General features: G+C 38.7%; 188 protein-coding genes and 1 pseudogene (1 of these 189 running past the window's edge). 77 read left to right on the top strand and 112 right to left on the bottom strand.

Features of this window, described 5'->3' with window-relative positions:
• Window positions 1-18: 18 nt before the first annotated feature.
• Window positions 19-357, bottom strand: a complete 339-nt coding sequence (gene glnB, locus CXF64_RS19235; protein ID WP_002962211.1) for a nitrogen regulatory protein P-II — start codon at window positions 355-357, stop codon at window positions 19-21.
• A 160-nt stretch (window positions 358-517) separates the two neighbouring features.
• Between glnB and CXF64_RS19230 the strand changes: the two genes are divergently transcribed.
• Together CXF64_RS19230 and CXF64_RS19225 are read left to right on the top strand one after the other, a co-directional pair.
• Complete coding sequence (locus CXF64_RS19230) at window positions 518-1069, top strand: GspH/FimT family pseudopilin (RefSeq protein ID WP_076925468.1); 552 nt, start codon at window positions 518-520, stop codon at window positions 1067-1069.
• Between the two features lie 79 nt (window positions 1070-1148).
• Window positions 1149-1679: a GspH/FimT family pseudopilin gene (locus CXF64_RS19225; RefSeq protein WP_024589415.1), complete on the top strand. Its 531-nt coding sequence runs from the start codon at window positions 1149-1151 to the stop codon at window positions 1677-1679.
• A gap of 6 nt (window positions 1680-1685) precedes the next feature.
• Here CXF64_RS19225 and CXF64_RS19220 read toward each other — a convergent pair whose 3' ends face one another.
• The 13 genes from CXF64_RS19220 to murJ all read right to left on the bottom strand — a co-directional run bounded on the left by CXF64_RS19220 (window position 1686) and on the right by murJ (window position 16586).
• Window positions 1686-2102 carry a type IV pilin protein gene (locus CXF64_RS19220; protein WP_076925467.1) on the bottom strand — a complete coding sequence of 139 codons (417 nt, stop codon included), beginning with the start codon at window positions 2100-2102 and terminating at the stop codon, window positions 1686-1688.
• Window positions 2103-2111: 9 nt separating this feature from the next.
• Window positions 2112-5294, bottom strand: a complete 3183-nt coding sequence (locus tag CXF64_RS19215) for a pilus assembly protein (RefSeq protein WP_101217805.1) — start codon at window positions 5292-5294, stop codon at window positions 2112-2114.
• 1 nt (window position 5295) lies between these two features.
• Window positions 5296-5799 (bottom strand): hypothetical protein, encoded by a 504-nt coding sequence (locus tag CXF64_RS19210; protein ID WP_024589418.1) that lies wholly within the window; start codon window positions 5797-5799, stop codon window positions 5296-5298.
• A complete protein-coding gene (locus tag CXF64_RS19205; protein ID WP_007581375.1) occupies window positions 5787-6782 on the bottom strand; it encodes a PilW family protein in 996 nt (331 codons plus the stop codon). The genes CXF64_RS19210 and CXF64_RS19205 overlap by 13 nt, the downstream gene beginning before the upstream one ends.
• A gap of 1 nt (window position 6783) precedes the next feature.
• Window positions 6784-7344: a type IV pilus modification protein PilV gene (gene pilV, locus CXF64_RS19200; RefSeq protein WP_101217804.1), complete on the bottom strand. Its 561-nt coding sequence runs from the start codon at window positions 7342-7344 to the stop codon at window positions 6784-6786.
• Window positions 7345-7527: 183 nt separating this feature from the next.
• A complete protein-coding gene (locus CXF64_RS19195; RefSeq protein WP_101217803.1) occupies window positions 7528-8229 on the bottom strand; it encodes a LytR/AlgR family response regulator transcription factor in 702 nt (233 codons plus the stop codon).
• Complete coding sequence (locus CXF64_RS19190) at window positions 8226-9260, bottom strand: sensor histidine kinase (protein WP_101217802.1); 1035 nt, start codon at window positions 9258-9260, stop codon at window positions 8226-8228. The genes CXF64_RS19195 and CXF64_RS19190 overlap by 4 nt, the downstream gene beginning before the upstream one ends.
• A 39-nt stretch (window positions 9261-9299) precedes the next feature.
• Window positions 9300-10229 carry a 4-hydroxy-3-methylbut-2-enyl diphosphate reductase gene (ispH, locus tag CXF64_RS19185; protein ID WP_007581370.1) on the bottom strand — a complete coding sequence of 310 codons (930 nt, stop codon included), beginning with the start codon at window positions 10227-10229 and terminating at the stop codon, window positions 9300-9302.
• Window positions 10229-10669 (bottom strand): FKBP-type peptidyl-prolyl cis-trans isomerase, encoded by a 441-nt coding sequence (fkpB, locus tag CXF64_RS19180; protein WP_002958231.1) that lies wholly within the window; start codon window positions 10667-10669, stop codon window positions 10229-10231. Before fkpB ends, ispH begins: the two co-directional genes overlap by 1 nt.
• Window positions 10666-11166, bottom strand: coding sequence for a signal peptidase II (gene lspA / locus CXF64_RS19175; RefSeq protein ID WP_007376920.1), 501 nt, complete (start codon window positions 11164-11166; stop codon window positions 10666-10668). Before lspA ends, fkpB begins: the two co-directional genes overlap by 4 nt.
• A gap of 12 nt (window positions 11167-11178) precedes the next feature.
• Window positions 11179-14007: an isoleucine--tRNA ligase gene (gene ileS / locus CXF64_RS19170; RefSeq protein WP_024589422.1), complete on the bottom strand. Its 2829-nt coding sequence runs from the start codon at window positions 14005-14007 to the stop codon at window positions 11179-11181.
• 5 nt (window positions 14008-14012) lie between these two features.
• Window positions 14013-14963 (bottom strand): bifunctional riboflavin kinase/FAD synthetase, encoded by a 951-nt coding sequence (gene ribF / locus CXF64_RS19165; protein WP_101217801.1) that lies wholly within the window; start codon window positions 14961-14963, stop codon window positions 14013-14015.
• Window positions 14964-15047: 84 nt separating this feature from the next.
• Window positions 15048-16586 (bottom strand): murein biosynthesis integral membrane protein MurJ, encoded by a 1539-nt coding sequence (gene murJ / locus CXF64_RS19160; RefSeq protein ID WP_033012718.1) that lies wholly within the window; start codon window positions 16584-16586, stop codon window positions 15048-15050.
• Between the two features lie 295 nt (window positions 16587-16881).
• On the opposite strand from murJ, the gene rpsT reads away from it, so the two are divergent.
• On the top strand, window positions 16882-17142 hold the full coding sequence (gene rpsT / locus CXF64_RS19155; RefSeq protein ID WP_002958225.1) for a 30S ribosomal protein S20: 261 nt from the start codon (window positions 16882-16884) through the stop codon (window positions 17140-17142).
• Between the two features lie 75 nt (window positions 17143-17217).
• On the opposite strand, the gene CXF64_RS19150 is transcribed toward rpsT, so the two are convergent.
• On the bottom strand, window positions 17218-17601 hold the full coding sequence (locus tag CXF64_RS19150; RefSeq protein ID WP_008168737.1) for a response regulator: 384 nt from the start codon (window positions 17599-17601) through the stop codon (window positions 17218-17220).
• A gap of 113 nt (window positions 17602-17714) precedes the next feature.
• Between CXF64_RS19150 and CXF64_RS19145 the strand changes: the two genes are divergently transcribed.
• Both CXF64_RS19145 and CXF64_RS19140 read left to right on the top strand, forming a co-directional pair.
• The gene (locus CXF64_RS19145) at window positions 17715-18158 is read left to right on the top strand and encodes a hypothetical protein (RefSeq protein ID WP_101217800.1); all 444 of its coding nucleotides are present in this window, start codon (window positions 17715-17717) and stop codon (window positions 18156-18158) included.
• A 106-nt stretch (window positions 18159-18264) separates the two neighbouring features.
• Entirely contained in the window at window positions 18265-18510 is a 246-nt protein-coding gene (locus CXF64_RS19140) for a hypothetical protein (RefSeq protein WP_002958222.1), read from the top strand.
• A 195-nt stretch (window positions 18511-18705) separates the two neighbouring features.
• Here the strand turns inward: CXF64_RS19140 and CXF64_RS20870 are convergent, their stop codons facing one another.
• Window positions 18706-18852 carry a hypothetical protein gene (locus tag CXF64_RS20870; RefSeq protein WP_007581365.1) on the bottom strand — a complete coding sequence of 49 codons (147 nt, stop codon included), beginning with the start codon at window positions 18850-18852 and terminating at the stop codon, window positions 18706-18708.
• A gap of 97 nt (window positions 18853-18949) precedes the next feature.
• Complete coding sequence (locus CXF64_RS19130; protein WP_101217798.1) at window positions 18950-19870, bottom strand: 2-hydroxyacid dehydrogenase; 921 nt, start codon at window positions 19868-19870, stop codon at window positions 18950-18952.
• A gap of 129 nt (window positions 19871-19999) precedes the next feature.
• Here CXF64_RS19130 and CXF64_RS19125 point away from each other — a divergent pair, with 129 nt between their 5' ends.
• Window positions 20000-21706, top strand: coding sequence for a GNAT family N-acyltransferase (locus tag CXF64_RS19125; protein ID WP_024589427.1), 1707 nt, complete (start codon window positions 20000-20002; stop codon window positions 21704-21706).
• Window positions 21707-21775: 69 nt separating this feature from the next.
• On the opposite strand, the gene dapE is transcribed toward CXF64_RS19125, so the two are convergent.
• Complete coding sequence (gene dapE, locus CXF64_RS19120; RefSeq protein ID WP_024589428.1) at window positions 21776-22960, bottom strand: succinyl-diaminopimelate desuccinylase; 1185 nt, start codon at window positions 22958-22960, stop codon at window positions 21776-21778.
• 263 nt (window positions 22961-23223) lie between these two features.
• On the opposite strand from dapE, the gene CXF64_RS19115 reads away from it, so the two are divergent.
• Entirely contained in the window at window positions 23224-23877 is a 654-nt protein-coding gene (locus tag CXF64_RS19115; RefSeq protein WP_002958218.1) for an OmpW/AlkL family protein, read from the top strand.
• A gap of 81 nt (window positions 23878-23958) precedes the next feature.
• Here the strand turns inward: CXF64_RS19115 and CXF64_RS19110 are convergent, their stop codons facing one another.
• Entirely contained in the window at window positions 23959-24492 is a 534-nt protein-coding gene (locus tag CXF64_RS19110; RefSeq protein ID WP_002958217.1) for a thioesterase family protein, read from the bottom strand.
• A gap of 105 nt (window positions 24493-24597) precedes the next feature.
• Between CXF64_RS19110 and CXF64_RS19105 the strand changes: the two genes are divergently transcribed.
• Window positions 24598-25092, top strand: a complete 495-nt coding sequence (locus CXF64_RS19105) for a hypothetical protein (protein ID WP_024589429.1) — start codon at window positions 24598-24600, stop codon at window positions 25090-25092.
• Window positions 25093-25120: 28 nt separating this feature from the next.
• On the opposite strand, the gene tyrR is transcribed toward CXF64_RS19105, so the two are convergent.
• The 3 genes from tyrR to bcsE form a co-directional block, all read right to left on the bottom strand.
• A complete protein-coding gene (tyrR, locus tag CXF64_RS19100) occupies window positions 25121-26677 on the bottom strand; it encodes a transcriptional regulator TyrR (protein WP_010555118.1) in 1557 nt (518 codons plus the stop codon).
• A gap of 193 nt (window positions 26678-26870) precedes the next feature.
• Window positions 26871-28451: a cellulose biosynthesis protein BcsG gene (gene bcsG / locus CXF64_RS19095; protein ID WP_007581353.1), complete on the bottom strand. Its 1581-nt coding sequence runs from the start codon at window positions 28449-28451 to the stop codon at window positions 26871-26873.
• A gap of 169 nt (window positions 28452-28620) precedes the next feature.
• The gene (gene bcsE / locus CXF64_RS19090; protein ID WP_024589431.1) at window positions 28621-30243 is read right to left on the bottom strand and encodes a cellulose biosynthesis protein BcsE; all 1623 of its coding nucleotides are present in this window, start codon (window positions 30241-30243) and stop codon (window positions 28621-28623) included.
• 114 nt (window positions 30244-30357) lie between these two features.
• Here bcsE and bcsR point away from each other — a divergent pair, with 114 nt between their 5' ends.
• The 12 genes from bcsR to CXF64_RS19030 all read left to right on the top strand — a co-directional run bounded on the left by bcsR (window position 30358) and on the right by CXF64_RS19030 (window position 50332).
• Window positions 30358-30546: a BcsR/BcsP family cellulose biosynthesis protein gene (gene bcsR / locus CXF64_RS19085; RefSeq protein WP_007581346.1), complete on the top strand. Its 189-nt coding sequence runs from the start codon at window positions 30358-30360 to the stop codon at window positions 30544-30546.
• A gap of 20 nt (window positions 30547-30566) precedes the next feature.
• Window positions 30567-31283 (top strand): cellulose biosynthesis protein BcsQ, encoded by a 717-nt coding sequence (bcsQ, locus tag CXF64_RS19080; protein ID WP_101217797.1) that lies wholly within the window; start codon window positions 30567-30569, stop codon window positions 31281-31283.
• Window position 31284: 1 nt separating this feature from the next.
• Window positions 31285-33954, top strand: a complete 2670-nt coding sequence (bcsA, locus tag CXF64_RS19075) for a UDP-forming cellulose synthase catalytic subunit (protein WP_101217796.1) — start codon at window positions 31285-31287, stop codon at window positions 33952-33954.
• Window positions 33947-36193 (top strand): cellulose biosynthesis cyclic di-GMP-binding regulatory protein BcsB, encoded by a 2247-nt coding sequence (bcsB, locus tag CXF64_RS19070; RefSeq protein WP_101217795.1) that lies wholly within the window; start codon window positions 33947-33949, stop codon window positions 36191-36193. The genes bcsA and bcsB overlap by 8 nt, the downstream gene beginning before the upstream one ends.
• Window positions 36193-37323: a cellulose synthase complex periplasmic endoglucanase BcsZ gene (gene bcsZ, locus CXF64_RS19065; protein ID WP_010555125.1), complete on the top strand. Its 1131-nt coding sequence runs from the start codon at window positions 36193-36195 to the stop codon at window positions 37321-37323. The genes bcsB and bcsZ overlap by 1 nt, the downstream gene beginning before the upstream one ends.
• Window positions 37314-41132, top strand: coding sequence for a cellulose synthase subunit BcsC-related outer membrane protein (locus CXF64_RS19060; RefSeq protein WP_101217794.1), 3819 nt, complete (start codon window positions 37314-37316; stop codon window positions 41130-41132). Before bcsZ ends, CXF64_RS19060 begins: the two co-directional genes overlap by 10 nt.
• 247 nt (window positions 41133-41379) lie before the next feature.
• The gene (locus tag CXF64_RS19055; protein WP_024589437.1) at window positions 41380-42873 is read left to right on the top strand and encodes a peptide MFS transporter; all 1494 of its coding nucleotides are present in this window, start codon (window positions 41380-41382) and stop codon (window positions 42871-42873) included.
• Window positions 42874-43020: 147 nt separating this feature from the next.
• Window positions 43021-45765 (top strand): metallophosphoesterase, encoded by a 2745-nt coding sequence (locus CXF64_RS19050; RefSeq protein ID WP_101217793.1) that lies wholly within the window; start codon window positions 43021-43023, stop codon window positions 45763-45765.
• Between the two features lie 303 nt (window positions 45766-46068).
• A complete protein-coding gene (gene hppD / locus CXF64_RS19045; RefSeq protein ID WP_010555129.1) occupies window positions 46069-47115 on the top strand; it encodes a 4-hydroxyphenylpyruvate dioxygenase in 1047 nt (348 codons plus the stop codon).
• A gap of 136 nt (window positions 47116-47251) precedes the next feature.
• Window positions 47252-48565: a fumarylacetoacetase gene (fahA, locus tag CXF64_RS19040; RefSeq protein ID WP_101217792.1), complete on the top strand. Its 1314-nt coding sequence runs from the start codon at window positions 47252-47254 to the stop codon at window positions 48563-48565.
• Between the two features lie 131 nt (window positions 48566-48696).
• Window positions 48697-49860: a M23 family metallopeptidase gene (locus tag CXF64_RS19035; RefSeq protein ID WP_101217791.1), complete on the top strand. Its 1164-nt coding sequence runs from the start codon at window positions 48697-48699 to the stop codon at window positions 49858-49860.
• On the top strand, window positions 49850-50332 hold the full coding sequence (locus tag CXF64_RS19030; RefSeq protein ID WP_007581324.1) for a bactofilin family protein: 483 nt from the start codon (window positions 49850-49852) through the stop codon (window positions 50330-50332). Before CXF64_RS19035 ends, CXF64_RS19030 begins: the two co-directional genes overlap by 11 nt.
• Before the next feature lie 21 nt (window positions 50333-50353).
• Here CXF64_RS19030 and CXF64_RS19025 read toward each other — a convergent pair whose 3' ends face one another.
• Window positions 50354-50827, bottom strand: a complete 474-nt coding sequence (locus CXF64_RS19025) for a hotdog fold domain-containing protein (RefSeq protein ID WP_002958195.1) — start codon at window positions 50825-50827, stop codon at window positions 50354-50356.
• Between the two features lie 183 nt (window positions 50828-51010).
• Between CXF64_RS19025 and CXF64_RS19020 the strand changes: the two genes are divergently transcribed.
• From CXF64_RS19020 to CXF64_RS19010, 3 genes are all read left to right on the top strand, one after another.
• Entirely contained in the window at window positions 51011-52210 is a 1200-nt protein-coding gene (locus CXF64_RS19020) for a multidrug effflux MFS transporter (protein WP_101217790.1), read from the top strand.
• Window positions 52207-52851, top strand: coding sequence for a LysE family translocator (locus CXF64_RS19015; protein ID WP_101217789.1), 645 nt, complete (start codon window positions 52207-52209; stop codon window positions 52849-52851). The genes CXF64_RS19020 and CXF64_RS19015 overlap by 4 nt, the downstream gene beginning before the upstream one ends.
• Before the next feature lie 67 nt (window positions 52852-52918).
• Complete coding sequence (locus tag CXF64_RS19010; protein WP_002958191.1) at window positions 52919-53383, top strand: methylglyoxal synthase; 465 nt, start codon at window positions 52919-52921, stop codon at window positions 53381-53383.
• Between the two features lie 19 nt (window positions 53384-53402).
• Here the strand turns inward: CXF64_RS19010 and yegD are convergent, their stop codons facing one another.
• From yegD to CXF64_RS18980, 6 genes are all read right to left on the bottom strand, one after another.
• Complete coding sequence (yegD, locus tag CXF64_RS19005; RefSeq protein WP_101217788.1) at window positions 53403-54767, bottom strand: molecular chaperone; 1365 nt, start codon at window positions 54765-54767, stop codon at window positions 53403-53405.
• Between the two features lie 62 nt (window positions 54768-54829).
• Complete coding sequence (locus CXF64_RS19000; RefSeq protein ID WP_101217787.1) at window positions 54830-55672, bottom strand: DNA ligase; 843 nt, start codon at window positions 55670-55672, stop codon at window positions 54830-54832.
• A 33-nt stretch (window positions 55673-55705) separates the two neighbouring features.
• A complete protein-coding gene (locus CXF64_RS18995) occupies window positions 55706-56362 on the bottom strand; it encodes an HAD family hydrolase (RefSeq protein ID WP_101217786.1) in 657 nt (218 codons plus the stop codon).
• A 75-nt stretch (window positions 56363-56437) separates the two neighbouring features.
• Window positions 56438-56737, bottom strand: coding sequence for a hypothetical protein (locus tag CXF64_RS18990; RefSeq protein WP_101217785.1), 300 nt, complete (start codon window positions 56735-56737; stop codon window positions 56438-56440).
• 116 nt (window positions 56738-56853) lie between these two features.
• Window positions 56854-59118 (bottom strand): TonB-dependent receptor, encoded by a 2265-nt coding sequence (locus tag CXF64_RS18985; RefSeq protein WP_101217809.1) that lies wholly within the window; start codon window positions 59116-59118, stop codon window positions 56854-56856.
• Between the two features lie 433 nt (window positions 59119-59551).
• Window positions 59552-60412: a mechanosensitive ion channel family protein gene (locus CXF64_RS18980; RefSeq protein WP_076925435.1), complete on the bottom strand. Its 861-nt coding sequence runs from the start codon at window positions 60410-60412 to the stop codon at window positions 59552-59554.
• Window positions 60413-60612: 200 nt separating this feature from the next.
• Here CXF64_RS18980 and CXF64_RS18975 point away from each other — a divergent pair, with 200 nt between their 5' ends.
• The 5 genes from CXF64_RS18975 (at window position 60613) to CXF64_RS18955 (ending at window position 66511) form a co-directional block, all read left to right on the top strand.
• On the top strand, window positions 60613-60822 hold the full coding sequence (locus CXF64_RS18975) for a hypothetical protein (RefSeq protein ID WP_076925434.1): 210 nt from the start codon (window positions 60613-60615) through the stop codon (window positions 60820-60822).
• Between the two features lie 210 nt (window positions 60823-61032).
• Window positions 61033-63168 (top strand): M3 family metallopeptidase, encoded by a 2136-nt coding sequence (locus tag CXF64_RS18970; protein WP_101217784.1) that lies wholly within the window; start codon window positions 61033-61035, stop codon window positions 63166-63168.
• A 114-nt stretch (window positions 63169-63282) separates the two neighbouring features.
• On the top strand, window positions 63283-64134 hold the full coding sequence (locus CXF64_RS18965) for a carboxylate/amino acid/amine transporter (RefSeq protein WP_101217783.1): 852 nt from the start codon (window positions 63283-63285) through the stop codon (window positions 64132-64134).
• Window positions 64135-64203: 69 nt separating this feature from the next.
• Window positions 64204-65535, top strand: coding sequence for a glycerophosphodiester phosphodiesterase family protein (locus tag CXF64_RS18960; RefSeq protein ID WP_101217782.1), 1332 nt, complete (start codon window positions 64204-64206; stop codon window positions 65533-65535).
• Between the two features lie 241 nt (window positions 65536-65776).
• Window positions 65777-66511 carry a dienelactone hydrolase family protein gene (locus tag CXF64_RS18955; RefSeq protein ID WP_101217781.1) on the top strand — a complete coding sequence of 245 codons (735 nt, stop codon included), beginning with the start codon at window positions 65777-65779 and terminating at the stop codon, window positions 66509-66511.
• Between the two features lie 32 nt (window positions 66512-66543).
• Here the strand turns inward: CXF64_RS18955 and CXF64_RS18950 are convergent, their stop codons facing one another.
• The gene (locus CXF64_RS18950) at window positions 66544-67467 is read right to left on the bottom strand and encodes a LysR family transcriptional regulator (RefSeq protein ID WP_010555363.1); all 924 of its coding nucleotides are present in this window, start codon (window positions 67465-67467) and stop codon (window positions 66544-66546) included.
• A gap of 157 nt (window positions 67468-67624) precedes the next feature.
• On the opposite strand from CXF64_RS18950, the gene CXF64_RS18945 reads away from it, so the two are divergent.
• From CXF64_RS18945 to CXF64_RS18925, 5 genes are all read left to right on the top strand, one after another.
• A complete protein-coding gene (locus CXF64_RS18945) occupies window positions 67625-68308 on the top strand; it encodes a type 1 glutamine amidotransferase domain-containing protein (protein ID WP_101217780.1) in 684 nt (227 codons plus the stop codon).
• A gap of 116 nt (window positions 68309-68424) precedes the next feature.
• Window positions 68425-69006 (top strand): rhomboid family intramembrane serine protease, encoded by a 582-nt coding sequence (locus CXF64_RS18940; RefSeq protein ID WP_010555361.1) that lies wholly within the window; start codon window positions 68425-68427, stop codon window positions 69004-69006.
• 77 nt (window positions 69007-69083) lie between these two features.
• Window positions 69084-69929: a glutathione-dependent disulfide-bond oxidoreductase gene (gene yghU / locus CXF64_RS18935; RefSeq protein WP_007581288.1), complete on the top strand. Its 846-nt coding sequence runs from the start codon at window positions 69084-69086 to the stop codon at window positions 69927-69929.
• Window positions 69930-70190: 261 nt separating this feature from the next.
• Entirely contained in the window at window positions 70191-72131 is a 1941-nt protein-coding gene (locus CXF64_RS18930; protein WP_101217779.1) for a putative bifunctional diguanylate cyclase/phosphodiesterase, read from the top strand.
• Between the two features lie 498 nt (window positions 72132-72629).
• Window positions 72630-74009: an FG-GAP repeat domain-containing protein gene (locus CXF64_RS18925; RefSeq protein ID WP_101217778.1), complete on the top strand. Its 1380-nt coding sequence runs from the start codon at window positions 72630-72632 to the stop codon at window positions 74007-74009.
• 88 nt (window positions 74010-74097) lie between these two features.
• Here CXF64_RS18925 and CXF64_RS18920 read toward each other — a convergent pair whose 3' ends face one another.
• Both CXF64_RS18920 and CXF64_RS18915 read right to left on the bottom strand, forming a co-directional pair.
• A complete protein-coding gene (locus CXF64_RS18920) occupies window positions 74098-74553 on the bottom strand; it encodes a hypothetical protein (RefSeq protein ID WP_101217777.1) in 456 nt (151 codons plus the stop codon).
• Between the two features lie 12 nt (window positions 74554-74565).
• Window positions 74566-74841: an EF-hand domain-containing protein gene (locus CXF64_RS18915; RefSeq protein ID WP_007581281.1), complete on the bottom strand. Its 276-nt coding sequence runs from the start codon at window positions 74839-74841 to the stop codon at window positions 74566-74568.
• Between the two features lie 311 nt (window positions 74842-75152).
• On the opposite strand from CXF64_RS18915, the gene CXF64_RS18910 reads away from it, so the two are divergent.
• Window positions 75153-76010, top strand: a complete 858-nt coding sequence (locus CXF64_RS18910) for a PA4780 family RIO1-like protein kinase (protein ID WP_007376869.1) — start codon at window positions 75153-75155, stop codon at window positions 76008-76010.
• Window positions 76011-76037: 27 nt separating this feature from the next.
• Here CXF64_RS18910 and CXF64_RS18905 read toward each other — a convergent pair whose 3' ends face one another.
• The 6 genes from CXF64_RS18905 to CXF64_RS18880 all read right to left on the bottom strand — a co-directional run bounded on the left by CXF64_RS18905 (window position 76038) and on the right by CXF64_RS18880 (window position 83117).
• Window positions 76038-76712, bottom strand: a complete 675-nt coding sequence (locus tag CXF64_RS18905; RefSeq protein WP_101217776.1) for a response regulator — start codon at window positions 76710-76712, stop codon at window positions 76038-76040.
• A gap of 93 nt (window positions 76713-76805) precedes the next feature.
• On the bottom strand, window positions 76806-78251 hold the full coding sequence (locus CXF64_RS18900; RefSeq protein WP_024607582.1) for an ATP-binding protein: 1446 nt from the start codon (window positions 78249-78251) through the stop codon (window positions 76806-76808).
• Window positions 78251-78781 (bottom strand): hypothetical protein, encoded by a 531-nt coding sequence (locus CXF64_RS18895; RefSeq protein WP_101217775.1) that lies wholly within the window; start codon window positions 78779-78781, stop codon window positions 78251-78253. The genes CXF64_RS18900 and CXF64_RS18895 overlap by 1 nt, the downstream gene beginning before the upstream one ends.
• A 9-nt stretch (window positions 78782-78790) precedes the next feature.
• On the bottom strand, window positions 78791-80458 hold the full coding sequence (locus tag CXF64_RS18890; protein ID WP_101217774.1) for a YHYH protein: 1668 nt from the start codon (window positions 80456-80458) through the stop codon (window positions 78791-78793).
• Between the two features lie 75 nt (window positions 80459-80533).
• The gene (locus CXF64_RS18885; protein ID WP_101217773.1) at window positions 80534-82465 is read right to left on the bottom strand and encodes an alpha/beta hydrolase family protein; all 1932 of its coding nucleotides are present in this window, start codon (window positions 82463-82465) and stop codon (window positions 80534-80536) included.
• A 43-nt stretch (window positions 82466-82508) separates the two neighbouring features.
• Entirely contained in the window at window positions 82509-83117 is a 609-nt protein-coding gene (locus tag CXF64_RS18880) for a flavin reductase family protein (protein WP_101217772.1), read from the bottom strand.
• A gap of 120 nt (window positions 83118-83237) precedes the next feature.
• Here CXF64_RS18880 and CXF64_RS18875 point away from each other — a divergent pair, with 120 nt between their 5' ends.
• From CXF64_RS18875 to CXF64_RS18865, 3 genes are all read left to right on the top strand, one after another.
• Window positions 83238-84761 carry a cryptochrome/deoxyribodipyrimidine photo-lyase family protein gene (locus CXF64_RS18875; protein ID WP_101217771.1) on the top strand — a complete coding sequence of 508 codons (1524 nt, stop codon included), beginning with the start codon at window positions 83238-83240 and terminating at the stop codon, window positions 84759-84761.
• Between the two features lie 2 nt (window positions 84762-84763).
• Window positions 84764-84898: a DUF2256 domain-containing protein gene (locus CXF64_RS18870; protein WP_076916399.1), complete on the top strand. Its 135-nt coding sequence runs from the start codon at window positions 84764-84766 to the stop codon at window positions 84896-84898.
• Window positions 84899-85028: 130 nt separating this feature from the next.
• Window positions 85029-85466, top strand: coding sequence for an OsmC family protein (locus tag CXF64_RS18865; RefSeq protein WP_024593544.1), 438 nt, complete (start codon window positions 85029-85031; stop codon window positions 85464-85466).
• Window positions 85467-85550: 84 nt separating this feature from the next.
• Here CXF64_RS18865 and CXF64_RS18860 read toward each other — a convergent pair whose 3' ends face one another.
• Complete coding sequence (locus CXF64_RS18860) at window positions 85551-85736, bottom strand: 2TM domain-containing protein (protein WP_010555348.1); 186 nt, start codon at window positions 85734-85736, stop codon at window positions 85551-85553.
• A gap of 218 nt (window positions 85737-85954) precedes the next feature.
• Here CXF64_RS18860 and CXF64_RS18855 point away from each other — a divergent pair, with 218 nt between their 5' ends.
• Window positions 85955-86731, top strand: a complete 777-nt coding sequence (locus CXF64_RS18855) for an EAL domain-containing protein (RefSeq protein ID WP_101217770.1) — start codon at window positions 85955-85957, stop codon at window positions 86729-86731.
• Window positions 86732-86773: 42 nt separating this feature from the next.
• On the opposite strand, the gene CXF64_RS18850 is transcribed toward CXF64_RS18855, so the two are convergent.
• Window positions 86774-88261, bottom strand: a complete 1488-nt coding sequence (locus tag CXF64_RS18850; protein WP_101217808.1) for a dipeptidase — start codon at window positions 88259-88261, stop codon at window positions 86774-86776.
• 137 nt (window positions 88262-88398) lie between these two features.
• On the opposite strand from CXF64_RS18850, the gene CXF64_RS18845 reads away from it, so the two are divergent.
• Window positions 88399-88590 (top strand): DUF2986 domain-containing protein, encoded by a 192-nt coding sequence (locus CXF64_RS18845; protein ID WP_007581250.1) that lies wholly within the window; start codon window positions 88399-88401, stop codon window positions 88588-88590.
• A 2-nt stretch (window positions 88591-88592) separates the two neighbouring features.
• Here the strand turns inward: CXF64_RS18845 and CXF64_RS18840 are convergent, their stop codons facing one another.
• The 3 genes from CXF64_RS18840 to CXF64_RS18830 form a co-directional block, all read right to left on the bottom strand.
• A complete protein-coding gene (locus tag CXF64_RS18840) occupies window positions 88593-89555 on the bottom strand; it encodes a TDT family transporter (RefSeq protein ID WP_101217769.1) in 963 nt (320 codons plus the stop codon).
• Between the two features lie 211 nt (window positions 89556-89766).
• On the bottom strand, window positions 89767-91932 hold the full coding sequence (locus tag CXF64_RS18835; RefSeq protein WP_101217768.1) for a TonB-dependent receptor: 2166 nt from the start codon (window positions 91930-91932) through the stop codon (window positions 89767-89769).
• A 154-nt stretch (window positions 91933-92086) separates the two neighbouring features.
• Window positions 92087-93385, bottom strand: coding sequence for a methyl-accepting chemotaxis protein (locus CXF64_RS18830; RefSeq protein ID WP_101217767.1), 1299 nt, complete (start codon window positions 93383-93385; stop codon window positions 92087-92089).
• Between the two features lie 360 nt (window positions 93386-93745).
• Between CXF64_RS18830 and CXF64_RS18825 the strand changes: the two genes are divergently transcribed.
• On the top strand, window positions 93746-94951 hold the full coding sequence (locus CXF64_RS18825; RefSeq protein WP_101217766.1) for an MFS transporter: 1206 nt from the start codon (window positions 93746-93748) through the stop codon (window positions 94949-94951).
• Window positions 94952-95028: 77 nt separating this feature from the next.
• Here CXF64_RS18825 and CXF64_RS18820 read toward each other — a convergent pair whose 3' ends face one another.
• From CXF64_RS18820 to CXF64_RS18805, 4 genes are all read right to left on the bottom strand, one after another.
• On the bottom strand, window positions 95029-96075 hold the full coding sequence (locus tag CXF64_RS18820) for an NAD(P)-dependent alcohol dehydrogenase (protein WP_101217765.1): 1047 nt from the start codon (window positions 96073-96075) through the stop codon (window positions 95029-95031).
• Between the two features lie 143 nt (window positions 96076-96218).
• Complete coding sequence (locus tag CXF64_RS18815) at window positions 96219-96932, bottom strand: DUF1499 domain-containing protein (RefSeq protein ID WP_010555166.1); 714 nt, start codon at window positions 96930-96932, stop codon at window positions 96219-96221.
• A gap of 108 nt (window positions 96933-97040) precedes the next feature.
• The gene (locus CXF64_RS18810; RefSeq protein ID WP_101217764.1) at window positions 97041-98381 is read right to left on the bottom strand and encodes a DUF1501 domain-containing protein; all 1341 of its coding nucleotides are present in this window, start codon (window positions 98379-98381) and stop codon (window positions 97041-97043) included.
• A 9-nt stretch (window positions 98382-98390) separates the two neighbouring features.
• Window positions 98391-100298, bottom strand: a complete 1908-nt coding sequence (locus CXF64_RS18805) for a DUF1800 domain-containing protein (RefSeq protein WP_101217763.1) — start codon at window positions 100296-100298, stop codon at window positions 98391-98393.
• 170 nt (window positions 100299-100468) lie between these two features.
• Here CXF64_RS18805 and CXF64_RS18800 point away from each other — a divergent pair, with 170 nt between their 5' ends.
• Window positions 100469-100684 carry a hypothetical protein gene (locus CXF64_RS18800; protein ID WP_002958138.1) on the top strand — a complete coding sequence of 72 codons (216 nt, stop codon included), beginning with the start codon at window positions 100469-100471 and terminating at the stop codon, window positions 100682-100684.
• Between the two features lie 49 nt (window positions 100685-100733).
• Here the strand turns inward: CXF64_RS18800 and CXF64_RS18795 are convergent, their stop codons facing one another.
• From CXF64_RS18795 to CXF64_RS18770, 6 genes are all read right to left on the bottom strand, one after another.
• Entirely contained in the window at window positions 100734-102299 is a 1566-nt protein-coding gene (locus CXF64_RS18795; RefSeq protein WP_232783812.1) for a diguanylate cyclase domain-containing protein, read from the bottom strand.
• A 397-nt stretch (window positions 102300-102696) separates the two neighbouring features.
• Window positions 102697-103041: a DUF6694 family lipoprotein gene (locus CXF64_RS18790; RefSeq protein ID WP_007581228.1), complete on the bottom strand. Its 345-nt coding sequence runs from the start codon at window positions 103039-103041 to the stop codon at window positions 102697-102699.
• Window positions 103042-103056: 15 nt separating this feature from the next.
• The gene (locus CXF64_RS18785; protein ID WP_101217762.1) at window positions 103057-103521 is read right to left on the bottom strand and encodes a nuclear transport factor 2 family protein; all 465 of its coding nucleotides are present in this window, start codon (window positions 103519-103521) and stop codon (window positions 103057-103059) included.
• 54 nt (window positions 103522-103575) lie between these two features.
• On the bottom strand, window positions 103576-104004 hold the full coding sequence (locus CXF64_RS18780) for a hypothetical protein (RefSeq protein WP_101217761.1): 429 nt from the start codon (window positions 104002-104004) through the stop codon (window positions 103576-103578).
• A gap of 73 nt (window positions 104005-104077) precedes the next feature.
• A complete protein-coding gene (hrpB, locus tag CXF64_RS18775) occupies window positions 104078-106504 on the bottom strand; it encodes an ATP-dependent helicase HrpB (protein ID WP_101217760.1) in 2427 nt (808 codons plus the stop codon).
• 83 nt (window positions 106505-106587) lie between these two features.
• Window positions 106588-107001, bottom strand: coding sequence for a group II truncated hemoglobin (locus CXF64_RS18770; RefSeq protein WP_101217759.1), 414 nt, complete (start codon window positions 106999-107001; stop codon window positions 106588-106590).
• Window positions 107002-107280: 279 nt separating this feature from the next.
• Here CXF64_RS18770 and CXF64_RS18765 point away from each other — a divergent pair, with 279 nt between their 5' ends.
• Window positions 107281-107478: a CsbD family protein gene (locus CXF64_RS18765; RefSeq protein WP_007581220.1), complete on the top strand. Its 198-nt coding sequence runs from the start codon at window positions 107281-107283 to the stop codon at window positions 107476-107478.
• Between the two features lie 68 nt (window positions 107479-107546).
• Here the strand turns inward: CXF64_RS18765 and CXF64_RS18760 are convergent, their stop codons facing one another.
• The 11 genes from CXF64_RS18760 to CXF64_RS18710 form a co-directional block, all read right to left on the bottom strand.
• Complete coding sequence (locus CXF64_RS18760; protein ID WP_101217758.1) at window positions 107547-109808, bottom strand: xanthine dehydrogenase family protein molybdopterin-binding subunit; 2262 nt, start codon at window positions 109806-109808, stop codon at window positions 107547-107549.
• Window positions 109805-110302 carry a (2Fe-2S)-binding protein gene (locus CXF64_RS18755; RefSeq protein ID WP_010555173.1) on the bottom strand — a complete coding sequence of 166 codons (498 nt, stop codon included), beginning with the start codon at window positions 110300-110302 and terminating at the stop codon, window positions 109805-109807. The genes CXF64_RS18760 and CXF64_RS18755 overlap by 4 nt, the downstream gene beginning before the upstream one ends.
• A gap of 541 nt (window positions 110303-110843) precedes the next feature.
• Window positions 110844-113942: an Ig-like domain-containing protein gene (locus CXF64_RS18750; RefSeq protein ID WP_133120256.1), complete on the bottom strand. Its 3099-nt coding sequence runs from the start codon at window positions 113940-113942 to the stop codon at window positions 110844-110846.
• Between the two features lie 209 nt (window positions 113943-114151).
• A complete protein-coding gene (locus CXF64_RS18745; RefSeq protein WP_101217756.1) occupies window positions 114152-114907 on the bottom strand; it encodes a hypothetical protein in 756 nt (251 codons plus the stop codon).
• Between the two features lie 271 nt (window positions 114908-115178).
• Window positions 115179-115553: a hypothetical protein gene (locus CXF64_RS18740; protein WP_101217755.1), complete on the bottom strand. Its 375-nt coding sequence runs from the start codon at window positions 115551-115553 to the stop codon at window positions 115179-115181.
• 214 nt (window positions 115554-115767) lie between these two features.
• Window positions 115768-116133 carry a hypothetical protein gene (locus tag CXF64_RS18735; protein ID WP_101217754.1) on the bottom strand — a complete coding sequence of 122 codons (366 nt, stop codon included), beginning with the start codon at window positions 116131-116133 and terminating at the stop codon, window positions 115768-115770.
• A 1-nt stretch (window position 116134) separates the two neighbouring features.
• The gene (locus tag CXF64_RS18730) at window positions 116135-116602 is read right to left on the bottom strand and encodes a hypothetical protein (protein WP_133120257.1); all 468 of its coding nucleotides are present in this window, start codon (window positions 116600-116602) and stop codon (window positions 116135-116137) included.
• Between the two features lie 224 nt (window positions 116603-116826).
• On the bottom strand, window positions 116827-119457 hold the full coding sequence (gene metH, locus CXF64_RS18725) for a methionine synthase (protein ID WP_101217752.1): 2631 nt from the start codon (window positions 119455-119457) through the stop codon (window positions 116827-116829).
• Between the two features lie 9 nt (window positions 119458-119466).
• Entirely contained in the window at window positions 119467-120540 is a 1074-nt protein-coding gene (locus CXF64_RS18720; protein WP_076925138.1) for a homocysteine S-methyltransferase family protein, read from the bottom strand.
• Window positions 120530-121477, bottom strand: a complete 948-nt coding sequence (gene metA, locus CXF64_RS18715; protein ID WP_024598269.1) for a homoserine O-acetyltransferase MetA — start codon at window positions 121475-121477, stop codon at window positions 120530-120532. The genes CXF64_RS18720 and metA overlap by 11 nt, the downstream gene beginning before the upstream one ends.
• Before the next feature lie 214 nt (window positions 121478-121691).
• Window positions 121692-122339, bottom strand: a complete 648-nt coding sequence (locus tag CXF64_RS18710; RefSeq protein WP_076925140.1) for an outer membrane beta-barrel protein — start codon at window positions 122337-122339, stop codon at window positions 121692-121694.
• Window positions 122340-122670: 331 nt separating this feature from the next.
• On the opposite strand from CXF64_RS18710, the gene ettA reads away from it, so the two are divergent.
• The 5 genes from ettA (at window position 122671) to CXF64_RS18685 (ending at window position 127139) form a co-directional block, all read left to right on the top strand.
• Window positions 122671-124344, top strand: coding sequence for an energy-dependent translational throttle protein EttA (gene ettA, locus CXF64_RS18705; RefSeq protein ID WP_007581203.1), 1674 nt, complete (start codon window positions 122671-122673; stop codon window positions 124342-124344).
• 156 nt (window positions 124345-124500) lie between these two features.
• A complete protein-coding gene (locus CXF64_RS18700; RefSeq protein WP_007581201.1) occupies window positions 124501-124869 on the top strand; it encodes a PilZ domain-containing protein in 369 nt (122 codons plus the stop codon).
• 53 nt (window positions 124870-124922) lie between these two features.
• Complete coding sequence (locus CXF64_RS18695; protein ID WP_024589271.1) at window positions 124923-125831, top strand: histone deacetylase family protein; 909 nt, start codon at window positions 124923-124925, stop codon at window positions 125829-125831.
• Between the two features lie 62 nt (window positions 125832-125893).
• Window positions 125894-126388 carry a TlpA family protein disulfide reductase gene (locus CXF64_RS18690; protein WP_101164213.1) on the top strand — a complete coding sequence of 165 codons (495 nt, stop codon included), beginning with the start codon at window positions 125894-125896 and terminating at the stop codon, window positions 126386-126388.
• An 85-nt stretch (window positions 126389-126473) separates the two neighbouring features.
• Window positions 126474-127139, top strand: a complete 666-nt coding sequence (locus CXF64_RS18685; protein ID WP_101217751.1) for a hypothetical protein — start codon at window positions 126474-126476, stop codon at window positions 127137-127139.
• 14 nt (window positions 127140-127153) lie between these two features.
• Here the strand turns inward: CXF64_RS18685 and pdxR are convergent, their stop codons facing one another.
• Window positions 127154-128611, bottom strand: coding sequence for a MocR-like pyridoxine biosynthesis transcription factor PdxR (pdxR, locus tag CXF64_RS18680; RefSeq protein ID WP_101217750.1), 1458 nt, complete (start codon window positions 128609-128611; stop codon window positions 127154-127156).
• Window positions 128612-128717: 106 nt separating this feature from the next.
• Between pdxR and CXF64_RS18675 the strand changes: the two genes are divergently transcribed.
• Together CXF64_RS18675 and CXF64_RS18670 are read left to right on the top strand one after the other, a co-directional pair.
• Window positions 128718-129293 (top strand): GNAT family N-acetyltransferase, encoded by a 576-nt coding sequence (locus CXF64_RS18675; protein WP_101217749.1) that lies wholly within the window; start codon window positions 128718-128720, stop codon window positions 129291-129293.
• The gene (locus CXF64_RS18670) at window positions 129293-129880 is read left to right on the top strand and encodes an FMN-binding negative transcriptional regulator (protein ID WP_101217748.1); all 588 of its coding nucleotides are present in this window, start codon (window positions 129293-129295) and stop codon (window positions 129878-129880) included. Before CXF64_RS18675 ends, CXF64_RS18670 begins: the two co-directional genes overlap by 1 nt.
• Window positions 129881-129941: 61 nt before the next feature.
• Here the strand turns inward: CXF64_RS18670 and cyoE are convergent, their stop codons facing one another.
• The 17 genes from cyoE to CXF64_RS18585 all read right to left on the bottom strand — a co-directional run bounded on the left by cyoE (window position 129942) and on the right by CXF64_RS18585 (window position 146582).
• Window positions 129942-130826 (bottom strand): heme o synthase, encoded by an 885-nt coding sequence (gene cyoE, locus CXF64_RS18665; protein WP_010555184.1) that lies wholly within the window; start codon window positions 130824-130826, stop codon window positions 129942-129944.
• Window positions 130827-130835: 9 nt separating this feature from the next.
• A complete protein-coding gene (gene cyoD / locus CXF64_RS18660) occupies window positions 130836-131192 on the bottom strand; it encodes a cytochrome o ubiquinol oxidase subunit IV (RefSeq protein WP_010555185.1) in 357 nt (118 codons plus the stop codon).
• A complete protein-coding gene (cyoC, locus tag CXF64_RS18655) occupies window positions 131192-131818 on the bottom strand; it encodes a cytochrome o ubiquinol oxidase subunit III (protein WP_007581168.1) in 627 nt (208 codons plus the stop codon). Before cyoC ends, cyoD begins: the two co-directional genes overlap by 1 nt.
• Entirely contained in the window at window positions 131815-133803 is a 1989-nt protein-coding gene (cyoB, locus tag CXF64_RS18650; RefSeq protein ID WP_007581166.1) for a cytochrome o ubiquinol oxidase subunit I, read from the bottom strand. The genes cyoC and cyoB overlap by 4 nt, the downstream gene beginning before the upstream one ends.
• Window positions 133804-133805: 2 nt before the next feature.
• Window positions 133806-134765 (bottom strand): ubiquinol oxidase subunit II, encoded by a 960-nt coding sequence (gene cyoA, locus CXF64_RS18645; protein WP_024608764.1) that lies wholly within the window; start codon window positions 134763-134765, stop codon window positions 133806-133808.
• Between the two features lie 319 nt (window positions 134766-135084).
• Window positions 135085-135504 carry a hypothetical protein gene (locus CXF64_RS18640; protein ID WP_007581161.1) on the bottom strand — a complete coding sequence of 140 codons (420 nt, stop codon included), beginning with the start codon at window positions 135502-135504 and terminating at the stop codon, window positions 135085-135087.
• Window positions 135505-136681: 1177 nt separating this feature from the next.
• Entirely contained in the window at window positions 136682-136894 is a 213-nt protein-coding gene (gene nqrM, locus CXF64_RS18635) for a (Na+)-NQR maturation NqrM (RefSeq protein WP_007376137.1), read from the bottom strand.
• A gap of 101 nt (window positions 136895-136995) precedes the next feature.
• On the bottom strand, window positions 136996-138027 hold the full coding sequence (locus CXF64_RS18630) for an FAD:protein FMN transferase (RefSeq protein WP_101217747.1): 1032 nt from the start codon (window positions 138025-138027) through the stop codon (window positions 136996-136998).
• A 109-nt stretch (window positions 138028-138136) separates the two neighbouring features.
• A complete protein-coding gene (gene nqrF / locus CXF64_RS18625) occupies window positions 138137-139366 on the bottom strand; it encodes an NADH:ubiquinone reductase (Na(+)-transporting) subunit F (protein WP_007584893.1) in 1230 nt (409 codons plus the stop codon).
• 19 nt (window positions 139367-139385) lie between these two features.
• The gene (gene nqrE / locus CXF64_RS18620; protein ID WP_007584892.1) at window positions 139386-139994 is read right to left on the bottom strand and encodes an NADH:ubiquinone reductase (Na(+)-transporting) subunit E; all 609 of its coding nucleotides are present in this window, start codon (window positions 139992-139994) and stop codon (window positions 139386-139388) included.
• A gap of 10 nt (window positions 139995-140004) precedes the next feature.
• Window positions 140005-140637 (bottom strand): NADH:ubiquinone reductase (Na(+)-transporting) subunit D, encoded by a 633-nt coding sequence (locus CXF64_RS18615; RefSeq protein ID WP_007584891.1) that lies wholly within the window; start codon window positions 140635-140637, stop codon window positions 140005-140007.
• On the bottom strand, window positions 140637-141389 hold the full coding sequence (locus CXF64_RS18610) for a Na(+)-translocating NADH-quinone reductase subunit C (RefSeq protein WP_007584890.1): 753 nt from the start codon (window positions 141387-141389) through the stop codon (window positions 140637-140639). Before CXF64_RS18610 ends, CXF64_RS18615 begins: the two co-directional genes overlap by 1 nt.
• The gene (locus CXF64_RS18605) at window positions 141382-142584 is read right to left on the bottom strand and encodes an NADH:ubiquinone reductase (Na(+)-transporting) subunit B (protein ID WP_007584889.1); all 1203 of its coding nucleotides are present in this window, start codon (window positions 142582-142584) and stop codon (window positions 141382-141384) included. The genes CXF64_RS18610 and CXF64_RS18605 overlap by 8 nt, the downstream gene beginning before the upstream one ends.
• A 4-nt stretch (window positions 142585-142588) precedes the next feature.
• Window positions 142589-143932, bottom strand: a complete 1344-nt coding sequence (locus tag CXF64_RS18600) for a Na(+)-translocating NADH-quinone reductase subunit A (RefSeq protein WP_024589280.1) — start codon at window positions 143930-143932, stop codon at window positions 142589-142591.
• A gap of 363 nt (window positions 143933-144295) precedes the next feature.
• Window positions 144296-145489: an enoyl-ACP reductase FabV gene (gene fabV, locus CXF64_RS18595; RefSeq protein ID WP_024589281.1), complete on the bottom strand. Its 1194-nt coding sequence runs from the start codon at window positions 145487-145489 to the stop codon at window positions 144296-144298.
• A gap of 107 nt (window positions 145490-145596) precedes the next feature.
• The gene (locus CXF64_RS18590) at window positions 145597-145908 is read right to left on the bottom strand and encodes a BolA family protein (protein WP_007584885.1); all 312 of its coding nucleotides are present in this window, start codon (window positions 145906-145908) and stop codon (window positions 145597-145599) included.
• Between the two features lie 62 nt (window positions 145909-145970).
• Window positions 145971-146582 (bottom strand): alpha-ketoglutarate-dependent dioxygenase AlkB family protein, encoded by a 612-nt coding sequence (locus CXF64_RS18585; protein WP_101217746.1) that lies wholly within the window; start codon window positions 146580-146582, stop codon window positions 145971-145973.
• A 42-nt stretch (window positions 146583-146624) separates the two neighbouring features.
• Between CXF64_RS18585 and CXF64_RS18580 the strand changes: the two genes are divergently transcribed.
• The 4 genes from CXF64_RS18580 to CXF64_RS18565 are packed head-to-tail and all read left to right on the top strand — an operon-like array spanning window position 146625 to window position 150381.
• Window positions 146625-147767, top strand: a complete 1143-nt coding sequence (locus tag CXF64_RS18580) for a methyltransferase (protein WP_101217745.1) — start codon at window positions 146625-146627, stop codon at window positions 147765-147767.
• Entirely contained in the window at window positions 147768-148328 is a 561-nt protein-coding gene (locus CXF64_RS18575) for a YajG family lipoprotein (protein ID WP_024608761.1), read from the top strand. It begins immediately after the preceding gene.
• A 2-nt stretch (window positions 148329-148330) separates the two neighbouring features.
• Complete coding sequence (locus tag CXF64_RS18570) at window positions 148331-148951, top strand: peptidylprolyl isomerase (protein ID WP_010555196.1); 621 nt, start codon at window positions 148331-148333, stop codon at window positions 148949-148951.
• Between the two features lie 50 nt (window positions 148952-149001).
• Window positions 149002-150381, top strand: a complete 1380-nt coding sequence (locus CXF64_RS18565) for an AmpG family muropeptide MFS transporter (protein ID WP_007584875.1) — start codon at window positions 149002-149004, stop codon at window positions 150379-150381.
• 70 nt (window positions 150382-150451) lie between these two features.
• On the opposite strand, the gene CXF64_RS18560 is transcribed toward CXF64_RS18565, so the two are convergent.
• The gene (locus CXF64_RS18560) at window positions 150452-150691 is read right to left on the bottom strand and encodes a helix-turn-helix domain-containing protein (RefSeq protein ID WP_007584874.1); all 240 of its coding nucleotides are present in this window, start codon (window positions 150689-150691) and stop codon (window positions 150452-150454) included.
• Between the two features lie 452 nt (window positions 150692-151143).
• On the opposite strand from CXF64_RS18560, the gene CXF64_RS18555 reads away from it, so the two are divergent.
• Entirely contained in the window at window positions 151144-151332 is a 189-nt protein-coding gene (locus CXF64_RS18555; protein ID WP_010555198.1) for a hypothetical protein, read from the top strand.
• A 49-nt stretch (window positions 151333-151381) separates the two neighbouring features.
• On the opposite strand, the gene erpA is transcribed toward CXF64_RS18555, so the two are convergent.
• Window positions 151382-151720: an iron-sulfur cluster insertion protein ErpA gene (erpA, locus tag CXF64_RS18550; RefSeq protein WP_002958911.1), complete on the bottom strand. Its 339-nt coding sequence runs from the start codon at window positions 151718-151720 to the stop codon at window positions 151382-151384.
• 321 nt (window positions 151721-152041) lie between these two features.
• Between erpA and CXF64_RS18545 the strand changes: the two genes are divergently transcribed.
• From CXF64_RS18545 to CXF64_RS18525, 5 genes are all read left to right on the top strand, one after another.
• On the top strand, window positions 152042-153724 hold the full coding sequence (locus CXF64_RS18545; RefSeq protein WP_007584866.1) for a chloride channel protein: 1683 nt from the start codon (window positions 152042-152044) through the stop codon (window positions 153722-153724).
• Window positions 153725-153739: 15 nt separating this feature from the next.
• Window positions 153740-154174 (top strand): CopD family protein, encoded by a 435-nt coding sequence (locus CXF64_RS18540; RefSeq protein WP_007584864.1) that lies wholly within the window; start codon window positions 153740-153742, stop codon window positions 154172-154174.
• A 276-nt stretch (window positions 154175-154450) separates the two neighbouring features.
• Window positions 154451-155467 (top strand): aspartate carbamoyltransferase, encoded by a 1017-nt coding sequence (locus CXF64_RS18535; protein ID WP_007584862.1) that lies wholly within the window; start codon window positions 154451-154453, stop codon window positions 155465-155467.
• A 33-nt stretch (window positions 155468-155500) separates the two neighbouring features.
• Window positions 155501-156781, top strand: a complete 1281-nt coding sequence (gene hemL / locus CXF64_RS18530) for a glutamate-1-semialdehyde 2,1-aminomutase (RefSeq protein ID WP_101217744.1) — start codon at window positions 155501-155503, stop codon at window positions 156779-156781.
• Window positions 156782-156959: 178 nt separating this feature from the next.
• Window positions 156960-158801 carry a methyl-accepting chemotaxis protein gene (locus tag CXF64_RS18525; protein ID WP_007584858.1) on the top strand — a complete coding sequence of 614 codons (1842 nt, stop codon included), beginning with the start codon at window positions 156960-156962 and terminating at the stop codon, window positions 158799-158801.
• A 65-nt stretch (window positions 158802-158866) separates the two neighbouring features.
• Here CXF64_RS18525 and mrcB read toward each other — a convergent pair whose 3' ends face one another.
• The 4 genes from mrcB to CXF64_RS18505 all read right to left on the bottom strand — a co-directional run bounded on the left by mrcB (window position 158867) and on the right by CXF64_RS18505 (window position 164381).
• Complete coding sequence (mrcB, locus tag CXF64_RS18520) at window positions 158867-161209, bottom strand: penicillin-binding protein 1B (RefSeq protein WP_010555510.1); 2343 nt, start codon at window positions 161207-161209, stop codon at window positions 158867-158869.
• A 150-nt stretch (window positions 161210-161359) separates the two neighbouring features.
• The gene (locus CXF64_RS18515) at window positions 161360-162589 is read right to left on the bottom strand and encodes an ammonium transporter (protein ID WP_010555509.1); all 1230 of its coding nucleotides are present in this window, start codon (window positions 162587-162589) and stop codon (window positions 161360-161362) included.
• A 9-nt stretch (window positions 162590-162598) separates the two neighbouring features.
• Entirely contained in the window at window positions 162599-162937 is a 339-nt protein-coding gene (locus CXF64_RS18510) for a P-II family nitrogen regulator (protein ID WP_004587162.1), read from the bottom strand.
• A gap of 220 nt (window positions 162938-163157) precedes the next feature.
• Window positions 163158-164381 carry a diguanylate cyclase domain-containing protein gene (locus CXF64_RS18505; RefSeq protein WP_007584842.1) on the bottom strand — a complete coding sequence of 408 codons (1224 nt, stop codon included), beginning with the start codon at window positions 164379-164381 and terminating at the stop codon, window positions 163158-163160.
• 364 nt (window positions 164382-164745) lie between these two features.
• On the opposite strand from CXF64_RS18505, the gene CXF64_RS18500 reads away from it, so the two are divergent.
• Window positions 164746-166263: a S10 family peptidase gene (locus CXF64_RS18500; protein ID WP_101217743.1), complete on the top strand. Its 1518-nt coding sequence runs from the start codon at window positions 164746-164748 to the stop codon at window positions 166261-166263.
• A gap of 39 nt (window positions 166264-166302) precedes the next feature.
• On the opposite strand, the gene CXF64_RS18495 is transcribed toward CXF64_RS18500, so the two are convergent.
• From CXF64_RS18495 to CXF64_RS18480, 3 genes are all read right to left on the bottom strand, one after another.
• Entirely contained in the window at window positions 166303-168534 is a 2232-nt protein-coding gene (locus CXF64_RS18495; protein WP_101217742.1) for an ATP-binding protein, read from the bottom strand.
• Window positions 168521-169330 carry a phosphate/phosphite/phosphonate ABC transporter substrate-binding protein gene (locus CXF64_RS18490; protein WP_101217741.1) on the bottom strand — a complete coding sequence of 270 codons (810 nt, stop codon included), beginning with the start codon at window positions 169328-169330 and terminating at the stop codon, window positions 168521-168523. The genes CXF64_RS18495 and CXF64_RS18490 overlap by 14 nt, the downstream gene beginning before the upstream one ends.
• 423 nt (window positions 169331-169753) lie before the next feature.
• A complete protein-coding gene (locus CXF64_RS18480; protein ID WP_101217740.1) occupies window positions 169754-171277 on the bottom strand; it encodes a CYTH and CHAD domain-containing protein in 1524 nt (507 codons plus the stop codon).
• A 307-nt stretch (window positions 171278-171584) separates the two neighbouring features.
• Here CXF64_RS18480 and CXF64_RS18475 point away from each other — a divergent pair, with 307 nt between their 5' ends.
• Together CXF64_RS18475 and CXF64_RS18470 are read left to right on the top strand one after the other, a co-directional pair.
• Window positions 171585-172190, top strand: coding sequence for a TIGR04211 family SH3 domain-containing protein (locus tag CXF64_RS18475; protein ID WP_007584830.1), 606 nt, complete (start codon window positions 171585-171587; stop codon window positions 172188-172190).
• A gap of 133 nt (window positions 172191-172323) precedes the next feature.
• The gene (locus CXF64_RS18470) at window positions 172324-173649 is read left to right on the top strand and encodes an IS4 family transposase (protein ID WP_101217739.1); all 1326 of its coding nucleotides are present in this window, start codon (window positions 172324-172326) and stop codon (window positions 173647-173649) included.
• Between the two features lie 16 nt (window positions 173650-173665).
• Here the strand turns inward: CXF64_RS18470 and CXF64_RS18465 are convergent.
• The 5 genes and pseudogenes from CXF64_RS18465 to CXF64_RS18445 form a co-directional block, all read right to left on the bottom strand.
• Window positions 173666-174717: pseudogene (locus CXF64_RS18465) on the bottom strand (DUF21 domain-containing protein).
• Between the two features lie 55 nt (window positions 174718-174772).
• Window positions 174773-176125 (bottom strand): magnesium transporter, encoded by a 1353-nt coding sequence (locus CXF64_RS18460; protein ID WP_007584828.1) that lies wholly within the window; start codon window positions 176123-176125, stop codon window positions 174773-174775.
• A gap of 314 nt (window positions 176126-176439) precedes the next feature.
• Window positions 176440-177189 (bottom strand): serine/threonine protein kinase, encoded by a 750-nt coding sequence (locus CXF64_RS18455; protein WP_101217738.1) that lies wholly within the window; start codon window positions 177187-177189, stop codon window positions 176440-176442.
• 117 nt (window positions 177190-177306) lie between these two features.
• Window positions 177307-177840, bottom strand: a complete 534-nt coding sequence (locus tag CXF64_RS18450) for a MarR family winged helix-turn-helix transcriptional regulator (RefSeq protein WP_007584825.1) — start codon at window positions 177838-177840, stop codon at window positions 177307-177309.
• Window positions 177841-177960: 120 nt separating this feature from the next.
• Window positions 177961-179628, bottom strand: a complete 1668-nt coding sequence (locus tag CXF64_RS18445) for a methyl-accepting chemotaxis protein (protein ID WP_101217737.1) — start codon at window positions 179626-179628, stop codon at window positions 177961-177963.
• A 524-nt stretch (window positions 179629-180152) separates the two neighbouring features.
• On the opposite strand from CXF64_RS18445, the gene CXF64_RS18440 reads away from it, so the two are divergent.
• From CXF64_RS18440 to pelG, 8 genes are all read left to right on the top strand, one after another.
• On the top strand, window positions 180153-182858 hold the full coding sequence (locus CXF64_RS18440) for an endo alpha-1,4 polygalactosaminidase (protein WP_101217736.1): 2706 nt from the start codon (window positions 180153-180155) through the stop codon (window positions 182856-182858).
• Between the two features lie 308 nt (window positions 182859-183166).
• The gene (locus CXF64_RS18435) at window positions 183167-185875 is read left to right on the top strand and encodes an endo alpha-1,4 polygalactosaminidase (protein ID WP_101217735.1); all 2709 of its coding nucleotides are present in this window, start codon (window positions 183167-183169) and stop codon (window positions 185873-185875) included.
• Window positions 185875-189156, top strand: coding sequence for a tetratricopeptide repeat protein (locus CXF64_RS18430; protein WP_101217734.1), 3282 nt, complete (start codon window positions 185875-185877; stop codon window positions 189154-189156). Before CXF64_RS18435 ends, CXF64_RS18430 begins: the two co-directional genes overlap by 1 nt.
• Window positions 189157-189170: 14 nt before the next feature.
• Window positions 189171-189686, top strand: coding sequence for a hypothetical protein (locus CXF64_RS18425; RefSeq protein ID WP_007584808.1), 516 nt, complete (start codon window positions 189171-189173; stop codon window positions 189684-189686).
• On the top strand, window positions 189683-190981 hold the full coding sequence (locus CXF64_RS18420) for a PelD GGDEF domain-containing protein (protein WP_007584806.1): 1299 nt from the start codon (window positions 189683-189685) through the stop codon (window positions 190979-190981). The genes CXF64_RS18425 and CXF64_RS18420 overlap by 4 nt, the downstream gene beginning before the upstream one ends.
• Window positions 190978-191961, top strand: a complete 984-nt coding sequence (locus CXF64_RS18415) for a HEAT repeat domain-containing protein (RefSeq protein ID WP_101217733.1) — start codon at window positions 190978-190980, stop codon at window positions 191959-191961. The genes CXF64_RS18420 and CXF64_RS18415 overlap by 4 nt, the downstream gene beginning before the upstream one ends.
• Window positions 191954-193471: a GT4 family glycosyltransferase PelF gene (gene pelF / locus CXF64_RS18410; protein WP_101217732.1), complete on the top strand. Its 1518-nt coding sequence runs from the start codon at window positions 191954-191956 to the stop codon at window positions 193469-193471. The genes CXF64_RS18415 and pelF overlap by 8 nt, the downstream gene beginning before the upstream one ends.
• Window positions 193459-194823 carry an exopolysaccharide Pel transporter PelG gene (gene pelG, locus CXF64_RS18405; protein ID WP_101217731.1) on the top strand — a complete coding sequence of 455 codons (1365 nt, stop codon included), beginning with the start codon at window positions 193459-193461 and terminating at the stop codon, window positions 194821-194823. Before pelF ends, pelG begins: the two co-directional genes overlap by 13 nt.
• A 48-nt stretch (window positions 194824-194871) precedes the next feature.
• Here pelG and CXF64_RS18400 read toward each other — a convergent pair whose 3' ends face one another.
• Window positions 194872-195846: a DNA topoisomerase IB gene (locus CXF64_RS18400; RefSeq protein ID WP_101217730.1), complete on the bottom strand. Its 975-nt coding sequence runs from the start codon at window positions 195844-195846 to the stop codon at window positions 194872-194874.
• A 217-nt stretch (window positions 195847-196063) separates the two neighbouring features.
• Here CXF64_RS18400 and CXF64_RS18395 point away from each other — a divergent pair, with 217 nt between their 5' ends.
• Window positions 196064-197950, top strand: coding sequence for a hypothetical protein (locus CXF64_RS18395; protein WP_101217729.1), 1887 nt, complete (start codon window positions 196064-196066; stop codon window positions 197948-197950).
• Window positions 197951-198163: 213 nt separating this feature from the next.
• Window positions 198164-198994 carry a formyltetrahydrofolate deformylase gene (gene purU / locus CXF64_RS18390; RefSeq protein WP_007584800.1) on the top strand — a complete coding sequence of 277 codons (831 nt, stop codon included), beginning with the start codon at window positions 198164-198166 and terminating at the stop codon, window positions 198992-198994.
• 181 nt (window positions 198995-199175) lie between these two features.
• On the opposite strand, the gene CXF64_RS18385 is transcribed toward purU, so the two are convergent.
• A complete protein-coding gene (locus CXF64_RS18385) occupies window positions 199176-199826 on the bottom strand; it encodes a response regulator transcription factor (protein ID WP_007584799.1) in 651 nt (216 codons plus the stop codon).
• A 104-nt stretch (window positions 199827-199930) separates the two neighbouring features.
• Complete coding sequence (gene acs, locus CXF64_RS18380) at window positions 199931-201871, bottom strand: acetate--CoA ligase (protein ID WP_101217728.1); 1941 nt, start codon at window positions 201869-201871, stop codon at window positions 199931-199933.
• A 440-nt stretch (window positions 201872-202311) separates the two neighbouring features.
• Here acs and CXF64_RS18375 point away from each other — a divergent pair, with 440 nt between their 5' ends.
• Together CXF64_RS18375 and CXF64_RS18370 are read left to right on the top strand one after the other, a co-directional pair.
• Window positions 202312-203478 (top strand): DcaP family trimeric outer membrane transporter, encoded by a 1167-nt coding sequence (locus tag CXF64_RS18375; RefSeq protein WP_010554447.1) that lies wholly within the window; start codon window positions 202312-202314, stop codon window positions 203476-203478.
• 220 nt (window positions 203479-203698) lie between these two features.
• Window positions 203699-205822, top strand: a complete 2124-nt coding sequence (locus CXF64_RS18370; protein WP_101217727.1) for a TonB-dependent siderophore receptor — start codon at window positions 203699-203701, stop codon at window positions 205820-205822.
• 380 nt (window positions 205823-206202) lie between these two features.
• Here CXF64_RS18370 and recA read toward each other — a convergent pair whose 3' ends face one another.
• Both recA and CXF64_RS18360 read right to left on the bottom strand, forming a co-directional pair.
• The gene (recA, locus tag CXF64_RS18365; RefSeq protein ID WP_024591486.1) at window positions 206203-207246 is read right to left on the bottom strand and encodes a recombinase RecA; all 1044 of its coding nucleotides are present in this window, start codon (window positions 207244-207246) and stop codon (window positions 206203-206205) included.
• Between the two features lie 69 nt (window positions 207247-207315).
• Window positions 207316-207804, bottom strand: coding sequence for a CinA family protein (locus CXF64_RS18360; RefSeq protein WP_101217726.1), 489 nt, complete (start codon window positions 207802-207804; stop codon window positions 207316-207318).
• Window positions 207805-207825: 21 nt separating this feature from the next.
• Here CXF64_RS18360 and mutS point away from each other — a divergent pair, with 21 nt between their 5' ends.
• Entirely contained in the window at window positions 207826-210411 is a 2586-nt protein-coding gene (gene mutS, locus CXF64_RS18355) for a DNA mismatch repair protein MutS (protein ID WP_101217725.1), read from the top strand.
• A gap of 91 nt (window positions 210412-210502) precedes the next feature.
• On the opposite strand, the gene rpoS is transcribed toward mutS, so the two are convergent.
• From rpoS to CXF64_RS18300, 11 genes are all read right to left on the bottom strand, one after another.
• On the bottom strand, window positions 210503-211477 hold the full coding sequence (gene rpoS, locus CXF64_RS18350) for an RNA polymerase sigma factor RpoS (RefSeq protein ID WP_007584786.1): 975 nt from the start codon (window positions 211475-211477) through the stop codon (window positions 210503-210505).
• Window positions 211478-211512: 35 nt separating this feature from the next.
• Complete coding sequence (locus CXF64_RS18345; protein WP_101217724.1) at window positions 211513-212337, bottom strand: peptidoglycan DD-metalloendopeptidase family protein; 825 nt, start codon at window positions 212335-212337, stop codon at window positions 211513-211515.
• A 41-nt stretch (window positions 212338-212378) separates the two neighbouring features.
• Entirely contained in the window at window positions 212379-212957 is a 579-nt protein-coding gene (locus tag CXF64_RS18340; protein ID WP_007584782.1) for a YqaA family protein, read from the bottom strand.
• A gap of 9 nt (window positions 212958-212966) precedes the next feature.
• Complete coding sequence (locus CXF64_RS18335) at window positions 212967-213605, bottom strand: protein-L-isoaspartate(D-aspartate) O-methyltransferase (protein WP_007584780.1); 639 nt, start codon at window positions 213603-213605, stop codon at window positions 212967-212969.
• A complete protein-coding gene (surE, locus tag CXF64_RS18330; protein ID WP_101217723.1) occupies window positions 213595-214359 on the bottom strand; it encodes a 5'/3'-nucleotidase SurE in 765 nt (254 codons plus the stop codon). The genes CXF64_RS18335 and surE overlap by 11 nt, the downstream gene beginning before the upstream one ends.
• Window positions 214340-215392 carry a tRNA pseudouridine(13) synthase TruD gene (gene truD, locus CXF64_RS18325; RefSeq protein ID WP_101217722.1) on the bottom strand — a complete coding sequence of 351 codons (1053 nt, stop codon included), beginning with the start codon at window positions 215390-215392 and terminating at the stop codon, window positions 214340-214342. Before truD ends, surE begins: the two co-directional genes overlap by 20 nt.
• Window positions 215389-215886 carry a 2-C-methyl-D-erythritol 2,4-cyclodiphosphate synthase gene (gene ispF, locus CXF64_RS18320; protein ID WP_010554441.1) on the bottom strand — a complete coding sequence of 166 codons (498 nt, stop codon included), beginning with the start codon at window positions 215884-215886 and terminating at the stop codon, window positions 215389-215391. Before ispF ends, truD begins: the two co-directional genes overlap by 4 nt.
• Window positions 215883-216584 (bottom strand): 2-C-methyl-D-erythritol 4-phosphate cytidylyltransferase, encoded by a 702-nt coding sequence (ispD, locus tag CXF64_RS18315; RefSeq protein WP_101217721.1) that lies wholly within the window; start codon window positions 216582-216584, stop codon window positions 215883-215885. Before ispD ends, ispF begins: the two co-directional genes overlap by 4 nt.
• Window positions 216574-216861, bottom strand: coding sequence for a cell division protein FtsB (gene ftsB, locus CXF64_RS18310; protein ID WP_007584772.1), 288 nt, complete (start codon window positions 216859-216861; stop codon window positions 216574-216576). Before ftsB ends, ispD begins: the two co-directional genes overlap by 11 nt.
• A 37-nt stretch (window positions 216862-216898) precedes the next feature.
• Complete coding sequence (locus CXF64_RS18305) at window positions 216899-217534, bottom strand: hypothetical protein (protein ID WP_101217720.1); 636 nt, start codon at window positions 217532-217534, stop codon at window positions 216899-216901.
• A gap of 75 nt (window positions 217535-217609) precedes the next feature.
• Entirely contained in the window at window positions 217610-218089 is a 480-nt protein-coding gene (locus CXF64_RS18300; RefSeq protein ID WP_101217719.1) for a DUF2947 domain-containing protein, read from the bottom strand.
• A 60-nt stretch (window positions 218090-218149) separates the two neighbouring features.
• On the opposite strand from CXF64_RS18300, the gene CXF64_RS18295 reads away from it, so the two are divergent.
• Window positions 218150-218389, top strand: coding sequence for a DUF1653 domain-containing protein (locus tag CXF64_RS18295; protein ID WP_024594065.1), 240 nt, complete (start codon window positions 218150-218152; stop codon window positions 218387-218389).
• Window positions 218390-218441: 52 nt separating this feature from the next.
• A protein-coding gene (locus tag CXF64_RS18290; protein WP_010554437.1) for an AAA family ATPase crosses the window boundary here: on the top strand, window positions 218442-218602 show its start. 688 nt of this gene lie beyond the right edge of the window; only the first 161 of its 849 coding nucleotides appear in the window; its start codon is at window positions 218442-218444; the stop codon falls past the right edge of the window.

Genomic DNA, 218602 nt, shown 5'->3' with positions numbered 1-218602 from the left:
ACTCCGTAGAAGAAAATCTTAAATCGCCTCTTCATCTTCCTCAGCAGTACGAATACGTATTACACGCTCAACATCAGTGACAAATATTTTACCGTCACCGATTTTTCCTGTTTGTGCCGTTTTTACAATAACTTCAATTGCACGGTCTACATCTTCATCAGTCAATACAATATCAAGTTTTACTTTAGGTAAAAAATCAACCATATACTCTGCGCCACGATATAACTCAGTGTGACCTTTTTGACGTCCAAAGCCTTTAACTTCGCTTACCGTCATACCTGTAATACCTACATCCGACAACGCTTCACGCACATCGTCTAACTTAAAAGGTTTGATAATTGCTTCTATTTTTTTCATATTAATTACTTTTGAAAGCTCCAGTTGCCTCGATTTTAGACAATCATGATGTTCATAGCAAACAAAGCGATTGAATTACGGTGATAAAACAACCGATCATGGTATAATTTATTGTATAAAAATAGCTATACTTAAATGACTAGCAGTAAATGAGATTAATATGAAAAACAAACAAAACGGATTCACTCTTTTGGAACTCATGGTAACCGTTGCTATCGTTGGGATCATTGCATCAATTGCGATTTGGAATAGCAGCGATATGCTAGAAGAAAATAGAGCTGAGAATTTTTTGTTGGAATTAAAAAGAAATATTACTTATGCACGCTCTCAAGCGGCAAGTACGGATGAAATAGTTATTTTATGTCCCGCACAAGAAGGCGCTATTAAACAAGCTAAAGATGAGTTTGAATGTGAACCAGAATGGGACACGAATAAAATCATTGTTGTTTTTGTTGATGCTGATAACAATGGAAGTTATAACGTAGCTAACGATGCCTTGTTGAGAGTTATAGAGGATATTCCTGCAACTGATAGCCTTAGTTATAGTGGTAATGAGACAAGTCTTCGTTTTAATACCAGTGGTCGTATTACAACAAATCCGGGAGACTTTATCTATTGCCCTAATAGTGATAATGAAAATAACAAAGCTTTAACAGTATCTCAATCTGGTACTTCTTTTTATACTGGTGATACAGCTCAGACTTGCGGTTAAAAAACATACAAATTAATCTTGTCATATTTGTATCATTTACTAGACTGAGTTAATCATTTATTAACTCAGGTCTTCAAGGATGAGATTATCAATATCAAAAAACAAGGGAGTGACACTTCTTGAATTAATGGTTTCAATTGCTGTTGTCAGTGTAATCAGTCAATTATCGATGTGGTTTTATCCAGACTTCTTGGCTAAAAACCGATTAGATAACCATGTGAATCTACTACACCGAAATATAAATTATGGCCGTCTTTACGCAATTGAAAATGGTACTTACGTCACGCTTTGCGCACTAAAAGGCAGTCAATGCACAAAGGACGAGTGGGATGGTCAAATGTCACTATTTATCGACAAAGATAAATCAACGACTCTAGATGATGATGAGTTACTCTTAAGCACTTTCGAGGATGTTCATGATGCTGATACTTTAGAGTATCCGCGCAACGCCATTACATTTCGTCCAGATGGTTCTTTAAATGGTTTTCAAAATGGGACTTTTATATATTGCCCCAATAGCGATAAAGCCAATCTCGAAGGATTGGCTTTATCTGTAAGTCAAACGGGTAGAATTCGCATCAAATCAACTGATAAGTGTCAGAAGAAGTAATCTAGGCTATCGACCCCAGCAATAGTCAACATCTGAGTCTCCTTTAGACCCTTTTGCACCTTTGAGGCCTGTGTCAGTAATTGTAAGCTCTTTACAATCGTTATCCCCCTTTACAGCACCGGCTATAGGCTTAGCTGTAATAGTGAAGGTATTGCTATCGACTACCTTTATGGATAGCTCAAAGTGACCATTTTCGGTTTTACTTTGCAATCCTAAATCAGTAAATGTCTCTGTATATTCCCTATTATCGACAAAATATTGCTCTTCCTTGTTTGCAGCATCTAACAATGCTGCAGCAGCTTCAGCGCGCGAAGCACGCTTTACATATTCAGTATAGTTAGGCAGCGCAATTGAAGCGAGTATGCCGACGATAGCAACAGCTATCATCAGCTCAATTAAGGTAAACCCGTGTTGTTTTTTCATCTAATTTCCTTAATTATTAACTTCGTCATTTTCTTCACGTTTATAGATATATGTTTGTTGGGTTTTAAAGCCAAACCCTACTGCATTGTCATTAACCAACACAACTTTACCATCAACAACAGTTAAACCAGGACCTTTTATTTCTACAGGTTTCATTGGATTTTCCGCATTTTCACCTTTAATACCAGGCCCAATTAAATAAAACTGACTTTCTTGTATTACGTCAACTGTTGGGTCGTCATCACATTTACCATCGCCATTACCATCTACACATGAAGGGCTTTCACCAAAGTATAACTGAGGTGTGTCTGGTACATCATAGCTGGTTGTAAATTTAAGGTCGTCATACACTTTAGTACCGTAATGTAAGTGAAAAGCATATAAAGAACCACCACCACCACTTAGCGAACATTGATTTTCAGTCGATGTATCTGATGCAGGTGTGAAGCTTGTAAAATAGGCAACACCTCCAACAACTGTGGCAGCAGCTAGCGACTTTTCACCCGTTCCTAACTCATATCTCCAGCCATTAAATTTAGCCAAGTCCACTTCTAAGTCAACAAAATCATCAACGTCATCTAGAGCATTGCCAAATGGGTCTGAATTCATTTGCATCAAATCAGCAGGCACAATAGTATCTGGTGCATTCGTTTTATACGATTTAGTAACCGTATTTTCATCTCTGATCATAAACAATTGATCTTTTTCATTGGTGCCGGTTGGTTTTGAGCGATTACCACTGCCGATAACTATGGCATCATACGGTGTATCTAAGCGTGTTATAACGGTGCTACCATTAACTGTTGACTCGCTTACTTTACTATAAATTGTGCGTGCTACGAGTGGTTTATAGAAAAAACGTCTGTCTTCAGTTGCTTTATTACTACCAAGTTCAGCTAATTTATAATGGCTAAACTCGCTAGTGTTACTACCTGGCATATCTACACGCCAAATATCACCTCCGGTATCTGCCGCATAAATTCGGTCTATATATCCATCATAATCTGAGTCAAGCGTGGTTATATCTGCAGCAATACTATGCTTACCTTTAAAGCCATTAATATCCGGTGTTAATGCCCACACCCTTTTACCGGTTTCAGCTTCAACAATATAGATACCTCGCCCTATATCATCATCACTACGAATAGCTTCATCTTTATTTGTATCGTATCCAGCACCAAAAATTAATAAAGGCTTATCACCAAATGCTTTAATATAGGCTATTTGTGGCTTTGACCATGTTTGCGCAAGCTCTTTAAAATCACCTTTTCCGCCTTCTATTGGTGCGTCCCATAATTTTTTTGGTATGTTTGGGTTTGTTATATCAAGTCCGTAATAATTTTTACCACCGCGACGCATCCCCGCAAAAGCCCACACTTTATCGTCGCCACTCGCATCAATAATACCGTCATTTAAACCATCACTATTTAAGTTTTTATTATCAAAATAAATACTAATAGGACCATCCATACCATATACTTTCGTATCGGCTTGATTTTCACGTAGAGGTTCAATAATGTTGTATAAAGCAGACGGTATAAATGCCCAACTTTCACTTACACTATCATCTGAATCCTTAAACATATGTAAAAAGCCTGCATTAGTTCCTATCAAAACTCGAATATCATCATTACCATAATCGATTGCAACAGGTTTAGAATGCAGAGGGTCACCAAAAATATCTTTGCGCTGGTCAACCTTAGACCCATCGCCATCTTCATCATCAACGTCTATACCCATTGCCCATTTGATATCATTACTCGATAAGCTTAGCGGATTGTTATCGACTAAATTGAGAATATCACTCACAACTGAGGTATTAAAATTTACTATAGCTCCCTGATTGTCAGTGTATAAATTACGGCTATCTGAATCTAATGTCGTTAAATGAAGGTTCACACCACCTTGTGCAACTAAGTTACCATCTGCTGGCTCCCCACTTGGCAACCAAAATGTTTCTGCATTTTCGTCAATTAAACCATTCTCATCAAGTGCCGACAATCCTTTTGAATCAACAATTTGATTCCCTGATACTTTCAGTTTTTTTAAGTTTCCACGCCAACGAGCACCTGTTTCAGGGTAAAACATGGCAAAATAAACAGCATCCCGGCTACGAGTTTGATCTACATTATTACTCGCAACTGAAGGCGATGAAAAACTATCATTTACTTCTCTAATTCTTGAAATAGTATTTTTTAATGCTTCAGATAAAGCTTCTGAAGTTCGCGCCTCTAAGTACTGGCCTCCACCAACTGATGCAGCTTTCTCTAGTAAGTCGATACCGCCTTCGCTCATTCCTGTGCCAAAGCCAATGGTAAAAACTCTACCAGTATCTAGCACATCACTTGTATCAGAGTATAAATCTACTTTTGTATTATTTGTTCCATGTATTATTTTTGATAGAGCAACTAAATAGCTATTAGAATAATCACCGCTCACAAAAGGGATTGAATCATTAAATAAATTATTATGTACACTTTTAATCTGATCATCACGACCATCATCGTTAGTAGGGTCTCCATCAGTCATCAAAATAATATTAATTGAGTTATCGCACCTGAGAGGATCTCCTGATTCCTTTTTAAATGGTGACTTATAAGTTCCATTAGCATCGGCTGCTTTATCTCTGCTGTTAATACCATACCCATAATAAAGGCTTTGCCCAGTAATATACCTATACGCCTCCCATAATGTTTCAGTTAAAGGAGTTGCACCACTTGCAGGCAAATCGTCAACTTCATTAAGTAAAGTGTTTTTGTTAGCACCAAGCCTTGCTAGTACATAGCCACCTGAACTTTCTCTAAATCTCATTAAACCAAAATCAATATCATCATTATCGGTAATAAGTTGGCTAACAGCGTTTTTTGCTACTAATAAGCGGCTATCTTCACAAACAGCTTGTGCATATCCATTTACAGACTTGTAACATTGCTGTGTGTAACTAAAGTAAGTCTGACTTTTAAAACAATCTGATGTATAAAACTGTCCATTTTGATATCGACGATAACACTGGCCTCCATCTACAACATCCCAGGCCATACTGCCAGAGGTATCAAATATCATTAACACTCTTGGATTTTCGTCTGTCTCTACATCATGATTTACATAAAGCTCAATATCCTCAGCGAATACCGACATACTTATTGTTAAGCCAAGCAAAGAGGCTAACACTTTGTTTAATTTAAATTTCATCTTAAATCCCCTTGCTTACGCTGGCCATTTCTTGTGCTATACCTGTAACAATAGTTAGTTCATGCTTACTTTTAGATCCATATTCTATTGTGGTGGCAACCTGTAACATATTGCACGATATACCTGCTGTAAAATTGAAGCGTCGAGGACATTCTAAATCTAACGCCCCCTTGTTCAGGTTAGTCATTTTGCTTTGCATATCTGCATGATTTGCAATCACCATACCTTTGTCATCACCATCCGCGATTGCAGTTACTTCATCGGGAGTCAGGAAGAACTGATTATTAGCGCCTTGATTTGCCTCATCAGAGATCATGCGCTGCACTTCACCAATGAGTTCATTTTCGGCCACTTCGCGCTCTTGTGCTGCATTGGTAATTTTAATATCAATACTACTACTGCTCATAAGTGTTACAGCAATACCGGTCACTGCAATAACCATTATTAAAGCTGTAATTAGAACTACACCTTGCTGTTTTTTTTGTGATTGTTTTAAATACGCCATAAATTTGATCCAACATTATTTAATCGAATAGTAGTAGTAAACACCGTGCGTCTGAAATTATCGGTAAATGTTAATACACGCTTATCTTCATCCTCACCTAATGTATAAGTTTGGTTTTTAATTTTAACTCCTGGGTCTGGCTGTAATGCGCGTATTAATAAAAAAACCTGAACAGTTAAAATACCTTTACGATTTTCCCAATCTGTATACTTCATATCTTGAATACTTCGGTAGGTATCTACACGATTATCACTGTTAGTATCAAGACCAAAAACAAACCGCATGTTCTCAACACCTTCCATAATAGTTTCCGTGTTGATGCTTCCACCAACCAGGCGCTTTCTCATTAATGCAGGTACAGTTAAATTTTTATTATTAACTTTATAAGTTTGTTCTGATAGATAATAAACATGATGGCTGTAAGGCCAAACGGTTGCATTAACATTAAGAGTCGCAGCGTTAACCGTTCCACGGAAAAATTGAGCTTTCTCTTGCTCAGCTACAAAGTAGTTTTCATCGGCCTGAGTCTCATTAGTTACTGTATTAACTGTTAAACTCTTACCTTGTAAAAATTTTAATTGAATAATATCAGTGCTTTTAATCGGATTATTTAGGCAGTTAAGCTCTTTTGATTCTCCAGCAACCTTTGCGTAAATAGTTCTAAAATTACTAGCTGTAGCAAAATCAGGAAAACTCCCATTATTTAATCCTTCAAAGCAGTCTGTTCCAGGGTTTGCTAGTGTATCTGTATTTACTGCAGTGAACGAATCGTCATAATAAGTTCCCCAAAAGCCAATTTGTTCAATATCACGTTGCATTATGTTAATTGCAAGGCGCCCTGATTCTTGAAGTTCACCAATAGTCATCGTATCTTTAGTGGTTACTTTCATACCTATATAAGTGAACATAACGCCACCTAGTATTAATCCACCAATAAATAATGAAATCATCATTTCTACAAGTGTAAAACCTTTTTGCTTCATGTTAGCTCCTAAGGTAAATGTAACTAGTTAAAACAACTAAGCGGCGCTTTTTGTCAGCCGTTCCACACTTTATTGCGCCAGTAGTATCATTTGCATTAAACTCTTGTCGACCTTGCCACGAAACAATTACTTCTAAATTAAATGCCTTACCACCCGAGCCAGCAACTGCTGTAGGTGCAATACATACGGTAGCACCATCTAAAGACCCCGTATTTTCTCGAGCTCTTATAGCCCTTTTCCACTGCTCAAGATCTAAGGCCGCAACTTGCGCTGCGCTACAAGTATTTGTAAAGCACGTTTGCGAGGTTGTCGTTGCAGTTTCACTATCAAATGTTTGTGTGTACAGTCCGGCTATTTGAGGGGTATCGTTAGCACGGATACGCTGCACAATATCATTACCAAGTGCAACTGCAGCAGCACGTTGCATAGAATCAAAGCTTGCTTGCTTTGCTTTTGCTTGCAGGGCAACTGCGCCTAAAAGGCCAAAACTAAGAATAATAAATGCAATTAACACTTCAATTAGAGTGAAGCCTCTTTGCACTTTTGTTTGAGATGACTGCATAGTAGAACCAAATAAAAATTATCTGATTATAAGTTTATGCTATTTATTTGAGGAATCAATGAGGACTAAGACAAGCGGTTATATTTGTTGATAAACGGTTAATTAAATCGGCTCATTCAACAAAACAGTAGTAATTAAGCGTAAATGTATTTAAGTCAGAGGCAACTTAATTGCGAAATAAGTCTAAAGCGTATTTTTAACTAATTTAAGCTCGCGGCGGCTCACTGGCAATAACTCACTGCACCCTTGTAGCTCAATCATATGATGGCTATTCCCTTTTGAATGCAAAGCAATTACTTTTTGTTTATTAACCAATGTATTGCGATGAATTCGCAAAACATATGTGGGATATTGCAGCTCTAATTGCTTTAGGCTTTGCTCCAGTAAAGCTTCTCCACCCGAGAATATCATTTTGGTGTACTTTTCTTCGGCACTAAAATACAAAACATCATTTATATCAACACTACGTAGAGTACCAGCTAGCTGATAAGAGATTTTTACATTTTGTTGTTTTTGAATATGTACTTTATTTAAACGCCCAACTTGCTTAAGCACCTTTTGCAGTGATTGCTCTGAAATAGGTTTAACTAAATAACCTGCAGCGCTTAATTGTAAAGCATCGAAGGCATGCTCAGGGTGGGCAGTTATAAAAACAATAGCAGGAGGTAGAGTTAAACTATTGAGCTCATTAGCAACTTGTAAACCATTCATACCAGGCATATCAACATCTAAAAAAATCAAATCTGGCGTTTGCTTTTTAGCAAGTACTAGAGCTTCCTTACCATTACTTGCCTCACCTTGTACAACTATACTTTTATCGTATGTTAACAAACGGATTAAGCGAGATCTCGCAAGAGGTTCATCATCAACAATGAGCACATTCATACACGGCCCTCAATTAGCTTAGGGATAACAACCTTGACCCTAAACACATCATTTTTATTAGTAATTGTTAGCTGCGCTTTATTTTTATAATAAATATTTAATCGCTGGCGAATATTTTCAAGCGCCATTCCGTTATTAGGCCTAGTTTGAGCATTAGAAATTGTTATAGGGTTAGAAACAATCATGGTTATATAGCCGGTAGTGATATGTAGCTCTACTTTTATTTCTGCACCATGCTCACTTGTTTCAACGCCGTGGCATACCGCATTTTCAATTAATGGCTGCAGGGTTAAGCAAGGAATACTCAATGCGGGTAGTTTATTAGGTATTTGCCAATCAACTCTTAAGCGATTACCAAAACGCCACGTTTCAAGTGCGATATATTGCTTACTCAGCGTTATTTCATCTTCAAGAGATACATTCTTCCCCGAGTGCATTGCAGCCTGCGATAAGGCGGCTAATGCTAAAATAGCCTGTTCTGCCGCATCGGCATCATGATGAGTAAGTTCTGCAGCAGTGTTTAAACTATTATATAAAAAATGAGGACGTATTCTAGCTTGTAGGGCATCAAGCTCAGCACGAGAAAGAGCTTTAGTTTGCTGCTCTTTTTCAAAATGAATTAATAAAAACTGGACGAATAAAGCCGCCAGTAAAGCCACTATAATGCAATTGCGAAGTGTGAAATAAATTAGGTTATTTGTATCATCTATATCAAAAGCAAAATGAGAAAATAAAATACTAAAAATACAGGTAGATAATAAAAAAAAGGCAAAAAATAGACTTAATTGAAAAGTTTGAGTACGTTTTTGTAAGAAAAATCTACAGAAGTATAAAGAAGAGGTACCGACTAAAACAATTAAATGCATAAACAAACTAATGATCCCAAGTCGTAGCCAAATATCTCCTTCTACATTAGGTGCAAAAGCTAAAACAATAGCAATAACTTGAGAAACAATAAGCGTGGCTAATACGCCTCGCTCATTAAAAAGAGCCGAAAAAAGCAAACCATCATTTTGAAGTGACTTGCTCATAACGACTCTCCTTTAATCTAAATGTTTAATATATTTAAATTAACGTAGCTCTACAGGAACAGCAAATACTATATTTTCTACTTCACCTGGGTTCTCAACAACCTGTGTGCCACCAAGCTCTTTTAATCGGCTTATTACTTGTTGTACAAGTACTTCTGGCGCAGATGCTCCCGCAGTTACGCCAACTGATTTAGAGCCTGAAACCCACTGCTCTTGTACATCAGTTGCGTCATCAATTAAATAAGCAACTGTGCCCATTTTATCTGCAAGTTCACGTAAGCGATTAGAGTTAGAGCTATTTTTAGCGCCAACAACTAATAGCACATCAACTTTATCAGCTAAGTCACGAACAGCGTCTTGACGATTTTGCGTTGCATAACAAATGTCATCTTTACGAGGTCCGTCAATTGATGGAAACTTATTGCGTAGTGCATCAATAACATCTGCTGTGTCATCAACTGAGAGTGTTGTTTGGCTGCAATAAAAAAGATTTTCAGCATTTTTTACATTAAGCGCAACAACATCATCAACGGTTTCAACAAGATAAATGCCACCGGCTGAGTTATCATATTGTCCCATTGTTCCCTCTACTTCAGGGTGGCCATGGTGTCCAATTAAAATACACTCAATACCTTTACGACTCGCACGTGTAACTTCCATATGTACTTTAGTTACAAGCGGACACGTTGCATCAAATACTTTTAAATCACGACGTTTAGCTTCGCTGCGAACAGCTTGCGAAACACCATGTGCACTAAAAATAACAATGCTGTCGTCAGGTACTTGATCAAGCTCTTCAACAAATACCGCACCACGACTTTTTAATCCATCAACCACATAGCGGTTATGTACTACTTCGTGGCGCACATAAATTGGCTTTTCAAAAATATCTAGGGCGCGCTCAACAATACTAATAGCACGGTCAACACCAGCGCAAAAGCCGCGTGGATTAGCTAGTAATATTTCCATTAACCTTCCACCTCAATAATATCAACTTCAAACGTTAAACGTTGGCCAGATAAAGGGTGATTAAAATCAATCGTTACCGACTCACCTTGCACTTCGCGAACTAATCCAGGAAGCTCAGTACCGTCAGGTTGAGTAAACGCAATAATTGCACCTACTTTGGCTGGTGTTTCTGGGCCAAATTTACTACGGTCAACGTAGTAAATATTATCTGGATTTGGCTGACCAAACGCATCTTCAGGTTCTAATTCAAACGTTTTACTTTCGCCTGCAGTTAAACCTAATAAACACTTTTCGAAGTTTGCCGTTAAACTGCCATCGCCCATTGTTAATTTAGCAGGTTTGTTGTGCACCTTGGTAGAATCGGCGGCAGAGCCATCTTCTAATTTAATAGAAAAATGGAAAATAACTTGCGAGTTTTCACCAATTACAGCTTGGCTCATGCTTTATGCTCCTTCGGACTCTCGCCGGTAAAGGCATCAAATAACAATAATGCTGCGCCAATACAAATAGCGCAATCAGCAATATTAAATACAGGAAAATGTGAGTCTTTATAAAATACGTGAATAAAGTCGATTACATAACCATACGCAATACGATCGTATAAATTACCAATAGCGCCTGCAAGTACCAGTGCATAAGCACCGCATAGTACTTTGTTTGTTGCAGGTAAGCGTTTTAGCCACCACACAAGCAAAGCACTAATAGCAATAGCAATCGCACTTAAAAACCAACGCTGCCAACCACCCGCTTCACTTAAAAAGCTATAAGCAGCACCATAGTTATGCACATAAGTAATACTAAAAACAGGGAGTAAGTTTATCGACTCTTGATAAGCCATAGTCCCTACAACAAGTGTTTTACTGGCAAAGTCTATTACTAATAGTAATAGACTCAACCAAAGCCACACTAAACCACTTTTTTGGGCTAGTTTGCTCACTAAGAATAACTCCTAAGCGAATTGACGCTTTTCGCCTTCGCCGTCAACATTACTTACACAACGACCACAAATTTCAGGATGAGCAGGGTTAACACCTACATCTTCGCTGTAATGCCAACAACGCTCACATTTAGCAGCATCTGTTGCAGCAACACTAATGAATAAACCTTCAATTTCGGTAGCTTGTGTATCAGCTGGCTGACTATCAACTTCAGAAACATTTACGGCCGATGTTAATAATACAAAACGCAGTTCATCACCAAGCGCATTTAATTTAGCGGCAAGCTCTTTACCAGTAAATAAATTAACCGTTGCTTGAAGCGTTGCACCAATGACTTCTTCTTTACGTGCAGCTTCTAATAAGCGGTTTACTTCGTCGCGTACTGTCAGAATTTCTAACCAGTCATCGTTACTAAATTGGCTATTTGTTGGCGCTTGTAAGCCATCATACCAAACAGATGTAAATACGTAGTCACTACGCTCACCCGGTAAAGCTTCCCAAATTTCTTGTGCGGTAAAGCTCATAATAGGTGCCATCCAACGCGTCATTGCTTCTGCAATATGATAAAGCGCTGTTTGACAAGAACGACGTGCATGGCTGTCACTCTTAGCTGTGTACTGACGATCTTTAATGACGTCTAAATAGAACGAACCAAGCTCACCCGTACAGAAGTTCATTAGCTTTTGCGTTACTAATAGCATTTGGTAGCTATCGTATGCGGCTAAAATTTCGTCTTGCAACTGAGCAGCACGACCAACAATCCACTTATCAAGCTCAACCATATCATCAACAGCAACTTGATCTGTTTTTGGATCAAAACCATTTAGGTTAGCTAGTAAGTAACGGCTAGTGTTACGAATACGGCGGTAGCGATCGGCAGAGCGTTTAAATATTTCATCCGACACAGTCATTTCTGCCGTGTAATCGGTAGAGGCAACCCATAAACGTAGAATGTCGGCACCTAGTTTATTCATCACATTTTGTGGTGAAATAACATTACCTAGTGACTTAGACATCTTGCGGCCGTTTTCATCAACAGTAAAACCATGAGTCAATACTTGGCGGTATGGTGCATGACCATTAATAGCCACTGATGTCATCATTGATGACATAAACCAACCACGGTGCTGATCAGAACCTTCAAGGTATAAATCAGCTGGACCAACCAAGTCTTCACGTGCGTCTACAACACATGCGTGTGAAACACCTGAGTCAAACCATACATCTAGCGTATCTTGCACTTTCATATATTGCTTGGCATCTTCTTCACCAAGTAATGTGGCTGGTTCTAAATCGTACCATGCCTGAATACCAGATTTTTCAACTAGCTGTGCAGCTTGCTCAATGAGTTCTTGAGTATTTGGATGAAGTGCACCGGTATCTTTATCTGCAAACAATGCAATTGGCACACCCCAAGTACGTTGGCGAGATATACACCAATCTGGGCGGCTTTCAACCATGTTCGAAATACGGCTTTCGCCCCACTCTGGCAACCACTGCGTGTTTTTAATTTCTTTTAAAGAATCTTCACGCAAGTTAGCCTGATCCATACTTACAAACCATTGTGGTGTAGCACGGAAAATGATTGGTGTTTTATGGCGCCAACAATGTGGGTAACTATGAGTTATAGCATGATGATGCATTAATGCACCGTGCTCTTTTAATACTTCAATTACGCTCGCATTTGCTTTAAATACATGCTGACCTGCAAAAAGTTCAGTATCTGGTAAATAAACGCCATTAGCGCCAACAGGGTTAGCTACTTCAAGGTTGTAATTTAAACCCGCCACGAAATCTTCTTGACCATGCCCTGGTGCTGTATGTACAACACCGGTACCTGAGTCAGTCGTTACGTGTTCTGCAACAATCACGGGTACATTAAAATCATAAAAAGGATGGGCTACTTGTAAGTTTTCAAGTGCAGCACCTTTTACATAACCTAATACGTGAAAGTGATTAAAACCAAAGCGGTCCATTGCATCTTTAACAAGCTCAGAGCCTAAAATTAGACGTTGTTGTACGCCTTCATCTTCAACCTGCACCAATGCATATTCTAAATCGGCATGCACAGCTACCGCGCGGTTTGCTGGAAGCGTCCACGGTGTTGTTGTCCAAATAACAGTACCAACACTGCCTTCACCTTTATGACCATCAGCCAAATCAAATGCACTAACAACAGCATCTTGATCAACAAATGTAAAACGTACATCAATCGCTGGTGATTGCTTATCCTGGTACTCAACTTCAGCTTCTGCTAATGCAGAACCACAATCTGTACACCAATGCACAGGCTTAGCACCTTTATGCAAATGACCTTTTTCAATAATACGACCAAGTACACGAATTGCATTCGCTTCAAAGTCAAAGTTCATTGTTAAGTAAGGCTTATCCCAATCTGCAAATACGCCTAAACGTTTAAAATCAACTTTTTGACCTTCAACTTGTTTTTTAGCGTATGCACGGCATTTTTCACGAAACTCGCTCGCGGTTACTTTTACGCCCGGCTTGCCTACTTTTTTCTCAACCATTAACTCGATTGGTAAACCATGACAATCCCAACCTGGGACTAATGGTGAATCAAAGTCAGATAATGTTTTAGACTTAACAATAATGTCTTTTAATATTTTATTAACTGAGTGGCCTAAATGGATATCGCCATTTGCATACGGAGGGCCGTCATGCAAAATAAAGGTCTTTTTACCTTTCTTAGCGCTGCGAATTTGACCGTACAGGTCGTCTTCATACCATGCTTTAAGCATTTTTGGTTCACGTTGTGCCAAATTGCCACGCATTGGAAACGGTGTTTCCGGTAAGTTCAAAGTATGTTTATAGTCGCTCATTTATCCTACATTCCGTCTCTATCGGCTACCTGATTTAAACCAAAACACTGCTTAGCGGCAGCAACATCAGTTGCTATTTGCGCCGTTAATTGTGTTAATGTCTCGAATTTTTTTTCGTTGCGAAGTTTTTTTATTAACTCCACATGCATAAATTGTCCGTAAATATCCTGTGCAAAATCAAAAAGGTGAACTTCTAATAATGCACGAGTTCCATTAAATGTCGGCTTATTGCCTACATTTGCAACTCCAAAAATCTGTTTTCCTGCAATCGTTGCTTGCACTGCAAACACCCCGTTGACAGGACACACTTGGCGTTTTAGGGCAATATTTGCCGTTCTAAAACCGAGTTCACGTCCTCTTTTCCAGCCGTGTATAACACGCCCAGAAATAGCATAATCGTGACCAAGCATTATTTTAGCACTTGCTAAGTCACCAGATGCTAAAGCATCTCGTATTAAAGTGCTGCTTACTCTAGCATTTAATTGACGAAAACTCGCGGTGCTTTTTACGTCCATGCCCGCTTGCTTGCCCATGCTAGCAAGTAAGTCAAAGTTACCTTGGCGCTGCTTTCCAAACTTAAAATCATCGCCAACAGTGAGAGCTTTAACACCTAACTTTTTAATCAAAATATCATTAACAAATTGCTCAGCATGCATGTTTGCAAATTGCTGATTAAAGCTAATGCAAATAACTCGCTCAATACCTAAATCACTAAGCAAACGTAGCTTATCTCGTAAGCGCGTTAGCCGTGCTGGTGCATTGTTTTTAGCAAAAAATTCTTGTGGCTGGGGTTCAAATAGCATTACAGTGCTAGACAAACTATGCGCTTTAGCATCACTAAGTAAGCCTTTTAATACTTCTGAGTGGCCTAAATGAACACCGTCAAAATTACCAATAGTTAACACACAACCAAAGTGGTGTGGGCGAATATTGTGTATACCTCTAATTAACTCCATGCCACCTAATGCCTTGTTTAGCGAGTTATTAATTACGACTAAAAATTAATTAAAGCCGCAGAGTTGCCGATTATAATCTTTTTTTTAGTTTGATTCAGTAATTGCTACACTTTTTATCGTATTTAGTCTAACGCCCATCAAAAATAGCATTGCAAAGTAACTAATACCTGCCAAAGCCACGAGTGCTATTAATAAGACTACCTGCTGTGTAAAAGCCCATGTAGCCCAGTAATAGTAACTGCTCACAAACCATGTAACAGCTCCCATAACCATACTTGCAACAACACATTTAAGTGTAAAGCGCATACTCATTGATGAAAACTGATACACATTTTCTTTTTTAAGCTGCCTATACAGCAAAAATGCATTACAACTAGCCGATAGCGAAGTAGCGAGTGCTAATCCTAAATAACCAATAAAAGGAGCCAGCATAATATTAAATACCATATTCAATACTAAGGTAATAATACCAATACGCACCGGCGTTTTTGTGTCTTGACGAGCATAAAAGCCAGGAGCAAGTACTTTAATCAGCATAAAGCTTACAAGCCCTACTGAATATGCGACTACGCCTAAACTTACTGCTTTAACATGATCAACACTGTCTTCTTTAAACGCACCGTGGTCGAACAATACGGTGATAATAAGCGGGCTGATGATCATTAGACCTATCATTGCTGGTAGGCCTAAAAATATAACAAAGCGCACCCCCCAGTCGAGGGTATGCTGAAAGTCACTACTTTTTTTACTGCTATGTAACCTAGAGAGCGCCGGTAAAATAACTGTCGCAATACCAATACCAAATAAGCCCAATGGAAATTCAATTAAACGGTCTGAATAATAAAGCCATGCAATCGAGCCTGTCATCAGTAATGAAGCAATCATGGTATCAAGCAACAAATTAATTTGGCTAATAGATACACCAAACAAAGCAGGAAGCATAAGTTTACGTACTTTTTTTACGTTTTCGTCTTGCCATGCCCAGCGTGGACGCGCCAACATTTTTGCACGGTATAAAAATGGAAGTTGAAACAATAACTGCACAACGCCACCAATAAATACGCCAATTGCGAGAGAATAAGCCCCGACACTAAATTTATCATGTAAAAAAATTGCACACGTAATAATAGAAACATTGAGTAAAACAGGTGTAAATGCAGCAACAGCAAAACGGTTATACACGTTCATTACCGCACCACTAAGCGCAACTAAGCTTACAAAAAACAAATAAGGGAATGTAAATTTAAGTAATGAACTTGCAAGTTCAAACTTTTCGGCATTAGGGCCGCCCTGCCACCAATCTATAAACCAACCGGTGCCAAACAATGCTGCAATAACGGGTGAAGCAACAACACCTATAATAGTGACAATCAGTAAAATGGTTCCTAATGTGCCTGCTGCTTGTGCAACAAAAAGTCTGACCTTGTCGTCGCCTTGCTGTTCTTTAATTTCACTCAGCACGGGTACAAATGCTTGTGCGAAGGCACCTTCTGCAAATAAACGACGTAAAAAATTAGGAATACGGTTAGCAAATAAAAAAACATCAGCCGCCGCACTTGCGCCTAATAAATTGGCAACGACTGCATCTCGAACGAGCCCTAAAATACGCGATATCATAGTCATACAACTAACAATCATACCGGAGCGAAATAAACCTTTTGACACCTTAAACCTACTCAAAAATCCTCAAGATAAGCGATTATGCCACAGTCTTTTTTATAAATCGCTTTAAAGCACTAGGCTGGGGGTCTGTGCTTTGTTACAATGTCGGTATTAACTGCTAAAGCGGCAAATTGATGCTCGTTATATGGTGCAGTTTTTCTTGGATTGTTAAATTTAAATTGACATCCATGATAGAAACAGGCATATTCCACGGCCTTTAATTTAAGCTTTATTTTAAGATTGTTAGGAGCAAACCTTGGCTAACATCAAGTCTGCAAAAAAACGCGCTATCACAAGCGAAAAAAACCGTCAGCACAACGCAAGCCGTCGTTCAATGATGCGCACTTACTTCAAAAAAGTAATTGTTGCTATTGAAGCGGGCGATAAAGAAGCTGCACAGCAAGCTTTTTCTGTTGCTACACCTATCCTAGACCGTTACGCAACTAAGGGTCTAATTCACAAAAACAAAGCAGCTCGTCATAAGAGCCGTATAGCAGCTAAGATTAAAGCTCTATAATTTGTTTTTGATAGAATATAAAAAACCGGCTTTTGCCGGTTTTTTTTTGTTTAAATTTTAAATGTACTTACTTTATTAGACATTTTCTAACTCTGGATAAAACTTCTTAAGCATTGCCGCTATTTTTTTAGGTGTAAATGGCTTTACTACAAACCCTTTAGCGCCTTTATCAATTGCATCCTTAACATTCTCAATACCTGAATGTGCAGATACCATAACCACATTTGTCTCTGGGCTTAATTCATTGATTTGTGCAATCAAATCTTTACCATCACCGTCTGGCAATTCAATGTCTAAAAAAATGATATTATAATTTGCAGCTTGGCACTCACTAATACATTGTGAGGCAGTAGATGCTTCCTTTACGTTATCTATCCCTAAGTGCATGAGCGTTTGGCTCAAAAAACTACGCACTGTGCTAACGTCATCTACAATTAAAATTGATAGCTGCGTATTCATCTTTATTCCTCGTAGGCTATAAGCTAACTTTAAGTTATCATAATAATTAGCTTAGTATATAAATTTACTCATTTAATTATAGAGACCTACGGAAAAAAGGCCAGATTTGCTTTATGTCTAAAACCCCAAATAAACAATCGTTGCTAGGTAAAGCACCGGCAAGAAAAAAAACAGCGCAAAAAAGAAAACCTCAGCGTTCTACTCAGCGCCCTTCACCTGGCGAGTTAAATTCCAGTGCAAAGAATGATATAAGCCAAAAAACAACGCAAAAAAAAGGACTGTTTATATCACTCGCTGTCGTTGCTGTAATAATTTTAGCTTTTCCAAAACCTACCTTACTCACCTATAAAAAATTAGGGATGGTAAGTGAGAGTGTTTACTGGCCCGGATTCTTTGGCAAGGGGGCTACTTTGATTGATTCAAACCTACACCCCACCTATGATTCTAGCCGTGAGTCCCTTTATTTATGCAGTGACTTACAAAAACCGCAGAGCTGCCAAAAGTATCAAGTAATTGCTGATAATGGTTTATTTTCAGCAATCGGCAGCTACTTTTAGCATTAAAAAAACTAATCTGAAAATTTAAAATTACTTGGTTGAAAGGTGCGCAAAAGATCAACATAATGGCGCTCCTTTTTTCAACAACTGAACTATTGAAACGACCATGCTAAACGAGCTAGATTGGCTTTTAAATACTACACTACTTGCACTAGGTTTAGGTGCATTCTTTATTAACCAGATAACACTGCTGCGCGTTGCCGCCATTAGTGCGTGTGGTTTATTATTCTTATCATTTAGCTTAGATCTTATGTCGTCGAGTGTTATTTCAAATATGAGTTTAGTGTTGATCAATACTTTTTACTTGTTTAAAGTTTATACATTTGGGCAGTTTAATGTAACCCAAAGTTAACAACTTTTCCCTAGAATATTTAATAGCCCAGCATTGCTGGGCTTTTTTGTTGCGAATTTTTAAAATATTAGAAACACGTTGGATCAGGACAATATTAAACGCCACTAAAGCACCACTGCAATAATAGTGCTGTGCATGTACTGTTGAGAAAAACGAGAAGAAAGACGAAAACTGAAAAATACCTAATAAGCTAGGTTAGTCCGCTATTGTTAACTCGCTTTGGGTTTGTATTTTAGAAGGAGTATCCTCTGCATTAGCCTGATTAAACCAAGCTGAAACACCAAGTATAATAATTGAAACAATAACTAGGCTTAATTTAACGCCACTTTGACTCGATTTCATAACACCCTCTTTGTATTTTTTATTAGTGAGAACACCTTTTACACTAATGAAAATTACAAATGTTAACAAGCTGTTTTTTAAACTAATTAGCTATCAGCTAATAACCTTTAGTTCTATCTATTGGATTATTAAGTACTAACCCCTTATTCAAGCATTCAATATTATCGGCTATTTGCTCTATAACACTATTTAAATCAGAAATCGCCGCGCAATGTGGTGTAAGCGTTATTTTGGGGTTTCCCCAGTAAGGGTGATTCGACGCTAAAGGTTCTTGATCAAATACGTCGAGTGTAGCTGCGCGTAAGCTATCGTTATTTAATGCACTTAGTAAGTCTTGCTGAACAACATGAGCACCGCGTGCCACATTAATAACAACAGCATGTTTAGGTAGCTTTGCGAGCATTGAGTGATTAATAATGCCTGTCGTTGCTTGCGTAAGGGGTAATAGACATACAAGGTAGTCAACATCAGAAAGCATACTATTGAGGCCTTCCTCGCCATAAAAAATTTCGACATTAGTCGCGTTTTTATTACTTTGAGCCCAGGCACTTACCTTAAAGCCATTATTTATAAGCTTTTGCGCGCATGCTTTACCTAACTCACCAAACCCAAGTATGCCGACATGTTTATTACTATGCGCCCGCTTTGGCTTCCATGTTTGCTGTGTTTGTTTAATGTAATATTCTTTTAAACGTAACTTTTGAGCTAACACATGTGTCAGTACATATTCCGCCATATCTTCAGCTAGTTGCATGTCAACAATGCGAACTACTTCAACACTTTCGTCGAGTAATGTTAAATCGATACTGTCTACGCCAGCACCAAATGACGACACAGCCTTTAAGTTAGGTAGCTGTGGCCACATAGATTCTGGCGCTTTCCACGCAAGTACAAAATCCACATCATGTGCGTTTTTGCAATCAGGCCATTGCTCTATCAGCGTATTTGGTAATCGCTCTTGTAACTTCGTTATTAGTTTTGTGTTGTCACGCCCAGTTATAGCAACCAATACCGACATAAATTCTCCTAACAATACACAGTTTATAAGTTAGCACTTTAAAAAGTCACACTACTGCAAAGTAACTGTCACACCCTTTTTTTAATCTTACATGTATGGCGAATAGGCCAAACGGAATATGAGGTTAATATGATAAGTGTTGATAAAGTAATTGCTGCAAACTTACCACAACTAGAGAACTCTCCAAAAGTAAAAGGTTTAGTAAAAAAAGGCCTAGGCTACTTATTACATGAACAAGAGTTTGTTGCTTTTGGTGATGCCTACCCTCACCTACAAGGATTAGAATTTGTTGAACAAGTGCTCGATGAACTCAATTTTGATACGCGCTATAAACCTAAGCAGATAGAACATATTCCTAATGAGGGTAAACTTGTTATCGTTGCTAACCACCCTATTGGTTCATTAGATGCTTTAGCACTTATCAAAGTACTTTCAACTGTAAGACAGGATTTAAAAGTAGTGGCAAACCGCATGTTGATGTCGGTTACTCCAATGCACTCACTTTTACTCCCCGTAGATAACTTATCAGGTATGAGTAAGAAACAAGAGCTTAGTAATATACAAAACCATTTAAAGGATGAAGGCGCATTACTTATATTTCCGGCAGGAGAAGTATCGCGATTAGGGCCAACAGGTATTAAAGACTGCAAATGGAATAGTGGCTTTTTACGTATGGCAAAAAAAGCTAACTGCCCTATTTTACCTATTTATATTAAAGCCAAAAACAGTCCACTTTTTTATGGCACATCAATGATTTATAAACCTTTGGCAAGTTTACTATTAGTGGCCGAGATGTTTAAGCAGCGCCAAAAATCTTTAGAGTTTGAGATTGGCGCCTCTATCCCTCCTGAATCTTACTTAATAGAAAATCTTAAAGATAAAGAAGTTGTAAACCTCATCCGTAAACAGCTTTATAGGCTTACAACAAAAAAAGCACTGCCGCTAAAAACACAAACACCTATCGCTGTTCCCGAGTGCAGAAAGGAGCTAAAAAAAGCAATTGAGCAATGCCAACTACTTGGTAAAACGCAAGACGGTATGCATATTCATCTATACCAATATGCAGGTAGCTCACCTATTTTTAGAGAGTTAGGGCGCCTGAGAGAAATAGCATTTAGAGCAGTCGGTGAAGGTAGTGGTAAGCGTCGTGATATAGATAAATACGATATGGATTACCAACACCTTGTACTGTGGGACCCAATGCAGCTAGAGCTGGTAGGTGCTTATCGATTAGCCTGTGCACAACAGATAATACAAAAACATGGCCGCGAAGGTTTGTATACCGATAGCTTATTTTCTTATACCGACGCTATGACGCCCTATCTAAAACAAGGAATTGAGCTTGGTAGAAGCTTTGTACAGCCTAAATATTGGGGACGTAAGAGCCTCGACTATTTATGGTATGGCATTGGCGCTTTTATAAAAAGCTATCCACAGTACAGGTACTTGTTTGGTGCTGTAAGTGTATCAAATGCTCTACCCGAGCAAGCAAAAGCCATGCTCGTTTATTACTATCAGCATTACTATAAAAGTGGTATTGAATTAGCTACGCCTAATAATGAATTTAAATTAACTGAGCAACAGCTAACCCAGTGCAATACTCTTTTTTGCGGCAATGACGTAAAAGAAGATTTTGTAGAGTTAAAGCATGTGTTAGCTAATATGGGGGCTCAAGTCCCTACTTTATTTAAACAATACACTGAACTTTGTAAACCAGGTGGCGTGCAATTTTTAAGCTTTAGTATTGATCCCGATTTTAATAATTGTATTGATGGATTGGTATTGGTCGATCTTGAAAATGTAAAAGAAAACAAAGCCAAACGTTATTTAGAATAACCAATAATAAGAGAGTGCTTTATATTTATAAAGTACTCGATTTATATTTATAAAGTACTCGATTTATATTTAATTATTTATAAATATCTGCTCTAGTAAAGTTGTATAAATAGCTTCAATTTTAAGTAAATCACTAATAGATACGTGTTCATTAGCTTGATGAATCGTATTGTTTCGCACACCACATTCAATAACTTGAGTATGGGGGCTGGCAAAAAATCGTCCATCTGATGTCCCTCCATTTGTACTTAGTAATGGGTAACTTGAAGTGTTTTTGTAAATAGCCTGCTCAATATGAGTAAGTAAACTCCAACCCGTATTATGGCTTGTATAATAAGGCTCGCATGGGCGTTCCCACTCAATTGTAAAATGCTCAGCAAACTTGTTTAGGGTATTCATTAATTGCGTTTTAACTGCTGCGCTACTGTAACCGTGGCTATAACGTACATTAAATGTAATCTCACAATGACTTGGCACTAAATTATCGACCACATTATTTATGTTAATTCCAGTCACTTGCAGTGTGGTTTTTGAGCTAGCCACATCGAGTAACCAGATCTGATCACTCAAGCTATTTACTATTTTTGCAGCAATATGAGCAGCATTGACTGTGTTTTGAGGATAAGCTACATGACCTGCCTTACCAGTAACTAAAATCCGAGCTGAAAGCGCACCACGACGGCCATTCTTAACCGTATCGCCAACTTGTGCCACACTTGATGGCTCCCCTACAATACAGCCATCTAATACAACACCTTGCTTGGCAAGCTTATTAACTATTTCTTGAGAACCAAATTCAGCTTCTCCCTCTTCATCTGACGTGATAAGCCAGTAAAGTGTCCCTGCTTTAGCGGATTCACTATTAATTAACTGTTTTGTGGCGCTAAGCATGGCGGCAACACCCCCTTTCATATCGGCCGCCCCTCTACCGTATATTGCATCATTGCGCACTCGCCCTTCAAAAGGAGGACTTAACCAACCGCTACTTGTTGCTGGTACTACATCAATGTGCCCTGAAAAAGCAACACATGGGCCATCTTTGAATTTTATGCAGGCAATTAAATTGGTTACACCATTTATAGTAAATTGCTCGCAACTTAACCCTAAATCCACCAATTTATCTGCAAGCCAATCAATTGCACCCGCTTGGTTAGGGGTTACTGATTCAAAGCGAATTAGTGTTTGTAAGTGCTCTACAACTTCTTTTTGAATATCCGTTGTTTTTGATTTTTTTTCGAATGCTTCTAAAAACATGTTAAACACACTTTATTATTTAATGTGCCTTTATTAAAACGTGAGTTTATTACTAAGCGATGTCAGCCTTAATACATTCATATGACTGTTGATGAAATAAATATGTCAATCTTTTCAAAAGCAGAACGACGCTAAATTTAATCTAAATCAATAAAGCATTCCACAAGGTTAAAATGTTTTTTAAACTTTGATCTAGAACAAGTTTTCATTTTTATTGCTCGGTAATAATAGCGCCAATCAAACAGTAGTTCTTGGAGAACAACATGAAAACTCAAATTAGCATCGCATTATTAACCTCTTTATTAGCACTCTCTCCAGCTGCACACGCTAACTTTAGCGTAAATGTTGGCGCTATTAACGTAAACCCTGATAATAGTAGCTCAGCAATTAATGAAGCACCTACGCTGGGCCTTAAAGGTGATTCAGATACTCAACTAGGTATCACTGTAGATTATGCATTTAACGATCAATGGGTGTTAGAACTAATAGCAGCAACACCTTTTTCACACGATGTAAATGGCGCAGGCGGCTTAGCAGGCAACAAAATTGCAGATATAAAACAGCTTCCTCCTTCTTTAGTTGCGCAATACCACTTTTTAGACACAAGTTATGCGCTAAGACCTTTTATAGGCGTAGGCATAAACTACACTGCATTTTTTGATGAGCAACCTTCTCAAGCACTTAAAGCGACGCTAGGAACAGACGATGTAGAAGTAAAATTAGATGATTCGTTTGGCTTTATGGCTCAGGTAGGTGCTAACTATAAAATTGATGCAAACTGGGGTCTACACGCCATGGTATCAATTATGGATATTGATACCGATGCCACTGTTTATGCTAATGGTGCAAAAGCACTTACATCAACTGTTGAGCTTGACCCCGTTGTTGCTATGTTCGGTGTTAGATACAGCTTTTAAAGCATATATAAAGTAGTACGTAGTTACCCAATTACAATGTGTGTTAAAAGGCCGAAAGGCCTTTTTTTTCATTTGTAGAGATTAGGGCAGGTTACTTAACTTTTTCTGCTCTAGCATTTCTTTCCAGTGCATAACTTCACTTGGCAATATAGGTGTTTGGCCATCAAAACCAGCCACTTCAAGCATTTCTTCAATACTTATAATACCTTTTTTACTTTTAAATACACCGCGTACATAAGCAATAGCATGTAAGCCTCGTTCTGAGTGAAACTTTTGCTCAATATAAAAGTATTTATGATCCCATCCAACTAGCTTAGTACTTATTGTATATCGCTGCATAGGCTTAATATCACGAATATAAGTAATAGCAGTTGCGTTAACAATCGGAAACCAGCGACGCTTCATTATTTGTTTAAGCAAGCCAACGCGCTCAGTCATCCAAGTTCGAGATAAATCCATCATCGCGAGGTAACGTGAGTTTGTTAAATGTAAATTAATGTCACAATCAGTAGGTAAAGCTTTGTAATCAATATCTACCGTATCAAGTAAATTTTGATATTGCTTGTTACGTTTAATTTTAAAAAACAATAATAAAAGTCGAATATATAAGTTCACAAAAAAGGTCTTACCAGTTAAATTTATTCGAGTGTAGCATAGCCCCTTGCGAAGACGAATATTCTACTTTAATCTTAAATCACTATTACAATAAAAAGATAACTCATGAAGTCAAAACTAAAAATTATTACTGCGCTAACTCTATTAGCGCCTAGTTATAATGCTTTTGCCGATTTTTCATTACCGGGTAAAGGCTCTGTTACTTACCCTACTGGTGTAGTTAAAGAATTTAAATTTGGTTTTGAATGGCAGCAAAAAGCTGAAAAATTCACTATTGGCTCTAAAAGTTACAATATGGAGCAGATCCCTAGCTCTTACTCGGTAGCTATAACGCTTTCAAAGGATGACAGCCAAATATGGGTGCAAGAATTTAATAATGGATTTATTGAAGAGTTTGAATGGCAAATTGGCGAACATAAGGTCACTTTAAAAAAGCAGCAATTTAGCGACCCCGTAAAAGGCGATTATGTTATTGAACTTAATGGCCGTAGCTATTTTTTCACTCGTAATAACGCCAGCATTGTAATGAACTTTAACGAAGAAGGTATCGAGACAATTGCAATTGACGGGGTAACAAAAAATATGGGCACTAAAAATTAGTCCCCATATTTTAATTTATTTATGTCAATTACACTTTTACTGTTTTTCGGTTAATACCGTAATCACGTAACTTATTAGCTACCGCGGTGTGACTTAGGCCCAATCGCTTAGCTAACTGACGTGAGCTTGGATAAGCTGGGTAGAGTTTGCGAAGTAAGGTCGCTTCAAAACGTTTAACAGCTTGATCTAGTGAGCCTTCAAAATCAGACTCTAAATACCCTAAATCATGGGTAAAAGTTGGTAACTGTAAATGCTCTACGCGAAGCTCGCTATCATCTAGTAACGACACTGCACGGTAAATTGCATTTTCCAGCTGACGAACATTTCCTGGCCACGGATACTCTTGTAAAAAGCTCAAACACTCTTGTGATAAAACAGGAATTGCATGACCATTTTGTTGCGCATATTTTTGAATAAAATGCTCTGCAAGTGGTCCTACATCTGCTTTTCTATCTCTTAGTGGTGCTATTTCTAAAGTAAGCACGTTTATACGGTAATATAAGTCTTCTCTAAAAACCCCTTCTTGTACCATTGCAGGTAAGTCTTTTTGAGTAGCGGCAACAATACGTACATTTACTTTAACTTCGTTCTCATCGCCTACTTTTCTAAACGTACCATCTTGTAAAAAACGCAGTAACTTAGTTTGTAGTTGAGTCGACATTTCGCCAACTTCATCTAAAAATACAGTTCCACCATCGGCTTGCTCTAATACACCGCGCTTTGGCGCTGCATTTTCTTCGTACCCGGCATAACCAAATAACTCAGACTCAGCAACATCATCAGGAAGTGAAGCACACGACAGTGCAATAAAAGGTTTAACAGAACGATTAGATGCGTAATGGCACGCTCTAGCTAATAACTCTTTACCTGTTCCTGTTTCACCAGTAATCAAAATAGGGGCTTCTAGTTGCGCCATTTTGCGTGCTTCGCGCACAACTCGGCGCATTGCCGTACTAAAGTTGTGAATAGTAGCGAAGCTTTCTTGCCCGTAACGTCTAAATGCACTGACTTGCTGCCCTAACCGACTTTGCGATTTAATGTTAATAACCGCACCAGCAAGCACATCACCTTCACTACCTTGAGGCACTGCAATTGGCAAAATGTCTGCAATAAAATCCTCACCAGCCACTTCAACGCGAGTGGTTTGTCCGAGTACTTCTTTACCTTCTAACCAGCGTGTAAAGTTAAAACCTTTAAGCAGGTTATTAATATTTGCACCAATCACGTCTTTTTCAATTAGCTGTAAGTCTTTACATGCTGCATCGTTACACAAACGTACCCAACCTTTGGCATCAATAGAGATAACCCCATCAGGCAATGCACGTAGTAAAGTATTTAATTCGTTGTGTTCACGCTCAGATGGTAAAAATGCAGTAGTACGCACATCGTGTACACCGTCGATTAAACGTATCGATGGCATAATTTTTTGGAATTGTTCAAATTCAATTTCGGGAAAACTAACGTACATACGACAATTTACAGAATCGACTTCAATTCCTTTCAAATCAACGCTGTAGTTAACTAATATATTAAGGATTTCTTGAGCAATACCAATTCGATCAGCACAGTGAATATCTAGACGCATACATCCTCAAAGAAGGAAAAACTATATTAGCCGAATAATACGCTAAGTCGCTTTGAGAAGGTAGTTTATTGTAAACATTTTTGGACAAAATAGCTTTTAGAGCCAAAGGGTGGGATGTAATTAAACGAAGAAAAACAGCACTGATATTTATATTTAACTATACCAGTACTGTTTATTAAATCTTATTATGAGACTACTTACCTTGTGGGTAAGCTGACCAATCACCACCATCTAATTGTATGAATGGTCGTTGGTTAACATACATCATTATTGTGCCTTCATTTTCAGCAACTTTAGGTGCTTTAGGTAGATTTTCAAGTAAATTAGCAACACTATTATTCCCACCAAACACATCAGTTTGCAGCGTCTTACTTACCAGCTCTGAAAGCGCAAAGTAACTTGTTGAATCATCAACCACAATTTGCGAGTAGTTTTGTACGTCTGGGCCTATAAATTTAATCGCTACAGGTACAGACACAATTGCAGGACTAGGGATTTCACGTAACCCTGCAAATTGTACTTTATCACCTTTTAAGTTAGCGCCGTGTTCAGGCACTATCATTAACATAACGTTGCGACCACGCTTTTCTAATTTTTTTACAAATTGGTTAATATCAGCAAACAAGTTTTTATGTCTGATTGGGTATGTCTCTTTACTATTCACCCTTGGTTGATTCTCTAGCTGATTACCGTCATGTAAACTTGTGGTGTTGTAGTACATCGCACACGGCTTACAATCATCAGCTTGCTCTAACCAACCATCCAGCACAGCTTCATCTGAGTAAATAGGGCTATTATCAAAACCTCGAAGCGCCACTGGCATTGAATCGATATTAAATGGCGTGCTATCTAGGCCACCGTACTTATTTATTAAACCTTTAAACTCATCAAAATGTCCGTCGTGATTCATCACAACATTATTTTGATAACCTAGTTTTTCTAGGTTTTTAAACAAGTGACATTGTTCAGGTGCCTCTTTAAATAATGCAGTTTGACTAGTTTGGCCACAACTAGCGCGCAGTAGCCTTACCGCAGCTGGTCCGCTGTATGATGTAGCCGAGTTAAAGTCTGAAAACACCACATCAAAGTCTTTATACATATCAGTAACACTTACACCAATAGCATTTAAATCAGCAACAGCCATTGAGCATATGTTCAAAATAATTACGTCAAACAGTTCACCATTTACTTGGCTTGGAAAGTGACTCATTAATAAGCTTTGTTGTTGATAAAAATCAGCTAATTTTTGATTAGGAGATTGTGCTGCCTGAGTGATCACTTGTGTTTGAGGATTACTTTGACTCTGTGTAACCGGCTCAGGGTTAGCCACATTATTAACAAATTGTGATTGAGAGTTACCCCCTTGCCATCCTACAACTAACAGCCCAACAATAGTGACTGTTGTAAAGCGTATCCATTGCGATGTATACCAAAAACATACACTAATTACGAACAAAGCCAATAACATATCAATGTTAATAACACGGGTTAATAACTCAATAAAGTAACCAAAACTAAAATCTTGAACGTTACCCGCTTGTTTAGTCAACCTGTTTATTGGTGGCAACCATGAGTCTTGGTAAAGTAATACCACAGCAAACACAGCACCTACTATATGTTTTGCCTTCTCTATTAATGGCTGTTTAAATTTAATCGCAAGCAACGCAGCAAAAGCCGCATTAGTTAATACGTTAAAATCAATTGCACCATAATAAAACAGAGCAAACTTAACTAAAAAATAAAGGTTCCAAACCCCTAAACCTGATAATTTCACTTCTTATCCTTTTTTACTGTATTTGGTGTATAAGGCTCTAGTACTTCATGTTTAAAAGTGAGCTTATAATAATATTTTGTTATTTGAGATAAAATGTATTTGCCTAGCATACAAAGCACCGCGCCAAGCACCATTGCAAGAAACACGGTAATTAAAAGCTGATTCATACTCATAAGTTGTCTCTTAATTTCATTATAAAAGGCTTAGCATCTGGACGGCTTTTGCTAGAAAATTCAGGTGTGTTAATATTTTCAGTAACGCTGTTTGCTATATCAGGTGCAAATTTATAGCTATCATTCTCGGCAAGTTTTTGCGAGAAATCTACAACACTCTTACCTTTATAAAAACGCCTTAATTGTTTACATTCTTGTTGAATGTAAAAGTGATCAGAAATTACATTTTGCTGTACAAAAAAATCGCTTGTTTTTAATTTAAACAAATGCTTAATCGCATTATCAACGTCATTCTCTCTACAAGCATGCAAATATAAATAAACTGTATTATCTGCAATACTAAATACATCACCTTCGCGTTTAATATGAAATAAATGCAAAGGGTGTATTGGGTCGATTCGTGGCAGTAATTCAAGCTTTACTAGCACACCGCTCACACCTAAATTAACGGCTGAGTCACTATGAATTTCTACTTGTTTTGTAAACTCAATGAAAGGTAAATATCCTTTCGAAAAAGTGTTTTCGGTGTATTTCAATACGTCCTCAACTGAGGGAGGTAAAGGCCTAGAAAACTGAAAACCTTGAATAGATTGAATTTGTGAGAGCAACCGAGAAGGCTCTGAAAAACTATATAGAATAAGGTTTACACCCAATGTTAAAAATAAACATTCATCTTGATGGCGAATAACACCATCAACATTTTGAATAACAAGCTTTAACCAGCGCCCACAGTTTTTTCTAAGTTCAAAACACTGCTTACCTAATAACGCTAAATCAGTGTAACGCGTTACTGCAAAAATTAAGGTGGCTGCTTCTACCTTTGGGCCTTTATTAAATAAGTCATTATTATCTTTTACACTTTTATAGTGCATTGGTAATTTAGTACCTTCGGGCACCGCACTTTGTACAAGCCAAACATCGTCTTCATCGGAAAAGTCTGAACTTTTAGGTGCTTTGCTCTCGCTTATTATTCCCTTTTGAACAACAAACTGATTATTACTTAATAATAACGGGTAATGTTCACCAGCAATAACACCCGTGCTATGGCGCCAATAATCATATTCAAGAACTCGCATTGCAGAATCATTATCAACAAAAACCAGCCCATCAAATACATTATTTAATCGCCTAACTAAAAAACGGTAGTTAGCAATATCAGGCCCAGATATTAAAAATAGTAATGTAGCTCCGGTACGACGAACAAAGTCGTTGTACTCATTCATCATCAGTTTTAAGCTTTTTTCGCCAGCACTGTTTAACTGTGTTGTATTAAAATGAACAAAAATGAGCGCTTCGTTTAGACGTTTATAAGCACTTATCTCTTTTATAATACCTGAATTGATTCGCTCAATTGAATAGTGTTGTGTTTCTGGGGCCAACGAAAAAGGATGTACTCGATTATGTTCATAAGCATAATTTAACGATGCAGAAAAAGAAGAATCAAAAAATGATTCAGCCTCTTGAGAAACTATATATATATCATTAGCCAAACTTTGGTTAATTGAATGTAACGCTAATTCGATTGCAAAATTGTCTAAAGGGGCTAAAACAGCATAACTTGAAGCCGATTTTAACTCTTTTGCAGCAGGCTCTAATCCCGTTATGTTAAAGTTATGCACTTAAAATGCCCTATAAAAAATACTTTTTTACTAGTTTTAACCGTTATTCTATATATAATAGCCAAATATTGTCCACTTTTAATCAAAATAATTAAAGTAACTGTAAAGGTAAAGATGAACAACTTAACATCTAAAAACTCACAAACGTTAACATCGAGTGATATAGAAAACCTTACACTGCGTTTTGGTGGAAAGAGTGATGACTACATAGAAATAGTAAACAAGCAGCAAAATAATAATACAATTAATAAATATGCATTGCTTAAAGAGATAAACAACGAACTAAACACATACACTAGTTAAACTAAGGATAGGTAACCCCGTTGCAAAGAGTTTTCATTAAAGGTATCAAAGGCGGTTTAGGCAGTACTTCTGTAGTTGCCAATCTTGCATGCGTGCTAAAAAAGTCTGACGTTGACGTTGTTGCTATCGATTTAGATGCAAAAAGTGACTTAGGTTTACATTTTGGTTTACCGTGGAAATGCACCAAAGGCTGGAGTAATGAAGTGCGCTTTGAAGATGCACTTACGCATTTTCACCAAGATAACGATGGCATTATATTTTTACCATTTGGTGATAACGACGACACTAGCACCGATAACATCACTAAAATGGTCAATAAATGCAAAAACCTAAATTATAACAACGAAGCCTGGATACTTTTTGACTGCCCTTCACATATTAACCTTTCTCACTACCCATTAGAGAAAGACGATATTGTAATTGAACTTGTTAATTGCGACGCTATTTGTCACAGCTTAATTTATAGGCGCCTGCAAAGACTTAAAAATTCAGATACCAATTGGAAACATTACTTTTTAGTTAACCGCTATAACTCTGCATCAACGCTAGAATTTGACTTATTTTCCCTATGGCAATCGACACTTCCCCTTATGGCTCCCTTTTTTATTAATAGTGACGAAGTTATTAAAGAGTCAACCGCATACAGAAATGTAGCACTTAATTGCGCGCCATATAGTGTCGCAAACGATGACTTTGAAACACTAGCTGGTTGGCTAGTTAGTAAAGCGGCCTTATAAAATGAGCATTACACTATTTTATCAGCGCCCTATTCACAGCACTTTATACTTGCTGCTGAGCATTTTATTTACTGATAAGTTAGTTCGGTACATTTTATTCAAGTTTCATAGCTACTTTAATCAACATAAAGTAAATGTAATTGAAGCTTTCTCAATGCCTTTTATTACGCTTTTAAGCTCGCTATTTATAAACATTAAACAGCATAAAATCAGCTTTGAGTTTACCCTTTATGACTACTACCCTCATTTAAGGTTGCCTTACCGAACCTATATTTACTCAAATATATTACGCTTTATTATTCAAAGTGTATTTTTAGTGTTTTTCAAAAACCAGCTTAAATCTAGTTCAGTAAAAGAAGATGCAGTTAATTATTTCTATGATGGCGTTAGCTACCTTTTAAGGCAATTACGTTGGTTTGATTTAAAGTTAGGTAAATTATTAAAACGCCTACTATCAAAAAACAAAAAAGGCCCTAAAAAAAGTGCATTTAAAGCCATGGCTGATGCACGTGTATGGCAAAATAAATTAGTTAAATACGTCATCCTCGCGTTTATTTTATTTTTATTAGCAATATTCATTACAATTCCTTTTAGCTTGGAAGCTCAAGCCGTATTTATAAGCTTTATTTTATTAGTTGCGTATGCACTTAAACGAGTAAAAGGCCAAATGGCAACCATTGTCATGATCACCTTGTCAGTAACTACCTCTTCTCGTTACTTATGGTGGCGTTACACTGAGACTTTAAACTGGGATGATCCGCTTGCACTTGCACTAGGTGGCGGTTTACTACTTGCTGAAACATATGCATGGCTTGTACTGATTTTAGGTTTTTTTCAAACAGTTAATCCGCTTGAGCGAAAACCAGTGCCTTTACCTAAAGACACTGACCTATGGCCAACTGTTGATGTATATATTCCAACTTATAACGAGCCGTTAAGCGTTGTAAGACCTACTACTCTCGCTGCTTTAAGTATCGATTGGCCTGCAGACAAGCTAAATGTTTATATATTAGATGATGGTAAGCGCTCAGAGTTTAAGGATTTTGCAGCCGAGATTGGAGTGGGTTATTTAGCGCGTTCGGATAACAATCATGCTAAAGCCGGTAATATGAATAGCGCTATGCGTTATACCGATGGCGAATATATCGCAATTTTTGATTGTGACCACGTTCCTGCTCGCTCGTTCTTACAAATGACAATGGGACAGTTTTTAAAAGACAGTAAAGTGTGTTTGGTCCAAACACCGCATCACTTTTTTTCTGCCGATCCATTTGAGCGAAATCTTAATAATCACAGTCAAATCCCTAACGAAAACATGTTGTTTTATGGACTAATTCAAGACGGTAACGACATGTGGGATGCAACCTTCTTTTGTGGTTCTTGCGCCGTATTAAAACGAGAAGCGCTTGATAATATTGGTGGTTTTGCATTTGAAACAGTAACTGAGGATGCTCACACGGCCCTTCGTATGCAGCGCGCAGGTTATAAAACTGCATATATAAACATCCCACAAGCCGCAGGCCTTGCAACCGACAGCTTGTCAGCGCATATAGGCCAACGTATTCGCTGGGCGCGTGGTATGGCACAAATATTTAGGCTTGATAATCCATTGATGGGTAAAGGTTTAAGCATTCCTCAACGATTATGCTATATAAACGCAATGTTGCATTTCCTTTCGGGTATTCCTCGTATTGTATTTTTAACAGCTCCTTTAGCGCTAATATATTTTAATGCCTACATAATTTATGCTCCTTTTATTGCTATTTTTATCTATGTGGTACCGACACTAATTCAAATAAAAGCGACTAACTCACGTATTCAAGGTAAATACCGTTACTCTTTCTGGGGTGAAGTGTATGAGTCAGTACTTGCTTGGTACATACTAAAACCAACTACCGTTGCTTTATTTAATCCTAATAAAGGTAAATTTAACGTAACCGAAAAAGGCGGTTTAAATGATGAAGAGCATTATGACTGGGGGATTTCTAAACCGTATTTAATTCTCTTACTTATTAACTTACTTGGAATAATAGTGGGTGTATTACGTCTGTTTTTAGGTGATTCAAGCCAGATTGGCGTACTTATAATAAGTATGGGTTGGGCTTTTTATAATATTATTATTTTGGGTGCTGCGGTTGCGGTTGCTGCTGAGGCTCGCCAAGTGAGGCACTCGCATCGTATAAAGGCAAACTTTCCTGCCGGCGTTCGTTTAGCAAATGGTCATACTTTAAAAGTAAAAATAACGGATTATTCAGATAACGGTGTAGGTATAGAGACTGAACACGCACATTTATGCCGCGTTAACGATAAAATTGAATTATTAATGAGTCGCGGTAACAAGCAATTTTCGTTTACAACTTATGTATGTAATACCCGTAAAAAACAAATTGGCCTTACACTTAAAGATTTATCTCTCGAAAAGCAAAGAGCTTTTATACAATGTACTTTCTCCAGAGCAGATGCTTGGCTAGATTGGCAAAATAACTTTAGACATGACCGTCCATCGTATAGCTTCAAAGAAGTGCAAAAAACCAGTTTACGGGGCTTTAGTAATTTATTGTTTCATGCCCCAAGAGCGTTACAACCTATAATTAAGTTTATGACTAATACTGTCATTTACATAAATTCATTTACTCCAAAAAAACCGATAGTGCATAATAATTATGATTAAAAAGTTACTTAATACATTTCTAACATTGTTACTTATTAGTAGCGCATATCAAGTGCTCGCTATCGAGCCTATGCACGACAAAACTATGTTTGTAAATGGCTACCCTGAGAGCGCTCAGGTTTCTAGTTTACGTCTTAGCTTTGAAAAGTTAGGGTTCAACGACTATAAACTCGACGGCGTGAATAATAATTCTCGAGTCGATTTCACAAATAGAATTGATAAATTAAGCACTAATCTAAAGCTTAACTTTTCGTACACCAACTCACCTTCATTGCTGGCTAATGTATCGCATTTAAAAGTTTATTTTAACGATAACTTAGTTACTGTTTTACCTATTAATGAGCAATTAAGTATTGTAAAAAATACGGTAAGTCATAGCCTAGACCTAAATGCTAAATACATTCAAGACTACAACCAAATTCGCTTTGAACTAGTTGGCTACTACGATTTACGATGCCAAGATTACTTTAGCCGCTCAATTTGGACTGAAATAAACAAATCAAGCCACATCACGCTTGATCAAAAACAGTTAGCAATTGATAGCCGCCTTGAATATTTACCAGAACCATTTTTTGATGCTAAAGATTACAACAAATTAAACTTACCTTTTGTATTTGCAAACACACCTAATACACAAGCAATAGAAGCTGCAGCCACTTTATCTAGTTGGTTTGGCGCACAAGCTGACTGGCGTGGCGCTAACTTTCCAGTAGTTTTAAATAAAGCACCAGAGCAGCATAGCGTGGTGTTTATTACTAATGACTCAAAACCTGATTTTTTAAAAGATTATCCAGATGTTGAAAAGCCAACTGTCGAGCTAATTTCAAGCCCTATTCACAGATACAATAAAATGCTGTTAATTTTGGGGCGTGATGAAAAAGACTTAAAAACAGCGGTCACTGGTCTTGTATTTGGTCATAAAATTATGACTGGCCGAAGTGCAAGCATCGAGGCAATTAACAAACTCCCACTGCGTAAAGCTTATGATGCGCCGAGATGGCTAAGAAACGATCGTCCCGTGCACTTTGACGAGCTTATTGACTACCCAACTCAGTTACAAGCTGAGGGTCTTAACAACGGCCCTATAAAATTAAATGTTCGTTTTGCACCTGATTTATTTACTTGGCGTGAAAAAGGTATTCCTATTACTTTGCAATACCGTAATACGCCAGAGAGCGAAACATTAAATTCACGTTTAAACATGTTAATAAACCAAGAATTTATAAGTGGTTTTTTACTTGATAAAAAAGACTCATCGTTAACTACCGCTAAAACGTTGCTGCCTTTAATTGCTAATACAGATACAACGCAAAGCGCTGAAGACTTTTCATTAGACGGTATTAATCTTGCCAGCCGAAATGAGTTAAATTTTGACTTTAGATTTGCAGTACTTAAAAAAGGCGAATGTGCCGTTGCTCCACCTGGTGGCGAGTACGGGGTAATTGATGGAAACTCTAACATTGATGTAAGTGGGTTTGATCATTACATGGCTTTACCTGATTTAAATGTATTTGCAAACAGCGGATTCCCATTTACAAAATACGCAGACTTACAACAAACTTTAGTATTGATAGATGAAGTTCCATCACCTAAAGCACTATCTGTATTGTTTAATTTAACAGGCCACTTTGGTGCTATTACAGGCTACCCCGCTCATAGAATAAGTGTTGCTCATTTAAATGAAGATGCCAACTTAGATGATAAAGACATCTTAGTAATCGCCAAACCTAATAGCATTGCTAACAACTTAGATGAAGATGCGCAAACTAATATCTTGCTTGATAATAATCAGCGCGCTATTAAACAAGCTATATACAATGGTGCTTACGATGAGCAAACAACAGATAAAGTCCAAGTAAGTATAAAAAGTAGTGGTGATATGGCCGTTATTACTGGCTTTCAATCACCGTTTGATTCAGAGCGTTCAATTGTATCGCTTAGTGCAACATCACAAAAAGCCTTTACTCTACTTGATGATGCGTTAATGAGTTCAGAAGCTCTTGCGCAAATTAAAGGCAGTGCTGCGGTCATAAATTCTCAAGGCATTAAGACAATTAAAACTGATGAACAATATTTTGTTGGTCACATTCCTGTGCATACCCTAATTTGGTTCCATTTATCGGATCACCCATTTGTACTGGCACTATTGTCTATTTTAACACTACTGCTGATCTCATTTATTATATGGCGATTACTACAAGCATTAACATACAAGCGCTTAGCTGAAGGAGATAAGTAATGAAGTCACTCATTAATGTATTTTTTACCGTGATTGCATTATTTACCTTTAATGCCAATGCACAAATAGAGCAATGCCAACCATGGGATGCATGGCAAACGTTTAAAAGTAACTTTATAAGCCAAGATGGTCGCGTTATTGATTTGGGGAGTGAGCAAAAAGTCACAACCTCTGAAGGCCAATCTTATGCCTTATTTTTTGCTGTCGTAGCAAATGACAAAGCAATGTTTGACCTAGTCCTGGATTGGACGCAAGAACATTTATCAGAAGGTGATTTAAGCACTCGTTTACCGGCATGGCAATGGGGTGTTAACAATCAAAATGTTGGCGGAATTTTAGATTCAAATCCAGCGTCTGATTCTGACTTATGGATAGCATACAGTTTATCGCAAGCTGCTATTCTTTGGGATGACCGCCGCTACAGCATATTAGCAGCCGTACTTGCACAGCGAATAATGCGTGAAGAAACCGCCTATATTTCGGGCCTAGGTTTATCATTACTACCCGCCCCTACTGGTTTTGAATTTGATAATGAGCGTTTTAAGTTAAACCCAAGCTACTCACCGTTATTTATTTATCAGCAGTTTAAAAAGCTTTATCCACACTCGCCTTGGCATCAACTGCACGAAGGCTCAGCAAAGTTGATTTTAGATACAGCAAAGCAAGGTGTTAGCCCTGACTGGGTAATGTTTGATGCAAATAACGGCTTTTATTACGATAAAAAAACGAGCGACTTGGGCAGTTACAACGCTATTAGAGTGTATTTATGGGCAAGTATGATGGCAGACAACGCACCTTATAAAAAAGAGCTATTAGCGCAATTTAACCCTTTTATAGAAACAATTAATAAACGTGGTTACGTGCCTTTAAATACTTTTGCTAAATCAGGAAAGTCTGAAAAAAGAGGCCCTCTAGGCTTTAACTCAGCTCTATTACCTTTACTAGCGACTAATAACGATAATTCTACAGTAATGGCTATTCAGCAAAAACTAATGATTGATAAATCATTTACCCAGACTCGTTATTACGACAGCGTACTTAACTTGTTTGGTACAAGTGCTTTAAATAAGCGTTTTTCAATTACAGCAGATGGGACGCTACAACCGGTATGGAGCACTGAATGCCGTTAAGGTTTGCCCTCGCTTGCACATTAGCGCTTAGCTCTGGATTGAGCGCTAACACAGTCAACGATATTGATACGCAATCTGTTGATTGGTTACTAAGCCAAATAGGTATTGGTGAAGCACAGCAAAATAAAAAACTAGTTGAAGATAGCTTGCGAAAGCTAGTCGCTATTGCCCCTGCCCGAATAGAAACGCAGTGCGCAGTAGCGCGTTATGATTTTGCCAATGGCGAATCAGTGAAAGCCAACCAATTATTAAGCAAAATAGATAACGGACTCACTAAGCAAGCCCCTTGTGTTGAAAAACTTAAAATACTCTCTCGTATTGAGGGTAAAGATAAATCTTTAATTCATGAAGCTAGGCTACTTTCTCGAGCTGGACGTTATGAACAAGCCCGTGAAATATACAATAAAATATTTAAAAACACCTACCCTACACTTAATTACGAGCTTGAGCATTTAAGCTGGTATGGGCAAGACAGCGACCAATGGAAAAGTGTTAAAAAAGGCTATGAAAAGTTATTAAAAAGCTATTCTAATATCGCTCAAGTAGAAATACCTTATGCTCGCCATTTACTGAGGAAAAACCCAGCAAATAATAAAGCTTTAGATATTTTAAGTAATTACGGAACTAGCCCTTCTTTTATTAATGAAGTTGAGTTTATTTGGCTTGCAACTCTTAAGAGCATGGATCTTACTCAAAATACAGTTGAGCAATACCAACGATACTTCTCTGTGTACCCATTTAGTAGTAAAGGTAAGTTACAATACGAAGATTTCCAACGAGATTTTAAAGTAAGGCAAGCATTACTTGCCGATCCTGCGTATCAGCTTTGGCTTAAAGGTGATCGTTTACTTAATAATAAAAAATTAAAAGAAGCTGAGCCCCTACTATTAAATGCTTTAAAAGGGCGGCCAACCGATAAAGAAATTATGCGCAGCTTAGGGTATTTGTATTTAGCGAAAAGCGACTACAAAAAATCTTATTACTATTTTTTTACCGCGCAAAAATATACACCTAATTTTGATGAGCGTGAAGGACTTAAAGAACTCGCGACAGTTGCGAAGTTTTGGCTGTATATGTCTGAAATGGAAGATGCTATAGAGCAATCTGATTTTAAAACAGCACAATTAAAACTAAATCTAGCTGAGCAATTAAATCATGACCAAGAAGCTTTTCTTTATAACAAAGGCCTATTACTAGTAGCTCAAGGAAATTACACACAAGCTGCTACCGCCTATCAAGCTGCCCTAAAAACCAATCCTTTATATGAAAATGCCTTACTTGGCTTATTAAATATCGCGCAACTAGATCAAAACCAAAAATCAATTCGCAACTTTTATAATTCATTAAATGCAAAGCAACGAGATTTAATCTACCCCTCATATGCACTAGCTACCAGTAATACTCTAAGAGATAAAGCAAGTCAGTATACTAATGGTGGAGAGCTAGAAAAAGCAGAAGAATTACTTAAGCAAGCTATTGAGCTTTCACCTGAGCAACCTTGGTTATATTACGATTTAGCTTTTATATACCAACAAAAAGGCCTCACTCAACAAGCACGTGATTTATTTAATAATGTATTGTGGCAATTTCCGCTAAACCCCCAAATTAGATATAGCCATGCTTTATTTTTGCGCTCTATAAATGATTATGAAGGTGCTTTAGATACACTTAAATATATTCCTTTTAAAAATCGAGATACAGATATTATTGCTTTAGAGCAGCAATTGTTGCTTAACGAGTCTCTTACGCAAAGTCAGCAATATCTTGATTTAAAAAATAAATCTGTCGCTATCTACCATTTAAGTAACTTAGAAGCAAGAGAGCTAACACCTGAAATGCAAGCTGAGCTTTCTAATAGTTGGTACAAAATTGATGAAAAACGACATGCTCTTAAATTACTTTCAAGTGCCCTTTCATCTGACTCATCTTTGTCGCCTTATTGGCACCTTTTACAAGGCCAGTGGATACTAGAGCAAGGTAACCAAGTTGAAATAAAACGCTGGTTTGAGGGTTACGTGTTACCAGAAAGCGCTTCTGAAAACGAAACGGCTCAATATGTTCAGTTACAAAATAACTACCTAAACCAGTTTTACACTGGCAGTGATTTAATTGCTAAGCTCAATCAGCTTGATCAAAAATATAAAGATATTCCAGCAACAACTACTGCCCTTATTAATGCAAATTTAGCGCTAGAACAATATGAAGCGGCCGTTATTTTGTATCAGCAAAAAGTACAAAATAAACAAACCATAGAGCCTCAAGCACTACTCGCTATTGCTAATGCATACATAGAACTTGGAGACGACTTTCAAGCAAAAGAAGTTACGCAAAAAGCGATAGCGCAAACCACATCGCAAGAGGGTTATTTGCAACGCCAAATCATGTCATCTCTCAATGAGTTTAATTACTCAGGGGATGCACTTTATTTAGCTAAGCAACTTGTTGAAAAGTCACCCAACGATCAAGAACTACGTTATTTAGGCGCTCAAGTAGCCAGCAAATTCAACGAAACCGAACAAGCACAATCTTGGTACGCACAAACCCTGTCACCTAATCGTACTTTAAACGAAAAAGAGCTTTACGGAGCTCTTTTAAAAATAGATGAAAACGATGAATGGTATGTAAACGGTGCTAAACGTGAGCTAATAAACGAGCAAAACAAAAACCAAGCATACATTGCCATGGGTGTTAACTTTAGTGGGCAAACAAGTACCGAAAGTGAAGCAACACTTGGTGCGGGCTTAGTACCGATTGAAGCTTACTTTCCACTTTGGCAAGGCCAAGGATTTATTAAAGTAGACCCGACTACTATTAGCGCACAAACAACTCGCTTTGATGAGCAGTTCGCTGGTAGTCGCTACGGACAAGGTGCTTTATGTATTTTCACTTGTTCAGTCGATGAAGTGACACCAGAGGAAAGTGGTGTAGATATAGGTATTGGTTGGCAAAACGAAAACTGGCGTGTAGATGTAGGCACTACTCCACTTGGCTTTTTAATTGAAGATATTGTATGGGGTGTAAATTACGCAGACAGTTTTGGCGACTTTGGATACAGCCTAGAACTTGAAAAACGCCCAGTTACAAATTCAGTGCTTTCTTATGCGGGCTTAAAAGATGTAAATACAGGTGAAGTTTGGGGGGGCGTACGCTCTACAGGCCTAACAGCTAATTTATCGCACGACTTAGGCGGAAAATGGGGTTTTTGGTCAAGCGCCGACTTTACCCTGTATAAAGGCCAAAATGTAAAAGACAACCAACGCTATCGTATGATGGGCGGTACTTATTACCGTATAATTAGCAATCAAGAGCGTGAATTTACCGCAGGCGCTAGCTTATTGCATTGGGCATACAAGTATAATTTAAGTGAAGAAACATGGGGCCATGGTGGTTATTACAGCCCACAAAACTATGTAGGTTTATCTGTGCCACTCACTTATGACGCGCGTTGGGGCGATGATTTTGTTTATCGATTAAAAACCGGTGTTTCGTACTCGCAAACAAAAACTCAATCTATTGATTTCTTCCCTAATGATGGCGATTTGCAAATAGCTGCATATGATAGAGAGTCAATAACAGGTGTTGATCCTGTATTTGAAGGTGAAACAAGTTCTGGTGTTTCATATAATCTTGAAGGTAGTTTTGAGTATAGAATAACGCCGAATTGGTTCTTTGGTGGTTACTTAGCCATCGATCGTTCTGACTTTTACGAACCAAATTTTGGTCAGCTTTATATACGTTACTACTTTAATCCTGTGTACGGAACACTTGAGTTTCCAGGCACCCCTATTGTTCCTTATGCTGAGTTCTAACTTGGCATAAGGTGATACACCGCGCAATACTTCCCCTAGCACTAAGGTATATGTATACTTGAGCGCAATTGTAACTAGGATAAGGGTGTGTCTCTTACCTTGTGGTGTTACTGCCATATAGCAAATCATTATCTTAGCTACAAATAATATACTGATGGTCGAGCATTTTAGTGGTTACAAATTCTAAAATAGCTAAAGCAAAAAATTATAAGGCCATCATAACAATACTTAAAGTTAGGAAGTAAATATGAGTTCAGCTCCAGATAGTGGTTGGTTTGGCCACCCTAAAGGACTTTCAACATTGTTCTTCACTGAAATGTGGGAACGAATGAGTTATTACGGTATGCGAGCTATGCTCGTATTATTCATGACAGCAAGCTTACAAGAAGAAGGTTTAGCCTTTACTGTTGCCTCAGCTGCTGCAATTTATGGTTTATACACAGGTGCGGTATACTTTTTAGGTTTACCAGGTGGCTGGCTAGCAGATAGATTGTTTGGTGGTCAAAAAGCAGTTTGGTATGGCGGTATAATCATTATGATTGGCCATATTATTTTGGCTATTCCACATGATTATTCTTTCTTCATTGGCTTAATATTTGTAGCGACAGGTACTGGTTTGCTAAAACCAAATATCAGCGCAATGGTCGGCCAACTATACAGTGATGCTGATGAGCGTCGTGATGGCGGTTACGCTATTTACTACATGGGTATTAACTTAGGTTCTTTAATTGGTTACTACGTTTGTGGTTACTTTATGGAAAACGTAGGTTGGCACTGGGCGTTTGGTGCAGCCGCTGTTGGTATGGCTATTGGTTTGGTGCAATATAAGCGCTCACTTAATAACTTACCAGAGCATAGCGCTTTACCAGCTAATCCATTAGGTCCTAAAGGCACTTCTCGCGCATGGGTTGGTATTGCTGCGTTTGTAATTGCAGCTGCTGCAGTTACTACGGCTGCAATGACCGGCGCAATTGTAATCAATCCAACAGTGGTTGCAGGGTACGTAGCTGTTGTATTTACTATTATCTTTTTTGTTTATTTTGGTGTTATTTACTTTACAGGTAAATTAACAGATGCTGAAAAACAAAGAATGTGGGCACTATTTTTAGTCTGTATTGCATCTGCATGTTTTTGGTCTGGCTTTGAACAAGCGGGTTCATCATTAAACTTATTTGCTCGCGATTATACTGACCGTCTTATTGGTACTTTTGAAATCCCTACAACGTGGTTTCAATCATTAAACTCACTGTTTATTATTGCTTTATCGCCATTTTTTGCAGCGCTTTGGATTAACTTATCTAAAAGCTTAGTGTCACCTAGCTACAGCGTTAAGTGTGCAATTGGTTTAATTATCATGGCATCAGGCTTTTTAGTGATGTTTATGGCAGCTCATTACGCAGCTGAAGGCTTAAAAGTAGCGCCTTACTGGCTTGTTACTACGTACTTTTTACATACTGTGGGTGAGCTTTGTTTAAGCCCTGTAGCATTAAGTGCTGTAAGTAAGTTATCGCCTAAACGTTACACAGGTCAAATGATGGGTGTATTTGTATTAACTTACTCAATCGGTAATATTATTGCAGGCTTACTTGCTGGTAATTTCGATCCGAATAATGTTGATGAAATTCCTAACTTATATTTACAAATTGCATTATTTAGCATTGGTGTTGGTGTTGTTTTAGTACTAATGACCTTTAAAGCTAAAGTATGGGAAAAACAAGGGTTAGAAGAGAAAGCCTCTTAATTATTGTTTATTTTTAATGTAGCAATATAACCTAAGACAATTCCTCCATAGCTCCTATGGGGGAATTTTTTATTCAACTTTGCCCTGCTCCCGTTAACTGATATTATGTCCTGATTGGTTATTGAATAGACTCAGGGACATCCGTAGATGCAATCGTTAACGATATCACGTGTTATTATATTTATATTTCTTAGCTTTATTTTAACTGCCTGTGGTAGCGGCGATGAAGTGACGGTTAATCCAAACGATCCTGTTGAGCCTGAACCAAGCAAATTAACACTATCAAGCGCTAATGGTTTAGACGCTACATTAGACGAAGGCAATTTTATATTTAATGCACCTTCCAGTGCTATTTCTAGTGATGTAGAGCTTACCTACGAGAAAACATTATTAGATGAGACGAATATACAACAAAATATAATTTCTGATTTACATGCACTTACGCCCTCCACGCTTACTCTTTCAAAACCTATTACCATTACAATAAAAATCCCTGATGACTATGCATTAGGCGGACAACTGTTTATCGCAAAGCAATCGGGCGCTAATTGGGACACAGTTACAAATTCAATCGTTTTAGATGGATTTGTTAGCGCTCAAGTAACAACATTGGGCACATATGCAATACAAATGCAGCGCAATGAAGCTTTCGCAAATATCGGCCCAACTTGCGATGCTAACGCAACAGAGCAGTCAGTAAGGTTTGTCCACGTTGCAGACTTACATGCTCGCTTTGGCTATGAAGAGCAATATTTCAGTCGTATAAAAGCCTACTACAATCAAGTAGCAAGCCAAACCCCGCACACCTTATTTACAAACGGTGGTGACGACTATGAAAAAGGCACTGTTGCTGAGCAATTATCACAAGGTACTGCAACAGAAGAAGCAATTAAAGCAATGCAGTTTGACCTACGAGTCGTTGGAAATCATGATTATGCTTGGGGCCCAGAAAAATTACTAAGTTATTCCCAAGACGAGAATGCAATCGTACTTGCTAGTAATACTCGTTATGAAGCAGAGCAACTACAAGATTTTGCAGGCGTAGGATTTGCAAAAGTACAGGTAGGGTGTATTACACTTGGTGTGTTTGGCATGACTTCTGTGCCGTGGAATGAGCTAGATGAACCAATTCAAGATGATCCGATCCCTGATTTTATTAAACAATTTAAAATGAGCTGGCAATGGCAACAAATCGCACAAAGCATAGTAAACCAATACAGTGGTGATGTAGATTACATGATTATGTTGAGCCATTTAGGTGTAGGCTTAGATACTGATATGGCAACAAACGTACCCGGTATCGACTTAGTACTTGGCGGCCATACACACGGTGGGGAAAGCTACACAACCCTTGATAACGGCGCTATTGTTTTACAACCGGACTTTTACGCTAAAGGTATTACTGACTTAACGCTTAATTTTAATTTAGCTGATAAATCATCTCCAGTTGTTGATTACAAAACGATTGAAACCGATACAATTGTTGAACGTGATGAGACAACAAAACTAGCAATAGATGAGATAATGGGGCGTTATGCTCCCGATGCAGAAACTGAAATCGCTATTTCTGAAAACTACCCAACTGATGCGCAGCTAGCCGAAATCACCGTCTTAGCCGCAAAACATTCAAGCACAATTAGCGCAGCATTACTTAATCCTGAACTAGTACAAAAGCGCTGGACACCTGGCACACTTACTCAAGAAGACTTCCATAAAGCTTTTTACGTAGAAAGGCAGCCATCAAATACGCCAGGGTTTAACTCTATTTATAAAGTAACAGTATCGGGAAGCGACTTAACAACGATGTTTGCAAGTCAACCAGATTGGTTTTTACTTAAACCTGAAGATATACAACCTACTAATAATTACGAAGTTGCACTATTTAAAGGGGCAGCTTTAAATCCTGATTTATTTTTTAATAGTGTTACATTCTCAAACGTAGAGCCAATAGCCGAAGCTTGGTGGCTACTTGATAAATATGCACGTGCCAGAACAAGTCAGTGCCTACACCTTGACACTGACACCGAACTTTATTCATGCAACAACTTAGCAAATGTAACCGTATGGAATTTTGACGATACTAACAACCCGTTAGCTGCTGATTTTGGACCTTCGATACTTAGCTACTTTGATCCAGATGAAACAAATTGGGGCACTGCAGAGACACAATATAGCACCACGACTCAATTAAATATTGATGATTTAAGTAATGGTCCTTCAGGTGTTATGGCGTTTTCTCGCCACGCTCCAACAGAAGGCTTACTTATTGACTTAAACACACCAGCAAATGGTGACTTTGCAAATGAAGGAATGGTGTCTGACTACACTTTGGTAATGGATTTATACTGGCCCGCAGAAGGTAAAGATATTTACCGTGCAATTATGCAAGCCAATACAACTGATTATCTTAATGATGATGCCGATATGTTTATTGACCCAAGCGGCGGCTATGGGCAAGCAACTAGCGATAGCGGCTATTTTGGCAATACACAACCCGACTCTTGGCATCGTATAGCTTTTGTATTTTATACAGCACCAACCAATGGGGTGTTTGAAGTCTATATAGATGGAGAACTTGCTGGCGTAAAAGAGGATGGCGAAATCGATAGTCGCTGGGCACTCAATCAATCTGTATTACTTTTGACAGATAACAATTACGAGACAGTACCAGGGTACTTAAACTCGCTGCTTTATGCAGGACGTGCTATGACCAGAGATGAAATTAAAAGTATGGGCGGCGCACAACAAAAGTTGTCCTTTGAGCAACCGACGCGAGTGTTAAATCAAACGATTGAACGTCACTATCAAGCTGCGCCAGCGATAAAAACAAACCAATGGATTGAGCAACGTAACAAGTTCTTTGGTGGCAACTCTAAAAGTGTAAACAATTAAATACAACTAAGCTTTTTCTTGTTCATTCTAAAAGGAGGCTTCATGCAGGTGAACCCTCCTTTTTATTATTTAAAAACAACACATTAAGAATGAAAACCACTATTCAATCCTATGCCACATAACTTCATTTTATTTAACTGTATTACAAACACGTAACTTTATAATAACCGTCCTATAAAATTTACACATACACTACACACTAAATAGTGCCTCCCCCTTCCCCAAATCAAAAATCTGGTTGATTATCTACTGCAATATGACAACAACACATAATCGCAGTGCTTAATTGCGGGAGTAATAATAATGAGTGAAGTAAATAACTATTTAGGTTTAGTCGGTATTGAATTTACCGAGTACGCAACACCTGATGCTGATTATATGGATAAAGTATTTACTGATTTTGGCTTCTCTAAGCTTAAAAAATTCAAAGGTAAAGACATTGTTTATTACAACCAAAACGATATTCATTTTTTACTGAATAACGAGCGTGAAGGTTTTTCTGCAGAATTTGCTAAAAGCCATGGCCCTGCTATTTGTTCAATGGGTTGGCGTGTTGAGAATGCGCAAAAAGCATTTGAAACTGCAGTAGAGCGTGGTGCAAAACCAGCCACTGATTCAACACATAAAAACATGCCTTACCCTGCAATTTATGGCATTGGCGACAGCCTAATTTACTTTATTGAAAATTTTGGCGACAAAGGCACTATTTACGAAAGTGATTTTGAAGATTTAGAAACGCAAAATGTTGTAGAAGATAAAGGCTTTATCCGAATCGATCATTTAACCAATAACGTTTATAAAGGCACCATGGAAAAATGGGCTAACTTTTATAAAGACGTATTTGGTTTTACTGAAGTACGCTACTTTGACATTAAAGGTCAAAAAACAGCGCTTATTTCGTATGCATTAAAATCACCTTGTGGCACCTTCTCTATTCCAATAAACGAAGGTAAAGGTAACGATAACAACCAAATTGATGAATACCTTGGTGAGTACAACGGCCCAGGCGTTCAACATTTAGCGTTTTTAACAGATGACCTAGTAAGTTCTCTTGATAAGCTTGATAAATCAACAATTGCAACGCTCGATATTATCCCAGAGTACTACGATACTATTTTTGACCGAGTACCTTGGGTTGCTGAAGATAAAGAAAAAATTCGTAAGCACCAGATACTCGTAGATAGCCAAAGTGAAAATTGTTATTTATTACAAATTTTCTCTAAAAACTTATTTGGTCCAATCTTTATAGAAATGATCCAACGCGTTGATGATGGTGGCTTTGGTGAAGGTAACTTCCAAGCATTATTTGAATCAATCGAACGCGACCAAGAGCGTCGCGGCGTTTTATAAAATATTTGAGTAAATTAAAAGCAGCGAACTTCGCTGCTTTTTGTCGTTTTAATATTTAAAAAGTATGGCGCCAAGTACAAGTATGATTAAATAAACTATACCTTGTCGCCATACAGTAAAATCCAAAGGAAATGTAATGAGCCTAATTAACGAAACCCACGATATTAATTTAACCAGCTGGGTAGAGTCAGCTAATGTTGATAATTGCGACTTCCCTATTCAAAACTTACCGTTTGCAGAGTTTCGCCGTAAAGGGTCTGATGAGGCCTTTCGTGGTGGTGTTGCAATTGGTGACCAAGTAATTGATTTAGCAAAACTGAGTAAATTAAATGTTTTAACAGGTGACGCTAAAACAGCCGCTGATGCAGCAAGTGAAGCAACTCTAAATACATTTATGGGTTTAGGGGGGCAGTATTGGTCAGCACTTCGTTTAGCGCTTTCAAAAGTACTACGAGCAGGCTCTGAGCACCAACAAGCGCTTAGCGATACGCTAGTAGCACAATCTGATATAGAGTTTTCTTTGCCTTGTCGTATCGGTGATTACACTGACTTTTATACTTCTATTTATCATGCTACAGCTGTGGGTAGTTTATTTCGTCCTGACAACCCATTATTACCTAACTATAAATGGGTACCTATTGGTTATCATGGTCGTTCTTCATCTATTGACGTATCGGGTCAAACATTTCATCGCCCTAAAGGCCAAACTAAGGCGCCTGATGCAGAAGTGCCGTCATTCGGTCCTTGTAAACGCCTTGATTACGAACTAGAACTGGGTATTTACTTAGGTAAAGGCAATGCACTGGGCGATGCAATCGCGATTGAAAATGCAGAAAACCACGTATTTGGCTTTTGTGTGTTTAACGATTGGTCAGCTCGCGATTTACAAGCTTGGGAATATCAACCGCTTGGTCCTTTTTTAGCTAAAAACTTTGCCTCAACTGTATCGCCTTGGATTGTTACAACCGAAGCGCTAGCGCCTTATAGAACAAGCTGGACGCGTGATGAAAACGATCCACAGCCTATGGACTATTTAGAGTCAAAAGCGAATCGAGACCAAGGTGCTTTTGATATTCAAATGGATGTTAAAATCCAAACGCAAAAAATGCGTAGCGAAGGCCATAACCCAACGCGTGTATCAACATCTAGCTTTAAGCACTCTTACTGGACTGTGGCACAAATGGTTACTCACCACACAGTAAATGGCTGTAACTTTATGCCAGGTGACATGTTAGGTTCGGGCACTCAGTCGGGCCCAACGCACGAAGAAGCGGGTTCTTTACTTGAACTATCTCGTGGCGGTAAAGAAAAAATTACGCTAAGCAATGGCGAACAACGTAGCTTTTTAGAAGATGGCGATAACGTTATTATGCGCGGCTGGTGTGAAAAAGAAGGCTATGCACGTATAGGTTTTGGCTCTGTAGAGAGCACAGTACTGCCTACAAAGTAATACGAGTATTAAAAGGGCTGCTTACTAAAAGCAGCCCTTTTTTATTGATTTTTGAACAGTTACAATTTTTTTCTAGCTTTTTTAACTCAAATTGCTATCTTAATTCGGTTAATAGCCAGTGTTTATATGCCATGTCAGTATTTATAAAGTCTTTTTATCATAAATTTTTCCCAGCTCGTCAGCTACTTATTCGCCAAAATGGCGAAGTTAAGCATGTTGTTTTAGCCTCTTGGTTTCAACTTCTTGTAGCATCGCTTATTTTAGCCACTTTTGTTTGGCTGAGTATTTCGAGCTTTCGTGTTTACACACAAACTAATAAAATATCTGACATAGAACAAAGTCAAATAAACAAGCAAACACTTTGGCAACAAAAAGTCAGTGAACAGCAAGCCCTGCAAGCAACGCAATTAGAACAACTTGCAATACTTGAGCAAAAGCAGGCGCTACTGCAAAGCATGATAGAATCCCTTCCCGCTTCGATTAGCAAAGATGTCATTAAGCTTGATACAGAACTTGATGTACCTATTAATGAAAATGGCAATGAATTTCACGAACCATTAGTCGATGAAAATCCAAAAAGTAAGCAGGCGCAGTTAATAGCTCCAATTCCATTCGCAGCAAGAATTGCCAACTTAAATAATCATTATGAACAAAGCTTTAACTTTTTAGATAACCAAATTAGCGAACGTCACCAAGCTATTTTAGCTATGGTTAAAGGCGCAGGAATTGAGTCAGCGCTTGAGCAACACTTAATATTAAGTGCCCAAACGACCGCACAAGGTGGCCCACTTGATACATTTAACGAAACAAAAATTCCAAGCCATTTTTTAGCCATCGTTGATAAGTTATTAGCATTAAATAATTTAGAAAACTTTTTAACTGAACTACCAAACACCCTCCCCTTAGCTAAAGCTAAATATTATATTTCGAGTAGTTTTGGTCTTAGAAAAGATCCAATGAATAGTAATCATGCTTTTCATAAAGGAATTGATTTAGCCGGTTGGCATAAAACCGAGATATTTGCCCCAGCAGACGCTGTAGTGCTTCGTGCCGGTCGCAATGGTGGTTATGGTAACTTTATTGAGCTTGAACATAAAAACGGCTTAGTGACTCGATTTGGGCACTTAAATAAAATTAAAGTAAAAAAAGGTCAATCAATCACTAAACATGATGTAATCGGTTTAATGGGCAGCACCGGCCGAAGCACAGGCACGCATTTACACTACGAAGTATTACTTAACGGTAAACAAGTCAATCCTCTAAAAATAACAAAGGCGCTTTCTCGTGTTTGGTAGAAAAAAACAAAAAACAGTTAGCTCTAATTTAAAAAGAGTAAATCACACTCCGTCTATTATTTCTGAAGACGTACGCCTTACAGGCACTTTAGTTAGCCAAGGTGAAGTACAGCTTGATGGCCGCATTGATGGCGATATAAAAGTGGAGCATTTAGTTATTGGCTCAACGGGTGTTGTTGAAGGTATTGTTGAAGCTAAAAGCGTTATTGTTAAAGGCAAAGTTATTGGCTCAATTAATGCCAGTGAAGTAAAAGTACAAAGTGGCGCTCATGTTCATGGCGATGTGTTTCACGATACATTGAGTATTGATGCAGGTGCAGTAATTGAAGGCAGTTTAAAGCAACGCTTTGAAAAAGAAGAGCCTGAACTAATTTCGAAAGAGCTTAAACCCGCAAAAGAAGTTAAAGCATTGTTGAAGGAAGATGGCAGCGACTTATCGTTTGTAAATAAACAAGCCGCTGATAAAAACTAAGTAGAATCAGCTTAACGTAAGCTACCTTTTTTCAGTAATGTACATTGTAATATCTGCAGTGAAAACAAGCTCATTGCGGGTATTATAAAGTTTAACCGGTACTACTAAGTCTTCTTTATCAATCCACTTATGCGGTAAATCAATTTCAGCGACTGCTCTTACATCTGTATCTACTTTAGCCAAATACCTAACTGTCATGCCTTTTGGGATCCAACGATGCGTTTTAACTGGCACTGTTGCATCAACCATTACACCTGCACACAATTCAGCTAAGTTACACTGCGCAATAGCATGAATAGTTCCAATATGATTATGAACGCTGCGACGATTTTTTACCACCGCACTACAATGCCCTTCTCGAAGATCGAGTACGTAAGGTTTCATCGAACCAAAATATGGCGCTTTAAAGCAAACAGCTTTAGTAAAAAGCCAATTCCCAAAAGGTAGGCGCTTAAATTTATGCCATGTTTGTACAAGTGCAGATTTATTACTCATTATTATTTTCCATCAACAGTTACTTTTTTCAAATTAACACATCAGACCAGTTTTAAAAAGTGCATTTAAACTGCCTTTTTAGCTTAATCCAATCAAAAAATAAAAATGACAACCTATACAGGGGTCATAAGCCCTTTCTTTTTTACGAGTGCCCACCTAAAATACTCGGCAAAAGGAGACTCAATGCAAACACAGCCCGCTAAACCTAATATGACTTTGTTACTTATCCTAGCGTTACTCGTTATATTTTGCCCTATGGCAATCGATATTTACTTACCCGCTTTTCCTACTATTGCAGAACAATTTGCAGTTACAGAACAACAAGTTCAGCAAACCGTTGCTATTTTTATGCTAACAGTAGGTTTAGGCCAATTAATTGCGGGGCCTTTGGCCGATAGGTTTGGCCGAAAGCCAGTGGCTATAGTAGGTATAAGTTTATATGCAGGCTCAGCATTACTTGCCTATTACTCGCCTTCTTTTGAAGTATTGATGATTGCACGTGCCCTGCAAGGTTTTGGAGCCTGTGCCACATTTGTTGTCGCATTTGCGATAGTACGTGACAAATATGGCAGTGAACGAAGTGGACAAATGATTACCTACCTTAACGGGATTGTGTGCTTTATTCCGGCAATGGCACCTATTTTAGGAGCTTGGCTTACCGTACAATTTGGCTGGCGTATGAACTTTATGTTTTTAACCGCGTTTGCCATTGTAGGGCTTGTTGTTACGCTATTCTTTTTTAGAGAAACTCGTCCTGCTGATAGCCATTATCAGGGGCATATTTTAGATTTACGTCGCTTTACACCTATTATAAAAACACCGGTATTTTTGTTTAATAGCCTAATTTGCATGGTCTCAATGTCGGCAATATTAGTTTATGTGACGCTAGCTCCAGGCTGGCTTATTACGCATTTAGGCGGCACTGTAGCCGACTTTACTTTTTGGTTTACGTTAAACGCCGTAATAAGTATTGTCGCTAGTTTTATTTTACCAACGTACATTAAACGAAATAGCCAACGTGCTTTGCGTGTCGGTGTGAGTGTACTGGTTTTTTCAGGCGTTTTAATGCTAGCCCTTAGCGGTATAGAGACGGCATTTGCGCTTATGTTACCTATTTTAATTGCAGCATTAGGCTTTGCTCTAAGTTTAGGCTCTGCTGCAGGTATGGCTCTGTCGAGTTTTCCTAAACAAGCAGGCACAGCCTCGGCATTACTTGGTGCTATGCAAATGAGTGGCGCGAGTATACTCGTTGTTTTAACCCAATATCTAGGGTTAAGTACACCGTGGTTAATTGCTTTTCACTTATTATTGCTAGTTCCGCTTTGGCTTATTTTAATGAGCAAAAAAGCACATATTTTACACCCAACTAAAAGCGCTCAATGATCAATCCTGATTTTTTAGTCTCGTTTTTATTAGCCAGCTTTTTAATGGCTGTAGCACCTGGGCCATCAAATGCATTTTTGATGGCACAAACATTTGCTAATGGTCGAAGCGCCGGTATGCAAAGTGCTTTTGGTTTTGCATTAGGTGGGGTTATTCATACTCTATTTGCTGTTGTAGGCCTAAGCGCAGTCCTAAAAGCTTCCCCAAGTGCCTATGCCGCAGTGCAATATGCAGGCGCAGCATACTTATGCTATTTAGGGTTTATGATGATTAAAGGCACGCTAAAGCAGCCAGAGCCTATATCTGATGACAAGCAAACCGATAAACCGCATATAAGTACCAGTAAAAAAAGTAATGTCATGTTTCAGGCCATGATGACTGAAGTATTAAACCCTAAAGTAGCATTATTCTTTATTGCATTTATTCCGCAATTTGTAGATCCAACGCTTTCATCTGCTACTTTTCAACTCGCTTTTTTTGGCTTGCTTTACCCTATTTTTGCTTTTCCGATTGACTGCACGTATATTTATTTTGGCGACAAAATTGCACAGTTTTTTAGACGTAACCCAAATAGCCAACTTTGGATTGATAGGATCACCGGCATTGTATTTATAGCCCTTGCTATCAATCTATTATTTTAACTAACCTGCACTTTGGTTAAGAGATTTATTACCCAGAGTTTAAGCTAACTAATAAAAAAGAATCAGCATGGAACAAAAAACACAATCTCTTCCCGCACAAAAAAATATTGCTTTAGTTGCCCACGACGGTAAAAAAGCAGCATTAAAATTATGGTGTGAAAAACACAAAGAAATACTAAGTAAGCACACTTTATATGGCACAGGTACTACCGGGCATTTAATTCAAAAAACCACGGGACTTGATGTAGTTCAGCTTTTAAGTGGTCCTATGGGCGGCGATCAACAACTTGGCGCTAAAATAGCTGAACATGAGATACATGTTTTGATATTTTTTTGGGACCCATTAGCATCACAGCCTCATGATCCTGATGTTAAAGCACTGCTGCGTTTAGCCGCTGTTTGGAATATTCCGGTGGCGTGTAATGAGGTAAGTGCAGATATGTTATTAAGCTCACCGCTTATGGATGTAGAGCTTGAACGTACATTGCCAGATTACGAAAAATACCTCGCAACCCGACAAATAGATCTTTAAACCTCAATTGTAATCTAGGTTATTTATAAAGCATGCTGGCCCATTTAGTCAGGCCAGCAGTTACACTACCAAAGTGGTCCCCGTTAACCATTTTTATATTACCTAAGTGCTCACTTAAAGCCGCTTTAATCAATGGTGACTGTGCACTACCGCCTGTTAAGTAAATAATGTCTGGCGTGGTCGCAGCGTCGCTGATTGCTTGTTTTGCTAAAGTAACTATTTGGCTAATACTACTCTCAACGGCAACAGCTAAATCGCTTACCGATACATTTTTATTCAGCCCACTATCTAAAAAGCTTAAATCACAATCAAACGCACTAGCTGACGAAAGTGCTATTTTAGCCGCTTCACCTTGTTGTACTAACTGATGACCCTGCTTGTTTTGCTGTAAATGTATTAAACGCTTATAAAGCTCAGGTGCACTTACATCACGTAATTGTGCATTTAGCTCTCGGGTATGGCTTTCACTATAGAATTGGCTTTGTAAATTTACATCGTTAATTTTACACGCTTGCCAAAACGCTTGATTAGGCAAAGGTAGACCTGATTTAAACGTACTGCCTAAACCCAATAACGGCATTAAACCATGAAAGCTCAAAGCAATATCTAAATCGTTTCCGCCAACACGTTTACCACCGTGAGATAAAAAGTCGCCATCGCGCTGGCTATTTCCTCTAAAGCTTGGGCCCATTTGTACAAATGAGCAGTCACTCGTACCACCACCAATATCAATAACGAGTACTTTTTGATCTTGAGTTAAATCACTCTCGTAATCGATACCCGCAGCAAGTGGCTCATATAAAAACTCTACGTCTTTAAAACCAGCGCGTTTAGCAGCGCGTTCTAAAATACCGACCGCTTGTTGATTTGATTGCTCACCACCCACAGCTTGGAAGTTTACTGGGCGACCAATCACTGTTTGTGTAAGTGTTTTACCTAAAGAGAGCTCAGCGCGTTGCTTAATTTTTAAGATCATCGCGGTTGCGATATCTTCAAAAAAGTTAATTTGACCTTGCTTTAAACCTGTTGCGCCAAAAAATGATTTAGGGGACTTAACAAAGTAGCCTTCTTCAGGGAACTGCACGTACTCGCTAATCGCTTCACGACCAATAAATAGGGTTTCATCTGAAGGCTGTAAATCAAGGTCTGACTTAATACGAGGTAAGGTATTTAATAATGCTTGGCGCTGTGTTAAAAAGTCATGCTCATGGGCTGTGCCATGTAAGTGCTTAGCAACAAAGTCAACAACCAAGGCACTGTGATGAGTGTAAAGTGTAGACGGTAAGTAATGTTTTCCTTGCTCTAGCGGTACTAATTGAACATTACCCTCGCTCATTACACCCATAGCACAATTAGAACTACCGTAATCAAAACCTACAAACATACTTCACCACACATTACCAAAAAGGCCGCGCAATTTAGCACACTTTGTAAAATTTATAAATGTTATAAATTATCTCTAACTCGTAAAAAACTAGCAAAACGCGGTAACCCGTTTTTTGTTAAGCCATGATACCGGTACGTTACAGCGCTGCCTATCTCAGGTGGAGTGGCGCGCTCTGCATCATTAAACCCAGTACCAATTGAAAACACCTGCCCTTGTGCTGTTTTTACTCTTAATGCACCTAACATACCTTGGTATTTGCCTTTACCTGGTAAGTGCGCAATTACAATCGCTTCTGCATCTAAATAAGGCTTTAATTTTAGTAATGCACTGCTTCGCCCATTGCTGTGCTTAGCACTGGCCAAATGAAGCATTACGCCCTCGCCGCCCTGCTTAGTTATGTTTTCAAAATATTCTGTGAGCTGCTCATTATTAGTAAAGCTATATTGAACTACAACGCTAATGTGCGGCGAGTTTAGGCTAGTAATAAGCTCATTATAGTTTTTATAGCGAATGCTAAAAGGCAGGGTTTTATCTGGCATATCAAATACTTTATAAGTAATAGTTTGCCAATCATGATTATTAGGGGTTTTAGTTCTTACTATGCCACTAAGCGCAGAAAAGTGCTCACGTTTGGTCCACAGCTCACCATCAAGCCATACGTTTGGCAATGGCGCTGTAAACCAACTTGGCGCATTAATAATATTACCCTTGCGAGTAACAAACTGCGTGCCGGTCCATACAGCTCTTACGCCATCATATTTTTCACTGACTAAATATTTACTTACATCGTAATGCTTAGTTTCGTCATATACTTTCGCGAGTAAAACAGAGGGTTGTGCTGCACTTATACATTGCGTAAAAAGTACAAAAACAATTAAAAACAGGTGTTTAATAGTAGACATTGGCGCATCCAAGCAAGTAAAAGTTGGCTTAAACTATAGTTGAGATTGCACCCATTGCCAAAACTCATCTAAGTTACTCATTTTATAGGTAGCTTGGCTAAAATCGTGATCTTTTGTGTGGCTATTAGCAATGGCTACAACACGTAACAAGGCGTTATTGGCCGCCGTAACGCCGGTAAATGTATCCTCAACGGCGATTGCATTGCCTGCCTGTATATTTATCTGCTTAAGTGCCAGTAAATATGGGTCTCCAGCAGGTTTAGGATTAGTTACATCGTCTTTTGTTACCACCGTGTCAAACAGCTCATAAAATCCTAAACCTTTAAGTATTGGCATAGCTTCACTTTTAGCACTGCCCGTTACTAGCGCCATTTTTAAGCCACTCGCTTTTACAGCTTTCAACGTTTGCTCAGTAAACGGCATTAGTGGTGGTAAATGTGTTATTACATATTCGCCAAATAAACTGTATTTTTCATCCGCTAAAAACTGTGCGCTTACTGATAAGTTATGCTCTTGCTTAATCTCTATTGCAGCTTCTAAAGTGGGTCGTCCTGAAAAGCGCTGACAAAAATTACTTTCTAAATAACTAACACCATAAGGCTTAAGTAGTTTACTCCAACATACAAAGTGCATGCTTTCTGAATCAACTAATGTGCCATCCATATCAAATAATACTGCTTCTAATGTCATCCTCATTCCTTATTTAACCTAAGCCAAATTTTGACAATAAAAAAGGCGCCTTAAGCACCTTTTATTAAATTGTTGTTATTGCGTTAAGCCTGCTGGTGGCTCACCCGTTGCTTCCTCACCTGTTTCAACATCAACAAGCTCGTAGCCACGCGTTTTACGCATAACTTTAAGTACAGGCTTTTCAAATGCTGTTTTTAAACGATCTGAGTCATCTTTCAACTCATCAAGTGTTGTACCAAAAGGGGCTGCGCCTGTTTCTGACCAGTTAGTCACTTTACCGTTCAGATTATATTCTACTTCGTGTATTTGATATTGCGCTGCTTCATCTTTCGTTGCTTCACAAAAAATTACACGGTAATTCCAAAATCCAGCCATTGCTCTTCTCTTTAAATAAACCAATTAGGCGCTACTTTAGCAGCTCTAAAAGGGGTTATACAAATAAAAAAGCCTGCGCAATGCAGGCTTTTAAAGTAAATACTTTTAGCTATTAGTTAGAAAAATCTAACTTTAAACTCAGCACCTACGTAACGTTCTTCGTTAACAATACCCGTATTGTTATTAAAGTCTACAGCTCCAATAACTTGTTGCTCGTCAAATAAGTTACGAACAAAAGCGGCTACTTCGTATTCGTAATCGCCTTCAGACCATGTGTAACCTGTACGCAAACCTGTTTCAATAAGCTCTTTACCTTCAAACTCTACTGATTCGTAAAGGAACATATTGATTTTACTGCGATAAGAAATATCACCGCTAGCGAAGAAGTTACCATCGGCAAGTTCTTTAGTGTAGCGGAGCGTAAAGTTAGAGATCCACTCAGGAGCATGCGGTAAGCTATTACCATCAAGTACAGCAAGACCAGAACCATTAATTGGGTCAGTTACAGTACATTGAGCACAAACAGCGACAGCTAAATCGTTATCTTTAATTTCTGTTTTATTGTAGCTTAAGTTAAACGTTGCATTAAACTCATCGCTTAATACCCACTGCGTATCTAACTCAAAACCATAGCCAGTCGTTTTATCAGCATTAACTAAACGGTTAAAGTTAGCACCACCGCCTACAGCGGTAAGTTGCTGGTCGTCCATTGTGTAATAAAACACAGTCGCGTTAACACGACCTTGGCCATCTAACACGTCTGATTTAATACCTGTTTCGTACGATGTTACAGTTTCTGATTCAGCTGTTGTTACATCATCACCAAACAAAATACGACCTTGTAAACTAGGTGCGCGGAAGCTGTTTGCTACACGGCCGTACCAGTTAACATCATCGTTTACTTTATAATTTGCAGATAAGTCCCAGCTAACATGGTCGTCACTAACATCACGCTCTACTAGTAAAGCACCACCGCCAATTGGGCTAAGTGTACGGTCAGCGACAAAATCTTTATCATCGTCAGAGTAGCGAAGTCCCGCTGTTACTTTTAAATCATCTGAAAAAGTATAATCTACAGAACCAAATACAGCCCAAGCTGTAGTATCTTGCTGTTGACGAACATAGCCATTTAAAGCACCAGCATCGGGTGTTGAGAATGTATCGTAGCTGTAGTTTTCAATTGTTAGTTCTTCATCGAAGTAAAAAACACCTACTTGATAATTTAAATCGCCATCAAAGTTACTAGATAAGCGTAGCTCTTGCGTCAACTGGTCGTGATCTGGAATGCCATCAGCACTTTCTGAAGAGAAAGGGATAAAACCAGGCCCCATGAAATCTGGAATATAAGAAGCACCGTAACCGCCGTCGATGTCAGCGCGAGAATAAATTTCAGCACTTTCCCATGCAGAAATTGAAGTGATTGTGTGATTTTTAAGTTCCCACTCAAGCTTTAAGCTTGCACCTTCAGATTCTACTTGTTGAGTAGAGCGAGATGCCGCATCTTGATAAACAACATCACTTTCATAGTTATCTACTAGCTCATTAGTACCCGTTTTAATTACATTTGCACGAAAGGCAATTGGCGAGCCATCTAAATCACGTGTGTGATAGTTTAATAAAGCAGTAAAATCATCGCCTTCATATAAAAATTGAACACGTGCCGCTTTTTCAGTGTAACCACCTTGCTCGTCTTTAGCTTCAAAGCCTGGCGCTTGGTTATCAATGTAATCGTCTTTATCTTGCCATAATAATGAAACACGAGCAGATAAACGGTCAGTTAAAGCACCACCTACTGCGCCACTTGTATCAACAGCGCCACGGCTACCGTATGAAACAGAGCCATAACCATCAAATTCTTGGCTTGGTTTAACAGTATCAAACTTAACAAGGCCAGCCGGCGTGTTACGTCCAAATAAAGTTCCCTGTGGTCCACGTAATACTTCTACGCGTTCAACATCAAATACTGGGAAGCCTTTTAAAATTGCATTTTCTTGAACGACTTCATCAACAACAAGTGACACTGGTTGTGATGCATTCAGATCAAAATCGGTATTACCTAAACCACGAACGTAAAAGCGTGGGAATGAACGACCAAATGAAGATTCAATTGATAAACTTGGAATTTTCGCATTTAAAAAACGAATATCCATACCAGCTGAGCTATACGCATCAAGGTTATCACCTTGTAGAGCAGATACTGCTACTGGTACTTCTTGAGCGTTTTCTACACGTTTACGAGCTGTTACCTGAATAACTTCTAGTTGGTTACTTTTTTTAGCTGCTTCTTCAGCGGCTAAAGAAGAAAATGAAGTACCTGCTACTGCAGAGAACAACGTTGCATTGATTAGGGTGGCTAACGTAGATCTTTTCATTGCTTTCATGTTGGGTTTAACCTTTTTTGTGCACTCTTGTTCAACGGTTTTTTGTGTTGCGCTACTTATACCTTGAAGGTAAGTTGCGGGCTCGTTCAATTTTTCGCGACTTGCGTCATGCGCGCGGACCTTATTATCGAGAGTACAAAAACGATGCTATAAGGCTGAACGAACGATTAAGATTATATCATTTTGTAATAATTTTACTGCATAAATATTGACATAATTAGAAACTTTTTTGCAACATTTAACTACAAGATTACGCATTTTTATCACTATTTAGATGCAAAAACCTAATAGTGCGGACATATGTCCTTTGTTGGTTTTAATAAACTGGAGTAGGAAGAATGGATTGTTTTACATGTTAACCTAAAATAGAAACATCTACTTATATACAAATAAAGCCATCCAAAAATGACTTTAAATAGCTACTGTATTTGGATTATGAGCGCTTAAACGCAATTTCACCGTCGATATGAATGTCGCGCTGAGGGAAGGCAATCACTACATCATGCTTTTCAAATACAGCGTAAATACTAAAACGAATATCACTGCGCACTTTTCTAAGCATGGTTTCGGACTCGGCGCACACCCAAAAAATAGCATTAAATACGAGCGAGCTATCAGCAAAGTCATCAAATAATACCGACGACTTTGGATTAACCAATATTGCTTCATGGTCGTCAAGCACTTGTTGAATAAGCTTTTTAACCAGTATCACATCTGAACCGTATGCAACACCTACACTGACCGATGAGCGTGCATTGCCATCTATTAGCGTCCAATTTGTTACTGTATTTTCGAGCAATTGAGAATTAGGAATAAGCATATGTACGCCGTCATTTCGACGGATACGCGTTGAGCGAGTGTTAATTGTTTCTACTACGCCTTTTGCATTCCCTACCTCTAAAAAGTCACCAATACGTATTGGACGTTCCCACATCAATATCCAGCCACTAATAAAGTTATTTATTATGTTTTGCGCACCAAAGCCTACACCAATGGCTATTGCACCTGAAACAAAAGCAAACGCAGTCAGCGGTATGCTTAATACTTCTAAAGATGTAAAAATTAAAATTGCGATACTTAAAATAAAGTAGATACGTGTAAATAAATGCACGGCATCTTGGCTTAGTTTTTTTGCCAATAATGTTTTTGTTATTAGCTTGCCAATACGCGTCACAATAAACCAAATAGCGAAAAGTATTAAAGGCACTTTAATAATTTTTGCTACGGTAATGTGTACATCGCTGTAACTAAATACAACAAAGGCAAGAATTTGGTTTATGTGTTCTAACGTCATTTATTTTCCAAAACAAGCAAAGGAGCGCTTTAAATTAAAATCGCTATAAAGTGAAAGCGGTTCAGTGTTGGGTAAGTTTAGCAGTCATAATATAACTAAAACGCCAAGTTAATAAGTTCAATATGCTTTTTATGAACAATTTATTAACTCTTTATTGCACCGAGTGCTATATAAATAGTGTACAAGCACTGGAGATCACTATGTCACAACTAACTTTAAATCAAAGGTTGGCAACATTGCAGCCACAGGTAGACTTACATTTATTTGAAAGTAGTCTAGATTATCGAAATAAAATTTTGTGTCTTCTTGCGGAGCAAGAGCAAGCCTTGGCAACTATTAACAAAGAATTTGGCCAACAACAACCTAGCAGTTTTGGCTCTGAGAGAAAATTTGTACTTGGATATAACTAAGTAAACAATGGCTCGACCGCTTAATTAAGTAGCTCAAGTGTTTACTTTTAGAGCTACTTTTACCTACCTTAAAGCTAAATATTAGCTAATTTGCGTTCAAATCCCCCTTAATACCGATAAACTTTATTGTATAAACTCCAAAATTTGATAAGTTAACTAGGTTTTTCGACTCGCAAAGCCTATTCCGGCTAATCTTTTTATGGAGTTATTATGCGTAAAACCCTGATCGCCACTACTATTGCTAGTGCCTTAATATTATCGGCCTGTTCATCTAACGATACACAAAACATGGCAAAAGAAGGTGCAGCACAAGTGCAAGACATGAACGCAAACAATGTTTTATTTAAGCCAAGCCCATTACAATATATGGCACCAGAGTTTGATAAATTTGGTACAAAAGACTACGAAGCAGGCTTTGACGCTGGTATTGCGCAGCATACAGCGCAAGTCCAAGCGATTGCTAACAACCCTGCTCCTGCAACATTTAAAAATACCTTAGTTGAAATGGAATTGTCAGGCGAGCTATTAAATCGCGTATCGGCTGCGTTTTTCAATTTATCAGGCTTAATCTCAGATGACGAATACCAACGCATTAGCAAAAAAATGGCGCCGGTACTATCTGCTCACTCAGATGATATTTACCTAAATGGCGAGTTATTTAAGCGCGTACAAACAATTTACGACAATCAAGATAAATTAAATGCTGAAGATCAACGCCTAGTTGATTTTTACTACAAGCAGTTTGTAAAAGCGGGTGCTAAGTTAAACGACGCTGAAAAAGCTAAAATGCGTGAAATTAACTCAGAACTAGCTCAGCTATCTACTGAATTTTCACAAAACATTTTAAAATCGTTTAAAGAAGACGTTATTGTAGTTACAGATAAAAGTGAATTAGCAGGTCTTTCTGAAGGTGAAATTGCCGGTCTTGCAGCTTCAGCTAAAAAAGCAGGCAAAGACGGCTACATGATCACGCTTGTTAACACAACACAGCAGCCTATCTTAAGCAGCCTTGAAAACCGCGATCTACGTGAGCGTATTTTTAAAGCCTCTGCAAACCGCGCAGCAAAAACCAACGGTCCTATTATTATTAAAGAAACCAACCTACGTGCCCAAAAAGCAGAGCTTTTAGGCTATAAAGATTGGGCTTCTTATGTAATGACGTCGCGTATGGCACAAACAACTGAAAACGTTTACGGCATCCTTGATGACCTAGCGCCAAAAGCGGTTGAAAAAGCAAAAATTGAAGCGGCTGCTATTCAAAAAGTGATTAACGATTCAGGCGAAAGCTTTGAGCTTAAACCATGGGATTGGACTTTTTATGCTGAAAAAGTACGTGCAGAAAAGTACAACTTAGACCCTGCACTTGTTAAGCCATACTTTGAAATGCAGTCGGTTATTCACGATGGTTTATTCTTTGCGATGAACAAACTTTACGGTATTACGTTTAAAGAACGTAAAGACCTTCCTGTTTATCATGAAGATGTAACCGTATACGAAGTATTTAACGCTGATGGCAGCGCTATTGGTTTATTTTACTTAGACCCTTACGCACGTGAAGGTAAACGTGGCGGTGCATGGATGAGCGCATACGTTAGCGAAAGTGGCTTAAAAGGCACTAAACCTGTTATTTACAATGCGCAAAACATTCCAAAGCCTGCAGAAGGCGAACCTACGCTAATGACGTTTGACGAAGTGTCTACTATGTTCCATGAATTTGGTCATGCTGCACACGGTTTATTCTCAGATGTTAAATACCCAAGCCTAGCGGGTACTGCAACGGCGCGTGACTTTGTTGAGTTTCCGTCACAAGCAAATGAAGATTGGATGATTGAACCAACCGTTCTTGCTAACTATGCGAAACATTACAAAACAGGTGAGCCAATTCCACAAGCTTTACTTGATAAAGTACTTGAATCGCAAAAATTCAACCAAGGTTACGGCACTACTGAATATTTAGCCGCTGCCCTACTTGATATGGAATGGCATTCATTTGGTTCTGATAAAAAAGTAGCTGACGTTCAAAAGTTTGAGCAAGACGCACTAGAAAAACACGGTATTGCTTACTACCCTGTTCCACCGCGTTACAAATCAAACTTCTTTAGCCACACATTTGCAGGTGGTTATTCAGCGGGTTACTACGCGTACCTATGGACTGAAGTGTTTGCAGCAGACGCCTTTGCACATATGGAAAACAACGGCGGCTTAACACGTAAAAATGGTGATAAGTTCCGTAAAGAAATCCTATCAAAAGGTAACAGCCGCGACTTAATGCAAAGCTACATTGAGTTTAGAGGTCAAAAACCAACTACCGACGCACTACTTAAGCGCCGTGGTTTAGTTGAATAAATAACTTAATTTATTAAGCTCACTTTTATAAAAGCCCGCTTGCGGGCTTTTATTGTTTATACATTAATTTATAACAGATAAACTGCTGCCATTAATTATTTAAAGACGACGGCTATGCGGTACTTATTTGCAGTAACTTTACTTTGGGCATTTTCATTTAGTTTAATTGGCGTGTATTTAGCAGGTCAGGTTGATGCATGGTTTAGTGTGTTAATTCGCATAGCACTAGCAACCCTCGTATTTTTACCACTTTTAAAGTTTAAACAAACACCTAAACCTTTAGCCTTAAAGCTTATGCTGATTGGCGCTATACAACTTGGTGTTATGTATAGCTTTTACTACCACTCCTTTTTATTTTTAAGCGTCCCCGAAGTACTGCTATTTACAGTAATGACTCCTTTGTACATTACCTTGCTAAATGATGCATTGAACAAACATTTTAACCCACGCTTTTTTATAGTCGCACTTATTGCTGTAATTGGTGCAATTACCATTCGTTACGAAAACCTAAATAGCAATTTCATAATTGGCTTATTATTAGTTCAAGGTGCGAACATAAGTTTTGCTGTAGGCCAAGTAACCTATAAACGCTTAATGATGAACAATAAGCTTGATGATAAAACCGTATTTGGATGGTTTTTTATAGGCGCACTTATTATTGCCACAATTTGTTATGCATTATTTGGTAATTCAAATAAATTACCAACCACTTCTACTCAGTGGGGCATACTGATTTATTTAGGGGTTGTTGCATCAGGCCTTGGTTACTTTATGTGGAATAAAGGCGCAACACTCGTCAACGTTGGAGCTCTGGCAGTCATGAATAACTTACTTATCCCAGCAGGGATTATTGTTAACGTACTAATTTGGAACCGAGACGCTGACATAGTCAGGTTAAGTATTGGAGCAGCTATAATGTTAGGTGCATTATTAGTGAATCAAATGCTTAATAAAAAAGTAAATTAATAAGCTTGTAGCAAAATTGTCATTAATAATCATTAAGGTAGTACAAATTTTACTTTTTAAGGATAAACAATGAAACGTATTACCTTACTTACAAGCTGTATATTGTTAGCCACACTTGCAGGCTGCGACGACGATGTAGAAATAGTAGAAAAAGAAGTGGTTGTTACCAGCACAGAAGTTGAGATTGTTGAAGTGCCTACGCCTGTTATTGTAGAAGTACCAAACGGTGATGCGCCAGATATTCAACTAGGCACTCGCCCTTATTATTTAGTAGATGATATGAGCGACAGCAACTTAAAAACAAAATTAGAGTCATGCAGTGAAGGTCCTTTTTACCGCACCGACTTTTCTATTGGTCATCGCGGTGCATCAATGCAATACCCTGAGCATACTAAAGAAGCCTACATTGCTGCAGCTAGAATGGGCGCAGGCATTGTTGAATGCGATGTTACATTTACAAACGATAAAGAACTAGTATGTCGCCACTCCCAATGCGACTTACACACCACAACTAATATTTTAGCCATTCCTGAACTTGCAGCTAAATGCAGTGTGCCATTTACACCAGCAGACCCTGCTAATGGTGTTGCTGCTTCTGCAAAGTGTTGTACCAGCGATATAAGCTTAGCGGAATTTTTAACCCTTGAAGGTAAAATGGATGGTGCAAACACTAATGCAACTACCGTTGCCGATTACATGGATGGTACACCAAGTTGGCGCACTGATTTATATGCCACCAACGGCACATTGATGACCCATAAACAAAGCATTACACTGTTTAATGGGATGGGGGTGAAAATGACCCCAGAGCTAAAATCACCACAAGTAAGCATGCCATTTGATGGAATGACGCAAGAGCAATATGCGCAAAAAATGCTAGACGAGTACACACAAATGGGCGTGCCAGCCTCAAGAGTTTATCCGCAATCGTTTAACCTTGATGACGTAAAATACTGGATTAACACTAACCCTGACTTTGCAGATAAAAGCGTATACCTAGATGGTCGCGACAGTGAAGCCGGATTTGATACAAGTAACCCACAAACATGGCAACCGGGTATGGATGAGTTAGTGGCTGATGGCGTTAAAATTTTAGCCCCTCCAATTTGGATGATGCTAACAATAGATAACGAAAATAATATCGTGCCATCACAATACGCAATTGACGCAAAAGCAGAAGGTTTAGAGCTTATTGCATGGAGCCTTGAGCGCTCAGGTCCGCTTAATGAAGGTGGTGGTTATTACTATCAATCAATTGCTGATGTTATAGATAACGATGGCGATATGATGACGGTCGTTGATGTACTCGCACAAGACGTGGGGGTAATGGCTATATTTTCAGATTGGCCGGCTACCGTAAGTTATTACGCTAGTTGTAATAAAATGCCTGCAAGTATTTAATACCAATCTGCTTATATATGGGGTCTATTTAACGTTAAGAAAATTACGCTAGAACTAGGCAAAAATTTTTTATCTAGTTGTTCTAAATAAAAAATTTTTAACGACGTTATAGTGAAATTTAATTCGTTAAATTGATCAAAGATTTATGCAGGTTGGTATAAATACTCGACAACAAAAGTCGTTTATTTTATCGCGCTCAGTTACCATATCATTATATAATTTTATTTAACTGAGCGCTTTTATGATAATTCAACAACATAATGCAGACTTGCCAACACCTACAGGTTTAATGCGAACAACCGTATATCGCCCTCAGGCGCAAGGGCAATTCCCTGCTATCATTTTTTATTCTGAAATATTTCAGCAAACTGCACCTATTGCACGCAGCGCAGCTATTTTAGCAAGCCATGGCTTTGTGGTATTAGTACCGGAAGTGTTTCACGAGTTAAATCCTATGGGCACTGTGCTTGCTTATGATGATACAGGTAAAGACAAAGGCAATGCAGATAAGTGGGCAAAGCCACTTGAGCATCATGATAGCGACACGCAAGCCATGATCGACTTTATAAAGCAGCAACATTACTGCACAGGTACAGTAGGCGCTATGGGCGTATGTATTGGCGGGCATTTAGCTTACAGAGCGGCGCTTAATCCTGAAATTAAAGCGGCTTTTTGCTTATACGCGACTGATATTCATAGCAATACATTACCTGCAAAATTAGGTAATAACTCATTTGAACGCATGGCTGATATACAAGGCGAAATTCACTTTATATGGGGTAAACAAGACCCGCATGTGCCACAAGAAGGTCGCACTAAAATATACCAGCAATGCGTAAACACAGGCATTAATTACCAATGGCAAGAAGTTAATGCCCAACATGCCTTTATGCGTGATGAAGGTGAGCGATACGATGCAGCCCTTGCAATTAATATGTATCAACAAGCGGTTGCATTATTTAGCCGTACTTTATAAGTATTTTATAAATGCTTTAAAAGCGAAAATAATTAAACGCTTTTCAGCATACCTAAGGCGGTATGCTGTTTTACAAAATATGCTTTTAAGTAATCAATAAATAATCGTAGCTTTTTAGAGCCCGCAGCTCCTGGCGGAAATACTCCGTACAGTTCAATATCTTTGCTTTTATAATCATCTAATATTATTTCAAGCAGCCCAGCTTGTACTTTAGGCCACGCATCGTAAAGCGGAATACGCCCAATGCCATGCCCCGCTTCTACAAAGGCAGTACGTGCAGCTGCGTTATTAGTACTTAAGGCGCCTTGCATTGCAATGTCGTGTTTTTTGCCATCTTTTGAAAGTGTTAACGTTTTACTTCCTAGCTGATAAACCACCCATTGATGATCTGCCAATTCTAAAGGCGTTTTAGGTTTACCAAAATGTGTAAAGTAATCCGGCGCGCCACAAATACAAGTGCTCATTGTAGTCAACTTGGTTGCTTGCAAGTTGGAGTCACTCAGTGCCACACCCCTAATTGCAAAATCGAACCCATTTTTAATAATATCAACCACATCGTCAGTAAGCTGTAAGTCTATTTTAATTTTAGGGTATTGGCGCTTAAACGTATTTATTGCGGGCACAATTAGCTGCATTCCCACATTCACAGGGCAGCTAATTTTAAGTAAACCTTGTGGCTCACTCTTTATATTTTCTATTTGCTGATTAGCTGCATTAGCTTGTTCGGTAATTATTCTACAACGCTCATAATAAGCAATGCCCGCCTCAGTCAGCGCCATGGTACGAGTTGAGCGATTTAATAAAGTGACTTCAAGTTGGGTTTCTAACTTTTTTAAATGATAACTCGCTACTGCTCGCGTAAGCCCTAACTGTTTAGCCGCAGCGGTTAAGCTGCCCTGCTCTACAATTTGCGCAAATACGACCATGCTCTTTAACTGCTCAAACGACACCTTCATATGTGCTCCGTAGCGTGTTTTAAATTCAACCCCTCTATTGTATCAATTATTAAACCAATAAAGTTAAATTTATCATCGTTGTTTAAAGCTCTTTTAGTGCATATAGTAATTGGTAAGCAAGATAAACTAATTCAAATCATCAGAAGGAATATATTCAATGTCTAAAAAAATACTTATGGTTCTTACATCTCACGCAGAACTTGGTAACACTGGCGAAAAAACAGGTTTTTGGGTAGAAGAATTTGCAGCCCCTTATTATGCATTTGTTGATGCAGGCGTTGAAGTAACATTAGCGTCTCCAGCTGGCGGTCAACCACCTATTGATCCGACAAGTACGCTTTCTGATTTTCAAACTGATGCAACTAAACGTTACGACGCCGATAGCGCAGCACAAACACTTATGGCAAACACTAAAGTGTTGAGTGAAGTAAAATCTAACGATTTTGATGCTGTATTTTACCCAGGCGGTCACGGTCCATTATGGGACTTAGTTGACAACACAGATTCAATTTCGCTTATCGAAAGCTTTGTAAAAGAGCAAAAGCCTGTTGCTGCGGTATGTCATGCAAGTGCTGCATTTTTAAATGTTAAAGATGCCGATGGCAATGCATTAGTAGCGGGTAAAAAAGTAACTGGTTTTACTAACTCTGAAGAAGCTGCAGTGCAACTTACCGATATCGTGCCATTTTTAGTTGAAGACGAGCTAATTAAAAAAGGCGGCGATTATCAAAAAACTGACGACTGGGGCGTATTAGCGCTAGAAGACGGTTTAGTAATTACCGGCCAAAACCCAGCAAGCTCTGAACTAGCTGCAAAAAAACTATTAACTAAATTAGGTTAATAGTGAGTAATAATTAAAATTAAGCACAGCATTTTATGCTGTGCTTTTTTAATTGCTTTTCATTAGCAAATACAATTCCTATACTGGCAGCTCTTAAAGTCAATTAGGGCGATTATATGGCAACCAAGCCAACCACACTGTCATTACTAACGAGTACCCGTTTCGCAATATTTAGTATTGTTGTTATTTGCTTCGTACTACAGGTGATCAATAGTCTACCTGGCATAAATCTTAATGGTTTAGGCATATATCCACGTAGTATCCAAGGATTAATTGGCATACTATGCGCACCTTTTTTACATGGTAGCTGGTGGCACTTTGCCAGTAATATGATCCCATTTGTAGTATTAAGCTGGCTCATTTGCCAGTACAGCGTAAAACGTTTTTATAACGTATTTATTTTTACCGCTCTAGTCGGTGGACTGTTAGTTTGGGCATTTGGGCGCAGTAACATACATGTTGGTTTAAGCGGTGTTATATATGGTTTATGGGGCTTTATTCTATGCTACGGCTTAGTAAGACGCTCATTAAAATCAATTATAATTGCAGTTGTAGTGGCTATACTTTATAGCGGTTTTATATGGGGTGTTTTACCTCAGCGCTATCATGTATCGTTTGAAAGCCATTTATTTGGAGCGCTAAGCGGGTTGTTTTTAGGTTATAGATTAGCAAAAGCCGATAAATTAAAAGGTCGGTAAATTAAGTATTAGGGCCTTTAATTAATTTTTTATGGCCACATTTACCATATATGTATTTCATCTAACAGAGGTTATTTATGAGTGATAAAAACGAATACACGCCACCAAAAGTATGGACGTGGGAAAGTGAAAGTGGCGGTAAGTTTGCCAGCATTAACCGCCCAATTGCAGGCGCGACTCATGACAAAACTCTACCTATTGGTGAGCACGCATTTCAGCTTTATTCTCTTGCGACACCTAATGGCCAAAAAGCTACAATCATGTTTGAAGAGCTTTTACAGCTTGGTTGCACCGATGCAGACTATGACGCATATTTAATAAACATAGGTGATGGCGATCAGTTTGGATCTGACTTTGTTGATATTAATCCAAACTCAAAAATCCCAGCGCTAATGGATCATTCAACCACGCCGCCTACTCGAATCTTTGAATCTGGTTCTATTTTACAGTATTTAGCTGAAAAATTTGATGTACTCATCCCTAAGGATTTAAAAGCTAAAACTGAGTGTCGTAACTGGCTATTTTGGCAAATGGGCTCAGCGCCTTACTTAGGTGGCGGATTTGGTCATTTTTATAGCTACGCACCAAGTAAAATGCAATACCCTATTGACCGTTTTACCATGGAAACTAAACGCCAACTTGACGTGTTAAATCGACATTTAAGCGAAAATGAATACATGGCAGGTGATGAATACTCAATTGCCGATATTGCAATTTGGCCGTGGTACGGATCGTTAGTGCTTGGAGCTTTATATGATGCAGCAGAGTTTTTAGATGTTGCCTCATACACCCATGTTGTACGCTGGGCTACGCAAATATCAGAGCGCCCCGCTGTTAAGCGTGGTCGTCGCGTAAATCGCACATGGGGTCCTGAAGAAGAGCAAATGGCAGAGCGCCATAACGATAGCGATTTCGAAGGTTAAATCTATAGAACAGCAAGTAAAGTCGTTAACACTTTAACCTGCTTGATAATTTTAAGGCTCAAAATAAATATTTATTTTGGGCCTTTTTACTTTTTAAACTTTTTTTATCCCTCCCGTAAACTATATTTACTTTACATTAAAGTTTTATTTAGCTGCGTAAAGGCTTATTAAGCTCTTTGTATTACCAGTATTGCATTAGTGTAATTTGCTAAATGGTTTACTTAATTTCCTAGGGGTTGTTTTTGAAAAAGGTTTTAATTAGTGCCATATAACAATTTAAGTAATAATGAGCGAAAAGAAGCGCTCAAAATTTTATACTCGAATGCTATTTCCGGAATTGCAGTCTCTGTACTAGTCAGCGTTGCTTTAGTATTTGCTTTTGATATAACTAATGAGAAAACTAACCACGATAAAGTAGTCTGGTTAGGCATAATGATGTGCGTGCTTACTTTACGTATTATTGATGTAGGGCTTTTTTTGAAAGCTCAAAATTCTCGCCAACCTTACAACACACATTCTTATCTAAATCGCTTTGCTATTGGCTGTATATCAACAGCCGTGTCTTGGTGTGGTTATGCTCTTTGGTTTCATAGCACTTCATCTACGGTGGAAGTTACTACGACCATCGCTATTTTATCGGCGCTTGCCGGTGGCTCTGCAAATTTGCTGTCTGGAAGTCGTTTTACCGCTGTTCTATATAGTTTTACTTTATTGGCGCCCTACTCTTTTTTGCTAGCGCTTTCAAACGATCACTACCAACACGTATTGGGGTTATTAGGTTTAACTTTTGCCACAATCATGATTGCCTCTTCGTACAAATCAGCCACATTTACACACAGTGCAATCAAGCTCAAAAACCAAAACAGAGAGCTGCTTAATGAAGTGGAAAACAAGGTCGAACAACGCACTGAAGAAATTTACCGCTTATCGAATACCGATCCACTCACAAATCTATTAAACCGTACCGCATTTTTAAAAAATGCAAACAAACAACTAGCAGATAACCCTAAAGAACCCTTTGCTTTATTATTCGTAGATTTAGATGGCTTTAAACAAATAAATGATTCATTGGGGCATAAAGTAGGCGACAAAGTATTAAAAGAAATAGCACTGAGAATTAGTAATGTATGTAACCAACAACTTTTTAAATGTCGATGGGGCGGAGATGAGTTTTTAATTTTAGCAACCTATCAAAATCAAGCTGAGCTTATCGAATTTGCTAATAAAGTGCTTCAAAGCATTAGCGCCGAGCATGAAACATATAAATATCAAAAATGGGTATCAGCAACTATTGGAATGGCCATGTACCCTGAGCACGGGAGTGATTTAAATACCTTAATTCGCTCTGCGGATATTGCAATGTATCACCAAAAACGCATGGCTAAAGGTAATATCAATATTTATAACGATTCACTCAAATTAAAACAAGAAAGAGAGTACCTGTTGAGTCAACGCCTAGCCAGTGCCATAGAAGAAAACAGTTTAAGACTAGTATTTCAGCCAATTGTAGATAGCAAAACATCAAAAGTAACCTCTTTCGAATCATTATTACGCTGGCAACTAGACGGTGAAAATATTTTCCCTGATGAGTTTATAACTATTGCCGAGCAATACGGTTTAATAACCCAAATGGGCCTCTGGGTCATAGAACAAGCATGTATACAAGCAAATAAATTCAACCATTTACCGACAAAAATTGCAGTAAGCGTGAACGTATCGGTTATTCAGCTACAAGATCCTGATTTTGTATCTAAGGTATTAAAAATAGTAAATCGCCACCGGGTAGAACCTAAAAACCTACACATAGAAATTACTGAGTCAGTATTTGCCGAGGATAAACTCACATTTTTGACAGCCGTTAAGGCACTACAAAAACAAGGCTTTTGTATTTCAATTGATGATTTTGGTACAGGCTACTCATCACTATCAAGCATGCTTGATATTGGTGTAGATATAGTAAAAATAGACAGAAGCTTTATTCAAAATATGGATAAAAGAGGGTTAAGTATTATTCATGCAATTGTACAAATGGCCTCTACTTTAGATTTTACTGTTGTTGCCGAAGGCGTTGAAACTATTGAGCAAGCAAACACACTCACTAAAATTGGTGTATCTCACCTACAAGGTTATTACTTTTCAAAACCGATGGAAGTAGATTTTGTAGATGCTTATTTAAATGAGCAAAATAAGCAATGTAGTTAACAACCAAGCACTTCTAAAAGCGCTTAGCTACCATATGAGTTATGTGCTACCTTTCTTGTTGGGCCTGTTTATTTTTTGAGGTTGAATTTGCAGCAGACTGTTTGGTATTTAAGCAAGGCAGAGCCTATGTAGTGTGGTTGTTAATCATACATAGTTGATAACGTAGTATTAATACCAAAATGCGCTGCCCAAAGGGTTCTGCCTAAGGAGATTGACTCTTTGTTACTAGATTACAAACCTCGCGCCACGATTAAATCGTCCTTAGATTGAACAAATTTCAATCTTTAAAAGTCAACAAGCCCTTCCTAAAACATAATCTTACAATTGCTTACACCCAGTACATAATAATTAGCGTAGGCTAAATATAATCCAACTTACATATGTATATTACGTTTAAACGAAAAAGCCCCAGCGCTGGATAGTACGTAAAATTATGCGCTGACGCTGCTTAAATAATAAAAATGTAACGATACAACTAAATATAAAAAAGGGATTTGCATGATAAAACCACTTTGCTATTCACTCATCACTTTACTTACCCCCATTAGCGCTATAGCTCAAACAATGGCAATAAAAACAACGGATGAATTAGTATCAACCGATTCAGAGATTTTATTTGCATATAATAAAGAATCAAAACAATTAGAAGCCATCAATTTACTCACATCACTAAGTAGTGAACTTGCTTTACCAAAAAATGCCATCGGGTTTGATGTGGCTACACTTGCTAACATTACCGATAAACAAGCACTCGTACTAACAAGTGATGGCGTATACAAAGCCCATGCTGGTAAACCAACACTATTGTTTAATTATGAGTCGGTTCTAAATCAATTAAAAATAGATAAATTTGAAAAAGTAGACTTTGTCTTCGATGCCAACAACGACGGTCTAAGCGATATTTTCATCCCTGGGTTAGCAAGCAGTACTTTATACATTCAAAATAAAGATGGCAGCTTTAAGCCTAACAAATTTAAACAAACACCTATGTATGAAGGCAGCTTTTCAGGAAAAGGGCTTTCTCTAGAAGTTAATATTAACAATAAACCCGTCGTTATTGATTTTAACCACGACGGGTTAAGCGACTTGGTTTTTTCAAATGACTTTGGAGCAGATGTACTACTTGCTAATCCAGAAGGCTTTGAGCAAAAGCTCACCTCAATTGATTTTAACATCGAATTAGGCGAGCTAAGCAATGGCGAAACTCGCAAAATAAAGCAAATTATTGATATTAATAACGACGGATTTCTAGATTTTACAACTAGACAGTTTAAGCCAACGCAAGGTATGGATTCGTTAGATATAAAAATAGCACATACTTTGTACCTAGGAAGTGCTAAAGGCTTTAGTAATACACCCATTACCTTATTTGAAACACAAGGCCCTAGTGAGTTATTGCTCAAAACTGATTTTAATAATGATGGCTTAATTGATTTACAAAAAATGGATTTAGATATTGGCTTAGGTACTATTGCGTCTATGGCATTGGGCGGTGGCAGTACTGATGTAGATGTAGAAATGAACATTTATAAGCAGCAACCCGACGGCTCATTTGCCAATAAATCGAGTATAGAACTTGATTTAGAAATGGAAGTAGGAATGAACGGCGATGATTCCGAGCCAGCCCTATATTTAGGTGATATTAACGGCGACAGCTATATTGACGCAGTATACAAATACAGTAAAAAAACGCTGTATATTTATTACGGAGAGCAAGACTCACTCCTAAATGATAAACGTAAAAAATTAAAACTAACACTGCCTAAAAATAATAAAGATATTCTTCTGGTAGATATAAACCAAGACGGTAAAAAAGATTTTGTATTTAAATTTACCGAAGAAGATGGCACCAGCAAAATAGAAACACGCTTAAATTAAGCCAATAAAAAAGCCCAACAGAGTTAACCGTTGGGCTTTGGACTTAAGACTTTCGAGTAACAGTCAGCTTTACTCTAAGTTATAACACCTAAGCAGTTACATTTAGCAGTGAATCGCCTTCACTTAAACCAAACTTCTCTTGCACTGATGCAAGGATTGATTCTTTATCTTCATCAGACAACTGGCTTGAATACTCAGTTAATAGCTCATCTAAGTAGCTGACTACTTCGTCTGTATCTACTGATTCTAATGAGTTCTGTGGCGGCGGTGGCGGTCTTTGACCTTCCACTCGTCCTGCATCACCAATGCTTTTAGCATCAAACTCAAGTTCGCTCATTAAATCAGCAAGCTCTTTTGTTGGTTCAATACCTTGTTCTTTAAATGCCGCTTGAATACTTTGCGCGTTTTCTTCGGTTAAGTTTTCAGCGTCAAACTCTGCAAGCGTTTCTTTAACAAAATCGCTTTGCTCTGTTGTTAGTTTTGCAGCCTGACTACTTTGTTGCGGCATAAAATTCGCAGAACTACTGTTAATACTATTAATCATTTTAGTATCCTTTCAGCGTTCACGACGAGGTGGTTTATGATCGCTAAGTTCTTGTTCACTAATTTCGCCATTACCATCGGCATCTATAGAATCAAAAATTGTTTGTGCATCGCCGTGTGGCGGTTTTTTAGCACTAAACTCTTCAAAGCTAATTACGCCATCACCATCAGTATCAATAGTTGAAAAGTCAGGTTTTTCAGGAGGATTGTCACCGCCTCGAGCAGCTACATTAGCTGAAAAAGCAATAGATAATATTGCCACAGTGGCAAGAGTTGAAAAATGCTTCATAGTAATAACCTCGTATTTAAGAATTAAACTAAGCTTACGCTTTAAAAACGCAAACAATGTGCAAATAATGAGGAAGTAATAAATTATTTTAATAAAAAATAGTAATCTAAATGCTTATTTAAAAAGTTCTGGTTGATTGCTTTGCAATCAATATATAAGCTAATAAAATAATACGATTAATTACTCTCAGGCAGTAGTGTTACTGCCCTTAATTCTCAAAGCTGATATACTGCTTGAGCCAATTAAACAAACAAATACAGAGCACTTTCATAAATAATGATTAATAACCAACCCTACTTAGCAGGCAATCTGTGAAAATACCTAAACGCCTACAACCCCTTGTTGATGATGGCCTTATTGACGAAGTTATAAGCCGACTAATGAGCGGTAAAGAAGCCGATGTATTTATTGTCCGCTGTGGTGAGCACATTCGCTGTGCAAAAGTGTATAAAGACGCGGTTAAACGTAGCTTTAAAAAAGCGGCACAATACCAAGAAGGCCGAAAAGTACGTGGTGGACGCCAAGCGCGTGCTATGGGTAAACGTTCTAGCTATGGCCGTCAATTAGAAGAAGAGATTTGGCAAAATGCCGAAGTTGATGCGTTATCTCGTTTAGCTGGCGTGGGTGTACGTGTTCCTGATACTTACTTTTGTATTGATGGCGTGCTGCTTATGGAACTCGTTTCGGACGAGGACGGTAACGTAGCCCCTCAACTTGGACATGTCGTTTTTAGTGAAGAGCAAGCGATTGAGCAGCATAAACTCATGATGCATTACATTAAGCTTATGCTTTGCGCAGGTATAATACACGGCGATTTATCTGAATTTAATGTACTTGTAGATAATAACGGCCCTGTAATTATAGATTTACCGCAAGCAGTTAACGCTTCAGCAAATAACAGTGCACAAGCTATGTTTGCACGCGATGTAAATAACATACGCCGCTATTATGGTGAATTTGCGCCAAGCATACTAAAAACTCAATACGCTAAAGAAATGTGGGCATTATTTGAAGAGGCCAATTTAACGCCTAATTCAACGCTTACAGGTGAATTTGAAGACAGCGATGAACTTGCTGATGTAGATTCTATTCTTGATGAAATTCAAGCTGCCGAATACGAAGAGTTTGACCGTTTAGAGCGAATTAAAAATGCTGACGATGATGAATAGCTCATCGTCATAGCTTACTAATACCTCTTACTGCGGGTGCACAAATCGGTAGCCAACCCCATAAACAGACTGAATAACACTTTCAGTTTGTGTCACTTCATCTAGTTTTTTACGCAACTTTTTAATATGGCTATCAATAGTACGATGGCTCACAATACGCTGATCGGCGTACATAGTGTCCATTAAACTATCGCGCGAATAAATACGATTTGGGTTGTTAAACAAAGGTTTAAATAGCTGAAATTCAAAGTTCGTTAGCTCTATACTGCTTGATTTGTATTTTACGCTGTAGGTGCTCTCGTCGAGCTTCATTGTTGACTCTGTAACATCACTTGCGTTACTTAATCGCCTTAATATAGCTTTAACTCGCGCCACCAGCTCAGCATAACTAAACGGCTTACAAATATAATCATCTGCACCTAACTCAAGTCCAAGCAGCCTATCTATTTCTTCTACTTTTGCCGATACCATAATAATAGGCACATTTGAAAAGCGCCTGATTGCTTTACATAGTTCAATACCACTTTGACCTGGTAGCATTATGTCGAGCAAAATTACGCTCGGCCTGTTAATTTCAAGCCAAGGTAATACTTCATTTCCGTGATGTATTTGATGAGTAACAAAATGATGGCTACTTAAAAAGTCACTCATTAAGTTAGCTAGCTTTACTTCATCTTCCACAATCAGTATTTGTTCGCTCATAGAGTTCTCTGTTATTAGTAATCCAAACTTAGGATAAAAATACCATATCAAACAAAGTTCAAGTTACGTACTTTTTATATGAATCAACTAAAGCTAAATAGTTGGTAGCCTAATAATAATAGCAAGACCGCCTAGAGTGGCTTTTTCAGCAGCTATTTCACCATTATGGCCTTTAACTATATGTTGGCAAATAGATAAGCCCAAGCCCGAACCGCCCTCTTGGCGATTACGCGAACTATCTACTCGATATAAATACTCAAACAAATGCGATAAATGCGACTGCTCTACACCTACGCCATTATCTTCAATTATAAGCTCTAAGTAGGTTTGCCCTTTAATGCTTATATTATTAGCCGTTAATGAAATAGTGGTGCATTGTGCATAGTGCACCGCGTTCATTAAAATATTATCGAGCAGCTGCAAAAGTCGGGTTTTATCTGCTTGTACAGTTATGTGTTTAGCGCTATTGAGTAAGTAAATTTTTATATTGTGCTGCTCAAGTATAACCTGATATTTTTGCTCAATAGTATTTAATAATAAAGCCATATCAGTAGGTTGCATAGTGTAATGCATACCCCCTAACTCTGCGCTATTGAGCATATGCAAATCATCTATTAAGCGTTTTAAATGCAATGCCTCGTCGTTAGCCGAGTTAATATTTTTTGCATTAGGCTCACGTATGCCAAGTAGCATAGCTTCAAGTTCACCGAGTAAAATACTCATTGGCGTTCTAAGCTCGTGAGAAATATTGGCAAGCCAGCGTTTGCGCACTTGCTCGTCTTTAGCGAGTGTAAATGCAAGGATATTAAAATCTTCGCTTAATTGGCCTAATTCGTCTTTTCGCTCAAGCGTAAGCTTAGTCTCGTAATTACCTTGCGTTAAGCGATGCATACCGTTAGCAATTTGCTTTACTGGACTAACTAAGTGACGAGACAATAAAAAGGTAACTAGTAATGTAAGCAATACCGCAGCTAAAGCAATAAACCATAAGTAGTTAGTTTGCTGCTGTAAAAAATCAAGCTCATAACCATCAACCAAGCTATCTCTTTTGGAAACAGCTAAGTAACCCACTGTTTTATCGCCCACTGTAATTGGGGTTGTTATATATTTTAAATCGCTGAGGTATCTACCCACTACTCGCTGCTTATTTTCATCAAGCAAAGCGTAGTGAGCAATATTTTCAGGTGGTAGGCGGCGCTCTCCCCCTAAACGAATATGATCGGGTGGCGGGCGTCGCATCATTCCCCCTCTGGGGCCTGGACCTTCTGGTGGCCTAGGTAAAAACTGGCTATTTTCTAGCTGCGATTCAATAAGTTTTCTAAAATTTTCGCCATTGCCAACAACACGTTCCCATGAGGGGTTTTGTTCGTATTGCTTTGCAAGTTGCACGACAAGTGGTTCAAGCGCTTTTACTTCTTTTGCATTAACAAAATCAATTACGCCTTGCCCTATACTCCATTGTATAAGTACTACTAGCCCTGCAATAACACTAAAGGTAAAACTAAATAGTATTAAAAAAAGTTTATTATGAATTTTCATTAATTCGTGTTTTCAACCTTGCTAGGAAAGCTTTCAAATCGGTATGTTATAAACTCTTTGGTTTGATCGTTAACATACAGCGTAGCAACTATTTTTTTGCCCTGAGCGGTCCAATACATATGACTATGATTATTTAAAGTAACCGATACGGTATTTATACCACTTTTAAATAAGTTAGCAGGTAAATGCAATGCATGTCCGTAAATTCGCTGTATTTTAACCCCATTTATATATAAATGAGCATGACCTTGTAAAAAGCCCGTGTCATCGTTTGTAGTAACGCTCATCATTTGCTGCATGTTCATTGCACCCTCAGGGGGTACAGATAAATCATAGCGCTGCGTATCTAAAATTAAGTTATAACCCGACATACTATCTTTTAATAACTTAAGGCTTAATGCAGGAATTGGCGTATCACTTGGCACTGCTATAGGCATATGGCTATGATCCATCATTTCCTGCTGCGCAAAGAGCTTAAAGCTCAATAGCGCAGCAGTAGTTAGGATCAATGCGTATTTAAAATAACGCATAGTTACTCCTTACATTCCCGGTGGTGGACCCATTGTTTCGCCCGTATCACAGCGACCAATTGAATTATCGGCTAATTGACCTTTAAAACGAGGCCCTATTTGATAAGGGAAAGAAGGCTGTAATTTACCATCGCTGTCTAACGTTAGTGTTATATGGTAGTGATAACCCTTGCCATCGTTAGTATCGTGGCCGTTATGCTCATCTAATTGAGCACCGGTTACTGTTTTTTGTGCGTAGTAGAAATCTTCAAAGTAATACCCATCGTCGGCATTTAATGTATTACCAGAGAGCGTCGTTACTTCTGCGCCAATAGCAGGACCTGCATCACTTGTTTGTGTGCCTTGGCTAACATCGTATTGATCGACTAAAGTACAGCTTCGCTCACCTTCAGTACCACAACCACCTTCACTTTCTGACGCGCCATAATCACGCATTTCCCAGCCGCTTAATGCAAGTTGACCGTTACTTTCATAAGGACCATAAAGCGGATAGCCATCAGCTGCAAACCCATAAATAGGTGAATGCGCATCGCCATCATCTTCGAGTAAATCAGCTAAGCAACTCGTGTAAAAATGGTGATGATATTCTCCGTTAGCAGCATGTCCGCCACACACATCAACATCGTATTGCTCAGCAATGGGCGCTAATGTATACCAAATATTATTACCGTAGCTCATACCATCGCCCCAGTTAAATATACTGGTGCCATTAACCATTAAGCCAACTGTACCTAAACCTGTTTCACAAGTTTCAGTGTCAGATAAATCGGTAGGTGTTATCGGAAAATACGCCTCAACTGTTTGTTCTGTCGGACAACCTGGTCCTGGAGGCCAATAGCCTGCACCGCCTGTGTCATCACAGTTTTCAGTACTGCTGTTATAGCCAATATCTTCACCAAACGAAATGGTTTGCCCTACTGCTGCTGAGGTTACACCGTTATAAAAATCGGTAGCTGCACGCGGGCGGTTATTTAACGCGTCTACTTGGTCTTGTGTAAGCGTTACGTCATATTTAGGAATGTCAGTTGTTTGCACATACATGTATTCAACGTCAGCATCTTCCTCAGTAACAGTAACAACCTCAACTGATTGAACATCTTCAACCACTGCGCCATTGTTTTGTATATAAGTAGAGGTTGTATCGTTGTTAATTAACCAGCTGGTAAGTTTTGCACTATTATCAACTGCACCAGTGTCTGAGCCTGAGTCTGATGAAGCAATAACATTAACTATAACGGTATCTACAACGACATCGTTTGTGCCGTCATCTGCACTGATTTCAAATACAAGTGCTTCATCGGTTAATACCTCAGGTGCAACAAACTCAGTAGACGTTGCAGTACTTGAAGATAAGCTAACGGTAGTGCCTGATGTTTGTGACCAGCTAACAGATACTTCGCCATCATCTTCAACTGTTGAACTTAAATAAACGGTATCGCCCGCATTAACAGTTTGGTCAATACCGGCGTCAACCGTTGGAGCACTATTACTGACCGTTTCGCCGTCTGTTGTAGTACTTGTAGAATCGCTGTTACATGCGCTTAAAGCGATACAAAGCGCGCTTAATGCAAATAACTTAGTTACATTAGAGGCTTTTGTTTTAAGAAGTGTTTTCAATGTTTGAACCTTTACTTTAACGTTTAATAAAACAAAGTTAACAAGTAAAAGTGCAAACAATGTGCACAAACTAAGGAAGATTGTGATCAAAAAAGACAACCCAAGTTGTCTTTTTGCTATTTAACTGGAGTTTGGCTATTTATTATTTTTTAAATGTTTATCAAAAAAGTCTAAAAATGCCTGAAGAGTTTTAACTCTGTGCTCTTGATAAGATAAGTAATGGTCACCATCTTCAAGCTCAATATAAGTAACATCTTTTCCTTCATCATCAAGTTCATCCTGCATTTCTCTACTATGGTAAACAGGTACAACACTGTCATCAGTTCCGTGTACAAGTAATATTGGTCTAGTTATTTTTTTAGCAAAATTCACCGGAGAATTAGCTTCTAGCAAATCATCATCAGTTCCAAACTGCTTTCTAACAATATTTTTGTTTGTAAAGTATCGTGCTTTACTCACTAAATACTCTAAATCACTTACTCCAGCAAAACTAGCCGCACATTTAAACGTTTCTGGGTGCTTAATTACAGCCATTAACGCTGCATAGCCACCATAGCTAGCACCACCTATACAAATGTTATCAGCATGCGCTATTCCTTGATCAATTAACCAGTTTGCACCGTCTTGCAAGTCATCTTGCATAGCTAAACCGAAACCTTGAATTGACTGCATTAAAAAGTCGTACCCATAGCCACTTGAACCACGGAAGTTAGGCTGTAAAACAGCATATCCGTTATAGGCTAATAAAGCAGTCCAGTAATCAAAGTTAGCATAATCTCTTGCCATAGGGCCGCCATGTGGAAATATAATTGTTGGTAACTTATCACCTTCTTTATATTCTACAGGTAGAGTTAAATAGCCTTCTATTTTCAAGCCATCTCTTGCCTTATAGCTAATGCGCTTTTTGCCTCTGTATACCGAGGCATCTATTTTCGGATAAACATCAGCAATTGCACTCACCTGCTTTTTAACTCTATCCCCAAATAGATAACTGCCAGACGTTTTGTCTGAACTGATATAAAGTATATATTTTTGCTGATCTTTACTGGTACTTACAATGTTTAATTTATATTCATCTTTAGGGAGCGATACACGCAAAGAACGATGTAATTTGTCTAAGTCTTTATCCCAATATTTAATACCATCATCTAAATGGGAATCAGTAAAACCAGCAACTTCTCCGGTTTGTTGTGAATAAAAAATAGACCCATCAAAATCATATTTAGTATTACTGTAAATTAGCTCGCGAGCTTTAGTCGTTAAATTGAGTTTAAATAATGCATCGCGCCCTTCATGTAACGCAGTGATGTATAAAAAATTAGAGTCTTTATCAAACCCTAATATAGAAATACTTTGCTCACTAAAAACCTCATAATCAAATAAAGTATCCCACGACTGTCTATTCTCATCAAAATAATCGTAAGTAAATTGCGTATCGTCCATTTTTTTTGCAATACGAACTTTACCTTGCCGGTCGGCAAACCAAGTAACTACATTACTGCGTGGCCTTTGTATTTGAGTCTTACGTAATGTAGTTAAATCCAACTCATAAACAGCTGGGGTATTTGCTATTTTAAAATCCCCCTCAACTAAAATTTTATTTTCTTTTTCAGGTAAAAAACTAACAATTCGGTCTGAATATTGTGGCTGGATTTCATCTCTTACTGTGTTGGCTTTAAAAGCTAATTTAAGACCTTTATCATTTTTAAAGTTATACGCATACATAAGAGTTGATGTATATTTAACTCCGCCAAACTGATACTTTATATAACGAGCACCAAGCAATAATACGTCATCATTTGCCCAGTTATACCAATCAAAAAACACTGTATGGTTATTTGAGTTTATAATTGGTGTAGTAACCCCTGTCTCCAAGTTTTTAACCATTAAGATTAAAGTCCCTTGATGGTTTCTTACAAAAGCGAGGTTCTTACCATTGGGAGATAGCTTAACTTGGCTAAAATCTTTTAAGCCTGCAAAAACTTCTATAGGTAGTTTTTTATCTTGTGTGGCAAAAGAGCCAAAACTTTGCAAAGCAATTAACAAAGTGAAAATGAACTTAAACATTCGTAAATCCTTTTATTATTATATTCCTAAGTAAACTATTATTTCACAACTGTGGCCTTTTAAGCAAAAACTTATCTTTGGTTGTACTAAAGTAATCGCCGCCCATTTTGCCCACTGCATTTAATAATTCAGGGTCAATATAGCCACCACTCATCACTTCATCGTCTATACAAATACCCACTATGTCTAACAACATCATTTGTCCGCCGCCAGGCTCGCTTGAAATAGTAATAACTTCACGTAGCTTACACTCATAGCGTACTTTTGAATCAGCAACACTCGGCACTGCGACCATTTGGCTATCAATTTTAGTTATATTTGCAGCATCAAACTCACTAACATCACTAGGGTAATTAGCACAGCTTTGATTCATTTTTTCAACCTGCTCATGACTCACAATGTTAATCACACATTCTTTAGTCGCTAATAAGTTAATTAATGTATCTTTACTTGGTTTATCGCGTGGATTTACTTGCGTCACACTCAATACTGGTGGGTTACAACTCGCTACTGTAAAAAATGAGTAAGGAGCAATATTAGCCACACCGTCGCTACTTAATGTACTTATCCATGCAATTGGACGAGGGCTGATCCCGCCAACTAAATACGAATAAACATTAAGCTCTTTATTTACAGTTAAATCTAAAAACATACTTTTCCTTTTAATACATTAAAACTAAATCTTAATTCAAGTTAGTTACGTATAGGTTTGGCTGACTCAGTTAAATAACAAGCTAATTTTTATCTCTATTTAAAGCAATAAACAAATTATATGAAAATAAACATCGTGTGGTTTAAACGTGATTTGCGTCTTAGCGATCATCAACCATTAAAAAATGCATTCAGTAATGGCTTACCTACCCTATTACTTTATAACTTTGAGCCATTATTGCTCGAAGATGCACACTACAATGAGCGGCACTGGCGCTTTGTGTATCAATCAATAGTTGAGTTAAATAATCAGCTAGCGCGTTTTAACGCCTGTGTTTATATCTTTAATTTAAATATGAACGATTTACTTGAATCGTTAAAGGCACAGTTTGAAATAGTTAATATTTTTAGCCATCAAGAAATAGGCTTAAACAACACCTTTGAGCGCGATAAAGTAATAAAAGCATGGTGCCAGCATAACCACATTAACTGGCAAGAGTCGCAAACAGGCGCGGTTATTCGCGGCAAAAAAAATCGTAATAATTGGAACGAACGCTGGCAGCAAACAATGCAAGCACCTATTGCTGTTCCTAATTGGAAGAGTATAAAAACAATTACCCTCAATAACTATCAAGCACCTGAGCTGCCAAGCGCTTACACGCAAGATCACGACAGCTTTCAACAAGGTGGCCCGCTGCATGCGCGAACTGTAATGCAGAGCTTTTTTGCCGAGCGCGGTAAAGGTTATCAAAAAGGAATATCGAGCCCAAGCTTAAGCCAAACTCATTGCTCCCGACTTTCGCCGTATTTAGCGTGGGGGAATATTAGCCTTAGGCAAGTGTATCAAATGGCCATTGATGAATATCATTCAAAACACCCTGAAAAAAGAGGCTGGAAGCGCCCGCTTGCTGCGTTTGTATCGCGCTTGCATTGGCACTGCCACTTTATGCAAAAGTTTGAGAGCGAATGTTCTATGGAGTTTTTAGCCCTTAATCCGGGTTATCATGTATTTCCGTATCGTGATGATGAACATGTTAAAAACGATATTGAACGCTGGGCGCAAGGTCAAACAGGTATTCCCATTATTGACGCTTGCATGCGCTGCTTAAAAGCCACCGGCTATATAAACTTTAGAATGCGCGCCATGCTTGTAAGCTTTGTAACGCATCATTTAAATATAAGTTGGCAGCAAGCAAGCTTTCCTCTCGCTAATTACTTTTTAGATTTTGAGCCCGGAATTCACTATCCGCAAATTCAAATGCAAGCCTCGGTAACAGGCATTAACACCATCAGGCACTACAACCCAATTAAACAATCAGAAGATCAAGACCCAACTGGTTCGTTTATTAAAAAGTGGTGCCCCGAGCTTGAAAAACTCCCTATTGAATATTTACATCAGCCTTGGGAGCAAACTCCGATGGAGGCACTCTTTAACGACTTTAAGTTAGGGGAGGATTATCCCGAACCGATGCTTGATTTAACAGCAGCCTCAAAAGAAGCACGCGAACGCTTATGGCAATACCGTGAGCGAGCCGATGTTAAACGCGCCATAGGGAGGATTCTTAAAAAGCACGTTGGGGGTACTCAAAAAGTTACTCGAACAAAAAGTAAAACGGATACTAAAAGTAACAGTAAGGCTGAGTAAGCATGGCGCACAAAAAACTAAACTTACCTCAAAAAATATGCCCTATTTGTAATAAACCTTTTACGTGGCGTAAAAAATGGCAGCGCGACTGGGATAACGTTATTTTCTGTTCAGAGCGCTGCAGGCGTAATAAATAAGAGTAACAATTAACTGGCGTCTATTTTGCAACATCATCAGTAATTAGTGCTTTTAAGGCTTTATATAAGTTTATTTTGTAAATAACGCTTAGCTAACCTGAAAAGCTTACACTCAAGCAAGGAGAAGATGATGACTATTAAAAAAACGGCTAGTTCAACATGGTCTGGCGATATTAAAACAGGCAAAGGTAGCATATCAACTCAAAGTGGCGCGCTTAACAAACAACCTTACGGTTTTAATACCCGCTTTGAAGATGAGGCAGGCTCAAATCCTGAAGAATTAGTAGGTGCAGCGCACAGTGCATGTTTTAGTATGGCGCTTTCGCTTGCATTAGGTGATGCAGGCTTTACCGCAGATAAAATTGATACTAAAGCCACTGTAAGCCTTGATGAAGTAGATGACGGTTTTTCAGTAACGCATATTGCCCTTGAGGTAAAAGCGCGTATTGATGATATTCAAAACGAACAGTTTCAAGCCTTATGTGAGCAAACCAAAAAGAGCTGCCCTATTTCCAAGCTCTTAAATACCGAAATATCACTAGATGCGACACTTCAATCAGCATTTTAAATATTTAGACTTAACTATTTAGACTTAACTGTTTAGACAGTTCCTTACTAAAAAAGCCAAGTAAGTAATTACTTGGCTTGCTTATTATAAAGAAGTATTTTTAGGTTTATTCCTACTCAAAGTACTTACTACAAGCCCTATTCCCATACCAATTGCTGGCCATACTACCCATATATAACTAGGCGAAGTTAGTAAATTTATAACGCTTAGCAAAGTTAAAATAAGTAAATATCCTTTAATTTTTTTGCCTAATGTCACTGTATTGCTCATTTATATTCTCCAAGTAATGTATGTCGCTATTATTGTTTTAATAAGCAACGTACACACCTGCTAAATGTCACTAAGTGATCTGACATTAGTCATCACTTTTCATTTAATTACATAGTTATTTATTATGTATAAAAACATAAAAAACAATACTTTAATCTATTTGTGTTAGAATCTAATCTCAACTAACCTAAACAAATAAACATAAAAGGATGAGCTAAATGAGCGAAAAATCAAAAGATTGTGAAAAAGTTACGTGTAGTAACTGTGCTGACGCTAACGATCTCGAATTTGATTTTTCTATGGCTTTTCAACCGATTATAAACTGTAAAACTAATCTTATTTATGGCTATGAAGCGCTGGTTAGAGGTTTAAATGGCGAGTCTGCTTATTCAATCATTTCAAAAGTGAATGAAGACAACCGCTATGCATTTGATCAGCTTTGCCGCATTAAAGCCATTCAACTAGCCTCAAAGCTGGGCATAACATCAATGCTAAGCATTAACTTTTTACCTAATGCTATTTATAAACCTGAGCGATGTATACGCACCACACTAGAAGCTGCAAAAAAGTATAACTTCCCAATTCAAAATATTATGTTTGAATTTACTGAAGTAGAAAAAATAGAAGACACCGCACACATTAAACGCGTTGTTGATTACTATCAGTCTCTCGGATTTAAAACCGCCACTGATGACTTTGGTGCAGGTTATTCTGGTTTAAATCTGCTGGCTGACTTTCAAACAGATATTATTAAGCTGGATATGGCGCTAATACGCGATATAAGCAACGACAAAAAACGCCAATTAATAGTAACTCATTGCTTAAATATGTTTCGCGATTTAAATATTATCGCACTGGCTGAAGGGATTGAAACAGTAGAAGAATATACATGGCTTAAAAACGCAGGTGTTGAGCTTATGCAAGGGTATTTATTTGCAAAACCTAGTTTTGAAAGCTTGCCAGACGTGAATTTTGAAATAATAGGTGCTGACTAATAACCAACACCTATTTTTAGTTCTATTGCATCTAAATATAAATTACATATTACCCAGCTCTATCATCATCGCTGTGTACATACGCAAATTAAGCTCAAGTTGCTCAATGGTCATAAATTCATGCTCTGAATGACCTGTGTAGCGTTTACCTGGCATTGAAGGACCAAACGATACCGCGTTATCAAACAGCTTGGCGTTAGTGCCACCACCTATTGATACAAAGTCAGCTTTTTCGTCGCCCGTAAAATGCTTAAAAATATCAAGCAGCTTTTGCGCATGCGGCGCGCTATCAAGCAGCATAGGTGTGCCAATAATTGTTTCTATGTTGGCAAGCGTTACATTGTTAGTGGCTTGCCAATTAGCTAGCGCATCATCAATTTGCTTTTGTAATACAGCTTCGTCTTTACCCATAGGGCGACGTGCATTTACAGCAAGTGTTAGCGCATTACCATCGCGCTCAATAACGGTTGGTGCCACTGTCATCGGACCCATAAAGTCGTGCTTATAAGCTATTTCGCCAAACTGTTTACCGTGAATGTCTAAACCAATTAACTGATTCACAAAGTCGATTAGCTCGCCGTCACTGTTATTTTCAAGCTCCACGCCTTTAAATAACTCAGCTAAATAGGCAATGGCATTTATACCCGACTCTGGCTCAGATGAATGCGCCGACATACCTTTAACGCTTATTGCTAAACCATTACTTTTTTCACTAAAGTTAAACTCAACTTTATTTAATGTTTTGGCTTTTGCTTTTAATGTATTAATAAGTGCAGCGTCTGCATTGTGAAGTACTAAGCTGGCGTCTTCTGGAATTTGGCTTCTAAACGCACCGCCAGTTACATCCTTTACATACACACCCGTTTGTGGCGATGTTGCATTAAAGGTAGGCGCAATTAAACTCCAGCCTTTCTCAGCAACCACTACAGGGTATGACGCATCAATCGTTACTGCATATTTTGGTTGTTCATACGTTTTCATAAATTGAGTAAGCGGACCCCAATCAGACTCCTCAGCAAGGTAAATCATAAGCTCAATTCGGTTATTAAGGGTTATGCCTTTATCTTTAATTGCTTTCATGGCGTAAAGCGCTGTTGCTATTGCACCTTTATCGTCTTCCGTACCACGACCAACTAATTTTCCCGGTTCAGATGTATCAATAATAAAAGGACTTTGTTTCCATTTGCTAGCATTAGCAGGTTGCACGTCGCCGTGGGTTACTACCGTTACTTTTTCGCTTTGCTCGCCCATTCCAATTAAAACGGTGTAGCCTAAATCTTGGTAGTCAAAACCAAGCTCTGCGGCTTTCATTTTTAACAGTGCTTTAAAGCCAATAAAATCGGGATTTTGAGGAGCGGTAATGTCGCTTTTATTAACGGTCGGAAAAGCCACTAAGTTAGTTAGTGTGTGTATTTGAGCATTTTGGTAGGTATTTACTGCGTAATCGGCAACGCTATCAATATTTTTATTTAACTGCGCATGAGCACCAAACGCAAATAAAGCAATACTGGCTAAAGCTAACTTTTTCAAAACAATTCCCATTTAATTAATAACTAAGAGCGGTAATTATAACGCTATGAAGCGCTTACTTATAGCTCTTTACGCTAAACACGCAGGTAACTTAAGCTGAATATTTATATAGCAGCTTTTATGAGGATGACTGTATAATGCGCGACTTAAAATTAACAGGGTATTTAATTGTGAACCGTCGTAAAAAAATCGTCACTAAATTTCAAAAGAAAGATAAACGCACTAACGCTAAACTACATAAAAGCAACAAACCTGGTTATGTGTCAAAAGCTGAGCGCGAAAAACTAGCTGAACAAGAAAGTAATGAGCCACAGGCAACCCAAGAGTAACTCTACGTTACCTGTTGCTTTGATAGTTTAAAGTGGCAAAAGTACCGACCACTTACATAACCAACTACTGCCGAGGCAACTATAAGTTCAAACGTAGCTAAGTAATTAACTGTATCTACATATGGCATTGCGAGGTTTATACTTTGCATCCAGTCTTTCATTTTAAATAATGCAGTTGCCCCAATAACCATTGGAAATGTAAAAGCAGCGTAGCTCGGCGTAAAAGGCCTGCGTAATAACTTTATAAATAACACATAAACAATCAGTGTTTTTATTATCGCTAATATAAATAATGCCCCCACTATAAAGAGTGATGGATTAGCTACAATATGAAAATACCCCGCTAATGTTAAACTGGCAGGCGCTGCTAAAATGGCAAGTGTTGGCTGTATTTCGTAGTCACTTTTTAATGCTAATAAAAAGCGATAAAACATAATTGGCAGCATAATACTGTACGTTGATATACCAATCACCAGTGCGCTATAAGCTAACCACGCTAATGTCGGATTTCCCGAAAAAGTAACATCTGCAATAATTATCCCCACTGGCGGCACAAACCAGCTGGGCGCCATATCCTCGAAGTTAAACTTTTTTGCTCGCTGGTATAAAAAACTCACCAAAAATGTGAGATGCAGCACAAAAGCTAAAACCCACATAATGTCGCCAGCTAATGAATTAAATTGCCCAACTGAGTTTGAAATAACAAGATTAGCCATTGCAAATGTAGGGATCACACTTCCTGCAACTGGGTGTGCTAAATCGGCTTTTAATAAATGAGGGTGTAGTAAAAACTTAGCAGCCAAAAGTAAAACTAATACGCCAGCTAGTACCGCTCCCAAAAATTGCCCTTGGGAGTTTAAATTAAAAACGTTTTCCCATGCCCATCCCATACTAGCAATACCCAAAGCTAAACCGGCCATAGCAGTTGGCGCACCCATCACTTTATTTTTAAATTGCTTAAACACTGTATTTCCTAATTATTGGGTGATGAACAAGTTACTGCTTTTTACTGCATTGCCTTAAAATAACGCTGTAAAATTAGTACAAGCGTGCTTAATAGAACGCTTTTTGCATACAAATATTTCATAAAAATAAGTTTACGGCTTACATATTAAAACGCAAAAAAAGCCATAACACAGTTATGGCTTTTGCTTTATTTTTAATAATTTAGTTTAGTTAGAACGCGTAACTAACGCTTACATTAAATGAACGACCCTGCCCAGCAAGTTGTTCAAACCCGTTGCTGCTATCTTGTTTAAGTGCCGCAATACTTACACCACCTAGCGGAAGTTGGTAGTACTCATCAAACACGTTACTCACTTCAGCACTTAGCGTTAATGAATCCCATGTGGCTTTAGAGCTTAAATTAACCAGGCTGTAGCTGTCTGTTTGGTTTTCAAAACGATCATTATCTACACGGCTTTTAGTATCGACCCACTGCCAAGATAACGCGTTTTCAAATCGACCTATTTGCTGGCTAATACCTAGCTGGGTTTGCAGTGGTTTAATTTGATAAAGCGGCTGGTTAGTATCGTCGCGCTTACCTCTCGTATTAGTAACATTAGCGTGTAACTGCCAATTACCTAATTGCTTAGATTCATAAATGTTGGCTGTTAAATCTATTTTTGCACCATACAAAATAGCATCTACATTAGTAAACTGAAAAATGTTACGCGCAGTGTTGTCCAAGTCATAACTATTGAAGCTTCTTACAATATCAGCATCAATATAGTCACTCACATCTGTATACCAAACATTGGTGCTTAACCGCCAACGGTCATCTTTAGCCGATTTAATATAAGTAGCACTTATTGTATGCGCTGTTTCAACGTCTAAATCAGGGTTACCAATATAACCATTACCATCGCCATACCAACCAATCATGGTGGTTGCCATGGTGCTTACACCCCAACTGTATCGCTCGTATAAATTAGGCGCTCGGTTTTTACGGGCAAGACCAAATTGCAGCTCATCATAATTTGTTATTTGGTAGTTAATTAATAAGTTAGCATCAACTATAGTGTCGGTTTTATCTTTGTCGCCAGCATTAAAATTCTGTGCAGCAATAGTGTTATCTGTAGACGTATCGCTCATGGTCATACTTTCCATACTACCCATATCGCTCATATCGTCCATATCCATCATACTCATGTCATCGTTGTAAGATTGAACCTCTCCAACGTGGGTATTAATACTTTCAATACGTACGCCTGCGTTTAACCATAATTTTGTATTTATTTGGCTCTCAAATTCTGCAAATGCCGCTATGCGCTCTCGTTTACCGTTATTTACATTTACGTAATCGTCTGGTCCCATCATGGTTGAGCCTTCAATACCTGGCCACCAATCATCAATACTGTAATTGTAATATTCTTGACCGAGTAAAATACTGCTGTTTTTATCAAGCGCGATACGCCATTTAAGCTGCGTACTTATATCTTGTGCATCGGTTTTCATTCGCATCATGCCTGTTTTTTCTTCACTGAAAAAACCCATTTCGTGCTTTACGCTATGCCAGTTAACTTGCCCTTCAAGCTCGCTGTTTTCAAAGGAGCGTTTGTATTGAGCTATTGCACCGTAGCTGGTGTTATCGGTCATATCCATATACTGATTTGCAAATCCCTGATACGGGATTTTTTGATGCGTTAGCTTTATAACTAATTGCTGTTTATCATCGCGCATAGCTGCGGTTAAACTATGATTTTGTGCTCGATACAATGTATCTAATACTACATCGCCGTTACCGTCTTCATAACTATCAGCGTCACTAAACGAACCCTGATAATTAAGGCTAAACGTGTCACTTGCTAAACGTACACCAACGCCAAGTTTACGTCCGTTATCAACGCTACTGTACTTTGCTGACACATAACCTGAGTGCCAACCTAATTCATTGCTATCGCTATACTGTGGTGAAATAGAATTAACGCTTATTACACCGGCAATATTATCGCCGCCCGCGCTTACTGGCGACACGCCTGCAACCACATTGTAAGACGTAATTTGATTAGCCGAGATATACGAAAGTGGCGGGTTCATATGATTAGCGCATGCAGCGGTTACATCTGCACCATCAACTAACACTTTAACTCTGTCGCCCATTAAACCATTTAAGATAGGTAAGTTAGATACGCCCCCCGCTGCTGAAAAATCGACACCTAAATCACTTAATAACGATTCTGACGAACCAAGTGCTAAATGCTTATTTTGAGCATGTCCGTGTACTTCAATCACTTCTAAAGGCGTATCGTCGGCAAATGCAAAAGGAGATAGCGCACCGCTAATAAAAAGTGCGACAGGAGTTAATAAATATGTTTTTTGAGTTTTGCTTTTATAAACCATTGTTAATTTATGCCACTGTAATAATTGGCGTAATTATAGTGTGATTGGCAAAAGCAAAAGCGCGACATATTGTCGCACTTTATCAATTTAAAATGTTGTTAGGTGTGTTTGAGCACATAAGAAGGCAGCTTTAAACATAGGAACATGCAATTAACTAAGTATTTAACTTAGCTACCGTTTGAGAAACAATATCGGCTCCACGTTCAATCTCTTTAATAACCTCAGACACATTAGCAATAAGCTCTCTTCCTTGTTTTGATGAGTCTGAAACTGACGTTATTTGCTTTGATATATCATTAGTGAGCTCTTGGTTATTTTTAACAACACTTGCTATTTCATTAGTAGATCGACTAGTGCTGGCTGCAAGCTGCCTTACTTCATCAGCTACTACAGCAAAACCTCGACCATAATCACCAGCACGCGCTGCTTCTATCGCGGCATTAAGTGCCAGTAAATTAGTTTGATCCGCAATGCTGCTAATTGTCGAAACAATGGAACCTATGACCGCAGACTGTTCATTAAGATTTTTTATTAAATCTACCGATTTAAGTACTTGGCTTACAATGGCGTCGGAGTTCGCTATAGAGCTTTGTAGTATTTCAGAGCCTTTTTTAGCGGTTGTAGCAGTAGCTACCGCCGATTCATGTGCTATTGCAGCGGCTTCTGTCACTGCACTGTTATTATTAATTCGATCGGTAATATTTGATGCAAACTTAATTATTTTAATTACATTACCTTTGCTATCTAAAATTGGGTTATAAGTTGCTTCTAACCAAATTTCTGAACCGTCGGCGGCAATACGTTTAAATTTTCCTGACTTAAACTGCCCCTGCGCTAATTCACTCCAAAAGCGTGGGTTTTTCTCATAAAACAATTTAGTACAAAACATTTTATGATGCTTGCCTACAATGTCTTTTAAGCTATAACCTATTGTTGCTAAAAAGTTTTGGTTCGCCTTTAAAATATTACCCTCTGGGGTAAACTCTATTGTAGCCAAGGCTTTGTCGAGTGCATTTGCAATAGCTTCTTGCGCTTTTCTTTGTATGTAACTGGTCGTAATATCAGAGGCTATTTTAATAACTTTGGTGACTACGCCGCGATCTTCTACAGGAAAGTAAGTTGCCTCAAGCCAAAGCTTATCGCCATTAGCTTTGTACCTTAAAAACGAGCCTGCTTTAGAATTCCCTGTTTTTAATGCTTGCCAAAATTGACTATATTCGTTTGACTTTGCATATTCAGGTTCGCAAAACATACGATGATGCTTACCAATTATTTTCTCTTTGCTATACCCAATCGTTTTTAAAAACAACTGGTTTGCGTCTAATATTATTCCATCAGGTGTAAACTCTATATAAGCAACGTGCTTATTAATTGCCGATAAAATAGATTGTTTTTGAATTAATTGAAGCTCCATTTCTTCAATTTTTGCGTTTCTTTTAGAAATACCAAACATATAAAAACCTTAAGGAGTAAATTAGTACAAAAATTAGCAAATTAATGTGATATCAATATGTAGCTGTACTGTAAATATAAGCTTTAAATAACCTTTCGGCTAATATTTAATATCTTATATATATATGCTTTATAAATAGTTTTTTTATTTTATAAATGTTAAGTAGTATTTTCTTCTAATTAACATTTTAAAAACCTAATAAAACCACTAATTTATGCATGACTCTGTACTTTTTTTAACTTAAAATAGCGCCCTCACAGACTACCCTCTCACACCAAAATTTAAGCATACACATAATATTTCCTATTCAAGATCTATTGTGCAGTTTCATTTTTAAAATTAAACCTTAAGGGATCATCTATGACATCAGATGTAACGTCGGCACCTAGTCAACTTAACAGAACCGCTATTTTACTCGTATTAGCGCTAGGCACATTTATCTTAGGATTATCTGAATTTTCGATGATGCCTATGCTGCCACTAATTAGCGAAACATTTGGCTCAACGCCATCACAAAGTGGCTATGCAATTAGTGCTTACGCCATTGGTGTTGTAGTGGGCGCCCCTATTTTAATGCTTACCACTGCTAATATGAGAAAGCGCAAAGCATTGCTCATATTTATAAGCTTAATGTTTGTCTCAAACGGATTAAGCGCGATGGCAACGTCGCTTGAGCAGCTTGTAATATTTAGATTTTTAAGTGGTTTACCTCATGGTGCATATTTTGGCGCGGCTATTTTATTAGCATCTGATATTGCCCCAAAAGGTAAGCGTGCTAGCTTTATGTCTAAGGTGTTTATGGGTTTAACTGTGGCCACTATTGTTGGTGTGCCTGTTGTAACACTTGTGGGTCAAAATCTTAGTTGGCGGTACTGTTTAGCCGGCGCTGCAGTGCTTGCATTTATTGCTTTTATTTTTGTTTATAAAGTAGTTCCAAATATAGATAACGCTAAGCCTTCTAACTTACTAAACGAGTTTGGTGTACTTAAAAATAAACTGGTTTGGTCTATTTTGGGTATTGTAATTATTGGCTTTGGCGGGGTGTTTTGTATTTATACTTACATTGCCGACACCATCTTAGTGGTAACAAAAACAGCACCGTATACTATTTCTATCGCAATGGTAATGTTTGGTATTGGTTGTACGCTCGGTAACTATGTACTGGGTAAAGCTGCCGATAAATCAGCAATTAAAACCACTGGCCTTGCGCTTGTATGTACAATTGTATTTGCCTTTGCTTATGTAACGGCAAGCCATAATATTTGGGCTCTTTATGCAGTGATCTTCTTTATTGGTTGCAGTGTGGGCTTGGCTACGCTGATTCAAACGCTTTTAATGGACGTTGCACCCGAAGGCCACGCTATGATTGGTGCTCTTGTACAGTGCGCATTTAATACTGCCAATGCTATAGGCCCTTGGGTCGGTGGAATTGCAATAGCACAGGGTGCTGCACCTAATCAAACAGGTTACGTAGCAGCTGCATTATTTTTAGGTGGTTTGGGTATGTGGCTACTAAGTTACTTACAACTAAATAAACAGCAACCAACAGCGCAAGCTACTAATTAACTTGAGTTCAGATTAATTTAAAATACAAAAAGAGCCGCTAATTAGCGGCTCTTTTATTTTCAATTTGCTCGCTACAATTAAGCGTTTAACGATGCCATATCAATAACAAAGCGGTATCGTACGTCAGACTTTTCCATACGCTCGTATGCAGTGTTAATTTCGTCTATGTTGATCATTTCGCACTCAGGTAGCACGTTATTTTCACCACAAAAGTCGAGCATTTGTTGCGTCTGTGCAATACCACCAATAAGTGAGCCTGCAATACGACGGCGACCCATTAACAGTGGCACCGTGCTTAGCTCATCTACAGGACCAACTTGGCCTACAATAACTAAAGTACCATCTACATCAAGTAGTGGTGTGTAAATAGATAAATCATGTTTTACAGGGACCGTATCTATAATGACGTCAAAGGCAGATTGCGAGTCTTTCATTTCGTCATCATTAGATGACACTAAGTAGTGCTGAGCACCCAATTTAACCGCATCATCTTTTTTAGACTCACTACGGCCAATTACCGTAACGCTTGCGCCCATTGCAACTGCATTTTTAACGGCCATATGGCCAAGTCCGCCTAGACCAACAACACCAACACGGCTACCTTTTTTTACGCCCCATTTATGAAGTGGCGAGTAAGTAGTAATACCTGCACAAAGTAGCGGTGCTACGCGAGAAAGGTCTAAATTTTCTGGCACGGAAAGTACGAATTCTTCGCGTACAACAACATGTTTAGAATACCCACCTTGGGTCATTTCACCACTAATGCGGTCTTTGCCTGCATAAGTACCAATCATACCTTCGCGGCAAAATTGCTCTTCATCGTTATCACATTGATCGCAGCTTTGGCACGAATCAACCATACAACCAACAGCAACCGTGTCGCCTTGCTTGTATTTTTTAACGTCGCTACCTACCGACATAACTTTACCAACAATTTCGTGCCCAGGTACCAATGGGTAGTCACTGCCACCCCAATCATTTCGTACGGCGTGTAAATCTGAATGGCACACACCACAGTATAAAATTTCAATTTCTACATCGTTATTTCGTAAATCGCGGCGCTCAAAAGAAAATCCTGTCAATTCAGAACCTTGGCTTTTTGCTGCATATCCTACTGTCTTCATAATAACTCCATAGTGGTTAAAAATTTAAATCATCAACAGCATAGTACATAGCCTGTGAATAGAACCTGACAATATAAAATAGGCACAAAAAAAGCCCAAACAGTGTTTGGGCTCAATCATTAGTACTAGGGCGCTAAATTTAGTTATTTTGCAAGTAAGCTGTTTAATTCATTAATAATTGAATGAATGCGCTCTGCATTTTTTCCTAAATCACTACGCCCTACTCGCGACTTACTACGAATATCAACAAAACGTTGGCTGCCTTCATCTTTAATACGAATTACCACATCGTCTTTAAAACCAAACCACGTTGTTGTATCGGTAGCTTCCACAATACCTGTAGCCGTATTTGCACTTACCAATGCAAAGCCAAGATTTTTAACTGCTTGTTCGCTTGCTGTCATTAAATCGGCTTTAGATTGTGCAAAGCTTAACGTTACCAGCTCCGGGTATGCTTTGCGTTGCTGTACTGCCGTTTCTTCACCCGCGTATTCTACTGGGTTAGATGCATTTGCACGTAGTGGTGCAATTGCTACAAATTTTGGTGGATTAACTAAATCAGTTGAAATGTCATGAATTGCCGGTACACCTTCAGCCTTGTTCATCATATTAAGTGGCATAGCAATAGCCACAACCGAAAATACAAGTGCAATAACACCACTGCTTAGCGTTAACGTTTTACGCATAAATAACGCTTGTACTATAAGTAGCACCAATGCAGCGCCACCAGCATAAACGCCAAATTTAAACCCCGTAAACGCAACACCTAATTCTACAATACCAAATTTATACAAAGGCCCTGGCAGTATGACGAGTAAAAAAGCGATTAAACTAACTAAGCTCACTAAAACTTTCATTTTATGATTCCTATATTGTGTGTGATTTTTATTATTAAAACAGATAAGCACTATTAACCAGTAGCTTATACTACTAATAAGTGCTTTTAGATTACTATTAGCGACTAATTACACAAAAAAGTCCAATGTTGTGTGATCAAAGTTACTCAAGTTTGGAAAAATATCAACAAGCTCAGAGCTTGGCACACCAAACCACTGAGCCAATGTGGCAAAGTACTGCTCATTTGCAACACTTGGAATTAAACGCCCGCCACCGGTATCTTGTGGGCCATCCAAATGTTGAGTTAGTAGCTCGCCATATATATTGCCGCCTTTTACTGCGCCGCCCATTACTATTTGGTTTCCTGCCCAACCATGGTCAGTGCCATCGCCATTTGAGGTCAACGTGCGACCAAAATCAGACATAGTAAATGCAGTCACTTTATCAGCCATATCAAGCTCTTTCATCGCGCTATCAAATTCACTTAACCCTTGAGCTAACGTATTTAATAAAGCAGGGTGCGTTGTTAATTGGTTATCGTGCGTATCATACCCCCCCATAGAAACAAAAAACACTTGGCGCTGAGTGCTCAATTTTGCCTGTACGCTAATTGTTTTAGCGACTGCTGCAAATTGCTCACTAAGGCTATTATTGCTAAATGGGGTAATAAGTGCAGGCGCGCTTTCTAACGCGCTGTTCATTGCTTGAGTGTTATTTATCGCACTTGTTAAGCCACTGGCATAAGCTGTACTTAACGGATGGCTCGTATTGCCTAGTAAGCGGTTCATAATAGAAGTTACATGCTCGCTACGAGGTTGATACCCTCCAAACGCGTTAATACTACTAATGCCACTTTTGTTAAGCGCAAATGCATTGCTAGCACTTCCCGTTTGCCATAAATTAGTACCGTCGAGTGATACATTAGCTGCAAACTCATCTTGTAGCTCTAAACGTTCTAAAAGTCGTGCGCCCCACCCACTATTAAGTGATTGTTTTTCTCGACCATACATCCATGCAGCTTGCTGATCGTTATGCGAGAACAAATGCTTAGGCAAACCTATTGTTTTATTTTTATAGTCACTCAATGTTGTGGGAGCGAGTAAAGTACCGATCCCACCTATAAATGCTAAATTTTGAGATTCAAACACATTTTGTATAGGTTCAAGTGAAGGATGAATACCGACTCCACCGGCAAACTGGCTTTTAATACTTAACTCAAGTGGGCTCTCTACAGCCAGGTTCTGCCTACTTTGCTCGTAAACACTACGTTGCTCGCCTTCAAGCGGAACTAGCATATTTAACGAATCATTCCCTCCATATAAATACACACACACTAATGCTTTGTAATCTCCTAGCTCAACTGCATTAGTCGCTCCAGTTAATGCTTGTAATTGCAGGCTCGTTAACGCGGCAGCCGATACACTGCCTTTTACACATAACGACAAAAACTCTCTTCTATTAATGCTCATTATGCGCTCCTAATACTGCACGTTAAATTCAGGTGAAATAGCAATCATATATAATAAATACGAAACCCGTTCACGGTATTGCTCTTCATTGAAATAGGCATCTAAATCAAGTAACGCTTGGCGCGTGTCACTGCTCATTGCGCCTGCAAAATATAACGTGTTGTACTGAGCTAATAGCGCGCTAACACCGTTTTTCTCTAAAACATTCATGTCGTCTTGAACATAAATATAAATACTATTTGAATTTAAATCGCTGCGCGCTTCTGCGGTACTCCAAACTAAACTTGCGTAAAGCGCGTTCATGGTACCAATCAGTGTTGCGTCGTTTGCTATTTGTAATTCTGGTGCAACAATACCTTCATTTCGCAAAGCTGCGGTTTGATAATCAGGCCTAAAAAAGTTAAATACCGAAGCCGATTGCATTGGTCCTTGTCCGTAGCTATTTATTAAATTCCATGTTTTATAATAACCCGCTGGCGATTTAGCATCGAGATTTCGCCAAAACTGTACAGTTTTTAAAATAGGCTCTTTAATTTTACCTTGGTAATTAAGCACTGAGCCAAAATGCCGCGCTTCATCATCTAAATATATAGCCTTTACTACAGCCGCTAAATCGCCGCGTACACCAGCGCCATTATCAATAAATACATTAGCTACTCGCTCAACGTATTGGGGGGTTGGATTTGACGTAATTAATCGCTGAATAAGTTGCTTAGTAATAAATGGCGCAACATTTTGATGATTAAATAAATTATCGAGCGCTATTTGCAATGACTCTTCTGCTGCGTAACCTTGTGGTATAACCTCGCCATTTAGTAAGGTTTTTTGTTTACTAGAATGGTACTCGTCAAATGCTTCCATTGGTTTAATATAATCACGACTTTTACGCTTAAATGTTTCACTATCGGCAAACGTCCAACCAGTAAATACGCGTGCAAACCCCTCTATTTCTACCTGTCCGTAAGTGGCAATGGTATTACCTTGTGCATCAAGCTTGGCGCTGCCATCTAGGTTTAGCTCTTCAAGGCCAATAGTAAATAACTGCATTACTTCACGTGCGTAATTTTCGTCTGGGCGAATATTGAGTGTATCGTCTGCTTTTTCGTTACCCAAATGGCTTAAGTAAGTCCCCATAATAGGCGAAAGCGTCACATCTTCGAGTAAGTCACGATAATTACCAAAGGCATGCTTTAGTAATAAATCGTAATAAGTGATCATGCCCTCAGGTTGCCCTCTTAAGGCACTATTTTCATCCGACACCACTAATATTTCACTTAACGCAAACGCAACACGTTGACGAAGTTGATCGTCACTTTGCATTACTGCTTTCCACCATGCATCTATGCGGCTTATGTATTTAAAGTCGTCATCGTCATTTAGCTTTACTAAATAATCACGGTGATAATTAATAGGTAGCGCTATTTGTTTATCAAGCCATTGCTGCTCGCTTAAACCTTGTGCGTTTTGTATTTCACTAAGCTTAGGCCCCATTGTTGCTTGGTGTAGTAACCGTGCGGCGCTAATCTCATCCATATTATTGCGCGCTATAAAGCTCAGCGTTTTTACACTGCTTGCACCTTCATTGTCGGTTGCTGTGACCGAAAAAGCGTAATTAACAGGCTTATAACTTTGCGCATTTAGCAGTGTTACTGAGGTGGTTACTGCCTCTAAAGGCCCGCTAATTAGTTCAGGCCCTTGCGTTTGTTGCCATACAACAGATGTAATAGTGCCGTCTTTATCACTGGCTGTTGCTGTTAGCTCAATTGTTTGGCCCTTACTTAATTCACTAGGAATATCAGCGACTGACAAAATGGGGATTTTATTTCCGTTAACGGTTGGCGTATCATCTGAGCCTGAACCACCGCAAGCGCTTAGTATAAAAACCGAGCTTGCGATCAGAGCAAATTTATAATGCATGTAAAGTCGTCGTCATTCGTTAATTAAAGTACGTTAGTGTGTACCGAGTTTGATGCATTTATTGAAACACAAAATTTACAATTTAACTCTTTATTTTTTGTAACCGAATCATGAACGCCCCATTAATAATGCACTAGCTGCAGGGGTAAACAGCCAGAGCTTTATTATTTATGAAAACAGAAATTCGCTATTGTTTTGAATCTTCACAAGTTGCTAACCGGTTTTTACACGAACTGAAAGACTGGCCGGTTAACGATGTAAAAACACGACTTTTTAATGGCGGCGATAGTGTAAAAGTGACATACGAATACGACGAAAGTGGTTTTGATTACACTTGCGCCGAACTTGACGACCTAGCACAGAGCCATGGCGGGAAAGAGGTTTAAGCGTTTTATAATAAAAAACAGCTGATGCATCTTTAATAATTCACTTGAATTATATAGATTTGATTGATGTTTTATCTCTACCTGAGTTTTTCGCTTCGTAAAGCATTATGTCAGCTTCTTTAATTAGTGATTGCATAGACACATTTTTACTACTTAAGGTTTCTTTTGTAGCAAATACACACCCAGCACTAATTGTTAAATATTTACGTACAGGCGACGCTTCATGAGGTAAATTTAACTCCCGAACCGCCAAAAGCAATTGCTGAGATATATTTACAAACTCTTCATAAGAAAGCTCTTTAAAGAATAATATGAACTCTTCGCCGCCATAGCGCGCAACTGTTCCTGTGTTTTGCTTTGCCATTTGTTGTAATTTACCAGCTAGGAGCTGTAGAGCATTGTCTCCGCCTTGGTGACCATAAAAATCGTTATAATTTTTAAAGTGATCTACATCAAGTAATATTACTCCAAAGGCATTTTGTTGCTGTTGAGCCTGCTCCCACTGAGCCGCTATAATTTCGTCAAAGGCACGCCTGTTGTAAATTTGGGTTAACCCATCAATTTTACTTATTTTTTCGAGCTTAGAATTTTGCTCTTTTACTTGTTTAATTAACGCATTAAAACCGCTAATTAAAACGCGCATTTCTAAAAATTGATTAGTGAACCTCAAAGGTTGTAAATCGTTTTTAACCAACATTGAATTAATAGCGGACGCACCGTTAATAAGTGGTTCAATAAAGTAACGATTTACAATATAGAAACTCAAAAGTGACATTACAAAAAACATTAACAAAATAAGTTTTAAATAGTGATCAAATAAAACTGGCAGTGTTTGATGGTGGTGCTTAATGTTCAAAGCAAGAAGTGGATTACCGTTTATATCTAGAATCACCCTTTTCCTTTGAGTGGCAATGTCCTCTCCTTGGAGGCTCCCTTTAAGCGTCGCAATATCGTTTAAAGAACTAGCCTGTTCTATTTGTGAGTAGCTAAGCTCCACTTGTGCAATCTCAGCTAAGGACTTGATCAACGACGGTCTTACTTTTTTTATAAAAACAATACTACCAACAGGCTCACCTGTTTTATCTGTTCGCTTTATTACATGCGATGCAAACATGATAGGGCCGCCCGCTGTTTGCAAAAAACCAGAATGGCTTAAACTGTTGTCGTCTTCAGAGGCTTTTGAATTAGGAATAATTGCGCGGTTTAATTTATTAACCTGTAAATCTAAATCAGGCGCATCAAACTCAGTATGTTTAATATAATCATACGCTTGCCCGTAAACCATATTAAAATTTATATCGTAAATAAACACACCATCAATTTTGAGAGAGTAGAAGGTGTCACCTACAAAGTTTGAATCTACATATTCTACGTCAAAATCAGCCATGTAATTATAAGTATCATCCCATACGGCGTAGTCATAATTGAGTGTTTCTAAAAATATAAACTCTCTATCAAGCGCAATTTTAAGACTTAATAATTCACGATTTTGATAATCTTCAATACTAGTGTTTATGGTCGGCAGGCTAAAGAAATAGCGGTACCCAACTAATAAACTTGTTACAAAGCACATTAAAATCAAAGTACCTATTATTACAAAAAATCTTAATGTCATAGTCTCTATCTAATCGTGTAAAATTAAGTCAAAGTAGCTTACATTTTTATATTTTAGACTCCCTGTACCTAAATAATAAATAATTAGCTTCTTACTAAAGCGTAGTATAAATTCATGAGCAGGAATAAACAAAGTTTACTATTAAATTTTATAGCGTTAAAACTTTAGCCCTTTCAATAATATATTTAATATATACATAAAATTATACCAATTCGCTTAATTAAGTGGTCTATTTTGAGGGCGGAAAAACGTGTTGATAGCTAGGCAAAAAATTCGCTATTTAGTTGTTCTAAATGAGAATTTTTTAACGCAGGTAGCGACACGTTTAGCCCCGCAAAATGATTAAGTATTATTGCGGATTGGTATTACACATTTAAAGTAGTACAAAAAGCTGAAATTATTCCACTACAGAAAATTCAACTTTTGATGGAGACGAACTCGCAAGCTCCAGTACTTCGTAATAATTTAAACCATCTATTTTTTTGCCAATAATAAAGTAATTCATTTCCCCCATCATGGTCGGGTCGCCCATAATATCGTCTAAGCTTTGCACGTCAGAAAATTGAATTGCGATTAAAGCGCCTAAAAAACGCATGGAATCTTGAGGCTTTAATGCTTTTAAAACTTTATTAACTCCCACTTGAGTTGTCTCTGGTGTGGAGCCATCAAATCTAAAATCATTTTTTGTACTAACGCATGCACTAAGCATTAATATTGATAATGCGATAAGTAAATGTTTCATATATATCCTTATTTGTTATTCGTGATACTTGCGGATCATCGCCACTTTGCCGTTTTCAATTTCAATCACTTCCATCATTGTGGAGGTATACTCAATTGGCTGTTTATTTTGCGGATGAATACCTTTTACATAGTTTTTATAACGAATAGCAAAGCCTGTATCGTTAAACACAAATGTATTAAGCAGTATGCTTTCAAACAACGTGTGCGCACCTAAGTAAAAACTCATACCTTTGCGCATCTGCTTTTTACCATCTGGAGTACGTGAGTCATCCGGTTGATACGGAATATGCTGATTGCCAATATCATCGGTTAACAATGCAAGGTAAGCCTCAAGCTCTTTAGCACCTGCGTTAGGTGCTTGTGTGGCGGTCATGGCGTTGTAATAACTTTGTGCAAACAACTTTAGGTCTAACGTCTCATCGGCACGGGCTGAAAAGCTAAAAAATATAATTAATAGAAAGCTTAGCTTGCACTTCATAACGATTACTTTTAAAAAAGTATTTTTACTAAAACGACTAAATTTATTAATACATTAATTTTTTAGCGCAGCTTTTCTTGCAAGTTCTTTTATATCTTCATCAATATTGTCATCAAAAGACATTGAATAAATTCTCCAACCTTCTTTCACTTTAAAAAATTGAAATTCAAAACGAATAGGCTGCCTATCGTAGGTTACTAGGTAGGTTACATGAACAAAAAGCTCCCCAACTTTATAATCAGAAACCTTATTAATGAAATTAATTTCACCAACAAGATCATCAAGTGAGGATAGCTGTGTTTTTATCTGTTTTACCTGATCAGGTATCGACGACACATATTTATTACTTGCGTAAATGGAATCAACAGCATCGCTTATTTTTTCATCAGAGTACAATTCAAAAAATTTATCAACTTCTTCTTGGTAATTGTTAGCACTGACACCCGATGAGAATAGAAGTAAAGCAGCAAATATTATTTTCATTTTTAACATTCCTTATTGTTTCTAATATAAAAACACACTATTTAAAGTAAATAAAGTTATAAAATACGGCAAATTACATTTTGCTCTTTACTCTGTTGGTTGCAACGCTGTTGGCAGGGTCGTCTGGCCAAAAATGCTTAGGGTAACGACCTTTCATTTCCTTTTGCACATCGCGGTAACTGCTAGCCCAAAAGTGTGCTAAATCTTGAGTAAGTTGCAGTGAGCGTTTACCTGGCGATAACAACTCCATAAGCAGTGGCAGTTTACCGTTGGCAAGCATAGGCGTACTGGTCAAGCCGTAAACTTCTTGCATACGCACGCTTAGCTTTGCGGGGCCATCAAGCTGGTATTCTATTTTTATATTTGAGCCACTTGGCACCGTTAAGCGCAGTGGTAACAGTGCTTTTAAAGCGGTTTGTTGTTGCCAATCAAAACAGTTTTGTAATGCTTCAAAGTAGTTAAACTTTTTAAGCTGCGTGAGCGTTTTAATATCTTCTAAAAACACGCTTAGCCACTGCGCTGCATTTTGAATGAGTTGTTGCTCATTTGTTTTTGGGAATGTATCAGGCATTAAATTACTTGCTAAGCTCATACGTATCAGCAATTGCTGCGCATCAGGTTGCTCGTTAAATAATGCAAAACCGTGTTTAGCAAATAAGTTTAGCCACGCTTTAGCGCGCTCGCTCTTATCTAGTTTTTGTTTACTAGGCTGGCTGCTGAGCGTTATAGCCCCGAGCTTTACTTCATCTTGATGAATAAAGCGCGCTGATTTTTCATCAAACTCACAACGAGTAAGTTCACTAAATAAATGCGGTAAAAATTCTTGTAACTCAAATGGGTTAAGCGCTGTGGCTGCAAATATACGCCCTCCTTTGTGCCCGCCCATGGTTGCTATAGCTAAGTAATCGTCGTTGTGCCAGTAATCGACATTTAACTCAGCACCTGCACCATTGGCAAGTAGGTAACCATTACCGCGTTTTTTAGCAATACGATCTGGGTATGCCAATGCCACTAGCAAACTAATATAATGCGTATTTAATTCGCTGTTTTCGTCTTTTACTTTTAAGCGGCTTTGCCAATATTTTAACTGTTGCTTAAATACTGGATGCGGACGTTGCTGTTGGCTATGCAACGCTAAACTCAACTCGTTTGCACTGTTTACTCGACTTTCAAGCAAGGCTACTAAATAAATAGCAAGGCGATAAGTACCAGGGAGTTGGTCATCAAGTATTTGTGCTTTTAATAGCATATGCGCCAAGCGAATATCAGCACCAAAACCTAACATTTTACTGCCAAGCGGTGTGAGCTTACCTTTGCTATCAATGGCTTCTAGCATGTTAAGCAGGTTACTTGCTTGCTCGCATTGCTGCTCAGTGGGCTTATCGAGCAAGGTTAGCTCATCAATACTGGCTCCCCATTGCTTTGCCTCAAGCATAAGCTGGCTTATGTCTGATGTGAGTATTTCGGGATTGTCGTGGCTATTACGTCGCTCAAAGGTTTGCTTTGAGCCAATTCGATAAACAATGCCCGGCTCTATTCGCCCTGCACGCCCTGCACGTTGCACAGCAGACGAGCGCGATATACTTTGTGTTGTGAGCTCAGTAACCCCTGTTTTTAAATTAAAGGTCGCTGCACGGCGCTTGCCGCTGTCAATTACAATGCGTATGCCTTCAATAGTTAAACTGGTTTCGGCTACATTTGTAGTAAGCACTACTTTGCGCATGCCGTTTGGTGCAGGAGCAATAGCAGCTTGCTGATTAGCTTTATCTTGCTCGCCAAATAGCGTTGCTACTATGCAGTTACTGGGTAAATCGCTAAGTGCTTGTTGCACGCGTAGTATTTCAAATTGCCCAGGTAAAAATACCAATGCGCTACCTGTTTGCTCATTAAGTGCTTGTTTTATTATGGTAGGAATTGCATCAAGCCAACGGCTTTCATCTTTTATGGGTATGTATATTTCGTCTATTGGGTAGCTGCGACCGCTTGATTGAATTACAGGGCAGTCAAAAAACGCTGTATAACGCTCAGTATCAAGAGTTGCCGACATAAGCATAATGGTTAAATCTTCACGCAGCGCACTTTGGGTCTCGAGCGCAAAGGCAAGTGAGGTATCGGCTGCAATTGAACGCTCATGAAATTCATCAAATATCAGTAAATCAATATCGCTTAATTCGGGGTCGTTTTGCAACATGCGCGTTAGCATGCCTTCGGTAACTATTTCAAGACGCGTATTAGCGCTTACTTTACTCTCGCCCCTAATCCGCAAGCCCACACTTTGCCCAACACTCTCGTTTTGGCACTTTGCTAGGTAGCTGGCTATATTACGAGCAGCTAAACGGCGAGGCTCTAGCATTACAATACGTTTAAAATGCCCATCGCGCATTAGTTGCAGCGGCAACCACGTAGATTTACCCGCACCAGGCGGCGCTTGTAATAACGTAATAGGATTACTTTGTAATGTAGTAACGAGTTGTTGATATATGTCTTGAACCGGCAGCACAGCTATTTACCCTAAATTGCTTTGCAGGCATTGTAACAAAAAACCGCAGCGACACAGCGGTAGATGCTTATTAATAATTGCTATTAACTACCCGACACCATTCTAATTCGATCTGCAGGCACTCGTAATTGCTGCATTAAGTAAATTTTAAATGGTGCTTCGTAAGGTTGCCCATCAACCGCTTTTTGCATGCATAAAAGCCATGCATCACTTTGCTCAATTCCTACATGTAAATGTTTGTGCGCTTGAGGAATGTTAATACTGCCAAAATGTTCAGCGTATAATTTAGGACCACCTAACCAGCCCGACAAAAAATAAGCGAGCTTTTTTCGCGATGCCGATAAGTCTTTTGAATGCATACTCCTTATATTTTCAGCCTCTTTTAAAGCGTCCATATTATCGTAAAACGCATTCACCAATTGTGTAATACCTGCTAACTCACCTGCCATTTTGTATGAGCAGTCACCCACTCCATATTCACACGTCTTAGTATTCATAACTCACTCAGCTTAACTACTTTGTTTAATACCTGCATATTAGCTTAAAACAAAAATTTAAGAATGAGTTACATCAAAGCGGCCTAATTTATGTCAGCAATAATTACAGGCTGCTATGTATATTTTTTAATAAAAAGCTCAATATTAAAAAAAAATCGCTCAACATGAAAATATAACCAACTGATAATAAAAACAATAAAACCATTATTATTCATTGGTACAAGGCTTGCTACTTTATAACTGACAGTTAATTCACTAACCTAAAGTAAGGATAAACTTATGAACAGCGATCGTATCGAAGGTAATTGGAAAGAACTTAAAGGTAAGGCTCAACAAAAATGGGGCGATCTTACCAACGACGATTTAGATAAAATTGAAGGTAGCCGTACAGAGCTAGTTGGTAAAATTCAGCAGCAATACGGTAAATCTAAAGAAGAAGCAGAGCGTGAAGTTGATGAGTTTGAAAAAGGTCGTTAAACCGCGTTAACCGCTTTTAAAAAAACCGCCATTTGGCGGTTTTTTTGTTTAAGCTGTAGGTTATTTAGCTACGCTTTTAATTGGTTACCAATCGGTAACTGCCTAATACGCTTTCCGCACGCTGCAAAAATAGCATTACATAATGCTGGCGTATAAACTGGTGTAGACGGCTCGCCTACCCCTGCTGGTGGTGCATCACTTTGTACAATTTCAACGTCAATCTCAAGAGGTGAGTCGCTCATACGCGGTACGCGATAATCATGAAAATTACTTTGCTGTACGCGGCCTTTATCAAAGGTAATACCATCGCTGATTGCAGTTGTAATCCCGTAAATAGAGCCACCTTGGGTTTGGTTTTTAACGGTGTCGGTGTTTACAACCGTACCCGCATCAATGGCAACCCACGACTTAATTACTTTTAAATCGCCAGCATCCGACACTTCTACTTCAACTACCGTAGCTACGTAAGTTAAAAAGCTTCTGTGTGCTGCTATTCCTAAACCTCGACCTTTAGGAAGCTCTCGCCCCCATTTACTCATGTCAGCTACTTTTTCAATAACATGGCGCAGTCTGCCAATATCTAGAGGATAAACCGCTTTATCGCCACCGTAATTATCGTATGTAGCATTTTGCTCTGTTACATCAACAATACGACTCGGACCTATAGTGTCTAGTAAATAGTCTTTTTGGTCGCGACCGGCTTTGTGCGCTGCTTCACCAATAAATGACTGAATAGCAAAGGCATGAAAAATATTTGATACAGAACGCATCCAACCAATTCGTGCTTTAGCAGGCGCATCACCGTTTTCTAACTTCATGTTAGGTGTGTTAATAGGGTTATCGGTAAATCCTAAGCGCAGTTCAAAGCTTCCTGGCGTAGTCGCCCCTTCTGAAAAGGTAGAGGTGATCGGTGAAAACGCGGTGCGGTGTAAATAAGATTCTATAGCGCCATTTTTATCTAGCGATGCTTCAATGTGCTGAGCCGAAACCGCATGGTAAAAACCATGTTGTATGTCGTCTTCACGCGTCCATTGCACACGAATAGGTTTGCCTACTTTCATTGAAAGGTAAGCTGCTTCTGCTGAAAAGTCAGGTTTTGACTTACGCCCAAAACCGCCTCCTAACATGGTAACGTGAACATTAATTTTGCTCTCATCCATGCCAAGCATTGCCGCCACTGTTTTCATATCGGCTTGTGGATTTTGCGTAGCAGCCCATATATCAACACTGTCTTTGTTGTACATAGCTGTTGCACAAGGCGGCTCCATTGGTGCTTGAGCAAGATGCGGTGCGTAATAATCTGCTACCAATTTATTGCTCGACTTAGCCAACACGCCCATGGCATCGCCTTTATCACGTATGTTTGCCTGTGGAGTTTGTACTGTTTTTAGTAATGACTTTTTAAATTCTTCTGAATTGTAATCGCCATTTTTGCCATCATCCCACACCACTTTTAATGCTTTACGCCCTTGCCATGCAGCCCATGTGTTTTTAGCTATAATCGCAATGCCACCTTTTGGCTGAAACTGCGGTGCGCCTTTTGGTGCAGGTATTTCAATAACATCTATAACGCCGTTTATCGCTTTTGTAGCACTGGCATCAAATGACTTAACAACACCGCCTACTACCGGCGGGCGTTCAATTATAGCCACCAGCGCTTGTGGTTCGCGTACATCGGCTGCAAATATAGCTTTGCCTGTTACTAAATCGGCTAAATCTATGTGCGCCATACCGGTATTAATATAACGCCATTCTTTGCGTGTTTTAAGTGTTAGTTTGTCAGCTTCTGGTGGCGTTATTGTAAATGCTAAGTCGATTAAATCTTTATAAGTAAGTGATTTACCTGAGCTGTGAGTAACAACGTGCTGTACTGCGGTACATGTTTCTGGTTTTACACCCCAATGCTTAGCGGCAGCATGCTGCATCATGTAACGCACACTTGCGCCCATTTCACGCAGGCGCTGCATGTTGTAGCGAATACTGCGCGAGCCATCGGTATTTTGATCGCCGTATTTAGGATCGCCCTTACCCTGAATAACAATAACCTTATCCCACGCGGCTTCCATTTCATCGGCAACTATTTGTGCAATCGCGGTGCGAATTTGCTGACCCATTTCAGAGCGATGGCACGTTATTTCAACCATGCCGTCTGGGCGCAGTGCAATAAATAAGTTTGCGCGTTTTGCCAGCTCAGATGGCTGCTCTAACACACCCGCAAATGCTCTTGGCGCACTGCCTACAAAATAAGTACCGAGTACCAACGCACCTATTGCACTGGTTTTTAAAAACTTACGGCGATTTAAATCAAAATATTTATTATCTTGGTTCATACTTCTTCCCCTTGTTCATTTGGGTCGAAATACTGAACACTCGCCATTGTTTTAGCAGCTGATTTAATTGCTTTATGAATACGCGGGTATGTACCACAACGGCAAATATTGCCCGACATATTACTTACTATTTCATCGTCGGTTGGGGTTGGGTTTGCAGCTAATAAGCTTGCAGCTTGCATCATTTGGCCGCACTGGCAAAAACCACACTGCGGTACTTTATGCTCAACCCATGCTTGTTGCACTGGGTGATCGCCCTGCTCGCTTAACCCTTCAATTGTTGTAATTGAAAGACCCGCTACTGCCGCTACAGGCAATACACACGAGCGCTGAGCTACCCCATCAATATGCACTGTACACGCACCGCACTGAGCCATACCACAGCCAAATTTAGGCCCAGTTAAATTCAATTCGTCTCGGAGATACCATAATACTGGCATTGACGGATCGCCAGAAAACTCATGTTTATTACCATTTATGGTAAGCGTAATCATACAAAACTCCTTGGCAAAGCGCTTTAAAGGACGGTTCCTTGTTGCGCGAGAACTATTTTTAATTACTTACTATTTTATACTTACTACTTTTAGCCTACCACTTAGATCTGTTTTATAAAAATACTAATTATTAGAACGTTTAAACCACATTGAAATTATTAACGTCTGATTATTAGTATTAGGCTAGGGACTGCAGACCTTTTTAGATTGAAGTTCACTCAATCTAGGGGAGATTTAATCGCGGCGGGAGGTTTGTAAACAACAAAGCGTAAATTGCCCCTATGCAGAATCCTCGGGGCAGTGCATGTTAAACCTCGAAAGATAAACAGCCCTAAATAAAAGCCTAAAAACACCCAAGTTAAAACTTACAATATATTTAAGCAAAAATCGTATTAAGTAACCACATCGTTATAAGCAAAGTGTAGGGTTATACAATACCTACAACAAAAGTAAGCAATAAATCGTTGAGTTTAAAAAGATTATTAATAAATAAAAAACCGCCATTTGGCGGTTTTAGATAGTGTAAATAAGCTTTTAACTACTAATTAAAACGGCGTCTACCAAATAAAACCACAGATAGCAGCGTAAGTAAGTAATAAATACTGCCACCTGAGCTAGAGCCTGAATCAGATGAAGGAGTCGCTAGCGCAGCAGCTTGCTTACCTTCAACGTTTATAGTCACAGTTTGAACTGCTGAACTATCAAATTTATCTTTAGCTACATAGCTAAACGTTACTACATGATCGGATTCGCTCGTAGGAGTTAGTTTAAACAATCCAGTATCAGGCTCAAATGTTAGAGTTCCTGAGTTTGGCTCTGTTACCACTTCAAATTCAAGTGTATCGTTGTCGCTATCTAATGCTGAAAAGCGACCGTTCACTTCACTCTTGTAAGAGGTGTTATATGTTACATTTTGAGCTTGTGGGGCTGTATTTGTAAGTTCAATAACAACATTATGAAGCTCAGATTCAACTAAAGAATCTTTCACTGTAAAGCTAACTGATACTGGCTCAACCGAGTCACCACTTGGTGAAAAGGTCACGCTACCTAAAGCAGAATCCATTAACTGAATTTGCCCATGGGCAGGCGAATTTTTAATTTGAAATACTAATTGCTCTGCGTCTTCATCCATACCTTCTAGATTAAAGTTAAGCGGTGTATTCCAATGAGTTTGCAGTGTCATATTATTTGCTGTTGGTGCTGTATTTTTTAGCTCTAACGTTAAGCTTGATAACGCTGAACGTGAACGAGCTTTTACAGTGTAGTAACTAAGTTCGTCAATGCCTACAGCGCCCGATGGTATATAAGTTAATAGACCCGCCTGTCTGTCGGTAAATTCGACCCTACCCAGAGTTGGCCTCTTATTTAAAACTACATAATCAATATCACCTGATACAGGTAAGTCTATTTGTATGCTTGATAAAACATGTTCGGAGTAACTTACTGCTTCAGGCTTAGCTAAAGGCTCAGTAACTTGATTAGAGAACACCTCCAATGACTGACCTGCCAACAAGGTATAATCAACATTATTATACGTAGAAGTTGCTAACCAACTGTCATTATTATTACGCTCAACAGTGTATGAAACCACATTGCTATCTAGGTTATATTCACCAAACAGATCTGAACACGAATACTGCACAAACCCAGCTCTTACAGACACAATGTTATTTAAAGTGTTTTGGCACACTTCACTAATTAATGTTGTCTGCCCATTTAATGCCACTTTATAAAGTGAGCCGTTATAGGTAGATGCAACTAAAGTTTCTTCTCCATTAATAACAGTGTTAACCAAACCGTTAAAGCTCTGCTCCAAAGCAACTTTAGATATAGTGTTTTCAGAGTAGTCATAACTAATGAGGTAATCACTAACGAGACTAACCACATCTATATTTTCGTTATTAAGAAAGCCTCCAGTTACTATTGAACTCATACCGCCCCAATAAAATCCTAAGCGAGGCGATGTCTTTAATAACTCTCCAGTTTGCCCATTTAATACTTTAAAAAAGGTACCTTCACTTCCTGTATGCTCAGCACCATTACCTACTATTATTTCTAGCTTGCCATCATTATTAATATCTAACGTTGTTAAGGTACTAATGTAGTCTCCGTCGCCAAGATATGTTTGAAATAGCTCTTCACCCGTTTCAGGTGAAAACACCTGTACATTCGCATCGTATATAGCAGAGCTGCCTGCAATAATATAATTCTTACCATCATCAAACAGCTGAGCAGTAGTAACTAAATTATTATTATCCCAATCGTTATTAACGCTTATATTTGTAAGTATTTTTTCATTAGTTTGTGTATCTACTATATGCAAAGCGTTACTGCCACGCTCGGAATAAAGTATATCTAAGCTTCCGTTGTTATTAATATCAGCAAGTGCTAACGCTTTATTTGAGTAGTACTTAATGCCTTTAGCCCACTGTTGAGTTTTGTCATCCGTGTTGTGAATATAAAAACCATCTTCACCTGACGAAGAATAACCTGAGCCCCAAGCAATATTTTGCTTACCATCACCGTTAAGATCATCTACAACAATGCCCGACACACCATGCTCTGGATTATTAATACTCCAGAACTCAACGCCTGTTGTGAGTGAAAGCGCATATAAACTCCCCCACTGACCATCGCCGTAAACTAAATCGTCGGTACCATCATTATCGATGTCTGCAACTATTACTTTATCAATATCTAAGTCGCTTTGGGCTGTCCATAAAATGCTTTCAGTGCTTGGGCTTAGCATTTCTATGCTGTACCAACTTTGCCCATTAATCACTTCATCTAAGCCGTCGTTATTAATATCAACAGCAATTAAATGCTCGCCATTAATACTTACACTAAGTTGTTTGTGCAGTACAAATTCTGAATTTTCGAATCTATAAACCGCACCATCACTAAATAAAACTTCTTTTGCATTAGCCTCAGTAAACGAGCCTGTCACAAAATTTTGTGGTACGTTTTCAAGCACTGCAATTTCAGATAAATCGAGCGAGTTAAGTACAAAAAGCTTACTACTTTGATAAACAAAAAGCTCATCTTGCCCATCGTTGTTTATATCAAACTTATCTGCTGCTCTTGGGTAATAAATCTCTTTACTTAGCTCTATCTCTTGAGTGACTAAATTAACTTTATGTACTGCGTTATTTTCTAAAACATATAAGTAGTATGTATCTGCCACTATATCTTTAATTAGCGTGGTATCTTCAATATAGTCATCAAAGTCGTAGCGTGCAGTTACTTCATACGCACCTTTTACATATTCTATAATATTAAAATTGCTCTCTTGGGCGGATATAATGTGCTTACTACCCACACCCGACAAAGGTGCCACGTACAAGCCTTTTCGACCTGTTGAGTTGCCTAACGAAAATTCACGAAATACGCTACTAAGCTCTATGCTTTCCTCGTCTGAGGCAGCTTGAGTAAGGCTATTATTTTTTATAATTGGCGCGAGTAGAGGTTTTTTAGGTAAACTTTCAAAATGAGCTTTATCAAAATTTATTTTTTGATCGTTAACTAAAACAGCATCACCGTAAGTATTTTCTTGAGTGTTTTTTATAGGCTGAGCGTGAGTATTGGCATTCACTGAATACGCGCCCATCATGAGCAACGTAAGGCAAGATAGTTTAATCAATTCCATAATCCTTTGTATTTCTTTATTTAATCACGTCACTACAACTGCAACGTTCCATTAACACGGCATTATATAGAGTACCAACCGGAAATAAAGAGGCGATTAACAAAGTTTTACAAAGGGATAGAAGAATAAAGTAATAACATTTAACTTGCAGCTAAAGCTACTTTTATAGAAATTTTAGCCGCATGCTTACTAATAAAAAGCGATTAATGAGTGCTTATAACATCTTCAGAGAACAATCGCTCATCGTCTTTATAAACTTCAAGCCAACCTGGTGGTGATGTATCGCAGCCAATAATGGTTACTTGTAGCACATAACTATAGCGACCATTTTTAAACGTATAGTGATGATTCCCGCCGCTACCCTCAAATGTAATATCGCCATTTAGCAAAACCATATCAGGCTTGTCGCTTGGTTTTTTATTAATACCCCACACTGCATACCGAAAATTATGCTCGCCTAAATCATCAACGCGAACATGATAGTTAGCAGTTTTCCAATCGAGTACTGGTTTTTCAAAAGTATTAATACTTGCGTGCAAGGATTGCTTACCTTGTTCGATTAAGCTTTTAGCAAGTGCCTGCTCTTTAGTATTTTGGGTATTTACAGCAATAATTTTACCGTCAGTATCGACCCACATAACGCCGTTATTTAGCATAATGCCGCGCCAACCTACTTTATCCCAATCAGTATCAATGTTTGAACTGGCAATAACTGCTACTAACTCATCATTAAACACTTCATCAAAGCGGTTAATAAGCTCAGCTTCACTTTTAATGTCAGGTATGGGGTATCGTCGTTTTAGCGGGTAGCGAATAAGTGCTGCAATCGCAGGCTTATCATGCGTTTTAAAAGCAGCAATAACAGGTAAAACACTCCCGTGATACTTTTGCTCAAGAGCAAATGTGCTAGATGTAAAAAGTAGAGATAAGCAAAAGAAGGTGTAATTTAAATATTTCATTTATAGCCATCTAGCTACAAGAATAAAGATATTAAGTATCATAAAAATATTTCTCTATTCCTTTTGAATTAACTTTACTAAATCTAATAACTTCTAATTCATATTCATTATGAATTTTTATGAGCCACTGATATTGCAGCTTGTAAAACTTGATTACATCAGTTTGGCGATATTTATCTTCAGAAGAGTACAAAAAGTCGTATAAGCAAATATATGCCTTCCCGACAGTTACTCTATAATGGGCGTTCAGGTTACTATCTGATTTAATATATTAGAAGATCTCTTTAGCTATTTTAGGGTTGCTATGAATATCTCTAAAACTTAACTCCTTCTCATCTATGACTATTTTACTATCAAGTGCTTTTTCTAAATATAATGCAGCTTCACGTATTGCTGAATGTGAGATATTGATCTTGCTCTCATATAAAGTATGAGAATATGACTTCTGAGTATCTATATATGTTTGAAATAAAAAGTACGCACTAATTACGCTAAAAGGGACTGTAATAACACCTGAGATATAACCACCAAAACTGCCCCAATCACTTGATTGGACTGATAGCTCTCCATGAAATGTAGAGAAATATAAACTGAGAGCTAAAATAAACCAGCCTAATAATACTATTGGAATTATCCATTTTTTCATAAACTTAAACTTCCCTGTGCAACGATGACAACTAATTCTATATTATTTAACGATAAACGACATCTCACTTAACAAAGTAGATCAATACATTCCATAAGCAGCTAAGAGAAAAAATTTAAAATTGCTTCACTAACCTGAACACAAAAAAAGCGAGCCTAATTAGGCTCGCTTATCTTTATTAGTAGATTGATAATATTGTTTGCTCATAGCTTTTTTAAAATCTATAAAGATTAACAATAAATATAAAAGTCACTGCTCCGAATATAAGTGAAGCCAATGCATTTAAGTAAATCCTAAGGTTATAACTCTTCAATAAACGCTCTTTCATTAAAGCTATTGGAATCAAAGCTAAGCACAAATATGCAAACCAAGGGGAAACGAATATATCTGCCAAGTTAGATTCCATTAAAAGAGCATTATCACCGTATGTTGCATCACTAATGCCTTTAAACCTCTCGCGGTCGAATGCTATAACTGAAATCCCTAATAACAAAACTATATGGGAAAATAACAACGCAGAATTCAGAATCCGTTTCCACAAGCTGACCCTTTCATTTTTATTAGAGGATAAGAGAGTCATTTCATTTCCCTTTGACAGCTTCTAATTGTTGCTTTGTTATGAGTGATTTAAGCTTCCCTCTTATTTTAGTCGAAGATATCTGGAAGCCAGAAGCCTTAATCCCCATTTTTTCAATTACAGTGACAGGCGATCCCGTTTCATCCACAACCTTAACAGTTACATCCGCGTTGCTAGAGCCAATAGTAGTCCCTGAAACTGTTATATCTGAAAGTTTACCTACTAGGTTTATATGTTTTAATAATTCTCTTGGCTTACCTTCATTTATTTTCATCCATTCAGTAGAAACATGCCCGACTAATATCGTACTTGAGTCTGACCCTAGAGATAAATGATCTGTAACGCCATATACTCTGGTTGAAGCGCCTCTATTTTCACGAATTTCAATGTAACAACCAGAAACGGCATTAACACCAAATCCTGTGTTAGCTAAGCCAATACCAAAGCCACTAATACTTAATCTAATTTCCATGAGATTTTCCACTAACTTTCCTTAATTTTTAGATGCGAGGTACAAATATTATACTGACCCTCGATATATTTCAATACAGGTACAATAAAAATTGGATTTTAATAAATAAAAAATACTAATACTTACTAAGTATCCATGGTACGCAAAATTAAAACCCCGACTTTAATTAATAGGAGCAAATCATTAAACTGACGGCTGATAGTTTACCTCTTAAAGCTTCACTCTTACTCCGGATCATACCCCAAGTTCGGCGACAGCCAACGTTCAGCTTCTTCAAGCGTCATATTGGTTCGTTTAGCATAGTCTTCTACCTGATCCTTTTGCACAGCGGCTACTGCGTAGTACTTAGCCTCTGGGTGTGAGAAATACCAACCTGAAACAGCAGCACCTGGCCACATGGCGTACGAGCTAGTTAGCTGCATGCCAATGCGCTTTTCGGTGTCTAATAATTGCCAAATTTTCTTTTTCTCAGTGTGCTCAGGGCACGCAGGGTAACCTGGCGCTGGGCGAATACCTTGGTAGTTTTCGCGTATTAGCTCATCGTTTGCTAGATTTTCGTCTGGTGCAAAACCCCAATACTCTTTACGTACTTTTTCGTGTAAGTATTCTGCAAACGCTTCGGCGAGCCTGTCGGCAACCGCTTTAATCATTATTTTGTTGTAATCGTCTTGCTGTGCGTCAAACGCATTTGCTAAGTCGTCTTCTTCTAAACCGCCCGTTACTGCAAACGCGCCAAAATAGTCTGGTGTGCCTTTGGGTGCTATGTAGTCGGCTAGGCAGTAGTTAGCAAAGTCGGTTTTTTCGGTTTGCTGACGTAAATGGCACGAGGTAGTTAACAGCTCTTTACGTGTTTCGTCGGTGTATATTTCTATGTCGTCCCCAACGCGGTTAGCAGGGAATAAACCAATTACGCCAAGTGGTTGCAAACTGCCTGCTTTTTCAAGGTCGTCTAACATATCGTTAGCGTCTTTAAATAAGCTTTGCGCCTGCTCGCCTACTACTTCATCGTCCATTATGCGCGGGTATTTACCGGCAATTGACCACGTCATAAAGTATGGCGTCCAATCTATGTATTTACGTAAAGTCGCGATTGATACATTTTTAAACTCGGTCACGCCCAGCTTTTTAGGCACTGGTGGTGTGTAGTTATCCCAATCAAGCTTTGCTGCGTTATCGCGTGCGCGCTGGATTGTAACAGGCTTAGAGCGTGGTTTTTTACGCGCTTGTTGCTCGCGTACTTTTACATATTCAGCTTTAGTTTTAGCTAAAAAGTCAGGTTTAATGTCTTTTGATAATAAGTTTGAGACCACACCAACTGCACGGCTTGCGTTATTTACATACACAACGCCTTTGTCATATTGCGGCTCAATTTTTACTGCGGTATGCGCTTTAGAAGTAGTAGCACCACCAATTAGTAGCGGCAGTTCAAAACCACGGCGTTTCATTTCTTTTGCTACGTGTACCATTTCGTCAAGCGATGGGGTAATTAAGCCCGATAACCCAATAATATCGGCTTTTTCGTCGATGGCGGTTTGTAGTATTTTATCAGCCGGTACCATTACGCCTAAATCGATTACTTCATAGTTATTACATTGCAGTACAACACCCACAATATTTTTACCTATGTCGTGTACGTCGCCTTTTACGGTCGCCATCACTATTTTACCGTTAGTTGAGCCTTCTTCTTTTTCAAGCTCAATGTATGGGTCTAGGTAGGCTACAGCTCGCTTCATTACGCGCGCCGATTTAACAACTTGTGGTAAAAACATTTTACCTGCGCCAAATAAGTCGCCTACTACGTTCATGCCGTCCATTAACGGCCCTTCAATTACGTGAATAGGTTTATCGGCAGCAGCACGGCATTCTTCGGTATCTTCATCAATAAAGGTAGTAATACCTTTAACAAGCGCGTGCTCAAGGCGTTTTGCCACGGGCCATGTGCGCCACTCTAAATCTTCTACTCGCTCGGCTTGTGCCATGCCCGAATACTTAGGTGCAAGCTCAACTAAGCGCTCACCTGCGCCTGGGTCGGTGTTAAGTATTACGTCGGTAACGGCTTTACGAAGCTCTGCTGGTATATCATCGTAAACGGCGAGTTGCCCCGCATTTACAATACCCATGTCCATACCCGCTTGAATGGCATGATATAAAAACACCGAGTGAATGGCTTCACGTACGGGGTTATTACCCCTAAACGAAAACGATACATTTGATACACCGCCCGACACTTTACAGTGCGGTAAGTTTTGCTTAATGCGGCGTGTGCCTTCAATAAATTCTACAGCGTAGTTGTCGTGCTCTTCAATACCGGTGGCTACGGCAAATATATTAGGGTCGAAAATAATATCTTCTGGCGCAAAGCCAATGTCTTCTACCAATATTTTATAACTGCGCGCACATATTGCGAACTTACGGTCTGCCGTGTCGGCTTGCCCGTTGGTATCAAACGCCATTACAACAGCGGCTGCACCAAAGCGTTTTATTATTTTAGCTTGGCGAATAAACGGCTCTTCGCCCTCTTTTAACGATATTGAGTTAACAATTGCCTTGCCTTGAATACACTTTAAGCCGGCTTCTATTACTTCCCACTTTGAGGAGTCGACCATAATTGGTACGCGTGAAATATCAGGCTCTGAGGCTATTAAGTTTAAAAACTTAACCATAGCGGCTTTTGAGTCCAACATGGCTTCGTCCATGTTTATATCAATAACCTGTGCGCCGTTTTCTACTTGTTCACGTGCAACTGTTAACGCGGCTTCAAAATCTTCTTCCATGATTAGGCGTTTAAACATAGCCGAACCAGTTACATTGGTACGCTCACCAACATTGGTAAATACTGCTATTTGCTGTGTCATGCTGGCTCCTTAATTTAAGTTACAGGCTTCAAGGCCCGATAAACGCATGCGTACTTCAAGCTCTGGCAATTGGCGAGGCTTAACGCCTTCAAGCCCTTTTGCAAACGCGCGAATATGTGCAGGTGTTGTACCGCAGCACCCGCCTACTATATTAATAAAGCCCGATTTACCCCAGTCAATAATCTCGGTTGCCATTTCAGGCGCTTCTAAGTCATATTCACCAAACTCATTAGGCAAGCCCGCATTAGGGTGTACCGATGTAAATGTTTCGCACACGCGTGATAGCTCTTCCACGTATTGACGCAGTAAATCAGGGCCAAGCGCACAGTTTAGGCCGATTGATATAGGCTTAATATGGCGAATAGAATTATAAAATGCTTCGGTTGTTTGCCCCGAAAGCGTACGCCCTGAGGCGTCGGTAATAGTCCCCGAAATCATAACTGGCAATGTGCGCCCTGCTTGCTCAAAAGCTTCTTCTACGCCAAACGAGGCGGCTTTTGCATTAAGGGTGTCGAATATAGTTTCGATTAATATTAAATCGGCGCCGCCTTCCATTAATGCAAGGGTAGACTCCACATACGCAGTAACCAACTTATCAAAGGTGACATTTCGATAACCCGGATCGTTTACGTCTGGCGAAATTGAGCACGTTTTAGATGTCGGCCCTAAAACACCGGCTACATAGCGCGGTTTTTCTGGCGTTTTAGCCGTAAATTCATCGCAAATTGCGCGTGCTAATTTAGCTGACTCTACGTTTATTTCGCGGCTTAGGCTCGCCATATCGTAATCTTCCATCGAAATAGTGGTCGAGTTAAACGTGTTGGTTTCGATAATATCGGCGCCCGCTGATAAAAAACCACTATGAATATCAGTGATTAAGTCGGGCTTGGTTAGGCTTAATAAATCGTTATTGCCTTTAATTAATACATGCCAGTCTTTAAAACGCTCGCCGCGATAGTCTTCTTCTTCTAGCTTATGATCTTGGATCATGGTGCCCATAGCACCATCTAAAATTAAAATGCGTTCTTTTAATGCTGCACTTATTTCGGCGTGTTTATTATTTGTAGGCGCGTTATTCGGCATAGTTGTTAGTCCTCACATCTTGGCTAACTAAATTAATATCATACGGTGTGGTTTGGTACACGTAGTAATTTAACCAGTTCGAAAAAAGTAAAAAAGCATGGCTTTGCCACGTTTTTGAAGGTTGTTTGGTTGCATCATCATCTGGGAAGTAATTTTCGGGTTTTGGTGCATTAGGACTTTTTTTACAATCGCGCTCGTATTCTGCTTTTAGCGAGTCGGCGTCGTACTCAGGGTGACCGGTTATAAACACTTGGCTACCCGATTTGTTTTTAAGTAAGTAAGCCCCTACTCGCTCAGAACCTGCCAGTACTACTAGCTCATCGCAGGCGTTTATTTTATTTATATCAATGTGGCCATAACGTGAGTGCGGTACTAAAAAGGTGTCGTCGAATCCGCGAGTCAGTGCACCGTGATCAAAATAACATTGGTGGGTAAATACGCCACACAGTTTTTCGTCTTTTAAATCGCGCTTTAAATTGTAGCGATGATATAGCGCTGCATGTGCTGCCCAACACGAAAATAACGTAGAGGTAACGTGCTGCTCGGCCCAATCAATAATGACCTTTAGCTCATCCCAATACGCTACATCGTCGTATTCTAAATGGGCGAGTGGCGCACCAGTTACTATTAGCGCATCGTAATTGTTGTCTTTTACTTCTGAAAAATAACGATAAAAGGTATCAAGGTGCTCTTCTGAGTTGCTACTACTGCGGTGAGTGTCGAGGCGCAGTAGCTCTACGTTCACTTGCAAAGGCGAGTTGGCAAGCAAGCGAATAAACTGAACTTCGGTTTCTACTTTATTAGGCATTAAGTTTAAAATAGCCAAACGCATTGGGCGTATTTCTTGCGTTTTTGCACGTGTTTTTGGCATTACAAATACGTTTTCTTGACGTAAACGTGCAATGGCCGGCAACTCGTCTTTTACTGTAATTGGCATACTTTACTCCTGCTCATAAAAACCGAAGGTTAATTATGAACTGAAAGTAAAAAATATCAACCTCTAGATGTATAGATGTCTAAATGAAATTTATTCATTCTATTAAATTAGGATTTACCGAGGTGGTATGTATGAGGAAAAACGTCTTTATTATAAAATAACCTGTTTTAATATTTTGAAGTAGCGCTACTAAAAACGAGTAGCGCATATGCAGTTAAAAACGGTAAATCACAGATAAATTAAGTGCGTAAATATCGCCTTGGTCTGCATCAAAATATTGATATTCTGCACTTAATTGCCAGCGTTGAGTTAGCCTAAAGTCAACGCCAGTTCCGTACGTTACGCCGCCTTCGTCGTAGTTTTGCTCCGTTATTAGCGTAGAGTTTGTATCTGTACCAGTTATTGATTCTGCCAGGTTTTTTAAGTCGCCTTCATTGTAACTTAATTTATTTCTACCATAGCCACCAAATAAAAACACATCAGCTCGAGATGAAATTGGATAATTAGCTTTTACAAATATACTTGTTTGCAAATCAAGGCTTGAATCGATTTCGCTCTTAATGAATTCTGAGCTAAGCGAACCGTCCTGTGGGTTCTGAGTGTAAACAATTCCGTTTAGAGGAGTTGACTCATCATTTAACCCAAAACCTATACGCCCTTCTAATGCAAAGTATCGCGAAAACTGATACCCAAACCGGCCGTAAAGCGTTGTAAACTGTATGCTATCACTCTCGTATACATCAATTTGCGTAGACCCTATCCCTACTCCTTGGTAATAACCATTTACGTGGAGTATGTCTGCTTCGCTCGAAAATGAGTATAAACCTAAAAGTAATGCCCCTAATTTTGTAACTATTTTCATGTTCATTCCTTTAAACCTTTGTAATATTAATAATATGATGTCTAACAACAAACTAAGTGTGGCCTGCCTATATAATTTGCTTATACTTTGCAGCTTGTAAATATACTGTACCACTTTTGTTAAAAATGGAATGTATTTGAACAATATAAAACAATAGATTACAGAATTTTACACAATAGAAATCCTGTAATAGTAGTGTTTAAACGAGCAATCAAAACAAAGTACCGCTTAGGTAAGCGTATTGTTCTATACAGCATTCGTTGACTGTTTAACCCCTCAACAACTACAATACAACATTGAAATTTTTATTATTATTTGAAGGCTTTCCTCCATGGTTTTACCTGATAAATTTATATTCTCGATGAGTCGAGTATCTAAGGTTGTGCCACCTAAGCGCACTATCTTAAAAGATATTTCGTTACACTTTTTCCCTGGCGCTAAAATTGGTGTGCTTGGTTTAAACGGTTCTGGTAAATCTACGTTACTACGTATTATGGCCGGTGTTGACCAAGATTTTGAAGGTGATGCACATCCTCAGCCTGGTACAAAAATTGGTTATTTACCGCAAGAGCCTGTTTTAGACGAAAGTAAAACAGTTCGTGAAATTGTTGAAGAAGCTGTTGGCGAAGTTAAACACGCACTTAAACGTCTTGACGAAGTGTATAACGAATACGCCATGGAAGACGCTGACTTTGATGCACTTGCAAAAGAACAAGGCGAGCTTGAAGCTGTTATTCAGGCGCACGATGGTCATAACATCGACAACGTTTTAGAACGCGCAGCTGATGCACTTCGCCTGCCAGAGTGGGATGCTAAAATTGAGCACCTTTCAGGTGGTGAGCGTCGTCGTGTTGCTATATGTCGATTATTGCTTGAAAAACCAGACATGCTTATTCTCGATGAACCAACTAACCACTTGGATGCTGAGTCGGTTGCATGGTTAGAGCGCTTCTTACACGATTACGAAGGCACTGTTGTGGCGGTAACGCATGACCGTTACTTCCTTGATAATGTAGCGGGTTGGATATTGGAGCTTGACCGTGGTGAAGGTATTCCATGGGAAGGTAACTACTCTTCTTGGCTTGAACAAAAAGATGCGCGCTTACAGCAAGAACAAAAATCTGAAAAAGCACGTCAAAAATCAATTGCACAAGAACTTGAATGGGTTCGTTCAAATCCTAAAGGTCGTCAAGCTAAGTCAAAAGCACGTATGGCTCAGTTTACTGAAATGCAGCAGTCTGATTACCAAAAACGTAACGAAACTAACGAGATGTTTATTCCACCTGGCCCGCGTTTAGGCGACCAAGTACTTGAAGTAACAAATCTTCGTAAGAGTTTTGGCGATCGCGTTTTAATTGACGATTTAAGCTTTAGTATGCCAAAAGGTGCCATTGTGGGCATTATTGGTGCTAATGGCGCGGGTAAATCAACGCTGTTTAAAATGATCAGTGGTGAGCAAAAGCAAGACAGCGGTAGCATTACCGTTGGCGAAAGCGTACACCTTGCTACTGTTGATCAGTTCCGCGACGGTATGGACGAAAGCAAAACTGTTTTCCAAGAAATATCAGACGGCCAAGACGTACTAAAAATTGGTAACTTTGAGTTCCAAAGCCGTGCGTATGTAAGTCGCTTTAACTTTAAAGGTAACGATCAGCAAAAGTTTGTTAAAGACCTATCAGGTGGTGAGCGTAACCGTTTACACCTTGCTAAGTTATTAAAAGCTGGCGGCAATGTGTTACTACTCGATGAGCCAACCAATGACTTGGACGTTGAAACACTACGTGCACTAGAGAACGCTATTTTAGAGTTTCCTGGTTGTGTAATGTGTATCTCGCATGACCGTTGGTTCCTTGACCGTATTGCTACGCACATTTTAGATTACCGCGACGAAGGTCAAATTAACTTCTTTGATGGTAACTATACTGAATACGAAGAGTGGCTTAAAAAGACACTAGGTGCAGCAGCAACTGAACCTAAACGTATTAAGTACAAAAAAATTGGTTAATATTTACTGTAGCTAATTTATTACAGTAATACTAAGCCCTGCATTTATGCGGGGCTTTTTTATGCCACCAGCATTACAGGAGCATATCCTGCTAGCATGTAGAGAATTACCCGCTATGCTTAATTTATTATAAAAACAGTAAGGCTAAATTAGGTTATGCAAAATCGTCGTCAGTTTTCTCGTGTTTTATTTTCAACCGATGCACAAGTGATTTTTAATGATCACCAATACCCATGTAAATTACTTGATGTATCTTTGCATGGCGCATTAATCACTAAATGTGATGCTTTTATTGGCAACCAAAATAGCCAAGCTGTTCTGCGTTTTTCGCTGCCTCAAAGCGAAATAGAAATAAAAATGGAGGTTGTGGTGTGCCATATAGAAGCGGATCATATTGGTTTAAAATGCCACCATATTGATATAGACAGCATTACTTATTTAAAGCGTTTAATAGAGCTAAACTTAGCTGATGACGAACTATTACATCGCGAACTCGCTATGTTGATTCACGACACGCAAGAATAGACTCATTTGGATTAGTTGATTACCATAGTGCAAACTTTTTAACTTGTGCAAACATGACTTTAAATCCACATTTACCTTTGGTGTATCACCCTAACTACTCGTTTAATTTCGATCCAAAGCATCGTTTTGCAATGAGTAAGTTTGCACATTTATATCAGCATGTTGCAGAGCTTGGTTTGATTGGCGATAACCTGGTTGAGCCAATATTAGGCACGCCAGAGCCACTTGAGCTAATACACTGCGAAAATTACATACACGATTTGTGGAATAACCGCTTAGATGAAAAAGCAATGCGTCGCATTGGCCTACCTTGGTCAAAAGAGCTTATGGCACGTACCTTTACAGCTCCTCAAGGTACTTTGCAAACAGCTCGTTTAGCACTTAAACATGGTATAGCGTGCCACTTAGCCGGTGGTACACACCATGCGCATACTGATTTTGGCTCAGGCTACTGCATGGTTAATGATTTAGCCTTTACCACGCAAACTTTAATTGAATCGGGTGAAGTAACTAACGTACTTATTTTTGATTTAGACGTGCACCAAGGTGATGGCACAGCCGCAATGTTAGAGCATCAAGCATACGCTTATACTTGTTCTATCCATTGTGAAAAAAACTTCCCCTTTAGAAAGTCCGCTAGCGATTTAGATATTGGCTTAGCCGATAATATGAAAGACGACGAATACCTTGCCGTAGTTGACGACACCTTGAGTTATTTACTTAAAGAGCTAAACCCAAGCTTGGTACTTTACGATGCTGGCGTTGATATTTGGCAAGGCGATGGCTTGGGTAAATTAGATATAAGCTGGGATGGCATAGTTAAGCGCGACCATTTAGTGCTAAAACGCTGCCTTGAACACAACACACCCGTTGCTACAGTAATAGGTGGTGGCTATGATAAAGACCATCTTCGCCTCGCTAAACGCCATGCTATTGTTGTTGAGCAAGCCGCTCGCTTTTAGTTTGAAATAAAAATGTTAAATTCTCGTTCTTATTTAATATGTAAAATAAGAACGAACATATTATGAAGCAACTATTTATTGCCATCGCACTAATTTTTATAAGCTTTACAAGCCATTCGCAAGAAGAAAGTACGCAAGAAACATACCCTAAGCTACCTACATTAAATTTACAAATGGCTGATGGGTCTGCACTCAATACTCAAGATTTATTAGGTCAACCTTACGTTTTACACTTTTGGGCAACGTGGTGTCCGTACTGTAAAAAGCTGCAGCCAGCACTTCAAAAAATTGATGATATGGGCTTAAAAGTTATTGCCGTGAGCTTTAAAGAAGATGACGATGCTACTCCCGCTAAAGCGCTTAGCGATAGAGGTTATACTTTTAAAACAGCCGTAAAAGCCGATGCAATAGCACAGCAATTAGGTATACGAGGCACACCTACTACATTGTTTGTAAATAAAGAAGGCAATGTAATTTGGCTGACTAATACGTCAAACCCAGAGGACGCAAACCTACATTTAAAGGCACGAACATTGTTGCACTCCATATCTGAGTAATAATATAGGTCTAAATTTAGTTTAAAAATATAAGTAATATAAACTTTATACTACAATTTAAGCTCATAAATTAATTGAGATTATAATGCGCTTACTACTTACTTTATTACTAATCACTTTAAGTGGCTTTGCCGCAGCTGAAGAAGAAAAAGCAGAACTTCCACCGGTAGACCCCGCTTACAATGCTGAGCACCCTATGGCTTTGGTTAATCAAGGCTCGTCTATTATTGCAATGAATTTACCCACCTATAATTTACCCAATGATGTGCAAGTTGTTTATAAAATAGGAAACCCCGATGTTCCATTTTTAGGCTTTGTTAGAAATGCCGAGTTAATCACCGTAAAGCCACAAGCGTTTAATATTCAGCATTTAATGCGTGGTGAAGAAATTACGATTATTGCCGATATTTACGAGGGTGATTATCAACAAGGTGGCAGTTTAATTTATTCAAAAAAAGAACTGGTCTTGAGTAAGCAACTGTATGCCAGAGAACTAAAAGATTTAAGTGAATCATCGCAATGGCAAGACTACGACATGATTACACTAAGCGGTACTGAGCGTATTTATATTCATAAAATTCAAAAAGCGCCGAGCTATAACCATCTTATTTTTGTCGATTTAGTTAATGCGTGTATGCAAAAGCTTCGTACCTCAAAACGTGTCCCAGCTGAAAATGAGCTTACCTATAAGTTTATTAATTGCGGCACGCTTAAACCACTTTATTACAATGCTGATAATTATAAGAAATAGTTAATGGTATCTAGTTACTTATATTCAGTGATTAGTTTGAGCCCTTGCTTCATTGCCTCAACTGATTGTCCTGCAAAGCCTAAGCGAACATAACTATATTGCTTAGGCATTAAACTTCTCACTGAATCAGCAAAGTAAAACTCAGATTCTGCTTGTAAATATACGCTTTTACTTTGCATTGCTTGTTTTATATTGCTCGTATTTTTATTTAAGTTAACCCACATTGCCATGCCGCCATCTGGCTTTTTATACTCTATTGGTAAACCCTGTGATTGCAGCAGCGCCAACGTGTTGTCCATTGCTTCATAACGTTGTTTATAGTGTTTAGTCATTCGTTTTAAGTGGCGCTCAAATCCACCTTCTTGCATAAAGTGCGCAACGGCTAGCTGCATAACCACATCATTTTTATGATTCATTAACTGCTTCCATGCGGTTAACTGTACTAATACTTCAGGAGCTGCACAAATGTAGCCAATTCTAGCGCCTGAGAACATGATTTTAGAAAATGTAGATAAGTAAATAATAATCCCAGCGGGATCGTCCCCAGCCATAGGCTGTAATGGCTGACAGCGATAATGAAACTCGTGATCGTAATCATCCTCTACAATCATTACGCCATACTCATAACATAATTGATAAATTTGCATGCGCCTTGTAGGCGAAAGCGTAACGGTAGTTGGGTATTGATGTAGCGGGGTTAAGTACAGCATTTTTATTGGATATCGTTTAAGTTGCGCTTTTAAATCATCAACACATAAACCATATTCATCTTGTTTTATATCTATTAATTGCGCGCCACAAGCAGCAAACGCTTTACGTGCTGGCGGGTAACCTAAAGTTTCAACGGCTACGAAGTCATCTTTACTTATAAATGCCTTTGAAATTAAAAATAAAGCTTCTTGTGAGCCATTACATACAAGTAAGTCTGATGCTTTTAAATTTCTAGTTTTATGTAAGTAATCACTTATCTGAGCTTTTAGCTCACTCACTCCACCTATATCACCATAATGAAGTTTACTGGTATCTAAATGATTAAATACATGGCTCATAGAGCGTTTAAATTCTTTATAGGGAAAGCTATTTAAATCAGGAAGTCCACCTGCGAAATTATATACGTAGTCTTTTAAATTCATTGCCGGAATAGGCACGGCTAACTCTGTAGCAAATTTATAAGGTTTTGGTGTTAAAACTGGCGTGTGCTCACAGTTAGCACTGCTTTGAATTGGTAGTGTTTGAGTGACGCTATACCCAGAGCGTTCATGGGATTCTAGCCATCCTTCGGCTACTAATAACTGCAATGCGTTCATTATTGTATGGCGATTTAACTGATACGTTTGCGCCATAACTCGAGCAGAACTGAGTTTTGTACCAGGTGCAATATTCCCTTTTACAATTGAATAGCGCAGAGCATCTGCAACTTGTAAGTACTTAGCTTTGTTTGAGTTATTAAATTCAATATTAAGCGGTTGCATGTTATCCCTTTATAACTGGTATAGCTAAAAAGCCAATTCTGGTTGTTTTTACCAAACCAAATTAGCGTACATTTGTTGCTCGTAAATAGCAAAGCTTAGAGGCAACATGTTTACTCAACAGATACATAAAACAAATAAGGTTATATTAGAGCCATTAAATTATGAGCATTTAAACGGCTTATATAAAGCTGGGCAACATCCAAGAATATGGGAATGGGTATTAAGCAACTATACAAAAACGCCCGAACTGTTAAAGAAATGGTTTACTACAAGTGCACAATTTAATAAAAAAGAACAAATTGTATTTGCCATAATAGACATAGCCAGCAAAGAGGTTGTAGGCACTACACGACTATTTAGATTAGATGCACATAACTTAAGTGCTGAAATTGGTCATACATTTATAAGCCATCACTGGCAGCAAACTTATATTAATACTCACACTAAATATTTACTGCTTAGCTATGCTTTTGACGCGTTGAATTTAGTGCGAATAACATTTAATACTCACGAACAAAATCAAAAATCTCGAAATGCAATTACTCGACTAGGCGCCCGATTTGAAGGTATAGCCCATAAAGATAGATTGCTAAGTGATGGAAGTTACAGAAGCACTGCAAAATTTAGCATTATTGACGAGCATTGGCAGAGTATTAAATTACAGTTAAAGGAGAAGCTTTAATGTACCCACCAATACATTTTCAAGAACATAATATTGAACGTTTGCAGGCTTTAGTTGAGCAATTCCCTCTAGCGAGTATTTTAATGCCCTGCTCGCAAAGTGACTTGAATAATATATGCCAAGTCCCTGTATTATATGAGCACTCACGTAATGTATTTATTGCTCACGTAGCAAAACATAACCCGCTAGCGCAATGTAATAAACAGTCAGTAAAATTACTATTTAGTGGCGATAACTGTTATCTATCTCCCTCGTATAGCAATAATAAAACACTGCCGAGCTGGCTTTACTCATCTGTACAAGTAACCGCAAAGGTAGTGATTATTAAGAGCGACATTGAGAAAGAAAAAATAATGAGGCAATTAACAACCTATTTTGAGCAACCCTTTAAGCCAATGTGGGATGTTACTGACGTGCCCAAAAGCAGTCGCCAAGCAATGTATCAACAATTAAGCTTTATAGAATTTACTCCCACTCATTGGAGTGGAAACTTTAAGCTAAGCCAAAATAAATCACCAGAGGTAAGAGCACGTATAAAACAAAGCCTAGAACTTGCCAATAAGCGCTCTATTGCACAGCTATTTTAGGCATAAAAAAAGGCTCTTTCGAGCCTTTGGATTAACTTTGGAATAGTTAAAAAATTTTAAATTAGGTAAGCGTTAATAGCTGTGGAGCAACGCTATGATAATCAACAGCCATAGCAATACTTAACGCTGTAATATTAATAATTGAAAATGCGAACACTTTACGTGCCCAACTGCTCATATCAATATTACGACGATAACCACGTAGCGCCATTAGCAACCACCAAAAGCTGGTAATACAAGCAACAGCCATAAAAGCAGCACCTGTGTAGCCAGTAATTGGCAGTAACATCACAACTAATGCGTATACAGCGATGTAAAGTACGATATGGCGCTTTGCTTTATCAATACCTTGCGCCACGGGTAATACAGGAATACCTGCAGCTTGGTAATCTTTAAAGCGAAAAATAGCGATAGCATAAGAGTGCGGCATTTGCCACAAGCTAAACATAACTAGCAGTATTAATGCGCCCATATCGAACTGCCCTGTTACGGCGCAGTAACCTACTACTGGCGGTACAGCGCCAGAAAGACTACCTACAAAAGTGCCATATACTGAGTTACGTTTCATGTAGAGGCTATAAACCCCTACATAAATTACGTAGCCAAAGGCTGCAAAAAATACCGCGGCTTGAGTGGTATAGGCGATAAGTAAACCAAAGCCAATAACGCCCAATAAAATACCGTGGCTAAGTGCAGCAAAGGCCGACATTTCGCCAGTTACTGTTACCCGCGTACGAGTACGTGCCATGGCTACATCTATGTCTCTATCAATTACATTATTGATAGCACAGCCCGATGCAACCACTAGCGACAAGCCAATTAATGTGGCAATCATTAACCATGGATCTATATCACCGCGCGAGGCAAGTAAAAACCCGCCCGCTACGCTGATCAAATTGCCCATAATAATACCCGGCTTTGTCACTGATAAATAACGACGAAACATCTTCAACTCCTAGTACATCATCATTGCGTTAGATTCATAAATGATCCAAACAGATAACCCAACAACCATTACGATGATCAGAGCACTGAATAGGAATGAGAAAGTACTTGCACGGCCATTTTCGGTGGTAAAATTAAGGTGTAAAAAGTACTTTAAATGCACCCAAATTTGTACGATTGCAAAAGTAACAATGCTCCAAAGCGTTGTTGCTTTTGAGAAGTCACCTTCCATAACCATATAAAACGGTATAGCAGTTAAAATTACCGATAGCACAAAGCCAATTAAGTAAGTTTTAACACTGCCATGAGATTCATCATGATGATCACTTTGCGTTTGTTTTAACGCATGCGTTTCGCTGTGGCTCATTACATTGCTCCCATCAAATAAACAACGGTAAATACACAAATCCAAACAATGTCTAAGAAGTGCCAAAATAGGCTTAAGCAGCTTAAACGCGTTACGGTAGCTTTGCCTAGACCACGTTTAGCAACTTCAATCATCATTATGGTCATCCAAATTAGTCCAGCCGTTACATGTAATCCATGTAAGCCGACTAATGAGAAAAACGATGTTAAAAAGGCACTTTGTTGTGGGCCATTACCATGCACAATTAGGTGATGAAATTCGTATACTTCCATACCAATAAACACAGCACCTAAACAAAACGTAACAAATAACCACGTCAGTGTTAGTGCCTTTTTTTGCCCTTGAGCGGCAATCATGGCAAAGCCAAAGGTAATACTACTAATAAGTAGTGCAGCAGTTTCTACTGCTACAAAGTCGAGTTCAAAAATATCTTTACCCGATACACCACCCGCTGTGTTCATAAATAACACAGCGTAAGTGGCAAAAAACGAGGCAAACAATAGGCAATCGGTCATTAGGTATAACCAAAAACCGAATATGGTGTCACCCGATGTATCGTGATGATCATGCGCGTGGGCATGGTCATCGTGCGATACTGATTCTAAATTTGCAGAAAGTGTACTCACGCTTTTAGCTCCTTAATGCCACTTGAATTATACGCAGCTTCAGTGCGTGCAATTTCATCAGGTTGAATATAGTAATCAACATCGCTGGTGTAACAACGTTTGATAAAGATGGCAATTGCGCCTACTAGCCCAACAACAGCTAACCACCAAATATGCCAAATCATTGCAAAACAGAATACTGTTAAGCTTGCTGCCATTAACACGCCAGCTGATGTGTTTTTAGGCATATGAATAGGGCTATAGTTTGCTTTATCTTGGTATGCTTGGCCTTTTTCTTTCATGTCGGTCCATGCATCAATATCATCGATGTGTGGAATTGTTGCAAAGTTATAAATTTGCGGAGGTGAACTTGTAGCCCACTCAAGTGTGTGGCCGTTCCATGGATCGCCTGTTGTATCGTCAAGCGCTTCACGGTCTCTAAAGCTCACATATAATTGAATTACTTGGCTAACAATACCAAACATAATAATTACAGCACCGCCTGCGGCAATGTATAACCAAATGTTCCAATCTGGGTTGTTAGTGTGGTTTAAACGACGTGTCATACCTAAGAAACCAAGTACGTACAACGGCATAAATGCAACGAAGAAACCGATAATCCAACACCAGAATGATGCTTTGCCCCATTTTTCGTTAAGTTTAAAGCCCATTGCTTTAGGGAACCAAAATACAAAACCAGCAAGGTAGCCAAATACAGCACCACCAATAATGGTGTTATGAAAATGTGCAATTAAGAATAAGCTGTTATGCAGTACGTAATCGGCACCAGGAATAGCAAGTAATACACCGGTCATACCGCCTACGGTAAAGGTAACCATAAAGCCAAGTGTCCAAAGTACCGGTACGCTAATACGTAAGCGACCTCGGTAAATGGTAAATAACCAGTTAAACAACTTAACCCCAGTTGGTACAGCAATAACCATGGTCATTACCCCAAAGAACGCGTTAACGTTAGCACTCGACCCCATCGTAAAGAAGTGATGTAACCAAACAATAAAGCCTAAAATTGAGATTGCACCGCTGGCGTAAACCATCGATTTGTAACCAAATAAACGTTTACCGGCAAAGGTCGAAATAATTTCAGAGAAAATACCAAACGCTGGTAATACTAATATGTATACCTCAGGATGACCCCATGCCCAAAACAGGTTGATGTACATCATGGCGTTACCGCCCAATTCATTGGTAAAGAAGTGGAAATCGAGATAACGGTCAAGCGTTAGCATTGCAAGTACAGCAGTTAAAATTGGGAATGATGCTGCAATTAAGATGTTTGCCCACGTACATGTCCATGTGAAAATTGGCATTTTCATTAGGGTCATACCTGGTGCACGCATTTTAAACACGGTTGCTAAAAAGTTTACTGCTGTTAGAAGTGTACCGAGCCCGGATATTTGCAAGGCCCAAATATAATAATCCACCCCCACCCCAGGGCTAAAGGTCAACTCCGAAAGCGGTGGATAGGCCACCCAACCTGTTTTAGCAAACTCACCAAACACTAGCGACATATTAATTAAAATGGCACCGCTGGCTGTAAACCAAAAGCTTAAGTTATTTAAAAATGGGAATGCAACATCGCGAGCACCAATTTGCAGTGGTAAAACAATGTTCATTAAACCAATCATAAATGGCATAGCCATAAATATGATCATAATTACGCCGTGGGCAGTGAATATTTGGTCGTAGTGTTCAGGTGGTAAATAACCGGGCGCACCACTGGTAGCAAGCGCTAACTGAGCACGCATCATAATGGCATCAGAAAAACCACGGAACAGCATTATTAGTGCTAAAAGAATATACATTACGCCTAAGCGTTTATGATCAACAGACGTGATCCAGTCGCGCCAAAGCACGCCCCATTTTTTATACTTTGTAATAAGCCCGGCAATAATAAGCCCAGCTATAGCAATAACCGACATCGTGAACACAAGAATTGGCTCATGAAACGGAATTGCGTCTATTGTTAGTTTACCTAATAACGACATTATTATTCCTCGCCCTGGCTGTGAGATGATGGCATTGAGTGTTCATCCATTGCTTGATGCTTCTTACTCATTTGCCCATGTTCGCCCATTGCATGTTGCTTTTTGTTCATATCGCCATGTGCCTGCATGTATTTCATAACGATGGTATGAAATAAGCCGTCATCAACTTTACCGTAATAAGCAACTGGGTTATTTTCGCTTGCTTTTGCAAGTTCAACATAATTTGCATGAGTAAGATTATTAGCGCTTGAATTCGCTTTTACATCACTCACCCACTTATCAAAACCAGCTTGAGTAGGTGTAGCAATGGCATTAAACTTCATACCAGTAAAGCCTGCACCACTGTAATTTGCCGAAAAGCCTTTAAATGTACCTGGCTCATTAGCAATTAAGTGAAGCTTGGTTTCCATACCGGCCATTGAGTATATTTGACTACCCAATTGCGGAATAAAAAATGAATTCATTGTGCTCTCTGAAGTGATTTTATATTCAACAGGTACATTAGCCGGAAACACTAATTCATTAACCGTAGCAATACCTTGCTCAGGATAAATAAATAGCCACTTCCAGTTTAATGAAACCACTTCAACAGTAAGATGCTTACCTTTACCTTCAATTGGTTTGTAAGGGTCTAGCTCTTGGGTAGACACCCAGGTAATAACACCTAAAATAATCACAATAACAATAGGGACAGCCCAAACTGCAGCTTCAATTTTATTTGAATGAGCCCATTTTGGAGCGTAAATTTCATGAGTTTGCGTGTCTCTATATTTCCATGCGAAATACAAAGTCATCACAATAACGGGAACGACTACAAGCAACATAAGCACGGTTGCGATGATGATTAAATTTTTCTCATCTATGCCTATCTGCCCTTTTGGATCGAGTATCCCGCCTTTACAGCCTGACAACGCCAGCACTGTACTAGCTAAAGCAATATTACAAAGGTTACGAATTAACAAGGGAGTATCCTACAAACCTAAAAGTTCTAATTTGCTGCTTTAAATAAAAAACAAAGCAACGATTTTTCGGTAAAACCCAAGTTAACTAGAATTAAATTATAAAAAATAAGGGGGCTATTCAAAACCTAAAGCTCATGCCAATAATGACCTAGCAACAAACCCAGCTTTCTAAACGCATTTATATAACGTAATAAAAGTTAACTTGGGTGAGTGGTGGTTGGCTGAAATGTGTTTAAAAAACACTGAGCTACTTTGTTTTAGCTAACCTTAATTATTTACAGCAAGAACAAATAATTAAAACCAGCAACAAAATGCAGCCTTACAGACAACCTGTAAAGCTAGGTGGAGCACGACAACCGTGTGCAACTTGCACTGGCTGAAGAACTTTAGCCTCGCTAAAAGCAAAGGCTGCTTTACGGAGGATAATTCCAGCACGACGCGCTGGAAAAATATGGAACAATAGCCAGCAAAGGCCAATAAGTAACTGACTTGATATGATCGGATGAGCTAAAAATTGCACAATAGTAAGTAACAGCGGCTCTACAATAAACCCATCACTTAATAGCGCTTCAAGCTTGAAGGCATCCTCTAGTGCACCGCTTAGCAACATTACAGTATTAAACACTAATAAAGTTATAGCTACACACACGCCCTTGCCTGCTTTATTCAAGCGCTCACACGTCTGCGGCTCGCCAGAGGCAAGATCCGTATTTGTATGATGCAAAGAAAGTGTGTTCAAAAACATTAACCTACTAAAATGACTATAACAAAATTAGAGGAATACAGTTTGCAATGGAAAAATTTAAAAAACATTGCTGTTGTAAGCCCTAAAACCAGGTGCTAAATACAATCAAATCCAGCTAGCACATATTTACCTAGCGAAAATTGATCCGTATCAATCAAACTTTCAAAACTTACTGAAAGTTCGAACGTGAGTATAACAAAGAGAATTTTCTGTTCAACTAAAAATCAATTAATTTTGGTTAAGCTTTCAAAGCTATTTTGTTAATAAAAAATAACAATATAAAAAACAATGAGTTAGCTTGAATTAAAAATAATTTAAAGCAGAATATTTAATAAAATTATAGTTTTTTTTGGAAGGAATAATAATTGTGTGGCACAAATAAAAACAGCTCAAATTCAGTCACCACCGAAATTGAGCCGCTTTTCACACTGACAACATCTTCACACACAATATAAAGATTTTTTGTTTACACTGCGTGGCATTGTAAGGAAATAAAAACAACTCAAATGCAGTCACCACCGAATTTGAGTTGCCTTTCACACTGACAACATCTTCACACACAATATAAAGATTCTTGGTTTACATTACGTGGCATTGTAGGGAAATAAAAACAACTCAAATGCAGTCACCACCGAATTTGAGTTGCCTTTCACACTGACAACATCTTCACACACAATATAAAGATTCTTGGTTTACACTGCGTGGCATTGTAGGGAAATAAAAACAACTCAAATGCAGTCACCACCGAATTTGAGTTGCCTTTCACACTGACAACATCTTCACACACAATATAAAGATTCTTGGTTTACATTACGTGGTATTGAAAGGGAATAAAAACAACTCAAACTCGTTCTTTATGGAAGTGAATCCACCGAACTTGAGTTGTCTTTCACACTGACAACATCTTCACACACAATATAAAGATTCTTTTAAGCGAGGCTAACTTGCCTCAAGCTTATGACGAGAGCCTTGCTCTGTGTCTATGGTTAAACTTTAGAGTGTTAGCTCCAATTTGACAAACGAGAAAAATAAACCTAATAGGTGAAAAAAACTAAACTATAGACGTTTGTCTAATACATTAAGATTGGATTACTTTAGAAGCTATCGAGTTAAGCAGTTTTACAGACACAAAAAAAGCGCTATAAAGCGCTTTTTAATATTTAAGGCGGGCTTAAATAATTTGGTTTTCTTTCCAGGCTTGCTCTTTTGCTAAACGGTTTTTGCGTTTATCACATGGATCATCGCAATCACAGGCTTTATCAATACCAACCGAACCTAAACCACCACAGCTGCTTGCCATAGATTTTTTTTGCACGATCATACCAACGGCCATAGCCGAAACTATCAAAATTAGTAAGCCAAAAGTAAGAAGAAAAAGTGACATTGCTTAGCCCCTATTGATCAGCAATTAATTAAACTCAAACATTTTTGAGCGACTGCTATTATATACCCAAATAACGCGAAAATAAACAAGCCAGCACCATACTACAAATAAGGTTTAAATGCAGGGCTTGAATAAGTAACTAAACCCTCATTTGATTTACCTATTAAGTATACCGGTAAATCGTGCTGCTGAGCGTATGCTTGCGCTTTTTCCATACCCATCACAGTAAGTGCAGTCGCTAAACCATCTGCCGTCATAGCGCTTGGATGAAGCACAGTTACCGACACTAAGTCGTGCTTAATAGGCATGCCGGTCACGGGATCAATTAAATGAGTATAGATCTCGCCATCCATTTTATAAAAAATACGGTAATCACCTGACGTAGCAATACCGTTTGTACCTGGCGATAAAACACGGTGTACCTTTCGCTCTCCAGGTTGCGCATCTGGTTGCTCAATCGCAATTTTCCAATCCTGATTATTTGGCTTTTCACCTGCTATACGCAGCTCTCCACCAATCTCAACCATGTAATTGGTAATACTGTGGCTTTCTAATAACTGCGCTACTTTATCAATACCATAGCCTTTAGCCGTTGCCGAAAACGAAAGCTCTAACCCATTAACTGTTTTAGACAGTCCTTGCTCATCTAAAATAAGTTTATCAATACCTATTTTTTCAACCATACTTGCAAGCTCTTCATCACTTGGGCGATTGGTTGGTTTTTTATCAGGACCAAAGCCCCATAAATCAATTAAAGGCCCCATAGTGACATCGAGTGTTTTAGTTGATTCGCCTAAGCGAATAGACTCGCTGATAACAGCCCTAAAATCTTCGCTAATTGGCATAACTTGATTTGCTGGTAATATGTTAAATGTATTTATTTCAGAGTCTTCTATGTAAGTAGACATAGACTGATTCACATCTTTTAAAACAGCGTCTATTTGCAGCTGTAATTGTGAAGCTGATAGCTGGCCCTGCTCATCGTAATATTTAATATGATAAGTGGTGCCCATAGTCTTACCTTCTAAAAAGGTTTCCCTCGACTCTGGTTTTTCGCCACACCCAGACAGTAATAAGGTCAGTGTGATTAGTAAAAAGGCCATTATGCCTTGTGAAGTACTTACTCGATTCATAACAGCTCTACTTAATAGATTGATAAAATTAAAGAATAAAAAAAGCCTCGTAACACAAGTGCTACGAGGCTGGTATTTTAACCAAAACTAAACTGTTTTGGTATTAGTGTTAGCCACCGAAGTCATCTAGTAAGATATTTTCGTCTTCAACACCTAAATCTTTAAGCATAGTAATAACTGCCGCGTTCATCATTGGAGGACCACACATGTAGTACTCACAATCTTCCGGCGCTTCGTGATCTTTAAGATAGTTCTCAAATAACACGTTATGGATAAAGCCAGTGTAGCCTTCCCAGTTATCTTCAGGTTGTGGATCTGAAAGTGCTGTATGCCATACGAAATTAGGATTTTCAGCGGCTAAGCCGTCAAAATCTTCTACGTAGAACATTTCACGTTCAGAACGTGCACCATACCAAAAGCTCATCTTACGTTTAGAGTTCAAACGTTTAAGTTGGTCAAAGATATGTGAACGCATTGGCGCCATACCAGCACCACCGCCAACAAAGATCATTTCTGCATCTGTGTCTTTAGCAAAGAACTCACCAAATGGACCTGAAATAGTTACCTTGTCGCCTTTTGTAAGTGACCAAATGTACGAAGACATTTTACCACATGGCAAGCTTAGGTTTCTTGGAGGCGGAGCAGCAATACGCACGTTAAGCATAATGATGCCTTCTTCTTCTGGGTAGTTAGCCATTGAGTATGCACGAATTGTTTCTTCGTCTACTTTTGACTCCAGATCGAAGAAACCAAAATGGTTCCAATCGCCACGATATTCTTCAGGAACATCGAAATCTGCATATTTAACATGGTGAGGTGGCGCTTCGATTTGGATGTAACCACCCGCACGGAAAGGCACTGACTCATCACCAGGGATTTGCAGTTTAAGTTCTTTAATGAAGGTTGCTTTGTTATCGTTAGAGATAACTTCACAGTCCCACTTCTTAACACCGAAAATTGACTCTTCAAGTTCAATTTCCATGTCGTTTTTAACATTTACCTGACACGCTAAACGACAGCCTTCACGGGCTTCACCTTTAGAAATGTGATCAAGCTCAGTTGGCAGAATATCACCACCACCTTCTTTAATGTGTACACGACATTGACCACAAGAGCCACCGCCACCACAAGCAGATGATACAAATATACCTGACTCAGATAATGCACTTAAAAGCTTATTACCTGCTGATGTAGTAATGGCTTTGTCTTTATCGCCATTAATACCGATGATGATGTCACCGCTTGCAACTAACTGAGATTTAGCACCAATGATCACTAAAACTAGTAGTACAACGATAGCGATAAAAACACCAACGCCTAAGAAAATCTGATAATCCATGATTTATCCTCGCTACCCTTTACAGTGAAATACCAGAGAATGACATAAAGCCAAGTCCCATTAAACCAACAGTGATGAAGGTAATACCTAAACCACGTAAGCCATCTGGTACGTCTGAATATTTCAGTTTCTCACGGATACCTGCAAGTAATGTAATTGCAAGCGCCCAACCAACACCAGCGCCTATACCATAGACAACAGACTCGCCGAAGTCATAGTTACGCTCAACCATGAAAGATACCGCACCAAATATTGCACAGTTAACTGTGATAAGTGGCAAGAAGATACCTAATGCGTTGTATAGTGCAGGGAAAAACTTATCCAATGCCATTTCAAGAATTTGCACAAGTGCTGCAATAACACCAATGAAAGTTAAGAAACGTAAAAAGCTAAGATCCGCATCTGGATAACCTAACCAAGTAAGTGAACCTGGTGCAAGTACCGCATGGTAAACCAAGTTGTTAACAGGTACAGAAATACCCAATACAACTATAACCGCTATACCTAGGCCAATTGATGTAGTTACTTTTTTAGATACTGCTAAAAAAGTACACATGCCTAAGAAGAATGACAACGCTAAGTTCTCAATAAAAACGGCTTTTACAAATAAACTAATATAATGTTCCACTATTTGCCCCTTACGCTTTAGCTTCTACTTGGTCTTTCTTATAAGTACGAAGTACCCATATGAATAAACCAATGATGAAGAATGCACTCGGTGGTAAGATCAATAGACCCATAGGCTGATACCAACCGCCATCTTGTACTAATGGGATAATATCAACACCGAATAGTGAACCCTTACCGAATAGCTCACGAATGAAACCAACAGTAAGTAGTACTACAGAGTAACCTAAGCCATTACCAATACCGTCAAGGAAAGACATAATTGGTGGCGACTTCATCGCATATGCTTCAGCACGACCCATTACAATACAGTTAGTAATAATTAGACCAACGAATACAGAAAGCTCTTTTGCCGTAGCGTAAGAGAATGCCTGTAATACTTGGTCAACAACGATTACCAACGATGCAATAATTGTCATTTGTACGATGATACGAACAGATGATGGGATCTGGTTACGAATAAGCGAGATAAAGAAGCTCGAAAATGCAGTTACTAATGTCAATGCGATTGACATGATTAACGCATTTTTTAAGCTAGACGTTACCGCTAGCGCAGAACAAATACCAAGTACTTGTAGTGCGATTGGGTTGTTAGCTAAAACCGGACCAAATAGGACCGCCTTCATTTCTTTAGTATCAGCCATTATTTCAATGCTCCTTTACGTACTTTCGCAAGGAAAGGGCCAAAGCCATTTTCGCCAGTCCAAAAGTCAACTGCATGATCAACACCGTTAGACGTTAATGTAGCACCTGAAAGACCATCGATCTTATGCTCATCATTGCCCGCAGTACCTTTAACAATTTGAATTGGAAGTTCTTTACCTTCCCATGTAGCAGTCCACTGTGGATTTTGGATTTCGCCACCTAGACCTGGGGTTTCATTATGCTTGTAAAAGATAATGCTCTTAACTGTTTCAGCGTCGCTTTCAAGCGAGATAAAACCGTACATTAAGCCCCATAAGCCGTAGCCTTGGATAGGAAGAATAATTGCATCAACTGAGCCATCTTCTTTTTTAGAGATATACACCGGCGACTCTTTAGTCACACGTTGAATACCAGCAATATCTTTAACGCCTTTCTCTTGAAGAGAAACACTTAGCGCTGCATCATATTTGCTTTTTTCAAAATCAAAAATTGTTGGGTCTGTATCTACAAACTCACCTGTAGTCATGTTTACAACGCGCGCTTCGATTTTTGCATCAAATGTTTCTAAAACATTTTCAACTTTATCGATACCCGCAGCAGCCAAGATATTGCTTTGAATATCTTTGTTTTTATTAGCTTGCTGTAAAGGACGAAGCTGTACAGAAGCAAACGATACAATGATTGCACACACTAAACATAGTGCTACAACAACTGATAACGTTTTACCGATTGATTCGTTATTACTAGACATTACGTGCCAACCTCCGCTTAATATTAGCCTGCACTACAAAGTGATCGAACAGTGGAGCGAATAAGTTAGCAAATAAGATTGCTAGCATCATACCTTCTGGGAAAGCAGGATTCACAACACGTATCATAACCACCATAAAGCCAATTAATAGACCATATGCCAATTTACCTTTGTCAGTAAATGCAGCTGATACAGGGTCAGTAGCCATAAAGAACATACCAAACGCAAAGCCACCTAGTACTAAATGCCAATACCAAGGCATTGCAAATACAGGGTTAGTTTCTGAGCCAACAGCATTTAGTAAAAATGCAGTTGCTACCATACCTAGGAATACACCTAGTACGATGCGCCAAGAAGCGATACGAACGTAAATTAAGAACAAACCACCTACTAACAATGCAAGTGTAGATGTTTCACCTACAGAACCTTGAATGAAACCGTAAAACGCATTCCACCATAATTCCATGTTTGCAAAGTCTAGTTGCCCGATGAAAGCTTGGCCTAGCATAGTTGCACCAGAGAAAGAATCTACTGCTGTCCATACTGTGTCACCCGAGATTTGAGCTGGGTATGCGAAAAATAAGAACGCACGACCGGCTAAAGCAGGGTTTAAGAAGTTACGGCCAGTACCACCAAAGATTTCTTTAGCGATTACTACACCAAACGTAATACCTAACGCAACTTGCCATAAAGGAATCGTTGCAGGCAAAATAAGTGCGAATAATACTGAAGTAACGAAGAAACCTTCGTTAATTTCATGCTTACGCACAGAAGCAAATATTACTTCCCAAAAGCCACCTACTGCAAATGTTACCGCGTAGATAGGTAGGAAGAAACATGCTCCATAGAACATCTTAGCGCCCCAGCCTGCATCAGCGGTTAATTCACCACCGAATAACTGGAACAAACCAACTTGCCACGTGTTTGCTAGTTCAAAACCTTGTGCTAAAGCACCTGCGGCCTGATGACCGATATTGAACATACCAAAAAACATAGCTGGGAACGTCGCCATCCACACTAAAATCATCATGCGTTTTAGGTCGATATTATCGCGTACGTGTGTCGCGCCTTTATTTACGTAGCCTGGTGTATAAAAAATAGTTGCAGCTGCTTCATACAGTGCATAAAACTTCTCATATTTACCACCGGCTTCAAAATTCGGCTCGATATCTTCTAGATATTTTTTTAAACCCATCTCTCTAGCCTTCCTTCTCGATCGTAGTTAAGCAATCGCGTAGGATAGAACCATACTCGTATTTGCCTGGACAAACGAAGGTACATAACGCTAAATCTTCTTCATCAAGTTCAAGCGCGCCCAATGAAATTGCACTGTCTAAATCGCGTGCAATTAAGTCACGTAACAATAGAGTAGGCAAAATATCTAGCGGCATTACGCGCTCGTAGCTACCAATTGGTACCATGGCACGTTTTGAACCACCTGTTGACGTTGTCATTTTAAATAAACGACTCGGCGCAAGGTGAGAAAGGAATGTACGCGTTACAGAGAATTTATCACTACCTGGTGCAATCCAGCCAAACAATTCTTTTTCGCGACCTTCAAGTAAAACAGATACTTGAACGTGGTAACGACCTAAGAATGCATGAACACCGTTTGAAATAGAACCTGATAGAACAGAACCAGAAATAACGCGGTTATCTCCGTCTTCTAGTTCACCAGCCACTAAATCATCCAATGAAGCACCTAATTGTGTTTTCACTAAACGTGGATTTTTAACGCGAGGACCTGCAAGCGAGATAACACGATTTGTGTAAATTTCACCAGTAAGGAATAAGTGACCATACGCAATAACGTCTTGGTAACCAATATGCCAAACTTGTTTGCTAACAGAAACTGCATCAAGATGATGGATATGAGTGCCAACGAGGCCAGCCGGATGCACACCACCAAACTCATGTACTTCTACTTGAGCTATAGATGAGCTAGGAACTTGGCTACCTGCTTTTTTACACACAAATACTTTGCCATCGGTCAAACGCGAAATAACAGCAAGACCCGCTTCAAATGCTTGCGCATTTTCTGCAATTATTACTGCAGGATCTGCAGCTAATGGGTTTGTGTCAGTTGCGGTCACGAAAATAGAACTAGGATTTGCATCCACAGCCGCTACTTTACTGAATGGGCGAGCACGTAGTGCTGTCCATTGACCAGACTGGATAAGTACTTCTTTGGCTTTTTCACGCTCTAAGCTCGCAAGCTCGTCTGCTTTGAAAGAGTCAAAGGTGATTTGCTCACTGCCTGCTACTTCAATAACAACAGATTGCAGCACACGTTTAGCACCACGATTTATTTCTTTTACTGTGCCAGAAGCTGGAGCAGTAAATAGGACGCCTGGGTTCTTTTTATCTTCAAAAAGTACCTGGCCTTTTTTGACTTGGTCATCCACACGAACATGCATGGTTGGACGCATACCGATAAACTCTTCGCCAAGCACAGCTACACGTTTGACAGCAGAACCGTCATGTATAACTTGCTGTGGCGCGCCCTCTAAGGGTAAATCCAGACCTTTTTTTATATTGATCATACGCACTTGCATTACATTAAAGGAAAGAAACTGAAAAATCGTATCAACCACGTCGCCATTTGAGTTATTCCAAGTTATATCAAGGTACAAAAGAGCAGCTTGCTAGAAATATCAAACAAGCAACGTAGTAAAACTCATCACATATTGTCGAGATTTTAACATCATTTTAGATGACTATGCGAGTGTATTTATGAAAATTATACGACAGAAACACTTATTTAGTTTTGTTAAGTGATTTAAATAAAAATCAAGGTAGACCAAAGTGGTAGCCTAAGCAATTATCGTTCCTGATTTCATCGCAAATTAAACAAATCGCATAATACAAAAAAAGCCGCTATTGCGGCTTTTTATAACTAAATTCTGTTAGTCAATCATATTAGCAATTGGCTTAACTGAATCTATGTCTTGATCGTAGTCAACACCGTCTATACCAAAACCAAATAAGCGTAAAAACTCATTATGGTAACCAACATAGTCTGTTAGCTCATCAATGCTGCTTGTATCAACACTATCCCATACAGCTTGAACGCGTGCTTGCACATCATCTTCTAGCTCTTTATAGTTTTGGAATAAATGCCCACCGTCGTCAAAGCGAGGCGATTCACCATATAGGTTTTCACTAAATAATGCGTGAATTTGCTCAATGGTGCCTTCATACGTGCCATCTGCTTTCATAACTTTAAATAAAGCAGAAATATATAACGGCATAATAGGAATAGCAGAACTTGCTTGTGTCACTACTGCATTAAGTGATGAAACATACGCCTCACCATTTAAATCTTTTGTCGATTCTTTAATAGCAGCCGTTGCACGGTCTAAATCTTCTTTAGCTTTACCAATAGTAGCGTGTCCGTATATTGGCCATGTTAGCTCTTTACCAATATAGGTATACGCTGTAGTTTTAAAGTTATCGGCTAATACATCCGCTTCTTTTAATGCGTCAATCCACATTTCCCAATCTTCACCACCCATTACTTTAATAGTGTTGTCGATATCGTCTTGATTTGCAGCTTCAACAGTAATTTCATCAATTTCACGCTTTGATGTATTTAAGTTTTTAGTGGTTACTGCATGACCTATTGGCTTAAGTGTAGATGAGAACACTTCGCCTGTATTTGGATCAGTACGACGAGGAGACGCTAGGCTGTAAATAATACAATCTACTTTACCCAAATCTGCTTTAATGGTGTCGATTGCTTTTTGCTTGATTTCGTTAGAAAACGCATCGCCATTAATATTTTTAGACCAAAGACCAGCTTCGTCTACAGCTTCTTGAAAAGCAGCGGTATTGTACCAACCAGCAGAACCTGTTTTACGATCTGTACCTTCTTTTTCAAAGAAAATACCTAATGTTTTAGCACCACCACCAAACGCAGCAGTAATGCGCGATGCCAAGCCGTAGCCTGTTGATGCGCCAATAACTAATACATTTTTTGGTGCACTTTTTAATGCGCCTTGTTGTTTTACATAGTTAATTTGTTCTTGAACATGCTCTGCACAACCAGCTGGGTGTGCGTTTGTGCAGATAAATCCACGAATTTTAGGCTTAATGACCATTGATCATCCTATATCTTTTACAATAAAAATTAGCGCTAGTTTAAAGGCTAATACTAAAAACACTGATCTGATCAGTTAAACACTCATCAAATACTCTAAAACATTACTTAGCTAATTTTAGAGCCACCCATACAATTAGGTGAATCAGGCGCTTCGCCGCCCTGCTCTGCATACTCATCGGGTGTATATGTATGAATAGCGAGTGCATGAATATGATTTGCTAACTCATCTTTTAAAATTTCATTAATTTCGCGATGACGTTGTAATAAACGCTTACCCGCAAAACCTTCGCTAACCACTACTACTTTAAAGTGTGATTCAGTGCCAGCACTGTGCATATGGCTTTCGTTAATCACGTTTAAATGTTTACACGCAATGGCGTTGCTTATTTTTTCTTGGATCTGTTGCTGCATTGACATAAAAAGACCGTTTTAATTAGCTAATTTATACACTTACTATAACAATTTAACGCAGCGATTGGCTAACTAAATTGCTTTTGCTTAATGTGCTTTATAAATCGGTAAGTTAAACTTATTCGCGGATGCGCAAGCGTGGTTTGCTTAGGTATTGCATGTTGATAATCTCGTTGGCTATGTCCATTCATTATTAAACAGCTGCCACTTTGTAATTTTAAGTCGGTTACTTTATTGCTCGCCTTGTGCTTTAACTTTAAAACCCGATCAGCTCCTAGAGAGAGACACACAATTGTTGGTTTATCACCAAGCTCTATTTCATCATCACTGTGCCATCCCATCGTATCATTACCATCTCGGTAATAATTAACGAGCAATGAGTTTAGAGGCTGGTTTAAATGTGCTTCTAAACGCTTTCGCATATTAAGTAACAATTCATCCCATGGTTCTACTATTTGCTGACTACTTGAATAGCCGTATTCAATATTTAAATCACTCATGAAACATTGCAGTCGTGGAATAGGCCCCGTTTTGCCATAAACGGTTACATCGGGTTGCTGCCAACGTAGGTTTTTTTGCAAATAATAAAATAGATCGAGGCTTTTTTGTGCACTAAGTGCCCTACTTTGATAAGAAAAGCCATTTGGTAACTGTTGGGGGTTGGCGTTTTGCCGTTGCATGTTAGAATTTACCTACATTAGATTACTGATCAACGAACCATTATGACGACGCAAGCCCAGCTAGGCGATAAAACCTTTACTCTTGAACGCTTTCCATTGGATCAAAAAAACCGCAGCTTACAAGCGTGGGATTCGGCAGATGAGTACCTTATCAATTATGTTAACGAACATCACCCAGATTGTCGCTCATTGCTTATTTTAAACGATAGCTTTGGTGCACTTGCTTGTTATTTTAATAAGTTAACGGTTTGTTCAGTTAATGATTCTTATATTAGCCACCAAGCTGCGGCTTATAACTTACAAGAAAACAAGCTGCCTACAGCAGAGTTTACGCAAGTAGATAGTTTGTCGGCATTACCAGAGGATGTAGATTTAGTACTTATTAAAATCCCTCGTAATGTAGGTTTTTTACAGTTCCAATTAAGTGAACTTAGTGAAGTACTTGCACCTGGTACACCAGTAATTGCCGCAGGTAAAACAAAAGAAATTCATAATTCAACAATAAAATCATTTGAGCAATTTATTGGTGAAACAACAACAAGCCTAGCAGTTAAAAAGTCTCGCCTTATATTAAGCACAGCTAAAGGCGGATATAAAGCAGCAGACTTCCCTATAACATGGGAGCTTGAAGGTACTGAGTTTAATATAACAAATCATGCAAATGTGTTTTCGCGTGATTCGTTAGATATTGGTGCGCGCTTCTTTTTTAACTACTTACCAGAAACACCTAAAGTTAAAAGCATTATTGATTTAGGCTGTGGTAACGGCGTTGTTGGATTAATGACGCTTGCTCGTTGCCCTAATGCATCAATTACCTTTGTTGATGAGTCTTACATGGCAGTAGAGTCAGCCCGGTTAAATGTAGAAATTAACCTAGGCGATAAGTTTGATAACTGTGAGTTCATCGAAAACGATTGTTTAACAGGCTTTGAAAGAGACAGTGTGGATATGGTGCTTTGTAATCCTCCATTTCACCAAGCTCAAGCTGTTACCGATCACATTGCTTGGCAAATGTTTAAACAAGCAAAAGATACTTTAAAAGAAGGCGGCGAGCTGCGTATTATTGGTAATCGTCATTTAGATTATCACGATAAATTAAACCGTATGTTCGGAAACTGTAAGTTGTTAGGCTCAAACAAAAAATTTGTCGTTCTAAGTGCAACTAAAAATAGTGGAATGCTATAAATGAAATTAACAAACATTATAATTGGGTGTTGTGTATTACTAATACTTGGTGGCTGTGCGAATCAGCCTAGCCAAGTAATACTCAATCCTGTTTATAAAAGTGGTCAAATAAGCACTATAAATAGTAGCTTAAGCACCAGTGTAATTGATTTACGTGGCGACTCATCAACACTTAAACTTATTGAATCAGACAAAACTAAAACCTTTGCAAGCCAAGGTCTTACTGAATCTGTTAAAAGTGTTTTAGACAGCGCCCTTAGCCGCAATGGTGCCAGCATTTCTAACTTGGCAACTGTTCGCTTTGAAGTAGATATTCATGCACTGCAAGCGGTGGTAACCGAAAAACTAGTGAGCCATACCAGCGAAGCCCATATAGAGCTTGGCGTGCGCGTTATTCGCGCCTCAAGTAATTTTAGTAAAGTGTATAGAGGCAGTGCTAATTTAGAAGGTCCGTTTAGTCACGAGCGAGTAAAAATAGAAGGTCAGCTCAATAAGTTGACTGAGCAAATTATTACCCGCATTGTATCTGACCCTGAATTAATAGAATTTTTAGAAGGTTAACTATGAAACGACTTTTTTTAATCTGCTTAGGCCTATTTTTTAGTGTAAGTAGCTTGGCAGCCCAAGAAGGCCGCTTTGTTCAAAAAGACAATATTTTTCCACGCGTCGAAATCGTAACAACGATGGGCAGTATTGTTGTTGAACTGGACCGTTCAAAAGCACCCATTACGGTCAATAACTTTTTAACTTACGTGTCAGATAAGAGCTATCAAGGCAGTGTTTTTCATCGTATTGAGCGCGATGTAGAAAACGACCGCGACTTTGTTATTCAAGGTGGTGGTTACGATAAAGATTACGACGGCTTACACGAAAACGATCCTATTTTTAATGAAAGTGGCAATGGTTTAAAAAATGATATGTACAGCATTGCTATGGCGTATCAAGACCGTGAACCTCACTCGGGAACACGCCAATTCTTTTTTAACATGGATAATAATGATCACTTAAATCCAGGGAAAGATTGGGGTTTTGCAGTATTTGGTAATGTAATGGATGGCTACGATACCCTTGATAAGATCATGGCTGTTGAAACAGGGTTTAATGAAAAGATTGGTTACGATTTTGTTCCTAAAAAACCGGTGATCATCTTAAATATTAAAATGCTTGAACAAGTTCCACTGTAATTTATTTAAGAGCAGCTTAGCTGCTCTGCATCAAAGCCAATGAAGGCCCTATGAGCAAATCTCTCTCTATTAGCGAATATTTTTCTTACTTTAAAGACAAACGCTTAATCCATATTTTTATATTTGGTATGAGTAGCGGTTTTCCGTGGGTATTAATTGGCTCTGTTATGTCGGCTTGGCTAAAGGATGAAGGGCTAAGCCGCAGCATGATTGGCCTATTCGGCATTGTATTTGGCGCTTACAGTATAAATTTTTTATGGTCGCCGCTCATTGACCGTACAAAACTCCCTATTTTATATAAATGGCTAGGCCAACGTCGTAGTTGGATACTATTTTGCCAGAGCTTTATTTTTATTGGCACCTTATTATTAGCTGGGCTTGATTTAAAAGCTAATTTAGCAATTGTTGCTGCAATTTGTTTGTTAATTGCCATTGCTTCTGCAACGCAAGACATTGCTATTGATGCATTCAGAATAGACACACTTAAAGCAAACGAATCTCACAAAGCAACAGCGGCAGCCGCTATGGCAACATCTGGTTGGTGGACAGGTTATGCGCTTTTAGGTGCAATTCCATTTTATATGGCTGATATCCCCTCGCTCGACTGGCCACAAATTTATTACTTTTTAGCTGCTGTAATGCTGCTGCTAATGAGTGGAGCATTGTTTGCAAAAGAGCCTGAATCAAATAGAGAAGCGGTACATGCCGAGCTTGAACGTGTGTACCTTGAAAAACTGTCCTCTACAAAACAAACCCCTCTTACGAAAACTGTTGCGTGGCTCGCGGTAACCGTTATTGATCCCTTTAGAGCTTTTTTTACTAAAAATGGCGTTAAAACGGCACTGGCATTACTTGCGTTTATTTTCTTATTTAAAATAGGCGAAGCGTTTTTAGGGCGAATGTCGATTGTTTTTTATAAAGAAATTGGTTTTAGCAATAGCGATATAGCTACATTTTCAAAGGTAGGTACTGCCGTACTTACAATCATATTTACCTTTGTTGGCAGTTTATTTAATCAAAAATATGGCATTGTTAAGGGTTTATTTGTTAGTGGCATTGCGATGGCGGCCTCAAACTTAGCCTTTTCGTGGATTGCTTTAGTTGGCCCTGATTTAAGACTGTATGCCTTTGCTATTGTTATTGATGGGTTTACGCAAGCATGGTCGCTGGTCGCTATGGTGGCCTTTATATCGATGTTATGCGATAGAGCATTTAGTGCAACACACTATGCATTACTGGCGTCATTAGGGAATTTAGGACGAACGTTACTTTCGAGCTACAGTGGTGTAGTAATTGATGATTGGTTAATGGGAAATTGGTCGCTGTTCTTTGTTTTAACAGCCTTGATGGTTATACCTTCGCTGATATTTTTATACCTGATTAGGCATAAATTATATGAGCTTGAGAAAAATTATCATAAAAATATTTAATGCATCCCTGCATTAACATATTGCTTAGCACTATCAAGTGCCCCTTAAAGTGTACTAAGCAATGTTTGAGTTAATCTACTTTTAGCAAGCTAAGTGCTTCATGTGGATCAACTTCTAGAGCTGTACAATAACGAACAAACTCAATCACATCTAAACGGCGTTCTTGATTTTCAATCTTGCCGATAAACGAATGAGGCGTTCCCAGCACTTGTGCTAGGCTTCGCATTGTATGACCCTTTTCGTGGCGCTTACTTTTAAGCCACTTTGTTAGCTTTGCATTTTCTTCAGAAGAAACTGTTTTGCCCATCATTTTACATCTCCTACTAGATGATTTGACGTACCTATTAAAGCAGTAGTCTCTATCAATAGCTGTAGGCAAGTAAGCAGTCATACCATATTTTCAATAGCAAGCTATTGCTTAACAAAGCATGTGTTGCTACTCACTCCACCAATATAGCTAAAAAACTACGCTAATAATGTGGTAAAGATTTGTTTTTATTGAGAATGAAATTTTGCCCGTCTCATTCTTGGATACATTATATACTATTAACACTTTGGTTAAATAACTAATTACATACTCGGTACAAATATGAACACGAGTGAATATTTATAAACGCTGAATATTGACCTAAGTACTCAAAAAGTATTAATAAATTAATTTCTAGTTATAAAATATTTAAATGAATTTTTATAACAATTTTGTTCCAATTTATCGTCACATGTTTATGATTAAGCAATAATTAGCACCAAAAAGGCCGAATAATGTTCAGACTTCTTTTTTTATTACCGATTGTGTTGTGCTTGGGTTGGTACTTTTTTTTGCGCCACAACGGCGTACCAATTAAACAAGGCAAAAAAGGCTTCATATACATTTTAGCGTTTTCTGCTTTTGTACTTGGGTTTTTTGTATTGATAATGCAAATAACCGAATACGCCCCAACCGATTTGTAGGCATTAAAAAAGCCGCAAAAGCGGCTTCATTCTATTTAGCGTTTGGCTGTTAAACGCTAAAGCTTGCACCACAACCACAGGTTGTTGTTGCATTAGGATTAGATACAAAAAAGCGTGCGCCTTCTAATCCTTCAGTGTAATCAACTTCACCGTCAACCAAATATTGAATGCTCATTGGATCGATAACGAGTGTTACACCATTTTTTACAATTTCTAAATCGCCAGGATTCGCTTTTTCATCAAAAGTAAAACCATATTGAAAACCAGAACAACCACCACCTGTTACATAAACACGCAGTTTTAAATCTGGATTTTCTTCTTCGTCGATTAACTGTTTAACGCGAACAGCAGCTGCATCGCTGAACTTAATTGGTAATTCTTCAGACATTTTAAAACCCTCAATATCGCAATGGCGTGATTATCTAATACCCGAGTGTTTTAATCAAGTATAGTAAAACAACTCTTTACTCTAAGTTATACCTATAAATTAGAGTAAAGTGGCTAAACATTAGCTCACTAAAATAATACTTAAGCAAACTAAAAGCGACCCTTGTAAACTATAAATTCATTAAAAATTTTAGTTATAAAAAATAGGTCTTAATCTTTACTGCAAATTGTTAATATAAGTTACGAAAAATTCAAAATCACAAGGACTTAACTAAACTCTTTTGCTAAAATGCTGCTGAAAAATGCGGCGAGGAAATAATGCATGTGGCTTGAGCAACTCAGGCGTCGACTGGCAAAACCTAAAACATCTGTACAATTATGCTTATTAGGCGTAGTTGCCGGATTAATTGCTGCATTTTTTATTATTTTATTTCGCTTAACTATTTTGTTTTTTCAAAGCTTATTTTTGGAAACACCTGACGACTTTACTACCCTACCCACTCTTGAACGCGTTTTAATGCCATTAATAGCCGCATTTTTAATTGCGTGCTTTGCTGCATTTACTGGCTTTAAACATTACCGTTTAGGCATTCCTTTTGTTATTCATCGTATTAAACGCCATTACGGGCAAATGCCTTTATACAATACGGTTAATCAATTTGTTGGTGGCGCACTTGCACTCATTAGCGGTTTTTCGGTTGGCCGAGAAGGGCCTTCCGTACATATGGGCGCAACAGGTGCGAGTATTTTAGCGGATAAACTACATTTACCGCATAACGCCATGCGTACTTTAAGTGGTTGCGGCGTTGCAGCAGGTATAGCCGCTTCGTTTAATACCCCACTTGCAGCCGTTATTTTTGTAATGGAAGTGGTACTTCGAGAATACAAAGTACACATATTTGTGCCAATCATGCTTGCTGCTGTTACTGGTGCACTCGCTACGCAGTTTGTTTTTGGTGAAGGCTCTGAACTTGCACTCATTACAATAGCGCCATTAAGTGGTTGGCATTACCCTTATTTAATATTATGCGGTATGGCGCTGGGCGCTATAGCATTTAGCTTTAATCAAAACTTAATGCTAATTATTAAAACATTTAAACCTTTAAGTATGTTTCCTCGTTTACTAATCGCAGGCTGTATTGCCAGCTTGATAGCTTACGCGGTGCCTCATGCTATGGGTTCTGGTATGAGTGCGATTACTATCGCGGTTGAATCGCCTGATAACGTAAAGCTGCTTACTACCATTTTAATAGCTAAACTACTTGCCACATTGTTTGCTATTGGTTTGGGTATTCCGGGCGGTTTAATTGGTCCGGTAATTGGACTTGGCGTATTAATTGGTACATTAATGGCCTTTTTTGCTCAATATATTAGCCCGGGTACTGATATTGCGGGTACGTATGGGGTTTTAGGTATGGCTGGATTATTAGCGGCTACACTGCATGCACCACTTGCTGCATTAACAACAGTAATGGAGCTTACATCATCACCTGAAATAATCGTTCCTGCGATGATAGTTATAACCACTGCATATGTAACTGCATTACAATTTTTTGGAAATCGCTCCATATTTTTGCAGCAATTAGATTTTCAGGGATTGCCGTACCATGTATCTCCCGCTACCGAAGCATTACAAAAAGTGGGAATAATGGATGATATGGATGAAGACTTTAAATTGCTTTACTCAGACGATAAAGAGCAAATAAAAAATACGCTTGATGCCATGGATAGCCAAACACCCTTGATTGTTTTTGACGAAGAAAATGGCTATCGCCTCGCTGAATACGATTTAACGCTAATGTCTGATGAAGCAATAAATATAAATTACATTAGCTTGCAGGGCATCAGCAGCCAAGCCACTCTAGCCGATGCATTCGATATACTAAAAGATAAAAGAAGTGGCGCGCTTTACGTTTATAACCTTTTAGATAATCAACAAATTATGGGGCTATTACGCTGGGATCAAATTCATCATATTTTAACCATTCGTAACAGCTTACTTTAAGCAATAAGGACTATTATGAGCGCATTATTGATTTATAAAACACTCCACATATTTTTTATGATTGCGTGGTTTGCCGGTATTTTTTACTTGCCTCGATTATTTGTATATCACGCAATGAGCGAAGAAAGATCATGTAACTCTATGCTTAAAGTTATGGAGCGCAGGCTACTTTATTTCGTAACCCCATTTGCTGTTTTAACGGCTGTATTTGGTGTGTTAACCATTGTTGAATATGGTCGTGATTGGTTTAAATACAGTATGTGGCTACATTACAAACTTGTACTGGTAATTATTTTATACCTATACCACGGCTACTGTTTTAAGTTATTAAGTGACTTTAAACATGACCGAAACACTAAAACAGACCGCTTTTACCGTATTTTTAATGAGCTCCCTGTTATTGCGCTGCTCATCATAGTGGCACTTGCGGTAATAAAACCTAATTTATAATACCAATCGGCTTATATATGGGGTCTATTTAACGCTAAGAAAATTACGCTAGAACTAGGCAAAAACTTTTGTATCTAGTTGTTCTAAATTAAAAATTTTTAACGACGTTATAGTGAAATTTAGTGCGTTAAATTGCTCAAATATTTATGCCGGTTGGTACAAGCTTTGTAGCGCATGTTAAACTGCGCTGCAATTTACAATACTTGCTATAACACGCGCGATTGCGTGCTCCATTTATGGATTATCGCGCCCATTTGATTGATTAGGAATTACCCCATGTTAAGTTTCCAAGGCGAACATATACTGTCTGTAAATCAGCTAGACAGAGACTGCATTGAACGTATTTTTGCAGTAGCTAAAAAAATGGAGCCTTATGCTAAAAAACAAAAGCAAACAACGGTGCTTAAAGGCGCTATTTTAGCTAATTTGTTTTTTGAACCAAGTACTCGCACGCGAGTTAGCTTTGGTACAGCCTTTAACTTACTAGGCGGTGGTGTACGTGAAACTACAGGTATGCAAAGCTCAGCGCTTGCAAAAGGTGAATCACTTTACGATACCGCGCGCGTTATTTCAGCTTACGCCGATGCTGTTGCTATGCGTCACCCTGACGCAGGCTCAGTAAGTGAATTTGCTGATGGCTGTACTGTGCCGGTTATTAATGGCGGCGACGGTCCAAATGAGCACCCGACTCAAGCATTACTTGACTTATTAACCATTGAGCGTGAATTACACCGTTTTGATCAAAATATTGATGGCATGCATATAGCGCTTGTGGGTGATTTAAAATATGGTCGCACAGTGCATTCTCTATCAAAGCTATTGTGCCATTATAAAAACGTAAAGTTTTCGATGGTCGCGCCTGATGGCCTACAAATGCCAACGAGCATTTTAGATGCCGTAGAAAATGCAGGACACAAAATTGAGCTAGTAAACAAGATGGAAGGTAATTTAGCAGCCGATATTGTTTACCAAACACGTATTCAAGAAGAGCGTTTTCCTTCACAAGAAGAAGCAAATAAATACCGTGGCGGTTTTAGAATTAGCCAATCTATTTACAGCGCTCATTGCAAACCTAACTCTGTGTTAATGCATCCGTTACCACGTGATAGTCGCTTAGAAGCCAACGAGCTTGATAACGACTTAAACAGTAACGATAATTTAGCAATATTCCGCCAGGTACAAAATGGCGTATTAATTCGTATGGCACTGTTTGCTTTAACACTCGGCGTAGAAAATAAAGTCGATAAGTATGAAGTGGACGTACCTTGGTTTAGCCGCAAACGCGACAGCTAAACCCTCTTTAAGTGACAATTTATAGGATTTTTCATGACAATTAGCCAAGACTTATTTGAACGCGCTCAAGCCTCTATTCCAGGTGGCGTAAACTCGCCAGTTCGTGCTTTTAATGGTGTAGGCGGTACGCCGCTATTTATTACAAAAGCAGAAGGCGCGTTTACATTTGATGCCGACGGTAATCGTTACATTGATTATGTTGGCTCTTGGGGGCCTATGATCATGGGCCATAACCACCCTGCAATTAAACAAGCCGTGCACGAAGCAGTCGAAAATGGCCTTAGCTATGGTGCGCCAACTGAAGCCGAAATATTAATGGCTGAAAAAGTAAAAGAGCTGGTTCCATCAATCGAAAAAGTACGCATGGTTAGCTCAGGCACTGAAGCAACGATGAGTGCAATTCGTTTAGCACGTGGCTTTACCGGCCGCGATAAAATATTGAAATTTGAAGGTTGTTACCACGGCCATGCTGACTCGTTATTAGTTAAGGCAGGCTCTGGTGCACTAACAATGGGCGTACCTAATTCTCCTGGTATTCCTGAGGACTTTGCTAAGCATACACTTACTGTATCGTTTAATAACCTAAATGAAGTAAAAGCTATTTTTGCAAAATACGCTGACGAAATTGCCTGTATTATTGTAGAGCCAGTAGCTGGTAACATGAACTGCATTCCACCAGTGCAAGGCTTTTTAGAAGGTTTGCGTGATGTGTGTGACGAATATAAGTCAGTACTTATTTTTGATGAAGTAATGACGGGTTTTCGTGTTGCACTTGGCGGTGCACAAGCGTATTACAACATTAAACCAGACCTTACGTGTTTAGGTAAAGTCATTGGCGGCGGCATGCCCGTTGGCGCGTTTGGTGGTAAAACCGAAATAATGGATTACATTGCGCCTGTGGGCCCTGTTTACCAAGCGGGTACTCTTTCTGGTAACCCTATTGCGATGGCTGCAGGTTTAAAATCACTTGAGCTATTATGTGAGCCAGGTCTACACGATAAGTTAGAAGCAACGTCTAAAGCAATTTGTGAAGGCTTTGAAGCGGGCGCTAAAAAAGCAGGCATTGCATTAACAACTAATTATGCTGGCGGCATGTATGGATTCTTTTTTACTGATGCTGAAAAAGTAACGACATACAAACAAGCTACTGAATGCGACCTAGAGCGCTTCAAACGTTTTTTCCACCTTATGCTTGAAGAAGGTGTGTACCTTGCTCCATCAGCATTTGAAGCTGGTTTTGTATGTGCTGCGCATACTGAGCAAGAAGTAAAAGAAACAATAGCGGCAGCAGAACGCTCGTTTGCTAAACTTTAAGTTAAAATTACTTTTTATATTTTATAAGCGCTTGTTTTTACAGTGTGTAATTAAGACTAAAGATTGAAAAAAGCCCGAAAGGGCTTTTTTTATTTGTAAAGTACTATAAATGAATGATAATTAAGCATAACAAGGTCTATTCACCTTTACCCTAATTACAAAAATACAAGAGAGCCTTATGTCAGGATTACGCCAATTTTCTTTTCCCGCTATCCAGCTAATGGCAAATTTAAAATACAAAACTAAAATCAGCTTAATGTTTGGAATTTTACTCGTTCCTCTCGCACTTAGTTTGTTTTTTTTAGTCTCATTATTAAGTGAAAGTATCGCTGTTTCAAAAATGCAGCAACAAGGTTTAAAAGGCTACAGGTCAATACTCTCAAATCAAATGCAGGGGGAAGCAAATCAAAATATAAAAATAGCTCGCTCACTCGGTTTTGATATAAAAGACGATCAAGCAAATGATGTACTTGAACTTGTTTCTATTCAGTCTAACTTAGCATTAGATAGTCAGTTAGCTAGTGCTTATGTAAACCGCTCTTTAGTCACGCCAATTCCTGCACTTATAATGCAAATAAACTCGACAGCGCAAAGCGCAAACACTGTTTTGGCAAGTAATCGTTTTACGCCAGATACGTTTATAGCACTTTCAAATTTTAGTAAGTCACTGCCTTTATACGAAAAACAACTCGATAAAATACTCAATGTAGCCACCAATGCAGATAAATCAGTAAATAAAGCGCTCATGCCCTCGTTAGATAATTTACACAGTGCTGTTGGCGCATTTAAAAAAGCGATAGATGAAAAACTACTTGAGCCAGACGATATTTTGTTAACTCAATCAGAATTTACTAAACTAACAAACAATGTTCACAGCAGTATTAATCAACTTGTTAGTAAGAGTATTCCAACGCTTGAGAGCCTTATTGAAGCAAAACTGCAAACTCAACAGTGGACTCGAAATCTTGTTTTAGCCGCTTCATTGATTAGTTTGTTATTTGCATTTTATTTAATGATTGGTTTTTATTTTGCAGTTGTTGATACTATTAATCGCTTTGCTGATGCCGCTAACAGAGCCGCGAATGGCGACTTAAATGCCACTATCGATTCGAGTACTAATGATGAAATGGGAATTATTGCATCGCGCTACAATGCATTACTTAATGCATTTTCACATTTATTATTTGATGTTAAAGCAAGTACAGAAGAGCTATGCGGCGCAACTAAATCGCTATCACATGCGAGTAGCCAAACAAGCAATGATGTTTCAAAACAGCAAATTCGAGTAAATGCCATTTATAATGCACTCAGCGAAATGGCTCAAAACGCACTTGCTGTTGAAGAGTCAGCGCATCAAGCAACGCTTACTGCGCAAGATGCTGCTGCGCATGTAAAGCAAGGTTCTGACAATACAATGGAGCTTGCTAAATATATGCAAGATCTACAAATTGAATTTGCAGAGAGCCAACAAGCGCTCGATAAGCTAGCACAAGATAGCCAAGAAATTAGCAAAGTAAGTAAAGGTATTAGTGAGATAGCCGATCAAACAAACTTGCTTGCACTCAATGCCGCTATTGAAGCTGCACGAGCTGGCGAGCATGGTCGAGGCTTTGCCGTTGTAGCTGATGAAGTAAGAACTCTTGCTCAGCGTACACAAACACAAACACAAGAAATTCACCAAATTATTAGCTCCTTACAACAAGCATCTGACGACACTCAGCAAAAAATGCGTTCAAGTGTTGAAAAAATGGAGCAATCGGTAAAAGCAGCCAATCAAACCAATGAAGTATTGCAAAGCGCAGAGCAAAGTATGGGCGACATTAAACATCAAGGTGAAGTTATTGCAGAGCGTGTTAAACAGCAGTCAAATGCGACAACACAAGCATTGAATGATTCGCAAGAGGTGAGTAATTTAGCAGATCAAACGCTAACATCAGCTCAATCAACGCTGCAAGATGCACAACAGCTAAGTCGCTTATCTAATGATTTAACCAAATCAATGCAGTTTTTTAAATCTTAAGCGTTAACTACAACTTACAACAAAGCCGCTAAATAAGCGGCTTTGTTGTTTAAAGTAATCTTAGATTAACGAATACATTGTGGTCTTGGCTCAAACTCACTCGCTCTAAGCGGTAGCTGAATCACCTTGCCACATCCTGGTGGTGCCTGCTTACCCGTTTGCTCATTTACAAATGCCCAGCGTATTGATGGCGGACGCGTATCAGCTATTGCTTGTGGGTTAAGTGGCTTTAAGTAACGAATATACGCTTCTAATGCGCCTACGCTGCCTGTTAACCCCGTGCTTTTGTTGTCGTCTCGACCAAGCCACGCAACAGTCACTGTATTTTGATCAAAGCCTGCAAACCAACTATCACGTAAATCGTTACTAGTGCCAGTTTTGCCTGCAAGTTGGATTGATGGGAAGTGTAAATTTAAGCGTTTAGCAGTGCCGTCTTTCGTTACGCGTTTCATCGCGTATTTAGTCATATACATTGCAGATTTATCAAAACGAGGCTCTGCATTTACTTTATGCTTATAAAGTACTTTACCAACCGAGTCAGTTAATGCCGAAATTGCAGTGAGCTTTTTATATTCGCCATCTGCAGCAATTGTCGTATAAAGCTGAGCAACTTCAAAACTCGACATTTCAACAGCCCCTAAAAGCAACGATGGGTATTCGTTTATCGCCCCTTTAGCGCCTAATCCTTTTAGTGTTTTCGCGACTTTATCAACACCTACATCGAGGCCTAAATTAACCGCTGGAATATTAATACTGTTACTAAATGCTTTATAAAGAGGGATTGCTCCACGGTATTTATGATCAAAATTTTCTGGTTGCCACACTTTTCCCTGCTCATTTGTAACCTGTACTGGCGAGTCATCAAGCAAAGTAGCTAAATTATAATGTGGTAATTGCAATGCGCTTAAATACACAGCCGGTTTTACCAGCGAGCCAATATTACGCTTTGTATCTAAAACACGGTTAAACCCTGAATAACGAACATCGCGCCCTGCAACAAGTGCAGATACACCGCCCTTTTCTACATTAACAGAGATCATGGCTGCTTCTAGTTTTTCGGTTCTAGGACGATTTTCCAGGTACGGTAAGCTCTTTTCAATAGACTCTTCCATTGCTGTTTGCTTTTGTAAGTCAAAATAAGTAAATACTCTTACGCCTGCATCAAGTGTTTGCTGATCTGGCAATAATTCATTTAGTTCTCTGTTTACTAACTCTAAATAGCCTGGATATGATTTTTGTAAACTCGCTTTCATTGGCGCAATATCAATTGGGCGATTAAGCGATGCACGGTACTCTTTTGTGCTAAGTAGCTTGTTTTCAACCATAAGGCGAAGCACTAAGTCTCGGCGCTCCATTGTGCGCTCTTTATAGCGACGTGGATTGTAATAAGATGGACCTTTAACCATTGCCACCAGCAAAGCAATTTGATCGTACTCAAGCTCATCTACCGGCTTTGAAAAGTAAAAGTCAGCAGCAAGCCCCATACCGTGCACACCTTGGTTGTATGACTGCCCTAGGTATACTTCATTTAAGTAAGCTTCTAATATCTGATCTTTTGAATAACGATAATCTAAAATAAGGGCAATAAAGGCCTCATTTATTTTTCGTACTAAAGAACGCTCACGTGTTAGGTAAATATTTTTAGCTAACTGCTGAGTAAGCGTACTACCACCTTGAACGGTGCGCCCCGCTTTAATATTAGAATAAAGCGCGCGTAAAATAGAAAACACTGATACACCATGATGTTCGTAAAAATCACGGTCTTCAACCACCAATAGCGTATCTTTTAGCATTGCTGGAAACTTATCTAGTGGTACAAATTCTCTATCTTGTTTAGAGTCATTACCAATACGCGCTATTTGCACAGGCTCTAGACGAGCTGAATTTAAACGCCTACCAAACTTATCTTTAATGGTCGCAACTTTTTGCCCTGCAAAGCGAAGTTCAATAATATGTGATTCTTCAAGGCCATCATAAAATTCAAAATCACGACGATAAATCTTGATGCTATCTGCTGTTTTAACAAACTGTCCTGTGCGGCTTAATCTATTAACCGATGAATAATTTAAACGCTCTAGCTCAAACACTACTTCCTGACTTGATAAAAATTGCCCCGGATAAAACTCCATAGAACGAGCATACACTTGCGCTGGAAGTTGCCATTTATTACCTTCAAATATACGCGTTGTTTTTGAATCTAAATAAATGAAATACATTGCCATTGCAATAAAAACAGCCAAGCTTAGTTTCCAAAACACTGACCATGTTTTTCTCATAAAAGAGCGTTTAACAGTGGTTTCCACTGTTTTTTTACTGCCCTTTGAGGTGCTTTTTTTTGTCTTGCTTGACGATTTACTTGCACGTTTAACTGCAGGTTTACTGGTAGGTGTTTTTTTATTGTCGGCCATTTAAGTGTAATTTATTCCAAGGGTTATTCACGAGTGTGAGCTTAGCATATTGGATATATCCTAACATCCGAAAAGTTAACCCCCCCTGAAACAAAAAAAGCCCTACCGAAGTAGGGCTTTGTGTAAACACACTATTATTTAAATAAACTATTAGCTATTTCGAACAGAAACAAACTCTGGGTAGGCTTCAATACCACAATCGTGTTGATCCATACCGTTTAGTTCTTCTTCTTCGGTTACTCGTATACCCATTGTTTTGTTAAGCACAGTCCAAACAATAAATGATGCTACAAATACAAAGGCAAGAATACATACTAGACCCGTTAACTGATTAACAAAGCTTGCGTCACCATTGGTTAGCGGTACTAACATAATACCTAATGCGCCACACGTACCATGAACAGAGATAGCACCCACTGGATCGTCAATCTTAACTTTATCAAGTGCTATGATACTAAATATAACAAGTGCACCACCAAGTAGACCAAGTAGACATGCCATTAATGGTGATGGAGATAGAGGGTCTGCTGTTATAACAACTAAGCCAGCTAATGCACCATTTAAGACCATTGTTAAATCTGATTTACCCCAAAGTACTTTACATACAAACAGTGCTGCAATAGCACCCATTGCAGCTGCTGCATTGGTGTTAAGTAATATTTGGCCTACTGCAGTTGCGTTTTCTTTATCCGAAAGTAGTAATTGAGAACCACCGTTAAAGCCAAACCAACCCATCCATAAAATAAATGTACCTAGTGTAGCAAGTGGTAAGTTTGAACCTGGAATTGGGTATATTTCACCGTTCTTACCATATTTACCTTTACGAGCACCTAGGATTAATACACCAGCTAGTGCAGCTGCTGCACCTGCGCCATGCACAATTGCAGAACCTGCAAAATCAACAAAGCCCATTTCAGATAAGAAACCACCACCCCATGTCCAGTAACCTTCAATAGGGTAAATAAAACCAGTTAGTACTACAGCAAAACCTAGGAAAGCCCACAGTTTCATACGCTCAGCAACAGCACCCGATACAATCGACATAGCGGTTGCAACAAATACTACTTGGAAGAAAAAGTCAGATTCTAAAGAATGGTCAGCATCGGCAGCTTGTGTACCAATTAAAGCGCCTATTGAAGGAATAAAACCACCTTCGGCATTGTCTACATACATAATGTTGTAGCCAACTAATAAAAACATCGTACATGCAATTGAATATAGCGCGACATTTTTAGTTAAAATTTCAGCTGTGTTTTTAGAGCGAACTAAGCCCGCCTCTAACATGGCAAAACCTGCTGCCATCCACATTACTAATATACCTGATATTAAAAAATAGAAGGTATCGAGTGAAAACTTTAGTTCTATTATTGTATTTTCCATGAGACCCCCTTAAATTGCTTCTTCGTCAAGTTCGCCAGTACGGATACGAACAATTTGATCCAAGTCGTACACGAAAATTTTACCGTCACCAATTTTACCTGTTGATGCAATTTTAGTGATTGCTTCAACAACGCGTTGACAATTTTCAGTACGAGTTGCAATTTCAAGTTTGATCTTAGGAATAAAATCTACTTGGTATTCTGCACCACGATATAACTCAGTATGACCTCGTTGACGTCCAAAACCTTTAACATCAACTACTGTCATCCCCTCAATTCCTAAATCAGCGAGTGCTTCACGCACGTCGTCTAATTTAAATGGTTTTATGATTGCACTAATCATTTTCATAGCGGCCCCCTCGGACTCTTTATTGTTATCCTATTGGGTTAAACAATCCAACCTTTGTGCCACTATTTTATATCAATTAAAAACAGCCACTTAGTAAAAAACACAAACTCAAGATCAAAAAAAACGCACCAATTAGGTGCGTTAATTTAACAAGTCAGCTACATTGGTGCGTACTATATCTCTATATATTTATCACGTATCTAGCTTTGTTTAAGAAGGGTTATACCACGCAGTTTCTGCCTTGGTTTTTAGCTTCGTATAATGCTTTGTCAGCAACACGCATAGCCTGCGTTAGACTAGTGTCTTGAAAGTCAGCCAAGCCTATACTGGTGGTAATTTTAATTGATTTATCGCTAATAGAAAAATCGTAACTAGCCATCTTTTTCCTAAATGCTTCAAAGTATTCACGACCACGTTCTAGCTCTATTTCAGGTAATATTATGGCAAACTCTTCTCCGCCAACCCGTGCAACCGTAAACTTTGAAAACGTAGATCGTATTAATGAACCAACCTGCTTTAAAGCCTGATCGCCGCCTTCATGGCCTAATGTATCGTTAATGTTTTTGAAAAAATCGATATCAAGCAATGCCAAAGTATTTTTCTGGTTTTTACTTTTAAGGAGCTTTTCTGCATATTGATAAAAGTAGCGTCGGTTATGAAGCCCTGTTAAGTGATCCCTATGTGCGCTTTCTTTAATATCTGAAATTAACGACAGTTGCTCCATTGTTTGAAGTACTCGACAATGAAACTCTTCATTCATAAATGGCTTTGTTAAAAAGTCATTGGCGCCGTATTTAATAAACCGTGCTGATAGGCCATGCTTCCCCGCGCCCGACAAGCCTATAATTGCTAAGTCGTCTCGGCCTCTAAAATTACGTACCGCTTTGACAAGTTCAAAGCCATCCATAGAGGGCATAGCGTAGTCGGTCATAAGTAGCTTTATATCAGGGTTAGCTTTTAATATTTCGAGTGCTTGTTGTCCATCGTGGGCATCTGTTACATCAAACAATTGCTTTTCTAGCATTTGCTTCATTAACGAGCGACTTAGTAATGAGTCATCTGCTATTAGTGCTTTACAGCCTTGATTTCTGAGTAATTGCGCAACGAGCTTAACGGCATAATGGTAAGAATCGCGATTATCTTTAATAACATAATCAACTACGCCCAATTCAAGCATTTGTTGGCGCTTGTACTCATCTATTTTTGAGGTTAAAACAACCGTAGGAATTTTTTTAGATAAAGTATATTTTGCAACTTCACCGTGCGGAGCATCTGGCAAAGTTAAATCAACTAACGCAAGCGTATAGTCGTATTTTTCTACGAACGTAGCGCATTCTGCTAAAGACCAAGCAAAATCAATTGCTACATCAAGGTATTGTGCAGTTAAGTGGCGAAGCACCTGCTGCACTACTTTACTGTCTTCAACCACTAATACTCTTTGCATAAAGCTTCTCTTTACCTTTAATTAATTTTGTAACAAACCGACAAATACAACGCTATTACTGCAATAGCATTAGTCATAAACATCCGGTGTAGAGTGCACTTATGTACTTGAAAGCGTAATCCATTAGATTTTTTGGTGATAGCTTGTATATAAAATCAATACAAGTAGGCCCACAATATACCTGAATTCTGTGATTAACTAAATAAAGAAACCAAATCCCAAATAACTATAAAAGTGGTTAGCACGCGTCTCTAAGCGCATTAATACCTTACTTAACTAGTATTATCGGCCACTAGTCTCAATACTTTTGTTATTTAACTCATAAATGTCTTTAATGGTGTATCAACAATAATAAGGACACCTAATGAAGCTTAGTCGTATTATCAGTTTACCGATAACTGTTATTGCATTAATAATCAGTACAAGCACGCTTGCCGATAACCAACGTCGTATTGATGTAGACAGCAAAGTTGTTACTCAACATAAAGCTAAAATCAACGATCAACGCTTTAATTACACCGTTGCCACAGGTACACAACCTGTATGGGATGATAAAGGCGACGCGGTTGCGACATTGCAATACACCTACTACACACGCGACAAAGTTGACGACAGGACAACTCGCCCATTACTTATTTCATTTAATGGTGGGCCAGGCTCGGCTTCTGTATGGATGCACCTTGCTTATACTGGTCCTCGCGTATTAAAAATTGATGACGAAGGCTATCCAATTCAACCTTATGGCGTAAAAGACAACCCATATTCTGTACTTGATATTGCCGATATTGTTTACGTAAACCCTGTAAATACAGGCTACTCTCGCGTACTTGAAAACGAAAAAGGCGAACTTCCTTCTAAAGCAAAACAAAAAGAGCTATTTTTTGGTGTTAATGCCGATATTAAATACCTTGCTGAGTGGTTAAATACTTTTGTAAATAGAGCTGAGCGCTGGCGATCGCCTAAATTTTTAATTGGTGAAAGCTACGGTACAACACGTGTATCGGGTCTTGCTCATGAGCTTCAAAATAGTCAATGGATGTACATAAACGGTGTTGTTCTCGTATCACCTACTGATATTGGTATTAAGCGCGACGGCCCGATTAAAGCCGCTAACCGCCTACCTTACTTTGCAGCGACTGCTTGGTATCACAAAGCACTTAAAGCCGATTTACAAGCTAAAGATCTAGATGAGTTATTACCTGAAGTTGAAGAGTTTACTGTAAACGAGTTAATCCCAGCGCTTGTTAAGGGTGGCCTTATTAATGCTGAAGAAAAACGTCGAATTATTACAAAAATGGCACACTACGCAGGCTTATCAGAAAAGTTTGTTGAACAAAATAACTTGGATATTCCAACTCAATTTTTCTGGAAAGAGCTACTACGTGAACGTGGTCAAACGGTGGGTCGCTTAGATTCTCGTTATTTAGGAATAGATAAACGAGGCGCAGGTGAATCCCCAGACTACTGGGCTGAACTTACCTCTTGGTTACACTCTTTCACTCCTGCAATTAATCACTACTTACGTGAAGAGCTAAACTATAAAACAGATGTAAAATATAATTTATTTGGTAATGTTCACCCATGGGATAGAACCGGTAATAATACGGGCGAAAATCTACGTTTAGCAATGGCGCAAAACCCTTACTTAAACGTGATGATTCAATCAGGATACTTTGATGGTGCAACCAATTACTTTGACGCTAAATATACGTTATGGCAATTAGACCCAAGCGGTAAAATGAAAGACCGTTTGAGCTTTAAAGGCTACAGAAGTGGGCATATGATGTACCTTCGCCACGCTGACTTAGAAAGCTCTAATAACGATTTACGTGACTTTATACAGGACGCTTTACCTAAGAAAGGGGAAGCGGCTAAATACTAAAATATTTTAAACATAAAATGGCTCTTTATGAGCCATTTTTTATATGCGTTTTTCATATCGTAAACAATAGCTTTTAAGTTGCGTTACTACATCGTTAAAGCATACTTCAAGCTGCTGTATATATTCATTTTTAACTGTTTCGTTTTCTGCCTGTGTTTCTATCTGCTGGCATATATTTGCCAACTCAATAGCCCCCACAGACTTTGAAGACGATTTTAATGCATGGGCCTGAAAAGCCAAATCAACATAATTTTTACTCTTAGCATACGCATTAGCTAATTTAATTTGCTCCCCTGCCGTTTGTAAAAACGCATTAAACACCATGCAGTGCACAGTAGGATCATCACCAAGCATTGCTTTTAATAACGTGATATCTAGTTGATCAAAACTATCTGAAGCTATATTTTCACCATCAGATTTTTCTGATCGCGTGTTGACCACTGTTTGAGAGTGCTCCATCAATAACGACTTTAATTTAACAAGCTCAATGGGCTTGGTTAAAAAGCCGTTCATTCCACAATCATAACAATTATCTATATTGTTTTTGGTAATGTTGGCCGTAATTGCAATTATAATAAGTTTATCAAAATGAGTGTTTTCGCGTATTTTTTTGGCTAACCCTAACCCATCGAGTAAAGGCATTTGAATGTCGGTTAGTAAAATATCGAAGTGTTTATTTTGCAGAGTTTCCCAGGCTTGTTCCCCATTACTTACAAAAGTAGAACACACTCCAAGCATGGTTAATTGCTGCCTTAATACTTGCTGATTTGTAACCTGATCCTCTGCTACTAAAACCTCAAGCGTAGGAAGAGTTACTGTATCTAAACTTTGAAGTGTTATTTGAGGAGATTGCACTTGTGCTGGCAAATCAGTTTGATCAAAGCTGTTAAAGTTTAGTGTAAAACAAGAACCTTTGTGCTGCTCACTTTGCGCGCTTAAAGAACCCTGCATGCGCTCTACCAGCTGCTTAGTTATCACTAAACCAATACCCGTACCGTTTACTTTACTGGTTTCAGCTCCTAAACGGTCAAAAGGTTTAAATAAGCGAGAAATATCATCTGGAGCAAATCCACATCCGGTATCTATTACATCTATTTCGCATTGTTTATTACTTAACACCCGGCAATTTATATTAATGCTGCCATTTGGTTTGTTGTATTTAATCGCATTTGAAAGCAAGTTAAGCATCACTTGTTTAAAGCGGCGCTGATCAATGTAAATACTCAATCCTTCTAAGGACTCGAAAGCTTGGGTATGCAGTGTTATTGATTGCCCTTTAACAAGCTCAGTGACGAGCTCTACTGACTCCTCTAATATGCTTTTAATAGGCACATAAGAAAAACTAAACTGCATATTACCCGACTCAATAGCCGTTAAATCAAGTACATCGTCTATAAGTAATAGTAAATGTTCTCCAGCTTGATAAATGCTTTTCGCGTTTTCTTTTTGTACTTTATTAGCACTCTCATCATATCCATACAGCTGGGCTAAGCCTAAAATTGCATTTAATGGGGTTCTTAATTCGTGGCTCATACTGGCCATAAAATCTGACTTTGCTTTACTTGCTGACTCAGCTTGAATTCGTAATACATTTAATTTTTGATGGTTATTAGCAACCTCATCAACCATGTTATTAAATGCACTTACTACACTGCCCACTTCGTTTTGTTGTTGTTTATCTATGTGGCAGTCAAAGTCACCTTTGGCTAAACGTGAAAACCCCCGTTTTAACGTCCTCAAAGGCGATGTAACCCTGTAATCCACCAGCCAAGCTAAACCTATAAAAACGATAACTAAAATAATAAATTGTATATATATTAGGGTGTAATGAAGTTTTGAAGATTCGTTTATTTCATTCGTAAAATTAACAACCAAGCTAATATTAGCCAGCGGTTTATCTAAAAACACCACCTGCTGAGATAACAACATGTCGCCGTTTTCATTTGCTCCAACCCAATTTTCAAGCGGGTATAATTGGTTATTTGAATCCACATCAACAATTTTAATACTTTTCCAATTAGGGCGAGTTTGGAGTTGGCTGTCTATTTCTTCATACAGCTCTGCATACTGCCTAGTTAACAACGGAGTCGTTATAGAAGTCGATAACTGCGCTAAAGAACGCTGAGCAGCCTTTGAAAGCCCATCGTTTACCCAACGCGCTTGCTCAGGTAAGGCGTAAAACATAAAAAGACAGGCCATAAGCAAGCCACAAAGCAATACAACAATAAAGCTTTGCGCCCTTAAACTACGAAACCCTCTAATTTTCAACATAAAATGAGCGCAAGCCCCACTGAGTTAACTGCTGATACTCTGCTAAAGTTGCAATACTAGGTTTAATAATTGGGATACCTGCAAGTAAATGTTTATGCTCTGGGCTTTGCCCAATATCTAAAATAGCTTGTTGCACTTTTAACTGTATTGTAGGGTCAACCCTTGGGTGGGCTACAATTGGATGGCGACTAATTTCACGCGTTTTATAAAGAATTTTAAGCTTATTTTGCAAGCTTTCTGGTTGTTGTTTAAATGTGCCCATTACACCACCGCCCGCCATTGTTGAATGCAGTGCTACATTTAAATATACCGAGGGGTGGGTTTGAACATATACAGGCTTTATTGTTAGCCCATACAACAACGCTAAGTCGGCTCTCATTAATAATGACGCACCTAATGCATTAGGTGCAGGGAATGCTATTTCGGCGCCCTCTAGTTGGCTTAAATTATCAATACCACTATTTTTATTTACGAGCAAAATACCTTGCAGCTTTCGCCCTGCATCTTTTATTAGTGGCAAATACCCCTGCTTCTCATATGCTACAACACTGTGCCATGGATTCATGTATGCAAAGTCGTACTCGCCATTAGCAAAGGCTTTTTCAAATACCGGAATAGACTCAACTGTAATTAGCTTTATTGATACCCCTATTTGCTTACTTACTTGCTTTAACAAAGGTTGCCAAATAGCATTTAGCTTTTGCGGCTCATATTGCGGCACTACACCAAAAGTATATTCTTGAGCCAATAAGAGTGAGCTGTGCATCAAACATAATATAGCCACTAAATACTTCATCAATTCTCCAAATAATAGCGTGTCATTATTGCTTAAGCGTAGTTAAAGACTACTCAACACACCATAAAATTATTATATATTCGATATTTAGCACTGACCTACTTTGATTACAGGTAGTTTTGGAGTGTATTTTTATGTGTGAGCATACGATGTAAATTAATAAAGATGTTGTAAGTACTTTTTAGGCCGGCTTTATTGCTTAGCCAAGTAGGGATTGATCCATGAGGCAAAGCTGGTTGGTATTTCGCTCATCTGCGCTTTTACTTCAAAAATATTATCACTGTGGCTTTGATAATACACACTTACGCCATTTTTGTTTTTATACAAATGCCATGTTGGCTCAGCGTAAGTGTTAAAAATAACGAGTTAAAAAATAACGGATAAGCACTTTTGTAACTGAATTTCATTACAAAAGTGCATCATTTATTTTTGCCAGTAAGGTTCTATGTCAAATGAAGCAAGGCGACTTTGCTCCATCGCACTAACTAAATATTCAGACTTTTGTTCAAGCCATGACTGGATTTTAGCAAGCTGTTCGTCTTCTTGCCCAGCACATAACTGCTTTAAATACTCAAGCGTACTTAATTCATAAATACCATGAGAAATATCAAGCCAAGGCAATCTAAACTCTAGGCGTTCTTCTTTATCAAATAACGATCCTAAGCAGTTACCGCTCAGTAAACTATTTTCAAGTTGAGTGCGCAGGTTTAAATACGAAGCGACATCGAGTGTTTGTTCTTTAGGCAGTAATTCGTGCAGATTTTTCCAGTCTTTATTAAAAAGCCGACTCGCAATGGACGACACGTTTTGCTCAGCCGCTTGAAGCTCTATTTGCCCCCAATCTTTACGCCACTGTTTATCAATTAACCACGTAGTTAACGACAGTAATAAACGATTATAACGCGCGCTATGAAACAGTGCATTTATATCGTCAATGCTTGGCTGTAACTCTTTTAAATCACCAATGACTTGAGTAAGTGCTGGAGCAGCATTAATTTTTTTATAAAAAGCATGGCGTTTAGACGTGTACGTTTTTAATTGAATCGCGTTTTCTACCCACGCTAATTCGCTTAATAACCATTTAAGCTCTGTACGTAAATGTTCTGTACTTTCTTTGGATACTATATCGTCGTACAGCCAAAAAGTATGGCGTATTAGGCTAATGCCATCAGTTACGCGTTTAAGCGTTTTTAAACTTGGCTTATCGAAATAGCATTGTTCATGCTTTTGCACAAAGCGAATACCAAAGTTCATGGCTTCAACTAAAGCACGCTCTTGGGTAGTCGATTTTGGTAATTGAACAAAACCAATAGATTTGCTGGGTGTTAAAGGTTTTTCATCTGCAAGGCGATAACCACGCGCGGCCTTAGAGTATAATCCTAAACGGATACAGTTCTGGCTAACCAGTATATCTGCAAACGCAAACAACTCATTACGACTGCCCTCAACAAGCTCAATTTCAAGCTCGCTAATAATTTCAATTTTACCCGAAGCCGAAATTTCACCTTTATCGAGTACAACTTCAATTTTAGCGCCACTTTCGGTTTCAATTAACCAAGTACGACGAATAAAGTTAGTACTAAATATTGGATACAAGTTTTTTGAGATTGCGCTTATTTGCATGCCATGAGGCCAAATATCAGCATCAAACGCCATTAAATTAGGGCGACTTGATTCAATTGGTAAATTGTACTCTGGACGTTGGTGTAAACCACCTACAACTTCACCTGCAAGCTTTATAGTTTGCTCGCATTCGCTGTCAGAACAGCGAGTTCTAAAGCCTATGTCAAGCGCTCTAAGCTCTCGGCTTGGCGTGTCGTAGTATGCATTTTGTAAGCTGCGTGACGGTTTATTCTTCACCGTTTTTGCAAATTGAGTAATTAACGAGGGGATCAGTGGAATAACGGCATCTGATACCAAAAATTTCAGTTCTATCTCAGTATCCATTCGGTTTGCGGATTACCTTTAAAATAAATAAGTGCTCAAAATAAACAAAGCACACTAACAATGCAAATTTTTTAGCCTTATTTTAGTGCCTGTTGACCTTTGTGGATTAAAATTCGTTCTATCTAGGGGCAATTTAATCGTGGGGCGAGGTTTGTAACCTAGTGGGCTAGGTAACTGCTCCTGTGTTACCCTACTGGGTTACAATATCAGTCTTGCTATTGAGCTATTTAATCCATACTATCTAACTACTTATGTGAAATAAAAATCACGTTCATAACGGACGCAGTTAGATCAACAAGGTAGATAAATGCTAAAACATTGTTTATTAGGGCTACTTTTAACAGCCACCACATTTATGAGTTATGCAGAAGAAGCAAAACCTGCAAATTCAACTAATGCAAACACCGCTTATATTATCGATAATTTATATACTTTTATGCGCTCTGGTGCGAGTAAGAATTATCGACTACTCGGCTCTGTAGATGCTGGAACAAAGTTAACCTTGTTATCTGCTGAAGAAAACGGCTTTATAAAAATTAAAGATGATAAAGACCGCGAAGGTTGGATAGAAACTAAGTTTGTTACCAAAACGGCAGGCTTACACCAACAGTACAAAACACTAAGTAGCGAAATGAGTACTATGCAAGAAAACCTGCGCCAAGCTCAAATAGAACTTCCGCAGCTACAAGAGCAAAACCAAACTTTAACTGATCAAAACCTGCAGTTATCGGCCCAAATTACTAAGCTTAAAACAACGCTAGAGCAAGAGCGCACCCAAAAAGAAGCTGCTAGCTCAAAAGAGAAACGTCAGCTACTTACTTACGGTGGTGCTATTGCGTTTTTAGGCCTGTTTTTAGGTATTATATTAACGATAGTGTTGTCACGTCGTAAACGCTATGAAGGTTGGGCATAACCCTCCTTTCTATTGAATACAAAAAAGCCGCTTTATAGCTAACACCGATCAGTTAAGATATTTTTGATCGGTTGACCGATCTTTTGGTTGCTTCACAATACCCTTATCATCTTTTGATTATGAGGGTATTTTTATGCTTAGTCATTGGTTACTTGATACGGATATATTCGCCACTCCTGACTCTTTATCTACATTTCAGAAACATATCCCTCTTGAGTGGATTTCTAATGTGCTCGAGCAGACCGATAAAGCAAGTATTCGCAAACGTAAGTTACCTGCTGAGCTTGTCGTCTGGCTTATCATTGCAATGGGTCTTTTTCGCGACCGCTCTATTAGTGACGTTGTTGAGAAGTTAGATTTAACACTCACTGATACCCTGGGCGATACGGTTGCTCCAAGTGCTATTCCTCAAGCGAGACAGCGCCTGAGTAGCGACCCCCTCCAAGCCTTATTTCACCTATGTGCGGCCCATTGGACACAAGAAGAAGATGCTGATGATACGTGGTATGGACTCCGGTTATTTTCTGTCGATGGAACGCAATTTCGTGCACCTGATACACCTGCTCTTGCTGAGCACTTTCACTATATTAAGCACAGTAAAAACCGTCATACAGAATATCCTATTGTACGCCTATGCGCCTTAAGCTCCTTGCGTAGCCGGTTGATACACCACGTTGCCTTCGGGCCCAGTTATCAAGGTGAGGTGAACTACGCAAAGCAGTTATTTAGTCATGTAAGTGATAACAGTCTAACTATTTTTGACCGATGTTATCTCAGCGCTGAGCTACTGATTAATTGGCGTAAGCAACACCCACAGTCGCACTGGATGGTCCCGATTAAAAGCAACACGCAATACACCGTCATTGAATCTTACTCTGAGCATGACTTCAAAGTAGAGATGAGTGTATCTGCGCATGCCAGAAGACAAGACCCTTCGCTTCCTGAGTGCTGGCAGGCCAGACTGGTTCTTTATCCTGAGCCAATGGGGCCTGGAAAAATAAAAGGTCTGCTGTGCTCTTTGGATGATAAACAGGCTTTTGGTGCGCAGGCCATTCTTGATGTCTATTTCGAACGCTGGGAAATTGAAAATAGCTATGGAGAAATAAAACACCAGATGCTTGAGGATAGTATTCTTTTGCGTAGTCAGACTGTAGATGGAGTCAATCAAGAGCTATGGGGTATATTGCTAGCCTACAATTTAATTCGAGTAGAGATAAGTCGAATAGCCAAAGAGGCTAAAGTCTCCCCGCTGAGAATTAGTTTTGTCATGGCTTTGCGGGATATACAGGATGAAATACTCTGGTGTGCCATCGCTTCGCCAGGTTCAATTCCAAAGAAATTAAGGGCAATGCGAGAACGAGTGAAACGTTATATTCTTCCAGAAAAAAGAAAACGGCCCAAAAGTAGGACCGTTCGAATTTCAAAAACTCGGTACACCATTAAGTCAAAGCATGCTTAACTGAATGGTGTTAGCTTTATAGCGGCTTTTTATTTTCTGTATTTTCATGCAGTTCGAGTTTTGGTGCACTCATACCTTTGAGTAACCGACCAAATATATCAGCGCCGGTAATAATGCGCTTCACACTAACACCACATCGTGATCAATGGCCCCATCAAACGATTTATCTAAAGAATGACTAGCCCGTATTTTTAAAATAACTTCACTCAGGCGCATCGCCTCATCAGCAACAATAATAGGTCTGTGACAATAATGATAAGGGTCGAACGTCTCTGGTTCAAACAAGGCTGAACGTAAAAAGCCGTCAGCATCTACCACTAATAAAGGCCAACCGTCTTCATTGGTAATGATCACCCAGTTATAACCTGACTTATGTAGTTTTCGTAAAAACTCATTATCAGTCGTTAATGTAAGGTCTGGGAAAATAGGCAAATCAAGCTTAGTAGGCAAAGCAATAATAGAGTCTGGATCAATTACCTCACCCTCTTTGGTTACGCTTATTTCATCTAAGCTAAAAAAGTTAAGCGCGCCTATTCCCTCAACGTGCTGAACATCAGCCTCTTCTGCTTCTATGTGTTTGCGAATAATACCTCTGAGCTCACTTTCAGCAAAGTACGTAATCCCCTCTTTACCTAACCATGCATCGAGAATTAAAGCCGTTGGCTTAGCAACTACATAAAACAGAATCTGATAAAACTTAATTAGCGGCGAAAGTAGGCTCGCCATTTTTAGCGCATTACGCGAAAAATAAGCCTGCGGTGTTATTTCACCAATAATAGTAATTGCGATAGTTGAGAATAAAAACGAACTTGCGCCTATTAATACCGAATCAGAAAGTAGTGTAAGTAGTACGTTAATACCTACGTTGCCCCACAAAATAGTCGATAATAAAAAGTTAGAGTCGTTTCGAAGGGCCATCACTTTTATGGCCGCCTCGTTCCCTTTTGCACTTTCCATTTCGAGCTGAAGCCTACTTAGTGAAAAAAACGCTAAGTTTAAGCCCGAAAATATTGCCGATTGTGAAATACACAAAGCAATTGCACACCAAATCATGACTTCAAAGGTCATTGTATTTTCCTGTTAGTAATACCAATTCACTTAATTAAGCGAATTGGTATAAGGCTTATAAAAGCAATAAACTGCCTAAACCTAAAAAGGTAACAAACCCAACAATATCGGTAACGGTAGTTAAAATTACCGAGCCAGATAACGCAGGATCAATTTTCATTTTGTCTAAAATAGACGGAATAACAACACCCGCTAGTGACGCAGCGACTAAATTCAATAATATGGCTACCGTAATCGTAATACTGAGCATTAAATCGTTAAACCATAAGAAGGTAAGCAGGCCTATTACAAACGCCCATACCAAGCCATTTACAGCGCCAACACGTAGCTCTTTTTTAAGTAACGCATTGCGGTTTGAATCTGTAACCTGTCCGAGCGCTAAACCACGCACAATAACGGTTAATGTTTGACTACCTGCGATCCCGCCCATAGAAGCAACCACTGGCATTAATACAGCGAGTGCTACAACCTGTTCTATAGTTGCGCCAAATAAACCGATGAACCAAGACGCTAAAAAGGCAGTAGCTAAGTTAATACCTAACCATATACCACGGTTTTTAGCACTTTTTCGCACACTTGCGAACAGGTCTTCGTCTTCACGTAAACCACCGGCTTTAGCGGCTGCTTCATCAGCAATTTCTTGTCGTAATTCATAAGCAGAGGCAATGGTTAATCGCCCAAGTAATTTGTTATCAGCATTAACCACTGGCAGTGCCATTTTTTCACTGTGAATCACCACCTCTGCCGCTTCATATAAATCATCATCAGCATGGAGCGATGAAAAGTCATGATTTGCCAATGTCATTAAGTTATCGGTGTCGCTGGCTTTTATTAAATCATTTACCGCAACCTCACCTATTAAACTACCCTTGCGGCTTACTAAATAAATAACTTCACTGTATTGCGGTAAACCTTTATGTAGCAATTTTTTAGCACCACCGGCTGTTAGCTTCTCTGATACTTTTAAAAAGTCAAAACCTAACCAGTGACCAAGTTGTTCTGGCGGGTATTGCTGCGCTAAATCATATTGTTTGGTTTGCGCTTCATCGAGTTGCTTTTTTGCATACTCAACAAATCGCTCTGGTATAACTTCTTCAAGTTCCAGTAGCTCTTCTACATTAACTTCATCAAGAAGCTTAAAAGCCTCAGTGTCTTCTAGTGTTTGCAGCAACCACAAGCAACTATCTTCACTTAAATTAACAAAAATTTCGTGTTGCGTGTCTTCGTCAAGCAACTGCCAAATTTCAAGTCGTTGTTCTTTTGGTATCGCCTCAAAAAGTAATGACAGGTGCTCTGTTGAAAGCGTTAACTGCGCATCTGCTAATAATTTATTTTTGCGTTCTGTTGTATCGCATTGCAATAAATCATTTATGAGCTGTGGAAGTTGGTCTACCGGATACTCAATCATCTTAAAACCTTAAAATTTAAAAGCGAACATTATTTATAGTCTACTTGAACAATAAAAAATTGCAGAAAAAACGTGAACTTATTAAGCATGCGCAAGCTATTTTTGCGCATTGTATGGGCAAACTAAATGCAGTACTAATATTTATTTTAAAAAATTAAAAAAACAGTAAAAGGAATTGTTTTTGAGGGATTAAACAACAAGTAAGCAAACCAAAGGGATTACTTATAATAAAAAAAATCCCATATTAGCTAGGCTAATATGGGCAAAATCACACAATGAATTAGGTGTTTTTAAATTACGGTTTATGCTTTAAATTAAAGTCTATCAGTAATATTTCGTACTAAGTCTGAATCTACAAATTGAGTAATAAGTGCAGCGCCCCACGCATAGCCACGCTGTATTGGGTAACCTTTAAAAATCCAGCGTTTACGCACGTAATTAAAGCGCTCTAAATAGTCTTGCTTTTTTTGTGGTAGAGGTTGCTCACCCAATTTATTCCATGCTTTATATACACCTGACATGTCAGACCCTCGCATAAAACGTTGCAACCAGCGCGGAAAACGTGAAAAGCTAATAGTGGACTGAAAATCAATAAAATAAGGTTTACCGTCTGCGCCACATAAAATGTTACCCATATTACGCAAGTCTAAATGCACGATGCCTTTACGATGCATTTTTGCTACTTGACGCTCAAGCTCGCTAAAAAAGCTTACTGGTAGCGTTTTATCTTCATGAATTAAAGCGCGCAGTGGCGTGCCTTCAATATAGTTATAAGCTACGGCTATCGGCGATAACCTACAAAAGCGGTTAGCGACTGCATCAAGCTCAGCTAAACGGCTCAATCCTTTATATTCTTGGTTTACAGATAGTCGCGCAAATGTTTTGCGGATAAATAACGGGCTTTGGCTAAAATCTTTAACAATTAAATCAAATTCATTATCTTTATATCGATACACAATCGCGTTAGCAAAACGTCCCTTATGGACAACACTTAAGTGATGTTGCATAAAAGTATGTTCTGGATATTGCTGCTGTAATTGTACTAACAAATTATTTTCAATCATAACAAACCTAACAAGATGATAACTTTAATTGCCTAGGCAACTATATTACCAAAGTTAGATTCTACGCACAATCAGATCAACTAATTAGCACGCTAACTTTCTGTTGAAACAGTATCGCTATTTTATTGATAATCTATTTGTGGGGGGAATTTCGGGTAATGTATCTAGATTATTTATAGCTTTAAATAGTAAATCTATTATTTGATTTTTTTCTGGCTCTGAAAAACCATTTAATGCTTGAGCATAGACTTCGTTTACTACAGGCATAATTTCAGGACAAAGAGCTTTACCTTTTTCACTTAAACACAAAATAGTTGAGCGCTTATCAAGCTCACATTGCGTTTTAATAATGAGTCCTTTTTCTTCAAGTCGGTTTAGTAAGCGGCTCATAGCGCCACGATCATAAACCATATATTCGCAAAGTCCTGCAAGCGTATTAACCGACTCTCTCGCAAGTAGTACAACCACAATATATTGCGCAGAAGTTAAGTCCATAGGAAGTAACTTGGCATCAACATGAATGGCTAATCTCGAACGTAAAAAAGACACTAAACGCCCCAAATCTTGCTCTGGCGCTAACTCTTCTCGAGTACAACGTTTAATTGATGGCATGTTTTGCATGGTTATTTCACTGTATAGGTATATTTGCATGCTGATAGACCTTAACGCATGCAAAAAATTCAATAATTTTTATAAAAACTAAGCAGCTAAAACTAAGCCACAAAAATAAAGCCGCTATTAGCGGCTTTTACTGTAAAGCTTTAAACTTTGTTAAATCTTAAACTGGCCAACTAAGTGTCCTAAGCTTTCACCACGCCCAGCTAAATGCTGACCAACTGAAGAGGTGGTTTTACTTGAAATAGTTAGCTCATTAACTATTTCTTGAATAGCAAATACATTACGGTTTATTTCTTCTGTAACGCTACTTTGCTCCAGCGCCGCTGTCGCAATTTGCGTACTCATGTCGTTAATTGATCTAACTGAGGTTGTTACCGCACCTAAACTTTCTGAAATAGCACGAGACGATTCTACTGAGCGATTACAACTATTCTGACTCGCTTGCATTGCGGCTACAGCATCCGATACTAAATTATGTAACTCACTCAACATTTCACTAATCTCTAATGTGCTAACTTGAGTACGACTTGCTAAGCTTCTTACCTCATCAGCAACAACAGCAAACCCTCTGCCTTGCTCACCTGCTCGCGCAGCTTCTATTGCAGCGTTGAGTGCAAGTAAGTTTGTTTGCTCAGCAATTCCACCAATTACACTTAGTACGCTATTAATCTTTTTAGATTGATCACTTAGCGAATCCACTTGTTCAGCAGCTAGGTTAATTTCGCCCATTAAGTTTGAAACCTCACTGAGTGAAATATCAACACACTCTTGAGCTTTAGCAACTTCTTGCGTTGCCGCTTGAGTTGACTCTGCCACTTGGTTTGTATTTTGAGCCACCTCATGAGAAGTAGCCGACATTTCGGTAATAGCCGTCGCAACAAGATCTGTTTCATGATTGTGATTAAGTAGTTTGTCTTCAATTAATCGTGTTTGTGTATTTATATCACTAGAGGCTGTTTTTACATCGTGTGTTACATCAACCACATTGGCAATAATGCCATGTAGCTTACTTACAAACATATTAAATGCTTCGCCAAGTTGGCCTATTTCATCGTTAGTATCAATATCTAAACGTTTGGTTAAATCGCCCTCACCTTTAGCAATGTCGTCAAGGCTTTGCGCCATGCGCTGTATTGGTTTTACCATTGTATTTGCGGCAACTAACGCACATATAATAGTTAACACAACCCAAAATAAAGCAATTAGCAATAAGGTCACTACCTTATCATTCATGTGCTCTTGCATTGCTGTTTGATATTTAAGTAGTTCTGCGTCTATATCATCCATATATGCGCCAGTACCAATCATCCAGTTTGTACCTGGGATCATTGCTGCATAGCCCATTTTTTCAACTAAGCCTGTGGTATTTGGTTTTTGAAAATGATAGTTAAAAGCGCCACCGCCTTTTCTAGCTTGATCTAATAAGCCCACTATTATTTTTTTACCGTTAGGGTCAGTCATCCCTATTTTGTTTTGCCCTTCAATAGCATCACCTAATAATGCATGAAAAACACTAACGCCATTTGTGTCGTATATAAAAAAGTAACCACCTTGACCAAATGTTAAATCTCTTAAAGCGTTTTTAGCATCTTGCTCAGAGCCATTTGCTAATTGATAGCGAACAATTTTACTGGCAATTTCCACCTCGGTGCTTAGCAACGTTTGTTTGTCACTTATTAGTTTAGTTTGAAATGCTTCAAAATTTTGTTGCTGATTTTTATTCTCTAAATAATAAGAACTCAGCATCAAGCTAATCAAAAGTAGCATTAAGGGCAATATAGCTAATAACAACAGTTTGTTTTTCAAGCTTAAATTACTCATTTGTTCTCCGGGTAAATAAAGGCGTATATGCAGCAACAACTAAAATCTAGCAAAACCAATATAGTTTGCAGTTTTACTTATTTGCCCAAAAATAACTTCGCTCATTTATATCGCTTTTAACTCATATAAGAAAAGCATAAATAAAATCAGGTAGGACCAAGTTTTAAGAGGTCAGCTTAGCCATATTATAGTCCCAACCAGAGTTTTTAGACACCAATAACGCAGAGACCTTAGTCTTAATCAAAAAATAATTTATCCAACATTTGTCCGTTATTTAAAACACTATTGATAGAATAGTATTCATGTAGGTTTACTGCCTGTATTTTAGGTTAATTAGTTTTACTTGTAGCAAGTTAGATCATTTAGCAAGTGAGTATAAATATTGACCTCAAGGTTAAATCAACAAGTAGAAATTAATTTTTTATTAACATACAATAACCCTATCTCCCTAGGAACAAATAACCAGATAGATTAAAACATATTGTTTTGAGCCACTGTTATGAATAAATAAAAATGAATTACTAATGAAATATATTTTATACCTCGTGCTTTTAATCTCTAGTCAAGTATTTGCAAAGCCTGTAAATAATAGTGTTGCATTTTACTACTCATCCCCTATGCCTCTAGCCGAAATGACTTTTTATTCTCGCGTTGTAGTTCAGCCAGAACACGTCACTGAGCACGAACTTAATTGGTTTAAACAGCGTAATATTGCTGTTTATGCTTATTTAAGTGTGGGCGAGTCCTTTAATAAAAATAAGTCATCACTTAGTATAAACCCCAATTGGAATAGCCATATTGCCGATTTAGCATCAGCACATTGGCAACAACATATTAAAAGTAGCGCTGTGGCATTAAAAGCACGCGGCTTTAGCGGCTTATTTTTAGATACCCTAGATAGCTATCAGCTATTAGATGCTAAACACAGCAAATCAGATCAACAAGCTGGGTTAGTTACCATAATAAGCTCACTATCTGAGACTTTTGATAAGCACCTTATTCTTAACCGGGGCTTTGAGTTATTGCCTAAAATCGCTGATTTAGCCAATGACTTAGTTGCTGAGGGGTTGTATAGCCACTTCAACCCAAACGACAATAGCTATAAACTAACTAATAAAAACGACCAAGATTGGCTAAGCGCACAATTAAAAAAAGCACAAAACTTAGGCCTCAACGTCCAAATTATTGATTATGCAAAGCCCGATGACCGACTCGCTATGGCACAAAAGATTATAAACGCAGGTTTTAATCCATGGGTGACAGATGGCCACTTGCAAACATGGGGTACATCATCAATAACACCGGTGCCAAGGCGAATATTAATCCCTTATAATAGCGATATTTCACCATTAGTTAAAAAATCCGTTCATTCAAAGCTTGCTACAATCATAGAATACTTAGGGTATATTCCTGATTATGTAGACATAGCTAAAGAAAGCTTACCTAAAATAGACCCAAGTTTACATGCCGGCATTATTTCTTGGACTACTAATAATATATTTTATAGTCCTGAGATTATTAAATGGCTAGAAGAAGGTTTAGGAATAGTACCTGAACTTATATTAGGAGAATTACCTCAATCAAATAAATTACTAGTTAGTTTAGGCGTAGAAAATATAAATGTTGCGCAAGCTGGACCTTATAAAGTTGAATACTTTGCTGATTGGCTAAAAGGTGAAACTACAAAATCACCTGTAATAATCAGACCAAACTTTCTTAAATTAACCTCAGACGCCACAGTGTTAATTAGCATTACTTCAGCAAACGGCAAAACCTTAGCGCAAGGAAGTAAGACTAAACTGGGTGGCATAATAGTAGCCCCTTGGCTAATTGATAATTTACCACTGGAAGGCAGTAAATGGGTGATCGACCCTAAGAACTTGTTAAATAAAGTACTAAATTTACCCACAATATTAGCTCCTGATACAACGACTCTAAGCGGAAGGCGTATGTTAACTTTGCATATAGATGGTGATGGATTTAGTAGCGTTGCGCACTTCAAAGGTAAGCCATACAACTCAGAAGTAATTCGCGATGAGGTAATAAAAAGGTACAAATTGCCATTAACCTCCTCCATAATACAAGCAGATATAGAACCTAACGGCTTACATTCAAAACAAAGTAAAGAACTTGAGCAAGTTGCAAGAGATATATTTGAACTACCTTATGTAGAGGTTGCATCGCACACATACAGCCACCCTTACTTTTGGAAAGTACTATCAGGAATACAAAACATAGATGAAGATGATACAAAATACGGACTTAATTTAAATATTCCTGGGTATCTCTCTGTCGATTTAGAAAAAGAAATTTCAGGGTCAATTCAATACATTAATGAACGACTGACGCCAAAGAATAAAAAAACAGTATTAATTCTATGGTCCGGCGATGCAGTTCCAGGACCAAAGGCTTTAGCCATAGCAAGAAAAGCTGGCGTTCTCAACGTGAATGGTGGTAATACTTCAGTAAAAGCTGATAACCCAACACTTACAAATGTTTCGCCAATTGGTCGACCTGAAGGTGACTTGCTATACCAAATTTATGCACCCATTATTAACGAGAACGTATACACCAACTTGTGGCATGGGCCTTACTATGGTTTTAAACGCCTAATCGAAACATTTGAAATTACAGAAAAACCATACAGATTAAAGCCATATAGTATTTACTTTCATTTTTATTCTGGTGAATTACCTGCTGGACTTGATGCATTGAAATATAACATAGACTACGTACTTGCAAGACCGAATACGCCAGTACATTTAAGCCAGTATGCAAAAATAGCTAAAGACTTTTATTTTTCAGCTCTTGCTAAAAACAGCAATAACGAATGGTTTTTTAGCTCTCAAAGCATTCGAACATTACGTATCCCCAATGATTTTGATATCCCTAATATAGTTCAAAGCTCAGGTGTATCTGGCATCACTCAAAAAGGTGATTACATTCATATAACTGATGATCTAGCAAAGCTTAGCTTTGATCACAGCCAGAAAAACAATGTGCCTTATTTAGCTTCAGCTAATGTCTCCATGGATAATTGGCAAGTAAATGGAGCTGTCAGTTTTAAAGCATGGGTGCCTGCTAAAATTGATTTAGTTAATGGTCGTTCGTGTGAGTTTGTGTCTAATGATGGAAAGCGCTTTAGAGGTAAATCGAATGCTGATATCACACAGTTTAGTCTGCCAAAAGGACAATTCTATGGCTACTTAAAATGTAAAATAGCTGCATGATGGTGAGCAATAAAAAACTATACTCTTATTATAGTTAATATATTGATGCACTCTTTTATCGTTTTTCTAAGTATAGGTTTATAGGTTGATCTTAATAACTCGAGTGGCAAACCAATAAGTTTTACTGCTGTGAGTTAATCAAACCTACATGTAAATTTAACCTATTGAGTATAAGGTTGAATTTACATGTAGAGATCAATCTTTCATTAACATATAATAGTCCTATATTCCTAATACTAAACAACTAGCATTAAATCGGAACACATCACTTTGAGTCACAGTTATAATCTAATAAAAATGAATTATTAATGAAGTATATTTTATACCTTGCACTTTTAGTGTCGGCTCACGCATTCGCAAAACCTGTAAATAATAGTATAGCTTTTTACTACTCATCCCCTATGCCTCTAGCCGAAATGACCTTTTATTCTCGCGTTGTAGTCCAGCCTGACCTTGTGACTGAGCACGAACTCAATTGGTTTAAACAGCGTAACATAGCTGTTTATGCTTATTTAAGTGTTGGTGAGTCGTTCATTGAAAGTGAGTCTTCACTCGCAGTTAACCCTAACTGGAATAGTCATATTGCCGATTTAACATCTACGCATTGGCAACAACATGTGCAAAATAACGCAGCTACTTTAAAAGCACGAGGCTTCAGTGGCTTGTTTTTAGATACCCTAGACAGCTATCAGCTTTTAGATGATAAGCACAGTAAATCAGATCAACAAAATGGCTTAGTCGCAATTATAAAAAGTCTGTCTGGCACGTTTCATAAACACCTTATCCTCAACCGAGGCTTTGAGTTACTACCTAGACTTACCGGTTTAGCCAATGATTTAGTGGCTGAAGGTTTATATAGCCATTACAACCCAATCAATAATAGCTACAAATTAACCACCGAGAACGATCAAGCTTGGCTAAGTGCACAATTAAAAACGGCACAAAAGCTTGGTTTTAAAGTACAAGTTATTGATTATGCACAGCCTGACAACCGTCTTGCTATGGCGCAAAAAATAAAACAGGCAGGTTTTACTCCTTGGGTAACTGATGGGCACTTACAAACATGGGGTACATCAACTATATCACCAGTACCAAGACGTATCCTCATTCCGTACAACAGTAACGTAAAGCCACTCATTTACACTACCGTACATTTAAAGCTTGCGACCATGATTGAGTATTTGGGGTATATACCTAATTACATAGATATGGCAAAGCGCGATTTACCTTTAGTTGATCCTAGCTTACATGCTGGTATTATTTCGTGGACCTCAAGTGACGCATTTTACACACAAACACTTAATAATTGGCTTGAAGCTAATTTAGGTGTGGTGCCAGAGCTTATTTTAGGCGAGTTACCACAATCAACTAAATTATTATTAAGCTTAGGTATTGAGTCGTTAAACACACTACCTGAAGGTCCATATAAACAAGATAGCTTTGCACCTTGGCTCAAAGGGGAATCCACAACACCTCCCCCTATTGTTAAACCATACTTACTCAAATTAGCAACTGATGCGACTCCTTTAATTACAATAAAATCATCGGATGACACAATAGTTGTACAAGCTGCTAAAACTAAATATGGTGCAGTAGTAGTTGCTCCTTGGCTAATTGATACATTTCCGATGGAAGGCAGCAAATGGGTTATTGATCCGCGTACACTACTAACTCAGGCTATGGGACTACCACCTATATTAGTGCCAGATACAACCACCGAAAGTGGCAGGCGAATGCTTACGCTGCATATCGATGGAGATGGATTTACAAGTGTTGCCCACTACGCAGGTAAGCCTTATTCAGCAGAAGTAATTCGAGATGAAATAATTAAACACTACAAACTACCATTAACGTCATCAGTGATCCAAGCTGACATTGAAGAAGGCGGTATTCATTCTAAACAAAGTGCCAAACTCGAAGGTATTGCGCGTAGTATTTTTAATCTGCCTTACGTAGAAGTTGCTTCACACACTTATAGTCACCCCTATTTCTGGACTGCACTATCTGGGCGAAAAAAAATAGATGAAGACGACACCGATTACGGTTTTCATCTAGATGTACCTGGCTACAACACAATTAGCCTTAAAAAAGAAATTACAGATTCGATAAAATATATTGATGAAAAGCTCACACCTAAAAATAAAAAAACAGTGATGATACTTTGGTCTGGTGATGCAACTCCTGGCCCTAAAGCGCTTGAACTGGCCCGTGACGCTGGTGTGTTAAATGTCAATGGCGGTAATACTGATGTAAATGCTGATAACCCTAGCCTTACACATATATCACCTATTGGCCGACCTGAGCGTGATTTGCTGTATCAAATTTATGCCCCCATATTAAATGAAAATGTTTACACTAACTTATGGCATGGCCCTTATTACGGCTTTAGACGTTTAACTGAAACTTTCGAAATAACAGAAAAGCCTTATAGGTTAAAACCTTATACTATTTATTATCACTTTTATTCAGGCGAAGTTCTTGCGGGCTTAGACGCTCTTAAACACAACATAGATTATGTTTTAGCAAGACCAAATACACCGGTGCATTTAAGCCACTATGCAAAAGTAGCAAAAGATTTTTACTTTTCTGCACTTGCAAAAAACAGTAATAATGAATGGTTATTTAGCTCAAAGTACATTCGTACTCTACGAATACCTACCGATTTTGATGTGCCAAACATAGCTCAAAGTGAAGGTGTATCTGGTGTAACTGAAAAAGGTGACTACATACATATTATAAATAACATAGCTCGCCTTAGCTTTGATCACAGCCAAAATAGTAAAAAACCTTATTTAGCGTCTGCAAATGTTATTATTAATAACTGGCAAGTTAACGGGCCTGTTAGTTTTAAAGCGTGGGTACCCGCTTCACTCGATTTAATTAATGCACGCTCTTGCGAATTTGTATCTGGTTTGGGTGAGCGCTTTAAAGGTATTAATCGAGGTAAATTAACACATTTTGAAATACCTACAGGTGACTTTTATGGTTACCTTAACTGCAACGGAGCTGCTCTATAATGAATACTAAAAAGCGCCCTCAGTTAATTTCTATAAAAACAATATTAGCGATACTAGCTGTAAGTTGTTTTGCACTTTATGCATTATTTCCTCACACCTTATTTTTTGAAGATGATGCACTTTCGCAAGATTATACCTTTGAAAAATCGTACCTTAATGCAGCACTCAATGCAGAGCCCGACAACGAAAAGCTTCGCGCAAAGTTGGTTGAGCTACATATAGGGCTTAGTGAGTATTCACAAGCCACTAACGAGCTTGAAAAGCTACCTAGAGGTGAGCGCAAAGCGACGCTTGAAATAAAGCTGCTTTACTCATTATGGCTAGCAAGCGGGGCTAATATTGACGACCGCTTTGAAGAGCTATCTTTAAAAATAGGTGCTCATAAAAATTGGAACGAACAAATACTAACTATTGCAAAAGCAGTTGGGTTAAACGCAAAAGTTGCTCTGTACTATCAAAAAAATAAACAGCCACTCCTTGCAGCCGATTACTGGTTAAGCGCAGGCGAACCAGACAAAGCACTCGCAATTTATAAAATAAATATAAATGCTGACATTGCAGCTAAAGCGATTGAAACTGCACTGGGCGCAAATAACCCGATTCAAGCTTATTCATGGTGGAAAACCTATGGCGACCAAGCCGATGTTAAACGCACCCTTTATTTAGCTAACCTAGCTGGCAACACAGAAGATGCAGCTCAAGCCATTGAAAGCTTATTAAAAGCTGAGCCAAATAACACCGACTACTTAACACAAGCTATGCACCTGCGTTTAGCAAATGGAAATGCAAAAGGGGCAGAACAATTACTCGCAAAGTTATTACTACAGAGCCCAGATGACAAAGAGCTACATTTATTAAATTGGAAGATAAAGCGCTGGCAAAACAAGCCTAAAGAAGCTCTTCGAGAATTTAAATGGCTAATGTCTAACAAAGCAGTAACTCCTGCGATGCTTACCGACAGTATTAACGATGCCACCGCTTTATATTTATACCAAGATGCTAATGATATATACGAATACAAGGCGCAAAACAGAAGCCTGAAAGGCAATGGTTTTGCTAATTGGATGCAAGCTAACGAATTTATTGGTAACACAAAGCAAGAGTTAAACAATATTGAACGCTTTGAGCAAATAAATGGTAAAAGTGTATTATCACAATACTGGAAAGCAAAAGTGCTTCACGATACTGGTAATTTAAAAGCCTTAAGAGTCTTGTGGCCTTCATATAAAGGGCCTAAAAATGAAGAAGATTTACTTTGGATTGCCCGCGCATTTTGGCTAGAAGATGACTTTGCTACAGCTCTGCAAGTGCTAAAAAGTAAACAACAAAGTTCTGATGATGAGTTTTGGAGCGCCAATGTAGACATGGCAATGCGAGTCCAAGACAAAGCTCATGAGCTATATGCATTAGAACAGTTACAAAAAATAAGCCCTTTAAGCGTAGGCGACATGCTGCACTACCAACAATTACGCTTTGAAGGTCGGCCTCAGGAGCTTCTTGATTATTTATGGAAAAGTGAGTCGCAAACTGACCGTCAATTGATTCAAATTGCATTATTAAGTACACAAGTAAATGATGCTAAATCAGTTGCACGTATTCATGCTGAACTTGATAAGCAGCGCTACAATAAAGCCCTCTACCCTGCTTGGTTAATTCTATCAAATTGGTATCAAAACCAAAGTGATTTAAATTCAGCTTATACAACTTTAAACCGCGCTGCTAAATTAAGCGAATATGACTCTGATGTTGTGCTTGCACAAGGTTGGTTAGCGCTGCAAATGCACGACACTGTGATGATTAGCCGCATTTTAGCTCGCTATTCTCAAAGCGACACTTCCTATGCGTGGACGCAGCTCTTAGCTAGCCTATCTATTTATGAAAAATCATATAACAGTGCCTACTTTTATTTGCGTAAATTGGCCATTGCAGATCCAAGTGACTTAACAACACTGGTTAACTTAGCCGATGTAATGAAGCAACTTGGTTATTATGCAAATGCTGCTGAACTTAATCACTATTTACTGCAACACTTACCTAAAGATAAATATGCATACAGAGGCTTAATGTTCCGCTGGGCGGGCGCGATGGCTGTTCCTCATTTAATGCAATTAAACACAATGGAAGAACTTGCTCCCGACACTATTGGTGAGCCCCAAACAAACTGGTGGTTAGCGCGCAGGGCTGCACAAAAATTAGAGCCATGGCAAAAACTACAACTTTATATGACCAACGGCGAATTTAATAAAGCGAAACAGCTTATAGCTGAAGGTTCACTAAGCAAATTAGATGAGCTAAACGCCCTACTCTATTTAAAACAACCCTATGCCACCATGCAACGTTGGTACGAAGAACTTACTGGCGAGGCAAATGAATCGCAATTGAGTTTACTCAGGAATGCACGCGCATCCTATTTTAGAGCGCTTGAAATAAACCTATCGCCAGAGGCTGGTTTAAACAGTAGCCAGTACGATGTAAACGTTTATTTTCCTTATGCTAATGGGCAATGGAAATTAAGTTTAAGTAATCAGCAAAATCTTGATAACAACGGATTACTGTTTGCGATAGAAGATAAGATGACATTTGGTCGTTGGTATTTTGATGCAAAAATAGATTCTCACCAAGGCAGCTTAGTTAGCCGTCAAGGTTTTAGCTTGGACTCTCGTTATCAATGGGATTCGCGTACACAGGTAGGTTTAAAGCTTGAATATAATGTTGAAAACCGCCAATCAGAAGCGCTACTTAGCTATGCTCAGCTAGATAAAGCCACGGCCTATGTTAACTACAATATTGATGGTAGACAAAACGTACAGCTATCAGCAGCAGCGATGTCTTTTTCTCGAAGAAGCGATGGCAGCTCACTAATAAATGGCCAAGAATATAATGCACGTTACCAATACAGCATTTTAAAAGACCGCCCAATTTGGAACGCTTATTTTAGTGCGCAATGGCAAGACTTTGAACGTGTAAATGCATTAATAAATACAGAATCAAGACCTCTAAGAGTTGACCTTCAACCATTTAGACGTTTTGCACTAGGGACCTCATTTGCTTCAACTGGTTCTTTAGAACCTCCTTATTTAGGCGCAAGCCCTTCATGGTTATTTGATATAAGTACTGGCTATCAAACACTCAACGATACAGTAGATGTATCAGTTTCAAGTGGCGCTGGTTGGTCTGTACTGGGCGATGATTTATTTAAATTACAGCTGGGTTACCAAAGTAGTAATAAAGTGGGTAACTCAGATACACAATTACAATTAGGTTATTACGTACATTTTTAATGTTAGGAGAGAGTATGTTTCGTTTAATTATACCGTGTTTGGTATTACTATTATCAGCATGTACCACCAGCAGAGTTGCTGATGATGTAGAGCTTAGCCCTTCAAAAATTGTGGCATTAATGCCACTTGTTAATCATGCTCAAACACCGCTTGCAGGTGAGCGTGCTGAAGATATTTTAGCCAGTATTTGGCAACAAAATAAATTACCAACTCTTATACGCGCACCTCGCGTAAACACCAAAGAGCTTCCACCACTGGACGATCAATACCGTTTAGACAATGCTATGCAGTGGTTAAGCACTCAACAAGCTGACTATGTACTAACAGGCAGCATTGAAGAGTGGCGCTACAAAGCTGGGCTTGACGGCGAACCCGTTGTTGCACTTACATTATCACTCACTGAAAATGGACAAACAACGCCGATTTGGACGGGTACTATTGCTAAAAGTGGTTGGGGCCGCGATAGCATTGCAGCAACAGCACAAGATGTGATTGCCGATTTAATTTCTTATATAGAGGTTAGTGAGTGAAAACACATTTCCTTAGACCAAGAGACGTTCCTGAGCTACAAATATGGGCTGAGGTATTTATATTTACCGCGCTTGCTTTAGGGCTGCCTGTATTATTTAACGCAGAGGACCCATTTTGGACTGAGGGAGGGTTTTCGTGGCCTGTACTTGGCCCACTTTTAGTTTCTCTACGTTATGGCTTTTCAAAAGGCTTTATTAGTATTTTATGTTTGCTTGTTGGTCAACTTTTTTTACTTCAAGCAAATATTTTATCACCACAAAGCGACTTCAATATTAACGCCATGATTGGCTACATTATTGTAATTATGATCACTGGCGAATTTAGGGATGTGTGGGAACGTACTAATCAACAACAAAGTATTCAGCTTGAGTACGTAACCGATCGCCTTGAAACATTTACTCGTCAGTATCACTTAATTAATTCATCTCACGATAGAATAGAGCAAATGCTTGCTGGCCATACGTTAAGTTTGCGTGAATCGCTACAAGCAGTAAGAACCTCTATCGGGCTATTAAAAGAAAGAAGGCTTGATAGCGCAGCGCAAAAAATAATCGACCTATTCGTTGAATATGGTTTATTAGAAAGAGCGGGTTTATATAAAGTTGAAAACGACACTGTTTTAGAGCCACCACTTGCCTCTATTGGCCAAATGGGTCAAATAGCTGAAAATGATCCTCTTATATTAGCGATGATTGAAGAAAAAGAATTAGTATCAGTAAAAGACGCAAAAACTGCGTTAGGTATAAGTAAATACCATATGGCAATCCCACTTATCGACGTAAATAATACAATTTATGGCGCTATTTTAGTTGAAAGAGTACAATTTTTTGCGCTTAAAAATACCACTCTTACACTACTTGCTGTTATGGCTGGGCATATTGGCGACCTACTGCGCCATGAAATAACAAACCCAGTAATGACGTATGAAGAGTCTCCATACTTTATTCGCCAAGTTAAACGCGCGAATAAAGAAGCAAAACGATACAACATTCCATCGCAGCTGCTAAAAATAAAAGCCAATAATATTACTGATAAATCGACTCAACTTATGAGTTATTTAAGTGAAGCACGCCGTGGTTTAGACATTTATTTGTATGATAATCAAAATCAGGTATTACTGCTATTAATGCCATTAGCTGATGAACTTGAAAAAGCAGGGTTTATCGCCCGAATGAACACTTGGTGTAAAGAGCGTACGGGTAACACTTTAGCTGAGCTTGATATTGTTATTGAGCAACAACTTGCACTACCAATAAGCTCAGATGATATAAAGAGATTGGTTTCACTTTCATGATTATAATTATTGTAGCGGCTATTTTAGGGTGTATTTGTCAGTACTTTGCATTAATAGAAGTACTGGAAACACCTAATTGGTTTTTAGCTATACTATTTCATGCTATTGCTAGCATCCTTTTTGCTATTGTTAGTTATGTGTTTATACCTAAAAAATACAAAACGACTCCTTATAGCTCTTTGCTACTCATGTTTTTATTATTGTTTACATTACCAGTACTTGGAATTATTGGCGTTGTAGTAGCGATTACGTTTGCTCTTTGTAAGCCTCTCAAAAACGACGAGATAGAAATAGAAGAGCATAAAATACCTGAGCTTCCTTTTGAAGCCAGAGCAATATCAGCAAATCCGACCTATTCTATTGGCGGACTTAAAGCAATTTTGAAGCACGCTAATGAGCCAAATAAACGTTTAAGTGCTGTAATGGCAGCTCGTCACATGAGTGACTCACAAGCTATTCCTATTTTAAAGCTAGCACTTAAAGATTTAGAAGATGATATTCGACTACTCGCCTACTCAACCCTTGATGGTAAAGAAACCAAACTTAACGAAAAAATCAGTTTGTATCAGCAAGAAATAGCCGTTACGACTAAGCAGCCTAAATTGAGTAATTTACAAAAACAACTAGCAGAACTTTATTGGGAACTAAGCTATTTAGGTTTAGCCCAAGGTGCACTGCGTAAATACGTTTTAGAAAAAGCAGAAGCACTTGCAGAGCAAAGTATTGAGCACGTAAAAACACCTGCAACCTTTATATTTTTAGGCCGAATATCTTTAGCCTTAGACAAATACGAAATAGCCCATGAGTACTTACTTAAAGCAACTGAGTTTGGTATGGCAAGGCGTCATGTTCTCCCTTATAAAGCCGAAGTTGCCTTTTGTATGAACAAGTTTGACGACTGTAAACGCTATTTAAAAGAACTCCCAGAACAACCTAAAGGCAGTGAATTACGTCATTTGCAGGAGTATTGGCATGAGTAATAAAAATGCAGACATTTTACTGCTTTTGGAAGGTACCTACCCTTACGTACGTGGTGGTGTATCTAGTTGGGTTCATCAAATAATTGAAGGGTTACCTCATTATAACTTTGAGCTTGTTTTTATAGGTGGAGCACCAGAGCATTATGGCGAGATTCAATATACTTTACCTGAAAACGTTACCAAGCTGCATGTTCATTATTTAGTGGAAAATGATACTTCTGAAATAAAAGCCAAGCATGGGGTTAAATATAAAAAAGAGCTCTTTGGTTTCTGGCAACAACTACAAAATTATTTTAGAGATTGTAACGAGCCTATCCCGACTGAATTGTTAAAATTTGCATTTGAAACTTTGGCTAAAAAAGACGGTATTAACGAAGCCGACTTTTTATATAGTGAATCATCGTGGCAAGTGCTCACTAATTACTATTCAACTTTTTGTGATGAATCCTCTTTTATTGACTTTTTTTGGTCATACCGCAATTTATATAAACCGCTATTTAAAATAGCCGAAATTGCACGTGGACTTCCAAAAGTTAAACTTATTCACTCAATATCTACCGGGTATGCTGGTATTTTAGGATCTGGTGCCAGTGTAATAAGCGATACTCCCTTTTTGTTGACCGAGCATGGTATTTACACCAAAGAGAGAAAAATAGATCTTATTCAAGCCAGTTGGATCAAAGAGTCTGAACAAAGCCTAGGTAAAAACTTAAATACCGAGATGGGCTTTATTCGCCGAATGTGGATCAGCTTTTTTGAGCAAATAGGCCGAACAACATATCAAGAAGCAGATAAGATCATTTCGCTATACGACGGTAACAGACAGCGCCAAATAAAAGATGGTGCAGCGCCTGAAAAAGCATTTGTTGTACCTAATGGCATTAAAACAGTACGCTTTATTGAAGCGTTTGTTCAGCGTCCAAAACAGATACCACCGGTTGTTGGGTTAATTGGACGTGTAGTGCCTATAAAAGATATTAAAACCTTTATACGTGCGATTAAAGAAGCGCAATCGATATTACCAGAGGTCGAAGGCTGGATCATCGGCCCTTTCGAAGAAGACCCACAATACTACAAAGAGTGTGAGCTACTGGTAGGCAGCCTTGATTTACAAAACAGTGTTAAGTTTTTAGGTATGCAAGATATTACCAAAATTTTGCCTAAGCTCGGAGTTGTTGCTTTAACCTCAATTTCCGAAGCGCAGCCTTTAGTACTTTTAGAAGCAATGGCGGCCGGTGTGCCTGTACTTGCTAGTGATGTTGGCTCGTGCCGCGAAATAATCGAAGGCGGAACCGATGAAGATAAAGCATTAGGTAAAGCCGGTGAAGTTGTCTCAATTGCTTCACCTAGCGAAACAGCACAACAAATATCAAACATGCTAACAAATGAGCAAGCTTGGCTTGAGTATCAAAAAAGTGGTTTAGACCGCGTACAAAAATTTTATGACGAGAGCCACATGTTTGCCCGCTACGATAAACTTTATAAGGATACAATAGCATGGCCGGAATAGGTTTTGAGATACGAAAAATTCTCAAAAAAAATACCCTGCTCTCAGTTTTTGAAGCATACGGCTACGCAGGTTTAATAGGCTCGGGCCCTTGGCTGCTCTCTATTGTAGCGTTAATGCTTATTGGTATTTTAAGTTTAGGAATTGTATTACCTAAAGTACTTATTATTCAATTTTTAACGCTTGTTACCTACATGATGGCCGCCTCACTTATTTTAACGGGTGGTTTGCAGTTATTACTAACTCGATTTATTGCCGATTTATTTTTTCAAAAAGAAGAGGCAAAGGTACTGCCTAATCTACTCGGTGCACAGCTTATAACAACAATAGCCGCGCTATTGGTGGGCTTAGCTGTATGGCCTATGCTCCCTATACCCGTTGTTACTAAGATTATAATTTTAGGTGCCTTTGTAAGCTTATGTAATCAGTGGCTTGGCGCTATTTTTCTATCAGGTATGAAAGAATACCGGTTAATTTTAATTACCATGCTAAGTGGTTACGCCTTTATGGTATTGCTTGCATATTTATTAAGAGACTGGCAGTTAGACGGCTTATTTTTTGCGTTTTTTGCTGGCGAAGCACTGCTCTTTTTTAGCTTTTTATTTATGATTATTCGCCGCTACCCGGGTGAAAAACTTATAAGTTTTGACTTTTTAAGCAATAAAAAAGTGTATTACAGCCTATTCTTTTGTGGTCTGTTTTATAACATTGGTGTATGGGCTGATAAAATCATTTTTTGGTATTCTCCAAGCACATCAATACAAATTATTGGCACGTTGAGAGCCAGCCCAATTTATGACTTACCTATATTTTTGGCTTATTTGTCTATTATCCCCGGTATGGCGGTATTTTTAGTAAAAATGGAAACCGACTTTGTAGAAGAGTACGACCGTTTTTACACCGCTATTCGTGGTGGCTCATCTCTTGAAGAGATCTACATATTAAAAGACAGTATGATCCAAACTGCGCGTGCCGGTTTATACGATATATTTAAAATTCAGGGTATTACCGTTGCCTGCTTGTTATTATGGGGTGAGCAAATACTTACCTTTATTGGCATTGATCCAAACTATAAAACGCTTTTATTTATTGATGTAGTAGGTGTAGGCGTACAAGTTATATTTTTATCTATTTTAAATATTTTGTTTTATTTAGATAAACGCTCAACAGTGCTATTTTTAGCGGGGTTATTTTTGGTAATAAACGTTGTTTTAACTTTGTTATCAATTGCTTTTGGACCGCAGTTTTATGGCTATGGCTTTGCATTAGCAACCATTATTACCTCGGTAGTAGGATTATTTTGGCTTTCAAAACAATTTGAAGATTTAGAATACGAAACGTTTATGCTGCAATAGCATAATATAAAAACTTAGCATAAAGGCTGTAAGCTACAGCCTTTATCGTTACGTTAAAAACTCTAATAAACCGCGCTCAAACCGACTAAGATACTTTGTTTTACGGGGTAATTTAAAATTGTCGCGCCAATGAGTTTGTTCTGATTCATTTTTCTTACAAAGCTCAATAACATCAGGGTGAATATAAGAATTACGCGCTATTGTTGGCGTATTCCCAAGCTTTGAAGACACTTCATCAAGCATTGTTTTTAATGTAATAGCGCCTTTTGCTTCATACACTTCTTTAAAAGCAATCACACTTGCTCGCCATGTTCTAAAGTGTTTTGCGCTAAATTCTTCACCCATTATATTTTGAATATACTGATTGATTTCAGTAGAGGTAACGTTAGAGCGCTCCCCCTCTTCTATATATTGAAACAAGTGTTGCCCGGGTAAGTCCTGAAGCTCCTTAATAACACTACTCAATGCTTTATCCGTTATATTTACTTCCCTTTCTTTACCTGACTTTGCACGGTATTTTAATCTAATATTTTTACCTGTTAATTTTGCATGCCTTGATCTTAGGGTTGTCGCTCCGAAACTTTTATTTTGTTTTACATTACGTTCATTCCCCACCCGTAAAGCACCTAAATCCATTAATCTAACAATGGCTGCTAAAGTACGTTCATAATCGAGCTCATCACCTTGCAATGCTTCCTTTAATTGAGCCCTAAGTAACGGCAGCTTATGTCCAAACACACTACAAGCTTGATACTTTTTAGCATCTTGTTGTTGTGTAAATAATGGATGATATCGGTACTGTTTTCGTCCTTTACTGTCGTAACCTGTTGCTAAAATATGCCCATTTTCTTCAGGGCAAAACCATACACTTTTATAAGCAGGCGGGAACGCGAGTGAATTTAAGCGCTCAATAACGGCCTTCTCTTTAATTATTTTTCCTATTGGGTCAAAATACTGCCAATGTTTGTTTTTTTGCTTTCGGGTAATTCCGGGCAAACTATCATCAACGTAAATCAATTCCATCATTCCTCCTCAAGCATTTAAAAGAGATATTGTTAACTCGCTTAAGCTTATATTTCAAAGCATAGAATGTACCACTTTAAAATAACCTTAAACTGAACGACTTTATTGATATATAATCAAAAATTGAGCAAAAACAAAAATACGATATATATAATGGTTATTATAACTACGCTTATATTCTCCCTTAATTGGGCATGCTGTTTAAAAGGAGCATTCAATGGCTTTTGATTATGGATCGATTGATCTTGGACTAAAAAACCCCTTCAAACTTGAAGGTAAAGTAACAGCTGTAAGAGGACTCATTGAGTCTATAGTGGGTATTAGTTTACTTGTTATTGCTGCGGGCTCAGTAAAAGAAGATACAACCGCTGGATGGATTTTAATGGTGTTTGGCATGCTTATTTTAGCATTCGGCATTCGCTCACTTTCAAGTGGTATTTATGCAACTCTTAAGTATTTTGTAGGCAGAAACCACCCTACTTCACTTGCTTATAACTACAGCAAATCACAAGCATCAACCGCCCAAGAAGAACAAAAAGAAGTAGCCTACACCGCGCAATCACTCGAAGAAATGCTGGTTGGTCGTAAAAACAGTACGTTTAAAGAGCCTAATGGTTTTTTATCACGTTTACTTCACAGCTTAATCCCTAAGTTATTATTCCTACCTTATCCTATTCGTAATGTTGCTCAGCGCTTATTTGGCTCATGGGTAAGTACCCTTGTTGCACTTATTGCTTATGGCCTTGTGGCATTTGTATCTTTATCGGGTTTTACCGGTGAAGCAGGCGAATTAGCATTTCCTGTTTATAGTGCCATATTAATGTTCTACGTGCTTTTTTCGTGGCGCTCTACGGGTAAACCTATTTCTAGAAACGCTGAAAAAAATATTGAAGCACTTGGTACCGGTGCACTCGCTAAAATTATTTCTTTATCTTTTATTCTACCAATCGCTATTGGTCTTTCTATGTCATGGCTGATGAAAGAACAACACATTAGCAAACAAGAAATAGATGGCTGGATTGAGCAACTACCTAGTCTTCATGCTGGCATGTACTTAATTGCGATTATTGTATTAGCCACTCTGAGCTGCGCAATTGCTTTTATTATGATTAAAGCGCGTTTAAATGCAGTTACCCCTTCGGCTGAAGTATCAGAACTACGTGAAAACTGGCAAGAGTCTGTTCATCCAGACGAAATTTTTATAAACCTAGACAACCTAGTAATGGCTAACCGTCGTTATAAAGAAGTACCTAACAGAGTTTATCGCGAATTAGATCCTAAGCTTCAAGAACAAATTGAAGGTAAAGGCGGTTTTAAAGGTGAAATGATCCAAGAGATTCAACCTAAACTGCACTCAATAGACTTAGGTAAAAACTTTACGCTAGCAAGATTACTTGCTTTAGTAAGTGGTAACTTGCTTTATATTATAGCCTTAGCGTTTACTGTGTTTTTAGCGTATTCGTTTATTAATATTTATCATTACGTTGACGCTGCAAATATTAGTAGCTTTAAACAAGCATTTAATAACCAACATGTTATTCAATTTAGTGAGCTATTAATGACAAGCTTTCACTTATTGCTAATAGGTATACTTATTAAAGCATTTGCGCAATTGCTTACAAATACAGCTCATCTATTTTTTGCTGAAATGCAATTTGAATCACTACTAGTGTACTTTAAATGCGAAGGCACATTTACTGAGTCTAAAATATCAACAGGTACTGGTATTCACGATAGTACTCGCTCAGAAAATACTTTAGTACGCAGTAGCATAACGCCTTGGATTATTGTTTCTCGTGTTATTTCTACTACGTTTGCAGCAACAGGTATGAAAAATCTTGAACATCCTCGCCATATTATGGAAATGCATAAAGACGAAGGACAATTACAAGCAATCAAAAAAGACGTTATCGCGTTCTTGAAAGACCGTGAATCTATCGCCTCAATCACCAGTGAGCGTGATTTAGGTAATGCGTCACAAATACATCAATTAAATCAGCAAACGCGTGCTATACCTACTCAGCAAGCGATAGCTAAAGATGACGAAGAAGCTGCAGGGTATTTAAGACAAGAAGAAAACTTATCTCCCGAGCCAAAGGGTTAATTAACTTAAACTCTGGATTATTAGTATTAATGCCACCTTGTAAATTAGGTGGCATTTTTTTATCCTTTATTAACCTCTATTCAATACCTTTTAACTTTACTACCTCTTTTGTACTCAACAACATGATTAATATTGGATTAGTCCACAAAGCCCTTGCTTTATGTGCCAAAACACAAATAATGAAGTATTAATCACAGGGTAAGAATGAGGACAATGAGCTATATACTAACCACCCAATGTGCTGACGACGTAGGCTTAATAGCTAAAATCACAGGGCTTTGTCATAAAAATAATTTAAATATTACGCGTAACAACGAGTTTGTAGATAAAGACGCACAGCGATTTTTTATGCGTACAGAGCTTACAGGCGAGCCACAAAGCGACTTTTTAGATCAACTACGCGCACTGTTGCCACAAGGCGCTAAACTTGCCCTACATTGCGGTGCAAAAACTAAAGTAGTTTTACTTGCAACTAAAGAAGCCCATTGTTTAGGTGGTATGTTGCTAAAGCAATTTGAACAAACTCTTAATATTGAAGTATTAGCCGTTATTGCTAACTACGCTGATTTAGAGCCTTTAGCAAAAGGGTTTGATGTGCCCTTTCATGTTGTATCTCACGAAGGGTTAACCCGTAGCGAGCACGATCAAAAAGTAGGTGATTTAATTGCCAGCTACAACCCTGACATTATTGGCCTTGCCAAATACATGCGTATTTTAAGTCCTGAATTTGTGGGTCGATTTGAAGGTAAAATAATTAATATTCATCATTCATTTTTACCCGCATTTATTGGTGCTAAACCTTATCATCAAGCATTTGAGCGCGGCGTAAAAATCATTGGTGCTACCGCTCACTTTGTGAACAACGAGCTTGATGAAGGCCCTATTATTTTGCAGGATGTAACAAGCGTTACACATGCTAATACCGCCGAAATGATGGCTAAAATGGGTAAAGATGTAGAAAAAACAGTGTTTTGTAAAGCACTCCAACTTGCATCAGAGCATAAGCTATTTATTAATGGTAATAAAACTGTAGTGTTTTCTTAGCATTGTACCAATTCGCTTAATTAAGTAGTTTATTTTGAGGTAATAAAACAGTGTTGATAACAAGGTATGCATTTTGTTATTAACCTGAATTCTGATTGATTATTCTACACATAAAAATATGCCAGCATTGTTGCTGGCATTTTTTTGCTCATAAATAAGCAAGTGACTTTTTAAATGTAAATTATGCCTGCTCTATTGGCTCGAGTTTTAATTTAGCGGCAATTAAAACGGCTTGGGTACGATTGTACACGCCGAGTTTTCTAAATATGGCTGTAATGTGTGCTTTTACTGTTGCTTCTGATATGTGCAGTTCATAAGCAATTTGCTTATTAAGTAAACCTTCGTGCAGATATTGCAGCACTCGGTATTGTTGAGGTGTTAATGAGGCAACTTGCGCTGCTATTTCTCGGTCTTCACCTTCAATTTCAGCTACTTTGTTTTTTAACTCTTTTGGTAGCCATGTATCGCCTTCAAGTATTTGGTTAATTGCACTGGCAATATCATCAGACGATGACGATTTAGGAATAAAACCCATAGCGCCGTAACCCATTACTTTAGAAACTATATTAGCGTCTTCACTACCCGAAACAACGGCAATAGGTAAGCTTGGGTATTCTTCTCTAATACGAATAAGACCATATAAATCACCATTACCTGGCATGTGAAGGTCTAGCAGTAATATATCAAGATCCTCTTGCTCGCTTAACACTTGCAGTGTGCTGTCAAAATCGGATGATTCAAAAACCTCTAAACCTTCAAATTTTGCGCTCAATGCGCCCTTTAGTGCTTCACGAAATAACGGATGGTCGTCCGCTATTAAAAACTGACTCATGGTTCACTCCTAATAAATTCGGCTGCCAGTTAGGTATAAAACCATTACTGACAGCCGATATACTACGTTTAGAATCAACTTGTAATCAAGTTTTTAACGCACATTTAACGATTTAATCTGTTCTCGATTAGTTCATCGACTACAGAGGGATCTGCAAGCGTTGACGTATCACCGAGTTGTTGGTGCTCATTTGCAGCGATTTTACGTAAAATACGACGCATAATCTTGCCTGAGCGCGTTTTAGGTAAACCTGGAGACCATTGAATCATATCTGGTGATGCTATTGGGCTAAGCTCTTTACGAACCCAGTTACGTACCTCTTTGGTTAATTCATCGCTTACTGTTACACCTTCGTTAGGCGTAATATAAACATAAATACCTTGGCCTTTAATATCATGCGGGTAACCTACAACAGCGGCTTCTGCTACTGCTGGATGTGATACAAGAGCACTTTCAATCTCCGCAGTACCTAAGCGATGACCTGATACGTTAAGTACATCGTCCACACGTCCTGTGATCCAGTAATAACCGTCTTCATCACGACGACACCCATCACCAGTAAAGTAAACACCTGGGTAGGCGCTAAAATAAGTTTGTTCAAAACGTTCATGGTCGCCATAAACAGTTCGCGCTTGCGATGGCCAACTATCTAAAATAACTAAATTACCATCTACGGCACCTTCGAGTGTATTACCTTCAGCATCAAATAATGCTGGCGCAATACCAAAAAATGGATGGGTTGCAGAGCCAGGCTTTGTATCAGTTGCACCCGGTAAAGGCGTAATCATTATGCCACCGGTTTCTGTTTGCCACCACGTATCAACAATCGGACAATTAGATTTACCAATACTCTCGTAATACCACGTCCATGCTTCTGGATTTATTGGCTCACCAACCGAGCCTAAAATACGTAAACTATCGCGATTTGACGAAGCTGTTGGCTCATCACCTTTCGCCATTAGCGCACGAATTGCTGTAGGCGCAGTATATAAAATAGTTACACCGTGTTTATCAACAATTTCGCCCATACGCCCTGCAGTTGGATAAGTTGGTACACCTTCAAATAATACTTGTGTACAACCGTTTACTAATGGCCCGTATGCAATGTAACTGTGGCCTGTGATCCAACCTACATCGGCACTACACCAATACACATCGTCTTCTTTTAAATCAAATACGTATTCATGTGTCATTGATGAGTAAACTAAGTAGCCACCAGTCGTATGCACAACCCCCTTCGGCTGACCTGTTGAACCTGACGTATATAGAATAAATAATGGATCTTCAGCGTTCATTGGCTCTGGTTCACACTTTGCTGGTAAATCAGCAACTAGGTCATGCCACCATATATCGTGCTCATTCCAATCAACTTCACCGCCGGTTAATTGGTGCACAATAACATGCTCAATTGAGGTTACAGTTTCTTGCGCTACCGCTTCATCTACATTTGCTTTTAATGGAACACAATTACCCGCTCTGCGCCCTTCATCTGAAGTAATAACAACCTTGGCACCCGAATCCCGAATACGATCTGCAATCGCAGAAGGTGAAAAGCCACCAAATACAACCGAATGAATAGCACCAATACGTGCACAAGCTTGCATAGCATAAACAGCTTGAGGCGTCATAGGCATATAAATCGCTACACGGTCACCTTTTTGAACACCTAGCTTTTTTAAACCATTGGCAAACTTAGCCACTTCATCATGCAATTGTTGATAAGTAATATTCTCACTTTGAGATGGGCTGTCACCTTCCCAAATAAGCGCCGTTTTATCTGCTTTGGTTTTTAAGTGACGATCGATACAATTGTACGAAGCATTAAGGTAGCCATCCTCATACCATTTAATATTTATATGGCCTTTGTCGAATGATGTGTTTTTAACTTTTGTATAAGGGGTAGACCAATCAAGACGTTTGCCATGCTCACGCCAAAAACTTTCTGGGTCATCAATAGATTGCTTGTAAAGCGTATTATATTTATTTTTATCTACAAGAGTCGCATCTTTAATATGCGCAGGAACTGGATAGATACTTTGTGACATCTTAGTCTCCATTTAAATTACTTGCCTTAAGCTTTTATCAAGGATTACTCAGCAGTGCTACATTAAGTATTAGACCTTAGTTGTACACCCCTTCAATTTCCTCATTTGTAGTTTATAATCCTTCTGCTTTCAATTTTTTTACATAAATAATACAACGCGTTAAATGTAAGTAAATACAAACTAATCTGCTCTCAAACCTTAGTCTTATAGACCAATAGGTAATTGAGTAAATATTGCACATATTCAACAGTGTTGTCGTACTCTAATAAAGATATTTTGTTGTACTTACTAAAATGCTTTATTTAACGAATGAAAATAGAAAGTGAATTGAAAGCCAAATTAACAACCCTTTTTATTCGTAAGTAATACTCGTAGCAAGTAATACAAATATCTATGAAAAAAAAGTAATAAATAACAAGTAGCCTATAAAGGACACCACAATGAAATTTACCCCATTAAAAACATTGGCAGCAAGCGCTGTACTATGTGCACTATCAAGTACTGCATACGCGGCAACTGCTGCAAAAATTGGTGATACCGAATTTACTTACGGTGGATACATTAAACTCGACTCTATGTGGAGTGATTATTCAGCGGGTGCGCCTGCAGGTTCAAACGTAGGTCGTGACTTTTACGTACCAAGTACGCTAACAGTTGGCGACGATAACAGCTCAGATGCTGTGTTTGATATGCATGCTCGCGAGTCACGCTTTAACTTTGGCACAGCCACTGTTATGGATAACGGTAAGACCGTTAACACTAAAATTGAGATTGATTTTTTAGCCTCAGCTGCTGGCGGCAATGAACGTGTATCAAACTCTTATGCTCCACGTATTCGCCATGCGTTTGTGACATACGACGGTTGGTTATTTGGTCAAACATGGTCTAACTTTCAAAACGTGGGTGCCCTTGCTGAAACGCTTGATTTTGTAGGCCCAGCTGAAGGCACTATATTTGTTCGCCAATCGCAAATTAAATATACCACTGGCGCATGGTCTTTCTCATTAGAAAACCCAGAAAGTACAATTTCTACTACTAGCGGTATGGTAGTAACTGATGATGCATCATTGCCTGACTTTACAGCTCGTTACACACACAAAGCTGATTGGGGTAACATTGTTGTTGCAGCGCTTGCTCGCCAACTTACTTATAAAGTAGGCAGTGTTGATGCAGATGAAACATCTTTTGGTATTAGTGCGTCGGGTAAAATAAACCTTGGTGAAGACAACCTTAAATTTATGCTTACTCAAGGTAAAGGCTTAGGCCGTTACGTAGGCTTAAACGTTGCTCATGGCGCAGTACTTAATGGCGATGAACTAGATGCCATTGATTCGACTTCTGGTTTTGTTGCTTACCAGCACAAGTGGACAAGCCAATGGCGTTCAACGTTCTTATACTCTTTCTTCTCTGCTGATAACAACACTGATTTATTAGCTATTTCTGGTGATCCGACTGAATCAAGCCAAAGCTATAGCGCTAACATTTTATATTCCCCTGTTAAACGCCTAACATTTGGAGCTGAGCTAAAACATGCTGAGCGTGAAACTGAAAGTGGCGTAGATGGCGATTTAGATCGTTTACAATTCTCTGTTAAATACTCTTTTTAATAACTAAAAAGCTAACTACTTTAAATAAGCGGCCTAGGCCGCTTTTTTTATAAGGGATATTAAGTTCTATATAATTCATCAATTCGTACCCATAATCTCTTTATGTGACGCTAAAATCCAACAAAATAGAATAATAATAGGTAAAACACACAACTCAATTGCAAATCGATATCATTTAGATTAAGTTACGCACTTCTTTTTGAACTAACTGGAAAAACTTATGTCGTCCCCTCAAGTTTTGCGTTTATCTAAATTAAGCTTTGCTACTTCTTTAATTCTATCTGGTTATGCACTTGCTGATGAAGCAACTGTAAAAGATGAACCTCTCGAAAAAATTGCGGTATATGGTCAACATCACAAAAACTACATAACAGAAGAAGCGCAATCAGCTACCAAACTAGGTTTAACAATTAAAGAAACACCACAGTCAATCTCGGTAGTATCACGCGCATTAATGGACGACTTTTCACTAGACGATATAAACTCAGTACTTGAAAGCACCCCCGGCGTAACAGTAGAGCAAATAGAAACAGATCGTACTTACTTTAAAGCTCGTGGCTTTGAAATTACTAACTTTCAAGTTGATGGCTTAGGTATTCCACAAAGCTCTGGATCTATTCAAGGCAGTCTTGATACTTCAATTTATGACCGTGTAGAAATAGTTCGTGGCGCTAATGGCTTAATGACCGGTGCCGGTAATCCTTCTGCAACTGTAAATATGGTTTTAAAGAAACCAACTTACACAACACAAGCAAATGCATCAGCCTCGTATGGCTCATGGAATAAAAAACGTTTAGATTTAGATGTATCTACGCCAATAAATGAAGAACACGCCGTACGTGCTGTATTTACAAAGCAAAAAGCTGATTCATACCTAGACCGTTACGAAACAGATAAAACAATTATTTATTTAGCGTATGAAGGAAAATTAACAGACAACACATTATTAAGCGTTAACTACGTTAACCAACAAAAAGATGCTGATAGCCCACTTTGGGGGGCACTACCTCTTTATTACACCGACGGCTCACCAACCGACTATGACGAATCAACCAGTACTGCTGCTGATTGGTCTTACTGGGATAACAGTGCAGAGCAAGTATATGTAACGCTTGAACAAAACTTATCAGCAACATGGGTGGCTAGAGCACGCTATGCGCACATCGAAAACGAGCAAGACTCAGAGCTGTTCTACGTATACGGTACACCAAATAAAGACACTGAACTTGGTTTAACAGGTTATGCAAGTCGTTATGATTACGAAGATAAGCATGATTTATTTGATCTATATGCCAGTGGTAAATTTGATTTATTTAATCAAGAGCACGATCTATCATTTGGTGTTAGCCAAGCAAAAATGGATTACACAGAGCAATCTCTTTACGATTACACTACAGGTAATGGTTTTCCAGATATGCCATCACTTAGAACGTGGGATGGTGTAATACCAGAAGCAACGCTTGCTGATGGCGTAAATGGTAGTGATATTACTAACGAGCAAAAATCAGCTTACATATCAACTCGCATTAAATTAAGCGAGCCTTTAAGTGTACTTGCTGGCGTGCGTTATACCGATTGGGAAACAAAAGGCACAGCCTATGGCGTTGCTCAAACTCGAAGTGACTCTGAGCTAATACCGTACATTGGTACAGTGTACGACTTTAACGAATCTCTATCGGCTTATGCAAGCTATACAGAAACATTTGTACCGCAAAAAGAACTAGACATAAATGCCAATCAACTACCTGCTGTTACTGGAAAAAGTAGCGAAATAGGTGTCAAAGCACAGCTTCTAGACGACCAGTTATTTGTAACGTTTGCTTATTTTGATGCAAAACAAGATGGCCTTGCTGTTGCTATAGCTAACTCATTACCAAGTGATACGCGTTATTATGCAGCTGATGGCATTAGTAGTAATGGTTTTGAAGTAGAGTTAAGTGGTAAATTTACAGATGATTTAAGTGCAAGTATTAGCTTTAGTAATTTAAATATTGATGGTGATGATTTAGTAAAAGATTACACACCAGAAAACCAACTTAAAGTGGCCGCAACCTATCAAGTACCTTTAGTTGATGGCTTATCATTTGGTGCAAACTATCGCTGGCAGGATTCAACTAGCCGAGTTCAAGTTAAAGATGCTAATGGTATTGCAAGTGTTACTACCAACCAAGATGCATACGGGTTACTTGATTTAATGGCCACTTACAAAATTACAGATAACGTAGGAGTCACTTTCAACGTTAATAACACCACAGGTGAAAAATATTTGCACAGCCTATACTGGGAACAAGGTTACTACGGTGCACCGCGTAACTACGCTCTATCTGTAAATTGGCAGTTATAAATATATTTGATTAATTAAAGGCTGTAGATTTTTGCGGTTAAATTAAAAAACGACACATTTTTAATGTGTCGTTTTTATTTTATCTAACCTAAACTCTGGTTAAGAGATTTACTAACGTATTGAATCATAGTGGTATTTAAATTTATTTTCTCTAGCCAGAGATTTTCAGTGGAAACAAGGCGAATTTACGCGTCAATAGCTGGCCTATTGTAAGTAAATTCAACGCAGTTAGCGCTGAAAATAGCTGCTCGAGATAGATTTATTATCCAGAGCTCAGGTTATCTACTTTAAGTTTTTAATAACAAAAAAACGCTAATCATTACTGATTAACGCTTTTTAAAGCTCGGGTCAAATCAAGCTTAAAAACTCATTTGAGGCTGTTAAAGATCAGCGTCATCGCCCAACTTATCTTCACCATCATCTGGTTCAATAGTTGCTTTTAATAAAAGCATTTCGCGTAACTTGCCTTCAATCTCATCTGCAATTTCTGGGTTTTCTTTCAAAAACTTAATTGAGTTAGATTTACCTTGGCCAACCTTGTTGCCACAGTAGCTATACCAAGCACCAGCTTTTTCAACAATTTTATGCTTAACGCCTAGGTCAATTAGCTCGCCTTGCTTAGAAATACCTTCACCATACATGATGATAAATTCAGCTTGTTTAAACGGCGGCGCTACTTTGTTTTTAACAATTTTAACGCGAGTTTCGTTACCAACAACTTCATCGCCTTCTTTAACAGAACCAATACGACGAATATCAATACGTACCGATGCGTAAAACTTAAGTGCATTACCACCCGTTGTTGTTTCTGGGTTACCAAACATAACACCAATTTTCATACGGATTTGGTTAATGAAAATACATAACGTGTTAGAGCGTTTAATGTTACCAGTAAGCTTACGTAATGCTTGCGACATTAAACGTGCTTGTAAGCCCATGTGCGAGTCGCCCATATCGCCTTCAATTTCAGCTTTTGGTGTTAGTGCAGCAACCGAGTCAATTACAACAACGTCTACCGCGCTTGAGCGCACTAACATGTCACAAATTTCTAATGCTTGCTCACCGGTATCTGGTTGCGATACAAAAAGCTCATCAATGTTAACACCAAGCTTTTGTGCATAAACTGGATCTAGAGCATGCTCAGCATCAATAAAGGCACATGTTTTGCCTTCTTTTTGCGCTTCTGCGATAACTTGTAAAGTAAGCGTTGTTTTACCAGATGACTCAGGTCCGTATACTTCAACAATACGTCCCATAGGTAAACCACCTATGCCTAAAGCAATATCAATACCTAATGAGCCTGTAGATACAGATTCAATGTTTAACGCTTTGTTATCACCCAATTTCATAATTGAGCCTTTACCAAATTGACGTTCAATTTGTGATAGTGCAGCGTCCAACGCTTTTTGTTTGTTATCGTTCATTTTATTCTCCAAATCCAGCTAATGTAATCAAGTATACTGTATGAAATCACAGTATCAAGCTAATTTTTTTTATTTTATCTCATCTATTACACTTTTCAATGCAAATACAATAGCTTGCAGTCTAACTTGAGCCCTATCGCCAGAGAATACTTGTTTAAAGGTCAGTACTTTGTCATTAATTTGTATGCCAAACCACACAAGTCCCACAGGTTTGCCATCAGTTGCCCCGCCAGGTCCTGCAATACCCGATACAGCTATAGATATATTTGCATTTGTTGCTTTAATAGCACCTAATGCCATTTCACGCACTGTTTGTTCGCTCACAGCACCGTACTTTGCTAATGTACTGGCACTTACATTTAGCAAATCTTGCTTTGCTTGGTTGCTGTAAGTCACAAATGCGCGGTCAATATAAGCCGAGCTTCCGGGCGTATCTGTAAGGGCATAACTCACTCCGCCACCAGTACATGACTCAGCACTAGTGATCCATAAGCATTTATCCGTTAAAATAGCGCCTAATTGCGCAGCAAGTGTTTTAATCTCTTGATGTAATTCCATATTCAGCCTTTGGGTAAATACATGTCGTTTGATCTTTATGCACCACACACTATAAAACAACAAACCCCTATGATGCAGCAGTATCTAAAAATAAAATCAGAGCATCGCGATATTTTATTGTTTTATCGTATGGGCGATTTTTACGAACTCTTTTTTGATGACGCTAAACGCGCCGCTCAATTACTCGATATTTCGCAAACACATCGCGGTAAAGCCGGTGGCGATCCTATCCCTATGGCGGGCGTACCTTATCATGCAGTAGAAAACTACCTAGCACGCTTAGTTCAAATGGGTGAATCAGTGGCTATTTGTGAACAAGTTGGTGACCCTGCAACCAGTAAAGGTCCTGTCGATCGTAAAGTTGTTCGTATAGTTACACCTGGTACAATTTCTGACGAAGCGCTTTTACAAGAACGACAAGACAACCTCCTTACCAGCGTTTGGCAAAGTAAAAAAGGTCTGTACGGTATCGCGTACCTTGATATTAACTCTGGTCGCTTTAACGTTGTAGAGGTTAACACCGACGAAGCCTTTAGCTCAACTATTCAGCGCTTAGCTCCTGCAGAACTTCTGTATAGCGAAAGCTTTGAAAACTTTCATTTAATTGAGCATATAAAAGGTGCCCGCCGCCGCCCAGAGTGGGAGTTCGACTTAGATACGGCTCAGCACTTATTATGCGATCAGTTTGGTACTAAAGATTTAGTTGGTTTTGGTGTTGATAAAGCCCACAGCGCGCTTGTTGCTGCCGGTTGTTTAATGCAATACGTAAAAGATACACAACGTATTGCACTGCCACATATTCGTGCAATTACGCTTGAGCACAACGAACACGCTGTTATTTTAGATGCCGCAACCCGTAAAAATTTAGAACTTACCGTTAATTTATCAGGTGGGTTTGAAAATACACTTGCCCAGGTACTTGATAAAACAGCAACACCTATGGGCTCTCGTTTACTTAAGCGCCGTATTCATACACCTGTACGTAATAAAGACGAGCTAAATTCACGCTTAAATGCAATTAGCGCTATTTTAGATGTACAACTGTGCGGTGAATTACACGAATCATTAAAAGAGATTGGTGATGTAGAGCGAGTTATTGCACGCTTAGCTTTATGTACTGCTCGCCCGCGCGATTTAACTCGCCTTCGCAGCGCATTACAAGCACTTGCGCCACTACATACTTTGTTAGGTGATGCTAACGACCCTCGTATAGCGGGTATTATCAAGCACTCGCCTGAGCTCCCTGATTTACAAGAGTTATTAGAACGTGCAGTGATAGAAAATCCACCTGTACTTATCCGTGATGGTGGCGTTATTGCCCCTGGTTACAACAGCGAGCTTGATGAGTGGCGTAACTTAAGTAAAGGTGCAACCGACGTACTTGATCAACTAGAGTTGCGTGAACGCGAACGCACAGGGATAAGTACGCTTAAAATTGGTTATAACCGCGTACATGGCTTTTTTATTGAAGTAAGCCGCGCCAATGCTCACTTAGTGCCAGCCGACTACATTCGTCGCCAAACGCTTAAAAATAACGAACGTTACATTATTCCAGAGCTTAAAGAGCACGAGGATAAAGTACTCGGTAGCCAATCAAAAGCTCTCGCGCTTGAAAAACAACTATACGAAGAGCTATTTAGATTTATTGCTCCACATATTGAACAGCTGCAAATGATGGCAGCAGCACTGGCCGATTTAGACGTACTAAATAACTTGGCCGAACGTGCACTTTCACTCAATTATGCAAAACCAGAATTGTGCGATAACGACAATATAAGCATTAAACAAGGTCGTCACCCTGTTGTTGAACAAGTAATGAAAGAACCGTTTATTGCTAACCCTGTTGAATTAAACAGCCAACGTAAAATGTTGATTATTACGGGTCCAAACATGGGCGGTAAATCAACCTATATGCGCCAAACAGCACTTATTGTACTAATGGCTCACATTGGCAGTTATGTACCTGCAGACAGCGCTAAAATTGGCAATATCGATCGCATATTTACACGTATTGGTGCAAGCGATGATTTAGCATCAGGTCGCTCAACCTTCATGGTAGAAATGACCGAAACAGCAACTATTTTAAATAATGCCACGGCGCAGTCTTTAGTGTTAATGGATGAAATTGGTCGCGGTACAAGTACCTACGATGGGCTCTCGCTTGCGTATGCAACAGCCGATCATTTAGCGTCAAAAATATCAGCTAAAACATTATTTGCTACGCACTACTTTGAGTTAACAGAACTTGCTGAACAAACAACAGGCCTTGTAAACGTGCACCTCGATGCAATAGAACATAACGATACAATCGCCTTTATGCATACAGTACTTGATGGCGCAGCAAGTAAGAGCTTTGGCTTACAGGTAGCTGCTCTTGCGGGTGTGCCAAAAGCTGTTATTGCACAAGCAAAGCAAAAACTTAAGTTACTTGAAAATCATCAAAGCGTTACTGCACCAAATACTGAGCAACAAGCATTTACTTTTAATAATGAAGCTGCACAAAGTACACCTTCAGAAGTAGAAGAACAATTAAGCGCAATTGACCCTGATAATTTATCGCCACGCCAAGCGCACGATTTATTATATAAACTAAAAGCATTGTTGTAATTTATATCATGTAATTTACAAGCATAAAAAAAGCCGAAGAATAAATTCTTCGGCTTTTTAACACACATAGTCTCTTAAACTATTTAACCAGTTACGAAAACTGATTAAACAAGCTATCTGTACTTAAACCTTCTTGTTGCAAAATGTCTTTTAAACGACGTAATGCTTCTACCTGAATTTGTCTTACACGCTCACGTGTTAAGCCTATTTCACGACCTACATCTTCAAGTGTAGATGGCTCGTAGCCAAGTAATCCAAATCGACGAGCTAACACTTCGCGTTGTTTAGGGTTCAATTCACCTAACCAATCTACGATGTGTTTATTAATATCATTATTTTGTACTTCGCCTTCAGGGCCTGCACTTTTTTCATCTGGGATGATATCAAGCAGTACACTGTCGTTTTCACCACCAATCGGCATATCAACCGATGCTATTCTTTCGTTTAAACGTAGCATTTTAGTTACGTCTTCAACGGGTCTGTCTAGGCAAGCTGCAATTTCGTCAGCTGTTGGTTCATGGTCAAGTTTTTGAGTTAATTCACGCGCTGTACGTAAGTAAACATTAAGCTCTTTAACAACATGTATTGGTAGGCGGATGGTGCGAGTTTGATTCATAATGGCACGTTCAATTGTTTGACGTATCCACCATGTAGCGTAAGTAGAAAATCTAAAGCCACGTTCAGGGTCAAATTTTTCAACGGCGCGAATTAAGCCTAAGTTACCTTCTTCAATTAAATCGAGTAGAGCAAGGCCACGGTTATTGTAACGGCGTGCTATTTTAACAACTAAACGTAAGTTGCTTTCAATCATACGTTTGCGTGAGGCTTCACAACCTCGAAGTGATTTGCGAGAAAAAAACACTTCTTCTTCTGCGCTAAGCAAAGGAGAAAAACCAATTTCGCCTAAATAAAGTTGGGTGGCATCAAGATTTTTAGTTACTTCTTCTTTTGCAAAGATTTCATCGTCTTCTACTTTATCTAGTAAAGTTGTGCTTTCATCAGCAGCGATGTCATCAAATTTTTCGTCAGTCGTAGTGTGTTTGTCAAGTTTTGCTGCGCTAGCCATAAGCCTTCTCCCGAGCAATTATCAATACCTGAAAATTAGGGTAGGTATTTAGCAGGATTGACAGCTTGCCCTCGGTAGCGAATTTCAAAACGAAGCGCGGTGACCGGAGATTCTGAATTACCAATTTCTGCTATTTTTTGTCCTGCCTTAACCTTCTGCTTTTCTTTAACAAGTAATTTCGAGTTATGTGCATAAGCACTTAGGTAATCATCATTATGTTTCAATATGATTAAACTACCATAACCTCGTAGAGCGTTACCCGCGTATACCACTGTTCCTTGTGCCGCAGCTAAGACTGAAGCCCCTTTGCGATTAGTAATCTGTAAACCTTTATAACCGTTTTCCTTATTAGAAAAGCGTTTGGTAATTTTGCCCTTTGCAGGCCAAAACCACTTAACTTTACTGCTCGACAAACGTTTAGTATTACTAACTTTGTTACTGGCTTGTTTCTGAACATACTCTCGTTGTTTTGGAGGATCAAGCTCTTTCTTTAATATTATGTTATTTTTTTGTGTGTTTTTTATAGACTTTTTACTCAAATTCGTATATTTTTCATCCCTTTTTGTTTTTTCGGGCTTGGGGGTTAAGGAGATGTTTTGCCCAGGGAAAATTGTGTAAGGTGATGGAATTGAATTGTTTTTTGCAAGTAATCTAAAATCTTTACCGGCGCTAAAGGCTATCGAATAGAGCGTATCACCTTTTTGCACCTTATAAATATCGCCATTTATGTTAATGGTATGACCTAAATCATTAACATTATTATTTAGGCTGCTAACAGGCGCTGGAATATGGCGAGAAGAGCAACCAGAGAGAAAAACACCAACAAATATAATCACATACAGTAAAAACTGTTTATTCATTGTATTTTTCTCCCAAATTAGACAATTGATATTTTTAACGCTTAACGCAATAAAAAGTACGCTAGCGCAATTAATACCACTAATCCCCAACCAAGTATTTCAATATATTGACGTAATTTTGCTTCCATTTTAGCCCCGCCCCACTTCATTAAGGCTGAAACTAAAAAGAATCGCGCACCACGTCCAATCGCCGATGCGAGTAAAAATGGTAAAAATGCCATTTGTAAAACACCTGCGCCAATGGTAAATACTTTATATGGTATAGGCGAAAAACCAGCTAAAAACACAACCCAAACACCGTAATCTTTAAACCAATTTAATGCGATATCAAACTTTTCTTGCCAGTGCATTTGTGCAATCAATGGCTCAACAACGGGTTCAAATAGCCAAAAACCAAGCAAATAACCAACTACTCCACCAACAACCGATGCTATTGTGGCAAAGCTTGCAAAACGCCATGCTTTTTTGGGTTGCGCAAGCGACATAGGTGCAAGCATTACATCGGGCGGTATTGGAAAAAAAACTGACTCTGCAAAGCTCATTGCAGCTAAATAACGTTCCGCATGGCGGTGCTTTGCCCACACTAGGGCCATATCGTATAACTTGGTAAACAACTTCAAAATGAATTCCTATTCAATATCGCCAGGTACTAACGGCACAAATCTAACGGGAGCAATAACATGCTCTTTATAATTATCGCCTTCGCGGATAACCATTACTAATTTTTGATCGCTCTCACCAATGGGCGCTAATAACACGCCTCCATCGGCTAACTGAGCAAGTAAGTCTTGCGGAACTTTAGAGGCCGCAGCAGTCACTATAATACCATCAAAAGGTGCTTGTGATTGCCAGCCTTGCCAACCATCACCATGCTTCATGGTTACATTATATAAATCGAGTTGCTGCAATCGACGCTTTGCCTGCCACTGAAGCGTTTTAATACGCTCTACCGAATAAACCTTTGTAAACGTTTTGGCTAATATTGCAGTTTGATATCCAGAGCCAGTACCAATTTCCAGCACTTTATTGCGCACACCAGCTAAGCGAAGTAGCTCTGTCATGCGCGCTACTATATAAGGCTGGGAAATAGTTTGCCCTTGCCCAATAGGTAGCGCCGTATTTTCATAAGCTTTGTGTTTTAGCACATCGTCTACGAATATATGTCGCGGAATATCAGCAATAGCACTCAGTACTTGTGTATCTTCAACGCCTTCGCGCTTTAGTAAGTCAGATAGCGCTTTTGCACTGCGGGTATAATTAGCGAGCACGATTAATCTCCAAATCGGCTAACCAGTCTCCTACTGCTTTTAGGCTGTCTTTGGCTGTCATATCAACACTTAATGGCGTAACAGAGGCATAACCGTTATTGATTGCGTAAAAGTCGGTACCCTCACCTGCATCACTTTCGGTGCCAAGCGATCCATACCAATAAATATCACGGCCCCAGGGATCCGTTTGTTTCGTCATGGTTTCTGCTTTATGACGAGCACCTAAACGAGTTACTTGCACCCCTTTTAATTCACTTAGTGGAATATCTGGCACATTTATATTTATTATTTGATCTTTTGGAAGCGGATGCGAAGCCAAACCTTTAATAATATTTACGGTAACAGCAGCGGCTGTTTCAAAATGCTCACCTTTATGTGAGCAAAGCGATACTGCAATTGCAGGTAAGCCCAAATGGCGACCTTCAGTTGCAGCTGCAACGGTGCCAGAATAAAGTGTATCGTCGCCTAAATTAGCACCATGGTTAATGCCAGCAACAACAAGGTCTGGTTTTTCATTAGCTAACTGATTGACACCTAAATGCACACAATCAGTAGGTGTGCCATTTACCGACATAAAACCATTCTCGAGTGTAGTCGCTCGTAGCGGGTTCATTAGTGTTAAAGAATTACTTGCGCCACTACAGTTGCGATCAGGTGCAACAAGGGTTACCTCTGCAATTTGTATAAGCGCCTGATATAAAACCGCAATGCCTTTAGCATTTACGCCATCATCGTTACTTAGCAGTATCTTCATTTATGTCATTATCCTTTTCTTTGCGCTCTCGAGGGCTAGCATCTTTATAGTCCACCAGCTCACGTAATAATGCAGTTGCAAAACACCCTTTTGGCAAACCAAAACTCAGTTTTAAACTGGTTTCATCTATGGTCTCAACCGTTAAGTTTTGCGGAATTAAACGCAGCATCCTGCGCTCATTTTTAAGGCCTAGCTCACCTAAGCCATCGCACCATGTTTGGAAAGGTTCAAGCCATATTTTTTCTTGTTCGGTTAAACCTTTTTCGCTTTTGCCCACCATAGGTGCCGACATCATAATATCGCCAGTGGCTAATCGCTCTATGTTTTCGTCGTTAATTGCATCTTCAAAAAATGCATTACTGCCGCTGAGCATAAATACTTCACGGTGCATTGTTTTAGCTAAACCATGCTCTTTAACGCGTAAATTTACTATTTGATTAAATACATGAGAACGCGCTGCTGAAATAATAATACCGCGCAGTTTTTTATCGCGAATGCGCTCCCCAGCAAACATTTTTTCAGCCATTACTAAGTTATGACCGCCATGCCCAAAGCGCTGTTCACCAAAGTAATTAGGCACACCTGCGCGTACAGCATTAATACGGCATAGAATATCAAGGGGCTTGGTTACATTACGAAGCGTAATAGTAAATCTATTACCTTTGTGGCAACCCGTACGTAATTTACGGTCGTGGCGCTGTTGCGACACAATAAAAATACTCTCGCTATTTAAATCGCTAAAATCGATAGGCTTTTTAATCGGTACTTTTACACTAAACCACTGTGAGCACACTCCGTGGCGATCTTTCATGCCGGCGTAACTTACGTCTCGCGGTGAAACACCCGCACGCTGTGCAATTAGCTTTGCAACGTATTGCGTATTTTCGCCTTTTTTAACCACCTGCAAACACACGTGTTCGCCACTGCCGGTAAATTCTATACCTAGGTCTTCATCAACCATAAAGTCTTCAGCAGTGGTTTTAAAATCAGCTTTAGAAAGCGGTGCACCGTATAAATAATTTAAATCGCTCATGCGTTTTTTGTACTCGCAAGCTCTTTACTCATAATAACCACCGCATGGCTCGAAATACCTTCCCTGCGCCCTTCAAAGCCTAGCTTTTCGGTAGTAGTGGCTTTAACGTTAATTTGGCTAAGGTCACAATTTAAATCGCTGGCTAAATTAGCACGCATAGCTTGAATGTGTGGCAGCATTTTTGGCGCCTGTGCAACAATAGTCACATCGCCATTGCCAATTACATAACCTTGCTCTTTAGCTAAGCTCACCACATGGCGAAGTAAAATACGGCTGTCGATATTTTCATACTCGCTAGCCGTATCTGGAAAGTGCTTACCAATATCACCCATTGCAAGCGAGCCTAAAATAGCATCACATAATGCATGAATAGCGACATCGCCATCTGAGTGCGCTAAAAAGCCTTGTGGATAATCAATTTTTTCACCACAAATAGTTAACGGGCCTTCGCCGCCAAATTTATGTACGTCAAAACCATGGCCAATTCGTATCATAATGCACTCTCGTTTTGTTGTTTATGTAATAAAAACCCAGCCAAGTCTAAATCCTCTGGCGTGGTTATTTTAATATTATCGCTGCGACCTGCTACAAGCTTTACTGGCTTACCCGCCCACTCAATTGCACTGGCTTCATCGGTAATAGTAGCCCCGTTTGCTAATGCGTTTTGCAATGCATTTTTAAGCTCGTCATATTTAAAAAACTGCGGGGTAAGTGCTTGCCATAAATCGTCTCGTGGCACAGTTTGTAGGGCATGAGTGTGGCCGCGTTTTATGGTGTCTTTTACTTTGCTAGCTAAAATACCGCCTTCATCAGCGCGTATACATTCATCAATTAAACGTTCTATATCACTGATATTAACTAGCGGACGCGCAGCATCATGTACAAGCACCCATGCTGGAGGATTGGGCGCTAAAAAAAGTAAGCTATTGAGTACTGAATCTGCACGCTCTTTACCGCCACTGGCGCGAACAATGCGCTTATCAAGTGTTGGGAGTTCGTCAAAATAGGGGTCGCTGTCGCTAAGGGCAACAACAATAGTGCGTAATTGAGATAATTGAGAAAGTTTAGCTAAGGTGTGTTCTAAAATGGTTTTACCGGCTAATTGTATATATTGCTTAGGCGCATTGTGCTGCATTCTACTGCCAACGCCCGCAGCAGGTACAATTGCTGCAATAGTCTGTTTATTTGTCATATTGTTTACCCGGTAAAACACGAATAAATGTTTCGTCCGGTTTAATCATTCCTAATTCGTTGCGTGCACGCTCTTCAATGCCTTCTTGGCCAAGCTTTAAATCTTCAATATCTGCTTTAAGTACTTTATTACGTTTAATGAGCTTTTCGTTGGTTTCTTGATGCGACGCTACAGCACCTTTTAGCCGTGTGTAGTCTTGTAAACCATTATGACCAAACCATAATCTGTATTGTACAAACAGTGCTAAGCACAGTAAGCCAACTTGAAAAATACGCATTTAACACTCCTTATTTTAAATTCCAAATACCTTAACTTTAATACGCTAAGGGGCGCTTTAAATTGCGCCAATTAATACTACCCGCTAAAAGCATTTCGCGTAGTGATAAAACCCGTGGCATACAACGCTTCGAAAATTGCCACTGATGCCCGCAACATGCAGCGGTTAAACTCACTTTACTTGGCTTTATTAACTGAGCATTTTGCCGCTCTAGCCCATTTCCTAAAAAATCAAACCAACCAAGCTCGTTACAATGCAGCTTATTTTCGCCTAACTGATCGATACTGTCTATTCTAAGACGCACCTGATCGTAGCCATGTAATATAACGGGCACTATAAGCCCCACTTTGGCATACGTTTGATAAAAAAGTTCATTAGCTTGAACATTCACATCGGGTGGGGTCGGTTTTTGCTTTTCAAGCCACGTACCATTTTGCGCGTCCAGCGTAAAAGGCGTGTCACCATTGGCAACTAACGTTGCAGCTCGCTCAATATAATAAGGTAGGCTTTTTAACTGACGGCGCAGTTTATCGGCATTAGGCTCTGCAACTAATCGCTGAACCTCACGCTGATAAAACGCATTACACAATTGTGCATACAACACTTTTTGTGCATCAGTTTGCCAAATTTCTACTTGCTGCTGAGCACCAAGTGACTGATTTTTAGCGACCAATAGCTGTACTCAAAAATATTCAGGTAAATGTTTTATAACACAACAACGAACATTTTTTAAGCACCGCGTATTAATTTAAGCGCTAGGTTTTTCACCTAACTTGGCATTACCCGACTCTAAAAATTGCACAACCGTATTTCGTTTTTTACCAATTAACAAACTACCATCAGCTAAAAACATAAAGTTTTGCCAATTGCGTTTAAATACATCAAAGGTTGTTTCAATAATATTATCGCGTGCCATACAAAAATAAACAGTGGTGTTAGCTTCCCAATCTAAAAACGTTAAGATTGCTTCTGGTGGTTGCGCATCACCATTTTCCCACGCATCTTGCCAATCTACTTCTTGGCTAAAGCTTTTTTCTTGGCCACACCAATCGGTGTCTTCAAAAAAATCTGGGTGATCAAACTCACGGCTTACCATGGTTGTCCAAAGTACGGCTGCGCGCTCATCTCCCATAGGCTTTATTTTTACTGCGTCTTCATCTGATACAGGTAAGTCTTTATGACGAAAAACCCATGCTTTTTTGTAATCATCTAGCGAAATATAGTTCATAGTATTGGCAAATTAGTTAACATTAAAAGTGCAAAGCCAAATTATACAAGAGATCAAAACATGACTACAGCAATAAAACCACTTTCACTCAAACCAGGCATATACCAACACTACAAAGGGCCGCAATACAAAGTTGTTCATGTTGCCACCCATAGCGAAACCGAGGAGCAGCTTGTGATTTATCAAGCACTCTATGGTGAATTTGGTATGTGGGCGCGCCCACTTAGTATGTTTTTAGAAACTGTTGAAAAAGAAGGTGAGGTCATACAGCGTTTTGCCTACCTTGGACCTGCCGTTTAACTATGGCATTATAACAAAATAACTTACTCCTCAGACCAGACAAGGGTACACCGTGCAATTTAATTCAACTGACAATTACATAGCGAGTAGCGCGCTTAAACAAGCTGTAAATGCTGCCATTATGCTTGAAAAACCACTTTTAATTAAAGGCGAACCTGGCACAGGTAAAACTATGCTGGCTGAGGAGTTAGCTAAAAGCCTAGATACCACGCT

Source organism: Pseudoalteromonas sp. GutCa3 (assembly GCF_002836155.1).
In the GTDB taxonomy this organism is placed as follows: domain Bacteria; phylum Pseudomonadota; class Gammaproteobacteria; order Enterobacterales; family Alteromonadaceae; genus Pseudoalteromonas; species Pseudoalteromonas arctica.
The sequence above is the reverse complement of the archived record's forward strand: the minus strand, read 5'-3'. Positions and strand labels throughout refer to the sequence as shown.

Excerpts from the sequence above, each read along its gene's own strand:
- CXF64_RS18455 (WP_101217738.1), bottom strand. The coding sequence starts at position 177,189 with ATGATTGAAAATAATTTGTTAGTACAATTACAGCAGCAATATCCAGAA.
- CXF64_RS19130 (WP_101217798.1), bottom strand. The coding sequence starts at position 19,870 with ATGTCGGTATTGGTTGCTATAACTGGGCGTGACAACACAAAACTAATA.
- CXF64_RS18585 (WP_101217746.1), bottom strand. The coding sequence starts at position 146,582 with ATGCAACGGCAAAACGCCAACCCCCAACAGTTACCAAATGGCTTTTCT.
- CXF64_RS18385 (WP_007584799.1), bottom strand. The coding sequence starts at position 199,826 with ATGAGTCAGTTTTTAATAGCGGACGACCATCCGTTATTTCGTGAAGCA.
- CXF64_RS18905 (WP_101217776.1), bottom strand. The coding sequence starts at position 76,712 with ATGAGCGAACAAATACTGATTGTGGAAGATGAAGTAAAGCTAGCTAAC.
- CXF64_RS18670 (WP_101217748.1), top strand. The coding sequence starts at position 129,293 with ATGTACCCACCAATACATTTTCAAGAACATAATATTGAACGTTTGCAG.
- surE (WP_101217723.1), bottom strand. The coding sequence starts at position 214,359 with ATGAAGATACTGCTAAGTAACGATGATGGCGTAAATGCTAAAGGCATT.
- CXF64_RS19205 (WP_007581375.1), bottom strand. The coding sequence starts at position 6,782 with ATGAAGCAAAAAGGTTTTACACTTGTAGAAATGATGATTTCATTATTT.
- CXF64_RS18490 (WP_101217741.1), bottom strand. The coding sequence starts at position 169,330 with ATGAAGTATTTAGTGGCTATATTATGTTTGATGCACAGCTCACTCTTA.
- CXF64_RS19215 (WP_101217805.1), bottom strand. The coding sequence starts at position 5,294 with ATGAAATTTAAATTAAACAAAGTGTTAGCCTCTTTGCTTGGCTTAACA.
- CXF64_RS19210 (WP_024589418.1), bottom strand. The coding sequence starts at position 5,799 with ATGGCGTATTTAAAACAATCACAAAAAAAACAGCAAGGTGTAGTTCTA.
- nqrF (WP_007584893.1), bottom strand. The coding sequence starts at position 139,366 with ATGGATTATCAGATTTTCTTAGGCGTTGGTGTTTTTATCGCTATCGTT.
- CXF64_RS18600 (WP_024589280.1), bottom strand. The coding sequence starts at position 143,932 with ATGATCAATATAAAAAAAGGTCTGGATTTACCCTTAGAGGGCGCGCCA.
- CXF64_RS19060 (WP_101217794.1), top strand. The coding sequence starts at position 37,314 with ATGCCGTTAAGGTTTGCCCTCGCTTGCACATTAGCGCTTAGCTCTGGA.
- yegD (WP_101217788.1), bottom strand. The coding sequence starts at position 54,767 with ATGTTTGTAGGTTTTGATTACGGTAGTTCTAATTGTGCTATGGGTGTA.
- CXF64_RS18990 (WP_101217785.1), bottom strand. The coding sequence starts at position 56,737 with ATGGCTGGATTTTGGAATTACCGTGTAATTTTTTGTGAAGCAACGAAA.
- CXF64_RS18345 (WP_101217724.1), bottom strand. The coding sequence starts at position 212,337 with ATGAATAAACAGTTTTTACTGTATGTGATTATATTTGTTGGTGTTTTT.
- CXF64_RS18820 (WP_101217765.1), bottom strand. The coding sequence starts at position 96,075 with ATGAAGACAGTAGGATATGCAGCAAAAAGCCAAGGTTCTGAATTGACA.
- CXF64_RS18760 (WP_101217758.1), bottom strand. The coding sequence starts at position 109,808 with ATGAACCAAGATAATAAATATTTTGATTTAAATCGCCGTAAGTTTTTA.
- CXF64_RS19055 (WP_024589437.1), top strand. The coding sequence starts at position 41,380 with ATGAGTTCAGCTCCAGATAGTGGTTGGTTTGGCCACCCTAAAGGACTT.
- CXF64_RS19140 (WP_002958222.1), top strand. The coding sequence starts at position 18,265 with ATGCTAAACGAGCTAGATTGGCTTTTAAATACTACACTACTTGCACTA.
- CXF64_RS18965 (WP_101217783.1), top strand. The coding sequence starts at position 63,283 with ATGCGGTACTTATTTGCAGTAACTTTACTTTGGGCATTTTCATTTAGT.
- CXF64_RS18780 (WP_101217761.1), bottom strand. The coding sequence starts at position 104,004 with ATGAAAATAATATTTGCTGCTTTACTTCTATTCTCATCGGGTGTCAGT.
- CXF64_RS18995 (WP_101217786.1), bottom strand. The coding sequence starts at position 56,362 with ATGACATTAGAAGCAGTATTATTTGATATGGATGGCACATTAGTTGAT.
- CXF64_RS18860 (WP_010555348.1), bottom strand. The coding sequence starts at position 85,736 with ATGAGCAATACAGTGACATTAGGCAAAAAAATTAAAGGATATTTACTT.
- hppD (WP_010555129.1), top strand. The coding sequence starts at position 46,069 with ATGAGTGAAGTAAATAACTATTTAGGTTTAGTCGGTATTGAATTTACC.
- CXF64_RS19150 (WP_008168737.1), bottom strand. The coding sequence starts at position 17,601 with ATGAATACGCAGCTATCAATTTTAATTGTAGATGACGTTAGCACAGTG.
- CXF64_RS18375 (WP_010554447.1), top strand. The coding sequence starts at position 202,312 with ATGAAATTTACCCCATTAAAAACATTGGCAGCAAGCGCTGTACTATGT.
- pdxR (WP_101217750.1), bottom strand. The coding sequence starts at position 128,611 with ATGCAACCGCTTAATATTGAATTTAATAACTCAAACAAAGCTAAGTAC.
- CXF64_RS18945 (WP_101217780.1), top strand. The coding sequence starts at position 67,625 with ATGTCTAAAAAAATACTTATGGTTCTTACATCTCACGCAGAACTTGGT.
- CXF64_RS18835 (WP_101217768.1), bottom strand. The coding sequence starts at position 91,932 with ATGGTTTATAAAAGCAAAACTCAAAAAACATATTTATTAACTCCTGTC.
- murJ (WP_033012718.1), bottom strand. The coding sequence starts at position 16,586 with ATGACTATGATATCGCGTATTTTAGGGCTCGTTCGAGATGCAGTCGTT.
- CXF64_RS19115 (WP_002958218.1), top strand. The coding sequence starts at position 23,224 with ATGAAAACTCAAATTAGCATCGCATTATTAACCTCTTTATTAGCACTC.
- CXF64_RS18615 (WP_007584891.1), bottom strand. The coding sequence starts at position 140,637 with ATGGCTGATACTAAAGAAATGAAGGCGGTCCTATTTGGTCCGGTTTTA.
- CXF64_RS18495 (WP_101217742.1), bottom strand. The coding sequence starts at position 168,534 with ATGTTGAAAATTAGAGGGTTTCGTAGTTTAAGGGCGCAAAGCTTTATT.
- cyoE (WP_010555184.1), bottom strand. The coding sequence starts at position 130,826 with ATGTTTCGTCGTTATTTATCAGTGACAAAGCCGGGTATTATTATGGGC.
- ispF (WP_010554441.1), bottom strand. The coding sequence starts at position 215,886 with ATGATACGAATTGGCCATGGTTTTGACGTACATAAATTTGGCGGCGAA.
- CXF64_RS18610 (WP_007584890.1), bottom strand. The coding sequence starts at position 141,389 with ATGTCTAGTAATAACGAATCAATCGGTAAAACGTTATCAGTTGTTGTA.
- pelG (WP_101217731.1), top strand. The coding sequence starts at position 193,459 with ATGGCCGGAATAGGTTTTGAGATACGAAAAATTCTCAAAAAAAATACC.
- CXF64_RS18690 (WP_101164213.1), top strand. The coding sequence starts at position 125,894 with ATGAAGCAACTATTTATTGCCATCGCACTAATTTTTATAAGCTTTACA.
- CXF64_RS18940 (WP_010555361.1), top strand. The coding sequence starts at position 68,425 with ATGGCAACCAAGCCAACCACACTGTCATTACTAACGAGTACCCGTTTC.
- CXF64_RS19010 (WP_002958191.1), top strand. The coding sequence starts at position 52,919 with ATGGAACAAAAAACACAATCTCTTCCCGCACAAAAAAATATTGCTTTA.
- CXF64_RS18555 (WP_010555198.1), top strand. The coding sequence starts at position 151,144 with ATGTTCAGACTTCTTTTTTTATTACCGATTGTGTTGTGCTTGGGTTGG.
- dapE (WP_024589428.1), bottom strand. The coding sequence starts at position 22,960 with ATGTTTTTAGAAGCATTCGAAAAAAAATCAAAAACAACGGATATTCAA.
- CXF64_RS18865 (WP_024593544.1), top strand. The coding sequence starts at position 85,029 with ATGACTATTAAAAAAACGGCTAGTTCAACATGGTCTGGCGATATTAAA.
- glnB (WP_002962211.1), bottom strand. The coding sequence starts at position 357 with ATGAAAAAAATAGAAGCAATTATCAAACCTTTTAAGTTAGACGATGTG.
- CXF64_RS18875 (WP_101217771.1), top strand. The coding sequence starts at position 83,238 with ATGAAAATAAACATCGTGTGGTTTAAACGTGATTTGCGTCTTAGCGAT.
- hemL (WP_101217744.1), top strand. The coding sequence starts at position 155,501 with ATGACAATTAGCCAAGACTTATTTGAACGCGCTCAAGCCTCTATTCCA.
- CXF64_RS18730 (WP_133120257.1), bottom strand. The coding sequence starts at position 116,602 with ATGGAAATTAGATTAAGTATTAGTGGCTTTGGTATTGGCTTAGCTAAC.
- fabV (WP_024589281.1), bottom strand. The coding sequence starts at position 145,489 with ATGGTCATTAAGCCTAAAATTCGTGGATTTATCTGCACAAACGCACAC.
- CXF64_RS19230 (WP_076925468.1), top strand. The coding sequence starts at position 518 with ATGAAAAACAAACAAAACGGATTCACTCTTTTGGAACTCATGGTAACC.
- CXF64_RS18295 (WP_024594065.1), top strand. The coding sequence starts at position 218,150 with ATGACTACAGCAATAAAACCACTTTCACTCAAACCAGGCATATACCAA.
- CXF64_RS18510 (WP_004587162.1), bottom strand. The coding sequence starts at position 162,937 with ATGAAAATGATTAGTGCAATCATAAAACCATTTAAATTAGACGACGTG.
- CXF64_RS18675 (WP_101217749.1), top strand. The coding sequence starts at position 128,718 with ATGTTTACTCAACAGATACATAAAACAAATAAGGTTATATTAGAGCCA.
- CXF64_RS19145 (WP_101217800.1), top strand. The coding sequence starts at position 17,715 with ATGTCTAAAACCCCAAATAAACAATCGTTGCTAGGTAAAGCACCGGCA.
- CXF64_RS18630 (WP_101217747.1), bottom strand. The coding sequence starts at position 138,027 with ATGAATCGAGTAAGTACTTCACAAGGCATAATGGCCTTTTTACTAATC.
- CXF64_RS19035 (WP_101217791.1), top strand. The coding sequence starts at position 48,697 with ATGTCAGTATTTATAAAGTCTTTTTATCATAAATTTTTCCCAGCTCGT.
- CXF64_RS18795 (WP_232783812.1), bottom strand. The coding sequence starts at position 102,299 with ATGACATTAAGATTTTTTGTAATAATAGGTACTTTGATTTTAATGTGC.
- CXF64_RS18925 (WP_101217778.1), top strand. The coding sequence starts at position 72,630 with ATGATAAAACCACTTTGCTATTCACTCATCACTTTACTTACCCCCATT.
- CXF64_RS18870 (WP_076916399.1), top strand. The coding sequence starts at position 84,764 with ATGGCGCACAAAAAACTAAACTTACCTCAAAAAATATGCCCTATTTGT.
- CXF64_RS18895 (WP_101217775.1), bottom strand. The coding sequence starts at position 78,781 with ATGCGTTATTTTAAATACGCATTGATCCTAACTACTGCTGCGCTATTG.
- CXF64_RS18450 (WP_007584825.1), bottom strand. The coding sequence starts at position 177,840 with ATGCAAATATACCTATACAGTGAAATAACCATGCAAAACATGCCATCA.
- CXF64_RS18755 (WP_010555173.1), bottom strand. The coding sequence starts at position 110,302 with ATGATTACGCTTACCATAAATGGTAATAAACATGAGTTTTCTGGCGAT.
- CXF64_RS19225 (WP_024589415.1), top strand. The coding sequence starts at position 1,149 with ATGAGATTATCAATATCAAAAAACAAGGGAGTGACACTTCTTGAATTA.
- CXF64_RS18745 (WP_101217756.1), bottom strand. The coding sequence starts at position 114,907 with ATGAAATATTTAAATTACACCTTCTTTTGCTTATCTCTACTTTTTACA.
- bcsA (WP_101217796.1), top strand. The coding sequence starts at position 31,285 with ATGAGCATTACACTATTTTATCAGCGCCCTATTCACAGCACTTTATAC.
- bcsB (WP_101217795.1), top strand. The coding sequence starts at position 33,947 with ATGATTAAAAAGTTACTTAATACATTTCTAACATTGTTACTTATTAGT.
- CXF64_RS18900 (WP_024607582.1), bottom strand. The coding sequence starts at position 78,251 with ATGAAAATTCATAATAAACTTTTTTTAATACTATTTAGTTTTACCTTT.
- CXF64_RS18560 (WP_007584874.1), bottom strand. The coding sequence starts at position 150,691 with ATGATGGGCAAAACAGTTTCTTCTGAAGAAAATGCAAAGCTAACAAAG.
- ispH (WP_007581370.1), bottom strand. The coding sequence starts at position 10,229 with ATGGAAATATTACTAGCTAATCCACGCGGCTTTTGCGCTGGTGTTGAC.
- CXF64_RS18415 (WP_101217733.1), top strand. The coding sequence starts at position 190,978 with ATGATTATAATTATTGTAGCGGCTATTTTAGGGTGTATTTGTCAGTAC.
- CXF64_RS18805 (WP_101217763.1), bottom strand. The coding sequence starts at position 100,298 with ATGCATTATAAATTTGCTCTGATCGCAAGCTCGGTTTTTATACTAAGC.
- CXF64_RS19000 (WP_101217787.1), bottom strand. The coding sequence starts at position 55,672 with ATGTCTACTATTAAACACCTGTTTTTAATTGTTTTTGTACTTTTTACG.
- CXF64_RS18735 (WP_101217754.1), bottom strand. The coding sequence starts at position 116,133 with ATGACTCTCTTATCCTCTAATAAAAATGAAAGGGTCAGCTTGTGGAAA.
- mrcB (WP_010555510.1), bottom strand. The coding sequence starts at position 161,209 with ATGGCCGACAATAAAAAAACACCTACCAGTAAACCTGCAGTTAAACGT.
- CXF64_RS19195 (WP_101217803.1), bottom strand. The coding sequence starts at position 8,229 with ATGAATGTGCTCATTGTTGATGATGAACCTCTTGCGAGATCTCGCTTA.
- CXF64_RS18980 (WP_076925435.1), bottom strand. The coding sequence starts at position 60,412 with ATGACGTTAGAACACATAAACCAAATTCTTGCCTTTGTTGTATTTAGT.
- CXF64_RS18370 (WP_101217727.1), top strand. The coding sequence starts at position 203,699 with ATGTCGTCCCCTCAAGTTTTGCGTTTATCTAAATTAAGCTTTGCTACT.
- CXF64_RS18395 (WP_101217729.1), top strand. The coding sequence starts at position 196,064 with ATGGCTTTTGATTATGGATCGATTGATCTTGGACTAAAAAACCCCTTC.
- CXF64_RS18440 (WP_101217736.1), top strand. The coding sequence starts at position 180,153 with ATGAAATATATTTTATACCTCGTGCTTTTAATCTCTAGTCAAGTATTT.
- ispD (WP_101217721.1), bottom strand. The coding sequence starts at position 216,584 with ATGACAAATAAACAGACTATTGCAGCAATTGTACCTGCTGCGGGCGTT.
- tyrR (WP_010555118.1), bottom strand. The coding sequence starts at position 26,677 with ATGCGTCTAGATATTCACTGTGCTGATCGAATTGGTATTGCTCAAGAA.
- CXF64_RS18765 (WP_007581220.1), top strand. The coding sequence starts at position 107,281 with ATGAACAGCGATCGTATCGAAGGTAATTGGAAAGAACTTAAAGGTAAG.
- CXF64_RS18885 (WP_101217773.1), bottom strand. The coding sequence starts at position 82,465 with ATGTTTAAGTTCATTTTCACTTTGTTAATTGCTTTGCAAAGTTTTGGC.
- pelF (WP_101217732.1), top strand. The coding sequence starts at position 191,954 with ATGAGTAATAAAAATGCAGACATTTTACTGCTTTTGGAAGGTACCTAC.
- bcsZ (WP_010555125.1), top strand. The coding sequence starts at position 36,193 with ATGAAGTCACTCATTAATGTATTTTTTACCGTGATTGCATTATTTACC.
- CXF64_RS19020 (WP_101217790.1), top strand. The coding sequence starts at position 51,011 with ATGCAAACACAGCCCGCTAAACCTAATATGACTTTGTTACTTATCCTA.
- CXF64_RS18545 (WP_007584866.1), top strand. The coding sequence starts at position 152,042 with ATGTGGCTTGAGCAACTCAGGCGTCGACTGGCAAAACCTAAAACATCT.
- CXF64_RS18400 (WP_101217730.1), bottom strand. The coding sequence starts at position 195,846 with ATGGAATTGATTTACGTTGATGATAGTTTGCCCGGAATTACCCGAAAG.
- CXF64_RS18830 (WP_101217767.1), bottom strand. The coding sequence starts at position 93,385 with ATGTTTGGTATTTCTAAAAGAAACGCAAAAATTGAAGAAATGGAGCTT.
- erpA (WP_002958911.1), bottom strand. The coding sequence starts at position 151,720 with ATGTCTGAAGAATTACCAATTAAGTTCAGCGATGCAGCTGCTGTTCGC.
- CXF64_RS18920 (WP_101217777.1), bottom strand. The coding sequence starts at position 74,553 with ATGATTAATAGTATTAACAGTAGTTCTGCGAATTTTATGCCGCAACAA.
- CXF64_RS18915 (WP_007581281.1), bottom strand. The coding sequence starts at position 74,841 with ATGAAGCATTTTTCAACTCTTGCCACTGTGGCAATATTATCTATTGCT.
- pilV (WP_101217804.1), bottom strand. The coding sequence starts at position 7,344 with ATGCAGTCATCTCAAACAAAAGTGCAAAGAGGCTTCACTCTAATTGAA.
- CXF64_RS18480 (WP_101217740.1), bottom strand. The coding sequence starts at position 171,277 with ATGGATACTGAGATAGAACTGAAATTTTTGGTATCAGATGCCGTTATT.
- acs (WP_101217728.1), bottom strand. The coding sequence starts at position 201,871 with ATGTCACAAAGTATCTATCCAGTTCCTGCGCATATTAAAGATGCGACT.
- metH (WP_101217752.1), bottom strand. The coding sequence starts at position 119,457 with ATGACACAGCAAATAGCAGTATTTACCAATGTTGGTGAGCGTACCAAT.
- CXF64_RS18970 (WP_101217784.1), top strand. The coding sequence starts at position 61,033 with ATGCGTAAAACCCTGATCGCCACTACTATTGCTAGTGCCTTAATATTA.
- CXF64_RS18460 (WP_007584828.1), bottom strand. The coding sequence starts at position 176,125 with ATGATTGAGTATCCGGTAGACCAACTTCCACAGCTCATAAATGATTTA.
- metA (WP_024598269.1), bottom strand. The coding sequence starts at position 121,477 with ATGCCAATTACAGTAAAAGACGAGTTGCCGGCCATTGCACGTTTACGT.
- mutS (WP_101217725.1), top strand. The coding sequence starts at position 207,826 with ATGTCGTTTGATCTTTATGCACCACACACTATAAAACAACAAACCCCT.
- CXF64_RS18880 (WP_101217772.1), bottom strand. The coding sequence starts at position 83,117 with ATGTTTTTAGATTTAACTGTAAATAAAGAGCTTAATGTTTATTCGTAT.
- ftsB (WP_007584772.1), bottom strand. The coding sequence starts at position 216,861 with ATGCGTATTTTTCAAGTTGGCTTACTGTGCTTAGCACTGTTTGTACAA.
- recA (WP_024591486.1), bottom strand. The coding sequence starts at position 207,246 with ATGAACGATAACAAACAAAAAGCGTTGGACGCTGCACTATCACAAATT.
- CXF64_RS18845 (WP_007581250.1), top strand. The coding sequence starts at position 88,399 with ATGCGCGACTTAAAATTAACAGGGTATTTAATTGTGAACCGTCGTAAA.
- CXF64_RS18540 (WP_007584864.1), top strand. The coding sequence starts at position 153,740 with ATGAGCGCATTATTGATTTATAAAACACTCCACATATTTTTTATGATT.
- CXF64_RS18505 (WP_007584842.1), bottom strand. The coding sequence starts at position 164,381 with ATGCAAAGAGTATTAGTGGTTGAAGACAGTAAAGTAGTGCAGCAGGTG.
- CXF64_RS18500 (WP_101217743.1), top strand. The coding sequence starts at position 164,746 with ATGAAGCTTAGTCGTATTATCAGTTTACCGATAACTGTTATTGCATTA.
- fahA (WP_101217792.1), top strand. The coding sequence starts at position 47,252 with ATGAGCCTAATTAACGAAACCCACGATATTAATTTAACCAGCTGGGTA.
- CXF64_RS18590 (WP_007584885.1), bottom strand. The coding sequence starts at position 145,908 with ATGTCAATGCAGCAACAGATCCAAGAAAAAATAAGCAACGCCATTGCG.
- CXF64_RS19190 (WP_101217802.1), bottom strand. The coding sequence starts at position 9,260 with ATGAGCAAGTCACTTCAAAATGATGGTTTGCTTTTTTCGGCTCTTTTT.
- CXF64_RS18815 (WP_010555166.1), bottom strand. The coding sequence starts at position 96,932 with ATGAAAGTTTTAGTGAGCTTAGTTAGTTTAATCGCTTTTTTACTCGTC.
- CXF64_RS18515 (WP_010555509.1), bottom strand. The coding sequence starts at position 162,589 with ATGGAAAATACAATAATAGAACTAAAGTTTTCACTCGATACCTTCTAT.
- CXF64_RS18445 (WP_101217737.1), bottom strand. The coding sequence starts at position 179,628 with ATGAGTAATTTAAGCTTGAAAAACAAACTGTTGTTATTAGCTATATTG.
- cyoD (WP_010555185.1), bottom strand. The coding sequence starts at position 131,192 with ATGAGCCACAGCGAAACGCATGCGTTAAAACAAACGCAAAGTGATCAT.
- truD (WP_101217722.1), bottom strand. The coding sequence starts at position 215,392 with ATGAGCGATTTAAATTATTTATACGGTGCACCGCTTTCTAAAGCTGAT.
- CXF64_RS18790 (WP_007581228.1), bottom strand. The coding sequence starts at position 103,041 with ATGAAACATTTACTTATCGCATTATCAATATTAATGCTTAGTGCATGC.
- CXF64_RS18985 (WP_101217809.1), bottom strand. The coding sequence starts at position 59,118 with ATGAAAGCAATGAAAAGATCTACGTTAGCCACCCTAATCAATGCAACG.
- CXF64_RS18770 (WP_101217759.1), bottom strand. The coding sequence starts at position 107,001 with ATGAATACTAAGACGTGTGAATATGGAGTGGGTGACTGCTCATACAAA.
- ettA (WP_007581203.1), top strand. The coding sequence starts at position 122,671 with ATGGTTTTACCTGATAAATTTATATTCTCGATGAGTCGAGTATCTAAG.
- CXF64_RS18825 (WP_101217766.1), top strand. The coding sequence starts at position 93,746 with ATGACATCAGATGTAACGTCGGCACCTAGTCAACTTAACAGAACCGCT.
- bcsR (WP_007581346.1), top strand. The coding sequence starts at position 30,358 with ATGAACAACTTAACATCTAAAAACTCACAAACGTTAACATCGAGTGAT.
- fkpB (WP_002958231.1), bottom strand. The coding sequence starts at position 10,669 with ATGAGCCAAGCTGTAATTGGTGAAAACTCGCAAGTTATTTTCCATTTT.
- CXF64_RS18565 (WP_007584875.1), top strand. The coding sequence starts at position 149,002 with ATGAGCAAATCTCTCTCTATTAGCGAATATTTTTCTTACTTTAAAGAC.
- CXF64_RS18695 (WP_024589271.1), top strand. The coding sequence starts at position 124,923 with ATGACTTTAAATCCACATTTACCTTTGGTGTATCACCCTAACTACTCG.
- CXF64_RS18475 (WP_007584830.1), top strand. The coding sequence starts at position 171,585 with ATGCTAAAACATTGTTTATTAGGGCTACTTTTAACAGCCACCACATTT.
- rpoS (WP_007584786.1), bottom strand. The coding sequence starts at position 211,477 with ATGGCTAGCGCAGCAAAACTTGACAAACACACTACGACTGACGAAAAA.
- CXF64_RS19220 (WP_076925467.1), bottom strand. The coding sequence starts at position 2,102 with ATGAAAAAACAACACGGGTTTACCTTAATTGAGCTGATGATAGCTGTT.
- CXF64_RS18950 (WP_010555363.1), bottom strand. The coding sequence starts at position 67,467 with ATGAAGGTGTCGTTTGAGCAGTTAAAGAGCATGGTCGTATTTGCGCAA.
- CXF64_RS18685 (WP_101217751.1), top strand. The coding sequence starts at position 126,474 with ATGCGCTTACTACTTACTTTATTACTAATCACTTTAAGTGGCTTTGCC.
- CXF64_RS18960 (WP_101217782.1), top strand. The coding sequence starts at position 64,204 with ATGAAACGTATTACCTTACTTACAAGCTGTATATTGTTAGCCACACTT.
- CXF64_RS19015 (WP_101217789.1), top strand. The coding sequence starts at position 52,207 with ATGATCAATCCTGATTTTTTAGTCTCGTTTTTATTAGCCAGCTTTTTA.
- CXF64_RS18810 (WP_101217764.1), bottom strand. The coding sequence starts at position 98,381 with ATGAGCATTAATAGAAGAGAGTTTTTGTCGTTATGTGTAAAAGGCAGT.
- CXF64_RS18425 (WP_007584808.1), top strand. The coding sequence starts at position 189,171 with ATGTTTCGTTTAATTATACCGTGTTTGGTATTACTATTATCAGCATGT.
- CXF64_RS18740 (WP_101217755.1), bottom strand. The coding sequence starts at position 115,553 with ATGAAAAAATGGATAATTCCAATAGTATTATTAGGCTGGTTTATTTTA.
- CXF64_RS18570 (WP_010555196.1), top strand. The coding sequence starts at position 148,331 with ATGAAACGACTTTTTTTAATCTGCTTAGGCCTATTTTTTAGTGTAAGT.
- CXF64_RS18720 (WP_076925138.1), bottom strand. The coding sequence starts at position 120,540 with ATGCCGAATAACGCGCCTACAAATAATAAACACGCCGAAATAAGTGCA.
- purU (WP_007584800.1), top strand. The coding sequence starts at position 198,164 with ATGAGCTATATACTAACCACCCAATGTGCTGACGACGTAGGCTTAATA.
- ribF (WP_101217801.1), bottom strand. The coding sequence starts at position 14,963 with ATGGAGTTAATTAGAGGTATACACAATATTCGCCCACACCACTTTGGT.
- ileS (WP_024589422.1), bottom strand. The coding sequence starts at position 14,007 with ATGAGCGACTATAAACATACTTTGAACTTACCGGAAACACCGTTTCCA.
- CXF64_RS19125 (WP_024589427.1), top strand. The coding sequence starts at position 20,000 with ATGATAAGTGTTGATAAAGTAATTGCTGCAAACTTACCACAACTAGAG.
- CXF64_RS19105 (WP_024589429.1), top strand. The coding sequence starts at position 24,598 with ATGAAGTCAAAACTAAAAATTATTACTGCGCTAACTCTATTAGCGCCT.
- CXF64_RS18575 (WP_024608761.1), top strand. The coding sequence starts at position 147,768 with ATGAAATTAACAAACATTATAATTGGGTGTTGTGTATTACTAATACTT.
- CXF64_RS20870 (WP_007581365.1), bottom strand. The coding sequence starts at position 18,852 with ATGAAATCGAGTCAAAGTGGCGTTAAATTAAGCCTAGTTATTGTTTCA.
- CXF64_RS18800 (WP_002958138.1), top strand. The coding sequence starts at position 100,469 with ATGAAAACAGAAATTCGCTATTGTTTTGAATCTTCACAAGTTGCTAAC.
- CXF64_RS18975 (WP_076925434.1), top strand. The coding sequence starts at position 60,613 with ATGTCACAACTAACTTTAAATCAAAGGTTGGCAACATTGCAGCCACAG.
- CXF64_RS18470 (WP_101217739.1), top strand. The coding sequence starts at position 172,324 with ATGCTTAGTCATTGGTTACTTGATACGGATATATTCGCCACTCCTGAC.
- CXF64_RS18360 (WP_101217726.1), bottom strand. The coding sequence starts at position 207,804 with ATGGAATTACATCAAGAGATTAAAACACTTGCTGCGCAATTAGGCGCT.
- CXF64_RS18430 (WP_101217734.1), top strand. The coding sequence starts at position 185,875 with ATGAATACTAAAAAGCGCCCTCAGTTAATTTCTATAAAAACAATATTA.
- CXF64_RS18535 (WP_007584862.1), top strand. The coding sequence starts at position 154,451 with ATGTTAAGTTTCCAAGGCGAACATATACTGTCTGTAAATCAGCTAGAC.
- CXF64_RS18710 (WP_076925140.1), bottom strand. The coding sequence starts at position 122,339 with ATGAAAATAGTTACAAAATTAGGGGCATTACTTTTAGGTTTATACTCA.
- CXF64_RS18785 (WP_101217762.1), bottom strand. The coding sequence starts at position 103,521 with ATGAAGTGCAAGCTAAGCTTTCTATTAATTATATTTTTTAGCTTTTCA.
- CXF64_RS18300 (WP_101217719.1), bottom strand. The coding sequence starts at position 218,089 with ATGAACTATATTTCGCTAGATGATTACAAAAAAGCATGGGTTTTTCGT.
- CXF64_RS18700 (WP_007581201.1), top strand. The coding sequence starts at position 124,501 with ATGCAAAATCGTCGTCAGTTTTCTCGTGTTTTATTTTCAACCGATGCA.
- CXF64_RS18855 (WP_101217770.1), top strand. The coding sequence starts at position 85,955 with ATGAGCGAAAAATCAAAAGATTGTGAAAAAGTTACGTGTAGTAACTGT.
- CXF64_RS18580 (WP_101217745.1), top strand. The coding sequence starts at position 146,625 with ATGACGACGCAAGCCCAGCTAGGCGATAAAACCTTTACTCTTGAACGC.
- cyoB (WP_007581166.1), bottom strand. The coding sequence starts at position 133,803 with ATGTCGTTATTAGGTAAACTAACAATAGACGCAATTCCGTTTCATGAG.
- CXF64_RS18605 (WP_007584889.1), bottom strand. The coding sequence starts at position 142,584 with ATGGGTTTAAAAAAATATCTAGAAGATATCGAGCCGAATTTTGAAGCC.
- yghU (WP_007581288.1), top strand. The coding sequence starts at position 69,084 with ATGAGTGATAAAAACGAATACACGCCACCAAAAGTATGGACGTGGGAA.
- CXF64_RS19025 (WP_002958195.1), bottom strand. The coding sequence starts at position 50,827 with ATGAGTAATAAATCTGCACTTGTACAAACATGGCATAAATTTAAGCGC.
- CXF64_RS18435 (WP_101217735.1), top strand. The coding sequence starts at position 183,167 with ATGAAGTATATTTTATACCTTGCACTTTTAGTGTCGGCTCACGCATTC.
- nqrM (WP_007376137.1), bottom strand. The coding sequence starts at position 136,894 with ATGTCACTTTTTCTTCTTACTTTTGGCTTACTAATTTTGATAGTTTCG.
- CXF64_RS18955 (WP_101217781.1), top strand. The coding sequence starts at position 65,777 with ATGATAATTCAACAACATAATGCAGACTTGCCAACACCTACAGGTTTA.
- CXF64_RS18525 (WP_007584858.1), top strand. The coding sequence starts at position 156,960 with ATGTCAGGATTACGCCAATTTTCTTTTCCCGCTATCCAGCTAATGGCA.
- CXF64_RS19050 (WP_101217793.1), top strand. The coding sequence starts at position 43,021 with ATGCAATCGTTAACGATATCACGTGTTATTATATTTATATTTCTTAGC.